Origin of the sequence: Shewanella sp. FDAARGOS_354 (assembly GCF_002209245.2) — a bacterium.
GTDB classification, from domain to species: Bacteria; Pseudomonadota; Gammaproteobacteria; order Enterobacterales; family Shewanellaceae; genus Shewanella; species Shewanella xiamenensis.
This window is the reverse complement of record NZ_CP022089.2, coordinates 4,238,528-4,469,213: the sequence shown is the minus strand read 5'-3', so window position 1 is coordinate 4,469,213 and position 230,686 is coordinate 4,238,528. Positions and strand designations below refer to the sequence as shown.

The 230,686-nt window shown below is 47.1% G+C and carries 192 protein-coding genes, 4 pseudogenes and 1 riboswitch (2 of these 197 cut by a window edge); of the genes and pseudogenes, 68 read left to right on the top strand and 128 right to left on the bottom strand.

All coding sequences use genetic code 11. From position 1 onward, the window contains the following. Positions 1 to 518 carry the 3' end of a porin gene (locus CEQ32_RS20135; protein ID WP_088586701.1) on the top strand. The gene continues 553 nt to the left of window position 1, outside the view, so the window shows 518 of its 1,071 coding nt (coding positions 554-1,071); its start codon lies off the left edge, out of view; the stop codon is at positions 516 to 518. A 196-nt stretch (positions 519 to 714) separates the two neighbouring features. On the opposite strand, the gene parC is transcribed toward CEQ32_RS20135, so the two are convergent. The 7 genes from parC to nudF are packed head-to-tail and all read right to left on the bottom strand — an operon-like array spanning position 715 to position 8,664. Continuing rightward, complete coding sequence (gene parC, locus CEQ32_RS20130) at positions 715 to 2,991, bottom strand: DNA topoisomerase IV subunit A (protein WP_088586700.1); 2,277 nt, start codon at positions 2,989 to 2,991, stop codon at positions 715 to 717. Then, on the bottom strand, positions 2,984 to 4,159 hold the full coding sequence (locus CEQ32_RS20125) for a PQQ-dependent sugar dehydrogenase (RefSeq protein WP_088586699.1): 1,176 nt from the start codon (positions 4,157 to 4,159) through the stop codon (positions 2,984 to 2,986). The genes parC and CEQ32_RS20125 overlap by 8 nt, the downstream gene beginning before the upstream one ends. 52 nt (positions 4,160 to 4,211) lie before the next feature. Then, positions 4,212 to 6,098 (bottom strand): DNA topoisomerase IV subunit B, encoded by a 1,887-nt coding sequence (parE, locus tag CEQ32_RS20120; RefSeq protein ID WP_037422159.1) that lies wholly within the window; start codon positions 6,096 to 6,098, stop codon positions 4,212 to 4,214. A gap of 56 nt (positions 6,099 to 6,154) precedes the next feature. Beyond that, positions 6,155 to 6,730 (bottom strand): YqiA/YcfP family alpha/beta fold hydrolase, encoded by a 576-nt coding sequence (locus CEQ32_RS20115; RefSeq protein WP_055647703.1) that lies wholly within the window; start codon positions 6,728 to 6,730, stop codon positions 6,155 to 6,157. Between the two features lie 26 nt (positions 6,731 to 6,756). Next, positions 6,757 to 7,593 (bottom strand): 3',5'-cyclic-AMP phosphodiesterase, encoded by an 837-nt coding sequence (gene cpdA, locus CEQ32_RS20110; RefSeq protein ID WP_055647702.1) that lies wholly within the window; start codon positions 7,591 to 7,593, stop codon positions 6,757 to 6,759. 15 nt (positions 7,594 to 7,608) lie between these two features. After that, positions 7,609 to 8,049, bottom strand: coding sequence for a DUF1249 domain-containing protein (locus tag CEQ32_RS20105; protein ID WP_037422150.1), 441 nt, complete (start codon positions 8,047 to 8,049; stop codon positions 7,609 to 7,611). A gap of 12 nt (positions 8,050 to 8,061) precedes the next feature. Continuing rightward, positions 8,062 to 8,664: an ADP-ribose diphosphatase gene (nudF, locus tag CEQ32_RS20100; RefSeq protein WP_037422148.1), complete on the bottom strand. Its 603-nt coding sequence runs from the start codon at positions 8,662 to 8,664 to the stop codon at positions 8,062 to 8,064. Positions 8,665 to 8,905: 241 nt separating this feature from the next. Between nudF and tolC the strand changes: the two genes are divergently transcribed. Next, positions 8,906 to 10,213 (top strand): outer membrane channel protein TolC, encoded by a 1,308-nt coding sequence (tolC, locus tag CEQ32_RS20095; RefSeq protein ID WP_037422145.1) that lies wholly within the window; start codon positions 8,906 to 8,908, stop codon positions 10,211 to 10,213. A gap of 66 nt (positions 10,214 to 10,279) precedes the next feature. On the opposite strand, the gene CEQ32_RS20090 is transcribed toward tolC, so the two are convergent. The 3 genes from CEQ32_RS20090 to CEQ32_RS20080 are packed head-to-tail and all read right to left on the bottom strand — an operon-like array spanning position 10,280 to position 12,482. Continuing rightward, positions 10,280 to 11,017: a TIGR04219 family outer membrane beta-barrel protein gene (locus tag CEQ32_RS20090; protein WP_037428021.1), complete on the bottom strand. Its 738-nt coding sequence runs from the start codon at positions 11,015 to 11,017 to the stop codon at positions 10,280 to 10,282. Between the two features lie 2 nt (positions 11,018 to 11,019). After that, complete coding sequence (locus tag CEQ32_RS20085; protein WP_037422138.1) at positions 11,020 to 11,988, bottom strand: DUF2333 family protein; 969 nt, start codon at positions 11,986 to 11,988, stop codon at positions 11,020 to 11,022. 11 nt (positions 11,989 to 11,999) lie between these two features. Further along, on the bottom strand, positions 12,000 to 12,482 hold the full coding sequence (locus CEQ32_RS20080) for a copper chaperone PCu(A)C (RefSeq protein WP_037428023.1): 483 nt from the start codon (positions 12,480 to 12,482) through the stop codon (positions 12,000 to 12,002). A 34-nt stretch (positions 12,483 to 12,516) separates the two neighbouring features. On the opposite strand from CEQ32_RS20080, the gene CEQ32_RS20075 reads away from it, so the two are divergent. Next, a complete protein-coding gene (locus tag CEQ32_RS20075; protein ID WP_055647701.1) occupies positions 12,517 to 13,254 on the top strand; it encodes an enoyl-CoA hydratase-related protein in 738 nt (245 codons plus the stop codon). Between the two features lie 139 nt (positions 13,255 to 13,393). Here CEQ32_RS20075 and CEQ32_RS20070 read toward each other — a convergent pair whose 3' ends face one another. The 5 genes from CEQ32_RS20070 to CEQ32_RS20045 all read right to left on the bottom strand — a co-directional run bounded on the left by CEQ32_RS20070 (position 13,394) and on the right by CEQ32_RS20045 (position 18,417). After that, positions 13,394 to 13,594 (bottom strand): PspC domain-containing protein, encoded by a 201-nt coding sequence (locus CEQ32_RS20070; RefSeq protein ID WP_037422129.1) that lies wholly within the window; start codon positions 13,592 to 13,594, stop codon positions 13,394 to 13,396. Positions 13,595 to 13,738: 144 nt separating this feature from the next. Next, positions 13,739 to 14,032: a hypothetical protein gene (locus CEQ32_RS20060; RefSeq protein ID WP_055647700.1), complete on the bottom strand. Its 294-nt coding sequence runs from the start codon at positions 14,030 to 14,032 to the stop codon at positions 13,739 to 13,741. A 207-nt stretch (positions 14,033 to 14,239) separates the two neighbouring features. Next, positions 14,240 to 15,187, bottom strand: coding sequence for a tRNA dihydrouridine(20/20a) synthase DusA (gene dusA, locus CEQ32_RS20055; RefSeq protein ID WP_264291160.1), 948 nt, complete (start codon positions 15,185 to 15,187; stop codon positions 14,240 to 14,242). Between the two features lie 289 nt (positions 15,188 to 15,476). Continuing rightward, on the bottom strand, positions 15,477 to 16,151 hold the full coding sequence (locus tag CEQ32_RS20050) for a Fe2+-dependent dioxygenase (RefSeq protein WP_055647698.1): 675 nt from the start codon (positions 16,149 to 16,151) through the stop codon (positions 15,477 to 15,479). Positions 16,152 to 16,224: 73 nt separating this feature from the next. Next, positions 16,225 to 18,417 (bottom strand): TonB-dependent receptor, encoded by a 2,193-nt coding sequence (locus CEQ32_RS20045; protein WP_088586697.1) that lies wholly within the window; start codon positions 18,415 to 18,417, stop codon positions 16,225 to 16,227. Between the two features lie 557 nt (positions 18,418 to 18,974). On the opposite strand from CEQ32_RS20045, the gene CEQ32_RS20040 reads away from it, so the two are divergent. Continuing rightward, positions 18,975 to 19,439 (top strand): chemotaxis protein CheX, encoded by a 465-nt coding sequence (locus tag CEQ32_RS20040; protein ID WP_037422113.1) that lies wholly within the window; start codon positions 18,975 to 18,977, stop codon positions 19,437 to 19,439. A 169-nt stretch (positions 19,440 to 19,608) separates the two neighbouring features. Here the strand turns inward: CEQ32_RS20040 and alr are convergent, their stop codons facing one another. After that, positions 19,609 to 20,685: an alanine racemase gene (gene alr / locus CEQ32_RS20035; protein WP_088586696.1), complete on the bottom strand. Its 1,077-nt coding sequence runs from the start codon at positions 20,683 to 20,685 to the stop codon at positions 19,609 to 19,611. Between the two features lie 76 nt (positions 20,686 to 20,761). Further along, positions 20,762 to 22,168, bottom strand: a complete 1,407-nt coding sequence (gene dnaB, locus CEQ32_RS20030) for a replicative DNA helicase (RefSeq protein ID WP_037422109.1) — start codon at positions 22,166 to 22,168, stop codon at positions 20,762 to 20,764. A 123-nt stretch (positions 22,169 to 22,291) separates the two neighbouring features. On the opposite strand from dnaB, the gene CEQ32_RS20025 reads away from it, so the two are divergent. The 8 genes from CEQ32_RS20025 (at position 22,292) to hydF (ending at position 32,107) form a co-directional block, all read left to right on the top strand. Further along, positions 22,292 to 24,490, top strand: a complete 2,199-nt coding sequence (locus tag CEQ32_RS20025) for a S46 family peptidase (protein WP_088586695.1) — start codon at positions 22,292 to 22,294, stop codon at positions 24,488 to 24,490. 899 nt (positions 24,491 to 25,389) lie between these two features. After that, positions 25,390 to 26,622: an iron hydrogenase large subunit HydA gene (hydA, locus tag CEQ32_RS20020; RefSeq protein ID WP_069454275.1), complete on the top strand. Its 1,233-nt coding sequence runs from the start codon at positions 25,390 to 25,392 to the stop codon at positions 26,620 to 26,622. Between the two features lie 12 nt (positions 26,623 to 26,634). Beyond that, positions 26,635 to 26,955, top strand: a complete 321-nt coding sequence (gene hydB / locus CEQ32_RS20015) for an iron hydrogenase small subunit HydB (protein ID WP_023268564.1) — start codon at positions 26,635 to 26,637, stop codon at positions 26,953 to 26,955. Positions 26,956 to 26,968: 13 nt separating this feature from the next. Next, positions 26,969 to 27,652: a cytochrome b/b6 domain-containing protein gene (locus CEQ32_RS20010; protein ID WP_037427165.1), complete on the top strand. Its 684-nt coding sequence runs from the start codon at positions 26,969 to 26,971 to the stop codon at positions 27,650 to 27,652. A gap of 69 nt (positions 27,653 to 27,721) precedes the next feature. Next, on the top strand, positions 27,722 to 29,161 hold the full coding sequence (hydG, locus tag CEQ32_RS20005) for a [FeFe] hydrogenase H-cluster radical SAM maturase HydG (RefSeq protein ID WP_088586694.1): 1,440 nt from the start codon (positions 27,722 to 27,724) through the stop codon (positions 29,159 to 29,161). Then, complete coding sequence (locus CEQ32_RS20000; RefSeq protein ID WP_055647691.1) at positions 29,162 to 29,800, top strand: hypothetical protein; 639 nt, start codon at positions 29,162 to 29,164, stop codon at positions 29,798 to 29,800. Then, complete coding sequence (gene hydE, locus CEQ32_RS19995) at positions 29,800 to 30,882, top strand: [FeFe] hydrogenase H-cluster radical SAM maturase HydE (protein ID WP_082389637.1); 1,083 nt, start codon at positions 29,800 to 29,802, stop codon at positions 30,880 to 30,882. Before CEQ32_RS20000 ends, hydE begins: the two co-directional genes overlap by 1 nt. Continuing rightward, positions 30,866 to 32,107 carry a [FeFe] hydrogenase H-cluster maturation GTPase HydF gene (gene hydF, locus CEQ32_RS19990; RefSeq protein WP_055647690.1) on the top strand — a complete coding sequence of 414 codons (1,242 nt, stop codon included), beginning with the start codon at positions 30,866 to 30,868 and terminating at the stop codon, positions 32,105 to 32,107. The genes hydE and hydF overlap by 17 nt, the downstream gene beginning before the upstream one ends. A gap of 160 nt (positions 32,108 to 32,267) precedes the next feature. On the opposite strand, the gene rplI is transcribed toward hydF, so the two are convergent. The 4 genes from rplI to rpsF are packed head-to-tail and all read right to left on the bottom strand — an operon-like array spanning position 32,268 to position 33,705. Next, positions 32,268 to 32,720, bottom strand: coding sequence for a 50S ribosomal protein L9 (rplI, locus tag CEQ32_RS19985; protein ID WP_037422085.1), 453 nt, complete (start codon positions 32,718 to 32,720; stop codon positions 32,268 to 32,270). A 36-nt stretch (positions 32,721 to 32,756) separates the two neighbouring features. Beyond that, positions 32,757 to 32,984 carry a 30S ribosomal protein S18 gene (rpsR, locus tag CEQ32_RS19980; protein WP_006083042.1) on the bottom strand — a complete coding sequence of 76 codons (228 nt, stop codon included), beginning with the start codon at positions 32,982 to 32,984 and terminating at the stop codon, positions 32,757 to 32,759. A gap of 11 nt (positions 32,985 to 32,995) precedes the next feature. Continuing rightward, positions 32,996 to 33,301: a primosomal replication protein N gene (gene priB, locus CEQ32_RS19975; protein WP_011073673.1), complete on the bottom strand. Its 306-nt coding sequence runs from the start codon at positions 33,299 to 33,301 to the stop codon at positions 32,996 to 32,998. Between the two features lie 8 nt (positions 33,302 to 33,309). Then, the gene (rpsF, locus tag CEQ32_RS19970; protein ID WP_011623998.1) at positions 33,310 to 33,705 is read right to left on the bottom strand and encodes a 30S ribosomal protein S6; all 396 of its coding nucleotides are present in this window, start codon (positions 33,703 to 33,705) and stop codon (positions 33,310 to 33,312) included. 212 nt (positions 33,706 to 33,917) lie between these two features. On the opposite strand from rpsF, the gene CEQ32_RS19965 reads away from it, so the two are divergent. Continuing rightward, entirely contained in the window at positions 33,918 to 34,661 is a 744-nt protein-coding gene (locus CEQ32_RS19965) for a YdiY family protein (RefSeq protein ID WP_088586693.1), read from the top strand. A 182-nt stretch (positions 34,662 to 34,843) separates the two neighbouring features. Beyond that, positions 34,844 to 36,271 (top strand): MFS transporter, encoded by a 1,428-nt coding sequence (locus CEQ32_RS19960; RefSeq protein WP_088586692.1) that lies wholly within the window; start codon positions 34,844 to 34,846, stop codon positions 36,269 to 36,271. Positions 36,272 to 36,331: 60 nt separating this feature from the next. Here the strand turns inward: CEQ32_RS19960 and rlmB are convergent, their stop codons facing one another. The 8 genes from rlmB to zapE all read right to left on the bottom strand — a co-directional run bounded on the left by rlmB (position 36,332) and on the right by zapE (position 44,220). Further along, positions 36,332 to 37,072: a 23S rRNA (guanosine(2251)-2'-O)-methyltransferase RlmB gene (gene rlmB, locus CEQ32_RS19955; RefSeq protein ID WP_037422079.1), complete on the bottom strand. Its 741-nt coding sequence runs from the start codon at positions 37,070 to 37,072 to the stop codon at positions 36,332 to 36,334. Beyond that, a complete protein-coding gene (gene rnr, locus CEQ32_RS19950) occupies positions 37,073 to 39,505 on the bottom strand; it encodes a ribonuclease R (protein WP_088586691.1) in 2,433 nt (810 codons plus the stop codon). Between the two features lie 39 nt (positions 39,506 to 39,544). Next, entirely contained in the window at positions 39,545 to 40,201 is a 657-nt protein-coding gene (gene motX, locus CEQ32_RS19945) for a flagellar protein MotX (protein ID WP_082389636.1), read from the bottom strand. Positions 40,202 to 40,308: 107 nt separating this feature from the next. Further along, the gene (locus CEQ32_RS19940; protein ID WP_088586690.1) at positions 40,309 to 41,604 is read right to left on the bottom strand and encodes an adenylosuccinate synthase; all 1,296 of its coding nucleotides are present in this window, start codon (positions 41,602 to 41,604) and stop codon (positions 40,309 to 40,311) included. Positions 41,605 to 41,670: 66 nt separating this feature from the next. Next, a complete protein-coding gene (locus CEQ32_RS19935) occupies positions 41,671 to 41,859 on the bottom strand; it encodes a DUF2065 domain-containing protein (protein WP_047533524.1) in 189 nt (62 codons plus the stop codon). A 114-nt stretch (positions 41,860 to 41,973) separates the two neighbouring features. Continuing rightward, positions 41,974 to 42,366, bottom strand: a complete 393-nt coding sequence (rpsI, locus tag CEQ32_RS19930) for a 30S ribosomal protein S9 (protein WP_006083052.1) — start codon at positions 42,364 to 42,366, stop codon at positions 41,974 to 41,976. A gap of 14 nt (positions 42,367 to 42,380) precedes the next feature. Then, positions 42,381 to 42,809, bottom strand: a complete 429-nt coding sequence (rplM, locus tag CEQ32_RS19925) for a 50S ribosomal protein L13 (RefSeq protein ID WP_011073682.1) — start codon at positions 42,807 to 42,809, stop codon at positions 42,381 to 42,383. Between the two features lie 298 nt (positions 42,810 to 43,107). Continuing rightward, a complete protein-coding gene (gene zapE / locus CEQ32_RS19920) occupies positions 43,108 to 44,220 on the bottom strand; it encodes a cell division protein ZapE (RefSeq protein WP_088586689.1) in 1,113 nt (370 codons plus the stop codon). A gap of 440 nt (positions 44,221 to 44,660) precedes the next feature. Here zapE and degQ point away from each other — a divergent pair, with 440 nt between their 5' ends. The 4 genes and pseudogenes from degQ to CEQ32_RS19900 all read left to right on the top strand — a co-directional run bounded on the left by degQ (position 44,661) and on the right by CEQ32_RS19900 (position 49,204). Next, positions 44,661 to 46,013 (top strand): Do family serine endopeptidase DegQ, encoded by a 1,353-nt coding sequence (gene degQ / locus CEQ32_RS19915; RefSeq protein WP_037422060.1) that lies wholly within the window; start codon positions 44,661 to 44,663, stop codon positions 46,011 to 46,013. Positions 46,014 to 46,138: 125 nt separating this feature from the next. Continuing rightward, a complete protein-coding gene (gene degS, locus CEQ32_RS19910) occupies positions 46,139 to 47,221 on the top strand; it encodes an outer membrane-stress sensor serine endopeptidase DegS (RefSeq protein WP_037427151.1) in 1,083 nt (360 codons plus the stop codon). A 532-nt stretch (positions 47,222 to 47,753) separates the two neighbouring features. Next, a pseudogene (locus tag CEQ32_RS19905) lies at positions 47,754 to 48,592 on the top strand (AadA family aminoglycoside 3''-O-nucleotidyltransferase). Between the two features lie 18 nt (positions 48,593 to 48,610). Beyond that, positions 48,611 to 49,204 carry a hypothetical protein gene (locus CEQ32_RS19900; RefSeq protein ID WP_088586688.1) on the top strand — a complete coding sequence of 198 codons (594 nt, stop codon included), beginning with the start codon at positions 48,611 to 48,613 and terminating at the stop codon, positions 49,202 to 49,204. 59 nt (positions 49,205 to 49,263) lie between these two features. Here the strand turns inward: CEQ32_RS19900 and ltrA are convergent, their stop codons facing one another. The 8 genes from ltrA to mlaF all read right to left on the bottom strand — a co-directional run bounded on the left by ltrA (position 49,264) and on the right by mlaF (position 56,210). Then, complete coding sequence (ltrA, locus tag CEQ32_RS19895) at positions 49,264 to 50,613, bottom strand: group II intron reverse transcriptase/maturase (RefSeq protein WP_037429356.1); 1,350 nt, start codon at positions 50,611 to 50,613, stop codon at positions 49,264 to 49,266. 973 nt (positions 50,614 to 51,586) lie between these two features. Continuing rightward, positions 51,587 to 52,846: a UDP-N-acetylglucosamine 1-carboxyvinyltransferase gene (murA, locus tag CEQ32_RS19890; protein WP_088586687.1), complete on the bottom strand. Its 1,260-nt coding sequence runs from the start codon at positions 52,844 to 52,846 to the stop codon at positions 51,587 to 51,589. A gap of 12 nt (positions 52,847 to 52,858) precedes the next feature. Then, the gene (locus CEQ32_RS19885; RefSeq protein ID WP_011621481.1) at positions 52,859 to 53,110 is read right to left on the bottom strand and encodes a BolA family protein; all 252 of its coding nucleotides are present in this window, start codon (positions 53,108 to 53,110) and stop codon (positions 52,859 to 52,861) included. A 16-nt stretch (positions 53,111 to 53,126) separates the two neighbouring features. Then, positions 53,127 to 53,411, bottom strand: a complete 285-nt coding sequence (locus CEQ32_RS19880; protein WP_088586686.1) for a lipid asymmetry maintenance protein MlaB — start codon at positions 53,409 to 53,411, stop codon at positions 53,127 to 53,129. 5 nt (positions 53,412 to 53,416) lie between these two features. After that, entirely contained in the window at positions 53,417 to 54,070 is a 654-nt protein-coding gene (locus tag CEQ32_RS19875) for a phospholipid-binding protein MlaC (protein ID WP_037427135.1), read from the bottom strand. Positions 54,071 to 54,081: 11 nt separating this feature from the next. Beyond that, positions 54,082 to 54,555 (bottom strand): outer membrane lipid asymmetry maintenance protein MlaD, encoded by a 474-nt coding sequence (mlaD, locus tag CEQ32_RS19870; protein WP_037427133.1) that lies wholly within the window; start codon positions 54,553 to 54,555, stop codon positions 54,082 to 54,084. Positions 54,556 to 54,609: 54 nt separating this feature from the next. Next, positions 54,610 to 55,395, bottom strand: a complete 786-nt coding sequence (gene mlaE, locus CEQ32_RS19865; RefSeq protein ID WP_037422041.1) for a lipid asymmetry maintenance ABC transporter permease subunit MlaE — start codon at positions 55,393 to 55,395, stop codon at positions 54,610 to 54,612. After that, positions 55,392 to 56,210: a phospholipid ABC transporter ATP-binding protein MlaF gene (gene mlaF, locus CEQ32_RS19860; RefSeq protein ID WP_037427130.1), complete on the bottom strand. Its 819-nt coding sequence runs from the start codon at positions 56,208 to 56,210 to the stop codon at positions 55,392 to 55,394. The genes mlaE and mlaF overlap by 4 nt, the downstream gene beginning before the upstream one ends. Before the next feature lie 569 nt (positions 56,211 to 56,779). Between mlaF and CEQ32_RS19855 the strand changes: the two genes are divergently transcribed. The 11 genes from CEQ32_RS19855 (at position 56,780) to mgtE (ending at position 65,142) form a co-directional block, all read left to right on the top strand. Continuing rightward, the gene (locus CEQ32_RS19855) at positions 56,780 to 57,757 is read left to right on the top strand and encodes a KpsF/GutQ family sugar-phosphate isomerase (RefSeq protein ID WP_037422034.1); all 978 of its coding nucleotides are present in this window, start codon (positions 56,780 to 56,782) and stop codon (positions 57,755 to 57,757) included. After that, positions 57,757 to 58,308, top strand: coding sequence for a 3-deoxy-manno-octulosonate-8-phosphatase KdsC (kdsC, locus tag CEQ32_RS19850; RefSeq protein WP_037422031.1), 552 nt, complete (start codon positions 57,757 to 57,759; stop codon positions 58,306 to 58,308). Before CEQ32_RS19855 ends, kdsC begins: the two co-directional genes overlap by 1 nt. Further along, positions 58,305 to 58,865 (top strand): LPS export ABC transporter periplasmic protein LptC, encoded by a 561-nt coding sequence (gene lptC, locus CEQ32_RS19845; RefSeq protein WP_037431327.1) that lies wholly within the window; start codon positions 58,305 to 58,307, stop codon positions 58,863 to 58,865. The genes kdsC and lptC overlap by 4 nt, the downstream gene beginning before the upstream one ends. Beyond that, entirely contained in the window at positions 58,852 to 59,403 is a 552-nt protein-coding gene (gene lptA, locus CEQ32_RS19840; RefSeq protein WP_055648105.1) for a lipopolysaccharide transport periplasmic protein LptA, read from the top strand. Before lptC ends, lptA begins: the two co-directional genes overlap by 14 nt. Then, positions 59,400 to 60,131, top strand: a complete 732-nt coding sequence (gene lptB / locus CEQ32_RS19835) for an LPS export ABC transporter ATP-binding protein (RefSeq protein WP_037422019.1) — start codon at positions 59,400 to 59,402, stop codon at positions 60,129 to 60,131. The genes lptA and lptB overlap by 4 nt, the downstream gene beginning before the upstream one ends. A 106-nt stretch (positions 60,132 to 60,237) precedes the next feature. Then, on the top strand, positions 60,238 to 61,713 hold the full coding sequence (locus CEQ32_RS19830; protein WP_037431329.1) for an RNA polymerase factor sigma-54: 1,476 nt from the start codon (positions 60,238 to 60,240) through the stop codon (positions 61,711 to 61,713). A 28-nt stretch (positions 61,714 to 61,741) separates the two neighbouring features. Further along, a complete protein-coding gene (gene hpf, locus CEQ32_RS19825; RefSeq protein WP_007650503.1) occupies positions 61,742 to 62,029 on the top strand; it encodes a ribosome hibernation promoting factor in 288 nt (95 codons plus the stop codon). A 2-nt stretch (positions 62,030 to 62,031) separates the two neighbouring features. Next, on the top strand, positions 62,032 to 62,475 hold the full coding sequence (ptsN, locus tag CEQ32_RS19820) for a PTS IIA-like nitrogen regulatory protein PtsN (RefSeq protein WP_037422014.1): 444 nt from the start codon (positions 62,032 to 62,034) through the stop codon (positions 62,473 to 62,475). Continuing rightward, on the top strand, positions 62,472 to 63,326 hold the full coding sequence (rapZ, locus tag CEQ32_RS19815; RefSeq protein ID WP_037422011.1) for an RNase adapter RapZ: 855 nt from the start codon (positions 62,472 to 62,474) through the stop codon (positions 63,324 to 63,326). Before ptsN ends, rapZ begins: the two co-directional genes overlap by 4 nt. Further along, positions 63,313 to 63,588, top strand: coding sequence for an HPr family phosphocarrier protein (locus CEQ32_RS19810; protein ID WP_011627201.1), 276 nt, complete (start codon positions 63,313 to 63,315; stop codon positions 63,586 to 63,588). Before rapZ ends, CEQ32_RS19810 begins: the two co-directional genes overlap by 14 nt. 189 nt (positions 63,589 to 63,777) lie before the next feature. Further along, positions 63,778 to 65,142: a magnesium transporter gene (gene mgtE, locus CEQ32_RS19805; protein WP_037431332.1), complete on the top strand. Its 1,365-nt coding sequence runs from the start codon at positions 63,778 to 63,780 to the stop codon at positions 65,140 to 65,142. Positions 65,143 to 65,218: 76 nt separating this feature from the next. Here mgtE and CEQ32_RS19800 read toward each other — a convergent pair whose 3' ends face one another. Continuing rightward, on the bottom strand, positions 65,219 to 66,046 hold the full coding sequence (locus CEQ32_RS19800; RefSeq protein WP_047538706.1) for a molybdate ABC transporter substrate-binding protein: 828 nt from the start codon (positions 66,044 to 66,046) through the stop codon (positions 65,219 to 65,221). 217 nt (positions 66,047 to 66,263) lie between these two features. Further along, positions 66,264 to 66,956, bottom strand: coding sequence for an OmpA family protein (locus tag CEQ32_RS19795; protein ID WP_037430137.1), 693 nt, complete (start codon positions 66,954 to 66,956; stop codon positions 66,264 to 66,266). Between the two features lie 655 nt (positions 66,957 to 67,611). On the opposite strand from CEQ32_RS19795, the gene CEQ32_RS19790 reads away from it, so the two are divergent. Continuing rightward, positions 67,612 to 67,842: a transposase gene (locus CEQ32_RS19790; RefSeq protein WP_037421997.1), complete on the top strand. Its 231-nt coding sequence runs from the start codon at positions 67,612 to 67,614 to the stop codon at positions 67,840 to 67,842. Positions 67,843 to 68,565: 723 nt separating this feature from the next. On the opposite strand, the gene CEQ32_RS19785 is transcribed toward CEQ32_RS19790, so the two are convergent. Next, entirely contained in the window at positions 68,566 to 69,423 is an 858-nt protein-coding gene (locus CEQ32_RS19785) for a PA4780 family RIO1-like protein kinase (RefSeq protein WP_037421993.1), read from the bottom strand. A 626-nt stretch (positions 69,424 to 70,049) separates the two neighbouring features. Here CEQ32_RS19785 and CEQ32_RS19780 point away from each other — a divergent pair. Further along, positions 70,050 to 70,598, top strand: coding sequence for a DUF2799 domain-containing protein (locus CEQ32_RS19780; protein ID WP_037430136.1), 549 nt, complete (start codon positions 70,050 to 70,052; stop codon positions 70,596 to 70,598). 21 nt (positions 70,599 to 70,619) lie between these two features. Here the strand turns inward: CEQ32_RS19780 and CEQ32_RS19775 are convergent, their stop codons facing one another. Both CEQ32_RS19775 and nrfA read right to left on the bottom strand, forming a co-directional pair. Next, on the bottom strand, positions 70,620 to 71,399 hold the full coding sequence (locus CEQ32_RS19775) for a phosphatase PAP2 family protein (protein WP_088587016.1): 780 nt from the start codon (positions 71,397 to 71,399) through the stop codon (positions 70,620 to 70,622). 544 nt (positions 71,400 to 71,943) lie between these two features. Continuing rightward, positions 71,944 to 73,347: an ammonia-forming nitrite reductase cytochrome c552 subunit gene (gene nrfA / locus CEQ32_RS19770; protein ID WP_088586685.1), complete on the bottom strand. Its 1,404-nt coding sequence runs from the start codon at positions 73,345 to 73,347 to the stop codon at positions 71,944 to 71,946. Positions 73,348 to 73,589: 242 nt separating this feature from the next. Here nrfA and narQ point away from each other — a divergent pair, with 242 nt between their 5' ends. Further along, complete coding sequence (narQ, locus tag CEQ32_RS19765; protein WP_122040781.1) at positions 73,590 to 75,386, top strand: nitrate/nitrite two-component system sensor histidine kinase NarQ; 1,797 nt, start codon at positions 73,590 to 73,592, stop codon at positions 75,384 to 75,386. After that, the gene (locus tag CEQ32_RS19760; protein WP_037421976.1) at positions 75,379 to 76,008 is read left to right on the top strand and encodes a response regulator; all 630 of its coding nucleotides are present in this window, start codon (positions 75,379 to 75,381) and stop codon (positions 76,006 to 76,008) included. The genes narQ and CEQ32_RS19760 overlap by 8 nt, the downstream gene beginning before the upstream one ends. Before the next feature lie 88 nt (positions 76,009 to 76,096). On the opposite strand, the gene CEQ32_RS19755 is transcribed toward CEQ32_RS19760, so the two are convergent. Further along, the gene (locus CEQ32_RS19755; RefSeq protein WP_037421973.1) at positions 76,097 to 76,471 is read right to left on the bottom strand and encodes a YacL family protein; all 375 of its coding nucleotides are present in this window, start codon (positions 76,469 to 76,471) and stop codon (positions 76,097 to 76,099) included. A gap of 180 nt (positions 76,472 to 76,651) precedes the next feature. Between CEQ32_RS19755 and CEQ32_RS19750 the strand changes: the two genes are divergently transcribed. Next, a complete protein-coding gene (locus CEQ32_RS19750; protein ID WP_037421970.1) occupies positions 76,652 to 77,617 on the top strand; it encodes a zinc transporter ZntB in 966 nt (321 codons plus the stop codon). A 54-nt stretch (positions 77,618 to 77,671) separates the two neighbouring features. Here CEQ32_RS19750 and CEQ32_RS19745 read toward each other — a convergent pair whose 3' ends face one another. The 3 genes from CEQ32_RS19745 to CEQ32_RS19735 all read right to left on the bottom strand — a co-directional run bounded on the left by CEQ32_RS19745 (position 77,672) and on the right by CEQ32_RS19735 (position 81,140). After that, positions 77,672 to 78,787: a succinylglutamate desuccinylase/aspartoacylase family protein gene (locus tag CEQ32_RS19745; RefSeq protein ID WP_088586684.1), complete on the bottom strand. Its 1,116-nt coding sequence runs from the start codon at positions 78,785 to 78,787 to the stop codon at positions 77,672 to 77,674. 1 nt (position 78,788) lies between these two features. After that, positions 78,789 to 80,144 carry a lysine-sensitive aspartokinase 3 gene (gene lysC / locus CEQ32_RS19740; RefSeq protein WP_037421964.1) on the bottom strand — a complete coding sequence of 452 codons (1,356 nt, stop codon included), beginning with the start codon at positions 80,142 to 80,144 and terminating at the stop codon, positions 78,789 to 78,791. A 143-nt stretch (positions 80,145 to 80,287) separates the two neighbouring features. After that, positions 80,288 to 80,462, bottom strand: a riboswitch (Lysine riboswitch). A 243-nt stretch (positions 80,463 to 80,705) separates the two neighbouring features. Then, on the bottom strand, positions 80,706 to 81,140 hold the full coding sequence (locus CEQ32_RS19735; protein ID WP_037430123.1) for a DUF3293 domain-containing protein: 435 nt from the start codon (positions 81,138 to 81,140) through the stop codon (positions 80,706 to 80,708). A gap of 582 nt (positions 81,141 to 81,722) precedes the next feature. Here CEQ32_RS19735 and arcA point away from each other — a divergent pair. Next, positions 81,723 to 82,439: a two-component system response regulator ArcA gene (gene arcA, locus CEQ32_RS19730; RefSeq protein ID WP_007644695.1), complete on the top strand. Its 717-nt coding sequence runs from the start codon at positions 81,723 to 81,725 to the stop codon at positions 82,437 to 82,439. Positions 82,440 to 83,033: 594 nt separating this feature from the next. Here arcA and CEQ32_RS19720 read toward each other — a convergent pair. After that, a complete protein-coding gene (locus CEQ32_RS19720; protein WP_088586682.1) occupies positions 83,034 to 85,325 on the bottom strand; it encodes a S9 family peptidase in 2,292 nt (763 codons plus the stop codon). Between the two features lie 297 nt (positions 85,326 to 85,622). On the opposite strand from CEQ32_RS19720, the gene CEQ32_RS19715 reads away from it, so the two are divergent. Further along, positions 85,623 to 86,615 carry a class 1 fructose-bisphosphatase gene (locus CEQ32_RS19715; RefSeq protein ID WP_088586681.1) on the top strand — a complete coding sequence of 331 codons (993 nt, stop codon included), beginning with the start codon at positions 85,623 to 85,625 and terminating at the stop codon, positions 86,613 to 86,615. Here the strand turns inward: CEQ32_RS19715 and CEQ32_RS19710 are convergent. After that, positions 86,612 to 86,851, bottom strand: a complete 240-nt coding sequence (locus CEQ32_RS19710) for a hypothetical protein (protein WP_088586680.1) — start codon at positions 86,849 to 86,851, stop codon at positions 86,612 to 86,614. The two genes, CEQ32_RS19715 and CEQ32_RS19710, sit on opposite strands and share 4 nt — an antisense overlap. Before the next feature lie 605 nt (positions 86,852 to 87,456). Continuing rightward, on the bottom strand, positions 87,457 to 87,699 hold the full coding sequence (locus CEQ32_RS19705; protein ID WP_047533641.1) for a hypothetical protein: 243 nt from the start codon (positions 87,697 to 87,699) through the stop codon (positions 87,457 to 87,459). 578 nt (positions 87,700 to 88,277) lie between these two features. Between CEQ32_RS19705 and CEQ32_RS19700 the strand changes: the two genes are divergently transcribed. Then, complete coding sequence (locus CEQ32_RS19700) at positions 88,278 to 91,058, top strand: hypothetical protein (protein ID WP_146128726.1); 2,781 nt, start codon at positions 88,278 to 88,280, stop codon at positions 91,056 to 91,058. 402 nt (positions 91,059 to 91,460) lie between these two features. Here the strand turns inward: CEQ32_RS19700 and CEQ32_RS19695 are convergent, their stop codons facing one another. Continuing rightward, on the bottom strand, positions 91,461 to 92,030 hold the full coding sequence (locus tag CEQ32_RS19695) for a DUF7010 family protein (protein ID WP_088586677.1): 570 nt from the start codon (positions 92,028 to 92,030) through the stop codon (positions 91,461 to 91,463). Between the two features lie 609 nt (positions 92,031 to 92,639). Between CEQ32_RS19695 and CEQ32_RS19690 the strand changes: the two genes are divergently transcribed. After that, a complete protein-coding gene (locus tag CEQ32_RS19690; protein WP_011073724.1) occupies positions 92,640 to 93,128 on the top strand; it encodes a TIGR00645 family protein in 489 nt (162 codons plus the stop codon). A 111-nt stretch (positions 93,129 to 93,239) separates the two neighbouring features. Here the strand turns inward: CEQ32_RS19690 and CEQ32_RS19685 are convergent, their stop codons facing one another. The 8 genes from CEQ32_RS19685 to CEQ32_RS19650 form a co-directional block, all read right to left on the bottom strand. Then, positions 93,240 to 94,946, bottom strand: a complete 1,707-nt coding sequence (locus CEQ32_RS19685; protein ID WP_088586676.1) for a methyl-accepting chemotaxis protein — start codon at positions 94,944 to 94,946, stop codon at positions 93,240 to 93,242. 294 nt (positions 94,947 to 95,240) lie between these two features. Beyond that, positions 95,241 to 96,485 (bottom strand): dicarboxylate/amino acid:cation symporter, encoded by a 1,245-nt coding sequence (locus CEQ32_RS19680; protein ID WP_088586675.1) that lies wholly within the window; start codon positions 96,483 to 96,485, stop codon positions 95,241 to 95,243. Between the two features lie 390 nt (positions 96,486 to 96,875). Further along, positions 96,876 to 97,748 carry a Wadjet anti-phage system protein JetD domain-containing protein gene (locus tag CEQ32_RS19675; RefSeq protein ID WP_088586674.1) on the bottom strand — a complete coding sequence of 291 codons (873 nt, stop codon included), beginning with the start codon at positions 97,746 to 97,748 and terminating at the stop codon, positions 96,876 to 96,878. Next, positions 97,736 to 98,956, bottom strand: a complete 1,221-nt coding sequence (locus CEQ32_RS19670) for a phosphoenolpyruvate carboxylase (protein ID WP_088586673.1) — start codon at positions 98,954 to 98,956, stop codon at positions 97,736 to 97,738. Before CEQ32_RS19670 ends, CEQ32_RS19675 begins: the two co-directional genes overlap by 13 nt. A gap of 42 nt (positions 98,957 to 98,998) precedes the next feature. Then, positions 98,999 to 99,652 (bottom strand): condensin complex protein MksE, encoded by a 654-nt coding sequence (locus CEQ32_RS19665; RefSeq protein ID WP_037422308.1) that lies wholly within the window; start codon positions 99,650 to 99,652, stop codon positions 98,999 to 99,001. An 8-nt stretch (positions 99,653 to 99,660) separates the two neighbouring features. Then, a complete protein-coding gene (locus CEQ32_RS19660; protein ID WP_088586672.1) occupies positions 99,661 to 103,332 on the bottom strand; it encodes an ATP-binding protein in 3,672 nt (1,223 codons plus the stop codon). A gap of 226 nt (positions 103,333 to 103,558) precedes the next feature. Beyond that, the gene (locus CEQ32_RS19655) at positions 103,559 to 104,170 is read right to left on the bottom strand and encodes a response regulator transcription factor (RefSeq protein ID WP_088586671.1); all 612 of its coding nucleotides are present in this window, start codon (positions 104,168 to 104,170) and stop codon (positions 103,559 to 103,561) included. Beyond that, positions 104,167 to 106,104 (bottom strand): PhnD/SsuA/transferrin family substrate-binding protein, encoded by a 1,938-nt coding sequence (locus CEQ32_RS19650; protein ID WP_088586670.1) that lies wholly within the window; start codon positions 106,102 to 106,104, stop codon positions 104,167 to 104,169. The genes CEQ32_RS19655 and CEQ32_RS19650 overlap by 4 nt, the downstream gene beginning before the upstream one ends. A 205-nt stretch (positions 106,105 to 106,309) precedes the next feature. Between CEQ32_RS19650 and dsrO the strand changes: the two genes are divergently transcribed. From dsrO to CEQ32_RS23295, 4 genes are all read left to right on the top strand, one after another. Then, positions 106,310 to 107,065, top strand: a complete 756-nt coding sequence (dsrO, locus tag CEQ32_RS19645) for a sulfate reduction electron transfer complex DsrMKJOP subunit DsrO (protein WP_037421925.1) — start codon at positions 106,310 to 106,312, stop codon at positions 107,063 to 107,065. Beyond that, positions 107,055 to 108,149 (top strand): NrfD/PsrC family molybdoenzyme membrane anchor subunit, encoded by a 1,095-nt coding sequence (nrfD, locus tag CEQ32_RS19640; RefSeq protein WP_088586669.1) that lies wholly within the window; start codon positions 107,055 to 107,057, stop codon positions 108,147 to 108,149. The genes dsrO and nrfD (CEQ32_RS19640) overlap by 11 nt, the downstream gene beginning before the upstream one ends. 50 nt (positions 108,150 to 108,199) lie before the next feature. Beyond that, the gene (locus CEQ32_RS19635) at positions 108,200 to 111,307 is read left to right on the top strand and encodes a tetrathionate reductase subunit A (protein ID WP_088586668.1); all 3,108 of its coding nucleotides are present in this window, start codon (positions 108,200 to 108,202) and stop codon (positions 111,305 to 111,307) included. A 236-nt stretch (positions 111,308 to 111,543) separates the two neighbouring features. Further along, complete coding sequence (locus CEQ32_RS23295) at positions 111,544 to 112,854, top strand: PAS domain-containing methyl-accepting chemotaxis protein (RefSeq protein WP_088586667.1); 1,311 nt, start codon at positions 111,544 to 111,546, stop codon at positions 112,852 to 112,854. 109 nt (positions 112,855 to 112,963) lie between these two features. On the opposite strand, the gene CEQ32_RS19625 is transcribed toward CEQ32_RS23295, so the two are convergent. The 5 genes from CEQ32_RS19625 to CEQ32_RS19605 all read right to left on the bottom strand — a co-directional run bounded on the left by CEQ32_RS19625 (position 112,964) and on the right by CEQ32_RS19605 (position 117,837). Next, entirely contained in the window at positions 112,964 to 113,665 is a 702-nt protein-coding gene (locus tag CEQ32_RS19625; protein WP_037421914.1) for a DUF3581 domain-containing protein, read from the bottom strand. 154 nt (positions 113,666 to 113,819) lie between these two features. Then, a complete protein-coding gene (locus tag CEQ32_RS19620) occupies positions 113,820 to 114,050 on the bottom strand; it encodes a hypothetical protein (RefSeq protein WP_088586666.1) in 231 nt (76 codons plus the stop codon). Positions 114,051 to 114,142: 92 nt separating this feature from the next. After that, entirely contained in the window at positions 114,143 to 114,553 is a 411-nt protein-coding gene (locus CEQ32_RS19615; protein ID WP_037431171.1) for a DUF2391 family protein, read from the bottom strand. Positions 114,554 to 114,620: 67 nt separating this feature from the next. Continuing rightward, on the bottom strand, positions 114,621 to 116,399 hold the full coding sequence (locus tag CEQ32_RS19610) for a tetratricopeptide repeat protein (protein ID WP_088586665.1): 1,779 nt from the start codon (positions 116,397 to 116,399) through the stop codon (positions 114,621 to 114,623). A 109-nt stretch (positions 116,400 to 116,508) separates the two neighbouring features. Continuing rightward, entirely contained in the window at positions 116,509 to 117,837 is a 1,329-nt protein-coding gene (locus CEQ32_RS19605; protein ID WP_088586664.1) for a leucine-rich repeat-containing protein kinase family protein, read from the bottom strand. Between the two features lie 348 nt (positions 117,838 to 118,185). Between CEQ32_RS19605 and CEQ32_RS19600 the strand changes: the two genes are divergently transcribed. Further along, positions 118,186 to 119,622 (top strand): LysM peptidoglycan-binding domain-containing protein, encoded by a 1,437-nt coding sequence (locus CEQ32_RS19600; protein ID WP_088586663.1) that lies wholly within the window; start codon positions 118,186 to 118,188, stop codon positions 119,620 to 119,622. Between the two features lie 77 nt (positions 119,623 to 119,699). Here CEQ32_RS19600 and CEQ32_RS19595 read toward each other — a convergent pair whose 3' ends face one another. After that, positions 119,700 to 121,061 carry a DUF4397 domain-containing protein gene (locus tag CEQ32_RS19595; RefSeq protein WP_088586662.1) on the bottom strand — a complete coding sequence of 454 codons (1,362 nt, stop codon included), beginning with the start codon at positions 121,059 to 121,061 and terminating at the stop codon, positions 119,700 to 119,702. Between the two features lie 369 nt (positions 121,062 to 121,430). Here CEQ32_RS19595 and CEQ32_RS19590 point away from each other — a divergent pair, with 369 nt between their 5' ends. Further along, complete coding sequence (locus tag CEQ32_RS19590) at positions 121,431 to 124,148, top strand: DEAD/DEAH box helicase (protein ID WP_088586661.1); 2,718 nt, start codon at positions 121,431 to 121,433, stop codon at positions 124,146 to 124,148. A gap of 17 nt (positions 124,149 to 124,165) precedes the next feature. On the opposite strand, the gene yidZ is transcribed toward CEQ32_RS19590, so the two are convergent. The 6 genes from yidZ to CEQ32_RS19560 all read right to left on the bottom strand — a co-directional run bounded on the left by yidZ (position 124,166) and on the right by CEQ32_RS19560 (position 132,619). Then, positions 124,166 to 125,125 carry an HTH-type transcriptional regulator YidZ gene (gene yidZ / locus CEQ32_RS19585; protein WP_088586660.1) on the bottom strand — a complete coding sequence of 320 codons (960 nt, stop codon included), beginning with the start codon at positions 125,123 to 125,125 and terminating at the stop codon, positions 124,166 to 124,168. After that, positions 125,100 to 126,290 carry an MFS transporter gene (locus CEQ32_RS19580; RefSeq protein WP_088587015.1) on the bottom strand — a complete coding sequence of 397 codons (1,191 nt, stop codon included), beginning with the start codon at positions 126,288 to 126,290 and terminating at the stop codon, positions 125,100 to 125,102. Before CEQ32_RS19580 ends, yidZ begins: the two co-directional genes overlap by 26 nt. A gap of 218 nt (positions 126,291 to 126,508) precedes the next feature. After that, complete coding sequence (locus tag CEQ32_RS19575) at positions 126,509 to 129,340, bottom strand: M16 family metallopeptidase (RefSeq protein ID WP_088586659.1); 2,832 nt, start codon at positions 129,338 to 129,340, stop codon at positions 126,509 to 126,511. Positions 129,341 to 129,624: 284 nt separating this feature from the next. Next, positions 129,625 to 130,218, bottom strand: coding sequence for a hypothetical protein (locus tag CEQ32_RS19570; RefSeq protein ID WP_047536355.1), 594 nt, complete (start codon positions 130,216 to 130,218; stop codon positions 129,625 to 129,627). A 220-nt stretch (positions 130,219 to 130,438) separates the two neighbouring features. Then, positions 130,439 to 131,143, bottom strand: a complete 705-nt coding sequence (ssb, locus tag CEQ32_RS19565; protein ID WP_088586658.1) for a single-stranded DNA-binding protein — start codon at positions 131,141 to 131,143, stop codon at positions 130,439 to 130,441. A 108-nt stretch (positions 131,144 to 131,251) separates the two neighbouring features. Continuing rightward, positions 131,252 to 132,619 carry an MFS transporter gene (locus tag CEQ32_RS19560; RefSeq protein ID WP_088586657.1) on the bottom strand — a complete coding sequence of 456 codons (1,368 nt, stop codon included), beginning with the start codon at positions 132,617 to 132,619 and terminating at the stop codon, positions 131,252 to 131,254. Positions 132,620 to 133,027: 408 nt separating this feature from the next. Here CEQ32_RS19560 and uvrA point away from each other — a divergent pair, with 408 nt between their 5' ends. The 6 genes from uvrA (at position 133,028) to CEQ32_RS19535 (ending at position 140,225) form a co-directional block, all read left to right on the top strand. Further along, positions 133,028 to 135,880, top strand: coding sequence for an excinuclease ABC subunit UvrA (uvrA, locus tag CEQ32_RS19555; RefSeq protein WP_088586656.1), 2,853 nt, complete (start codon positions 133,028 to 133,030; stop codon positions 135,878 to 135,880). A gap of 72 nt (positions 135,881 to 135,952) precedes the next feature. Next, on the top strand, positions 135,953 to 136,291 hold the full coding sequence (locus CEQ32_RS19550) for a hypothetical protein (RefSeq protein WP_226871850.1): 339 nt from the start codon (positions 135,953 to 135,955) through the stop codon (positions 136,289 to 136,291). Positions 136,292 to 136,375: 84 nt separating this feature from the next. Further along, complete coding sequence (locus tag CEQ32_RS19545) at positions 136,376 to 137,410, top strand: M28 family peptidase (RefSeq protein WP_088586654.1); 1,035 nt, start codon at positions 136,376 to 136,378, stop codon at positions 137,408 to 137,410. A 191-nt stretch (positions 137,411 to 137,601) separates the two neighbouring features. After that, positions 137,602 to 139,473: a DEAD/DEAH box helicase gene (locus CEQ32_RS19540; protein ID WP_088586653.1), complete on the top strand. Its 1,872-nt coding sequence runs from the start codon at positions 137,602 to 137,604 to the stop codon at positions 139,471 to 139,473. Between the two features lie 154 nt (positions 139,474 to 139,627). Next, positions 139,628 to 139,783, top strand: a complete 156-nt coding sequence (locus CEQ32_RS22995) for a hypothetical protein (protein ID WP_156143179.1) — start codon at positions 139,628 to 139,630, stop codon at positions 139,781 to 139,783. Between the two features lie 67 nt (positions 139,784 to 139,850). Then, a complete protein-coding gene (locus CEQ32_RS19535; RefSeq protein WP_088586652.1) occupies positions 139,851 to 140,225 on the top strand; it encodes a hypothetical protein in 375 nt (124 codons plus the stop codon). A gap of 43 nt (positions 140,226 to 140,268) precedes the next feature. Here the strand turns inward: CEQ32_RS19535 and CEQ32_RS19530 are convergent, their stop codons facing one another. Next, positions 140,269 to 140,892 carry an HAD family hydrolase gene (locus CEQ32_RS19530; RefSeq protein WP_088586651.1) on the bottom strand — a complete coding sequence of 208 codons (624 nt, stop codon included), beginning with the start codon at positions 140,890 to 140,892 and terminating at the stop codon, positions 140,269 to 140,271. A gap of 23 nt (positions 140,893 to 140,915) precedes the next feature. Then, positions 140,916 to 141,890 (bottom strand): DMT family transporter, encoded by a 975-nt coding sequence (locus tag CEQ32_RS19525; protein ID WP_069454236.1) that lies wholly within the window; start codon positions 141,888 to 141,890, stop codon positions 140,916 to 140,918. Between the two features lie 320 nt (positions 141,891 to 142,210). Here CEQ32_RS19525 and CEQ32_RS19520 point away from each other — a divergent pair, with 320 nt between their 5' ends. Continuing rightward, complete coding sequence (locus CEQ32_RS19520; RefSeq protein WP_088586650.1) at positions 142,211 to 143,026, top strand: hydratase; 816 nt, start codon at positions 142,211 to 142,213, stop codon at positions 143,024 to 143,026. A gap of 159 nt (positions 143,027 to 143,185) precedes the next feature. Further along, complete coding sequence (locus tag CEQ32_RS19515) at positions 143,186 to 144,265, top strand: energy transducer TonB (protein WP_226871849.1); 1,080 nt, start codon at positions 143,186 to 143,188, stop codon at positions 144,263 to 144,265. Here the strand turns inward: CEQ32_RS19515 and istB are convergent. Beyond that, entirely contained in the window at positions 144,253 to 145,008 is a 756-nt protein-coding gene (istB, locus tag CEQ32_RS19510; RefSeq protein ID WP_088586649.1) for an IS21-like element helper ATPase IstB, read from the bottom strand. The genes CEQ32_RS19515 and istB overlap by 13 nt on opposite strands. 26 nt (positions 145,009 to 145,034) lie before the next feature. Beyond that, positions 145,035 to 146,597 (bottom strand): IS21 family transposase, encoded by a 1,563-nt coding sequence (gene istA / locus CEQ32_RS19505; protein WP_088586648.1) that lies wholly within the window; start codon positions 146,595 to 146,597, stop codon positions 145,035 to 145,037. A gap of 200 nt (positions 146,598 to 146,797) precedes the next feature. Between istA and CEQ32_RS19500 the strand changes: the two are divergent. Continuing rightward, positions 146,798 to 146,929 (top strand): annotated as a pseudogene (locus tag CEQ32_RS19500) (energy transducer TonB); the annotation flags it as partial. A gap of 7 nt (positions 146,930 to 146,936) precedes the next feature. Here the strand turns inward: CEQ32_RS19500 and CEQ32_RS19495 are convergent. Beyond that, the gene (locus CEQ32_RS19495) at positions 146,937 to 147,293 is read right to left on the bottom strand and encodes a cysteine-rich CWC family protein (protein WP_088586647.1); all 357 of its coding nucleotides are present in this window, start codon (positions 147,291 to 147,293) and stop codon (positions 146,937 to 146,939) included. Between the two features lie 1,037 nt (positions 147,294 to 148,330). On the opposite strand from CEQ32_RS19495, the gene CEQ32_RS19485 reads away from it, so the two are divergent. Further along, positions 148,331 to 148,846, top strand: coding sequence for a Fic/DOC family protein (locus CEQ32_RS19485; protein WP_226871848.1), 516 nt, complete (start codon positions 148,331 to 148,333; stop codon positions 148,844 to 148,846). An 847-nt stretch (positions 148,847 to 149,693) separates the two neighbouring features. Here the strand turns inward: CEQ32_RS19485 and CEQ32_RS19480 are convergent. The 5 genes from CEQ32_RS19480 to slyA all read right to left on the bottom strand — a co-directional run bounded on the left by CEQ32_RS19480 (position 149,694) and on the right by slyA (position 154,177). After that, positions 149,694 to 150,749 (bottom strand): c-type cytochrome, encoded by a 1,056-nt coding sequence (locus CEQ32_RS19480; protein WP_088586645.1) that lies wholly within the window; start codon positions 150,747 to 150,749, stop codon positions 149,694 to 149,696. A 10-nt stretch (positions 150,750 to 150,759) separates the two neighbouring features. After that, the gene (locus CEQ32_RS19475; RefSeq protein ID WP_088586644.1) at positions 150,760 to 151,386 is read right to left on the bottom strand and encodes a c-type cytochrome; all 627 of its coding nucleotides are present in this window, start codon (positions 151,384 to 151,386) and stop codon (positions 150,760 to 150,762) included. Positions 151,387 to 151,576: 190 nt separating this feature from the next. Further along, positions 151,577 to 152,605 (bottom strand): DUF2955 domain-containing protein, encoded by a 1,029-nt coding sequence (locus CEQ32_RS19470; RefSeq protein ID WP_088586643.1) that lies wholly within the window; start codon positions 152,603 to 152,605, stop codon positions 151,577 to 151,579. 16 nt (positions 152,606 to 152,621) lie between these two features. Then, on the bottom strand, positions 152,622 to 153,695 hold the full coding sequence (locus CEQ32_RS19465; protein WP_055647065.1) for an HlyD family secretion protein: 1,074 nt from the start codon (positions 153,693 to 153,695) through the stop codon (positions 152,622 to 152,624). 8 nt (positions 153,696 to 153,703) lie between these two features. Next, positions 153,704 to 154,177, bottom strand: coding sequence for a transcriptional regulator SlyA (gene slyA, locus CEQ32_RS19460; RefSeq protein ID WP_055647066.1), 474 nt, complete (start codon positions 154,175 to 154,177; stop codon positions 153,704 to 153,706). A 219-nt stretch (positions 154,178 to 154,396) separates the two neighbouring features. Between slyA and CEQ32_RS19455 the strand changes: the two genes are divergently transcribed. Beyond that, entirely contained in the window at positions 154,397 to 156,301 is a 1,905-nt protein-coding gene (locus tag CEQ32_RS19455) for a methyl-accepting chemotaxis protein (protein ID WP_088586642.1), read from the top strand. A gap of 90 nt (positions 156,302 to 156,391) precedes the next feature. Here the strand turns inward: CEQ32_RS19455 and metF are convergent, their stop codons facing one another. The 3 genes from metF to metB form a co-directional block, all read right to left on the bottom strand. Next, the gene (metF, locus tag CEQ32_RS19450; protein WP_037422525.1) at positions 156,392 to 157,285 is read right to left on the bottom strand and encodes a methylenetetrahydrofolate reductase; all 894 of its coding nucleotides are present in this window, start codon (positions 157,283 to 157,285) and stop codon (positions 156,392 to 156,394) included. Between the two features lie 248 nt (positions 157,286 to 157,533). Then, complete coding sequence (locus CEQ32_RS19445; protein WP_088586641.1) at positions 157,534 to 159,927, bottom strand: bifunctional aspartate kinase/homoserine dehydrogenase II; 2,394 nt, start codon at positions 159,925 to 159,927, stop codon at positions 157,534 to 157,536. 11 nt (positions 159,928 to 159,938) lie between these two features. Continuing rightward, positions 159,939 to 161,102, bottom strand: coding sequence for a cystathionine gamma-synthase (gene metB, locus CEQ32_RS19440; RefSeq protein WP_192959174.1), 1,164 nt, complete (start codon positions 161,100 to 161,102; stop codon positions 159,939 to 159,941). A gap of 222 nt (positions 161,103 to 161,324) precedes the next feature. On the opposite strand from metB, the gene metJ reads away from it, so the two are divergent. Both metJ and CEQ32_RS19430 read left to right on the top strand, forming a co-directional pair. Continuing rightward, complete coding sequence (gene metJ / locus CEQ32_RS19435; protein ID WP_011073770.1) at positions 161,325 to 161,639, top strand: met regulon transcriptional regulator MetJ; 315 nt, start codon at positions 161,325 to 161,327, stop codon at positions 161,637 to 161,639. A gap of 107 nt (positions 161,640 to 161,746) precedes the next feature. Then, a complete protein-coding gene (locus CEQ32_RS19430; RefSeq protein WP_088586639.1) occupies positions 161,747 to 162,490 on the top strand; it encodes a sulfite exporter TauE/SafE family protein in 744 nt (247 codons plus the stop codon). 174 nt (positions 162,491 to 162,664) lie between these two features. On the opposite strand, the gene nrfD (CEQ32_RS19425) is transcribed toward CEQ32_RS19430, so the two are convergent. The 4 genes from nrfD (CEQ32_RS19425) to CEQ32_RS19410 form a co-directional block, all read right to left on the bottom strand. Then, positions 162,665 to 163,609: an NrfD/PsrC family molybdoenzyme membrane anchor subunit gene (gene nrfD / locus CEQ32_RS19425; RefSeq protein WP_037430671.1), complete on the bottom strand. Its 945-nt coding sequence runs from the start codon at positions 163,607 to 163,609 to the stop codon at positions 162,665 to 162,667. Between the two features lie 2 nt (positions 163,610 to 163,611). Beyond that, positions 163,612 to 164,178, bottom strand: coding sequence for a 4Fe-4S dicluster domain-containing protein (locus tag CEQ32_RS19420; protein ID WP_047536322.1), 567 nt, complete (start codon positions 164,176 to 164,178; stop codon positions 163,612 to 163,614). 12 nt (positions 164,179 to 164,190) lie between these two features. Beyond that, a complete protein-coding gene (gene phsA / locus CEQ32_RS19415; RefSeq protein ID WP_088586637.1) occupies positions 164,191 to 166,473 on the bottom strand; it encodes a thiosulfate reductase PhsA in 2,283 nt (760 codons plus the stop codon). A gap of 488 nt (positions 166,474 to 166,961) precedes the next feature. After that, the gene (locus tag CEQ32_RS19410) at positions 166,962 to 167,588 is read right to left on the bottom strand and encodes a pentapeptide repeat-containing protein (RefSeq protein WP_088586636.1); all 627 of its coding nucleotides are present in this window, start codon (positions 167,586 to 167,588) and stop codon (positions 166,962 to 166,964) included. A gap of 702 nt (positions 167,589 to 168,290) precedes the next feature. Here CEQ32_RS19410 and CEQ32_RS19400 point away from each other — a divergent pair. After that, positions 168,291 to 169,394, top strand: a complete 1,104-nt coding sequence (locus tag CEQ32_RS19400; RefSeq protein ID WP_037430680.1) for a phosphoribosylaminoimidazolesuccinocarboxamide synthase — start codon at positions 168,291 to 168,293, stop codon at positions 169,392 to 169,394. Between the two features lie 355 nt (positions 169,395 to 169,749). Here the strand turns inward: CEQ32_RS19400 and CEQ32_RS19395 are convergent, their stop codons facing one another. From CEQ32_RS19395 to CEQ32_RS19375, 4 genes are all read right to left on the bottom strand, one after another. Next, a complete protein-coding gene (locus tag CEQ32_RS19395) occupies positions 169,750 to 170,355 on the bottom strand; it encodes a hypothetical protein (RefSeq protein ID WP_088586635.1) in 606 nt (201 codons plus the stop codon). A 618-nt stretch (positions 170,356 to 170,973) separates the two neighbouring features. After that, positions 170,974 to 171,765 (bottom strand): class I SAM-dependent DNA methyltransferase, encoded by a 792-nt coding sequence (locus CEQ32_RS19385; protein ID WP_088586634.1) that lies wholly within the window; start codon positions 171,763 to 171,765, stop codon positions 170,974 to 170,976. A gap of 131 nt (positions 171,766 to 171,896) precedes the next feature. Beyond that, positions 171,897 to 172,673 carry an EAL domain-containing protein gene (locus tag CEQ32_RS19380; RefSeq protein WP_088586633.1) on the bottom strand — a complete coding sequence of 259 codons (777 nt, stop codon included), beginning with the start codon at positions 172,671 to 172,673 and terminating at the stop codon, positions 171,897 to 171,899. 186 nt (positions 172,674 to 172,859) lie between these two features. Then, positions 172,860 to 173,570 (bottom strand): oxidative stress defense protein, encoded by a 711-nt coding sequence (locus CEQ32_RS19375; RefSeq protein WP_069454215.1) that lies wholly within the window; start codon positions 173,568 to 173,570, stop codon positions 172,860 to 172,862. A 436-nt stretch (positions 173,571 to 174,006) separates the two neighbouring features. Here CEQ32_RS19375 and rimO point away from each other — a divergent pair, with 436 nt between their 5' ends. Next, positions 174,007 to 175,452: a 30S ribosomal protein S12 methylthiotransferase RimO gene (rimO, locus tag CEQ32_RS19370; RefSeq protein WP_088586632.1), complete on the top strand. Its 1,446-nt coding sequence runs from the start codon at positions 174,007 to 174,009 to the stop codon at positions 175,450 to 175,452. A 221-nt stretch (positions 175,453 to 175,673) separates the two neighbouring features. Here the strand turns inward: rimO and CEQ32_RS19365 are convergent, their stop codons facing one another. Continuing rightward, complete coding sequence (locus CEQ32_RS19365) at positions 175,674 to 175,907, bottom strand: ribosome alternative rescue factor ArfA (protein ID WP_088586631.1); 234 nt, start codon at positions 175,905 to 175,907, stop codon at positions 175,674 to 175,676. Positions 175,908 to 176,171: 264 nt separating this feature from the next. Between CEQ32_RS19365 and CEQ32_RS19360 the strand changes: the two are divergent. The 4 genes and pseudogenes from CEQ32_RS19360 to CEQ32_RS19345 form a co-directional block, all read left to right on the top strand. Continuing rightward, positions 176,172 to 176,705, top strand: a pseudogene (locus CEQ32_RS19360) (amino acid ABC transporter); the annotation flags it as partial. A gap of 96 nt (positions 176,706 to 176,801) precedes the next feature. Beyond that, entirely contained in the window at positions 176,802 to 177,701 is a 900-nt protein-coding gene (locus CEQ32_RS19355) for an IS982 family transposase (RefSeq protein WP_088585327.1), read from the top strand. A gap of 15 nt (positions 177,702 to 177,716) precedes the next feature. Continuing rightward, positions 177,717 to 178,034, top strand: a pseudogene (locus tag CEQ32_RS19350) (amino acid ABC transporter); the annotation flags it as partial. A gap of 182 nt (positions 178,035 to 178,216) precedes the next feature. Further along, entirely contained in the window at positions 178,217 to 180,358 is a 2,142-nt protein-coding gene (locus CEQ32_RS19345) for a TonB-dependent receptor domain-containing protein (protein ID WP_192959133.1), read from the top strand. A gap of 121 nt (positions 180,359 to 180,479) precedes the next feature. Here the strand turns inward: CEQ32_RS19345 and pmbA are convergent, their stop codons facing one another. Beyond that, the gene (pmbA, locus tag CEQ32_RS19340; protein ID WP_037422479.1) at positions 180,480 to 181,823 is read right to left on the bottom strand and encodes a metalloprotease PmbA; all 1,344 of its coding nucleotides are present in this window, start codon (positions 181,821 to 181,823) and stop codon (positions 180,480 to 180,482) included. A gap of 161 nt (positions 181,824 to 181,984) precedes the next feature. Here pmbA and yjgA point away from each other — a divergent pair, with 161 nt between their 5' ends. Then, entirely contained in the window at positions 181,985 to 182,518 is a 534-nt protein-coding gene (yjgA, locus tag CEQ32_RS19335) for a ribosome biogenesis factor YjgA (protein WP_037422477.1), read from the top strand. A 415-nt stretch (positions 182,519 to 182,933) separates the two neighbouring features. Here yjgA and CEQ32_RS19330 read toward each other — a convergent pair whose 3' ends face one another. The 34 genes from CEQ32_RS19330 to CEQ32_RS19160 all read right to left on the bottom strand — a co-directional run bounded on the left by CEQ32_RS19330 (position 182,934) and on the right by CEQ32_RS19160 (position 224,552). Continuing rightward, positions 182,934 to 184,265, bottom strand: coding sequence for an APC family permease (locus tag CEQ32_RS19330; RefSeq protein WP_037422470.1), 1,332 nt, complete (start codon positions 184,263 to 184,265; stop codon positions 182,934 to 182,936). 631 nt (positions 184,266 to 184,896) lie between these two features. After that, on the bottom strand, positions 184,897 to 186,042 hold the full coding sequence (locus CEQ32_RS19320; RefSeq protein ID WP_088586629.1) for an ABC transporter permease: 1,146 nt from the start codon (positions 186,040 to 186,042) through the stop codon (positions 184,897 to 184,899). A 1-nt stretch (position 186,043) separates the two neighbouring features. Then, positions 186,044 to 187,255, bottom strand: a complete 1,212-nt coding sequence (locus tag CEQ32_RS19315; protein WP_192959173.1) for an ABC transporter permease — start codon at positions 187,253 to 187,255, stop codon at positions 186,044 to 186,046. Positions 187,256 to 187,344: 89 nt separating this feature from the next. Beyond that, the gene (locus tag CEQ32_RS19310; protein ID WP_088586627.1) at positions 187,345 to 188,319 is read right to left on the bottom strand and encodes an HlyD family secretion protein; all 975 of its coding nucleotides are present in this window, start codon (positions 188,317 to 188,319) and stop codon (positions 187,345 to 187,347) included. Continuing rightward, on the bottom strand, positions 188,309 to 189,727 hold the full coding sequence (locus CEQ32_RS19305) for a TolC family protein (protein ID WP_088586626.1): 1,419 nt from the start codon (positions 189,725 to 189,727) through the stop codon (positions 188,309 to 188,311). The genes CEQ32_RS19310 and CEQ32_RS19305 overlap by 11 nt, the downstream gene beginning before the upstream one ends. 110 nt (positions 189,728 to 189,837) lie before the next feature. Continuing rightward, a complete protein-coding gene (tldD, locus tag CEQ32_RS19300; RefSeq protein ID WP_088587014.1) occupies positions 189,838 to 191,286 on the bottom strand; it encodes a metalloprotease TldD in 1,449 nt (482 codons plus the stop codon). Positions 191,287 to 191,394: 108 nt separating this feature from the next. After that, entirely contained in the window at positions 191,395 to 192,243 is an 849-nt protein-coding gene (locus CEQ32_RS19295; protein WP_088586625.1) for a carbon-nitrogen hydrolase family protein, read from the bottom strand. Then, positions 192,167 to 196,420 (bottom strand): YhdP family protein, encoded by a 4,254-nt coding sequence (locus CEQ32_RS19290; protein WP_088586624.1) that lies wholly within the window; start codon positions 196,418 to 196,420, stop codon positions 192,167 to 192,169. Before CEQ32_RS19290 ends, CEQ32_RS19295 begins: the two co-directional genes overlap by 77 nt. Beyond that, positions 196,420 to 197,886, bottom strand: a complete 1,467-nt coding sequence (gene rng / locus CEQ32_RS19285) for a ribonuclease G (protein WP_051714234.1) — start codon at positions 197,884 to 197,886, stop codon at positions 196,420 to 196,422. The genes CEQ32_RS19290 and rng overlap by 1 nt, the downstream gene beginning before the upstream one ends. Before the next feature lie 109 nt (positions 197,887 to 197,995). Further along, entirely contained in the window at positions 197,996 to 198,580 is a 585-nt protein-coding gene (locus tag CEQ32_RS19280; RefSeq protein WP_088586623.1) for a Maf family protein, read from the bottom strand. 2 nt (positions 198,581 to 198,582) lie between these two features. Continuing rightward, positions 198,583 to 199,071: a rod shape-determining protein MreD gene (mreD, locus tag CEQ32_RS19275; protein ID WP_037422445.1), complete on the bottom strand. Its 489-nt coding sequence runs from the start codon at positions 199,069 to 199,071 to the stop codon at positions 198,583 to 198,585. Beyond that, a complete protein-coding gene (mreC, locus tag CEQ32_RS19270; protein WP_037422442.1) occupies positions 199,071 to 200,099 on the bottom strand; it encodes a rod shape-determining protein MreC in 1,029 nt (342 codons plus the stop codon). Before mreC ends, mreD begins: the two co-directional genes overlap by 1 nt. Positions 200,100 to 200,143: 44 nt before the next feature. Next, positions 200,144 to 201,193 (bottom strand): rod shape-determining protein, encoded by a 1,050-nt coding sequence (locus CEQ32_RS19265; protein WP_007651015.1) that lies wholly within the window; start codon positions 201,191 to 201,193, stop codon positions 200,144 to 200,146. Between the two features lie 339 nt (positions 201,194 to 201,532). Beyond that, positions 201,533 to 205,270 (bottom strand): DUF6701 domain-containing protein, encoded by a 3,738-nt coding sequence (locus CEQ32_RS19260; protein ID WP_088586622.1) that lies wholly within the window; start codon positions 205,268 to 205,270, stop codon positions 201,533 to 201,535. Beyond that, positions 205,260 to 205,718 (bottom strand): MSHA biogenesis protein MshP, encoded by a 459-nt coding sequence (locus CEQ32_RS19255; protein WP_088586621.1) that lies wholly within the window; start codon positions 205,716 to 205,718, stop codon positions 205,260 to 205,262. Before CEQ32_RS19255 ends, CEQ32_RS19260 begins: the two co-directional genes overlap by 11 nt. Next, positions 205,708 to 206,556, bottom strand: coding sequence for a PilW family protein (locus CEQ32_RS19250; RefSeq protein ID WP_088586620.1), 849 nt, complete (start codon positions 206,554 to 206,556; stop codon positions 205,708 to 205,710). The genes CEQ32_RS19255 and CEQ32_RS19250 overlap by 11 nt, the downstream gene beginning before the upstream one ends. Beyond that, a complete protein-coding gene (locus CEQ32_RS19245; protein ID WP_088586619.1) occupies positions 206,556 to 207,110 on the bottom strand; it encodes a prepilin-type N-terminal cleavage/methylation domain-containing protein in 555 nt (184 codons plus the stop codon). The genes CEQ32_RS19250 and CEQ32_RS19245 overlap by 1 nt, the downstream gene beginning before the upstream one ends. Continuing rightward, on the bottom strand, positions 207,100 to 207,588 hold the full coding sequence (locus CEQ32_RS19240; RefSeq protein WP_088586618.1) for a prepilin-type N-terminal cleavage/methylation domain-containing protein: 489 nt from the start codon (positions 207,586 to 207,588) through the stop codon (positions 207,100 to 207,102). The genes CEQ32_RS19245 and CEQ32_RS19240 overlap by 11 nt, the downstream gene beginning before the upstream one ends. Before the next feature lie 208 nt (positions 207,589 to 207,796). After that, entirely contained in the window at positions 207,797 to 208,321 is a 525-nt protein-coding gene (locus CEQ32_RS19235; protein WP_088586617.1) for a type II secretion system protein, read from the bottom strand. An 84-nt stretch (positions 208,322 to 208,405) separates the two neighbouring features. Beyond that, the gene (locus CEQ32_RS19230; RefSeq protein WP_086902240.1) at positions 208,406 to 209,023 is read right to left on the bottom strand and encodes a Tfp pilus assembly protein FimT/FimU; all 618 of its coding nucleotides are present in this window, start codon (positions 209,021 to 209,023) and stop codon (positions 208,406 to 208,408) included. A 75-nt stretch (positions 209,024 to 209,098) separates the two neighbouring features. Next, a complete protein-coding gene (locus CEQ32_RS19225) occupies positions 209,099 to 209,596 on the bottom strand; it encodes an MSHA biogenesis protein MshF (RefSeq protein ID WP_088586616.1) in 498 nt (165 codons plus the stop codon). A 38-nt stretch (positions 209,597 to 209,634) separates the two neighbouring features. After that, positions 209,635 to 210,855, bottom strand: a complete 1,221-nt coding sequence (locus CEQ32_RS19220; RefSeq protein ID WP_088586615.1) for a type II secretion system F family protein — start codon at positions 210,853 to 210,855, stop codon at positions 209,635 to 209,637. A gap of 2 nt (positions 210,856 to 210,857) precedes the next feature. Then, on the bottom strand, positions 210,858 to 212,618 hold the full coding sequence (locus CEQ32_RS19215; protein ID WP_037422422.1) for a GspE/PulE family protein: 1,761 nt from the start codon (positions 212,616 to 212,618) through the stop codon (positions 210,858 to 210,860). Next, positions 212,615 to 213,922 carry a tetratricopeptide repeat protein gene (locus tag CEQ32_RS19210; protein ID WP_088586614.1) on the bottom strand — a complete coding sequence of 436 codons (1,308 nt, stop codon included), beginning with the start codon at positions 213,920 to 213,922 and terminating at the stop codon, positions 212,615 to 212,617. Before CEQ32_RS19210 ends, CEQ32_RS19215 begins: the two co-directional genes overlap by 4 nt. Beyond that, on the bottom strand, positions 213,919 to 214,848 hold the full coding sequence (locus CEQ32_RS19205; protein ID WP_088586613.1) for an ExeA family protein: 930 nt from the start codon (positions 214,846 to 214,848) through the stop codon (positions 213,919 to 213,921). The genes CEQ32_RS19210 and CEQ32_RS19205 overlap by 4 nt, the downstream gene beginning before the upstream one ends. 6 nt (positions 214,849 to 214,854) lie before the next feature. After that, positions 214,855 to 216,534, bottom strand: a complete 1,680-nt coding sequence (gene mshL, locus CEQ32_RS19200) for a pilus (MSHA type) biogenesis protein MshL (RefSeq protein WP_088586612.1) — start codon at positions 216,532 to 216,534, stop codon at positions 214,855 to 214,857. Positions 216,535 to 216,548: 14 nt separating this feature from the next. Then, on the bottom strand, positions 216,549 to 216,866 hold the full coding sequence (locus CEQ32_RS19195; protein WP_055648039.1) for an MSHA biogenesis protein MshK: 318 nt from the start codon (positions 216,864 to 216,866) through the stop codon (positions 216,549 to 216,551). Beyond that, on the bottom strand, positions 216,853 to 217,503 hold the full coding sequence (locus CEQ32_RS19190; RefSeq protein WP_037428192.1) for a hypothetical protein: 651 nt from the start codon (positions 217,501 to 217,503) through the stop codon (positions 216,853 to 216,855). The genes CEQ32_RS19195 and CEQ32_RS19190 overlap by 14 nt, the downstream gene beginning before the upstream one ends. Then, the gene (locus CEQ32_RS19185; RefSeq protein WP_037422409.1) at positions 217,500 to 218,102 is read right to left on the bottom strand and encodes a PilN domain-containing protein; all 603 of its coding nucleotides are present in this window, start codon (positions 218,100 to 218,102) and stop codon (positions 217,500 to 217,502) included. Before CEQ32_RS19185 ends, CEQ32_RS19190 begins: the two co-directional genes overlap by 4 nt. After that, positions 218,099 to 218,977: a hypothetical protein gene (locus CEQ32_RS19180; protein ID WP_037428193.1), complete on the bottom strand. Its 879-nt coding sequence runs from the start codon at positions 218,975 to 218,977 to the stop codon at positions 218,099 to 218,101. The genes CEQ32_RS19185 and CEQ32_RS19180 overlap by 4 nt, the downstream gene beginning before the upstream one ends. 238 nt (positions 218,978 to 219,215) lie before the next feature. Next, entirely contained in the window at positions 219,216 to 221,126 is a 1,911-nt protein-coding gene (csrD, locus tag CEQ32_RS19175; protein WP_037422403.1) for an RNase E specificity factor CsrD, read from the bottom strand. 215 nt (positions 221,127 to 221,341) lie between these two features. Next, a complete protein-coding gene (locus tag CEQ32_RS19170; RefSeq protein ID WP_069454188.1) occupies positions 221,342 to 222,586 on the bottom strand; it encodes a malic enzyme-like NAD(P)-binding protein in 1,245 nt (414 codons plus the stop codon). A gap of 512 nt (positions 222,587 to 223,098) precedes the next feature. Next, on the bottom strand, positions 223,099 to 223,311 hold the full coding sequence (rpmE, locus tag CEQ32_RS19165; protein WP_037422397.1) for a 50S ribosomal protein L31: 213 nt from the start codon (positions 223,309 to 223,311) through the stop codon (positions 223,099 to 223,101). Positions 223,312 to 223,490: 179 nt separating this feature from the next. Then, on the bottom strand, positions 223,491 to 224,552 hold the full coding sequence (locus tag CEQ32_RS19160; protein WP_088586611.1) for a FimV/HubP family polar landmark protein: 1,062 nt from the start codon (positions 224,550 to 224,552) through the stop codon (positions 223,491 to 223,493). Positions 224,553 to 224,656: 104 nt separating this feature from the next. Between CEQ32_RS19160 and priA the strand changes: the two genes are divergently transcribed. The 4 genes from priA to CEQ32_RS19140 all read left to right on the top strand — a co-directional run bounded on the left by priA (position 224,657) and on the right by CEQ32_RS19140 (position 230,217). Then, positions 224,657 to 226,870 (top strand): primosomal protein N', encoded by a 2,214-nt coding sequence (priA, locus tag CEQ32_RS19155; RefSeq protein WP_122040778.1) that lies wholly within the window; start codon positions 224,657 to 224,659, stop codon positions 226,868 to 226,870. A 111-nt stretch (positions 226,871 to 226,981) separates the two neighbouring features. Beyond that, on the top strand, positions 226,982 to 228,727 hold the full coding sequence (argS, locus tag CEQ32_RS19150) for an arginine--tRNA ligase (protein WP_088586610.1): 1,746 nt from the start codon (positions 226,982 to 226,984) through the stop codon (positions 228,725 to 228,727). 3 nt (positions 228,728 to 228,730) lie between these two features. After that, positions 228,731 to 229,426, top strand: a complete 696-nt coding sequence (locus tag CEQ32_RS19145) for an SPOR domain-containing protein (RefSeq protein ID WP_088586609.1) — start codon at positions 228,731 to 228,733, stop codon at positions 229,424 to 229,426. 566 nt (positions 229,427 to 229,992) lie between these two features. Further along, positions 229,993 to 230,217, top strand: coding sequence for a hypothetical protein (locus CEQ32_RS19140; RefSeq protein WP_023266915.1), 225 nt, complete (start codon positions 229,993 to 229,995; stop codon positions 230,215 to 230,217). Positions 230,218 to 230,434: 217 nt separating this feature from the next. Here CEQ32_RS19140 and CEQ32_RS19135 read toward each other — a convergent pair whose 3' ends face one another. Continuing rightward, on the bottom strand, positions 230,435 to 230,686 hold the end of the coding sequence (locus CEQ32_RS19135) for an SPFH domain-containing protein (protein WP_037422379.1). Its footprint extends 681 nt past the window's final position; only the last 252 of its 933 coding nucleotides appear in the window; its start codon lies off the right edge, out of view — the gene reads right to left on this strand; its stop codon occupies positions 230,435 to 230,437.

The window sequence follows — 230,686 nt, the reverse complement described above, 5'->3', positions numbered from 1 at the left end:
ACACTACTGCAAAAACCACCGAAAGCTTATACGCTCTGAGTGCAACTCTGGGTGATAGCAAGTTCAAAGATCAAAACTACTATTTAGCAGTTGCCTATAACAAAGGTATTGCGGGTGTTGATGCATACCGTGGTGTAGCACAAGTTAAATTTGGCGATTTCAAAGTGGGTGGTTTATTCCAAAACTCTGAAAGCGTAACTGATAGCTCAGTAGATGGTAACACTTACTTTGTTAACGTTGTTTACACTTTAAACGGTGTTAACCTGAAAGCCGAATACGGCTTTGATGAAACGGGCTTTGGTAACTACTACAAAAACGTTACCACTGGTACAAACCTGTTAAAAGGTGAAGACATCAGCGTACAAAACTTCAACGTGGGTGCTGACTACCGTTTCTCTAAATCAACTATGGTATACGGTCAATACGCAATGTACCGTGGTGACCATGTCGTAGCAGGTAACAAAGTAGACCTACAAGACGACAACGTATTCTCTGTTGGTGTACGTTACGACTTCTAATATCCTTATTACGGATATTCGCTAATAAAAACCTACCGCAAGCGGTAGGTTTTTTTATGCCTTGTATTTAAGAAAAGTGACTCTGTAGCGCATAACTCTGAGAATAAAAAAGCCACCCCAGTGAAACTTGAGTGGCTTTGATTAACGGTTTTGATAACTTGTGCTGGCTACCTCTTACGCAGCCTCAAATTCACAGTTAAATGCTAGGCAAGACCTCAGCACCTTCGCCTAATTCCACACTATCAACACGCTGTAATCCACGTGGTAATTTTGCCCCACGACGTCCGCGCTCACCGCGATAATGCTCTAAATCACTTGGTTTAAGTGTGAGTTTGCGCTTACCCGCCCACAAGGTAACTGGAGTATCTGCTGGCACAAGTTGTAAATGTGTCATTAACTCTTCACGGTTTTTAGCGCGCTCGCTTGGAATACCGATAATCTTATTACCTTTACCCTTAGATAATTGCGGCAATGCTTCCAATGAAAACAGTAGCATACGACCTTCATTGGTGATGGCAAGGATAGACATCTCTCGATTACGATCAATCGGTTTGGGTGATAAAGACTTGGCATTCGTCGGTAAACTCAATAGCGCTTTACCCGCCTTATTACGAGACACCATGTCATTGAAAGTACAAATAAAGCCATAACCTGCATCGGTTGCTAAGAGGAAGCATTGCTCGTCTTCCCCCAAAATAACATGCTGCATGGTCTCACCAGATGCCATATTAAAGCGCGTAGTAATGGGCTCACCTTGGGTACGAGCCGATGGCAGACTATGACTATCGGTGGCAAAGGCGCGACCGGATGAGTCAATAAACACAGCCACCTGATTACTACGCCCGATGGCACTACAGAGATATTGATCGCCCGCCTTATAGGATAAAGACTCGGCATCAATATCATGGCCCTTAGCACAACGCACCCAACCTTTTTCTGATAACACCACAGTCACAGGTTCACTCGGGGTAAGCTCTTGCTCTGTTAAGGCGCGGGACTCATGGCGTTCTACAATAGGAGAGCGGCGATCATCGCCATAGGTCTCACCATCTTGGATTAATTCTTTCTTAATTAAGGTTTTTAAACGGCGCTCAGAACCTAATAATTGCTCTAACTTTTCACGTTCAGCTTCCAGTTCGTCCTGCTCAGCTTTGATCTTAAATTCTTCTAACTTAGCTAAATGGCGTAATTTTAACTCGAGGATGGCCTCAGCCTGCTTGTCTGTCAGGTTAAAACGCGCCATCAACTCCGCTTTGGGCTCATCATGAAAACGAATGATCTCAATGACTTCATCAATATTGAGAAAAGCGATCATTAACGCTTCAAGGATATGTAAACGCGCCAACACTTTATCTAAACGATATTCGAGGCGACGTCTTACGGTATCGACACGAAACTCAAGCCATTCGGTGAGTAAGTCTTTTAGGCCCTTAACTCTTGGACGACCATCCAGGCCCAGTACGTTAAGGTTTACCCTAAAACTTTTCTCAAGATCGGTGGTCGCAAACAAGTGCGCCATCAGTTGATCGCAATCGACGCGATTTGAGCGCGGTACAATCACTAAGCGAACGGGATTTTCATGGTCAGACTCATCACGCAAGTCAGCAACCATAGGCAATTTTTTCGCCTGCATTTGAGCAGCAATCTGCTCTAAAATCTTACCACTACCCGCCTGATGTGGTAGCGCGGTGATCACTATTTCACCGGCTTCGACAGTATAAACCGCACGGGCTTTTAAGGAGCCACGCCCGGTTTCATAGATTTTGGCAATATCGGCAGACGGGGTGATGATCTCAGCTTCTGTAGGATAATCAGGCCCTGGCACATAGGCCATCAACTGCGCAAGGTCGAGTTTGGGATCGTCCAAAAGCGCAACGCAGGCATTCACTAACTCTCTGGCATTATGTGGCGGTATATCTGTCGCCATGCCCACCGCAATACCAGTGATCCCGTTCAGCAAAATATGGGGTAAACGTGCAGGCAGCACTTTGGGCTCTTTTAACGTGCCATCGAAGTTTGCCCCCCAGTCAACCGTACCTTGTCCCTGCTCAGATAATAACAGCTCAGAAAACTTCGACAGGCGCGCCTCGGTATAACGCATTGCTGCAAATGACTTAGGATCGTCTGGTGCCCCCCAGTTTCCTTGACCATCTACGAGTGGATAACGATAGGAAAATGGCTGCGCCATCAGCACCATCGCCTCATAACAGGCACTATCGCCATGGGGATGGTACTTACCTAATACGTCACCCACTGTACGAGCTGATTTTTTATGCTTTGATTGAGCCGATAAACCAAGCTCGCTCATAGCATAAATAATCCGTCGTTGTACGGGTTTAAGGCCATCACCAATATGGGGTAAGGCTCGGTCCATAATGACGTACATGGAATAATTCAGATAAGCTTCTTCGGTAAAGCGCCGCAATGGCATCTGCTCTACGCCATCCAAGCTTAACTTGATTGCGTCACTCATTTTCTTCTAGTTCCTGTGGTTCTTCAGTATTATCGCCATCCCTATAGAACAGTCGATACAGGTTACCTTTCAAATCATCCGAGATGTACATGGCCCCATCTTCACCGGACAATAATCCATAGGGGCGGGCGACAGGAAACTCACCGTCGAGAAAACTCACTACGGTTTCGCGACTGACCACCTGTTGATTCTCAAGCTTCAACATGACGATTTGATAACCGACTTTGCTTGAACGGTTCCAAGAACCATTTTCAGCAACAAACAATTGGTTATGATAGATTTCTGGGAATTGCTTACCACGGTAAAATGCCAGTCCCGTTGGTGCAACGTGTGCAGGCAGTTCGTATATCGGTACAGAAATTTTTAAATTTTTTGGCTTTTCATAGGCAGGTTCGACCACGGATGATGCGTGTAAATACGGAAAGCCATAATGGCTGCCCGCCACATCGATGCGGTTAATCTCATCGGGGGGTAAGTTATCGCCCATCCAATCGCGTCCTTGATCGGCAAACCACAATTTGCCGTCTTGAGGAGACCAGTCAAAACCTGTCACATCGCGAATACCTGACGCAATTTGCTCACTGGCGCCGGTATCCACATTAATCGCAATAATACTGCTATAGGGCGCGCTCGCTTCACACACGTTGCAAGGTGCACCGATAGAGACATAGAGCCTGCCATCAGGACCAAAATTCATCGCTCGAGCACTTTTCTTATCAGAATCTGGTAAATCGCTATAAATCTCTTTAGGACGACTTGGACGGCGTAAGCGCTGCTCGATATCAATAAAGCGGACAATTCGGTTTTCAGTTGCCACAAACAGATCACCATTATGGAACGCGATCGCATCGGGAGACTCTAACCCCTTGGCGATGACATAACGCTTGTCTACACGACCATCTTGGTTACTATCAACAAGTGCATGCACTGTGCCACTCTTATTGGAGCCGACAAATAAGGTGCCATTTGCCCCCATCGCAATCTGTTTGGCATCCCCAAGATCGGAAGCATAGAGCGATAAACCAAATCCCTTTGAGACGGTAATCATGATCGACTGAGACCCTGCAATCGCCGTCTGGATCGGTAACAAAGCCAGACTCACCAGTAGGGTCCAATAGGCAGAGAACACCTTTAAACATTTATAATTATTCGTTTTAATATACAACATGGTAATTTTCTTTATGCCTAAGTGTTATTGTTATCGGCAATAGTGCACAACATTAAAGTACCGCCATGTCACCCTTATCTTCGAGCCAGTTTTTACGATCGGGTGAACGCTTCTTAGCTAACAGCATATCCATAAGAGAATCAGTTTCTTCCGCATCATCAATAGTTAACTGCACTAAACGGCGAGTATTAGGGTCCATTGTCGTTTCACGCAATTGCAGTGGATTCATTTCACCCAGACCTTTAAAGCGTGTTACTTGAACTTTACCTTTTTTATTCTCAGCGCTGATACGATCGAGAATACCTTCTTTTTCAGCCTCATCTAAAGCGTAATAAACATCTTTACCTATATCGATACGGAACAGTGGCGGCATGGCGATATAAACATGCCCCTGCTCAACCAACACTCGGTAATGTTTCAGAAACAGTGCACAGAGTAAAGTCGCAATATGCAATCCATCGGAATCGGCGTCGGCGAGAATACAAATCTTGCCATATCTTAACTCGGAGATATCGTTGCTGTCGGGATCACAACCAATTGCCACCGAAATATCATGTACTTCCTGCGACGCTAATACCTGAGATGCATCCACTTCCCACGTATTTAAGATTTTACCACGTAGCGGCATAATAGCTTGAAACTCACGGTCTCTAGCCTGTTTAGCACTGCCTCCCGCAGAATCCCCTTCCACAAGGAAGAGTTCGCCGCGCATTGGATCTTGGCCACTACAATCGGTCAATTTACCCGGTAATGCGGGACCTGATGTGACTTTTTTACGGGCGACTTTTTTCGCTGCTTTTAAGCGTTTTTGCGCGTTATTAATACACATTTCAGCCAATGACTCGGCTAATTCGGTATTCGAATTTAACCAAAGCGAAAATGCATCACGCACGATACCTGAAACAAAGGCTGAGCTTTGACGGCTCGAAAGCTTCTCTTTTGTCTGTCCCGCAAACTGCGGGTCTTGCATTTTCACTGACAGAATGAAGGCTGCGCGATCCCAAATATCCTCAGGAGAGAGCTTAATCCCGCGGGGGATGAGATTACGAAACTCACAAAACTCACGCATCGACTCCAACAAACCTTGGCGAAAGCCATTCACATGGGTGCCACCCAATGGCGTTGGGATCAAGTTGACATAACTTTCGTTAATCGACTCCCCGCCCTCTGGCAACCAGGTAATAGCCCAATCTGCCGCCTCAATTTGTCCCTTAAAACTACCGATAAAAGGCTCTTCCGGCAGCATGATATTATCGCCTACCGCCGTCTTAAGATAATCGGTTAAGCCACTCTCGTAGTACCACTCATGCACTTCGTTAGTGTGCTTATTAGTGAATTTAATTCTAAGACCGGGGCACAATACTGCTTTGGCACGCAGTAAATAAATAAGTTTGGAATTGGAGAAATTCGCCGAATCAAAATAACTCGCATCAGGCCAAAAATGTACTCGAGTACCGGTATTGCGCCGACCGCAGGTACCACTGACTCGTAGTTCTTCGACTTTAAAGCCATTTTCGAAAGCCATATCATACACTTGGCCATCTCGGCGCACAGTGACTTCAACTCTGCGAGACAGGGCGTTAACGACTGAAATCCCTACACCATGCAAACCACCAGAGAATTGATAATTTTTATTTGAAAATTTACCGCCAGCATGGAGTTTAGTCAGGATCAGCTCGACCCCTGGAATACCTTCTTCGGGATGAATATCCACTGGCATACCACGACCATCGTCAGTGACTTCCAGCGAGTTATCTGTGTGGAGCACTACTTCAATTTTAGTGGCATGGCCAGCTAAGGCTTCATCGACACTGTTATCTATGACCTCTTGGCCTAAATGGTTAGGTCGGCTGGTATCGGTATACATACCTGGACGGCGTTTAACTGGGTCGAGTCCGTTAAGAACTTCAATGGCGTCAGAGGTGTATTGATTAGTCATAGTGTACGCTATAGGTTGTTATATCCGGCCATGTTGCGGCTGTGGATGACGATTTGTCAAGGTAAGTGTAAAAATTGGCTTACAGTTTGCAGATATCGCTCATAACCCACAAAACTGTGATCACCACCGGATTCAATCCGTAATTGGCAATGATGATATTTATGTAGCGCTTCGCGATAATCCAGCACTTCATCGCCCGTTTGCAATAGTACCAAAAAACGATCGGGATTGCGGATAACAGCCGTATTAAATTCAGCCACTTCCTGCTTATGCTCTGGTAATACCTGATAATGCTCTTCGGTATAAGGGTTAAATTGCGGCCCCATAAATTCATCAAACAGTTCAAAGGGTTTTACTGCCGGATTCACCAACACGGCTCGGCCACCATAATGCTCAGCCAAGTAACTGGCAAAATAACCCCCTAAGGACGAGCCAATATAGTTAAGCGGCTCACCCGCTTGCAAAGCCTCCTCTACATAGCGCTGTAGTAAGGCCATCGCAGCTTTGGGTGTATTGGGTAACTGTGGCTGATGAAAAGTGAGGGACGGGTGATGCTCGGCCATATATTGTGCCGTCATCACCGCTTTATCAGAGAAAGGAGAACTGTTGAATCCGTGAATATAGAGCAGCATAGTTCCTCAAGCTGCGGTCACTCGCGTTAATAACCGCTGGAATCTTTATCGGGGGAAAACAGATTTCCCGGTACGCGATACACATTAGTGCTGATGCTACCATCGGCCTTGAGCTCCAGCAAACGATAACCGGGTTGCAGTCCATCGAGGGCAAAATAAGGCGATTGCGGTTTAAACTGGATACAAGTAGAAGGTGTCGCCATTAATTGCAACGCACCATGTGGACCATCGTAAAGGCTATCCAATTGTTGATGCACATGGCCCCACAGCAAAGCTTTGACCTGCGGGTATTGAGCGACACACTTTAAAAATTCCGTCCCATTATCCATGCAGTGTTGGTCTAACCAAGCACAATTAACCAAAATAGGATTATGATGCATCACCAGTAAAGTATGGCGGTCTGGATGTGCGGCTATAGCCTGTTCAATGAGTTCGAATTGACTCGCGGCCATATGACCACCAGGTTTTCCTCTCACGGTGGAATCCAGCATCAAAATTTGCCATTTACCAACTAAAATACGTTGCTGGCCAAAAATCCGCTCGCCCTGCATATGCAAAAACATGATCCGCGGATCATCATGATTACCCGGAAGATAATGGCAAGGTAAATTGAGCGGGGCGACCGCTGACACAAATTGGCGATAAGACTCAGGGGAATAATCTTGACTTAAATCACCTGTGGCAAGCATAAGATGCGCAGGGTAATTAACGGCGCGTATGGTATTGAGTACCGCGGCCAAACTTTTGCTGGTATTAACACCAAGTAGCTGAGCTTCAGGATCGGCAAAGAGGTGCGGGTCAGTGACTTGCACTATGCGCACACTTTCATCAGCTACAGAGTAAGAGATAGCCTCTTTCAGCACATTGAATACCCAATTCTAAGACTGGCAAACCAAACGTTGTTGGCCACCAATCTTCAATAATTCTCCCAGGAATGCATTTACCTGGTACTTCTCATCACTATGATACATACGTAAATTGGGATAATCATACACTGGGCGCAGTTGGTAAATCTGTTGACCAGTTAACACTTCTGCTAATTTAGCATCATGATAAATTCTCACTAACACCTTGGGAATATTAACAAACTCCACTATTTGTAGTGGGCGTGAGATTTCAACTAATTGAGTATATTTGGTATTTTCTAAAATACGGATAACTAATACACCAAATTCACCTTCAAGTTGCCAAGATTGACCCACAGCAATATCCAGTGGCAACCACTTTTGCATATAGCCATAGTTACGCCCGCATAGCGCTAAAAAGTCGCTCACGTTGGGTTGATAACGCGGTTTTTGATGTGATGTTGAATGCGCCAAACCTTTTCCAACCTAAACCAGTTGCTGATAGTTTAATTGCAACCACTGCAATCCAATAACGGTCGATGCATTGTCTATTTCGCCATTAACGACACCGTGATAGGCAACCTCACGGTCTACAACATGCAATCGAATATCTTCGTGTTCGTCAGCTAATCCATGCAAACCTTGGGCTTGTGATGAATCCACCTCAGCCCAATAAAAATAGAAACGTTCAGTACTGCCACCAGGGCTTGCAAGATAACTGCTCACAAAATGGATGTGGCGAGCGGTCAAACCAGTTTCTTCTAACAACTCGCGGTGCGCGACATCCTCTGGCGTTTCGTCGGGCGCAATCATACCCGCGACTAACTCCATAAGCCAAGGAGATTTAGTGGTTGCTAATGCAGGAAACCTAACTTGCTCAATCAACACAACCTTATCGCACTTAGGATCATAGGGCAGCACAACGACTGCATGGCCACGTTCAAAGACCTCACGGGTGACAGGCTGACTCCAGCCTCCAGCAAATAGCTTATGTTTGAAGGTAAATTGCTCTAAGGCAAAAAAGCCTTGATATAGCGATTTTTTTTCGAGGATTTCAATATCTGTTTGCGAAAAAACCTGAGGCTTCATATCTTATCCTTAACAGTTAAATTTTCGCCTATTATCAAGGCAATTTGGCTCATTTTTAAATAAAATCTGTTACACTTCGCAGTTGACTTGAACGTGTGGGAGTTTTTAGACTCTACGTCATTAAGTTTTAGCTGTATCGGGAAGCGTCGGGAAGCGCAAACCGCCTTGGTAAAGGCATTACTTAGTCTAAACGAAGTTATATATTTCTCCTTTTGGAGATTTTGTCTAATAAGGACAGCAAATGAAATTTAAGATCCGTTCTCTATGCGTAGCATTAACTCTAGCCGCTTCCGCTCCTGCGGTTCAAGCAGATGATTTACTGCAAATTTATCAACAGGCACTGACAAGTGACCCACTCGTGTTGCAAGCGCAAGCGCAACGTAACGCTTTGTTTGAAAAGATTGAACAAAATCGTGCGCCACTGTTACCGACTATCAGTGCAAACGTGGGCTATGACAAGGCATGGAATGATCCTCGAGATGATAGCAGCGGCCTGACTGGCAACCTAAAGCTCAATCAAGTCATCTATGACCATAGTGCTTGGGTAGGTTTAAGCCTTGCGGAGAAAGCCGCTTCTCAAGCTGACTCAACCTATGCATCGGCACTGCAAAATTTGATCACTCGCGTGACTAAAGCCTACTTTGATGTATTAACGGCCAAAGATAACTACGAGTTCCAAGGTGCAGAAAAACGCGCGATTGAGCGTCAACTTGAGCAAACTAAACAACGTTTTGCCGTTGGTTTAACTGCGATTACTGACGTTCATGAAGCTCAAGCACAATATGACTTAGCCTCAGCCTCTGAAATTTTGGCAGAAAATACCCTTGCCAATAGTTATGAAGCACTGCGCGAAATCACGGGTATCGATCACAAAGCCTTAAACGTACTCGACACTAACCGCTTCTCAGCAGTCACACCAGCACCGAGTTCATCTAGTGATTGGTTAAAAATTGCCGAGACCAATAGCGTCGATCTAATGACTCAACGTATTGGCAAAGATATCGCTCAAGAGACCATTAGCCTCTATAAAGCAGGCCATATGCCATCACTAAGCTTAAATGCTGGTTATAGCAAAGGTTTAGAGCAAAAATTAGGTAATTCGAATGAACCTGATTTTGACAACATGAGCGCAGGCATTAACTTAAGTATTCCGATTTTTGAAGGCTTTAAAGTCTCATCACAAGTCAAAGAAGCGCAGTTCCAATATGTTGAGGCAAGCGAGAAGTTGGAACAAACCTACCGTAGCGTAGTGAAAAACGTTCGTAATAACTACAACAACGTGGGGGCGTCAATCAGCTCTATCCGTGCTTACGAACAGTCTGTAATTTCATCTGAAAGTGCATTAAAGGCTACGCAAGCAGGCTTCGAAGTTGGTACTCGTACTATTGTTGACGTATTGAACCGTACACGCGATCTGTACGACTCAAAACGTAAATTATCAGATGCGCGTTACAGCTACATCAACTCGATTGTTGCACTGAAACAAGCAGCGGGTACATTAAACGAAGATGATGTTATTGCTATTAACAACGGCCTAAAAGCTGAATAAGTTAAGCAATATTGTCCAATAAAAAAACCGCCAAGATTGGCGGTTTTTTATTGTCAGAATTACGACTTAGAAGTCAATTTCGACGCCAGCGAAATAGCCATCAAACTTTGAGTCAGCACTAATGCCAGAGAAATTATTCACATCAAAGGCAAACTCACGATAGCCAACGCGCACACGGGTATCCACCGCAACACCATCAAACTGCCAGCCTAAACCGACCGCATAATCGTGTACATTCGACTCATTCACCCCAAGCATTAAATCTGCAAAGCCAAATAAGCCTAAACCCGGCATGCTCACATGGGTACTGGCGTACCCCATAACAATTCCGCTATCTACGTCTTTCTCTTCTGGATGACCTGCATCTTGGACACGCAGAGAGCCATTCATCAACTTATAAGCTGCGCCCAAATCAAAAGATAAAATATCGTTATCCAGCAGTTCGTAATACAACACAAAATCGGTGTTGCTCAGATCGGTATAACTGGTCACATTACCTTTAAAATCATGACCATTAAAGCTGAAATCAGCGTTCGCCAAGCTACCTTTTTGATCAAGACTGTTTTCACGAATTTTCAGATTTGGCACAAAAGGCAGTGGGTGTTCAACGGCAAACCAATAGCTACCCTGCGCTGATGAGCTGTAGTCAAAACCTTGTTGTGGCTGACCTTTATCGGAAAAAGTACCGCTAGTATCGGCGCGCCAATAATCGCCACCTATTTTAAAACCAACCACAGTGGCCGCGTGAGCTGATGTAGCCATTATGCAGCCTAATACTGCACTGGCCAGGAGTATTTTTTTCATAATTAACCTTGAGATAGCAAGTTCGTTAAATCAATCACCGCGGCATTTGCACGGGATACATAGTTAGCCATAACCAATGAATGATTAGCGACTAGACCGAAACCACTGCCATTAAGCACAACAGGGCTCCAAACCGTTTGCTGAGTTGCCTCTAGTTCACGAATGATCTGTTTTAGGCTCACTTCAGCATTTTTCTTTTTCAGCACGTCAGCAAAATCGACTTCAACTGCACGCATAAAATTCAGTAATGCCCATGAGGCGCCGCGGCTCTCATAAAACACATCATCAATTTTCCACCAGCTGGTTTTCACCTGATGGCTGGCTAAATTAGGGGTTGATTGACGCGCAGCATTATCCCCCGCTAAATCGGTGTTAAGACGTTCTTGACCTACACTTGCAGATAACCGTTGCGACATACTGCCTAAACGTTTTTGCACTTCTTTGAGCCACTCATTAAGGTTATCTGCGCGGGCATAAAACTGTGCATCTTGATTATTCGGGTCCATCATTCGCGCCCGGTACAACTTAAGTAGCTTAATACCATCGCGGTATTCGCTTTCAGCACTGGGAACTAACCAACTGGTATGGTCGATGTTCAACTTAGCCTGCGCTTCACTCAAATCTTTATCAGCGGTAGATTGCGACTGTGAACGGCTAAACTCTTTACGCATAATCAGCGCCAAATCACGCGCTTGCTCTAAAGCGCCATACTCAAAGGCGGGCATGTTATCCATAAAGATTGAGGGTGGCATAACATCATTCGATAGCCAACCACCTTGCTTATCCAGCAGCGTTTCAACAGTCATAATCAAAGAGGTTGTGGTCGCATAACCAACAACATTCTTTTCTGTGGCAGTAAGCTGTTGTGGCGTCAGCGGATCAGGCTCGATACTCCACCAGACACTCACAACATAACCAATTAAAACAACGCATAAACTAACTCCAGTGACCTTCTTCCATGTGATTTGCATCAAGCGACTCCTTAATGATGGTGATGATGCTCGGGTTCAGCAGCATTCTCGGCCTGCTTAGCGACAGGCAATGTAATCGTCATTTTTTCGCCATCGTTAAACTCTAATTGCAGCTTAACTTGCTGATCTAACACTAATGGAGCCTTAAGCCCAATTAGCATGACATGCTCCCCCGATGGCATCAGGGTTAATTTTCCATGGGATGGAATATCAAAGCCTTCAACATGGCGCATTTTTACCATACCTTGCTCTTCAATAATGGTATGCAATTGCGCTTCGTTCGCTACGTCGGTTGTCACGCCAATCAAGCGTACGGCTTTATCGTTGTGATTTTCGAGCGTAAAGTAAGCGGCGGTATTTGGAACGGTATCAGGCATTGCACGTACATGACCTTCAGTCATCACTACGTTGGCGAAAACAGAAAATGAGGCACAGGATAAGGCAACACAATTAAACATCTGTTTGAATATCGGTTTCAATGTCTTAAACTCCATGTCTACCCAATGTCGTCGTAAAGGAAAACAACCCATGAGTCATATACAGGTTCGGGATGATCAGGGCGTTCGTGTTATCAGCTTTAATCGCCCAGATAAACGCAATGCACTTGATCTTAATATGTATAAACAACTGACAGAATACCTGATCGAAGGTGAAGCAGACAACGACATTCGTGCCTTTATGCTCCATGGTGAAGATAATTGTTTCACCTCGGGCAATGATGTTGCAGACTTTTTGAAAAATAGTGACTTAGGGCCAAACCATCCTGCGGTACGCTTCTTATTTTGTTTATTAGAGCTCAAAAAACCACTGGTCGCTGCCGTTTCTGGTGCGGCTGTTGGTATTGGTACCACTGTGCTACTGCATTGCGATTTAGTTTACGCAGACAATACAGCTAAGTTTCAACTGCCCTTTGTTAATTTAGCCTTGGTCCCTGAAGCGGGCGCGAGTTTACTCCTACCCGAATTAGTGGGTTATCAAAAAGCAGCTGAATTATTGCTGCTCGGAGAAAGTTTTGATGCTGATACCGCCCACAGACTGAACATCATTAACGGTGTGATCGCCCAAGAAGAGTTATTGGTTTATGCCTTTAACCAAGCGAAAAAACTAGCCAATCAACCACCGCAGGCGCTGCAAATTACCCGTCAGTTGATGCGACCACATAAAAACCGTGTGCAACACCAAATGCATCAAGAATTAGAACAATTTAGTGCAAGACTTAAAAGTGATGAAGCAAAAGCCAGATTCCAGGCTTTTCTTAAAAAGTGATACTCACTTAGCAAGTGCTCATTATTGGCATGAGGGTCAATGTGCCCTCTTGTTGATAGCATCTCGCTAACGATTGTGGCCATAAACGTGTATAGGCTGTCCCATTAATGTCCCACAATCTAGAGTACAAAAACTTGGCTTAAATCGGTCTTTTCCATTGTTCTACAAGCAAAGCCAACACAAAATACACCAGTAGACTCACGCCTGGCATAAACAGAATTGCCCCCGCCCATACCACTCGCGTCCAAAAACAGGACCAACCAAATTGCCACGCCATACCTGATGCAACACCACAGACCAAACGTTGTGAATTGTTCATTCGTATTTGCGCTCGTTTCATTTTGAACTCCAAAATTTTATGAGTTACTTATCGCTGACACTATGCCACTGAAACCAGCAGATAATGCCTGAAAACAACGCGAGGCTAATCACTGGTAGCAGTAGCAAAGTCATTAGAGGTGCTACAAACCACATAGGCAGATCCTTACTTATTCGCGCTCAATTCACCTGTGGTTGCCGAATCAGTTTGGGTATCCGCGCTCAGTGTTAATTGACTATTAAAGTCATAGATACTTTCAGCCAGTTGCGTTTGCAGCGATAACACCAATTCACGCTTTGTATTCACTAACAACTCCTGCGCTTGGGTGCTAAGAGTTTGCTCAATGGCGCTCATAACATCAGATACAGGAGCCGCTTCAGCATGTGCTGTAACACTCGCCATTAATGTACCGAATAACACACTCACTTGAACTGATTTTTTAACATTTGAAGTAAACATGATGTCGTCCCTTTCGATTGATTAACTTGACATAGGGACTATTACAAAGGGCGTGCCAACTTACCAAATAAGACTTAACACACTAATTTAATTAGATTTAAAAATTTATTTTAAGCTAGAACGAGATAAGCGAGATATTTAGGAAAGGTAAAGTGGTGAAAAATACTACAACGTTTAGTGAATCTCACCACTTTTTAAATCGAATGATTATTGAGCAATTATTTCTGTTTGAATACTCAAATAAGCCTGCTTTACCACCTCTATGCCCGCACCGTTTTTATGGGCGTTTTCGCTTAAATAACGACGCCACGCACGGGCACCAGGCAAACCTTGGAATAAGCCAATCATATGGCGAGTGATATGATTTAGGCGTCCGCCCGCCTGCAAGTGAGCCTCGATATAGGGCACCATCGCCTCAATCACAGCCTCACGGCTAATCACCGTCTTCTGGCTGCCGCAGAGCAGTTGGTCAACCTGCGCCAACATATAAGGATTCTGGTAAGCCTCACGTCCTACCATCACACCATCTAAGTGCTGCAAGTGGGTTTGGGCCTGTTCAAGGCTAGTGATGCCACCGTTAATGCTGATATTAAGCGTCGGATAATCACGTTTGAGTTGATAAACACGTTCGTAGTCTAAGGGCGGGATCTCGCGATTTTCCTTCGGGCTTAAGCCTTGCAGCCAAGCCTTACGCGCATGGATTATAAACTCACCACAGCCTTTAGCCATGACAGTATCAATAAAGTGAGTCAAAAACTCATAGCTATCCTGCTCATCGATCCCGATGCGCGTTTTTACCGTCACAGGAATATCAACCACTTGCTTCATGGCATCGACACATTCAGCCACCAGCTCAGGTTCAGCCATCAAACAGGCTCCAAAGCGACCATTTTGCACCCGATCCGAAGGACAGCCCACATTGAGATTCACTTCATCATAACCGCGCTCAGCGGCCAGTTTGGCGCAGCGCGCAAGTTCAGCAGGATTAGAGCCGCCTAATTGTAATGCCAGAGGATGTTCCTCTTTGTTATAGGCAAGATAATCGCCACGGCCATGCAAAATCGCGCCGGTGGTCACCATCTCGGTATACAGCAAAGCATTAGCCGACATTAAGCGCGCAAAATAACGGTAATGACGATCCGTCCAATCGAGCATCGGTGCAATGGAAAAGGTGCGGTCGAGCTGTAGACCATCATTAAGATTATTTTTCAACACGTGACTATCGACTCAAGTAATTAAAATTTGCCAGTAAGTTCAAACTTTGAGGGATAAAGCGCCTTAACTTAAGCAGCAGATGAGCAATACAGCGCCAGCGTAAAAATACAAAAACAGTAAACGAGTTAACGTTTACTGTTTTATTGCCCCTCAGAGCAAGCGGGATTATACCCTAAACCACCTGCTTTGTGGAGATAATGCAGGAACAGGAGCCGACTCTGAACCAAAGCTACAACTCGCTCCAACGCCTGAGCAAGTTATGATAAACACCCGTTAGATTAAACAGCTCTTGTTCAGGCGCGGCCTGCAACGTCAAAGATTGAATCGATTGATCGAGTTGAAATAACAAGCGGCGCTGCCCCTCATCGCGCACCATGCTCTGTAGCCACATAAAGGCGGCGGTTCGCTCACCTGATGTGACAGGCGTAACCTGATGTAAACTCGTTGACGGGTATAACACCAAAGATCCCGCCGCCAGCTTAATGCTTTGCTGGCCATAGGTATCTTGGATGACCAGCTCACCACCTTGATAAGTGTCTGGTTCGCTTAAAAATAAGGTGGCAGACAGATCGGTACGCACCATACCGTCACTCGTCGAGCGAATTGCATTGTCGATATGATAACCAAAGGTTTCTCCACCTTGATAACGATTAAACAAGGGCGGATAAAACTGTAATGGAAGTGCTGCCGAGACAAATAAAGGATGAGCTAACAAGCGCTCCATAATCAATTCACCGATACCAATCGCAACGGGATCGTCTTTATCCAACTGCTGATTGCGCTTACGGGTACTCGCCATCACGCCTGATGTTTGATTGCCATCAATCCAAGTGCGAGCATCGAGCTGCTCCCGTAACTGATTGACTTCTTGTTTTGAAAAAACATGAGGAATTTCAATAAGCATCTTCAAACCTTAAGGAAAGCATAAACATCAAAGGCAGCCCTAGGGCTGCCATTCAAATCGTCATTCACTGATATTAAAAGTGCATATCGGCACTTAACATCACCAAACGTCCAGGCGCCATATTGGCAAAGTGCGCGGTGTACGCTTTATCGTAATAACGCTCGTCCGTTAGATTTTGAACGTTCAGGCGTAAGGTCAAGAATTCGCTCATCTTATAGGATGAGGTCAAATCAAAACGCCAGTAAGACGGAATTGACAGCGTATTAGCCGTATTGCCATACACTTTGTCCATATAATAGGCACCCGTGCCGACCGTTAACTGCTCGGTAATATCGTAAGTTGTGAATAAGCTAAGACTATTTTTGGCTGTATTAGGGAAGCGATTACCATTAAGCGCAGCGTTGTAACCATTGCTTTCGAGGGTAGCGTCCAAATACGTATAACCACCAAAACCATGCCAATCTTTAGTAAAGTCACCGGAAAAGCCGATTTCAAAGCCTTTGACTTTTTGCTCGCCGACGTTTTCCTGCGGTGCATTACGATCGCCAGAGGTCGCAACGCGGGCATTGTTTTTCTCGATTTGGAATACAGAGCCATTCAGAGATAAACGCCCCTCCCAAAGATCCCATTTAGTGCCTAACTCGTAGCTTTCGGTGTCTTCTGGTTCTAAATCGGCGTTAGTGCTACCAAGACGATCTGCCCCATCTCCGTTAGACGTGCCAGGTGGATTAGAGGAAGTGCCCCACGCAGCGTAGATACTGCCATTTTCTGCGGGCTTATATAGCACCGACAATTGGTAGTTGAAGAAATCAGCATCATTGCTGAATCGAGAGGTTGAGTTCTCAGCACTGGTGGTATAGTCATCCCAGCGGATACCTGCGTTAACCATCCATGCTTCAGTTAACTCAATCGTATTAAAGGCATAGATAGAGCGAGTATCGGTTTCAGTCACTGTCGCATCGGTACCGAGTGTAATCGTACCAACCCAAGGATCGTGGGGATTCGGATTATCCAGCAACGTACAGTTGTAGTTATCCAGCATTGCCTGATTACAACCCGCGTTGCGACCATTGCCCGTATCGACGGTGTAACTCAAATTGCTAGTACGTTCGTTACTGAGTTCAGTACCGACTGCAAAACGGTTAGTCATTCCTGCAAGTTTTGCTTCACCCGAGAGTTGCAATTGAGTCGCTAGGGTTTTAGTGACCGAATGGCGCGACTTAGTGTTTCGCCAAACATAACCATTAGCCACGTTGCCAGTGGTGTCGTCTGGGTTAGTCACAATATAGTCATTGCTGTTACGGCTATAGATAGACGTCGAAGTGAACTGCATGTCGTTGTTAAAATCATGGCTGATCAACACCGAAGCTGTATCGTCCATCGTATCGCGAAAATCCCGCGATAATAAGCCATAGAAATTGTCGGGATCGACATCGGCAGGTTTGCCTGTCGCCTGATCGTAGGGAATACCATAATCAGGAATATCATGGTTTTCAAAATGATAATATTCAAGGGTCACTTTAGTTGGCGTCGTTAACCCAAAGGTAACAGACGGTGCAACGCCCCAACGATTACCTGTGACCTCATCACGTCCAGGAGTGTTGGCATCGTGAGCCATCATGTTGACACGAACCGCAGCTTCATCGGTAATCACATGGTTAATATCAACATTGGCACGTTTGAGGGCATCAGTCCCCACGGCAACATCGGCGTTAATAAAATCTTCAGCCTGAGCTTTTTTGGTCACAATGTTAATGCTACCGCCAACCGCGCCACGGCCGTTATAGACAGAGCTTGGGCCTTTCAGGACTTCAATTTGTTCAATGTTAAAGGTTTCACGGCTTTGTGAACCCACATTACGCATACCATTGATAAAAGTAGAGGATTGAGCATCGTATCCACGAATAAACGGCCTATCACCGTAGGGGTTCCCCCCTTCGCCAGTACCCAAGGTAATACCAGGCGTCGCTCGTAGCGCATCAGTAAAACTCTGCGCGCCCATATCTTTGATCAGATCTTGATTGATGACTGTTACAGTTTTCGCAGTATTGAGCAGGTCTTCGGTAAATTTACCCGATTGTACTTTGCGGGTGTTATAACCCAAGTACTCACCATTGACTTCAATATGTTCAACTTTTTTATCTGCGACTTGTGCCTGCTCCGCTGCCATAGCAGGGATAGCAGAAACCGCCATCCCTATGGTTAACGAACCTAAAACATGGGCACCAAGCGTGACTCGACCATTGCGACGTTTTGCAAATTTCATTTAAAGCATTCCTGTTGCGGACTAAACCCTGTAACAGATGTCCCCCACCTGTTAATCGCCCGCTAATATATGTAAAATTATTTTTGTGATCAATAATTATTATCATTTACATTATAATTTAATGTAAATCACAGTTTAAGCCGTTTATAGTTGTTAGGCATAGCAAAACGACTGTAGCTACATTGGTAGGGTTAAAGATACGCCTATGATAGAAATGAAAATTTCCTTCAAAAATCTTTCGCATACATTCAAGCTATCGCACTCATAGCCTAACGGCATGCTCATTCGAATCATCAACCTTTCGGTGGAAACGTGCCTTTAGACTCATTGAGGGGACATGCAGAATACGCGGCTCTTTTACCGCTTGTAGCGTGGCTTTTGGTAAAAAGACTTTTACGATAAATAACAAGAAAATCGTGAAATTAACCTCACATTTCCATTTGTGTCATCTAAGCTGATAGAGTGTGATTAAGATTGCTGTGGTCAAGCCACTTTTCGACTACCCTTAATTACGTGGTGACCATAAGGCTTAAGTTCATAAGAGGACACACTGAAGCATGAACGTCAATTTTATTAATCCTTTTTTGCAGTCGCTGCTCAATGTTATTTCGACCATGGCCAGCCTAGAGCTCACGCCAGGTAAACCCCAAATCAAAACTGACAACTTAGCCAAAGGCGATGTATCAGGTTTGATTGGTATGGTTGGGCCACAAACCAAAGGCTCACTTTCAATTACGTTTGAGCAAAAACTGGTACTGCAAATCATGCAAAATATGCTGGGCGAAAACCCCGGCAAAATAAATGAAGAAGTAACCGATCTGGTGGGTGAAATCACTAATATGGTTACGGGGGGCGCAAAAAATCTTTTAGGACAAAAGGGTTACGAATTCGAAATGGCAACACCAATGGTCGTTTCAGGTCAAGGGCATACAATTTCCCATAAAGCCAACGGCACCAAAATTATCATGCCATTTACCAGTTCTTACGGAACTGCATTTATCGAAGTTTGCTTCGAAAATTAATTAAATATCATAAGTTTGTAGGAAAATATTGGATGTTTGGTTGGCTGTAACGGGTACGCTTTGCTCCACTAGAGCGAACCTGATAGCCAAATCAGTAAATCGATTAACTGTATGCTAGATAAAGAAAAACGGCGCATTAGCGCCGTTTTGTCATTCTAATTTGAGCAAACTATGCTAAGCAAACAGCTACTCTTGGAGTCAGTTTAGTCACTAATTCATAGGCGATGGTACCAATGTGTTCGGCCACCTCCTCTACGGGTAAAGCCTGCCCCCAAAGTAGCACATCATCACCGACTTGATCCGCCGCGTCTTGGCCTAAATCTACGGTTAACATATCCATAGATACGCGGCCAACAATCGGCACTCGGCGACCATTTATCCATACAGGCGTGCCTTCAGGCGCATTCCGCGGATAGCCATCACCATAGCCAATCGCGACAACCCCAAGGCGAGTATCTTGTTTGGCTGTCCAGTAACAACCATAACCTACAGGTTGACCCGCTTTATGATCACGCACCGCGATCAAACGTGAGACTAAGTTCATCGCGGGGATCAAACCATGGTTCGCACCGCAATCTCCTGTGACAGGAGATACGCCATAGAGCGCAATGCCTGGACGGATCCAATCCCCTTGGCTTTTAGGCCAATAAAGCGCACCCGCCGAGTTGGCTAAGGTTCTAAACCCAGGTAAATCCGCAGTTAACTGGTTAAAGGTTTGCATTTGTACTTGAGTGTAATGATTATCTGGCTCATCGGCACAGGCAAAGTGGGTAATCAAATGAATAGGTTTGGCAACATTTTCGCAGGCTGCCAAACGCGCATAAACCGCAGTGAATTGTGCAGGCGTGACCCCTAAACGATGCATCCCCGAATCGACTTTTAGCCACACGGTGACAGGCTTCGTTAAGTGTGCCTGTTCTAACATCTCGATTTGCGATTCGTGGTGCACCACAGTATCGATATCGTGCTCCACCAACAAAGGTAAGTCGGTGCTGCGAAAAAAGCCCTCCAGCAATAATAAACGCGCCTTAATACCACCTTCGCGCAGTTCTAATGCCTCTTCCAAACGGGCTAAGCCGAAGCCATCGGCAGTATGTAAACAATGAGCGACATTTAATAATCCATGACCATAACCATTGGCTTTCACCACCGCCATCACTTGGCTGCTGCTCGCCTGTTGGCGTAAAACGGCGAGGTTGTTTTGCAGTGCAGTACTGCTAATTTCTGCTCGAGGAAAAGGTTTCAAAATTTGCCTTGTCTATTTGGAAAAGTCTGGAAATAAAAAGAATACATAAGCTTTGCTTATCTTCTAACACCGGGAATTAATCTTCTTCAAACTGAGGACCAGCATAGTTATCAAAACGGGAAAACTGGCCTTGGAAGGTCAAGCGCACACGTCCAATGGGGCCGTTACGCTGTTTACCGATAATGATTTCCGCCGTGCCCTTATCGGGAGAGTCGTTGTTATACACCTCATCACGGTAAATAAACATGATGAGATCCGCATCCTGCTCAATAGAACCTGATTCACGTAAGTCCGAGTTCACAGGGCGTTTATCGGCACGTTGTTCGAGCGAGCGGTTAAGCTGGGAAAGTGCGATAACGGGGATTTCTAATTCTTTAGCTAATGCCTTAAGAGAACGAGAGATTTCAGCAATTTCAAGGGTACGATTGTCCGATAATGCCGGCACTTGCATCAGCTGCAAGTAGTCGACCATGATCATCGATAATCCGCCATGCTCGCGGGCAATACGGCGGGCACGGCTGCGCACTTCGGTCGGCGTTAAGCCTGAACCATCATCGATATACATCTTGCCTTGCTCAAGCATAATGCCCATGGTCGAGGATACCCGCGCCCAATCCTCATCATCGAGTTGTCCGGTACGGATTTTGGTTTGATCAACGCGCCCTAAAGAGGCCAACATACGCATCATGATCTGTTCTGAGGGCATCTCGAGGCTGAAAATAAGCACGGGCTTGTCTTCATTCATCGCCGCCTGTTCGCACAGGTTCATCGCAAAGGTCGTTTTCCCCATCGACGGACGCGCCGCCACGATGATCAAGTCACCGGATTGAAAGCCTGCTGTCATTTTATCGAGATCAGTAAAGCCACTCGATACCCCGGTTACACCGTTGTGGGGGTTGTTGTAGAGCTGCTCAATCTTATCAACGGTTTTTTCGAGAATGGTTTTGATGCCTTCAGGGCCTTCGTTAGCATTGGTGCGCTGCTCGGCAATTTTAAAGACTTTGCTCTCGGCTAAATCGAGTAGAGCGCTGGAATCGCGGCCTTCAGGGTTATAACCCGCATCGGCAATCTCATGGGCAACGCGGATCATCTCACGTACGACTGCGCGCTCACGGACAATTTCAGCATAGGAAACAATGTTGCCCGCACTCGGGGTGTTTTTGGCAATCTCGCCCAAGTAGGCAAAGCCGCCCGCTTCTTCAAGTTGGTTTTCAAGCTCAAGCTGTTCAGAAACCGTAATTAAGTCGATAGGTTGGCCTGTTTCAACTAAACGGTGCATGGCGGCGAAAATCATCCGGTGCGAGCGAGAATAAAAATCCTCTTTAACTACCGTTTCGGCTACTTTATCCCAAGCGTCGGCGTCTAACATGAGGCCACCTAATACCGATTGTTCAGCCTCAATTGAATGCGGCGGTAGCTTGAGGCTATCGACCTGCAAATCCCTTGGCTTACTCTTAGGCTTAAAAGCACCTTGTTGTGACATTAACACTCCCGATTTCCAACAACTTAACAAAATATGATATAAAACCCCGTCAAGCAAACAGGTGGTTTACACTGGCCTGTTATCTCACCCAACGGATACTCAAACTAAAAATAAGGAAAGAACATGCGTATTGCATTGGTTGCAGCCTTAGTACTGACCTCTGGCATTGCAACAGCCGATGAAGGGCAATGGCAACCTTATCAAATGCCTTCTATTGCAGACAAACTCAGCGCGCGTGGAATTGATATTCCCGCAGATAAGCTGGCCGATCTCACCAGTTATCCAATGAACGCCGTTGTCGGGCTGGGCTATTGTACCGCCAGTTTTGTCTCGCCCCAAGGGCTAGTTGTGACAAACCATCATTGTGCCTACAAGGCGATACAATATAACACTAAGAAAGAGCATAACTATCTCGAACAAGGCTTTTTAGCCAGCTCAATGGATAAAGAACCGTCGGCCGGTCCCAATGAGCGTTTATACATCACCGAAGCCGTGACCAATGTCACCGCTGAGGTCACCAAAGACTTAAGCCAAGATCCACTCAAACGCTACGAAGAGATTGAGAATCACAGCAAAGCCTTAATCAAAAGCTGTGAAGCCGATGATAATTACCGCTGTAACGTTCGCAGCTTCCACAATGGCTTGGAATATTACCTCATCAAGCAATTGATGATCCGCGATGTGCGCCTAGTGTATGCACCACCTGAAAGTGTTGGTGGTTACGGTGGTGATATTGATAACTACGAGTATCCACGCCACTCGGGTGATTTTGCCTTCCTACGGGCTTATGTGGGTAAAGACGGAAAACCTGCGGCTTTCAGCGAAGATAACATTCCTTATACGCCCAAAAGCTATTTAAAAGTGAACGCCGATGGCGTGAAAGCCGGCGATGGCGTGTTTGTGGCAGGCTATCCTGGCACGACCAACCGTTACAATCTCACTAGCGAGCTTAAATTTGCCAGTGATTGGGTGTATCCAACTCAGGCAAAACGCTATCAATTACAGATTGATACTATCGAAGCCATGGGTCAGGAAGATGCCGACATCGCGATTAAATATGCGGGCAATATGGCGTCTATGGCGAACCGGATGAAAAAGCTCAACGGTCTGCTGGCTGGCTTTAAAGCCACAGATATCGTCGGCATTAAGCAGCAACGTGAAGATGACTTTCTGGCTTGGTTAAAGAAAAACTCTAGCCTTAATCAAAATCTTATCAGCGAACTAGAAGTGTTACTGGCCGAGCAGCAACTGCAAACCCAAACCAATTATTACTTCACCAACGCCCAATCGAGCACACTGCTCACTGCGGCCAACAACCTCTACCGCTTAGCGAAAGAAAAGCAAAAGAGCGATGCCGAGCGTGAAATCGGTTACCAAGAGCGCGACTTAGCCATGTTCAGCTCGCGCTTAAAACGTATCGACTCTAGTTTTGATGTTAAAGTCGATAAAACCCTCTGGTTACAAGATTTAAATGCTTATTTATCGCAGCCAAACCGTGTTGCGGCCTTAGACAATATGCTGAATTTGGACGATAAAAACGTCAGTCTAGAGGCTAAACTCGACGGCCTGTATTCGCTGACCACTCTGACAGACCAAGCGCAACGTTTGGCCTGGATGAACGCCGATGCCAAGGCCTTCGAAACCAGCAGCGATCCGTTTATCCGCCTTGCAGTCGCGCTGTATGACACCAATATGGCGCAGGAAAAAGCAGAAAAAATCCTTGCAGGTAAATTGTCTACCGCTCGCCCAGCCTACATGGCAGCCGTTATCGACTACTACAAAGCCAACAATTGGCCAGTGTATCCCGATGCTAACGGTACGCTACGCATCAGCTACGGTATGGTCGATGGTTATCAATCCCGCGATGCGCTGTACAAACAGCCATTTACACGTCTTGATGGGATAGTAGCTAAGCACACCGGTGTTGAGCCCTATAATGCCCCGAAAAAATTGCTCGATGCGATTCACGAGCAACGTTTTGGCGATCACTTAGTGAAATCTGTCTACCAAGATCCCCGTGGCTGGATTTGCCGTCTGTTTTCTTGCTTGGACAAGCCAGAAGAATTCAACTCAGTACCAGTTAACTTCTTATCGAGCGTAGATACCACAGGTGGCAACTCAGGCTCACCCGTATTTAACGGCAAAGGGGAACTTGTAGGACTTAACTTCGACTCCACCTACGAAGCAATTACTAAGGATTGGTTTTTCAATCCCACCATCACCCGTGCCGTGCACGTGGATATTCGTTATATCCTATGGATGATGGATGAAGTTGACCATGCCGATAATCTGATTAAAGAACTGGATTTAGTAAGAAACTAATTATTATTAATCTGTCATGATTAATGATAATGGAATTAACTAGGGCGTGTTGACGTTTCGAGATTAGATTTTGTTCGTTCTGGCAAGCTCGTGCTCGCGAAACGAGGAATGATGTGTAGTTATTCTACTCAAATGACGAGTGACAAAGAGCAAGGGCTTGCCAGACGAACCCTTCGGGCAGCATTTGGCTGGCTTTTCTGCCGCGTTATCGTCCGTTTATGTAGAATAACTACACTGCACGGACTTTGCCTTGCATAAAAGCCAGCCTAATTGCTGCAAAAATAACCATGAAACGTCAACACGCCCTAATATGAACCGTTTAATTTAATCAATATAAATTAAGCATCTTTAAAAACCGTCCAAGAAATATTCCTTGGACGGTTTTTATTTTATGTAATTTATCAATTTGTGATCTGCCGCATTATCAATTCACCAAAAACTCAATCAAAGCGTCTTAATTAGTATTATTTAAAGCAAGACTACACATGGACAATTTGTCCAACCTAAAAATAAAATCTAGTGATAAAAGCCACATTAACCAACAAATTTCAATCTAAGCCTTTAAAACACTACAAATAGTGATAGGCAAACGCAAAAATAACAATAAAACACTGTATTTAAATAAAAAATACAAAATCCGCCGCTATAAAATTAACCAAGATTGTTATTTTTATTTCTCAAAAAAACTCAAAAAACGCAAATAATACTATTAAAAACACCTGTTTTATCAAAAACCATAAAACTTGATCACCATCATGTTTTTCATAGGTTCAATTTCCTATCATCCAGCCGCCTAAAATTTCACAAATTAAATGTAACCGTCAACATAAGCACTTAACAAACACATTAAATAACACTGAAAATATAATTCAGGTTGAAAATGAGGAACGCAAAATCCTATGACAGCGACAACTTATCAACCAGGAGAAATCCGAGGGCTGATCAAGATTAATGCATCCAAATGCAAAGGATGTGATGCTTGCAAACAGTTCTGCCCAACCCACGCCATTAATGGTGCCTCGGGTGCAGCGCACTCTATCGATGAAGATAAATGTTTAAGTTGCGGACAGTGTTTAATCAACTGCCCCTTTAGCGCTATTGAAGAAACCCACAGCGCCCTTGAAACCGTGATTAAAAAACTCGCCGATAAGAATACCACCGTCGTTGGCATTATCGCGCCTGCGGTACGGGTGGCGATTGGTGAAGAATTTGGCTTAGGCACGGGCGAATTGGTGACGGGTAAACTTTATGGCGCCATGAATCAGGCGGGCTTTAAGATTTTTGATTGTAACTTTGCCGCCGATCTCACCATTATGGAAGAAGGCAGTGAGTTTATTCATCGCCTCCATGCCAATGTCAAAGGTGAAGAAAATGCAGGTGCATTGCCGCAGTTCACCTCCTGCTGCCCGGGCTGGGTACGCTACCTCGAAACCCGCTACCCTGCACTTTTACCTAACCTGTCAACCGCCAAATCGCCCCAGCAAATGGCCGGAACGGTTGCCAAAACTTACGGCGCCAAGGTGTATCAAATGCAGCCGGAGAATATTTTCACCGTCTCTGTGATGCCTTGTACCTCGAAAAAACTCGAAGCCTCACGCCCCGAATTTAACTCGGCTTGGCAATATCATCAGGAACACGGGGCTAACACGCCTTCGTACCAAGATATTGATGCCGTGCTCACCACAAGGGAAATGGCACAGTTACTCAAACTGCTTGATATCGATCTCGCTAATACCGCGGAATATCAAGGTGATAGTTTGTTCTCTGAATACACAGGCGCGGGCACTATTTTTGGTACAACCGGCGGGGTGATGGAAGCGGCACTGCGTACCGCCCATAAAGTGCTGACTGGCGCTGAAATGGCTAAGTTGGAATTTGAACCCGTACGTGGACTAAAAGGGGTGAAATCAGCCTCTGTCAGCCTGTTTGATACCCAGCTTAAACAAAATGTGACCGTCAATGTCGCCGTAGTGCATGACATGGGCAACAACATCGAACCCGTGCTACGCGATGTGATGGCAGGCACCTCTCCCTACCACTTTATTGAGGTGATGAACTGCGCAGGTGGTTGCGTTAACGGTGGAGGTCAACCTATTGAGGGTAAAGGCTCTTCATGGCTTGGTAACATTTAACGGGAAACAGAAATGAACAAGAAAAAACACCTATTTGCCGAGGACAGTTTCTTTCTGTCACGCCGTAAATTTATGGCTGTCGGCGCCGCGTTTGTGGCTGCGCTCGCGATCCCTATCGGCTGGTTTACCAGCAAACTTGAGCGCCGGAATGAATACATTAAGGCCAGAAGCCAAGGGTTATATAAGGACGATAGCCTAGCGAAAAAACGTGTCAGCCACGCCAACCCCGCAGTTGAAAAGTACTACAAAGAGTTCGGTGGCGAGCCATTAGGACATATGTCCCACGAGCTGCTACACACCCACTTTGTCGATCGCACCAAATTAAGCTCTTGATTGGAGATGAGAAATGCATCAAGAACATGATATGAGACCCATTTTAAAACATCCGCTAAACGTCAGGATCTTCCACTACATCCTGCTGCTCAGCTTTTTGCCATTAGCCGCGACAGGTTTGTTATTGTTTTTTAAACCGCTTTCCCAAGAAGGTATGCAGCTAACCTATGATGTGCACATTATTGCAGGGATTGTTATGGCCCTCGATGCTGTGGCATTTACCATCATGGCATTCGATCGAGTGGTACTGTTTATCGCCCGTGTGTTTAGTTTCTCAGGGCGCGATGTGAAATGGTTTATGGTGTTAGGCGGCTACCCACAGAAATTCTTACTGGGTAAAAAAGTGCCTATTCCACCGATGAACAAATACAACTCAGGCCAAAAACTCTTTGGTGCCTGCGTACTGATTGGCGGCACAGTGCTTATCCTCTCTGGTCTAGTGCTATGGCTTATCCCCCACGCTGCGCCGCGGGATATAGTGTGGTTTTTAGGTCAGGCTCATTTAGTGTCAGGCTTAGTGTTAACCGCCTTTTTACCCGTGCATCTTTTCCTCGCGGTGTACCGCTTTGATGATTTCAAGGCCATGATGATCCACGGTAATGTGCCTTACCATGATGCCGCTGAGTACACCCCTCTGTGGGTTAAAAATGAAATTGCCCCCGTCGCCACTAACGGTGAACAACTGACAAGCAAATAGCTAAGTCTCCAGCGGCAGTTGCTCACAACTGCCGCATTTTCGCATTCATACTCAAGGGCATAGATAACCATGAGCACACACGAGCATCATTCCATTACCGTCACTGACTATAATCCCAACGTCAGCTTTATCGACGATCAAGCGATTTGGCAGACCATTGACGACGCCAGTCATCCAAGTCGCGAGCAAGTCCTCGCCATTCTCGACAAGGCGCGCCAGTGTGAAGGCTTAAGCATTAGCGAGACCGCCATTTTGCTGCAAAACCAAGATAAGGCCCTGGATGAAGTACTCTTTGCCGTCGCCCGTGAGATTAAGAACACCATTTACGGCAACCGTATTGTGATGTTTGCGCCGCTGTATGTCTCGAATCATTGCGCCAACAGTTGTAGTTATTGTGGCTTTAACGCCGATAACCATGAGCTCAAACGTAAAACCTTAAAACAGGATGAGATCCGCCAAGAAGTTACGATCCTTGAAGAAATGGGTCACAAACGGATCCTTGCTGTCTATGGCGAGCATCCACGCAACAATGTGCAAGCCATTGTTGAAAGTATTCAAACCATGTACAGCGTTAAGCAGGGCAAGGGCGGAGAAATTCGTCGTATCAACGTCAACTGCGCGCCAATGAGTGTGGAGGACTTTAAGCAACTTAAAACCGCGGCGATAGGCACTTATCAATGCTTTCAAGAAACCTATCATCAAGACACCTACAGCCAAGTCCATCTTAAAGGTAAAAAAACCGACTTTTTATACCGCCTCTACGCCATGCACAGGGCGATGGAAGCAGGAATCGACGATGTCGGTATCGGCGCGCTCTTTGGCCTGTATGACCATAGATTTGAGCTGCTCGCCATGCTCACCCATGTTCAGCAACTCGAAAAAGACTGTGGCGTTGGCCCACACACTATCTCCTTCCCGCGGATTGAACCTGCCCATGGTTCGGCTATCAGTGAAAAACCGCCCTATGAGGTCGATGATGACTGCTTTAAGCGCATTGTTGCCATCACTCGCCTTGCCGTGCCTTATACCGGGCTGATTATGAGCACGCGGGAAAGTGCGGCGCTGCGCAAAGAACTGTTAGAACTCGGGGTTTCACAAATCAGCGCAGGCTCGCGTACCGCACCGGGTGGTTATCAAGACAGCAAACAAAATCAACATGATGCCGAGCAATTCAGCCTTGGTGATCAACGAGAGATGGACGATATTATTTATGAGCTAGTGACTGATTCAGATGCTATTCCCTCTTTCTGCACGGGTTGTTACCGCAAAGGACGAACTGGCGATCACTTTATGGGATTAGCCAAACAGCAGTTTATTGGCAAATTCTGCCAGCCCAATGCCTTGATCACCTTTAAGGAATATTTGAACGATTACGCCAGTGAAAAGACTCGCGAGGCCGGTAACGCCCTGATAGAGCGAGAACTGGCTAAAATGAGCCCGTCACGGGCGCGCAATGTGCGCGGCTGCTTGCAAAAAACCGATGCGGGTGAACGGGATATCTATCTATAAATGGCATCTTATCTATTCTCAGATCTCGGCGTGCAGTTGCATTTCGGCCTTAACACTAGCGCCTTACTCAATGCGATAGAACGCGCTGATGAAATCGTGCTACACGCGGCCATTTACAGTAATTTTGCCGATAATGCCGTAGGGCAGTTGTTATTGCAGCGGCTACAAAACGCCAGCTTAAAGCAACTCACCCTGATTAAGCTTGAGCCCACTCGTCTATGGCGGGATGAGTTTGCCACCATCCTAAGGCCCGAGATGCCGCTGCAAGAGGTTGAGCAGCTGTATGATATTTCCCGCCACTGGTGCGCCGAGCTTAAAACGCAGTTTCCTGAGACAGTCAATTTAGTGTCGACCCCAGCGCTACCACTGCAACCTATATTGCTGATTGGCGATAGACTCTTTGTCGGCCACTACGCCCATAGCCATACCACTTCAGCTCAGGGGCTTTGGCTGGAGTTTGACATCCTTGCTTTAGGCCTTGCGCCAAACAGCTTAATCGATTGGTTTGATACAGGCATCCCCAGTGAGCAAAACTCCGCGGTAGAAGTGGCCCTAGGCCGTTATGTTGATGAATGCCGCCGCGCAGTGGGCGATCTTTGGTATCAGAGCTTGATTGAGCTAGATAAAGGGCGTAACTAATGATCACTCGCCCTAGCCCGCCAGCGCCAGTCACTCAGCCAACGTCCGTTAAACCGACCTTGCTTAAGCCCACAGCGTTTTCCTATGCCGAAATCCTTTCGCTACTTCAGGGGCAAGACGATGAATGGCTATTTAGTCGCGCCCAGCTCGCCACTAAATTGCAATTTAATCAACAGGTGTATTTACGCGGCATTGTCGAGTTTTCGAATCACTGTCGTAACCACTGCCATTACTGTGGTTTACGCACCGAAAATCGGCAGGTAACACGCTATCGACTCTCAAACGAAGAAATCCTTAACGCAGTGGATAGCATTGCCGAGCTGGGACTAGGTACTGTAGTGCTGCAATCGGGGGATGATTTTAGCTACAGTTGCAAGCGCATCAGTAGCCTTATCAGTGAAATTAAGCAGCGCCATAACCTAGCAATCACCCTCTCCCTCGGTGATCGCAAACATCATGAGTTGGAAAGCTGGCGAGAGGCGGGTGCCGATCGCTATTTACTCAAAATGGAAACCTTCGACCGCGCCCTCTTTGCTCGGTGTCGCCCTAAAGCCAATTTTGACGAGCGCATTGCAAGGCTCAATTATCTTAAGTCTCTGGGATATCAAACTGGCTCAGGGATTATTGTCGATTTACCGGGAATGACTGATGCGATTTTAGCGTGTGATATTCAGCATTTATCGGAGTTGCAGCTTGATATGCTGGCCTGCGGCCCCTTTATTGCCCATAACCAAACACCGTTTGCGACTTCCCCCAATGGCAGCGCCCTTAAGAGTCATAGGGTTAGCGCTATTTTGCGACTGATGAATCCGGGGGCGAATATTCCTGCCACCAGTTCCCTCGACGCCCTCGAAAAAGGCGCAAGGGAACTGGCACTCAAACGCGGATGTAATGTGCTTATGCCCTCCTTCACCCCAGCACAAGTCAGTGGCGATTACAGCATCTATCCTGGAAAAAACCAGCAAAAAAACCCAGCAGCAGAGCGACTTAACCAAGTCTGCCAGCAAATTCAACGCCACGGGCTAATCCCCTCCTTTAGCCGTGGTGATTCAAAAAGGACCCAATATGTGTCAAGGCATTAATCCACAAGAGCATAGCCAAACCCAATCGGCACCAAGAGGAATGCGCTACCATATCGCCTTGGTCGGTCGGCGTAATTCTGGGAAATCCTCCCTACTTAATATGATCGCAGGGCAACAGATCTCGATAGTATCCGATATTAAAGGCACAACCACAGATGCCGTGGCCAAGGCCTATGAGTTACAACCCTTAGGGCCAGTGACCTTTTACGATACCGCTGGCATAGACGATGAAGGGACATTAGGAATGATGCGAGTGAGCGCCACTCGCAGAGTGTTGTTTCGCTCCGATATGGCACTCTTAGTCGTTGATGAGCACGGGCTGTGCCCCTCAGACATGGCATTAATTGACGAAATACAGCAATTAGAAATGCCAATACTTGTGGTATTCAATAAGGCCGATATCTGCACCCCCAAAGCTGAGGATATTGCCTTTTGCCAGACTCAATCCTTACCCTTTATTGTGGTCTCAGCCGCAACAGGTCTTGCGGGTAAACAACTTAAGCAGTTGATGGTCGAATTAGCACCTGCGGAGTATAAGCAGGAGCCGCTCCTAGCTGGCGACCTCTATCAAGCAGGTGACGTTATTCTCTGTGTCGTCCCTATCGATATGGCCGCACCTAAGGGGCGTTTGATCCTGCCACAGGTGCAGATACTGCGTGAGGCGCTTGATCGCAGCGCCATCGCAATGGTCGTCAAAGAAACAGAACTAACGCAGGCATTATCAGTGGTTACGCCTAAGCTGGTGATTTCTGATGCTCAAGCGATTAAGCAAGTCGCCGCCACAGTGCCAGACGCAGTCCCTCTCACCACCTTCTCAACCTTATTTGCCCGATTTAAAGGCGATTTAGCCGTTCTCGCTGCGGGAGCTGATGCTTTAGATAAATTGCAAGATGGTAATAAAGTGCTCATCGCCGAAGCCTGTAGTCACAATGTGCAGGAGGACGATATTGGCCGAGTTAAACTTCCCCGCTGGATAAATAGCTACACCGGCAAACAACTCCAGTTTGTAGTTACATCTGGGCACGACTTTCCCGATAATTTAGAACAATATGCCCTCGTCATCCACTGCGGCGCTTGTATGTTTAACCGCAATGAAATGCTCCGTCGCATCCGTGAATGTCAACGGCGGCAGGTGCCTATCACTAACTATGGGGTGGCAATTTCTAAATTACAGGGCGTGCTACCGCGAGTACTTGCGCCTTTTAACAACAGTCCGCAGCAATAACATATTGAGCCTTAGTGCCAGGCTTAGCTGCGATGAAGTAGCTAAGCCTGTTTATCCTTGATGCTTGACAAACAACCACTTACACAACAATACGAACTAAATCGCGCCCATAAAAAAACACCGCCTAAGCGGTGTTTTTTTAGTTTAAAGCAGTATGTAATTAGGCTTCTGCAACGATAGAAACTTTAACAACAGCTTTAACTTCAGTGTGTAACTGAACTTCAACTTCGAAGTCGCCAGTAGTACGCAGAGCGCCTAATGGTAAACGAACTTCTGATTTAGCCAGTTCAACGCCAGCAGCAGTTACTGCATCAGCGATGTCACGGTTGCCAACTGAACCAAACAGTTTGCCTTCATCACCCGCTTTAGAAGCAATAACAACAGCTTCCAGAGCAGCGATTTTCTCAGCACGTTGGTTAGCAGCAGCCAGATCAGCAGCGATTTTAGCTTCTAATTCAGCGCGACGAGCTTCAAATACTTTAACGTTGCTTTCGTTAGCAACAACAGCTTTACCTTGTGGCAGCAGGTAGTTACGAGCGTAACCAGCTTTAACTGCAACTTGGTCACCCAGGTTACCCAGGTTAGCGATTTTATCAAGCAGAATAACGTTCATTATCAAATCCTCTATATTCGATTAGGAATACTGCAATTACTGATGTAAATCAGTGTATGGCAGTAGAGAAAGATAACGAGCACGCTTGATAGCGCGAGCTAGTTGACGCTGATATTTAGCACTAGTACCAGTGATACGGCTTGGAACGATTTTGCCGCTTTCAGTGATGTAGTTCTTTAAAGTAACGATATCTTTGTAATCAATTTCTGCAACACCTTCAGCGGTGAAACGGCAGAACTTGCGACGACGGAAATAACGTGCCATTTGACAGTCTCCTAAGTTTTCAATTCGACATTTTCGGCATGGATGACTAAGCGATTTTGGCCATTTCGCCCCTGTTGAAGCGTCATAAAACCTTGTACTTGTACTTCCACACCTGCTTTCAGATTATCTGCCACGCTTTCAAAACGTGGTCCACTCAATATCACTTGTATTTGAACGTAGACATTGCGGAGCATATCTGCTTCATAACGCTGCGATTTGTGTTCTAGCATGATCACACTATGTGCAATGCCTGCTGGGCTTTTAAAGCGTCTGGAACGGGTTATGGTTCCTGACAACACCAAGTTATTGGTGGTCACAGAAAAACTTACTCAGCGATTTCTTCAGCGTTAGCTTCATCATATGAGCGGTCGCCAGCTGGGCCACGACGTGAATCGCGCTCATCTTTAGCTTTCGCCATTGGAGATGCTTCAGTAACGGCAACTTTAGTACGCATTACCATGTTACGCAGAACTGCGTCGTTGAAACGGAAAGCAGTTTCTAGCTCTTCAATCGTCTCTGCTGGTGCTTCAACGTTCATCAGAACATAGTGAGCTTTATGCAGATCTTGGATTGGGTAAGCCAGTTGACGACGGCCCCAATCTTCTAAACGGTGGATTTTGCCGTTAGCTTCGGTGATAACACCGGTGTAACGCTCAATCATACCTGGTACTTGTTCACTTTGATCTGGGTGAACCATAAATACGATTTCGTAATGACGCATTTATTGCTCCTTACGGTTATGTAGCCTCGTTATTGGCTCAGTCAAACCAAATAGAGGCAAGGAACGAAAATAGTGACTGATTTGAGCGCGAGATAGTACAGAAAGCAGACGCGAAACTCAAGCAATAACTTTGCCTCAACATCCAATACAGGTATGATGACGCCTCACCCCTATTCGGATATCAGACATCAGCCTATCAAGAACCCATTATAATGCTAAAAGTTATCGCACCAGTTAGTTTGTTTTGCCTATCTTTTCATGCACTTGCGCTTGTTCCTCCCGATTATCAGGAACCACCAAGTGATTTGACTGCAGAAGTCGAAGCTGGCTTACAATTGAACACAGGCAATACCGAATCGAGCAGTTTTAATGGTCGAACCCAACTGATTTACGATACTAAACAAACTAAGCAGGAAGTGACGCTAAAAGCGTATTTTGCTTCTGAAAAAAATCAGACCACCTCAGAAAAGTACGAACTCCAGCTTCAAAGCAACTATAAACTCAACAAAGGTTATATCTTCGGCCGTGGCGACTTCACTTGGGATCAGTTTGGTAGTTATACCCAAATCTCAACTCTTTCTTCGGGTTATGGTTTTAACGCAATTAGTAGCTACAAGACCAAACTCAGTCTCGAAATCGGCCCAGGTTATCGATACAACTTGCCTGCCGAGTCAGTCGCAGAGCCAGATCCCGCTCCCGAAAAGGATGTGATCCTACGTACTGCGGCAAAGTTTTCTCAAAAATTACAGGAATACACCAGTATCAATGCCGATCTCACCGCCGAAGTGGGCGAAAATAACAATACCCTGACTCTCGATATGAACTACAAAAATTTAGTATTTCAGGATTGGGCCTTTAAAATCGGCATGAACATCAAGTTCACCGAAGTGGTTCCTGAGGGCAGCCAGCAGACGGATACCATCACCACCTTTAACTTGCTGTATACCTTTAGATAAACAAGCAATAAAACGATTTGGCTGGCACAACAATTCCCCACTCAGCCAAATCCCATTTCAGCACAATTTAGTGACCCACACATAAAAACGATAAATTAGTCGATAAATTCCAACATTTTGCAACACGGAATAAACACCGACTGCTGATATACTCTCCCTGGCAATCATGCAAGGAGCAGTTAATGACAAACCCGCTACGTACTTTCGCCTCTTTATATAGCACGACGTTATTAACAGTGCTGGCTGGCGGTTTACTCACCACATATTTAGGCCTTAGGCTCTCGGTGATGCATGTTCCGCAGTTGTGGATAGGTAGCATGATGTCGGCCTACTATGTCGGCCTTGTCGCAGGATCTAAGATTGGCCATCGGCTAATCGCCCAAGTAGGACATATCCGTGCCTTTGTCGCTAGTGCTGGGATCGTTGCCGCCTCCGCACTGGGTCACGCACTCGTAGATGAGTTAGCGATTTGGATCCTGCTAAGACTTATCGTCGGTATGGGGATGATGTGCCAATACATGGTGCTCGAAAGTTGGCTCAATGAACAGGCTGAAAGCAGCCAACGCGGCACTGTGTTTGCCAGCTACATGATAGTCTCGTACTTCGGTTTGATCTTGGGCCAAGGTGCCATCAGCCTCTATCCTGAACTCGGTCTAGAGCCGCTGTTACTGATCGCCATCTGCTTTGCCCTGTGTATTGTCCCGATTTCTTTAACGCGTCGTATTCACCCAGCACCACTGGTGCCCGCCCCCTTAAAAATTGCTCACTATTGGCGCAAAGCGCCGCAGGCACTAACGACCATTGCCATTGGCAGCATGATTGTAGGCTCCTTTTACGGTTTGGCGCCTGCTTATGCGAGCAACTTAGGTTTACCGCCCGAGAAGGTGGCCACCTATATGACAGCAACCATTCTCGCGGGCCTACTCGCCCAATGGCCAATGGGAAAATTATCTGACATTATGTCCCGCAGTCGCCTGATCCGCATCAACTGCGTACTGCTTGGGATCTTAGCATTAGCTATCGCCCTCACCCCCTATCATCCCACACTCTCACTGGTGATGACGTTTCTGTTCGGCATTCTTGGTTTTACCTTCTATCCCTTGGCAACCGCACTGGCTAACTCCCGTGTCGAGCAAAGTGAAAGGGTAGGACTATCGGCAACCATTTTGCTCACCTTTGGCATGGGCGCCAGCATCGGCCCATTAATCGCCTCAACTCTTATGCAATGGTTTGGCAACAGCATGCTCTATGGTTTTATGTCGGCCTGTACCTTAATCCTGTTTTTACGGCTACGTTATGTTCACTCACAGCAAAAAACCGAAACCAGTGTCACCCAAGACTACATCATGGCGACCGGTGACTTAGTCTCATCACCACTGGCTGCGGCGCTTGACCCGAGGGTGGATGTTGAATCGGTGCAGGAACACATGACACCAACACAGCAGGAAGATGAAGAAGATTTAGGTGCCGATGCCCTTGTTAAAGATGCAGAGAATGATAACGAGCAACAGCTAACATTCGAGTTTGAATTTCACTCAGCGCCCAGCTTTATCCACGATGAGACAAACGAGGTGGACGAATCCAACCTCGATGCAATTAAAACCAATTAAGGGCTGATTTAGGCAATAAAAAAGACGGGCTCACCCGTCTTTTTTATTGATATATATCAATTAACTACGGCGTTGACGCACAGCTTCGAATAGGCAAATACCCGTGGCAACCGACACGTTTAAGCTAGAGACGCTTCCCGCCATCGGAATCGAAACTAAAGTATCGCAACATTCACGACTTAGGCGGCGTAAACCTTTGCCTTCGGCGCCCATCGCAATCGCTAATGGCCCTTTAAGATCGGCTTGATAAAGCTCGCAATCCGCTTCACCTGCCGTGCCGACAATCCACACGCCCTTTTCCTGCAGATGGCGCATAGTGCGGGCGAGGTTAGTCACTTGGAATAACGGCACGGTTTCAGCTGCGCCACAAGCGACCTTACTAACCACAGCCGTTAAGCCAACGGAGTTATCCTTTGGCACAATAATGCCCTGCACGCCCGCCGCATCGGCGTTACGTAAGCAGGCACCTAGGTTATGCGGATCGGTAACGCCATCTAAAATCAATAAAAACGGTAAATCGGTCTTAGCTAACAGCTCATCTAAGTCATGCTCACCAAGGATTTTAGCCGCTTTCACACGGGCAATAATACCTTGGTGCTGAGTACTTTCGGCTTTCTCGTCCAACACTTTGCGTGAAGTCACTTGAATGCTCGTGCCAAAGGCTTTCGCTTGACGGATCAGCGGGGTTAAACGCTCATCCTCACGGCCCTGCAGTAGCCAAAGTTCAATAATGCGCTCAGGGCTGTGTTTTAACAGCGCTTCAACCGCGTGGATCCCAAAAATAATATCTTGTTTTTTCATTTACTTCTTTCTCGTGCTCCGCTTCGCGGCCTTTGGCTTTTTCGCCGTATCTTTTACGCTTTTCTTAGGCTTAGTGCCCGCTTTAGACTTAGACTTAGACTTACTCGGCGCTTTGTCTGAACCTGCTTTCGCTTTAACGCCAGTCGATTTAGCCGTTTTCGCCATTTTCGCGCCTTCGCGGTTTACCCGCTCACGGGCTGTCATGGGTTTTTCTCGACTAGGTGCCGCCTTGCGGCGACCGCCTTTACCACTGTCGCCAATCATGACTAAGTCAATCTGTCTATCATCCAAGTTTACCGCGGCCACTTTTACCGTGACAGGGTCACCCACTTGATAGATTTGACCTGTGTGCTCACCAATCAAACGCTGACGCATAGGATCGAACTGGTAATAATCGCTGCCCAGACTAGAAATATGCACTAAGCCATCGATAAATAAGTCATTTAAGCGAACGAATAAACCAAAGTTAGTGACAGAGGCAATCACGGCCTCGAAGGTGTCACCCACATGGTCCTGCATAAATTCACATTTAAGCCAGTCGCTTACATCACGTGTTGCCTCATCGGCGCGGCGTTCAGTCGTAGAACATTCTTCGCCTAATTTATCTAATTCATCGAGTTGATAGTGGTAGCCACCATCGGGAGTCCATTTCTCATTGGCTTCACCTTTTTCTTTCGCCAACAAATAGCGGATCACTCGGTGCAGCACTAAGTCAGGATAACGACGAATAGGCGAGGTAAAATGCGCGTATTCTTCCAGTGCCAAACCAAAATGGCCTTCGTTATCAGGCGTGTATATAGCTTGGCGCATAGAGCGCAGCAACATCACTTGAATAAGTTCAGCATCGGGACGGCCGGCAATCTGCAACATCACATTTTGATAATCTGCAGGCGTTGGCTCAAGCCCACCGCCCATGCTCAAACCACGCTCAGCTAAAAACTCTTTAAAGTTTGCCAGTTTCTGCTCAGAGGGCGACTCGTGCACTCGATAGAGGATTTCACCCTTATGCTTTTTCACAAACTTAGCGGCAGACACGTTCGCCAAAATCATACATTCTTCAATGATTTTATGAGCTTGATTACGCGCTCTTGGCACAATCTTATCGATCTTGCGCTGTTCGTTAAAAATAAACTGCGTTTCTATCGTCTCAAATGCTATCGCACCGCGCTCTGCGCGCTGTTCATCAAGCGCTAAATAAAGCGACTGTAAGCATTGAAGATGTGGAAAGAGTGCTTCATGCTCAGGCGCAATCGGTCCGCCTTCGAGCATCGCAGCGACTTGGGTGTAGGTAAAGCGCGCGTGTGAATGCATCACCGCCGGATAAAACTTATAACCCGATAACTTACCACGGGCTGAAACCGTCATCTCTGCAACCATACACAGGCGGTCAACATGAGGATTGAGTGAACACAAGCCGTTAGAGATTTTCTCCGGCAACATTGGGATCACTTGCGATGGGAAGTACACCGAGTTACCACGGGCACGGGCTTCAGTATCTAAGGCCGAATCGGTGCGCACATAATAGCTTACATCGGCAATCGCCACCCACAGACGCCAGCCACCACTGGGTTTAGCTTCGGCATAAACAGCATCGTCAAAGTCTCGGGCATCTTCACCATCGATGGTCACTAAGGGTAGATCACGCAGATCGACACGACCCACTTTATCAGACTCAGTCACTTCATCGGGAATACGGCGCAGTTTCTTTTCAATGGCGGCCGACCACGTATGGGGAAGATCGTAATTGCGTAGGGCTATTTCGATTTCCATTCCCGGTGCCATTTGCTTGCCAAGCACTTCGGTCACTTTGCCTGCGGCTTTAACAAATCGACCGGGACGACGGGTTAATTCTACCACCACCACATCGCCTTGACGGGCACCATTGCGATCTTCACTAGCGATTAAAATTTCTTGGGTAATGCGCTTATCATCGGCAATCACAAATGCCATACCACTGTCGACATGGAATCGACCAACAATCGCAGCACTACGGGGCTGGATCAAACGGACAATACGGGCTTCACGACGACCTTTACGATCCATACCGGCTTTTTGTGCCAGCACTTTATCGCCATGGAAATACATCAGCATGTCGCGATTTGAGATAAATAAATCGTCGCCACCTTCGTCAGGTTTAAAGAAGCCGTAGCCTTCTCTGTGCCCAAGAACAATGCCGGAGATCAGATCCATTTTTTCAGGTAAGCCGTAGCTTTGACCGCGGGTAAATACCAATTCACCGTCGCGCTCCATCGCCCGTAAACGGCGGCGCAGGGCTTCTAATTGCTCTTCATCATGGATCTGTAGTGCAGCAGCGATGCTGTCACGGGTAATAGGTGATTTTTGAGAACGTAAGTACTCGATAATATACTCACGACTTGGGATAGGGTTTTCGTACTTATCCTGTTCACGCTCGAAATGAGGGTCTTTGATCATTCAATATCCAATATTTTTGTCTCAATCAGTAGAGACAACTCAACGGGTTCGCAAGTGCTCTTGCTGGGCCCGCGCCACTGCACTGGCGGGCATTTTAGCGGCTAACACCTGCAGTAATGACAAGGCTTTTTTCTTAGTCGCCTCATCGGTAAATACATTGTTGTATAACCAGTTATAGGCCATTTCATAGTCTCTTGGACTACCATAACCTTCACCGTATAAACGGACCAACATCATCCGCGCGGCTAAACTACCGCTCGCTGCCGCTGGCAATAAATAATTGACCGCACGGTCTTTATTACGAATAACAAACTTACCATTTTGATAATATTCGGCAAGTTTCACCATAGCCTCGGGGCTGCCCTGCTCAGCTGCATCACGCAATAACCCCATCCCTTTGACCGCATTGGCTTTTACACAGGTTCCGTGGTTGAGCATTTCTCCCCACAAAAACTGATACAGGGGCTGCTTTAAGACTTCTGCGCGCGCTTCGATGTCTTGCACTAACTGACAGTCATCTTGTTTGACTCTTGCCAAATACTTTTCACCGCGGATCATTTCAAGCAATTGATCTTGAGAATAAATATCCACCGCCTGTGTTTCAGCAAAGCACATTGAAGATACTAAGGGCAGCAGCGCAACTAATGCAGTACGTAGCATAACGACTCTCAATGACAATAAGGTGAATACTTGCATCGGCAGTATAACCTATTTCTTGAGCTCGAGCCGAATTTCTAACCACGAAAGCAAACAGGAAGGAACAGCAGAGGAAGAAAAGGCCGTGAAACACGGCCTCTACGATTTTAGTTAAACGGGCTAACTAAAATCATCGTCTCATTACGATCTGGACCGGTAGAAATGATGTCGATCGGCGTTTCTAACAACTCTTCAATACGCTTGATGTAGTTGATAGCTGCTTGCGGTAACTGATCTAAAGAGGTCGCACCGAAAGTTGACTCGCTCCAGCCTGGCATAGTTTCATAAACAGGCATGACCTGCTCATAACCTTCAGCTGCTAATGGCGTAACCTTAGAGATAGTGCCATCTGGATGTTGATAACCCACACAGATCTTCACTTCTTTCAGGCCATCAAGTACGTCTAACTTAGTTAAGCAGAAGCCGCTTACGCTGTTGATTTGTACTGCGCGGCGCATTGCCACTGCATCTAACCAACCTGGACGACGTTTACGACCAGTAGTCGCACCAAATTCATGACCTTTAGTCCCTAAATGATCACCCACTTCACATAAGAGTTCAGTTGGGAAAGGACCAGCTCCCACGCGAGTGGTGTATGCCTTCATGATACCTAAGACATAGTCTAAATGACGTGGACCAAAGCCGCTGCCTGTCGCCACACCACCTGCGGTCGTATTTGACGAAGTCACAAACGGATAAGTACCGTGGTCAATGTCTAACAGTGTACCTTGTGCGCCTTCGAACAGGATTGGCTCACCCGCTTTACGCGCGTTATCCAAGAGTTCAGTCACATCAACACACATGCTCTTCAGATAGTCAGCTAAGGCTAACGCATCGCTCAGTGTTTGCTCGTAATCTACGGCGTCAACTTTGTAGTACTCTGTCAGCATAAAGTTATGATATGCCATAACTTCTTTCAGCTTTTCAGCAAATAGTTCAGCATTGAACAGATCGCCAACACGCAGACCGCGACGGGAAATCTTATCTTCATACGCAGGACCAATACCACGACCCGTAGTACCAATAGCTTTGTTACCGCGCGCTTTTTCGCGAGCGATGTCTAAGGCACTGTGGAATGGTAGGATCAGCGGACATGCTTCAGAAATCAGTAGACGTTCCTCAACAGGAATGCCACGCTCTTTGAGCATGTTGATTTCTTTCATCAGTGCGTCGGGTGCAAGCACCACACCATTACCGATAATGCATTTCACATTGTCGCGTAGGATGCCTGATGGGATCAGATGAAGTACGGTTTTATCGCCATTGATCACTAAAGTGTGACCTGCGTTATGACCGCCCTGGTAGCGAACTACATATTTTGCCTGTTCTGTTAGAAGGTCGACAATCTTACCTTTTCCTTCGTCACCCCATTGAGTGCCGAGAACAACTACGTTTTTGCCCATTGTTTGCTGCAAGGTTGTGGTTAAAAAAGAATTCTAACAGATTTTAAACCGCAAGTGGTAAGGCATTTATGAAAAAATAATCAAAATGACCACACCAGCAGTGACTAATGAGCCACCGATTCGACGCAAAACTTGCTGATTTTGATTGGAAAGTTCATTTAAATATCGGCGCCATTTATTGGGGAATAACAATGGTCCCACACCTTCCAAAATCAACACCAGTGCCACGGCTAGCATAAATAACTGTAAGCTCATTTTCCTCTCTCTTAGCTTTTTCTACCTTAAAAATCGGTGATTAATACGAGGATAACCAATTTTAGGCAATAAAAAACCCAGCATAAGCTGGGTTTTTTGAGATTCCAAAACGTATTAACGCTTAGAGAATTGTGGCTTACGACGTGCTTTACGTAGACCCACTTTCTTACGCTCAACTTTACGAGCGTCACGGGTAACGAAACCAGCAGAACGTAATGATGGACGCAGAGCTTCATCTAATTGCATCAGGGCACGAGTGATACCGTGACGGATTGCACCTGCTTGGCCAGTGATACCACCGCCTTTAACAGTTACATAGATGTCCAGCTTGTCAGTCATTTCAACTAACTCTAATGGTTGACGAACAACCATACGAGCAGTTTCACGACCAAAGTATTGGTCCAAAGGACGTTGATTTACAACGATGTTGCCACTACCAGCTTTAGCGAATACGCGTGCTGTAGAGGTTTTGCGACGGCCAGTGCCGTAGTACTGAGTTGCAGCCATTTGCTTAATCCCGTTTAGATATCAAGAACTTGAGGTTGTTGTGCAGCGTGGTTATGTTCTGCGCCAGCGTAAACTTTCAGTTTACGGAACATGGCACGGCCCAGTGGACCTTTTGGTAACATACCCTTAACTGCTTTCTCGATGATCATTTCTGGCTTATGAGCTTGCAGCTTTTCAAAGCTGATTTGCTTAATGCCACCAGGGAAGCCTGAGTGCGAGTAGTACGTCTTGCCTTGCGCTTTGTTACCAGTAACAGTAACTTTCTCAGCGTTGATAACGATGATGTAATCACCAGTGTCAACGTGAGGAGTGTATTCAGGCTTGTGCTTACCGCGTAAACGCAGAGCGATTTCGGTAGCGATACGACCTAAAGTTTTGCCGTCTGCATCAACGACGAACCAGTCACGAGTTACAGTTTCTGGTGTAGCAGTAAAAGTCTTCATTATTACAAAAACCCAAAGTTAATTTTCTGTCTCACATGTTGCTTGCAATGACAAACAACACAAAATTGCCTTTCAGTACCCCTTCGAGTACTTAACTCGGCGTACAACTTCCACCTAGTTTGGTGGAGTAACGTGGGCAGGTGGCGGATTATAGACAAACGTGAGTTAAAAATCACCTGATATTTTGACAAAAATCATAAAAATTCGATCGATGTGGCTCATTACTACGCTAAGGAATGAGCCACTAAAGATTTGTTGAGAAAAACCCCGCAAAGCACGCTCTGCAATAGTCTAATACTTAGGGTAAATGCTCTGATTTTAAGTAATCGTGGGATTGCATTTCAATCAAACGGGAACGACAACGTCTGAATTCAAAACTCAATAAGCCGTCGGCATAAATGTCTTCTAACGGCACCTGCGCTGACACGATCAATTTAACGTTTCGTTCGTAAAACTCATCCACCATGGCCAAAAAGCGTCTGGCGATATCATCACCCGTTAAAAATGCGCCCATTTGCTCAATGCCACTCACCAGTACGGTATGATAAATCCGCGCCAGTTCCATATAATCCCGCTGACTACGGGGGCCATCACATAAGGCTCTAAAATCCGCCAGTAAGACGCCTTGCGCCTGTTGGCGAATGGATATTTCACGGCCTTCAATTTCAATCGCATCGGTTGAAATTTCAGCCTCGGGGGCTAACTGACGGAAATAACGCAGTAAGTTAGTATCGGCCTGCTCATCGAGTGGATGGTGATAAATCTCTGCCTGCTCCAGTGTACGCAGGCGATAGTCGATGCCCGAATCCACATTGAGCACTTCACAATGTTGATTGATCAAGGCGATCGCGGGAAGGAATCGTGCCCGTTGCAATCCGTTTTTATACAAATCATCGGGAATGATGTTTGAGGTCGCAACTAAGACCACGCCTTCTTTAAAGAGAGCTTGAAATAAGGTGCCAAGTAACATGGCATCAGTGATGTCAGAGACAAAAAATTCATCAAAACAAATGACTCGATATTTAGCTGCCATTTGTTTGGCAATAACTAACAAAGGATCGCGCGTGCCTTTGAGCGCATCCAGATCTAAATGCAGTTGATGCATAAAGCGGTGAAAGTGCGCCCTTAGTTTTTGATTACCTGGCAGCGCATCAAAAAAAGTGTCCATCAAATAGGTTTTGCCGCGACCGACACCGCCCCAAAGATACAAACCCTTAGGCGCGACAGGCGCAGACTTAAGGCCAAAGGAGGTCAATAACTTGCCAAATAGTGAGCTGGGCGCTTCTGCAGCGGTTAAATCTTCGTATACGCGTTGCAGCGCCTTTACCGCCATTTCCTGCGCCGGATCATGGGAAAAACCATCACGAGTAAGATCTTTTTGATAATGCTGCCAAGGGCTTAACTGGGGCACGTTATTATTCTCTTTTATCCTTTGGAAAAACTGCGTTGATATTAACACGGCCAAGATGACGCAGCATATATTTATACCCCATCAACTTGGATCTGTAGTGAGCTTGCGGAGAGGCCTAGCACAACGGCTTAATATGATAAAACTTATTAGGAAGAACTATGCTGTTAGCTGATTAAACTCAATGATTGGAAGTTATTAGGACTTGAAAAATACCTTAAAAGCCCACAGGTTTCACTTCAGTTACAGTCAATAAAATGTTGATAAAATAACCGTTAAGAAATTAACCTTTGTTAATATTGATGAACTTTTTCAATGAGGTGCGTGTCCGAAAGGTTACCTAGGCAAATAGCCGGTAACGATACAGATTCGATCTGGTGCGGACACAAACTGACGACGCATTACATCCAGATCCTTGATCCCTTATTTGGAGTTATGAATAGATGAAAACGAAATTATCTGTACTTTCAGCCGCAATGTTAGCCGCAACCCTGACAATGATGCCTGCGGTGTCACAGGCCGCTATTCCGCAATCTGTTGAGGGACAACCCATTCCCAGCCTTGCCCCTATGTTAGAACGTACGACGCCCGCTGTGGTTTCTGTAGCGGTTTCCGGCACCCATGTTTCTAAACAACGCGTTCCGGATGTGTTCCGCTATTTCTTCGGCCCGAATGCACCGCAGGAACAAGTACAAGAGCGTCCATTTAGAGGCTTAGGCTCAGGCGTAATTATCGACGCGGATAAAGGTTATATCGTCACCAACAACCATGTGATTGACGGTGCCGATGATATCCAAGTTGGCTTACATGATGGCCGTGAAGTCAAAGCCAAACTGATTGGTACCGATTCAGAGTCCGACATTGCTTTGCTGCAAATTGAAGCAAAAAATCTAGTCGCAATTAAAACCTCCGACTCAGATGAGCTGCGTGTTGGTGACTTTGCCGTCGCCATTGGTAACCCCTTTGGTTTAGGCCAAACCGTGACATCAGGGATTGTCAGTGCCCTAGGCCGTAGTGGTTTAGGCATTGAAATGCTTGAAAACTTTATCCAAACCGATGCAGCCATCAACAGTGGTAACTCGGGTGGCGCGCTGGTTAACCTTAAAGGTGAACTGATCGGTATTAACACGGCTATCGTCGCACCAAACGGTGGTAACGTCGGTATCGGTTTTGCGATTCCCGCAAACATGGTGAAAAACCTCGTGGCTCAAATTGCCGAACACGGTGAAGTTCGCCGTGGCGTGCTGGGGATTTCAGGCCGTGATTTAGATAGCCAACTTGCCCAAGGCTTTGGGTTAGACACTCAGCACGGGGGCTTTGTGAATGAAGTCACTGCGGGCAGTGCTGCCGAAAAAGCAGGTATTAAAGCGGGCGATATTATTGTCAGCGTGGATGGACGAGCAATTAAGTCGTTCCAAGAGCTGCGAGCTAAAGTGGCAACCATGGGCGCAGGCGCCAAGGTCGAACTGGGCCTTATCCGTGATGGTGATAAGAAGACCGTGAGTGTCACCTTAGGCGAAGCTAGCCAAACCACTGAAAAAGCGGCTGGTGCTGTACATCCTATGTTGCAAGGAGCCTCATTAGAAAATGCCTCTAAAGGGGTTGAAATTACCGATGTCGCGCAAGGCTCGCCTGCGGCAATGAGTGGTCTGCAAAAAGGCGATTTGATTGTCGGTATCAATCGTTCTGCGGTGAAAGATCTCAAATCACTCAAGGAACAGCTCAAAGATCAAGAAGGTGCTGTAGCCCTGAAGATCCTGCGTGGTAAGAGCTTATTGTACCTAGTACTGCGTTAATCGATACGCCGGTCTGATTTATATCCCATTATCAGATGCGGATCAGCATAGGGAACGCGCGTTCCCTATGCTTTAACTTGTTAAACATGTTAATCTAACTCACCTTTTTCAATATTTAGCCTGCCATGACAATAAAAGAAACCCTGTTATATCTCGGTAAAGCCGTGCTTTTCGGCCTTATCATGGCGGCCATGTTTTTATTGGTGACTCACTACTTCGATAATAAGAGTCTTGGCAATTCACTTCTGCAAAACCGCGGTAATAATACAGTTGAACTGTCCTTTGCTAAGGCAGTGCGCCGCGCAGCACCTGCCGTAGTCAATATTTACAGCTTAAGTATCGATCAGAGCCGTCCATTGAATTCTGGCTCACTCCAAGGTTTAGGATCTGGGGTGATCATGAGTAAAGAAGGCTATATTCTCACGAATTATCATGTCATTAAAAAAGCCGATGAAATTGTAGTCGCCCTACAAGATGGCCGCAAATTCACCTCGGAAGTGGTAGGTTTTGATCCCGAAACCGATCTTTCTGTGCTTAAGATCGAAGGCGATAATCTTCCTACTGTGCCAGTCAATCTCGACAGCCCACCACAGGTTGGCGATGTGGTATTAGCCATTGGTAACCCTTATAACCTTGGGCAAACCATTACCCAAGGTATTATCAGCGCCACGGGTCGTAACGGCTTGAGTTCGGGTTATTTAGACTTTTTACAGACAGATGCCGCGATTAACGCCGGTAACTCCGGTGGTGCATTAATTGATACTAACGGTAGCCTGATTGGTATCAACACCGCCGCCTTCCAAGTGGGCGGCGAAGGTGGCGGCCACGGCATTAACTTCGCGATCCCGATTAAACTGGCCCACAGCATTATGGGTAAGCTAATTAAAAATGGTCGTGTGATCCGTGGTGCCTTAGGGATCTCTGGCGAACCGATTAACCCAGTTGTGGCACAAATCCTCAACCTGCCCGATTTACGTGGGGTATTAGTTACTGGTGTCGATCCTAATGGTCCAGCGGCACGAGCGCAGCTACAACCAAGGGATGTAATCATCAAATACGGCGACGAAGATGTGCCTGGGGTCGAAATGCTGATGGATAGAATTGCCGAGACCACACCCGGCAAGAAAATCATGATGACAGTTATTCGCCAAGGTAAACAGCAAGAACTACCCGTTATTATCGATGAAAAAGTCGTCGTCGATAATTAAGCTCAGTAACTGACTTTGTTAATCTCAGAATGAGGCATGTAAAACCTCATTCTGAGTCATCGTCCAAATCACCTATTACCTACCCTCAAATGCAGAGCTAAATATAGCACTGCCATTTCTAACGGACTTTTGCTCCAAATTCATTCCTTGTTTCCGTTCGTTAGCTCAATCGAAAACTCCCACACCTGCTGCCATACATATTCTTATCTATTTGCCTATGTTTGGCCTTACCAGAAATCGGCTAAGAATGTATGGGTATACAGTCGTATTTAAATTTAGGTATTTTGGTATGATTTTAAGACAAAATCAGTGCGCACTAATTCCATTCGCAATAAATAAAACGCTATAAAATCAATTGACTATAGAGGCTGAGTTTTAGTTAATAGGTTTGGAAAACGCGCATGCGCGTTTTTCCAGATGGTGTATTAAACAAAAAGCTGATAAGTTCTTTGCATACAGATAGTTAACCGTGCGCGTTTTCACTGGTCCAACGAGGTAAACGCGCATGCGCATGAATAAAATGTTAGACATCATGAGGGACGCAGTGATCGCCGAAATTTCGACACAACTGTTAGAGGTGCTTAGTGTCATTGAGCGCCATCTGGAGCCGACGTTGCTGGCCGTGCATTTGTACGGCTCCGCAGTGAATGGCGGCCTGAAGCCATACAGCGATATTGATTTGCTGGTTACTGTGACTGTAAGGCTTAATGAAACAACGCGGCGAGCTTTGCTCAACGACCTTCTGGAGGTTTCGACTTTCCCCGGCGAGAGTGAGGCTCTCCGCGCTATAGAAGTCACCATTGTCGTGCACGACGACATCATTCCGTGGCGTTATCCAGCTAAGCGAGAACTGCAATTTGGAGAATGGCAGCGCAATGACATTCTTGCGGGTATCTTCGAGCCAGCCACGATCGACATTGATCTGGCTATCTTGCTGACAAAAGCAAGAGAACATAGCGTTGCCTTGGTAGGTCCAGCGGCGGAGGAACTCTTTGATCCGGTCCCTGAACAGGATCTATTCGAGGCACTAAATGAAACCTTGAAGCTATGGAACTCGCAGCCCGACTGGGCTGGCGATGAGCGAAATGTAGTGCTTACGTTGTCTCGTATTTGGTACAGCGCAGTAACCGGCAAAATCGCGCCGAAGGATGTCGCTGCCGACTGGGCAATGGAGCGCCTACCGGCCCAGTATCAGCCCGTCTTGCTTGAAGCTAGACAGGCTTATCTTGGACAAGAAGAAGATCGCTTGGCCTTGCACGCTGATCAGTTGGAAGAATTTGTTCACTACGTGAAAGGCGAGAGCACCAAGGTAGTCGGCAAATGATGTCTAACAATTCGTTCAAGCCGACGCCGCTTCGCGGCGCGGCTTAACTCGAGCGTTAGATGAATATGAAGCCAACCGTAATCATACTTTTATCATTCTTTCTTGCGTCATGTGCGTCTAATGATGGCAGGCATAATGAAACCTTAAGTGGTTTAGCCACAGTTTCAGCTTTGCTAGTGGCCGTGCCACTGGTTCCTTTCGCAGAGGCATACCACATAATAAATGACACAGAAGGTAAAAATAGAGAGCGAGCACGGTTGCTAGCAGAAAAATACGACCCAGTTTATAACGAGCGCATTAGTATTATTGAGCAAAGGAGCGCTGAATCAGATGCTCGCAATCTAATCAATGCGGGTGTGGTCGCATTATTGCCTTCTGTGCCAGGGGTAAAAATCTACCCTGGTCTTCTACCCAAACAGTCAGAGCAAATTGACCACTCATCAAATAGCAAGTCTATTGAAGCTAATGAGTTGCTCGCATATCTATCAAGCTTAATGGATCAAGATCCATCACATAAGCAGGCAGGCCCTTACTATTTCGGTGAACCTTATAAAAAGTTTATTTCTACTGGGTGGGCATACAAAGAGGCTTTTAATCACATCATGCTTCAGCAATTAAATATCAGTAAATCATCTAATCGGGTAGCCGGAGGTATTTAGCCTCCAGCCCCCACACCACCCTGCATGCGGCTCCGCACAGGGCGGTTCATTTAGAACGCCTAACCTGTTTTCTGGTTCGGATAGTGAACCGCGATCCATCCATCTCTCAGTGAATACAATCCTGCTTTCTTAAGATACTCATTACTCAGCGCTTGCTGTATCCCTGGTGTTTTCGAGCTTCGCCACGGCCCTTTGCTTGTAATTCCACAAGCAACGGCCGCTTGGATCCTGACGCCACGTTTGAGTAAGTTTTGTACCTTAGTCCGTGGCTTTCGCCATTGACGCCAGTAGCACATACGTACTCGACGACGGATCCAGTGGTCTAACTCGACACATCCTTGGTAAGCGTTGGCTATGCCAAAGTAGTTGATCCAGCCTTGCATGTATTGCCGCACTTTAAACAATTGATAGCTCATGCTCACGCCCCAATTGCGGTTTGTCAGTCGTCTTATCTTTTGTTTGAAGATGTGCAGTGTTTTGACATGCCACTGGATCTTTCCGCGGTTAAAGGTAAACCCTAGGAACTTGCTTTGGCCTACCTTAACCACTTGGCTTTTCTGTTCGTTAACAACCAGTTTTAGCTTAGTGGCAAGATAGCGAGTAATACTCTTGAGGACACGTTCGCCCGCTCGTTGAGACTTGACCAAAATGATAAAGTCGTCCGCGTAGCGGGCGAATTTGTGCCCTCGGCTTTCCAGCTCTTTATCAAGACTGTCCAACATAATGTTAGAGAGTAATGGCGAGAGTGGGCCGCCTTGAGGCACGCCTTCGAAGCTTGCTTCAAATTGGTCGTTGACCATCACACCAGCTCGCAGGTATTTACCAATAAGCGCCAGCAGACGCTTATCCTGTACCTTGATCCTCAATTGAGTCATCAACAGGTCGTGATTTACTCGATCAAAGAACTTGGACAGATCAACATCGACGGCAAATTTGCGCTTCTGTTTGATGATATCTCTGACTTGCAAGACCGCTTGTTTGGCATTCCTATTCGGTCTAAAGCCGAAGCTATTAGCCGAGAAGAAAGGGTCAAACAACGGCGTGAGAATTTGAGCAATAGCTTGCTGTATCACACGATCAATGACGTTAGGGATACCCAGTTTGCGTTTACCGCCATCGGGTTTGTCGATCTCTACGCGTCTGACTGCTGAAGGGTTATATTCACCTCGTTCCAGTAGAGATTTACACCGTTGCCAACCGCCTTGTTGCATCCAAAGCGGGAAGGCTTCGATAGTCATGCCATCGATGCCAGCCGCGCCTTTATTGGCTTTAACTTGACGCCAAGCTCGGTGTAGATTTTCAGGTTCGAGTAGTTGTTGGAATAAATCGCTGTTGAAGGCCGGTTGCATATCAATACGCTGCCGATAGTAATCGTCTGGCGACGTAGTGGGTATCGACAAGTTTGACAAGACTCCTCCTTCTTCTAAATGTTCAGGCCTTCACCATGTACCCACAACGCTAACGCGGGGTATGCTATCCCATCCATTACGATGGGCGTTGAGCTACTATGCCGTCTGCTGACTTCTGCTTAATCACATGCCGAGTTGCCCCGTCATGCGCTATCGGTTTTCATCTGGTTCGCTCTTTTCAGTCGATGAGATTGAAAAGCCAAGGCACTTAATAGACCAGAGCCTGACTGGTTATTGACCGATCGCGTGTTAAGCAGATCTCCCCAGATAAGAACATGAACTTTCTTTGCACTGCTGCATCATTTACGGTGGCCATTAGATCACGTGGTTTCGTCGTCTTGTGCCAACTCACCTCTAGCCTACGCCTCATATGATGTTCTTGTTCATCAGCTCGCAAATTTGCTAGCGGCTTCCTTCAGACCAATCCTCGCGGATAAGCCCTTGCCATTCACTAGTAGTTAGCGTTTAATAACAGCATGTTATTGAACGGTGACCTTCCTACAGAGGACTTTCACCTCATTAGTTCATGCCCATGCTGGGCGTACACAAGTCAAAGCACGCGGACTTGGCAAAGCTATCACCTTTTTTGTTCCAAAAAAGGCGCCAACTTCACCAAGCCGGTGTTTGAGGCGTTATCGCCATATAAATTTTTATCCGAAATTCACCTGATGCAGCCGATGTCCTGACACGCTTTTGTCCCAAAGCATGCTGTGTGTTTCTTTAAAACCTGCAGACTACACCGATGCTAAAAGGGGAAGCCATGGTGATTAGCGAGACGACCGTCCGCCCCATGGATGGGGCGGTCGAGCATCCAAGGAAGGACTCGCTGCGAGTCGTCGAGCAAATGCCATGACTCATCCATCAATCAGATCCAGCATTTAGATGTCTCTTTCCTTTTTACCTAAATAAATTGCGCTCAATAAAAAACCAGCACTTGGCTGGTTTTTTATTGGGAGCTAATCCGACGCAAATGTTATTGCACACGCTCTACATGCGCGCCCAATCCTTGGAATTTCTGCTCAATATGCTCGTAGCCGCGATCTAGGTGATAGATGCGATCGACGATGGTTTTACCATCGGCGACTAAACCTGCGATCACTAGACTTGCCGAAGCGCGTAAATCGGTCGCCATTACCTGTGCACCACTCAAAGACTCAATGCCTTGGATAATGCAGGTATTGCCTTCAAGCTCCATGGTCGCGCCCATACGGATAAGTTCTGGCACGTGCATAAAGCGGTTTTCGAAGATGGTTTCGGTAATGGTCGCCGTGCCCTGGGCTAATACGTTGAGCACGCAGAATTGCGCCTGCATATCGGTTGGAAAACCTGGGTATGGCGCCGTCTTGATATTTACCGCTTTCGGACGTTTGCCTTCCATGTCTAGCTCAATCCAATCTTCACCTGTAGTGATCTTGGCGCCCGCATCTTCAAGTTTCGCGATAACAGACTCTAACGAACCTGGATCGGCCTTTAAGCAACGGATACGACCACGGGTCACTGCCGCAGCCACAAGGAAGGAACCCGTTTCGATACGGTCTGGCATCACTCGGTACTCACAGCCCTGTAGACGCTCAACACCTTGAATACGCAGTGTGGCACTGCCGACACCAGTGATCTTCGCGCCCATGGCAATCAAACAGTTCGCCAAGTCGATCACTTCTGGTTCACGGGCCGCGTTTTCAATCACGGTTTCGCCATCGGCAAGTGCCGCGGCCATCAATAGGTTTTCGGTCGCGCCTACGCTCACCATGTCCATAAAAATATGGGCGCCCTTTAAGCGACCATCGACACGGGCCTTGATATAACCTTCTTTCACTTCAATCTTGGCGCCCATCATTTCGAGGCCATGTAAGTGAAGATTTACTGGACGAGCACCAATGGCGCAGCCACCGGGTAATGATACGTCTGCGGTGCCATAGCGGGCTAATAACGGGCCAAGGATCAGAATCGAGGCACGCATGGTCTTAACGAGGTCGTAAGGGGCGCAGAACTCATTAAGGTTCTTGGTCGAAATACGGATCTTACCTTCGCCCAACTCATCCACATCGGCGCCTAGGCAGCGCAGCAACTTGCAGCTGGTGCTCACATCGCGCAAATTGGGGACATTCGACACAATAAAATCAGTCTCGGCTAACACGCCTGCCATCAGAATCGGCAGCGCAGCGTTTTTAGCGCCGGAAATAATCACATCACCAGCAAGCGGAGGGCTTGCTTGAATCGCTAATTTATCCACTTTTCCTCACTACTAGCTGTTGAAAATTTTCTCGCGTTTCCATTGAGTCGGCGTGAAAGTTTTAATCGTTAATGCATGTAACTCACCGCTGGCGATATAACTCATCAGGGGTGCATAAATGGCTTGTTGCTGTTTTACACGGCTCATGCCGTCAAAACATTCACCGACTGCGATCACTTTGTAGTGGCTGCCATCGGAGCTGGCGTGCACTTCATCGAGTGCTAACGCGTCACGTAAAATCTGTTCTATTAAGCTGCATTCCATGAAATTCGGTACCTTTTCAATTCGCTTCTTCGCTGAAGAAGGATTGTAAATCATATAAATCGATTAATTTTTTTAACTGCTCCGATGCCGAGCACAGCTTCAGTGGCGTGCCATGCTGGCGCACTAACGCCAACAAAAATGCCACACCAGCACTGTCGCTGTACTCCAGCTCAGTGAGCGACAACATTTGGGTATCTTGGCTTAACAGGCTTTGCCTTTGCGGCCATAGCTCGACCACTTGCTCCTGTGATAAACGCCCTTTTAGGTGGCAAATGTTACCCTGTTGCACAAATTCAACCACGGCGCTTACTTCCCTGCTTTAGGCTTTTTAGTCACTTTGTCTTTGGTGCGCTCTTCCAGCATCTTAATCACTGAATCAATCCCCTGTTGGCGGATAAGGTTCGAGATTTCAGATTGCTTAGAGGACAGCAAACTCACGCCTTCAGCGACTAGGTCAAACGCCTTCCAAGAGTCATCCTTGAGGCGACGAACTTTAAACAACAGCTTAATCGGCGGACGACCCGCTTCGATAATCTGTACGTTTACATCGACAATCTTCTCATTGCTGAAATCACTACCAGGCGAAAACTCCACTTTTTGGTTAGTGTATTCGGTAAAAGCTTGGGCATAGGTTGAAACTAAGTAGCCTTCAAAAGCATCGACGAAACGATTGCGCTGATCTTCAGTCGACTCTTTTAAATACTGACCTAACACTTTGTAAGAGGCGTATTTATAGTCGATGTAAGGCATTAATTCTTCACGCACAATCACCTTGAGATGATCCGCATCGGCGTCAATCAACGCCTTGTCTTTGTGGAACCGATCGAAGGTTTTGTTGGCAACAGATTTCACCATGGCATAAGGATCCATAGTGTTAACCTGAGCGTCATCCGCCAGTGCGGTCGTTGCAGTAAACATCCATACTAACGGCAGTAATAAGCGCGATAAGCGTTTAAACATAGCGGTAACCCCTATTTATCCTTTGAACCCATACTATATAAGAACTGACCAATCAGATCTTCTAACACTAATGCTGAGCGAGTATCGTCAATTTTGTCGCCATCCTTAAGCATACTCACGTCATCATCGACAAAGCCCGGTGTTAATCCGAGGAACTGCTCACCGAGCAAACCTGAAGTTAAAATAGCTAAGCTACTGGTTTCAGGAAATTTATCGAAACGCTTGTCCATCACAATCGTCACCACAGCCACCAGTTTGACTGGGTCTAAATCAATCTTACTCACGCGGCCAACCACGACGCCGCCAACCTTGACCGGAGAGCGAACCTTCAAGCCACCGATATTGGTGAAGTTGGCGGTGAGGGTATAGCTACTGTCGCTGGTCTGCACTTCGATATTGGCGACTTTAAACACCAACACTAAAAAGGCCGCTAAGCCCGTTAAGAGAAACACACCCACTAATAATTCAATTTTTCGTGTCAACATGCTCAGTTACCACTCTGTTAATCCGTCGATCTGTATCCTTGGCGCTGCAATCCGTTAGCGGCCAAACATCAGGGCTGTTAGTAAAAAGTCCAATGCCAATACGGCGAGGCTCGATTGCACCACAGTTGAAGTAGTTGCACGGCTGATCCCCTCTGGATTAGGGATCACTTGATAACCACGATATAGCGCAATCCAAGTCACCACCACGGCAAAAACACCGCTCTTAATCAGGCAGTTCACTATGTCTTGGCGCCATTCTACCGAGGCTTGCAGAATCGACCAGAAGGCACCACCATCGATCCCCTTCCATTCCACGCCCACTAAATGGCCGCCATAAATACCTACCGCAGTAAACATCAGCGCCAACAACGGCATGCTTATTACACCCGCCCAAAAGCGTGGCGCAATGATTTGCCGCAGTGGGTCAATCGCCATCATCTCTAAGCTGGATAACTGCTCGGTACTCTTCATCAGACCGATTTCGGCGGTGAGTGCCGAACCTGCGCGGCCAGCAAATAACAACGCTGTAACCACGGGGCCAAGTTCACGCAGTAAACTTAAGGCCACCATCGGGCCTAAACTTTCTTCCGTCCCAAACCCGACTAAGATGTTGTAGCCCTGCAGCGCCAACACCATGCCGATAAACAGGCCGGAGACCACAATAATGACCATAGATTGTACGCCGACCACATAGATTTGGCGCACTAATAATGGAAAACCTTTACGCACCCGAGGCCAACGAACAATCGCGCCCCACAGCATCAGGCCTGCACGGCCAAAACCGAGCACTAACTCGATAGCGCTGCGGCCAAGGTCGGCAATACTATCTAATAACTTCACTTGCCAACTCCTTTTGCCAATAATTCTTGCTGGTAATCCTTTGCCGGATAATGGAACGGCACAGGGCCATCTGGCGCACCTTGAATAAACTGCTTGAGCTGCGGATTATCCGCATGCTTTAACTCCTCAGGCGTGCCATGGGCAATAACTTTTTTATCTGCAACCACATACACATAATCTGCAATCCCGAGCACTTCATCCACATCGTGGGATACCACAACCGAGGTTAAATTAAGTGCATCGGAAAGTTCGCGGATAAGCTTAACCAGCACGCCCATAGAAATAGGGTCTTGTCCGGCAAAGGGTTCATCGTACATGACCATTTCTGGCTCAAGGGCTATCGCCCGAGCTAAGGCAGCGCGGCGCTGCATCCCACCGGATAACTCGCTGGGCATCATTTGCGCGGCGCCCCGCAGCCCAACGGCCTCAAGTTTCATCAGCACGATAGTCCGAATAATCTCTTCGGGCAGGCCTGAATGTTCACGTAGCGCAAAGGCAACGTTATCAAAGACGTTGATATCGGTGAATAATGCGCCACTTTGAAACAACATACTCATGCGCTTGCGCAGTTCGAATAATTCGCTACGGCTCGCAGCATGCACATCCTGTCCATCGAACAACACTTGGCCGCTATCGGGGGTTAATTGGCCGCCGATAAGCTTGAGCAAGGTGGTCTTACCTATACCACTCGGTCCCATAATGGCGGTGACTTTGCCCCTAGGGATAGACAGGCTAATATCTTCATATATGACACGCTGGCCACGGCGAAAGCCCAAATGACGGATCTCAACCAACGGCGTTTGTTCTTGAGTCATGCTTGATTCCGATATTTGAAAAGAGGTGGCCTACGCTTCCTGCCCAGACCAATCGAAGAGCCGCAAATTGTACGTAATTGCGCTTTAACCTACAACAGAATCGACACTATCGTCCTGCGATACTTTCAATTTGCCTCATTTCCAGCGAGAATGCGCCCTAAGTTTTCGCTCTGTGAAGCTAAAGTGTTACTTAATGTTTTCAGCTGTGTTGATAAATTAGCAAAATAGTTTTGTAAACGCTCACGACATAAGCTAATTGACACAAAGATAATGTGAGTACAACTTAACTTAAAAACGCTATTGAGTTCTGCAATTAAGCATCAAACTGGCCATCATAGTTACCTTACTCACTGCGGGTGGCAAAAGGGAAATACCAAAGACGATGATATTGCTCAAGGCATTCAATGGCTAAACGATATATTCTGCCCTAATGCCTAGGCGCAGAGCTTAAACAATAGCATGCGACTCAAAGTAACAAGCCGTTAATTTTATCATCTTTATCGCGTACCAAATTGTGCTATTCCAATCCCAGACGGGGCGACAAAGACAATGCAAGAAGAGAGATAGACATGGTAGACCAATCACAATTGCGCCAGTGGGGCTGTAAAGTCATCGATATTGAAAAATCGGCCCTCGACAATCTTTATCAATATGTCGATTCCGTTGAATTCGCCCAAGCCTGCGAGTTAATCCTCAACTGCACCGGCAAAGTCATCGTGATGGGGATGGGGAAATCTGGCCATATTGGTAATAAAATCTCTGCTACCCTCGCCAGCACTGGCACCCCTGCCTTCTTTGTGCATCCAGGCGAAGCCAGCCATGGCGACTTAGGCGTACTCTCTGATAATGATATTATCCTCGCCATTTCAAACTCGGGTGAATCGAGCGAAATCCTTGCGCTGATGCCCGTTATCCAACGTAAAGCCATTCCCGTTATCGCCATGACGGGCAAACCTGAGTCCACGATGGCACGTTTGGCCAAAATTCATTTATGTATTGAAGTGCCTGAAGAAGCCTGTCCGCTCGGGCTTGCGCCAACCTCGAGCACCACCGCAACCTTAGTGATGGGTGATGCGATGGCCATTGCGCTGCTGCAAGCCAAAGGCTTTACTCGGGAAGACTTTGCCATGTCTCACCCAGGCGGTGCCCTAGGGCGTAAGCTACTGTTAAAAGTCAGTAATGTCATGCACAGTGGCGATGATTTACCACTGGTTAAACACGATATTTGCATCACCGATGCCCTGTATGAAATCTCCAAGAAGGGCCTAGGCATGACGGCGGTGATCGATGAACAAAACAAACTCGTGGGCATTTTTACCGACGGCGACCTACGCCGCGTTATCGATGCCCAAGTAAACCTACGCACCACGCCTATCGCTGATGTGATGACGCGAAACTGTGTCACAATTACTGAAAACGTCTTGGCAGCACAGGCGCTGCAAGTGATGGACTCAAAAAATATCAACGGCCTGATAGTGATAGATAAAGACAATCATCCTGTCGGTGCGCTCAATATGCTCGATATGGTTAAAGCGGGAGTCATTTAATGCCACAGCAAGGATTTTACGGCCCGATCAGCGATGATGTGTGGCAAAGAGCGCAAAAAATTAAACTGCTGATCTGCGATGTGGATGGGGTATTTTCTGACGGCCGCATTTATTTAAGCAACTCGGGTGAAGAGCTCAAAGCCTTCCATACCCGCGATGGTTATGGCGTGCGCTCTTTATTGACCAGTGGCTTTAATCTGGCCGTGATAACAGGCCGCCAGTCTAAAATTGTTGAAAACCGCATGACGGCCCTCGGTGTAACCCATATTTATCAAGGTGTGGATAATAAATTTGTCCCCTATGAAGAACTGCTGTCGCTCTACAATGTCACACCTGAAGAAGTTGCCTATATCGGTGATGATATTGTCGACCTGCCAGTGATGAATGTCGTCGGTCTTGCCGTCTGTGTCGCCGATGGACATCCCTATGTGCGCCAACACGCCCATTTTGTGACCCAGTTAAATGGTGGTCATGGTGCGCTCAGAGAGCTGACAGATCTGTTACTTCTGAGTCAAAACAAATTTACCTCAGCCCATGGGATGAGCATATGAGTCGTGTGACCCTCGCCATTATTGCTTTTTTTGGTACTGCACTCGTGCTGTATTGGCAGGTCCAACAAAAACGCGGTGGCGATACCGATAGCAGCCTGAATGATACAGACAGACCCGACTACATTATCGAAGATCTGCGCAGCATCGAGTTTAACGAGCAAGGACAAGTCAATAGTCGCGTCACGGCAAAGCACATGGAACACTATGAGCTTAAAAACCAAACCGACTTTATTCAGCCTGTCTATCTTGTGTATCCCGACCAAGGTAAAGCAAAATGGCAGATCAGAGCCGATCAAGGTCGACTCAACAAAGATACTGGCAAGGTTGTATTAGAAAATAATGTTATTATCGATGCCATCAGCCCTGGTGAACCGATACAAACCTTGTCCACCAGTTTTTTAGAACTCGATCTCAACACAATGATAATGACCTCTGACCGCATCATTTACGTCACAGGGAAAGATTTTAATATTCAAGGGCAAGGCCTTTATGCCGACCTTAACGCGCAGGAAGTGCAATTGACCAGTCAGGTAGTAGGAACCTATGAAGCAAAATAACATATTACTTGCCAGCCTAATGCTAATGACAAGCATGAATGCCTTCGCCAAGATCGGTGACTTACAGCAAGAAGTGAAAATTAAAGCCGTCAGTCAAACTGCGGACATTAAAAACAATCAGATCATTTTCTTCGGTCCCGTTGAAGTTGTTCAAGGCTCAATTAAAATCCATGCGGATCAACTCCGTGCATTTTCTGTCGAAGGCGAAAATAGTAAAGTCTTACTGGCTACAGGAAATCCAGCAACCTACAGCCAAATCCTTGATGATGGCCGCCCTGCATCTGCTAGCGCCAAAGAGATTCGCTATGAAATGGCCACTCGGACGTTGACCCTAACTGGTACAGCGACCCTAGACCAAGCGGGTAGTCAAGTTACAGGCAATTTAATTCGTTACGATATTATTCAGCAAAAACTGATCGCCGAAAGTAGCGGCAATGGTGATGATCGCGTAATTACCATTATTCAACCTGATAATTATCAGGAAGAACTCAAAAATACACCAACAGATAAACCTGTGAAAAAACAGGATTCTAAATGACCCAAATCACCTTAAAAGCACAGAATCTCGCCAAGAGTTATAAGAGTCGTCAGGTTGTCAAAGATGTCAGCCTGACGGTCAAAACGGGTCAAGTCGTCGGCCTACTCGGCCCTAACGGCGCGGGCAAAACCACCACCTTTTACATGGTCGTGGGCTTAGTTAAAAGCGATAAAGGCCATATCTTTATCGACGATGATGATTTAACCGCCGATCCTATGCATCTGCGTGCCCGCAAAGGTATTGGTTACCTACCACAGGAAGCGAGTATCTTTCGTAAATTAACCGTACACGACAACATCATGGCGGTACTGCAAACCCGTAAAGAGCTCAATAGTGACCAGCGCGAAGAAGCACTAGAGCAACTGCTAGAAGAGTTCCATATCACCCATATTCGTGACAGCCAAGGCATGTCCTTATCGGGCGGTGAACGTCGACGCGTCGAAATTGCCCGCGCCTTAGCGGCCAACCCCAAGTTTATTCTGCTTGATGAGCCCTTTGCGGGCGTTGATCCGATCTCCGTTATCGATATCAAGAAAATTATCGAGCAGCTTAAGAGCCGAGGCCTTGGTGTACTGATCACTGACCACAATGTGCGCGAGACCTTAGACGTCTGTGAACATGCTTACATTGTGAGTCACGGTAATCTTATTGCCGAGGGCACACCCGCAGAGATCTTAGACAATCAGCAAGTTAGGGCTGTGTACTTAGGTGAACAATTCAGGCTATAGTTACTAAAACAAAGCTAATAAGCCTTGAATTTGAGAGCGCTAGGCTCCATCCATATGATATCAAGCGACCTAAACTCACAATAATAACCTAGGGATCAGCGGTAACATGAAAGCGTCACTCCAGCTCAAACTGGGTCAACAGTTAACCATGACGCCACAACTTCAGCAGGCCATTCGCCTGCTGCAACTGTCGTCATTGGAACTGCAACAAGAAATCCAGCAAGCCTTAGATTCTAATCCTCTTCTCGAGCTGGAAGAGGAGCAATTTGACGCGCCTAGCGAACGTAAGCAAGATATCGCCGATACCGACTTTAGCGAAACGACTGCCCAGCCACAGGAACAAGATAATTCCACCGTGGACATTGCCGAGTCGCTGACCAAAGAATCTCTGCCCGAAGAGTTACCCATGGATACCACTTGGGATGAAGTCTTTACCGCATCGCCAAACTCAGGTTCTGGCGCCAGCCGTGAAGATGACATGCCCTTCCAAGGGGAAACTAGCGAGGGGTTGTACGAACATTTAGAATGGCAAAAAAACCTCACACCCTTCTCTGAAACCGATTTAGCCATTGCCACCGCGATTATTGATGCCATTGACGATCAAGGTTATCTCACTCAAAGCACTGAAGATATCCTCGAAGCCATGGGCAATCCCGAGATTGAACTCGACGAAGTCGAAGCCGTGCTCAAGCGTATTCAACACTTCGACCCTGTTGGTGTCGCGGCAAGGGATTTAAGCGAATGTTTACTGATCCAGCTATCTCATTTTTCGCCTGATACCCCTCACATCGAAAACGCCCGCATGTTGATCAAAGATCATTTAGATCTGATCGCCGCTCGCGACTTTAGGCTGTTAATGCGTAAGACCAAACTGAAAGAGGACGAGTTAAGGGACAGTATTGCGCTGATCCAAACCTTGAACCCTCGTCCCGGTTTACTCATCACCCCTGTCGATGAAGAATATGTGATCCCCGATGTATCGGTGTCGAAGAAAAACGGCCGTTGGGTGGTCGAATTAAACCCTGACTGCATGCCAAAAATCAACGTAAATCAGCAATATGCAGCAATGGCCCGAAGTTCAAAAAATCAAGCTGATAGCCAATTTATTCGTGGCCATCTGCAAGAAGCCAAGTGGTTTATTAAAAGCCTTGAAAGCCGTAACGAAACACTGCTCAAGGTGGCAAACTGTATAGTGCAATATCAACAGGGTTTCTTCGAATATGGCGAAGAAGCCATGAAACCTATGGTCCTAAACGATATCGCCGAGGCGGTAGAGATGCATGAGTCCACCATTTCACGGGTGACGACTCAAAAATACATGCATACCCCAAAAGGACTTTTTGAACTAAAATATTTCTTCTCAAGCCACGTCGGGACGGATGATGGCGGTGAGTGCTCATCCACAGCAATCAGAGCTTTCATTAAGAAACTGGTTGCAGCGGAAAACCAGAAAAAACCATTAAGCGACAGCAAGATGGCTCAACTTCTGGCAGAACAGGGAATTAACGTTGCGCGCAGAACCATTGCGAAGTACCGAGAAGCGATGCTTATTCCCCCTTCCAATCAGCGTAAAAGTTTATAGCCTATTGTGAGTATCGGAGGACGTTTCTATGCAAATAAACCTAAGTGGACACCATATCGAGATTACTGAATCGTTACGGGCATATGTTGAGGAAAAGTTTTCAAAACTTGAACGTCATTTCGAACAGATCAATAATGTGCACGTTGTGCTCAATGTTGAGAAAATGCAACAGATTGCCGAAGCGAGAATCAACCTCACCGGTGGTGAAGTCTTCGCGACTTCAGAGCATGCAGATATGTATGCTGCCATAGACGTCCTGATTGATAAACTTGATCGTCAGGTTATTAAACACAAAGAGAAGTTAACAAAACACTAGCAATGGAACTTCGTACCATACTGCGGCCGGAGTGCACAACCTGCGCCACTCCGGGCAGTAAGAAAAAGGTACTGGAACTCATCAGCGACTTAGCCGCTGCCCAGTACCCCACCCTCTCATCTCAAGAGATCTTCGAAAGCCTCGTGGCGCGCGAAAAGATGGGTAGCACAGGTATAGGTAACGGTATCGCCATTCCACATGGTCGATTAACCGATATAACACAACCCATAGCGATATTGATAAAATGTGAGGAGCCGATAGCCTTTGATGCTATCGATAAACAACCCGTCGATATTTTATTTGCACTACTCGTGCCTGCCGACCAATGTCAGCAGCACCTAAGTACCTTGTCATGCATGGCTGAAAAGCTCAGTGACAAGCAAATATTAAAACAATTGCGCAAGACGCATGATGAAACGGAACTCTATCAGGTAATCATTGGATGAAACTGGTCATAGTGTCAGGGCGTTCAGGCTCAGGCAAATCGGTCGCACTTAGAGTGCTTGAAGATCTCGGCTACTATTGTGTCGATAATTTGCCTTTGCCTTTGATTGGCAGTTTGCTTGAACAGCTCAAAGGCAGTAACGATCTCGTTGCTATCAGTGTTGACGTGCGCAATTTACCAGAGCAAGACAAAGTGCTGGTTAAACAGCTTGCCAGCCTGCCTACGGGCACTGAACTCACCAGCTTCTTCTTAAACTCCAGCGATAAAGTGTTGCTCAAACGCTACAGTGAAACGCGGCGCTTACATCCCTTATCTAAGAGCCGAGTGTCACTGCAAGAAGCCATCAAGCTTGAAGGCAAATTGCTCGAGCCGCTGTCACAGCAGATGGATCACTATATAGATACCTCGAATCTGAATATCTATGAACTCAGCGACCAAGTGCGGCAAATACTCCTTGGCAGTGTCGATAAGGAACTGGTGATCAACTTCGAGTCCTTCGGTTTTAAGCATGGTATGCCGACCGAAGCTGACTTTATGTTTGATGTGCGCTTTTTGCCAAATCCCCATTGGGAACCGGAGCTTAGACCTCTCACCGGTTTAGATGAACCCGTAGCGGAGTTTTTAAATCGCCAGCCACTGGTGAATAAGTTCATCTGGCAAATCGAGAATTTGCTCGAAACCTGGTTGCCCCATTTAGAGCGCAATAATCGTAGCTATCTCACGATTGCGATTGGTTGCACAGGTGGCCAACACCGCTCAGTCTATGTAGCTGAGCAACTAGCTAAACGTTTTAGTAATGGCAAACATAAAGTCAATGCGCGCCATCGAGAGTTGAGCCATGCCAAAACTTGAGCGCCAAGTCACCATCTGCAATAAACTCGGCTTACATGCCCGCGCCGCCACAAAGCTCGTAGTGCTTGCTTCTGAGTTTGATGCCAGCATTACGCTGATCCAAGGTGAAAAACAGGCCTCTGCCGCCAGTGTATTGGGTTTACTCATGCTCGAGACGGGCATGGGTAAAACCATCACCCTCATCGCCGAAGGCCCGGATGCCGAGCCTGCACTTAATGCCATTTGTGCCCTTATCGACGCTAAGTTTGACGAAGCCTGCTGATGGTATCATCTCGATGATCCCTGCCGGTATTCAGTATCCTGTTTGGTTTTGATTTCAGCACCTTATACCAGTAAAACACATTTGTGACTCGACGCCCTCCCGTGCGCTAAATTACAATGTACTGCTGCGCTTTGGCTTAAGTCCTCAATAGCTAAACGCCAACCCATCCACCGCCGCCATGGAGGAAACATGCCTGTAGAAGCCTCAGACAGTTTACAAGCCGAACACCGTCTCGACCAACTGAGTCAAGCCCTCAACAGTGGTATGTTTGTGCATGTCAGGCAAATGCTACAAAATATGGCGCCGTCAGATATCGCATTGATTTTAGAATCGTCACCTCCCAAAGCTCGGCAAGTGTTATGGCAACTCGTCGATCAAGATCAGCTCGGGGATATTCTCGATGAACTCAGCGAAGAGTTAAAAGACCCGCTGATCAGCACCATGAGTCCAGAGCGAGTCGCCAAGGCTACCGCCAGCATGGATACGGACGATCTGGCTTATATTCTGCGAAGCCTGCCAGATACTGTGTATAAACAAGTATTACAGTCGATGAGTCTGCAAAACCGGCAGCGAGTCGAGCAAGCGCTCTCTTATCCCGATGAGACCGCAGGCAGCCTAATGAACACAGATACTGTGACCTTAAGACCCGATGTCAATATCGATGTGGTACTGCGTTATTTGCGCCAACGGGGCAACCTGCCCGACACTACCGATACTTTATACGTGGTGGATAAACACGATCGCGTGCTTGGTGGGGTCAAACTTGCGGATCTGCTCACCTGCGATCCCAATACTCATATCAGCAGCATTATCGATACCGATATCGAGAGCATTCCCGTGGGCATGTCCGACAGTGAAGTGGCACAACTGTTCGAGCGCCATGACTGGGTGTCAGCGCCCGTGGTCGATAGTGAGGGCAAGTTGCTCGGCCGGATCACCATCGATGACGTGGTGGATGTTATCCGTGAAGACGCCGAGCACTCTATGATGGGGATGGCGGGGATGGACGATGATGAAGACACCTTCGCCCCAGTACTCAAAAGTACCTTCCGCCGTTCGCTCTGGCTCACTATCAACCTATTTGCGGCTCTGCTGGCGGCCTCTGTCAGCAATATGTTTGAGGGCACTATTGAACAGTTTGCCACGATTGCGATTTTAATGACGATTGTACCGAGCATGGGCGGCGTCGCAGGTAATCAAACCTTGGCCCTAGTAATCCGCGGGATAGCCCTAGGCCATATTGGCCAAAGTAATGCCCGCTGGCTGATAGGCAAAGAGCTAGCTATTGGCTTTTTGAATGGCTTAATGTGGTCGATGTTAGTGTTTATCGCGGTATTAGTTTGGAAAGATGATATGGCGCTTGCCAGCCTGATTGGCGGTGCAATGCTCATCAATATGACAGTCGCAGGACTAGCAGGCGCCAGTATTCCGCTGATCTTAAAGCGCTTAAAAGTAGATCCGGCGTTAGCGGGCGGTATGGTGCTCACCACAGTCACCGATGTGATAGGTCTGTTTGCCTTCTTAGGATTAGCGACTTTATATTTAATGCACTAGCACTGGCCCAAGCCTTGCTAAAGCGAGCAACAAAAATGGCGCTATTTCGCGCCATTTTTAATGAGTCCATTAGACATTATTTTTTAGGCGGCTGAAAACCATAACTGCTCAAAATTGCCTGTCCTTCAGGGGATAAAATAAACTCGGCTAAAGGTGCGGCTGCACTATTAGCATCCTTTAACACCAATAGGCCATAGTCGGCGCCAATGGCTAACTCTGGCGGTAAATCGATAATCTTAAGGCTCGGCACTTCTTTTTGTGCCAGCACCGCATTGGTGCAATAGGTTAAGAACACATCCGCCTGCTTATTTTCCATCACCCAAGCATAGGGATTACGATCCTTGGGCGGTTTAGCACTCTCAGGCCCACCAGTTAGCTGCATGGCTTTGGTTTCTAATATAGTTTTCGCATTGGGTTTTAAAGCCTCGGCTTTCGCAAACACTGCCCAAGCGTAGTCGCCAGCGGGATCGGCTTTTGGCGTTGATGTACCAAGCTTAATTTGCGACGCGAGCAGGGTGTCTAATAAGTTCGCGCTAGTGAGTGGCACTTCCGCTTGAGCAATGGCGCAGAGCTGGTTACGGGCAAACATTTGCACCTGTTGACCCACTCCCGCATCGACTAAGGCCTGCGGGTGTTTCATATTCGCCGAGGCAAAAATATCAACCCGCTCCCCCTCTTGGATCCGCTTAAGCAATAAACCCGAAGGCGCATACTGTGCCGCCACATTAGCTTGGGATTTCGCTTGGTAAGCCGCAATAATATCGTTCATCGCCGCCTTTAAACTGCCCGCGGCTCTTAGTTCAATAGGGGCTGTCGCCTCAGTGTTTATTGGCGCACCTTGTACCATCCCTGCCATCACTGTAGTCCCTAAACTGAATGCCAGTACTAAGCCCTGTTTTGCCATAATTGCTCTCCTTTGGCTCTGCGAAATAGTTATCCTAATTTAACTAACTACATACAAAACGGGAAAATACCGGCAGGATCAAGTCGAATACTCGCCTGATAAGCCCCAATAGAGATGATTGCGGACAAGATCACTCAAGATAGATAACGGAAGGACAATTTGTCCCTTACGATAAAATAAAAAGTCGCCCGCAGGCGACTTTAACCTTGATGAATGATTATTGACCCGTTGGGGTCAACACTATCTCCACACGACGGTTTTGCGCGCGTCCCTCGGCACTAGCATTGGATGCAATTGGACTCGATTCACCCATTCCCTTAGACTTTACGCGAGCGGAAGCCACGCCTTTACTCATCAAGTAGTTCCCTACTTCGCTGGCTCGTACCTGCGATAAACGTAAATTGTATGAATCTGAGCCGCTGCTGTCGGTATAACCCAACACGTTAAGTTGGGTTTTACTATACTCCTTCGCCACCAGCGCAACAGAGTTCAGTACCCGCTTAGCACCCTCACTCAGCTCGGTTTGATCCACACCAAAAGTCACTTCATTTGGCATATTAAGAATAATATTGTCACCACTGCGAGTTACGCTAACTCCCGTGGAAGCGAGTTGTTGGCGTAATTTGGTTTCTTGTACGTCCATATAGTAGCCAATACCACCTCCTAGGGCGGCGCCAGAGGCTGCACCAATTAAAGCTCCTTTACCGCGGTCACTCTTACTTGACGAGGCTACACCAACGGCAGCTCCAGCAACGGCACCAATTAGCGCCCCCGTAGTCGCTTTTGCCGTTTGTTGTTCGTTGGTATAGGGGTTGACAGTCGAACAGCCTGAGGCAATCAAGGCGCTAGCCATAACCACAATAGCAAGCTTAGATGCTGGCAATGATTTAATCAGAGAAGGCTTCATCATTATGACCTCATAACATGATTGATGAGATTTGCCTTTGAAAGGCAAAGGGCGTGGTAAATCGCCAAAAACACCATGAAAAATCGCAGTATATAAGCATTCTCTATCGAGACAATCTTTAATCGTTTCTTTGCTCAGTTTATGAGTAATTTAATCGCAAAAAACACCAAACCAAAACATCTTTGGCTTATTCATGCAACATTTAGAGTAAAAGCACTGAAATAGTGCAAGCTGCACCGTTTCTGACATAACTTCTAAAACCAATCGTTTGAAACATAAATTCAATTAATTGATTTTAAACATTAATTTATATATTAAAAAATTGGCACGGATTTTACATACTAATAAATAGGTAGAAGAGTAGAGACCCCAAGCGTAACTCACTCGATACCTAAGTAAGCTGTTTGACATCAATGGACGTTAATCTAAGTGCCCGTTGTGAGGCATGTTAATCGAAGCACAATCCCTAAGTGGATTGAGGAGGAAGAGATGAAACATCTGATGAAACTTATTAGTCATTGTCACCACGAATGGTTGTCCCTGCGCCATATAGGACATAGTCAGTGGGATATAGAGCAGCGCCAATAGTCATGAAGGAATCCCCCCAAAGAACCCGTTAAAGCGTATACAGATAGCATAAAGTGAAAAGGGATAGGCCATGGGAATCGTCAATCATAATCTTAAACCTGACGTTATTTTTGAAGTAAAAGTCAAAGGCAGATTACTCTCTGATGTCGCACGACAGTATGGTCTTTCGGCTAAAGCGGTTTACCAGTGGGTAAGGGAAAGTGAGCAACAGCCGCAGCAACGTGAATGCGCCTTAATAAATGAAATTGCCCAGCTGCAGAAACGTATTAAGCAGCTAAACAGTGAATTACGCACGATATAGGTTGAGGTAACCTCGCCCAGTGCCCTTATAGACAAGGCCGGACCCCATTGCATATTGCCCTGTAGGTCTAACGCGATATGAAAGTTGTGCTAAAAACAATAATAACAGCGCCCTTTTACGTCCGGCCTTGTCATCCAATTAATTGGATTAGCAATAAATAACAGTTTAGACAGAGTCGGATGGGTATCTATTATCGCTCCCCAACGACCTAAGATATAAATCGTACAAAATAACAATAATAACTGTGCTGTTTACTGTCCGACTCTGTCAACTTAACACTCAACGTGTTGCAAGAGAAAAAGAGGCAGGTTTTGACAAGGCTTTAGAGGGAGCTATCTCCCCCAAAGATCAAATATGTGAATTGTGCTCCCCCAAGTCATGAACATATTACCCTCTCGGGTCTTGTCCTTTTATTCACGGATCAATGACGATCCAGCGCTAGACTAGGATAGCGCGCCACGGATGGCTGTGTTATTGGGAAGGTTTCGGCAAGGCTCGAGGGAGTTGTCTCCCCCAAAGATTAATATGTCGATAGTGCTCTGTGGTCCATCAACATATTTCTCCCTTTGGTCTTGTCCTTTTATTGAGTGGTTCAATGGAAAGGAAGGGGCATAACGCCTGTGCCAAGGATGGCAATGCCACAGGCTTTAACACTCGCACTAGGCAATTAATTCCAATAAAAAAGACGCTCATAAGGCGTCTATTTTATTGAAGAATATTCTACTAATAATCTTCATTGGCTTCTTGAAGTCGCTGCTTGCGCTCCTGAGCCTCTTCATAGGCAGCTTGAATTTCATCCAAGACAGAACTGACGTCGGCATCGACTAATACTTCAGTAAAATGACCTGTTAACTGCGTATCAGGCTTTAACTGACCAGCTTCAAATAAGGCCCACATTTCTTTCGCGTATTGAGTCTTGAGCAATTCAGGTGCGTACTGGCCATAATATTGCGTCATGTTATTGACATCCCGCTCCAACATCCATTTAGCGTGATTATTCGCTGCCGCATCTACCGCTTGGGGTAAATCAATAATGACAGGGCCTTGATCATCGACTAGGACATTAAATTCGGACAAGTCACCATGGACTAAGCCTGCGCAAAGCATACGTTTGACATAAGTCATCACTAAAGCGTGGTCATGTATAGCTTTCTCAGCGCTAAGGCTGACATCATTAAGGCGAGGCGCAACATGACCTTCACTATCGGTGACTAATTCCATGAGTAACACACCATCGTAGCAACCGTAAGGCGTTGGTACTCGCACTCCGGCATCAGCCAAGCGAAACAATGCATCTACCTCAGCGTTTTGCCAGACTTCTTCCATTTGCTCACGGCCAAATTTAGAGCCTTTTTCCATTGCGCGAGCGCGACGGCTATTTCGGACTTTACGCCCCTCTTGGTAAACCACCGCCTGCTTAAAACTACGTTTGTCCGCTTCCTTGTAAACTTTAGCGCAGCGAATATCTTCACCACAGCGCACAACGTACACAGTAGCTTCTTTACCGCTCATTAACTGGCTGATGACTTCATCAACCAGTCCTTCATCAACCAGAGGTTGGATTCGTTTAGGAGTTTTCATACCGACCTTATACCTTAGTTAGGCCTAAGATGGAATGTGCCGGGCAAATCTTCATATATAAAGCAGCCTTCTACCAATAATGAATAACAAAATGAGGGTAAGCATACCCGACTTCAGTAAAAACTAAAGCACCTAGCGTAGGAACACAAGAGCAAAAAATGGTGGATTTAAAGCCAATACATTTGCAGAGAACGACACATTATCTCCTTGATTGCCCCAAACAAATACTTGCTCGCTTCATCAGCAACATGTTAAATCCCACAACCATTAAACACACAACGAGATCACTCTGCCGTAAGTGACGGCGGCTTTAAGCCGTTACCCAAGCATTAACTACCTTCAGAATAATCTTAAAATGGTTTTCCACGTTTGTTATGGGGTATCAATGCCTATTTTGAGCAAAAATGAGGGGATATCGCCAAAGTGTTACCCCAAGCTATTGAAAGTATTAAATTATCACAAACTCAACCCGTTAGCACTATCCACCGAGTATGTTGTGATAAAGTAGGGTAACCAAGCCAGCTTGGTGCTGCTAAATAACCGCACAAAGGGCGAAATATAGCGCTAGATCTCCTCAGTACTAAGCTTTATGCTGATGCCACTTTTGCAACTCTTTTGATAATAAAATGCGATACCTAAACTTTGCACTCGCTCTGACAGCCCTCTCCCTCACTCAATGCACGAGTCTTTCACTCGAAGAATGCCGTGATAATGACTGGTACGCCACTGGCTTAGCCGATGGTAACCGCGGTGCTGCTGCGAGTAGGCTCAACCAATATCAACAGGACTGCCGTGAATTTAATCTCAAGGTTGATGCGACGCAATGGCAGCAAGGATATCAACAAGGATTAATGAGTTATTGTTTGCCAGAAAATGGTTACCGTATTGGTTTGGCGGGAGAATATTACTACGGCGTCTGTAATAACAATCAATTTGTTGAACGCTACAATCAAGGACATGAACAATATCTGATTAATAAACGTTTAGCAGAAATCGCCGATCGCTTAAATGCTATCGACAGCGAGATTAGCAGTATCAATAACAAACTAAACAATCTCACCGACAAAGCCGAATTACTAAGGCAAAAAAATATTTTATTGAATGAGAAGAACCATCTTCTGGACGAAAGTTTACGTCTGCGCCATGGAGATATTCGTTTTCAATTTAGGTTCTAATTGAAAAGTTAACCCATATAATCACTTAGAGATGCCTTTTTCGAAAACTTTAGTATCGATAAGGCTGACTTTGTTCGCGACTTTACTGTTTTTAACCTTAGGAACACGTAGGAAAAAACTATAATAAAGCAGGCTTGCTGAGGTCCACGCAATCGCCAAACTCCATAAGTCATGACTTAAAAAATGAGCACCGCGCAGTTCTTGGGCAAAACCAAAAATAGCCCCTAATCCAATCCCAAAGAGTAAGCCAAACTTTGCGTAACGTGGATAGTACTCCTTGAGCACATAATAACTCGCGACCCAAGCAAAACCGCTACTAGAATGCCCTCCAGGAAAGCACTGACCAAACTCAGCCCCTTCTGGTAAGCGTGCAAATAGAGAGCTATGCATCATACGCCCACCAAATTCAATGACATCCCAAGGGCAAGTCATGTGAGTGAAACTCTTACCTAATCGAACCAACAACACGCTAGCAAGAACACTACAGAATAAATAGATAAAACCTTTACGATAAACACGCAACGTCTCAAGTCGAAAGCTTAGGCAAATGCAAGCAACAACCGCTATGGCGAACAAAATCACCAGATTACGTCCTGTCACATGCAAGATACTTTCGGTAAGCCAATGCCCTCGTAAAGGCCATGAACTGACACCTCCCTGCCAATTGAATAATAGGCTGGCAAAGCGCATATCAGCATGAGTCCACTCAAGCCCCAAAATAATTACCGTAAATACGAGCCATGGAACAAACAAATATCCCTTTGCAAACTGAAGAAATGTCGTCCTAACATTGCTTTTAATATTCTGATGCACTTATTTATCCAATCACCAAAATCATAGCTTCGAGGATAAGGAGAAATTCTTATCAAAAGCTTAAGACATTTTACCGAAAAAATAACAAAAACCTTACAACTCCACAGGTTGAACGCTGATTAAAAACAGCTAAGGGATAAAATGATTATAGTGAATCAATAACCATGTGCTTAATGGATGAGCCTCCCATGCCCTAAAACTTCGTACTCCAACTGTCTCAAAAAGTCGGTTATTTACAGATACAACAATCGATAGGAGTAAATCAGGGCGTCACCAACATTGCTGGAAAACTGGCAACAAACCTAAGGACAACGAATAGTTAGGTCACGGACTTTACTGCGGGATAGTGATAGAAAAACCGTTAGAGCAAGCTGCATTCAACGTCCAACAGGGCCGTTAAAGATAACGAAATGAGGTTACCAATCTGAGCCCCCATAAGACATAATAGCTGAGCAAAATCGCTAATAAAAAGCCCCCGCAACCTAGATTGTGGGGGCTTTACTATGAGGGGTTAGCTCATATTCAACAATAATTACTTGTAAGTCGCTTCGCGTTTTTTCGCTTCGGCATCCCACTTAGGTAACATGTCTTTTTTGAATGCTTCCTTCTCTGCATTCAGTTTTTCCATGTCCATACCCAGTACCGCCTGAGCTTTCGCTTTAGTCGAAATATCAGGGATAGCGACAGGATCTGTTAAACCTTTTTTCGCTAACAACTGTGCTAACTTAACACGAGCATCGGCGGCTTTATTAACAGATGTACCCAACACTCGTAGCGCTTCTTCAGGAGCGTGAGCCGCAACACCGTGCGAAGCAATGGCTAAATCCCAGCGCCATTGAGCGTGGCGGATGTCAGTCAAAATTGGCTTCATTTCAGCTTCAGTAGCACCTAATTCCCATGCTTTAGCGGCTTCGAAGTGCGCCTTCACTAATTGCTCTTCCGCTTTAAGTTTCATTTCTTTAACTTTAGCTTTGCGCTCATTAGTGACACCCACTAAGAATTCTTTCGTTTGGCTATGGCAAGTTGCACAGGTTTCTTCGAAACGATCGAATGGGTTACCGACTTTATGGTCAGTGAACTTCTTACCTTCAGGGCTAGTCACTTTAGGCATATGGCAGTCAACGCAACTGACATTATTTTTACCATGAATACCCATCTTCCAAGTTTCGTACTCAGGGTGCTGTGCTTTTAACATTGGTGTTTTAGACAGTGCATGAGTCCAATCAGAGAACTCAATACCATCATAGTAAACTTCCATTTGCTCAACGGTTACGCCCATATCCCAAGGGAATTTCACGAAACCTTTACGGTCGTCTTTCTTCTCGAAATAGTATTCAACGTGACACTGACCGCAAACCATTGATTGCTTGTCTTTCTTGGATGCTTTGTCAAATGGAGTGCCAATAGCCTCCATAGCACGGTCAACATAAGGACGAGAAATACGTAATTTTGGAGAGCCTTTTTCATGGCAATCGCCACAGCCAATAGTATTGGTCACTTCTGGACCACCTTTGGCCCATTTACCTTTGAAGTAACCATCTTCACCTTGCTCTTCGATTAAGCGAGGTACGTCTGGGCTCTTACAGCTCCAACAGGCCATTGGCATTGGGCCATCTTCCGCATTGGCTGGAGCGCCTGTACGCAGAGTATTACGCACATCAGTCACGGCATACATATGGCCGCGAGGTGCGCTGTAATCTTTAGCAAAACTATAGCCCGCCCACAGAATAACCATATTCGGATCCTGTGCTAACGCATCAACAAGCTCTTCACTCTTTGCAGTGTCATGCCAGCTATTATATTGATTTTTAAATTTATCTTTATAAACTTCATTGCGAGGCTCAGTTTTATCACTCGCCATCGCACTCGCCGCCATGAAGCTGGCGGCAACCAATGCACTCAGTGCAAAGGACTTACCTGTCATCTTCTTCATCATCTCATCTCCGTGTTGCATTATTTTAGTGAGTCACGACATCTCCAGGGTCAAAGTTAGTAGCTAAATACTGCTAAAAATATACCTCTTAGGGGGTATCTTAAACGAGATTTGCGCTAGATCAAAATGTAATAGTGTTGTTGTTCACACTTTTATGTTTTTGTTAATGTAATACATTATTTTCTAATGTAAAAACACGGCTAAAGTAACATTAGCTCAAGCGTCACAAGGTAGGTATTAGACATATGAAACGAGGAAGCCTTACCTCAAAAATTCTGGGTTTAATGTTAGTACTGATTTTGCTTTCTAGCAGCCTAGCGATCTTCGCAATCATCAATTTGTCTTACAGCCTAGGGGATGCAAAAGCCATCAACGCCTCTGGTTCACTGCGGATGCAAAGCTACCGGCTGATGTTCTACGCCAACTCAGGCAGTGAAGCTGCCCAAGAAAAAATCACTGAATTTGAAAATACGCTGCATTCTGAGGCACTACAACCCTCCACAGGCTGGCTCAGTCAGAAAAGAATAGCCGAGCAATATCAACTTGTTATCGATAAGTGGCTAGTGATGAAATATTACATCGAGCAGGAAAACTCCCGCGACTACGCCGCCTCACTCAAGGACTTTGTAGATACTATTGATTTATTGGTATTGGAGATGGAGCATCATGCCGCTTTTAAGTTGCGCCTTCTCGCGGCGAGCCAAATTTTTGGGCTTGGGCTGATGTTGGTTATCGCCTTTTTAGCGGTGCGCTTTACTAAACGCAAAGTCGTTGTACCCTTGCAACAATTGATGGAGTCCGCCAATACGATTTCTAAGGGTAACTTTGAGATCGAAATGCCCGAAACCGAATATATTGAACTCACGGCTCTGACCGATGCACTGCAAAAAACCGCGCGAGAGCTAGCCACACTCTACGGTAACTTAGAGTCACAAGTGGCCGAAAAAACCTTAGCACTGACACGGGCGAATAATGAACTGGCCTTTTTATACGACACTCTGTTAACACTTAATGCCAATAAGCTGGACTATAAGTCCCTCAAAGCAGCATTAAATCAGCTAAAAGATTATGAGTCGATCGAGTATTTGAGGCTGATTATCCAATACCCTGAGCAGGAGCTCGAAGTCGTAGAAGCCGATGGTGGCTGGCCAGAAGGCGCTCACAACAACATCCGCTTTCCGCTACAATTTGAGCAGGCTGATTTAGGTTATTTAGAGCTTATCTCAACCCAAGATATTAATACTCCGTTGTTTAAAAACTTTGCCATTATGCTTACTCACTCCATCGTTATTCATAACGCTACCGAACAAAGACAACAGTTAGCCCTAATGGAAGAACGTGGTGTTATCGCAAGGGAATTACATGATTCACTCGGGCAAGTGCTTTCTTTCCTAAAAATCCAAATTAGCTTGCTGCGCAAAAATTTAGATCTTAGCTGCCGCAATCCTACCATTGAGGGACAACTCACAGAGATCAACGAAGGGGTTAGTACAGCCTATGTACAACTCCGAGAGTTACTATCCACCTTCAGATTAACCATTAAGGAACCCAATCTGAAGAATGCGATGGAAGCTATGCTTGAGCAGCTCAGAGCAAAAACCGATATCAAGATCCACCTCGATTATAAGCTTTCCCCCCAATGGTTAGAGGCGAAACAACATATCCATATTTTGCAGATCACCCGAGAAGCAACACTCAACGCTATCAAACATGCCCGTGCTAGCCATATCAATATTCGCTGTTATAAAGATGAGCATGGTATGGTTAATATTAGTGTAAGTGATGATGGTGTAGGCATTGGCCATATTAAAGAACGGGATCAGCACTTCGGCATAGGCATCATGCATGAACGTGCCAGCAAATTAGGCGGCACGGTTGTATTTAGCAGCAATGATCCGCAAACTAGTCGCAAAGGAATCACTGGACAGCTAGAGCCAGAAAATCCAGACTCGCCCCTTGAACCCCATAGCACATCCAATTTATCACAGGGCACCAAAGTCACTTTAATCTTCCCTTCTCAACAGGAGCCTACACATGGGTAAACCTTATTCTGTTCTGGTGGTCGATGATCACCCTCTCTTACGTAAAGGTATCTGCCAATTGATCGCCTCAGATCCAGACTTTAACCTCTTCGGTGAAGTGGGTAGTGGTTTAGATGCTTTAAGCGCCGTAGTAACTGATGAACCTGACATCGTCTTGCTCGATCTCAATATGAAGGGAATGACTGGCCTCGATACCCTCAATGCCATGCGCCAAGAAGGCGTGACCTCACGAATCGTGATCTTAACCGTTTCAGATGCAAAACAAGATGTTATTCGCCTATTACGTGCGGGAGCTGACGGTTACTTACTCAAAGATACCGAGCCAGATTTGCTGCTCGATAAACTCAAAAATGCCATGTCAGGCCACAGAGTGATCAGCGAAGAAGTTGAAGAATATCTCTATGAACTCAAAAATGCCGCCGATGAACAAGAATGGATTTCAAGCCTCACCCCAAGGGAACTACAGATCCTGCAACAACTGGCGGAAGGATTAAGTAATCGTATGATTTCAGAGCATTTACACATCAGTGAAGGCACTGTGAAAGTGCATGTCAAAAACCTGTTGCGTAAAGCTAATGCCAAGTCGAGAACCGAAATGGCGGTAAGATATTTGAACAATTGATATTGGATAAGTGATAGACTTACTCCATTAAATAATAAAGGCAATCAATAGATTGCCTTTATTATTTGTTGATATTCACAGCGGGCGGTTATAGCCCTTTTTGCACAAATTCATACCAACTAAGTAGCGCTTCTTCTAAATCTTCTAGCCCACAGTAAGCCTCAGATTCAGCATCATAGAGGGACATCGCCTCTTCGAGTTCATAATCCTGCTCAAATCCTAAAGCATTAGCGTAAATTCGTGCCTGCTCCTCATCCAGATCTAAGGTAATATCTTTGCCGATAAAACGCCAAGAAACTCGCTTACCTGTTTGAATTTCTTTGATAATATCGAGCACTTGCTGAATTTTGGCTAACTCAGGCCCCAACTCTTCTGAAAACCATTGGCCCAGTACCTCATGGTCCATGCTAAAGCTGGCTAAATACGTGCCAGTCAAACTGTTACGCCGAAATTCATATTCCATTTTATCTTCTCAATACATTACAACTAAGGCTAATTTTAATCTATTTCATCATAAGTTGCTTGGCCAGCAATTTACTCATCTAGCGCTGAGGTTATTGTGAGAGGAAACGACGCTAGGCTTCATTTCCACTGTAAAATCAGTTAGCTTTACCCGATGATTTAGCATGAGATGGAATGTGACATGCACGAAGGATTTATCTATAGCATAGTGCTTAGCGGCGCACGAGCTGGCTCAACCTTAAGCCCAGAACAACTTGAAAATTGGGACCCTAAGGACGGGTTGATTTGGGTACACCTACGTTATCGCCACAAAAAGGCTCGCCATTGGGTGTTAAACAGCGGTCTTAATAAAGTCGAAACCGATGCCCTGCTCGCCCAAGATACTCGCCCTCGAGCCGTATTGGCAGGGGAAGGTGTATTACTGGCACTGCGCGGTATTAACTTAAATCCAAACTCAGCACCTGAAGATATGGTCGCCGTGCGAATTTACGCCGATAGACAGCGCATTATCTCCACCTGTGATCGCGAGTTGCAATCGGTTAAAGATGTGGCTGAACTGATCATGGAAGGCACAGGCCCAACCACCACAGGAGATTTTCTCCTCGCCATTTGTGAAAAACTGACTACACGTAAAGTCGATTTTATCGATACGCTAGAGGAGCAACTTTCAGAATTAGAAGAACAAGTTGTTTCTGGCAATGTTAAAGATTTACGTACTGATATTGCCGAACTACGCCGACAAACCGTAGCCTTGCGCCGCTATTTAGGCCCACAGAAAGAAGCCTTCACTAAGATGCTGTCCGATCAATTTGTGCTGTTTAATGAACCCGAAAAACTTAAGATGCGCGAAACCACGGATAAGCTTATTCGCACCATTGAAGACTTAGATGCACTGCGCGACCGAGCCAATGTGACCCAGGAAGAGTTACTCAGCCAGCAATCGGAGCAGCTAAACAAGCGCTTGTATTTCTTATCCTTAGTCTCGGCAATTTTCTTGCCTCTGGGCTTTTTAACCGGTTTGCTTGGGGTCAATATCGGCGGTATTCCCGGTGCGGATAACGCATGGGCTTTTGCGACCTTCTGCGGCATTTTAATATCGCTGGTTGCCCTGCAAATGGCGCTCTTCTATCGCTTTAAGTGGTTGTAGACTGTAATAAAAAAAGCCAATCTCGAGATTGGCGTTTTGTTTTGCTGATTGCCGTTAATATGGCAATTCAAACAGATTGGTCATGACTTTATAGAGCTCTGTGCCTTGATGCACCGACGCCGAAGCAAAATGGAGTATAGGCACACAATCCTGGGGCAAACTGAGTGCCGTCAGCTCCTGCTCACTGCCATATAAGTCGAGTCGCAGCAGATTGACTAAGGTCTCACCCGCCGCAAGCGGCTCTCCCACGGGCGCCACATATTCCACCAAGCCCGCCATAGGCGCATGGTACTTTTTGTAATCCTTAAGATAACAGCCAAAACGCGGCATCTTAACGGGTTCCACTTGCTCGGCAATCACCCCGCGATGACTTAAATAGGCCAAAATGCCTTTAGCATCGACTAAAGCATCCTCAAGGCAAATGCGTTCTTGGCTCGCCAGTTCCAAGGTAAAAGCTGAAACGGCGATATTGAGATCCCGCCCCTGCGCTTTTGCCACTTCACTCAATTGCCACCAAGGACAAAATGCCGCCTCATCCATTGCGCCACCAAAACTATTGGGGATCACCAGTGTGTAAGGAATCGTGAAAAACTGCGCCGCTGCAATATCATATTCAGGGCAATACAAATGTTTACAGGATTTAGGCCCAGTATGCAGATCGAGCACTATATCCGCTGCATGGGCCATAGCCTGTAAGCTAACCGCCAATCTGTGGCCCGTGGTCACGCCCCAATCGTTACGTAACCGCTGCTGGCAAGCTTCAATCAAGGTGCTGCGATATGCTTGAATAAGTTCGCTATCGCTAAGCTCAGCATGTTCACTGTACCAAGCGGGTAAATCTATCGCGTGATTTAAGTACTCACGATTCCAGTTTACGCCAGTGATAGGGTCAAAACGCCCCAGTGTAAACTCACCGCTTTTTTGATTAATTCCCAGCGGATTAGCCAAGGGCACTAAGGTCATTTCCCCTAAGATGTCGCAATTTTCCAACTGTTTCATCAATTGATAAATCACCGCATTGCCTTGCACCTCAGCACCATGGACATTAGCCTGAATATACACTTTAGGGCCAGATACATGACCACTTGGCTTAAAGTGATAAATCGGCAGCGTCAGAGCCTGCCCTGCGGCAAGCTCCCCAATTTGCAGAGACGATGTTGTCGGCAACATACTAAACGCCTTCAAACAAGTTTTCGTGCAACGCTTTAACCACTTGTGCCGCTTCGGATTCGGCTACTAACACACACAAGTTATGCGGGCTGGCACCTTGGCAGATCATCCGCACATTATGGGGTTCGAGCACTTCAAACACGCGGCGACAAATACCCGCAGTCGTAGCGATGCGATTACCGATAATCGCCACCAATGCTAAACCATCCTCCACGCGCACGCGGCAATGTTGCGATAATTCTTGCAGTAACGCTTCACTTAATAAACCTTGTCCGCTTGAATCGGAGCCGGTTTTATCTAGAGTGAGCGATACGTTAACTTCGGAGGTGGTGATCAAATCCACACTGATCTTGTGTCTTGCCAATGTGGCAAAGGTTTCCGCCAAGAAGCCCTGCGCATGCAGCATTTGTAGGCTGTGCAGATTGAGTAGCGTCTGGTCGCGGCGCAGCGCCACCGCGCGGAACACGGGTGCATCTTCAACCTGATGGCGGATCCAAGTGCCACCCTTTTCAGGCTCCTTGCTTGAACCGACAAACACTTGAATTTGTTGGCGCACGGCCGGAAGAATCGTCGCAGGATGTAATACTTTAGCGCCAAAGGTTGCCATTTCAGCGGCTTCGTTAAAACTGATTTCGGCAATCGGATGGGCGTTTGGCGCGAGGCGCGGATCGGTCGTATAAATCCCGGCCACATCGGTCCAAATCTCAACCGCTGAGGCTTTTAAGGCTTCGGCTAACAATGCGGCGGAATAGTCGCTACCGCCACGGCCGAGAGTTGTGGTTTGCCCCGCTTCATCGGAGCCTATAAAACCTTGAGTCACAATCACTTGCTCAGATAACAGCGGCAGTAAATGCTCACTCGATAGCAAAGCAATTTGCTCAACCTGTGGCTCTGCGCGGCCAAAATGGCTGTCGGTGCGCAGCACACGGCGCACATCGAAGGCACTTGAGTTGGCGCCTTTTTCGCGCAACACCGCCGCAAATAATGCCGACGAACACTGCTCACCAAGGGACAATAACTCATCCATGGTGGCCTTACTGCGCTGGGACGCCAGCGCTTCGCTTAATACCGCCATACGGCTTAACAGCTTATCTAATGCGGCAGCAACATCGTTAGGGCGACCGAGTTTATCTAAGATAGCGTATTGAATCTGCGCAATTTGCTTTAATCGTTGTAAGCGACCATCGTCGTTAATTGACTCTTGGGTCAGTTCAACCAACAGGTTAGTCACGCCACTGGAGGCGCTAACCACCACTAAACGGCAATCAGGATTGCCCAGTACGATATCGGCGCAGCGATTCATTGCACCGTAATCGGCAACTGAAGTACCACCAAATTTTGCGACAACAAGAGACATTAGCGCACCTCCGCAGAAGCAGAATACACGGCACAAACAAGGATAAGATATTGATTAACTAACATGATTACGCTCCGAACTAACTTCGTTCGAAGAGCCTGGTGCTCAATGATACGCACCCCAATAGAAGGGAAACAGCAATCGTCACCAGAAGCTCTCCACCAATTACAGGTGACAATCGTTAGGATTCAGCCTAAGCGACCGACATAAACATGCAGCAACCACATCTATGCCTCGGCGTTAATCTCCCTCATCAATCATCGCTGGAGTTTGTGCTCCTCTGACTGACTACCTAGTTAACGCTCCTCTTCTGTTCCTTTCCGCCGGAAAGGGACGAAAAAAGTAGCAATAAACCCCTAATGAAGTCAATGCTAATTTCACACACTATATACAAATTCAATAAACGCATTTAAAAACAATGGGAATTTAAAACGTTTGCGACTCATGCCAAATGAGAATAGGGAAAAATCAATCAGATCTAGCAAAGAAGAAAAACAAACTAGCCTTGCCGTGAGAGCAGCAAAGCTTAGCCAGAGGAGCGATTAAAAGCGTCAATCGCGGTTAGGTGACCAAGTCCGGTAGCTCATAAACCAAACGCACATAGTCGTTAAATCGACCTAAACACACCTCTGTTTGCCCGGCTAATGTACAAGGCACTAAACTCACCTCGCCCTGTTCCACCATGTAGATAGCGTATTGATTAAACTTTTTCCCCAACTGCAAGGCCATGCTGCGATCAATAAACACGGCCCAGCTCTTCTCCATATGGGATAAATCTGGCGATGCCCCAATCAGTGCACGATAGGGACTGCCTAATAATTCAATTTCACGTAAAAGTTGGCGGTCGAGTAATCGGTTTTGGCTGGGAGTGAGGAGGGTTGAAGCGGGATTATGGGCGGTAATTACAGCAAAGGAAAAATCACAGGATAATGCTTGAGTAAGCAAAAACAACGGCGTTTGATAATGCTGCCACAAATCTTGAGTCATGTTGTCCATTGGTAGTCTAGTCGAAAAATGAACCCGCGCTAGTTTAACAGAGAGCCTAAAAAATCCAAAGAGGCGTGAACTGGCTCACAAGAATTAAAAATACATTAGTTATACTAATCAATGACTAAAGTAAATATCATGGTAAATCAGCGTCTCAGCCTGAAATTTGTTAACATTTCATTTGTTAACAAATGCCTAAAACGAGTACAATGTCGTCATTGGCCAGTTAAGCAGATAACATTAAGTTTGCTTAATCTTGACAAGGGTTTGTTAGATTCCTCTGCGAAATCACCTTATGCTGGCCAGACATCTTTTAAAATGTGTTCTACATTTGATTTATCATTTAAACATTTTAAAAAAAACAATAGTTAAGGAACTATTTTTAACTATTGCTTATCGAAGTTGATACTGGTTACGTTTTATCGTATTACACTTTAAACGTTCACTTATATACATCCTGACGTGTAGCCGTGAAGATCTTCCCTTTGAAGCACAGAGCAGTAAGTGGAAGTATCAACATTTTATGAATATAAGAATCCGATGTAAGTGATTCTTATGGTTAGAATATTGGTTAAAATTTAGGTACTTAATATGCAAAATCCGCACATTCTGATCGTTGAAGATGAAGCCGTTACCCGTAACACGCTAAGAAGTATTTTCGAGGCAGAAGGGTATGTGGTAACTGAGGCCAATGATGGCGCAGAAATGCATAAGGCTATGCAGGAAAACAAAATTAACCTCGTGGTTATGGACATTAACCTACCAGGTAAAAACGGTCTGTTGTTGGCACGTGAATTACGTGAAATCAACAACATCGGTCTGATCTTCTTAACAGGCCGTGACAACGAAGTCGACAAAATCCTTGGACTTGAAATTGGCGCGGACGATTATATTACCAAGCCGTTCAACCCTCGTGAATTGACGATTCGTGCTCGCAACCTTCTGACTCGTGTTAATAGCGCAGGCAATGAAGTCGAAGAAAAGAGCTCTGTCGAATACTATCGTTTTAACGATTGGAGCCTAGAGATCAACAGCCGTTCTCTAGTAAGCCCACAGGGTGAATCTTACAAACTGCCACGTAGTGAATTCCGCGCTATGCTGCACTTTGTTGAAAACCCAGGCAAAATCTTAACTCGTGCCGATCTACTGATGAAGATGACTGGCCGTGAGTTAAAGCCACACGACCGTACTGTTGACGTGACCATCCGTCGTATTCGTAAGCACTTCGAAAGCTTGCCAGATACGCCAGAAATCATCGCTACCATTCACGGTGAAGGCTACCGTTTCTGCGGTAACTTAGAAGACTAATCTTCAATTTGCCGTTTGAACGCCATAAAAAACCAGATCCTAGGATCTGGTTTTTTTTTATCTCTGCAAAATAGGTTTTAGCTGTACGAAATAATACCAATCACATTAAATATCTAATCAGTTCAGAGCCTCACAGGCATTTCAATCCAAGGCGCATTGACGCAGAAATGGTCATTCCCTTTTAAGTCAATGCAACACCGGAGTGGGATGTCTGTGTGGCTCCCAAAGGGCGGCTGATGTTCACTGTATGGCAACGAGCTTTATACTGCGTTTAAGGCTTTCGACAGAGCACCACTATGCCTTCAAGCCTTCGCCTTGTCTAAAGCGCGTTGAATTCCCGCTGAATGAACAGATATTTAATACGATTGGTATAAAGCAAACTGGAAATCCAAATTACAACTCAGTGAACTGGAATATTAAGCGCCAGATAAGTATTGAGTGTGTTGTGATTAAACTAAGCATCGTACTGTTAAATAAATAGGCTTAGCTCAGAATCATACAAAATAAAAAAGAGTGGGGATGTTGCCCCACTCTTTTAAAAACGCCACTCTGACATAAATACCAGTCTGATATAAATGCCAACCTAACGCTGAGTTATTTGCCGCTTTTAAGCTGTCTATCGAGGAAATCCGCCAGCGAGCGGTATAAGTGATTACGCACTTTCTCACCGCGCATCGAATGCTTAGAGCCGGGATAATCAATCATCTGGAACAGTTTGCCTTCGTCCTGCAACGCCTTATACACGCGAGTACTGTTTTCAAACAACACGTTATCGTCGGCCATGCCGTGGTACATCAACAGCCCCGACTGGTAGTTTTTCACATAGGGGAACACGCTACTGGCTTCGTAACCCTGCTCATTATTCGCGGGGTGAGCAAGATAACGCTCAGTATAGTGAGTGTCGTACAAGCGCCAATCGGTGACGGGCGCGCCCGAAATCGCCGCCTTAAAGTAATCTGGCGCCTTAAATAAACTCATCAAGGCCATATAACCGCCGTAGCTGTGGCCATAAATCGCCACGTTGTTGCTATCGACAAAGGGCAAGCTGCGCAGGTAATCGACACCAACCTTTTGATCGTTCACTTCCGCTTCGCCCAAGTGACGATAAATAACTTGCTCGAACTTAGTGCCTCTGTGGGCACTGCCACGGTTATCCAGTTGAAATACCACATAACCTTGCTGCACTAAGTATTGGGTAAAGTAATCCTGCTCACTCCAGCTATTCGTCACTAATTGCGCATGTGGGCCGCCATATACGCGCACGACTACGGGGTACTTTTTGTTCGCATCGAAGGGCACGGGTTTAAAGAGACGCGTTTGCAAGATTTGCCCATCTTCTGCCTTAAGTTCTTTAAACTCAGGCAGTTGCCACAGTCCGGCATAGTCATACAGAGGATGACCCACTTTGACTTGGTTTTGCTCCACCCACGCCAAATGTTGGCCCTTATCGCCGTGTAAACTGATCTGCGGCGGCTGAGATAAGCTATTGAAATAATCCAGATACACGCTTTGATTATCGGCAAATACCGGATCGTGCATCCCCGCCTCGCGGCTCACGCGCTCAACCTTGCCACCCGCTAACGGCACACGGTAAAGATGCTTTTCGATGGGGGTATCTTTACGGCCGGTGAAATACACCCAACCTGCGGTTTCATCGATATATTCCAGCTCATCGACTGCCCAATTACCCTTGGTCAGTTGTGTCTTCAGCTTACCTTTTAGGTCAAACAAATACAGATGATTAAAGCCGTCACGCTCCGAGGCCCAAATAAAGGCCGATTGTTGCTTTAAGAAGTGCAGGTCATTGTTAAGATTCACCCAAGCATCGCTGCGCTCTTTGACTAAGGTTTTCGGCTTGGTCAGCGCATCGAGCGCCACCAGTTGCAGATCCAACTTTTGTTGATCGCGGCTCTGCCACTGGAAGGATAAATGCTTGCTATCCGGCAACCAATCGACGCGAGGCAGGTAAATATCCTTATTTTTATCATCGCTTAAGGTGACCCAATTGATGGTTTTATTGCTCAAGGTCACAACGCCCAGTTGGATCTCGACATTGTTTTTGCCCGCCGCCGGATAACGCTGCTCGGTAAGCTTAATGCCATCGGCATAGATTTCATTGCGGGTGACTAACTCAACGCCAGACTCATCGATACGGGTAAAGGCGATGGCCGACTCATCGGGCGCCCACCAGTAACCCGTCATGCGATCCATTTCTTCCTGCGCCACAAATTCTGCCATGGCATTTTTAATCGCGCCGCCACCGTCTGTAGTCATGGCCTCAAGCTTTTTAGTCGCAAGATTAAGCACATACAGATTTTGGTCCCGCACGAAGGACACAAAGTTGCCCTTGGGCGATAGGCGCGCATCGGTGGCAAAGCCCTCGCCTATCGGCAGTTGGCTAACGCTGCTATCCGCTAAGGAGAAGTAATACAAATTACCCGAGGCAGGGATCAACAGCGCCTTGCTATCGTCCGCCCAGAAATATTCCATAATGCCGTCGCCATAAATACGTTGGCGCTCGCGGCGGGCCTTTTCTTCATCGGACAGTTCATTGCTCGCCAACTTATCGGCATTCAGCAACAGGCTAGATTCGCCCGTCTTCACATCCATTTGCCAGAGATCGTAAAAGTTTTGGTTATCTTTACGTCCAGCCAGATAAGTCACCCTTTGGCCATCGGGTGATAATTTTAATCCACGGGGGCTCGTACCCGCCAAGGCAGGAGACGCATTCATGCGCTCGATAGTCAGCGGCGTTGTGCCGCCCTCAAGTGCATAGGCGGGGGTAAATATCGCGCTAGAAACCATGGCCAGTTGACTCGCTATCAGTAGGGATGAGGCGCCCAATGTCACCGAGCGCAGGGAAGAAGCTAACCCATTTTTAGTCATTATTATTCCTTGGAAGCATATTCGCCTTTAGGTGGCGATTAAAAAACTGCCGCCATTGTGCCAAGGCACAGCCTAAATAAAAAGCGCAGGCAATATACAGATACAAATTAGCAGGCAAACTCCTGCGGTTAGCTCAATTTTCAAGATAACTAACATCGCCTTGCGATAACAGATAACGGTAACAACCTAAATTGCGTAAAACCCACAGCAACATCGCTGAAATTGTCGACTAACTGAGTTATTATTCGCGGCAAATAATGAAATTGACCTCAATGTTGAACCCCTAAAGGACCTAACATGCAGACTCTTGCCCAGCACTTAACCTCAAAGGCAGTGAACGAATCCCTCGCGCAACTGATTTTGACCTTAGCCGACACCTCCAAAGCCATCAGCCATGCCGTGCGTCACGGTGCCTTAGCCGGTGTGTTAGGCGCGACCGAACAGGAAAACGTGCAAGGTGAAACCCAGAAAAAACTGGATATCATCACCAACGATATGCTCAAAGATGCATTAAAAGCCGACGGAACAGTTCGCGGCCTAGCCTCAGAGGAAGAAGATCATGTGGTTGAAGTCAGCGCCAATGGTCAATATCTGGTGTGTTTCGACCCTCTAGATGGTTCATCGAATATCGATATCAACTCACTGGTCGGCACCATTTTCTCTGTCCTGCCCGCCCCTGCTGGCGAGTTGACTGAAACAAGCTTTTTACAATCGGGCCGCAATCAGTTAGCCGCAGGTTATGTGCTCTACGGCCCATCAACCATGCTCGCGCTCACCACAGGCCAAGGCGTGCAACTCTTTACCTTGCACCCAGAAACCAACGAATTTTTACTGACCAACGCGGCCATGAGCATCAGCCCAGACACCCAAGAATTCGCCATTAACATGTCGAACCAACGTTTTTGGGAAGCGCCAATGCAGACCTATATCGCCGATTTACTACTAGGCAAAATTGGCCCTCGCGAAAAATCCTTCAACATGCGCTGGATTGCCGCCATGGTGGGTGACGTGCACCGCGTACTTTCTCGCGGCGGTATTTTTACTTACCCAACCGACAATAAAGATCCGAAAAAGCCATACAAGCTGCGTTTAATGTACGAAGCCAACCCAATGGCCTTATTAGTCGAGCAAGCTGGCGGTAAAGCCTCTACCGGTTATGAAACCATTTTGGATATTCAACCAACACAAATTCACCAACGCGTTGCGGTTATCCTCGGTAGCGCCAATGAAGTGGACGCTTGCCTAAGCTACCATGGTATCGATTACAGCGAAGAACCAAGTCTAGACTAAACCGAATCGCTTAAGCTTTGATTTTTTTCCAGATAAAAGCCACTGACCACAGTGGCTTTTTTATTGTCGCTTAATGCGACATTCATTTTAAAATGCGGCCTGACGGCCGGAGTAATTGCGGCCTTACGGCCGAGAAGTTTAACGTCGTGGGGCTTCACCCCACACCCGACCAAGAGGGGATCAACAGCAATTCCCTCTTGGATCTCCCTTGCCGCCCCTAGCGAAGTTACATGCATTGGTTAGTGGCTTCGTGCTTATTCAAAAATAGCTAACGCTTCCGATGGTACATCCTGTACCCCGAAAGCTAGCGAGGCATCCATGCCTCGCTCACGCTATTTTCTTCAACGCCCTTCAGCAACTTCGCAGGGGAAGGTGAACTTCTGTAGCTACTGTATGGGCTTAAAATTCAGAAAGAATTGTACCAGTCCGATCTTTCATACTTGTTATGGGCACTTTTCGCCATGTCTATCATAGGGATAGGACTGGAGGTCAGTGCAAGTACTACCATAACACTTAACAATAAAGTTTATGCATCGGCCACCGCCTTTATACATAAAAGAGAAGTCAGCAATATCTCTATTTTGAGAAATTGAAACTTCTAGATTTTCATTCGGAAGGTTGTGACCATTTAGATATTTAACCACGGTAGCCGTAGCTAGCTCTCGCATTTCAGGCGTCAATTCTTGAGGCTCATTTGAGCACCCAAATATGAGAAATATACTGGAGAGTAAAAGGCCAACTCGATTCATAATGTGCCTATAACGCCGCCAACAGCGGCCGAGCGTAGCGAGGTCCAGCCCCATAGGGGCGATGCTGCTTGGGCCTTGTTATGTGTTGGGGACTACTTAAAAAAGTCACCTTCATCTATATCAGCCAAGCCGATTTCTTTTAGTGGTATATCAAATGATTCTGCTTGCTGCTGCATTAACGTAATGAAACGATGGAACCCCATCATATAGCCGGTTTTATAATCTTCTTCACTAGTTCCTTTTGCAGCCTTATGTTCGCTTATCGATTCACGCGCATACTCTTTTGCAATCGTTCCGAGATCACCTAGATAATTCTTATATTTTTCGTTATCCATAAGACTCATAACAGTGTATTCCCCCCACTTCTAATAAAACCCAACTGTATAGAGTTGGATATTGGAATGATACGAATAAATAATTCAATCATGCCAATAAGTTAGCATCAGCCTCAGTGTGCTATCAACATTTTTCATCCAGAAAAATCGAGACCTTATTAACCTAGAAGCATTTTGGGAAAGATAGGACAGGCACAAATTTTTAGAAAGTCCCTTGTGCCCATTGCCAAATTTGCTATCGCTTCCGAAGATTCCGCTTTACATCCATGTAAAGCACTCCAGTTCGGCAATCCCTACCTCTCGCTCATAAGCTCGAAAATCACCAATTTTCATTCGCCCCTTCCCCGAAAGCTACGCAGACGTCCTGTCTGCGTCACTCGATTTTCTTCAACGCCCTTCAGCATCTTCGCAGGGGAAGGTGAACTTCTGGTGTATTTGTGTTAGCTGCGATTGACTGAAAAAGATATGCATATCCCATTTTTGTAATATCTTCTTAAGTGTCAACCTCACAGATTTATTAATTATTCATATTCAATGGACGATGGTTTTTGAGTTAGTTAAAATTTGAAAAAAATCATATGGCTATTGATATGGAAGACAATCAGCAAAATAAATACTTTTTGGCTATGCAGGCATACCAAGAAGATGACTTTACAAAAGAAATTTTACTCCCTTTGTTTAGATCAATGGGTTATGACCGCGTAGAGTTCCATGGTGGTCCTAATGAACGTGGCAGAGATCTAATTGCTACGACTTCATTACCTCCACCCAAACGAGGAGAATATGTTGTCTATATTCAATCAAAAAAACTAAACAAAAATAAAACTTTAGCTCACAATGATTTATCTCGGTTATGTCGACAGCTAAAACAAGCAAAATCAAAAGGCTTTACGAAAGGAAACGGAGAGCGAGTTACCCCATCACAAGTCTACATTGCTACACCGCATGAAATCACTCAAAGATTCATAGAAGATTTGGAAGATGAATTATTTGATGAAAATAACCGTAATTGGTTAGAGCTATACGATTGCGTGCAAATCTTGAAGGATATTGAAGAGTTTTGCCCTGAGCTATTAGAAAAGCTTGCACCATTTGAGGAAAAAATCTGGAATGCTAAATGTAATATTACTAGTGATAGAAATCGTGAGTTACTAGGTGCACTTTGTTCAGCAAGGGATTCTATTGACATTAGCAAGTTCTATAGTGACTTATCATTCTTCGTCGGCTCAATTGACAGTAGAGTACTAGTCACATACAAAGCTAATATAACAAAAAACAACTTTAAAATTATAAGTAAAGAACGATGGGAAAATCTCAAGTCAGAACGAAAAAAAATAATTAACTTAATTGGCTTAGATATTTTAAAAGAAGACATAAAAGTTATCGAAGATAAGTATAAAAACCACTACAATCAATATCATTCAAAAGAGAACAAAGCAAATCAATCTTCTTACGATGCATCTATAGCACATTTATCTTCAATTGTAGAGGATTTTAACTCTAGATCTTTACTACTTTTATCAAGGTTAGAGTCTGAAGAAAATAAACTATCGCATAAAAATAAAAATGCGCTAAACTCCATTATATTAGAGTTAAAAAAGCTTCGCTCCAGAATCAAGAGTGGAAGTTATGAAATTGAAACTCCCGCTTGTAAAATTGACCACTCTATACTAAATAAAGAATCTACTGAATTAGTAAATAAAACTATTGAATTTATCAATGAGTTTTCAAAAAAAATAAATGAGCAACAGAAATATGTAAACTCAATAAGTGAACAAATAATATCAGAACCATATTATGACATTTTATTGAATTCAAACTTACTTGAAAACGAAATATCTAAACGTGTTAATGATTATCGTTCTTGCATAAAACATCTAAATAGTAACACTCGTCCAAATATTGCAGAAATTCGGAAGTTACTTGATTCCGTAGAAATTAGTTTAAGATTTTTTGAGTGTATTTATACAAGTGAGTCGGTACTTAGCTCCGTTATTGAGCTAAAAAAATTAGATAATTGTTCTGATAGGATTTCAATATCAGCTCATGATGTATTTTATACTGGAAAAGATGTTGCTGTTTATGGTGGCGCTGGTGTAGGAAAAACAACGACTCTAGAAATGTTTGCTAAGTTTTATGAAGAAACGATTAATGGAAAAAAAATAATATTCTGTAGCTTAAACAGGGTTGTTCAAAGCTTATTAGAACTAGGAATAGACAATAAGAAAACAACAAATACCACATCAAATTATTTAAATAAAGTAATTTACTCAATTATTCTTTTATCATATGGATTAGATGTCAATGCTGATAATATCGAGAGGATAAAGCCGTATTTGAATGACGGAGTTGTTCTTGTCTTTGATGGATTAGATGAAATCGTTACAGAATACCCAATTGTTCTAGACTCCATGAATAATTTCAAGAAGAGTTATGTAAAAACCCAATGGATTATTTCTAGTAGAGATTGCGTTAGCTATCTTAAAGAAATTAATTTTTTAGGAATCACTCTACTTCCTTTTACCCCTGAACAGCTTCAAAGCTTCATTTACGGCTGGTTTAATAATGAAAAAAAAGGAATTAAGCTATGGAATGAAATATCAGACACAGAACTACTTAGCAATCTGTTAACCCCATTGGTTGCAACTATTCTTTGTACATTAGTAGAAAAAGGAATCAAAGCTCCTTCTAATGAATCCGAAATATACGGTGAACGTTTGAGCCTTTTACTTGGTAAGTATGATGTAAAGAAAGGAATACGACGTCAGGAGCAAAGTAGTGATGAATTATTTACATGCGCTAAAGCTCTTGCTTGGATAATGCACTCTAAAGGAATACGTACAATACATTATCATGAGGCCATTAAAGAGCTAGATATTAAAATTGGCTCAAAGTATACAAAGAAACTTATTTCAAAGAGTGTGAGTGAGTTAGAAGATCCATGTATGGTATTGGTCCGAGATAAAGTGTCAGGAAAGCTGTCATTTGGACACTTTAGATTCCAAGAGCATCTTGCATCCCTTGAGTTAAAAGGAAATAGATCTATTGACCTTAGCACATTAATAATACGGGATTGGTGGCGAGGAGCTTTTATTTTATTTGCTCAAAGTATAGATGATATTGAGTCTACAATAGAAGAACTTATGAGAGGTGATAAGTTAATTCCTGAAGAAGCGTTCACAACATTATATGCGATGTGCAATGTTTTAAGTCTTAATAAGAAGAGGAATATGAAGTCATTACTTGATCATCTAAAGCAAGATAACACCTCTTTCTATGAAGCAGAATATCAAGATTCCTCTTATGACTATCTTAATAACCACTATCTTTTATCTAGTGATTTAGGATTAAATTGGTAAACATTAATACTCTGAGTCACTCTAACAACGAAAGATGGCGGGAAAGATCATGCATAACCCTTTTAAGATTAACAGCCAACGCAGAACCCACAGAAGTTCACTTTACCCTGCAAAGTTGCTGAAGGGCGTTGAAGAAAATCGCGTGAGCGAGGCATGGATGTCTCGCTAGCTTTCGGACTATCTTTTTAACATCAAGGGGATGTACCATCGGAAGCGTTAGCTATTTTCGAATAAGCACGAAGCCAGTCTCTAATGCATGTAACTTCGCTAGGGGCGTCTTGGAGCATCCAAGGAGGATAGGACGAGCAGTCCTCCTTGGTCGACTCTTGATTAAAAATCAGGGGGCTGAAGCCCCACGACTTTGACTTACCTCGGCCGTAAGGCCACAAAACCGACGCCCAACTAACTGGCAACACAAAGATTTTGCTGAATCTTCCAACGACGTTCCATGAGTGGAATCGAAAAACCATAACATACCACCACAATCAAAGGTTGAAGCTGAAAACTCAACTCAGGCCACAACATAAAGGCAGCCACGCAAGCCACAGTGCGCACAATTGCATGTACAATCGCCACCTTTTGCGCCGCTAACACGCCGAAAACTAACCACATTAACCCTGTTTGTACTGCAAGGGCGAAGGGCAAGGCTAAATAGTTTTCCATAAAAAAGGGAATGCTGATGCTAAAGGTTAAAAAACTCATCCCCATGGCAGCCAAAAACACTGTTTCAAACCAATTACGATCAGTGCTTTTCTTGAAGGAGATATTTTCACCCGTGAGACGCGAGACTCCCATAGCAAGATAGACAATAGAACCTGTGCCGATAAATGTTGCCATCACCATTTGCGATGCTGGCAGAATAAAACTCATGATAAACAATAGCGTCCATACCATCATGCCTGATAAGGGCATAGCTAAAGCACGTTTTTGGCGGTATTCGATAAGTTGTTGATCCAGTGATTGATGTTGCATGATTAAGCCTCCTTGTTGGTATGGCTTAAGTATCCCTGCATCCGCTAAATCACGGCAGTGTGAGTTGTCAGCAATTACGGATGACAAATGTCATTCAAAAAACAGGAGAGGGGAAAGATAGGCAGGCACAAATCTTTAGGACTAACAGCTAACACCAAGGCAACAGAAGTTCACCATCCCCTGCGAAGTTGCTGAAGGGCGTTGATGAAAATCGCGTGAGCGAGGCATGGATGCCTCGCTAGCTTTCGGACTATCTTTTTAACATCAAGGGGATGTACCATCGGAAGCGTTAGTGATTTTCGAATAAGCACGAAGCCACTAATCAATGCATGTAACTTCGCTAGGGACACCGGGCCATGTTTTATAAATAAGCCAAAAGGGGAACAGGCGTTTTTCCCCTTTTGGTCGGGTGTGGGTTGAAGACCCACGACTTTGATTTACCTCGGCCGTAAGGCCGCAACACCAAATCAGCTATGCCATATTTAGGGCTTAGCCGCATATACCTCACGCCTTTGCGATTGGCCGATAGCGCGGCGTTAACCCAGTATGTTATTGTTTTAGCATCATAGATTCTATTTTTGTGCTTTAACCACTAAGGGTTTACTCCAAATGGAAAAAATATTTGAAAGACTCATGTATGCATCACGCTGGATTATGGCGCCGATCTATTTAGGGCTGAGTCTAGTGCTATTGGGCCTAGGCATTAAATTCTTCCAAGAGATCTTCCATATTCTGCCGATCATTTTTGAGATGACTGAAGTGGATTTAGTGCTGGTGACCCTGTCCTTGATTGATATCACCCTTGTCGGCGGCTTGATTGTGATGGTGATGTTTTCTGGCTATGAGAATTTTGTCTCGCAACTGGATGTGGGCGAAGACAGTGAGAAGCTCAGTTGGTTGGGTAAATTAGATTCAGGCTCACTGAAAAACAAAGTGGCGGCGTCGATTGTGGCGATTTCGTCGATCCACTTACTGAAAATCTTTATGGATGTGAAGAATATCGATAACGACAAAATCATGTGGTACCTGTTAATCCACATCACCTTTGTATTATCCGCTTTTGCCATGGGCTATTTGGATAAAATGACCCGCAAATAAGCATGCAACACGGGCGGGAGGTTAGCATCAGTTCCCGCCCCTTTTACTCCAGCCTAGGCTCGGCCTGGTATTGGCTTAGCAGCACCATCAACATTTATAGTTATCAACCCTTTATAACCTAAAACGACTCAGAGATGTTTTCATCTCATTAGCCATTTTCCGCAGTTGATGGCTAGCAGTCGATAATTCTGAAGATTTGATATTGGTGTTTTCTACCGCCTGCGCAATATTTTCCATATTCTGATTAATCGTCCCCGACACAACGGCCAGTTGTTCTGTTGCGCTAGCAAGTTGGTCATTCACATCGGTAATGCTCGACACCGCGGCGTTAATACGCGTTAGTGCCTCATTGGCCCGTTGAGAACAGGCAATTGTTTGTTCTGTTTCGGTTCGGCTTTGCGCCATTGATTGCACAGCGTTGACTGAGTCTTGCTGAATCCCTTGAATACGCCTATTAATGTCCTGAGTTGACGCTTGAGAGCGGCTAGCAAGGGTGCGAACTTCATCTGCCACAACCGCAAAACCCCGCCCCATTTCGCCAGCACGTGCCGCTTCTATCGCAGCATTTAAAGCCAATAGATTCGTCTGCTCCGCAATAGCACCAATCACATCGGTGACCGCGCCGATTTCATCACCACGTTTAGATAACTGCCCGATCACATCAGAGACTTGCTCCAGTTTCAGTTTAAGCGCATCAATCGCTGTTATCGTTTGCCCGACGGACATTACCCCATTTTGAGCTTCATTGTCGGCGTCCCTTGTCGCTTTAGCGGCCATAGTCGCGCTGCGAGCCATGTCCTCACAGGTCGAGGTCATTTCATTTACCGCGGTGGCGACTTGGGCAGTTTGATCCATCACATTTTGTAAAATGTGCTGTGTCTGTTGGCTGGTATGATCTAGCGCTTCAGATTGCTCGACCAATTGCTCTGCCATCGACGACTGTTGACCGATAATATTGCGTAATTGCTTGATAAGACCACTTAATGCCGCTAACAGGCTATCGTGATCTCCCGCTTTCAAGCCAAAGTTCACCGAAAAATCTCCTGTTGCAACCAGCTGTACCAGTGCTTTTGTTGTCGCCAGTTCTCCGCCGAGTGCCTGTAATAACCAGCGACGGATAAATAACGACACACCTATGGTCAGCGCCATAATAACCACGACAACTAATCCAACTCGGATAGCCACCGCCCAAAAGGCCTCCTTAACATCATCAATATAAAGACCAGAGCCCAACACCCAACCCCATTTATCATCCTTAGCCACGTAAGACAACTTAGCGTAGCGCTCCTCGGTTACTCCCCCGCCTTTTATGGGTTTAGGCCATTGGTATTCAACAAAGCCATTGCCATAACGGGTGATCACGTCAACAAAACTGACGAACAAGTTAGCATTATTGAGGGGCTGTTGTTGGCTGCCATCACGGTTACGCATTAAGGTGGCGTGATAAAAGTTTGGCCGATCCAATACGGTACCGTCCAGAGCCGATACCGTTGGATGCATAACCATTTTGGGTATAGGCCGACCGGTATCGTTAATCCAAATATATTCCGCGCCATCATAACGAATGGCCTTAATGGTCGCCATGGCCTGCTGCTGCGCCTGTTCAGTGCTTAACGAACCGCTTTGCTCCAGAGCTTGATAATGTTTAACGACGCTCAGGCCACTATCAATAATCGCCACAACACGATCTTCCCTCCCCTTAATCAAACTCTGGTTAAGGGTATTTAGCTCCATTAGACCCAATACCACAAAGCCCAACAATGCGAGTAACGGAATGCTGAGTAATCGGCCTCCGACTGTCTGCCAAAATCCAGCCATGGTGCCTCCTAATATTCCAAGTGATTCAAGCTTATAAATCAGTATGGTTGAAGTTTCATTTATTTAGCCACTTTTAATTTGATAAAAGTACTCTATGGATTTGTAACAACTCACCTTGGGACTAGCTACTTTTTAGCTCAAATAAAGGCCGTATTTAGGCTGAACAAGCTCAGGGGATTGATTGTTGTCGCAACAACAAAAGGCAAGTAAATAGACCAATATCAATCCTGATTTATTTAACAAAAAAGCCACTTTAATCAGTGGCTTTAGTATTTAAAAAGATGCTTGAGGACGTTAATTCTTGGCTAACTCAAGCTCATGCACTTTTTCGGTTTGATCGACTATGGTCAATACCGCGGTATCGCCCACTACGTTGCAAGAGGTCAGCACCATATCGATGATGCGATCCAGCGCGGCCACAATCGCAAAGGCTTCAATCGGCAAGCCCATTTGATGGATTAACACCCCAATCATCACCATGCCACCACCGGGTACACCTCCCGCGCCAACAGATAACAAAAAGATACTAAACAGTAGCGATGGCAGTTGCTCGCTGGTGATTGGCATTCCGAAGGCATTGGCAACGAAGAAAATCGCAATCGTGATATAAATCGCCACACCGCCCATATTCATGGTCGCCCCGAGCGGTACGCCAAAGCCTGCCACAGCGCGGTTAACCCCGAGTTTTTCAGTCAAGGTACGCATAGTCACAGGAATCGTGGCATTGGAGCTGGCGGTAGACAGTGAAAACAGCACTTGCTCCTGCGTCTTCGCCCGAAAGGTCTTAGCCGAAATCGGTGTAAACATACCAACGGCCAACGGATAGACCACAAAAATCCACAACAACAGCAGGGCTAGAATGATCACTAGGTATTCGAGCACACTCATAAATACCTCGGCATCTAAGGTAGCGCCTAACTTAAACATCAGCGCAAACACCCCGAAAGGCGCAAGACTCATCACCACAGAAATCAGCTTCATCATGATTTTATTGGCGGTTTGAAAGCCTTGTACCGCACCAGCCACATGTTCGCCGAGGGACTTCATCACCCCACCTAACATCAGCGCCATAAAGATCACTTGTAGCATATTGCCCGACATAAAAGCCGCTACCGGATTACGCGGCACGATATCAATCAACAGCGCCATTAAGCTGGGGAGTTCGGTCGCGGTAATGGCGACACCATCGGTGCTGCTCATATCGACGCCTTTACCAGGGTCGAGCAGTAGTACCACTAACAGAGCGGTCGAGATGGCGACCACAGTATTAATGATGTAAAAGCCGAAGGTTTTGCCGCCAAGGCGCCCAAAGCTTTTTAAGTCCTGCAACTCGCACACACCGCAAACGATACTGACAAATACCAGAGGCACGACCAACATCATGATCATGTTGACGAACATAGTGCCGACGCCGCTAGCCAATTCGACTAAATTGCCTGAAAAAAAGCCAATATCGTTTAAAAAATACTGCACTAAAGTGCCAAGAATAAGTCCCGCAAATAGACCGATAAAGATCCGTGTCGAAAGTGATTTCATCATGCTGATCGTTTTCCCAGATAGCTCATCTTTTGATATTCATCTTCCCTAATGAGCAACATCGCCATTCCCTTTTAAGCTCAGGCGGGGATAGTGAAACATGCTGGCAGCAAATTCAATGAATAAATTTACTTATTTCATTTTCAATTAAGCCAAACTCATCACAAAAATTTTGTATTATTCTGATTTATAACAAAAATAAAATCATCGATTAATAATCACGCTATTAATACATAAGTTAAAAAATCAAAAATTAAACACTATTTAAACCAAATAAACACAATTAATCGATTGATACCGAATAAGACTAGATTTAAAAACTGAATAAATACTTTAAATAGTATTAAAAACTACAAATATCGAACTTAACAGAGAGATGGGGAAGGATAACGACTAACAATATGCCAGTAGCACTAGCTCAAGCCGATGCGACAGCAGGTGCTGCTGTTTAATGCTAATTCGTTGCTGAGTTAACCAACGGCTTAATTGCTGCCAATTTTTTAAGTCGGCTGACTGTAAATATTTAGCCTGAGGCGCTTGCTTAGCAAAGTCATCAGCGGAATTAATCTGTGGGATAGCGAGTAACTCGCTGGGCGCAAAAAGCGCTAACTGCGGCACGATACAATGGGTCATGCCCGTTAAGGTATGGGCAATTTGCAGCCCTGCGGGGTCGAGATCGGTAAAGGCAATAATCGGCATTTTACCCGCCATCGCCTGTAAAAACTGCCGCACACCAATGGGGGAATGGTGGCCGCTGCCACGGTAAATCACCATAATGCGGCTAAGTTCGGCAGGTAAGCGCGCTTGGGTTATTGCATCGAATATATCCAGGTTTTCAACCACTAAGATGGTGTTAACATCAAGCTCATGGCAAAGCTGTTGTGCTTCATCTAAGGGAGTACGTAACGAGGCTCGTGCAGACATCACCAAGGGCGGCGATTCAAAACCGAGATACTTCAACAAAACATACTCGGCTTCGGGGCGGATGTTCGCCAGCTTCTCATTCTGGCTTTGGGCGGACATGGCGATGCGGTCTAGATTAAAGTCCAGTGCCTGTAAATCCACGCCCTCTTTTGCCAATACACCTTGGCGCAGCAACTCAAAATCCCTTGGCGCAAAACACAAATATTTTTCCGCACCATCCAGCTCGCCTACCTCTAACTCGCGGTAAATCGTTCGCCAATTCGGGCTAAGTTTTACCCTTGGAGCGCGATTAAGATAAACGCTCTCCAAGAGTTGCAACTGCTGTTTACCTAGGCGAGCCATAATTCCACGTCGCGGATAATAAAGTTACCGCTGTAGATGGGGTGAGGTTCGCCTAAGGGCTCTAACTCGAAGTAAGCCTTATGCTCATCGGGCAAGCCTTCGTAGCCGCCAATCACTTGATAAATCCAGCTTTCGGCATCCCACGGCAGGGCTTTTTCGACTAAGTAATCGAGCGCCGATTGACGTAAGCCCGACTCAATCACATCGACAAAGTAAGTATCGACCGCTTGCTTGAGTGGATTATCAGGAATATCAAAGTCTTCGCTTTGGGTAAGCGATACACTGACATCCTGCTCACGCACAGTTTCTATCACGCCCTGACGACTAATCGCCTTGATATGGGCGACAATATTCATCAGCTCAAGCTCCTGGCTGGCGTTATGCACATCCACAGACGCTGGGGCCAACAGCACTTCAGCGCGATTGAAAAGGCTCGGGATTTCCTTATGAGACACATGGTCCGCAGGGCGATAATCCGGATGCAAATCTGTGTATAGCAACCAGCCCTTAAGTAAGCGCGTACGACCGCGAATTTGCCTAAAGCGGCCGAGGAGTTCCAGCAACCTGCCCTGCACCACACTGAGCTCCTGGGCGCAGTCACTCATGGTTTCCTGCAAGGTGGTCACCAGCAACTTACGCAGCTCACGGATATCACCGGCGATTTCGCCTAATTCGCTAAACTGGAACATCTCCAAACCATTTAGCAATTCAGACACTTGGCTCTGGGCGAGTTCGTTTTCGCGGATCTTAGCGTTAATGGTACCGACATAACCGAACTCGTTGTTGATCCGCCCCCACAACACGCGGATCGAATAGCGCAAACTGTCGGCAAAGCTATACACATGCTCACTTAAATCAGACAGATACGCCTCGGCAGCGCTGTAATCTGAGCTATGGCGCGCCTCTTTATAGTGGTCGGCCAAGGTTTTAATGGTGGCGAGCGCCGAGCCGACATTGGAGTCGATTTGGCGATTGCGCTCATCACTTAAGCCTTCTTCGAGCAAGGCGCGCACCGAGCGTTTAAGGCGCAGCTCTTGGTCTGGCTCTGGGCGCCATAAAATCCCTGCCTGTTTGAGTTTTTCAACCACGGCGGGATCATGGGCATCTTCATTGAGCGAGCCCGCTAAATAGGCGTCCATAATGATGTCAGCATGGCGGCCTAACTGCTTGAGTAGCTTAACCCCAGCCTGATGTAAGTTACTGCTCATCACGGCCTCCTTGGTTTACACCGCAGATGATTGTCCAAAGCATCATAGTAAATCCCGCTGGGTCGCCGTTTCCGCCTGCGCCTCTAGGCTTAGGCCTTCAGTTTCGTCAATAAAACGGATCACTTCGTACAGATAATCCAGCTTGCCCGTCGCGATATAAATTTGTTTTTCAACGTTAGGGCGCACCAGATAGCCAAGCTCCACTAAGCGTTTGAACACTAACTTAATTTGCGCATCACTATTGGTACTGGTTGAGCCGAATAAGCGGTATTGGCTGAGTTTGGCCAACTGCTCACGAAACGCAGGGGTATCTTCAATTCGGCTTTGCAGCTCGGTTAACCGTACTGGCGCACCTTCGCTTAAGGGCGCATCTTGGCCGCTGGCTTCCTGCACTAATACCAGCCACTCCACCATAGGAATAAGTGCCTGACAAATATCCTTAAACTGCGATGAAATCACCTTGCGCTCGCTCTCGCCTAACTGCAAATAACCGCAGAAAAACACGTCACCCTCGGCGGCCGAGGCCACGGTGCGGTTGATTTGATTTAGATAGGCTTCAACCCGCTCGCGGGTGCTGTTATTTTTCAATGCGCGCCAGCCATCTTCATTGGTGGTGCGGCAAATAAATTCGCCCTTGAGCAAGAGTTCGATAATGGCGCCCGTGCCGACTAAGACGGTTTGGTTTGACTCATTCATGGCACTCATTAGATAGCCTCCTTGCTCAGGCGTTTACTCAACAAATCGGCAATCGGATTGGCTTTGGGCTTCACCACCTGCAACTTCTTAGTTTGTTTATTAATAATGTAACGGTGCTCAAACAGGTTCAGCACTTCTGACTCTGGGTTCGGGAAGGCGCCTAACACGCTGATATTGTTGTTACCACAGGCATCGAAAATCTTCTTCACGTTGGTGTGGTGCAGCGTGCCCAGCTCGTCAATTGGCCAGTGAATGGTCACATCGGCACGGCCACGTAGCAAGCGCGTAAATGCCAACAGGAACTTACACAGGATCAAATAAGCCATACCGTGGCTGGATGATTCGTTCAGCTGTCTGTCGGTGCGGATAATCAAATCGCTATTACCCTCTTTGAGACGCAGCTCGATTTCCAGCAACTTAGCAATGCCACCGGTTAAGGCCGCGCGGCCAATAATATCCAAGGCGCGGCGCATGCTGTTGGTGTATTCCTCATCGGGCAGACCATTAAAGCCGTCGGCTTTCCAATTTTTGAAGGCTTTAACAAACTGCTCAAGCTCGGGCCAAAACTCTAATTCGCTGATCTTAGAGCGAATACGAACCGCAGATTCCGATACGCCATCGAGGAATAACTCCTCGCCCACTTCGCGGGTAATGCGCGCACTCTGCGAAGCGATGCGACGGTCGATATCGGCAAGCACATCGTAAAAGGCGGTTAAATCAACACCGAAGATCCGCCCCTGTTCGCGCAGCGCCATAATGGATTGCGGCACCATCACATTGAGTAGCTGTTCAAGCTGCGGCACAAGCTTGCGGTAATCCAGCAGACGAATACCTTTGTCGTTGATAAAGCTCGATTCTTCGCGGGCACGCTCCCAGGTTTCGGCTAAGCCTGAACCTGACTTGCTGGCAATCACAGAGTCGAAATGCTCCACATATTGCTTAACAGAGCCCATCAGATAATCGCGTTTTAGCAGTAAATCTTCGCCCTGACGCAAACGCTCGCCGAGGCTACCTTGGGCTTCTTCATTGTTGGCGGGCAGTTTCAGCTCCGCCAACTTACGCATCACGGCGCGCAGTTTAGTTAAGTTTTCAGAGGCTTCAATCTGCGCCGCATCCGAGGCCTTACGCTCGGTCTCGAGTTGTTGGCGACGAGTTTTCACCTCTTGAGTCTTGGCTTTAAGCTGCTGATCGATTTCTGAGGCGGCGCGTTTAACGTCACTTAACTGGGTTTGCAGCTTGGGCTTACGGATAAGCCAAGTGTGTTGATACCAATCGTCGAAGCGCAATACTTCGCTGCGACGCTGCTCGGCGCGGCTGATTTTGGTTTCAAGCTCACGGATTTGTTGCTTGAGTTTAAGGATATTGTCCTCATCCACACCGCGGGATTTAAGCTCGTTTTTGTACCAGGTTTCACAGGCTTTTTGCTCGGCCTTAGCGCTTTCGCGGCGGGCATCGATAGTGGCCTTGATTTGCCCAAGTTGATTGTCGAGCGCGCCAATCACTTCCTGCCAGTAGGCTTGTTTTTCCATCCGCGCTTCGAGCGCCTGCTCTTTTTGCTCTTCGAGCCAGAGCTGATGTTGATGCTTAAGCTGCTTTAACTCGCCATCGAGTTGAGTTAAACGCTGCTGGGCAAAGGCTTTACGCTCGGCCAGCGCCTTGTTGATCTTGTCCTGCTCACTGCGTTTTTCATCGAACAGACGACGTAAATCATCGCGGCTATTCTTGTAAGCCGTGCGGGCAAAGGTCAGTTCACGGCTGAGTTTATCCAGCTCACCGTTAATCGCCACCAGCTGAGATTCGGCCTCGGCCTGTAATTCCTGCGCGCTTTGCAGGGCTTCTTCGGCCTTGCTTAAACGAATACGTAGCTCCTGCTCGGAGGCGGCATATTCAGGCACATCAATGGCTTTAAGATCTAAATGCACCCCAAACACAGTGTCGCTCTCGCCCATCACACTTGGGTGTAAATCGGTGCGATGCAACAACTCGGGCGCAATCACTTTACCCAGACTTTGCTCCCAACCTTGGGCTTCCTTACGCAGGAACTCAAGTAAAGTATGGGACTGCGGGAACAGCATATGGTGCAGTTCATCGAGCGCAGTTTGGCGCTCGTTAACCCGCAGGCTGGCGATACGCAGCGCTTCGTTGGCTTGGTCGCGTTTGGCGCGCAGCTTACGCTCATCGCTAGTTAAGCGCTCCACCTTGGCATTGCAGCTTTCTTGCTCTTCGTCGGCGCGGTGAATCCGCTCGTCGAAAATCGCAAGGCTTAACTTTTCTTCCTCGGTGTAGGTTACACCATCAACACGTAACTTAAGCTCGGCGGCATTGAGTTTGAATTGGTATTCCTGCTCGCTAAAGCTCGCCTTGCCCGCATCCATTTGGCTGCGCCATTGGGCTTCGAGGGCATCTAGGTCGGCTCTAGCCACTTCACGCTGTTTGTCGCGCGCTTCGCGCTGTTTGTCCTGATCCGCGTGTAAGCCTTCGAGCTCGCGGTTTAACTGCTCACCAATTTTGCTGCGGCGGGCATTGTAAGCCGCTTCAATATCTTGGTGTTTTTCAGTTTGTAACTTATGGCGCTCGCTTAAGTTTTCCATGTCAGCGCGCCAGTTTGGCAGCATGTCCAAATCGGCCTTGGCTTGCTCGATATTGGCATCTAAAAAGGCGCCATGCTGATCTTCAATGGCATCTAACTCATACTCGCACTTAGCCACGTCACCCTTGGCGGCGGATAGGTCGAGGTTAAGCTCATCGCGCACTTCTTTCCATTCGTCGTCCAACATCCGAAGCTTTAAATTCAGCTCCTTAGACAGAGTTTGTTGGATCTCTAAACGATCGGCCTCTAGGGTTTCGTCATTGCGATAACCTCGGGACAGGCTCGAGAGGCGCATCTCGGCGCTGAGTAATTGGTTAAATTCCTGCTCGAGCTTTTCAAACTCGGGGCGGATCACTTCAAAGCCTTGGATTAACTGGCTCTCGCGGATCCACGCCTCGACGCGCTGTGGGTTTAAGCGCGAGCTGGGCGGATTTACCCCGTCTTCTTCTAAAATGGCGGCGATCATGGATTTGACCGTTTCCATTTTGCCTTCTTTGGAGTGGACGGCTTTAGCGAGCTTTTCGATATGGCGCAGTGAATGCTCGCCTTCACACAGGGCAAATTGGCGCGCATAGGCTCGCAGTTCGCTGCGGTTGCTACCCGTACTCAACAGGGTGCGGTCGTTTTGAATAATCGCGCGGTATTCGCGGGTGTTGAGCAAGTTGGTGGTAGCTACGCCTTGGCGTTTTAAATCACGGCCAAGTTCCGCCATGTTATGGCATAAAATAGTGTCACCATTTTGCGATTTAATATAATCACTTAACTCAAAACCCTTGGCGATAAAGCGGTAGTTCACGCCTTTACCATCGCCCGCCGAGGCGAGCACGGCTTGATAGAGCAAGCCATCGGCCTTTTGGTATTCGTAAATGATGTAGCTTGAATCGTGTGGCAAGTACCAACGCTCGAAACTGTCACGGGTTGAAGGCACCACGCGGCTAGGATATTCGCCATAAAATACCGGCACTAAACGTTGTAGCGTGGTTTTACCCGAGGCGTTAGTACCACAAATATTGGTATGGCCATTGAGGGCGAGTTCCACAACGCCCGGAAGGTGCGTATCAATCAGCACAATACGAATCAAACTTGGCATTTCATTCCTTATCCAAACGGGAGCACCTTATGTAAAAGCGAACGATAAGGTCATCCAAAAGCGGCATCGAACTTCAAACATGGTGATGTTAAAAATCGTGGCCTTAAAATTAAGCCCCTAAAATAAGGCAATCGTCGAGCCTTGGCAATTAAGCACCTAGGGCTGAATGCGTTAGCTCACATCAAACGGCCAAGGATACGCCAATTCGCCCTAACAAAGAGTAGTTTTATGCGGGGGGAAGGCGATCGGCAATCCGGCCGTAGATTAACATCATCTCGGCGAGCGAGCTGACCTGCATGCCTTTCATTAAGTTCGCACGGTGAATTTCGACCGTACGCATGGCGATGCACAGCGTATCGGCGATCTCCTGATTCTTATAGCCTTTGGCGATCAGGGTAAGGATTTCCCGCTCCCGCGGTGTGAGCGACTGATAAGTCTGAAGATATTGGTTATCTTGATAATGCGACTTGGCATTCGCCAAGGCTTTTACCACAGCGTCCGCGAGCTTAGCGCCATCAGCGGGCTTTTGGAAAAAATCCACCGCCCCGCGTTTTAGCGCCTCCACCGCCATGGGCACATCGCCATGGCCAGTCAAATAAATTACCGCCAGCGGACTATTGTGCTGCACTAATTGCGCATGTAACTGCGGCCCACTTAAGCCCGGCATACGTACATCGACTAAGGCGCAGCCCGGCTGGCTTAAATCGATGGCGGCAAAAAATGCCTCGGCGCTATCAAAATCACGGATATTCAAGCCATAGCTTTCGAGCATAAACCGCAGCGAGCGGCGCACCGACTCATCATCATCGATTAAATACACGGGCAATTCGTGGCTCATGCTGGTGCTCCATCAAACTTACGGGGTAAGGATACCTGCGCTTGGCAGCCGCCACTTAAAGCGGTTTCGAGGCTAAAGCGGCCACCATGACTCTCGGCGATATCACGGCAAATCACCAGCCCTAGCCCTAAGCCCTCGGACTTAGTCGAATAAAAGGCTTGCATCAGCAGATTGGCATCCTCAGTTAAACCTGTGCCATTGTCTGTGACCGTGAGCAGTAGCTTGTGTTCTTGGTAACGCAGGTCGATATCAATCGTGGGCTGATAGGGTTTCGAGGCATCGACCTCGCTCTGTTGGCGTTGCACACAGGCATCGGCGGCATTTTTCAAAAGGTTGAGCAATAGTTGCTGCATGCCCACTTCATCTAAAGGCAATTGATAGGCTTCGCCGCTCACATTGGTTGAAAGCTGGATATGGTGCTGCTCCAGCTCATAGGCAAGCAGCGGCGCAGTATCATTCACTAACTGATGTAAATACAGAGGCTGCTTAGAGACAGGCCGCTTTTTCAATAAATTACGTAAACGGCTGATAATACTGTCGGCGCGGCTGACTTCTTGCTGGATTAAAGTCAGCACGGATTGTAATTCTTCTGGACTGGTCCCACGCTGCAAACGTACCTCGGCGCCATGGCAATAATGGCCGATCGCCGCCAAAGGTTGGTTGAGTTCGTGGGAGAGGCTAGCCCCAAGCTCCCCCGCAATCGCAATGCGCTGAGCGTGCTCCAACAGGGCTCGGTTTTCACTGAGTTGCCTCTGGGTATTGATTAACTCTCGGCCGCGGCGACTAAAGCGGTATTCGAGCCAGAAATGGTAGACATTGAGCAATACCAATATGGTCAACGCAAACCAAGCCCAATGTTGATGCAGTTTTACCCATTGCCATGCCCGCTGCCACCAAGGGGCTTGCAGTGGATGCATATCCAGATCTTTAAGCAGTTGATCTATCGCCAATTGACTCACGGCCGTGGTCCAACCCGCAGATTCGGCGGCTTTAGCGGCGGGGCTGTCTTCGGGTAATGCTAGTAGGGCTTGAGTCACCTGTTTTGCGAGGGATTGGGTCGCACGGTTGGTTTTAGCCATAGACCAGTTGGGATATAACCGACTCGAGACTTGGCAATGAAACCCCGCAGGCGCCTGATTATCGAGCACCCGATAATCTTGCAGCTTGATCAAACCTTCGGCCTGCATTTGCTCAAGCTGACATACGGGCACAATTGCCGCATCTAAACTTGGGGATTTATCGCTTGGCTTATCTGTCGCACCGAGCTGATAAATAAGGTTATCGAGTGGAAAACCTAAGGGGATAATTTCTCCTACAAAATGGGGTAAATCTACCCCCTTAAGCTGCGCCTCATAAACTAAAGTGAGATAACCGCCGAAGGCATTTTTAGAGACAATCCCGAGTCGCTTGTCCTTAAGATCTTTTAAGGTCTGATAGGGCGAATCGGCTCTGACCACCAGCGCAGACCCCACTTGCATCGCAGCGCCATTATTGATTGGGCTTCGTAGGGTGGCGAGCCAAGACAGGGAAAATTGCCGCGCCAACATCACCGACTGCCCAGGGTTAGTGATAACAAAGTCAAGAGCTTCGGTTTCAACGCCTTTGGCTAATTCTTCAAGGCTTAAGGGATGCAATCTAAAGTAACTGTTAGGTATTTGCGACTCTAGCCAGCCCATCAAAGGTTGCCAACGATTGACTGTGCTCTTATAGCCCCGTATTGCCAATACGCCGACATCGACCACTTGATAGTTAGCGCCAGCTTCATCCATCAACTCTCCCGCAGGAGCAACAGTTAATGCGCCTACAGTTTTATCCTGAGTGGCCAAAACTTCTGCCATGGCTGAGATACTCAGTAGGCTAAACAATACGATGGCGAGTTTCACCGCCATTCGCCAGCCATTGGTTGATACGACAAAACCCAACACTGTATCCATTCTCCTAAGCTTTAAGATTCAATCCTAAACAATAACCCCTAAACTCTTAAAGGTCATTCTAACTGATATTTATTGCGCTAGATCAAGTCCCTATCCGATATGTGGAAAACCACTATAGAGATGCCACCTCCCCTTTTACAGAATGCGCTTAACGCTAAACCCGCGGTCTTCGACCCGTTTTATCTGTAAGAGTGAAGGAAATCCTATGGACAAGAGTAAACGTCAGTTTCTCGGAAAAATGGCCAGTGTGAGTGTCGGCGCCGCGCTCATTCCCGTCGTGCAAGTGCAGGCACAACAGACTGAACCTGCACCTACAGGCAAACGCTACGGTATGGTCATCGATTTGCGCCGCTGCGTCGGCTGCCAAGCCTGCACCGTGGCATGCACCTTCGAAAACCTGCCACCTTTGGGGCAATTTCGTACCACGGTACAGCAATACGAAGTGTCACAACAGGATGCTACCACGCCACCCGCATTTTTAATGCTGCCAAGACTGTGTAATCACTGTGAGAACCCGCCTTGCATTCCTATTTGCCCCACGGGAGCCACCTTCCAACGCCCAGATGGCATTGTGGTCGTCAACAACGAATGGTGCGTCGGTTGCGGATACTGTGTGCAGGCTTGCCCCTACGATGCCCGCTTTATCAACCATGAGACCAACAGTGCCGATAAATGCACCTTCTGCGCCCATAGGCTCGAAGCTGGACTACTGCCCGCCTGTGTCGAAACCTGCGTTGGTGAAGCGAGGGTGATTGGCGATCTAAACGATCCTAATAGTCAAATCAGTCAGTTACTCACAGCCAATAAGACAGATATCAAGGTACTCAAGCCCGATGCCAATACGGCCCCCAGAGTATTTTATATCGGCATGAACAGCGCCTTTGAAGATCGTATCAACGGCCAAGCCCCCGTTCGCACCCTACTGACTGACACTGGCGAGGAGATCCACCATGGTCATTAAAGAAATCTTTACCCCCGATATTGCCATCACTTGGCTGCCTTGGGCGGTGCAATACTTTTTTCTGATGGGTTTGGCCTACGCCAGTGTGTGGGTGGCGACCATCCATTTATTTAGCGCGAAACAAACCGATGCCAGACTGCTCAAACTCTGCGCCTGTTTGATGCTTACCGCCGGCATAGTCGCGCCGATTGCGCTACTTGCTGACCTGCACCAACCGCTGCGGGCATGGCATTTCTATGCCCAAATCAGACCGCATTCGTGGATGTGGTACGGCGCTTTTTTACTGCCGATATTTTCCGGTGCGAGTGCCCTTTTTGCTTGGCTCTTACTGCGCCAATACTTGCCAACTAAAGCCTCGACACAAGGGGAATCGTCCCAAGATTGGGTAAGGCGTATTGCTCAACTTATCCGCCTCGGAGACTGGGATAGCGATAAATGGATCAAGCCAATCGCACTGATTGCTAGCCTAAGCGCCTGCAGTATTGCGCTTTATACCGGAATGGAAACCATGGCGATCAAAGCACGGCCGCTCTGGCATACCTATTGGTTGCCGCCATTGATGGCGACCAGTGCCCTACTCGCCGCCTGCGGTACTCTCGCCCTGCTCAATCGTGTTTTGCACGGTTATCAAGCCAGCACCCAAGACAGGTTGCTGCAATGGGTTAGGGCAAGCTTTGGTCTCTTCGCCCTGTGTCTTATCGGTTGGACCTTATTCGACAAAGGCTCGGCGCACGAAGCGGCGCTGTTATTAGACACCAGCCCAAGCTGGCAACTCGCCGCCATCTGGGTATTGGTTACCCTCGCTTTGCTGGCATTGGTATTGGCAGTACGCCGCCTCCCCTCGGTATTGATGTTAGTCGTCAGTTTAACGGCGGTGCATCTGGCATGGGGATTTCGCTGGATTGTACTTATCCAAGCGCAAACTGACCCTAAATACGGCGCGGGCACTTATTTCTATCAATTGCCATGGGGGCCAGAGGGCCTATTAGGTATCGCTGGCACCTTCGGCCTCTGGCTCGCGCTGATGGCATTAGTGTCTGAATTTATTCGCCATCAACCACGCTCAACTCAGTTGGCCTCTTGAGCCACAGCACCGTCCATATTAAGAAAAGTTACCGCATTAAGGAGTCCGTAATGGATAAGAGTAAACGTCGTTTTATCAAAGGCGCAGCTGTGACGGGTGGCGTGGGGTTATTTGCCGCAGGTTACAGCCATACCTTAGCGCAAATGGGCAAAGGGGTCGTGCATGGCAGTTCGGGGAAAACCACCCAAGATCCCATCCATGGCAATTCGCTAGCCCCTGAATATAAAGTAGATCTAACCTCAGGCCAGCTGATTGGCAACGATGAACAACGCATCGCCAATACCATGTGTCTCGGTTGCTGGACCAAGTGTGGCGTGCGCGCCCGTATTGATAATAAGACAGATAAAATTCTCCGCATCAGCGGCAATCCCTATCATCCGCTCTCGGCGCGGGAACATATCGACTTCGATACCCCGATCAAAACCGCCTTAGTCGGCTTAAGCGCCTATCAAGAGCAAGGCTTACAAGGGCGTTCCACCGCCTGCGCCCGTGGCAATGCCATGTTAGAACAATTAGATAGCCCCTACCGTGTCACCCAATGCCTTAAACGAGTAGGGCCGCGCGGCAGTGGGCAATGGCAAAGCATTAGTTTCGAGCAACTGCTGACTGAGGTTGTCGATGGCGGTGACTTATTTGGCGAAGGCCATATCGAAGGCTTAAGAGCGATCCGCGATATCAGCACGCCACTCGATGCCAATAATCCTGAATATGGCCCCAAGGCTAACCAGCTATTGGTATCGAACGCCTCGGATGAAGGCCGAGATGTCATTATTAAACGCTTTACCTTCAATAGCTTCGGCACGCGAAATTTTGCCAACCACGGCGCCTATTGCGGCTTTACCTATCGCGCAGGTGCGGGTGCCCTGCTCGACGATTTAAAAAAGTACGCTCACCTTAAACCCGATTGGGACAATAGCGAGTTTTTGCTGTTTATCGGTACTTCACCGCAGCAGTCGGGCAACCCTTTTAAACGCCAAGCGCGGCAGTTGGCCAACGCTCGGGTCGATGGGCGGGAATTTAGTTATGTGGTGGTATCGCCCATGCTGCCCAACACCTCGAACCAACCCTGCGCAGGTAACAATACTTGGCTGCCAATCCGCCCCGCGACCGACTCCGCCCTCGCCATGGGCATGCTGCGCTGGATTATCGATAACCAGCGCTACGCCAGTGCCTTTTTAACCGCGCCCAATGCCGAGGCGGCGAAAGCAGCAGGCTACCGAGGCTTTAGTAATGCCAGCTTCCTAATCATCAGCACGCCAAATCACCCCAGATATGGCCAATATTTGTATGCCAGCGATCTCGGCCTACCCTTCGAAGGCAAAGTCTATGGCGAGCAGGATTCTCCACTGGTTGTCGATGCCGCTACTGGGCAGATTCTACCAGTCGGACAATGCGCCAAGGCGCAACTTGAGGTTGAGCAAAGCGTGAATACGCCAAAGGGTGAGCTGAGCGTGAAATCCAGTTTTCAGCTACTCAGTGAAGCCGCGCGCAGTGTCGAGATGGCCGACTACGCCAAGGAGTGCGATATCAGCGAGGCGCAAATTGCCGCACTCGCCCACAAGTTTACTAGCCATGGCACTAAGGCAGCGGTGATCTCCCACGGCGGCACTATGAGTGCAAACGGTTTTTACAGCGCATGGGCGATTATGATGCTTAACGCCATGATAGGTAACCTAAATCTTAAGGGTGGCGCGATAGCCAAAGGCGGCACCTTCCCCGCCTTTGGATCTGGCCCAAGGTACAATTTGCAGGAGTTTGACGGCATGGTCGAACCTAAGGGCGTATTCCTTTCCCGCTCTAAGTTCCCCTACGAAAAAACCTCTGAGTATCGTCGTAAAGTCGAGGCGGGTGAGTCGCCCTATCCTTCGAAGGAACCTTGGTTCCCGATATCATCACCCCTACTCGGTGAGCATTTAACCGCAGCGGTGCATGGTTATCCCTATCGACTCAAGGCGTGGATCAACCATATGGGTAACCCGATTTATGGTCAGGCGGGGCTAGGTGAAGCCATTGGTGAACAATTAAAAGATCCCAAAGTATTGCCGCTATTTATCAGCATCGACAGCTTTATCAATGAGACCTCGGCGCTGTCGGACTACATAGTCCCCGACACCTTAACCTATGAATCTTGGGGCTGGAGCGCCGCATGGCATGGCACGCTCACCAAAGAGGCTACCGGGCGCTGGCCGATTGTCGAGCCGAGGGTCGCCAAAACCGCCGATGGCGATGTGATTTGTATGGAATCCTTCCTTAGCCAAGTGGCGATAAAGCTCAATCTGCCCGGCTTTGGCGCCAATGCGGTCAAGGCCGCCGATGGCAGTTTGCATCCCCTGAGCCGCGCGGCCGATTTTTCGCTCTACGGCGCGGCAAACGTGGCCTACCTTGGTAAACCCGTTGCCGATATCAATGCCGAAGATATGTACTTCAGTGGTGTTGGGCGCATTCAAGCGGAACTCAATGCCAGACTCAAACCCGAAGAAGTCAAAAAAGTCAGTTACTTATTTGCCCGTGGCGGCCGCTTTGAGAATATCAGCGCCGGGCGTGACGAGGCGGGCAACCCCAGCAAGGTTTGGCCAAAACCTTTAATGCTGTGGAACCCTGAGGTCGGCAGTCGGCGCAACAGCTTGAGCGGTGAATATATGAGTGGCTGTCCACGGCGTTATCACCCTGCGCTCGCCAACGGTACCCCCTTGGAGCAAGCATTCGATAAGTCACAGTGGCCGCTGCTGATCAGCAGTTATAAGTCGCATACCATGAGTTCGATGAGCATAGGTTCGGACCGTTTGCGCCAGGTGCACCCCAATAATCCGGTGCGCATCAATGAGCAAACTGCCGCACGTTTTGGCATCAAGAGCGGAGATACGGTCAAGATCAGCACGCCAAATGGCAGTGTGGTGGCCTTGGTGGAATGTGTGGCGGGCGTGCATCCCGACTGCATTGCCATCGAACACGGTTATGGCCATAAGGAGTTAGGCGCACGGGATATAGTCATCGATAATAAAAAGATTGCCGCCAATCCGCTGATCCGCGTCGGGGTCAATATGAACGACTTGAATCTGTTCGACCCAAGCCGCCATGGTCGCTACCCTCTGGTGGACTGGGCCAGCGGCGCCTCGGCGCGGCAAGGACTCCCAGCCAAAATAGAAAAAATCGCTTAACCCCTAAGCCAAGGTAACAAGGAGGTTACCTTGGCTATCAATTTATCCTGCCCCGTTTTTATAAAAAACTATCTAACCCAACTCTTTGGGAGTATTCTACTTGTTAATAAATGACTCAGAAATCAAGCAACGACTAAAATCCTAGCTATATTTAACACTATCCATGTGGTTCAGATTTTTGGGCATTATGTCGCATAGCCGTTTTTGAGTTTGCCAAACTCATTAGGAGTACTTCAGTGTTTAATTCTTCATTACGTAAAAGCCTTGAAATCAGTGAAACTAAACGCAAGGAAGCTGAAGCCACTATTGACTCAATAAAGGATTGTATTGCCACTATCGAATTCTCGCCAGAAGGCGTTGTCATTGATGCTAACCATATATTTTTGAATGAAATAGGTTATAGCCTGCATGAGATCGTCGGCAAACACCATAGATTATTCTGCTCCTCAGAATTAGCCAATTCACCTAGCTACCAGCAGTTTTGGACAAGCCTAAAATCAGGCCAACCTAAAGAAGGCAATTTTCAACGGTTCCGTAAAGATGGCGAAGAGGTCTGGTTAAGGGCAACTTATTTTCCGATCAAGATGGACGGTAAAGTCATCAAAATTATGAAAATTGCCTCTGACATCACCCAAGATAAACACAAACTCGATGATCAAATGGCCATTTTTACTGCGCTTAATCGTGCCCAAGCCATTATTGAATTTAAACCCGATGGCACCATTTTGCAGGCTAATGAAAAATTCTTAAAAACCATGGGATATCAAGCTGCGCAAATCGTAGGAAAACACCATCGAATATTATGTTTCGATGCCTTTTATCAGCAGAATCCGCGCTTTTGGGATGAACTCAAACACGGTAGATATCAACAAGGACTCTTCGAGCGTAAAAATGCCTATGGGAATTCTGTATGGCTAGAGGCCGTGTATAACCCTGTGGTGGATGAAAATGGCAAAGTGGTTAAGGTCATTAAATTTGCGAGTGATATCACTAAAAGAATTGAGCAAAGTCATGCTGTACGACAAGCGGCGGATATTGCACTTGAGACATCCCAACTCACAGTAGAGCAAGCTATTGAAGGTGTTAAATTACTGGATGCAACTGTTAATACTTCAAATGCGATCGCGGAACAAACGGTAAAAACCACTAAATCTATTACCCAACTCAATGAGCAATCCCAAAGTATTCAAGCGATTGTCGCTACCATAAGCTCCATTGCTGACCAGACGAACCTACTGGCACTTAATGCAGCAATAGAAGCGGCCCGTGCCGGCGAACAGGGACGAGGCTTTGCTGTGGTGGCCGATGAGGTACGTCAGCTTGCCGCAAGGACCAGTAAATCCACCAATGAAATTGCCGCAGTGGTTGAGAAAAATAGCCAGCTCACCGCCAGTGCCACCAACATGATGAACGAGGTGGAGCGAATCGCTGAACAAGGTAAACAGCAGTTAGTAGAAGTGACAACTGTGATGAGCCATATTCGTACTGGCGCGGAAAATGTCGCCAATACCGTATCCCAACTGTCGATTGATGAGCAACATCGTTAGCATTAAAACGCCTTGGTTTGGGATACAGTCAATCATTATCCCAAACCACTGTTTATACCCAATTATCTCGCCCTAGAGACCTGACCGATAAAGCGGGCCTTAGATCAAATTAAAACTCGGTTTTTCGCCCTTCGTAGGCGGCACACATCTGCTGCATTTGCGCCTCTTCGTAGGGGCGAAGGCCACTCATCACTAAGGTTTTAATTCCGGTACCGACTAAGATATCGCCGCTGTGCAGTTCAAAGTGCAGCGTCACATCGCCACGCTTGCCATCAATCTTAAGCTCTTGTTCTACAAGCGATAGGTTTACTTCAACAAAGTCGAGTGTCGTCAAGTCGAATGACATGCTTTCGTAGATTACTAAGGGACGCTCAGGATTGATCATCACTTGATGTTGTTTCATCAAGGGCATCAGAATGTCGATAAAATTGTGTCCCGAGAAGGCCACATAATTACGAATAAAAGATTCGGTTTGTGCATCACAACGGCTAGCATCACCTTGGCGAGTGACATGTAAATAGGTTTTATCGCGGTTATCGCAAATCGAAAAGCTGTCGTTCACTTGTTCAGGAAATTGCAGCTCAACCCCATCACCGACCATGCCAGCAAAGGTAAACTTCATGCTTTGGCTTAGCCCATATTGGGTTAAGACTAAGGCAAATAACAAATCGCCAGGCACACAAAAACGTTTTGCGCCCACATCGTGGATAGGGTTAAAGTCTTGAGCGATTTTTTTAGCGAAGTCACTGGCTTGTTGTGCAGAAACAGAAATTGATTGATTTTGCTTTGAAAAATAAGGCGATAGAAACATATTCACTCGTTCTTTAATGGCTCAACATTGGGCTAACAACATAATTCTCACGAGTCTACCTCAGTTTTGGCATTTCACTCACCCGATGACTTGAGCAACTAGATACAAGCTAGAGTCATGGCACTCGGCTGCACCATGACCATATTTGTTAGGACTAGACTCGCTTAAATTCACGCTTTAATTGAAAACTCTCATCGGTCACTAGCTGCTCTAATACTTCAACCCGTTCGCGAAGTTTATCAAGTTCAATATGTAACAACTGGTTATCTGCCTGAAGCTTATTATTGGCAGAATTACCGCGCTCGCGGATTTTCATAATCGCGACCGCATATCCTCCCACAATGGCAAAAATCGGGATAAGTAATGCAAGGGTTGCTGGGTTCATAATGCGTCCTTTTACAATCGATCTATTGGGTTCCAGTATGAGCAACACAACCTAAATGCACCAGTGACAAAAGTCATGACATCAGCCCAAACTTATTCCTTATCAAAGCTATCTACTACAATCGCTCCCATAGAAGCGGGCATGCTAATCACGATAATCCGTTTAAAGGAAGTCATGGTGTCGTCAATTAAGGGCAATTTATCGAGACACAAGAGCACTAAACTGACGACACAAGCACTTATCAAATAGGCAATAATAATCCGGAAAATAAATACCGGCAGGCGGTGACGAATATTCTGTTGGAACACACTCTGGTAAGTAAACGCTCCGAGAAACAGCAACGACAAACCAAATAACATCAGCAAATTCAGTAGTGGTAAGGTTTCTCCGAGTTGCCATGCCTCTTCAGAAAAACCAATGGGCACAGCGAGCGCAAAGGCACCTACACACACTTGAATCGCATCTTCGGTATTAAAACGATAGGTATCAAATTGAAAAGCCATAGCTTAATCTCCCTGTCTTGCCTATGGCTTGAATAAGCCTGTTATCGAGTTATCCCTGTTAACTTAGCTACAGGCGCTCTTCAAGGGATTTGAGTCTTTCTTTCGCTTGAGCGGCATAATCATTTGAAAAACGCTCAGCCAATACGAGACTTTGCTGGTACAGGATTTGTGCACGCTTGGGATCGGCATCGCCGCCCTCTCCAGCATCGAGTAAACTGGCCAATTGAAAATAAGCCTTACCAAGCACATCTTGTTGAATACCTTGCTTTTCACCTTGAGAGGCAACCTTATCAAGCCAATAACGAGCTCTTTGTGGGTTACGCTGCGCTGGTTTCAATAAGATATCGGCATATTCTGCGGCAGCATACAAATCCCGCTCGGCGGCAATCTCCCAAAACTCTTGGCTTTGTTCAAAATCCTCTAGCCAATAATAGTAATCACTGGCAGCGCTAAGGGCCAAAGCGGGGTCAGCCTGCACACTCAAGCGATAATTGGCTAATGCCGCCGCTGCATCATGGTAGGGCGACCAAGGCAATACTTGGTAGAGAGCCATCATACTCATAGCCTCTGGCACACCTTGACTAACCAACTGTTTTAACTGCTCCCAAGCCTTAACTTCTGCGCTTTTTGCCTCGGCGGTATTTGACTTGCCTTGCAGTATGGTCTCAAAGGGCTTACGAATAAGTGCCATTTTGGCATCCATATCCCCAAGCCTAGCCGCACGTTGTAACCAATATTGGCTCTGCTCAACCTCCCCCGCATAGGCGGCCTGTGATTGCATCCACTGAATAGCAATTAAGTCATCACCCTCGGCCGCCTCTCGATAGAATTTACGCGCTTTTTCTTTATCCTGCGCCAGTGCATGACCTGCCCAATAGATGTGCGCTAGCAATCGCTTATCTTCGGCCTTGGTGCTTGCGCTTAAGGTATTGAGCATAGATTCAGGCTTACCATCGGCATAGAGATGCACATCTCCACGCGGATAACGATATTCGGTACCATCGGGGTAATGCACCGAAATATCGTCAGCTTGGCGCCACACATTCACTTGATAATCAGGCAAAACCTCTGGATTAAACTGCACCCGCAGCACAGCCTCTTTATCGAAACGCACCATTTGCGTTGCACTGCTCGACCATAAACTGCTGGTCGACTGCAAATTACTCTTAAGCTTTACCTCAAAGGGGCTATCTGTTTTGGGGCTATAGATAACCACTGGGTAATACACAGGATTAAGGGTAAGCGGTAACGCGGCAACCAAATTAGTATCTTCTTCACTGCCAGCAAGTATGGGTTCGATAGTTAGCTCTTGGCTTAAATAAAATCCATCATGGGGCGAGGCTTTGGCCGGTGGCTCGCTCGATGTTAATAATGGTGACGTATGTAAATAGTTGTCTTTTAATGACTTAACCCTTTGCCATATGGGATGACTTGGCATCAAGTTAAGGTCAAGGACTAAGTCCTCCAACTGCCAATCGCAATCTCCGCCCCCTTGCAAGGCTAACGTAAGGGTGAATGGTTTAGCGACAGCGCCACTTTCAAGCGATTGACGCAATACCGAGCTTTTATTCAATGTGGCGCGATAGGGATTGGCAATATCACCATTCGGGAAACGGATTTCTTTGCGGGTACAAAGAGAGGAAGTGTAATAACCCACAAGTTCTAGTTGGGTATGAGCAGGTAAACTCCCCATAAACTCAAAACGCTGTGCATTCTTGGGTGGTGTAGTTTGGTCAACAGGCAACTCTCGCTGCCACAGGCTATCCCAAAATCCCGCCCAAACGGGCGCTGAGAGAAACGAGCTTAAGCATAAGCTTAGCCAAACCAGTTTTGAAATCGAACTCATAATGCCAGCTCTCCATTGCTGATGAGATTTAGTCGCTCTTGATTAAATGTCTCTGCGTTGGTTTTCACCCCATGATCCCTTGCATTTGCTGCATGCCACATACGTAAACTTAGCGCAGTGCAGCTAATGTCTTCACGATATCACTAAAGCGTGGGCGACAAGATAACTCCGGCTGCATACAGTGTGCTTTTAACTGCCGCAGTTGAACTCGCAGCGCGTCGTCTTCATCGTTATCGGCAAAGGGCAATAAGTCATCAAGTAAACACCCTAGGGCGCGCACCTCAATAGCCTGCATGGCATCACGTTCCGATGTAGGCAATTTTGCTAAGTTTGAGGCGGCACCAAAGTCACCGAACAACAGCGCCATTTGCTGATTAACCATCATATTATGGGCATAGACATCACCATGGCTCACTTGTTTCCCGTGCATATGCGCTAGGGTGTCAGCTAATTGCAAAGCGATTTCAGTTATGCCCTTCAGGCTAAATTCGGTCCCCGCTTTAAAGGTATCACGGGTACAACTCGCTAGAGATGGCGGTAAACCTAAGTTACTAAATCCTTGAGGAATCAGTTCCATCACTAAACCAAGTTGATCCTGTTGACTAATATGGGCTAAGACTTTGATGAGATTTGGATGTGCGCCCGTGGTTAAACAACAATCCAGCTCATCGGCAGGATAGCCATCACTGGTCACCTCTCCCTTAAACAACTTAACCGCAATATGTTCGCACCCAGTAGCAGCCACCATAGCAGGATTTAACCAACGACCTTGGTAAATAATGCCAGAAGCCCCCTCACCTAGTTTTTCACCGAGCTCAATGTCCGCTAATGTCACATTTAGCACACTGGCTACATCGGCGTGGGGATCAACCAAGGTATGGCTAAAAGGATTGCCCGCAAACGCCAGCCAAGTGAGTTTGGGTAGCTTAAGCAACCAGTTTGGCAGCGCTTGCAGTTGATTAGCCGACAAACGAACTAATTCTAAGTTATGGCATTGAGCCATAGATGCGGGCAGCGAAGTTAAGCGATTGCCTGCCAAGGCTAATTTTTGCAGACGATGCAACTGCCCCATGCGCTCGGGCAAGGCGGTAATTTGGTTATCCGTTAAAATCAACCAGCGGGTTTGTGGGGGCAACGATGCCTCTGGCACAACACGAATTTGATTAGCCTTAAAGCCAATCATCTCCAATTTGGGGCACTGACATAACACTTCTGGCAGCACTTCAAAGCGGTTATTGGAGGCAAACAAAATCTTTAGATGGGTTAAACGATATAAATCATCGGGCAGTGAACTTAACTGGTTATTGGATAAATCGAGGATCTCCAGCGTATCGGCTAAATCAAAGATTTCCTGCGGAAATTCAGTGAGGTTTTCAACCAACTGTAATCGAGTAACCCCTTGTAATTGTCCTGCTTTTAACTGCGTTAACGTCTGCACTCTCTAACCCACATCAATGAAAAATCGCTGCTATGTTAGCTTATTTAGTGGTAAATCTAAATGTGACCTAGGTGGTCAAATTATCAGCAAAGCTATACAGAAACCGCAAAACAGATTAGCATGTGCAACATTATCTATACCCAAGCAACCTAAAGATATCAGTTTCAGAGCGCCTAGGGTGCTCTCATTCAAGGTGCATCAAGGACAAATGTCGACCACATTTTGAATTGCTGCAATACAGAAATGGCGTACACAAACACTCCGTTTCGGCAGTCTTAAACACAGAAGCCTGCATCGAGTTAGGTTGTTTGGGTATAACGCCAAGTTAGCAAAAATGACAGGATAATCATGCGGAAAACCTTTCGCCAACCGAGTGCATTAGCAGTGCTAATGATCGCCATGTTGACAGCCCAACTCAGTGGCTGTGCGACAACATCGGCGCAAACCTCGCCCATGGAATTTGCCACCACAGCCCCAGAAGCTGAAGGTGATAGCGGAGATACCACACAATCTCATCATGATAAAAAAGAGATTGTCGACGAACGCTATGCCGATGTATGGGAGAAAATTCAACACGCCCGTACTATTGATGTGCATGACGATGCAGAAGTACGCAAACAGCGTAACTTTTTCGATGACAAGCAAAAGTTTATGACTCAGGTGACCCAGCGTGCCGAGCCATTTTTATACTATATTGTGAGTCAACTCGAAGCCCGCAATATGCCGCTCGAACTGGCACTATTACCAATTGTCGAAAGTGGTTATAACCCGCTGGCGCAAGCAAATGGCCCCGCCGGACTTTGGCAAATGATCCCCGCTACGGGCCGAAACTTTGGCCTAACGATCAACTCAGCCTACGATGGTCGCAAAGATGCATTGGCCTCGACCGATGCCGTACTCGACTATTTGCAGCACTTACACGACACCTTAGGTAACGACTGGATTAACGCCGTTGCGGGCTACAACAGTGGCGAATTAGTGATTAAAGCCGCTATCGATAGAAACAAAGCTAAAGGCAAACCTACGGATTTCTGGTCGCTGAATATTCCTGCTCGCCAAGTACAAACCGTGCCTAAGTGGCTGGCGTTTATCCAAATTATCCGCGCCCCAAGCCATTACAATCTCAAAGTAATGCCGATTGCAAACCGCCCATTTTTGGAACGCTTACCCGCTCCCAATGGCGTTGAAATAAGCCAAATCGCCAATGCTGCGGGACTCACTAAAGCGGAGTTCAAAACCTATAACCCTGGATACCGTCAAAACGTGATCCCCAGTAAAGGCAAATACCAAATTGCCCTGCCGATTGAAAACATTGGCCACTATCAAGAAAATCAGCACAAGCTCTATGCTCAAAAACGTTACGACAGCCAAACTTATATCGTGAAATCCGGTGATAGCTTAGGTTCGATCGCAGCTAGATTTGATTTATCAGTCAAAGAGTTAAAACAGGCAAATAATCTGACCTCTGATCGCCTAAAAGTCGGCCAAGAGCTCACGCTATTAACGCCAATGGCGGCTAATGATAATGAGCCAGAGCCCGCAAAAGCTAAGGCTAAAACAGACAAATCATCGACCAAAGCGAATGCGAGTAGCACTAAAGCCGCCACCTCAAAATCGACCGATAAACCAGCGGCTAAAGCCAAAACCTACAAAGTAAAATCAGGGGATTCACTGGATAAAATCGCGCGTAAAAACAAGGTGAAACTCGCCGATTTAATGAAGTGGAACCAGCTCAATGCCAAGAGCATTATTAAACCCGGCCAAGAGCTAAAACTGTCAGAATAGAGACTGTTAATACGAAAAAGCACTACCTAGGTAGTGCTTTTTTATTGTCCAATTTATTTACAGCTCAACCGCTGCGATTAAAGCTTAACTAGGTTATAGCCAAAGCTAGTTGAGGCATCCTTATTCAGCACCATAGTGACGTTGTCTTGATTATTAAAATCGATCATATCAGAGGCGTAAACCACCGTTTTTGAGCCATTTTCGACCGAGATGACCTTGATAGAATACTCACCTTTAGGCACCACTAATGATTGCGGTGCTGTCGGATTAATCGCACTGATCTTATAGGCTGCCGTATCAATAGTGTCGTTCGCCTTTAAGAAGTACAAAGTCAAGTTACTCTTATCGGCAAAACTGACGATATCGAACTTGAAGCTGTAGGGACTTGGCGTTTGAGTTTGTTTCATCTCCATCGCCTTCACTTGGCTGCCCTGCTCGTAAATAAAGATGGTTTTAATATCATCTTGATTAAGGGTGATCAGAACATTATCGAGCAATTTCGCTTGGCTAGTATGGTCAAATACGCTCACGCCAAAGTCATTAAACTCGGCGCCTTTATAGGCCGTTACGCCAAAGGGAGCCACATTGCTAAATAGCGCTTCTTGTTTACTACTCACCACTTTCACATCAACATTATGTGTGGCCAAGCCATTGAACACTCTAAAATCAACACTGCTTTCGAGGGCGACATGGTTACGCACATTGGTGGTAGAGTCGACGCTGTCTAAACTGATTTTAGCCGCTGATGCGCCAAAGCTTTCCCTTAAAATCAACTTATAGGGCACCTTGGTTTTAAAGCTAATGCTCGCAGTGGTGTAGCTGATATTGGTCGTACCCGCCGCGGTCAAATAAATTTTATAGTCGCCCGTATCCAAAATTTGTGGCGTTGAAACCTCACCATAGGAAACGCTGCCAAGCATCACCGCATCGGCAAAGCCTTTATCCGCCTTGGCAATATACGCATCGTACGCTGGTGCATTGGTTGCGGTATGGGCAATCAACAACTGCATTTTGCTCTTGTCTGCCTCGGCATTTTGTTTATCAAGCTCGGTGCGCGAGTAATTGATATTCAAAAGGGCTGGCGAGGAAAAATCCCCATGCAAAACAAAGAAATGATCCGTTGCCGTTTTTAAATCGATATTCTCTTTATAGAGCGAAATATCTTTATTTGCCGCATCCTTACCCATCACCTCGACAGCACTCACGCCGGGGGTTGATGTAAAGCGTGGCATCGCATCGGCGTAACTCACACTTTCATAGGTTTTATCGCCAATCTTCAGCGCGGTATCAGTGCTGCCAACTGTCGCGTTGTAAAATTGCACATAGGTATCGGTTTTGGAGGTATCCTCATCCTTGTTATTATCGGAGCCACCGCAAGCAGTAACCCCTAAACAGGCGAAGGTCATTACTGCGAATCCTTTGAGTTTATTGTTAAGCATTGTATCCCTCATTTGCAGACAAAATTTCAGTTCAGTCTACGCAGTTATACAATGACAACAATGGCAATTTCCACCCAAAACAAAAACAAATATTTTACAAACTCAAACACTTAACAAACATTTCAGCAACCAAGCCAATATTGATACAAATCACATTTTTCGAGCGCTGAATTGATACAAATACCTTTTGCGATACGTTTACTTACAACTCAAATAACTTCTTTTACGCTAAAAATTATTTGGCTTTAAGCACAGGCGTTCGGACTTTAACCTGCTTTGGCTCCATCCCAAGATACGCGACAACCTTGTTCGTCTTATACGATTGGGTTACTCTCGCATCGCCAATTAAGCCTTAGGGATGGATAGGGTTTGCAAGGGATTCTTAACTACTACAAACAGTGTTTTCAACACGATAGTGCTGAAATTAACCTGTGGTCTAGCCACAAACTTGCTGAGCAAGAAAAGCTATTGCTCCAAGGTGAAGACGAGTTAAGCAGTGGCTTTCTGCCTCGCTTACCTGTGCCATTTGCTCCCGCCTCGGCATTAATGGCGCGTAGTGCCTTGTATCTACGTGAAAAAGTATTATTGCACTGTTGTCTGTTTTTCTGTGGCACTGTCGAGCTTAATGGCGAAAAACGTAAAGTTGTCACGCCACTGCTGTACCGTGAATGTCAGTTACAGGCCGATGGCGATAACATTTACCTCGAATCTAATCACAGCTTCTCTGGCGGCGGATCATTCACCATCAATGAAGCCCTGTTAGAAAAATTAGTCGTTGAAGGACACAGCTTAAGTCAAGAGTTACGCGATAATCCAACGGATGTCAGTGGCTGGATAGCTTGGCTGCGGGCAGGCCAAGCCGATGTTGATACCAGTCATTTATTGCATTTTCCCAAGCTGATCGATGAGGCTGAATTCACTCAGCTTAGCCGTAAACGTGGGCAATTTATGGTTAGTCGCAGCCAAATTATTCTTGCAGAGCGTTCGCAGGCCAGTCGCGGCATATTGCACGAACTCGACAATCTCATTACAGCACCCTCACTCTCTGCGCCGCTTCAAGCGCTATTTGAGCAAGCGCCAACTCGAGATTCAGTTAATCACAATGTCGACACCCAAGAAGCTTATCTTCCAGGGCTATTAAGCCGCGCGCAAATTCAAGCCTTAAAGGTGGCGGCCAACCATACTTTGGGGCAGATATCGGGTCCACCGGGAACGGGTAAAAGTTACACCATAGCCACCGTGGCGGCGGAGCAGGTATTAAGGGGTAAATCTGTCCTCATCGTCGCCCACACCGACGTTGCCGTTGATGTGATTGCCGACAAGTTGCAGCAACAATTCCAGCTTGGGAGCAGTCTTATTCGAGCTGGCTCACCGCAGTTTATTAAAGTCCTTAAAAACCAGATAGATGAAATGCTTCATGGTCAGCATCCTGCGACTGATGAAACCATCTCGGATAGGTTGCTATTAAGTGCAAAACAGCAACTTAATACTGTGACTCGCGCGCAAACCAAAATGGAAGCCGGTTTTATACACCATTGCCGCCACGCCATACGTCGCGGCCAAAAACTGGCGACCTTACAACAAGGACAATCGCGCTGGCGCTTAGGATTTTACAACTGGGCTTACCGTGCCGGGATCAAACAGTTTGCTCAGCAATGGGATGTGCTCGATAAATTAACCGCCCTCATCGCCCAAAAAGAAGACTTAAGCCTCAAATACTTACAATTGGCCACTCACTATCGATTACACCAATTGCTCAAACATAAGCGCAGTACGTTGGTGAGTTTTGCCAGTGCACTTCGCGCTCGGCAGTCCGCTAAGCAACTCGACGGTTTCTACAAAACGGATTTTGATGCCTTAAAGCAAACCTTTCCCATTTGGTTATCGAGCCTTGCCAGTTTGCATAAAGTGCTGCCCATGGAGCAGCAAATGTTTGATCTAGTGATTATTGATGAAGCCACTCAAGCCAATATTGCCGCCTGTTTACCGGCCTTGCAGCGGGCAAAAGCGGCACTGGTGGTGGGCGACAGTAAACAGCTGCGCCATTTCTCGTTTTTATCCCGCGCAAAGCAAACCCAAATCCAGACCCAACTTGGACTTGCTGCGGATTGCCGCGGCCTAATGAGCTACCGTGATGCCAGTATGCTCGACTTAGTATCGCAATCCCTTGCGAGCCAATCCCAAGTAGTATTTTTAAATGAGCATTTTCGGAGTAAACCTGAGCTGATCCAATTTAGTAATCAGCAGTTTTATCAAGGTATGCTGAAGATTATGCAGCACAGACCTTGCACAAGTTCAGGGCACTTACACCGAGTCCAGGTGACTGGCAGCCGTGACAGTAAAGGAATTAACGCCATAGAAGCGGAGGCATTAATTGAAAAGTTAGCTCAACTGATTGATGAACAAGAAAATGCATTAGTGCCCGCCAGCATTGGTGTGCTCTCCTGTTTTCGCAATCAGACGGAGTATTTATCCCAGCAAATCCTCACGCGTTTTAGCGCACAGCAAATAGAACGTCACCAATTACGGATTGCCACGCCCTTTGGTTTTCAAGGGGAAGAGCGCGATATTATGCTGCTGTCGTTTAGCATTACGGCCAACGACAGCCGCGCCGCCGTGTATTTAAATCGCGAAGATATGTTCAATGTCGCCATCACCCGCGCTAAACAAATGCAGTGGCTATTTTTATCGGTACAAGCACATGAGCTCCCCAACAATAATTTACTGGCAACTTACTTAGCATCGGCGGGCCAATTTCAAGCGGCACATAATTATGTCGATTCCCTCGATAACTTCGGCCAATCTGTGGCACTCGCGATTGAAGCAAAAGGCATAACAGTCTGGCGCGCCTACCATATGGCGGGGCTAGAACTGGATATTCTGTGCCGCTATGGTAACCAATATTTAGCAATAGATTTAATCGGTTACCCAGGGCCATGGTCGGACTTTTTCGATATTGAACTGTATAAACTGTTACAGCGCGCGGGGATTAAACTTATCCCCGTCAGCTATGGACTATGGTGTCAGCAGCAAGAATTGTGCATCCAACATATTTGCCAGCAATTGGGTATTACTCAAACAAGTTAATGCCGTAAATAACAGCCTTAATCATGCTGTTGATAAATCGCTTTTATCTTGCTTCGCAGCCAAGTGATTTTGGGGTTGTGGCTGTTTCTCTTATGCCAAATCAAGGTAAAAGGAATGGCGAGTTTATCAAGATATTCGCCACTTATCGGGATCGGGCGAGTGACTAAGTCAGGGTGTAATTGGCGGGCATATTGCTCACAATATTGCGGTGCTATTGCCATCATACTGTGGTGAGGCTCTGCCGCGACAAACAGTGACTGCTCAAAACTGGCCAAGGTCAGCACAATATTGCGACTTAACCCAAGCTCGATAAGCACATCATCTAAGGCCCAGGTTTCACTCTTTTCCCACAAGATATTGATATGCGGATATTTTAAGAAAGTGTCTATATTCCACTCTTCCTGCAAGGCGGGATGATCGCGGTGCAAATACACCTGGGGAAGATCGGTAAATAAAACCTCAAAATCGATAAAATAAGGCAATAAATCAAGGGACTCCTTGGAGCGAGGATGACTTTCTCGGCCAGTAAAACCTATGTCAGCCTCACCGCGAATAATGGCCTCTAGTGAATCATAATCCCAATTTCGTACTTTTACTTTTGCATCAGGGTAGTGTTGGTAAATCGCCTGTGTTAATTGATTAAGCATAATGAGCGATAAAGGTGACTCAAGCATTAGCTCAAAACTGAGCCCTTTTGCCATATCGTCCCCGCGCTTGCCCATAAGCTGTTTGCCCATTTGTAACCAATCGGCTAAGTCATGCTCCATGCTTTGGGCCAATGGCGTGAGCTGCAATCCCTGGGGCGTTTTAATAAATAGTGGGTCGTCAAACCAATCACGCAATTTCGCCAAGGATTTACTCACGGTCGATGGCGTCACATTGAGCTTTTTAGCGGCCTTAGACACGCTCCGCTCCTGCGATAGCAGCTGAAAAGTAAACAACAGATTGAGGTCAAGCCGACTCAGGGATTTGCTCATTAACTACCATTTCCGACATTTTAGGCACCGCTAACATTAGCGTGATGCTTACCAGCGCACCAACGCTGAGGATAGCTAATAATATATTAATCGCGCTCACTTCGAGCAGACCCATCACCCAAATATACAAAGCTGAAGTACACACTTGGGCAATCCCCAGTAATGAGCTGGCCACTCCTGCCCGAGCCACAAATGGGCTAAGCGCCTGACTCATGGTCACTCCAAATCCAATTGAAAAACCGGAACAAACAAAAGCAAAACCTAACAGGTTAAATGAATGACTAACCCCGCCCAATTGAGTCAAGATAAACACTAAGGCAGCCGCAACGAATAACCCTTGGGAGAACAAAATTAATGATTTTTCTTTAAACTGGTTAAGCAAAAAGGGCGTCGAAAATGAGGCTAACATACTCACCAATGCCATCATTGCCATGGTATTGGAATATTGGCCACGGTCAAACCCCATCTGCCCCATAATCAGCATAGGAGACACATTCACATAGCTTAAAATCGTGGTCACACCTAAGGTTGTTATGACCACGCGACTGATAAAAAAGCCTTGTTTAAAGGATTCCTTTTGCACACTTGGCAAAGCTTGCGTGTGAAATGCTGCTTTAGAATGGGTTTCACGCAATACCAATAGACAAAGAGCAAATACCAGTAATCCCATCGCCGCCATAGTGTAAAACAGGCTAGGCCATGGAAACTTAAGCATGATTAAATGGCCAATCACAGGCGCGATCACAGGGATTATACAGGTCACGCCATTCACCATTGAGAGCACTTTGGCTCGGCGCTTATCGTCTAAGACATCACGCAAAATCGCGAACGCGACAACATAGCAACAACCCGCACCAATGCCTTGCGCAAAGCGCGCGATTAAAAACAGATCACTGGTTTGCGAGCCCGCTGCAAAATAGGAGGCTAGCGCGAACAGTAAGGCGCCAAAAAGTGTAATGGGTTTACGCCCAATCCTATCGGCTAAACTGCCCGCAAACAGCATAGTCGTCGCCATGCCAGCAAGATACACAGAAAAAGCAATGTGCAGCTGCGCCTCACTCGCCCCAAGTTGACTCGCAATTTGCGGCAACCCGACTAAGTACATATCGATCCCCGTCGGGTACATTAGGACCAAGCCAAAACTACATAACAGATATCGAAACATCACATCACCACTCATATCACCGCATTCCAAGAATATGGCGCTTAGCCTAATGCGGGTTTCGCTTAAGCGTGAGTGGCATTTTCGACAACGGTTATTTCCAATTACGACCGACACAATTAAAGCTAGCCCTAAAAATGCTCCGCAATGACAGATAAAAGCATCAAAACCCCTGCGAAATGCTATCGCAGGGGTTATTGGTTTACTTGTGGGTTGATAGATTACTGAGATGCAACCGGTGCAGGCAGGGTTTGAATGATTAAGCTTTTATCATCCTTTAAGTATTTCTGCGCCAATTGGCTTAACTCGGCTGGCGTGATCTGCTGTACCAGCGCCAAGCGTTGGTTAAAGGACGCAAAACGCTCCGGTTGGCTTTGGGCGGTTGAGGCCAAATCTAACCAAAAGCTATTGTTTTGCGTTGCAGTTTGCATCCACTCCAGCACTGGCTGGCGAGCGCGATTGAGCAAATCCTCACTGATCCCCGAAGGCGTTTTAACCTGCTTAATCGCGGCGGCGTAATACTTAGCCACCTCAGGCAACATGGCTGTGGTGGTCACGCTAAATAGGCCGAGATAACCATATCCCGTTGGATTTAAATCATTATATGAGAATGCAGAAGGGGAATAACTTGCCCCAGCTTTTTCGCGCACATTTTCAGTGAGTAGGATGCTTAGTACCTGCTCGAGCAAACCTAAACCCACCAGCTCACGGGGATTGCTCATATCCGCTGTCGGCCACACCTCCGCCAGTGCCGTCATATCGACCTGACCATAATGCATCAGGCTGATTTGTGCTGGCACGTTGGGAAATACGGGCACGATAGTCTGCCCCTTAGGGATCGGCTGACGGGAAATCGCCCCTAAGGTTTGCGCAACCTCTGCAATGGCTTTGTCCTCATCAAAATCACCAACGATGGCCAGCTCTATCGCCCCCTGCTGCACCGCAGAATGGAAGCTGGGCGCGAGTTCAGCAAACTGACGTTTAAGGATTTCCTTTGGGTCACCATAGCCGTAACGTTTGTCGCCACTATGGGCAATTCGAGCAAATTGATTCGAAAACTCCAACTGCGGATTACTATGAATATTCTGCTGTTCTGCAATTACTTGTTCACGGAATAACTGCTCTGCCTGCTTATCCATACCGGGATCGACTAGGTAAGCCGTTAGCACACCTAATTGAGTCCGAAGCTCGGCCGCATTGGTACTAATCTCGCCGCCAAAACTCTGCTCACGCAAACTCAAACTGACTGAGATATCTTGGCCAGCAAAAATCTCCTGCAAGCTGTCCAAATCGTGAAGTCCCAAACCACCCTCGACAAATGCACGGTTAAACAGATAGGACAAGCCATCTAACTCAGGGAAAGCTATCTCACCAAAACCGATATTCAAACTGACGAGCGTAACCCCCTTATTAAAGGTTGTCGGCTTTAGATTAAGGCGCACACCATTAGCAAACTGTACCTTGCGAATCCCTGTTGCAGCATCGCGCTGATCGGCAACAATCTGCCCAAGCTCACCAAATTGGCTATAGGCAAACTCGGCTATGGCTTTGGTTTCGGGCGCTTTTACGGCTTGCTTTTGGCTCGCGTTGTAGGCGGCTAAGAGTTGCTTTTCAATACTTTCAATGGGTTTATTATTGGTTAGATACAGATAAGGCGTCCCTTCCCAAGTCTGTTTAAACAGCTGTTGCAGTTTTTGCGGCGTAACACTTGGCATCAGCTTTTCAAACAATGTGAGTTGCCACTCAGGCTCCACAGGCACGCGCCTGCTTGCCACCGCACTCACTAAACTGTCGGCAATATTCACACTGTGGATAGTACTACTCCCCGCAGCATTAAGCTGATAGCCCTTGTGCATTCTTTTTAGCTGTTGGTCGATTTCCTGTTGGTTAAAACCAAATTCAAACGCCTGACGCAGCGTTTGCTCTAATAGTGCAAATCCTTGCTGCCAGTTATTTTCCTGCGTTCCCAGCGTCATTTGAGTGCCGTAGGCAATATCATATTGCGGCCCAATTTGCAGGCTCACGCCATACAAACCTTGGCTATGTAGCAGTTGTGACTCTAAACGACGATACAAAATACCGTGGGCAATTTCTAATAACATCTCCTGCTCACGTAGTGCGGGCGAATCTGGCTTCGGCGTTTGAGGTGTTAACATGCCTAACGAAACAGAGGGTTGCAGACTTGGGTCGAAAAAAGCAGCCGCCTCAATAGCGGTTTTAGCCTGTACCACGCCAATGGATTGTGCCTTAACCCCAGCAGCCTGCGGCGCGGCTTGCCAATTAGAAAATTGCTGGATGATTTTTTGCTCGATGCTGTCGACATCGATATCGCCCACCACGATTAAGGTGGTGCGGGATGGCGTATAAAAACGCTGATAAAGGGACAATAACGTTTCACGATTCGCATTTTGAATGCTCGCCGCCTCACCTACGGGAAAGCGTTGCGAGAGCTGGGTTTTCGGCATTAAAAAGGCTAACTGGTGGCGATAATTTTCTAAATCGGCACTACTGCGTTCACGCAGTTCAGACAAGACCACCGCCTTTTCGCGCTCGATTAGCGCGGGGTCAAGCAACAGATTACTGGCGATTTCGCGCATAAAAAACAAGGCGGTATCGAGTTTATCTTGGCTATTGCTCGGTAAATTAAACTGATAAACCGTTTGCTGAAATTCAGTCACCGCATTGGTATCAGCACCAAAACTTAAACCTAAGCGTTGTAAGGTAGGGATCATCTCCCCCGCCGCAAGTCCCGTAGATCCATTAAACGCCATATGCTCTAAAAAATGCACCAGACCCTGCTCGGAATCCGTTTCCATCACCGAGCCCACATCCACCCGCATACGGACAATCACGGCTTGCTCTGGGGTTTTGTTGTTCACTAACAGGTAGTGCATCCCATTAGCAAGCGTGCCACTGTGCACTCGTTCGCTTAAGGGCAGGTTGACCGACTCAGGCCACAGAGGCGCTTCAACCGCACTTAATGGTAAAGCCATGCTGATAAGGAACAGCCATAGCCATAGGCGTTTAAACTGGATTTTCTTGAAATTGCTCATAAAAATTCACTTTCTCTCCAACATTCGATTCATTAACCGGAGAAAATGCTTACCTCAATACTGATAAATTGACTTTTTACTATAACCACTAAAACGCTTTAAGTCACAAAATCAATACCTTACAGCGTACTTAAAATATCAAAAAACATGCATTAATAGAGAAAACGACATTAGAAATTGAAAGTATATGAGGGAAAACTCGTTGTTAACTTTATAAAAAGATATTCCTCTATCGCATATTGTTAATTCAGAACAGGCTTAATTAAAGCCTGTTCTATTCTAAATTAAGCTAGTCTGATTAACACAGTTAATGCATAGATAACCATAGCCCAATAAAAACCAAAAAGAACAATCCAAACCCAATTCAACCAAGTTAAACTTGAATTATCCTCGTAGTCTAAAGGTTCAAGCGCAAAGTTAATTGCTTTTTGAGCTTCATACAATGGATACAAAACGGCTAAAGGTATAACAATAGAAATTAAAATCAAAGATGTCGGTAAAGTCTCAATTTGATTGAGAACACTAGAGACTACGACAAGTAAAACGTAAACTGTCGCCAAAGCAGAATGATTCCAACGATAACTTCTATTATCTTCTTTAATATATTCATTAACATAAACAAACAAAGAGTGTGTAAAAAATACCGTAAAAATGCATCGAGCAATTGGCCATGCATCTAAATCATAATACTCTTTTAATGCCTGCCATTGCTTATAAAACCAGTATATTTGATATAGACCAAAGGTAGCAAAAAACATAATAACAAATTTAGCAAGTGAAACATGAAACAGTGGTACTCTATGAATATTGCTATCTACTGTTATTTGTTTTTCATCGCTCTTTAATGGATTATTTTCCTGACTTATTACATCTTCCATGGAAGAATTCCTTTCTTTTAGTAGTCGTCATAACGTTAATTTATTTTCAAAAGTTCAAGCCCTTTAGCGGACTCAAACAATCTACCCTAAACCGCAACAACTGTTAACAATTAAGCAAATAAAATTATTCAAAGAAATATAAGCCACATATAAACAAAAAGCCCTGCAAAATATTGCAGGGCTTTTAAAAAACTATGTTTCCACTGTAAAAGTTGGAAAATTAAAACGGGATATCGTCGTCCCAACCATCATCCAAATCTGGAGTAAAGTTTTGTTGTGGCTGTGGCGCAGGGCGCTGTGCAGGAGCCGCTGGCGCTTGATACGCAGGAGCTGCCGGCTTAGGCGCATAACCGCCCTGCTGTGGCTGAGCGTGAGGCTGCGCCTGTTGCTGACCATAACTTTGCTGAGCTGGCTGCTGATTGTAACTAGATTGAGGTTGTGGCGCTGGTGCTTGGTAAGCCGGAGCCGCTTGCGGAGCTGGCGCGTATTGGTTTTGTGCAGGTACAGCTTGTTGTTGTGGTGCTGATTGGTAGCCTGCATTTTGTGGCATACCGCCCATAGGGGCGCCTTGACCTTGGTTACGGCCGCCTAACATTTGCATGCTACCGCTTTGGTCGATAACCACTTCAGTGCTGTAACGATCTTGACCGCTTTGGTCTTTCCACTTACGCGTTTGCAATTTACCTTCGAGGTAAACCTGTGAACCTTTACGCAGGTACTCACCCGTAATTTCAGCCAATTTGCCAAACAGAACCACACGGTGCCATTCAGTACGCTCTTGCTGTTGACCTTGTTGGTCTTTCCACGATTCGCTGGTCGCAACGGTGATGTTTGCGACTGCGTTACCGTTTGGCATATAACGCACTTCTGGATCTTGTCCCAAATTGCCAACCAAAATTACCTTGTTAACACCACGACTGGCCATTGAAATCTCCTGCGATTCTTTAAATAATCTGTTAATTCAGTATGTTGTTTATAATTGTTGCCGCAAGGGAAAATCCGCATCCCTAAGTATTCGCGGCAATAACACATATTATTGAGCAGAGCCTAACACAGCTCGGGCTTCTCTTAAATCGAAATGCTCGTCAACTTTGAGATAAGCGACTTTCTCGTCTAGCACCACAATCGCTTCGACCACGCCCATTAATTGCGACAATTGCGCCGCCATATCACGGGCTTGGTTTTTATCTTTTACCGCCGCCTCTAGGGTGTAACTCTTAAGCAGTACAGGATTTTTCATCCCTAAGGTGAGCAATAACCAAATGCCCATCAGCACCAGCGCCACAATAAACACCCCAACGGCACCGACTAATTGGAATGCACCGCCACCGAACATGCCGCCACAAAAAGCCCCTAAAAATTGGCTAGTCGAATAAACGCCCATCGCCGAGCCCTTTTCACCCACGGGGCAGAATTTCGCAATCAAACTCGGCAGCGACGCCTCAAGGTAGTTAAAACCGGTAAAAAACAGCAGTACGGCCGCACTCAATACCCACAGGTTACTGGCGAAAATCGCCATCGCCGCAAGGGCAAACATCATGATCACTAAGGCAATTTGGAACATCGCCTTAGTGTTTTTACGCTTCACCCCAATAATGATTAACGGCACCATCAAAAAGAAAGCGCCCACAAAGGCGGGGAAATACAGCATCCAGTGTTTTTCTTTCACCAGACCTGCATCGACTAAATCGAGTGGCAAGGCGACAAACACCGCAGTTAACACTAAGTGCAGAATAAAAATGCCTGCATTAAGCCTAAATAATTGCGGCTCAAAAAACATGCGTTTGAGCTTAGCAGGAGTCGCTAAGGTATCCCCTTTGGGCGCCTGAGTAATGGGATTAGGCACTAAAAACTGGATCAGCAACATTCCCAAAATCGCCAATAACGCAGTTAACCAAAATAACCCCGTCAGCCCAAGATGCTGCGCCACAATCGGGCCAACCAGTAACGACAGTGCAAACGAGCCACCGATACACATACCAATAATCGCCATAACCTTGGTACGTTGCTCATCCCGTGTTAAGTCGGCCGCGAGCGCCAGCACAGCGGCAGCAATCGCGCCCATTCCTTGTACAGCACGGCCAAACACCACGCCATAGATAGTCTCAGCATTGGCGGCAATTAAACTGCCGATGGCAAACACCACTAAGCCTGCAAGAATGACAGGTTTACGGCCATACTTGTCTGATAAAATCCCCATAGGGATCTGTAAAATGGCCTGAGTTAAGCCATAGGCACCGATGGCAATGCCCACCCAGAGGGGTGAAAAACCTTCTAAATGCCGACCATAAAGTGCAAAGACGGGCATGATCATAAACAAGCCCATCATGCGTAAACCAAATACACTGGCTAAAGAAAACGCGACTCTTGTCTCGGTTCCTGAAAGTCCGTTGTTACCCATGATTTTGCCTTGGATTGAAGTCTTTTAGGGGGCGCATGTTAGCACACCACAAAGCATTTGCTCAAAAGGAAAAACCGTCCTAAGCACTCGTAGTTAACGGGTTGTCCAGCCCCATCGCGACGCCGTTTAAAAGGCACGGTTACGGCCTTAGGTCTTTATTTTAAAGGCTTATCTAAAAGTCGATTCGCTACAAATAGTTAACTTGATACTTACAGAGATAAGCTTAGGCTTGCCCTCATACTTGGATTAATCTTAGTTAATTCGCTAGGTTCATCACGATTATATCGCCCACGGCCAAGCATTGGCTTACCGCCAACCCAGAATAGAGATCACAGAATCGACTAAACTCAGCCGCCGAACTGTGCGATACTTAGGCTCATTTTTTTAAGCATAAGACTTGAGCGATAGATGGATAAGATTGAAATACGCGGCGCACGGACCCACAATCTCAAAAATATCAACCTGACTATCCCAAGGGATAAGTTAATCGTTATCACAGGGTTATCGGGATCAGGCAAATCTTCCCTAGCATTTGATACTTTATATGCCGAAGGCCAACGACGTTACGTTGAGTCTCTTTCTGCCTATGCCCGCCAATTCTTAAGCTTGATGGAAAAGCCCGATGTCGACCATATCGAAGGCTTAAGCCCGGCGATTTCCATCGAACAAAAATCAACCTCCCATAACCCACGTTCGACTGTGGGTACAATCACCGAAATTTACGACTATCTACGTCTGCTGTTTGCCCGCGTGGGCGAACCGCGCTGCCCGACTCATGCCCAACCGCTGGCGGCGCAAACCGTGAGCCAGATGGTCGATAAAGTGTTAGAAATGCCCGAGGATAGCCGCTTAATGCTGCTGGCGCCCGTGGTCAACGGCCGTAAGGGTGAACACGTTAAATTACTCGAAGGCTTATCGGCGCAGGGCTATATCCGCGCCCGTATCGACGGTGAAGTCTGCGATTTAACCGATCCACCAACCCTCGACTTACACGTTAAGCACACCATCGAAGTGGTGGTCGATCGTTTTAAAGTCCGCAGCGATATCCAGCAGCGCCTCGCCGAATCCTTTGAAACTGCGCTCGAACTCTCGGGTGGGATTGCCGTGGTCGCCAGCATGGATGAAGGCACCACTGAAGAATTAATCTTCTCGGCCAACTTTGCTTGCCCGCACTGTGGTTACTCGATGGCCGAGCTTGAGCCACGGATTTTCTCCTTTAACAACCCAGCCGGTGCTTGCCCAACCTGCGATGGTTTAGGGGTACAACAGTTTTTCGATCCTGACAGAGTGATCTCCAATCCGGAGTTATCCCTGGCTGGCGGCGCGATTCGCGGCTGGGATAGACGTAACTTCTATTACTTCCAGATGCTAAGTTCGCTGGCCGACCACTATAAGTTCGATGTCGAAGTTCCCTTCGAACACTTGTCGGATAAGGTGAGAAAAATCGTTCTCTACGGTTCAGGTAAAGACAGCATCGCCTTCAAATACATCAACGACCGTGGCGATGTGGTGGTGCGTAATCACCCCTTTGAAGGCATCTTAAATAATATGGACAGGCGTTACCGTGAGACCGAAAGTAACGCGGTGCGCGATGAGTTGGCCAAGTTTATCAACACCCAAGCTTGCCAAAGCTGTGGCGGCTCGCGTTTGCGTGAAGAGGCTCGCCACGTATTTATTGGCGATCTTAACTTGCCGAAACTGACCGTTTGGTCAATTGGTGAAGCCCTAGATTATTTTGACAAACTCGAGTTCAACGGCCAAAAAGCACAAATTGCTGAAAAAATCCTCAAGGAAGTGCGCGACCGTTTAGGTTTCCTCGTCAATGTCGGCCTTAACTATTTAAGCCTATCACGCTCGGCCGAGACCCTCTCGGGCGGTGAAGCGCAGCGTATTCGCTTAGCCAGCCAAATTGGTGCCGGGCTTGTCGGCGTAATGTATGTGCTCGATGAGCCTTCTATCGGCTTGCACCAGCGGGATAACGAGCGTCTGCTGCAAACCCTGATCCACCTGCGGGATTTAGGCAACACAGTGATTGTGGTAGAGCACGATGAAGACGCGATTCGTATGGCGGATCATATTATCGATATCGGCCCAGGCGCTGGCGTCCATGGTGGTGAAGTGATTTGCGACGGTCCGATTGAGAAAATTATCGCCTGCGACGAGTCCGTCACTGGGCAGTACATTTCGGGTAAGCGCAATATTCATATCAGCACTCCACGTACGCCGTTCGACCCGAAACAAGTGATTGAGCTTTACGGCGCCCGCGGCAATAACCTGCGTAATGTAGATTTAACCATCCCTGTGGGATTATTCACCTGTGTGACTGGAGTATCGGGCTCAGGTAAATCGACGCTGATTAACGACACCTTCTTTAGAATTGCCCACAAACAACTCAACGGCGCCACCGTCGATGAGCCCGCGCCTTACGATCGGATTGTCGGCATGGAGCAATGCGATAAAGTGGTCGATATCGACCAAAGCCCGATTGGCCGCACTCCGCGCTCAAACCCCGCCACTTATACTGGCATCTTTACCCCAATTAGGGAGATTTTTGCCGGAACGCAGGAATCCCGAACTCGCGGTTATCAGGTCGGGCGCTTCTCCTTTAACGTCAAAGGTGGTCGCTGCGAGGCCTGCCAAGGCGATGGCTTAATTAAAGTCGAAATGCACTTCCTGCCCGATGTGTATGTGCCCTGCGATGCCTGTAAGGGCAAACGTTATAACCGCGAAACCTTAGAAGTGCGCTATAAAGGCAAGAATATCCACGAAGTACTGCAAATGACGGTGGAAGATGCCCGCGAATTTTTCGATGCCGTGCCTGCTATTGCCCGCAAACTGCAAACCCTAATGGATGTGGGTTTGTCTTACGTACGTTTAGGCCAGAGCGCGACGACGCTATCTGGCGGTGAGGCCCAAAGGGTAAAACTGGCCAAGGAACTCTCCAAACGCGATACCGGTAAGACCTTGTATATATTGGATGAACCAACCACAGGCCTGCACTTTGCCGATATCCAATTGCTGCTGGATGTACTGCATCGACTCAAATCCCACGGCAACACGATTGTGGTGATTGAGCATAATCTGGATGTGATAAAAACCGCAGACTGGATTATCGACTTAGGCCCTGAAGGCGGCGGTGGCGGCGGTACAATCCTCGCCACAGGCACACCAGAAGAAGTAGCCTTGCATCCTACCTCACACACGGCACGCTTCTTAAAGCCGCTGCTGGAGCGGGATGCACAACTAGCAACGCAGTCATAATCAGGTAAGGCTTCAACCTCAACGACGCCTTGGGAGAACACTCCCAAGGCGCACTCCATCGAGGAGGATATTTTGTTAGAACATCGCCCCAACTTAACCAGCTTAAGTCGCGTTAATGTCATGCTCATTACCTGTTTAGGACTAATGCTATTCGCACTTGCTATCGCGGCTATCGATCCGATTATCGGTCAACCCACTCGTTTACAAGTTACTGTCTTAGATAGCACCGCAGAAAATAGCCTGCTGGCATTACCCGATGGCCGAGTCACCACGCTTGCCCAAGGTGGACTCACCAAAAATACTCAGGTCACCCTGTGCTCGCGCACACATTTAGTCTCAGGCTTAGAGCACTTTAATTTAAGCCCTCATCAAGATGCGACACTCTCCCCTGAGATCCAGGTATTAGATTAAATCCACATTAGAGCCCATGCACTCTAGCTAAATCCCTGTTAGGCTTAGGAATGATCGTTCCTATTGCCAACCTTAAGGATAATCATGGGCAATTTGGCACACGCACTCACTGCAATCATCCGCTCATGGTCTCCATGCATGGGCTTATTGCGCTTTTTTACCCTTAGCCTATGTATGGGACTCATGGGCTGCACTAGCCAACCTGCCGAATATACTTGCTCACCAGAGACGATTCGATTGAATTGGGCTGCCCCCGCAGATCTTAAGCAAACAGTAGCGACACTCAGCTCAGCAGAATTAATGGGGCGTAAAACCCAAACAGAAGGCGCAGCCAAGGCGCGCGACTATTTAAACCGCCAGTTTCAACAACTAGGCCTTAAACCTTGGGGAACAACCTTCGAGGTTCCCTTCGAATATTCCACCCTATTTAGCCAAGAGGTGGGAAGCAATCTGGTCGCCTTAGCGCCAGCGCGACAACCTACGGATAAATGGCGTATTGTAGTCGCCCACTATGATCATCTCGGCATGAGTGGCGGCAAGGTTTACCACGGTGCCGATGACAATGCCTCCGGCGTTGCCGCATTACTCGCCATCGCTAACCACTGGCAAGCGCAGCAACGCGCTGCGCCCGACTCACTCCCCAACATTAACTTAATGTTTGTCGCGACCGATGCCGAAGAACCTGGACTGTTTGGCAGCACTGCCTTAGTGGAGCAACTCAAGCAGCGAATGCCTGAAGCGCAATTTGAACTGATGCTCAATCTGGATATGATTGGCCACCCAAGTCGCCCTTACGCGATTTACCTTGAGGGCAGCCGCAACTTTTATCAATTTCCTCAATTTAGGCCAATGTTGAATCAATCTAACGGCCTGTGCATCAAACTCAGTCACCCTAAGCCTGTGGGGAGAAGTATCCAGAGCACCAATTGGCTAAGAGCATCGGATCATTATCCCTTTCATCAGGCTAAAATCCCTTGGCTATATTTTGGTGTGCCCACCCATCCGCAATATCATACGCCGGAGGATACCTACGAGACCTTGGACTATGTTTTTCTCGCCGCTGTAGCGGAATCGGCTTTTGAATTAATTAAACTCGATGGCAACTTTTTGAAAAATTAGCCGAAGTGGCGCGTTTCTTGCTCAGTTTTTGCGAAAAAACCTTCTCAAACGGTGGATTTATCCTTATCCGGATTGGTAAAGCGGCTTATATGCTGCTATAATCCGTCGTTCGCGGGAAATCGACACGGGGTTGATTTTCTGTCTGTGAAACTTAAGCGCCAATCCGCGCGCATCCACAAGGCTACAACTCAATGTCATCCGATGAAAGAACTTTCCGTGAACTCGGCCTATCCGAGAATTTGTTGCGTGCTCTTGACGAGCTAGGTTATGAAAAACCAACGCCAATCCAATCAGCCAGTATTGATCCACTTATGGCTGGCAAAGATATTTTAGGTCAAGCGCAAACAGGTACAGGTAAAACTGGCGCCTTCGCGCTGCCGCTGCTGAATAAAGTCACCAGCCAAACCACACCACAAATTTTAGTATTAGCACCAACGCGTGAACTTGCTGTTCAAGTTGCTGAAGCGTTCAGTAGCTATGCCAAATTTATTAAGAATTTCCATGTACTGCCGATCTACGGTGGTCAAAGCATGCAACAACAGTTGAATGCCCTCAAACGTGGTCCACAAGTTATCGTGGGTACGCCTGGTCGTGTAATGGACCATATGCGTCGTGGCACGTTAAAACTCGATTCATTAAAAGCACTCGTGCTCGATGAAGCCGACGAAATGCTAAAAATGGGCTTCATCGATGATATCGAATGGATCCTTGAGCACACGCCAAGCGAGCGCCAATTAGCACTATTCTCGGCCACAATGCCAGAACAAATTAAACGTGTTGCTAACCAGCATTTACGTAGCCCTGTACATGTGCGTATCGAGTCTAGCCAAACGACAGTAGAGTCAATCGAACAACGTTTCGTACAGGTATCACAGCACAATAAATTAGAAGCGTTAGTACGCGTGTTAGAAGTTGAAAATACTGAAGGTATCATCATCTTCGTTCGTACTCGTAACTCATGTGTTGAATTAGCTGAAAAACTTGAAGCCCGTGGCTATGCATCATCACCTTTACATGGTGATATGAACCAACAAGCCCGTGAGCGTGCAGTTGAACAACTCAAAAACGGCAAGCTAGACATTCTGATCGCGACTGACGTTGCGGCCCGTGGTCTAGACGTTGAGCGTATTGGCCACGTAGTAAACTACGATATTCCATACGATACAGAAGCTTACGTCCACCGTATCGGTCGTACTGGCCGTGCTGGTCGTAATGGTATGGCAATTCTGTTCGTCACTAGCCGTGAAATGCGTATGTTGCGCACTATCGAGCGTGCGACTAACAGCCGTATTTCGCCAATGAAAGTACCAAGCCCAGAAACCGTTGCAGAACGTCGCCTGTCACGCTTGGGTGAGCAGCTCGCTCAAACCATGAACAACGATCTCGAATTTATGCGTGAAGCTGTTGCTCAGTTATGCCAGCAACTTGAAGTAGATACCGATCTGCTCGCAGCGGCCCTACTGCACCAAGTTCAGCAAGAACGTCCACTGCAATTACCTGCGATTCAAGAGCGTGTTCGTGATGAACGCAGTGAGCGCAGCGAACGTGGTTCAGACCGCGGTGCTGACCGTGGCGAACGCCGTAGCCGTGAATCTCGTCCAATGCCAGCAAGCTTAGGTAGCGCTGAAGCGTTAAAAGACAATCCAGACCTGAAAATGTGCCGTTATGTGATCGACGTAGGTCGTGAAAATGGCGTAGGTGTAGGCAATATCGTTGGCGCTATCGCAAACGAAGCCAATATTGACAGCCGTTATATCGGTGCAATCCAACTTTATGATTCAGTGACAACTGTTGACCTGCCAGATGGCATGCCAAAAGATGTACTACAACACCTGAAGAAAGTGCGTGTGTGTGGTAAGCCATTGAATATCCGTGAAGCTGGCGACCAAGTCTTTGTTGACTCTGGCCGTGGTGCCCGTAGCGACCGTCGTCCACGTAGCGACCGCCCAGCCGGTGATCGTAAGCCACGTGCAGCGTCGGGTGACAAGCCGTTTGCTGACCGCAAACCACGTTCAGACAAGCCAGCAGGCGAACGTAGACCACGTAAACCACGCGAAGAGTAATCCGCAAACCTAAACCCTTAGGTCAAGCGCATAAAAAAGGAGCCTAGGCTCCTTTTTTGTTATCTAAAAATCGCTCCTGCTCAAACTTCACTGGCCAGTTGATATTTCGAGCAGGTATAGTCAATACGTGGATGCCTAACTTAAGGACAAAAAAATGGATTTTTTAGCACTGATAACTTACCCATTTATCTCGGCACTGCCCGAGCTCGCTAAGTCATGCCGCGAAGATAAGACTTTATTAATCATGGTGCTCGTCGGTTGTACACTGTTTGCGGGGTTTATTGGATTGTTAGTCGCAATGGCAAATTAACTTGCACTTAAGCCAGCATGTCTATTAGTGTCGGCGTAGTCTTTAGCAATGCAATTAGTGTATTTCGATGAAAAAAGCTCTTAGCGCAGGTCTTTTATCCGCCTTTGTCGCCCCCGGCAGCGGCCATTTTTACCTAAAACATAAACGCACTGTACTGGTGTTTTTTAGCTTAGCGGTCGTGAGCCTTGTGCTGCTACTCATGCAAATCTATCAAGTGGCGCAAGTGATCGCCTTAGATATTCAAAACGGCACCTTACCGCTTGATATCGGCATGATTTCTGCCGAAATCACCCAACAAACCCAGACCACAATTGCTAATGCCAATGAACTGCTCTATGGCTTTTTACTCTGCTGGTTAGTGGCATTAGTCGACAGTATTCGGCTTGGGCTTAAACAAGATAAGCAAGATTCCCTAACCGCAAACACATCGAGTGAGAATTGACATAAAGTGATATAAAACCTTATCAATCTGGCATCGTGTGCACTTAGTCTTTTGGGATTGCCACTGCCCAAGCTTCAATAAAACTCTGATAATTGCCGATGAGTAAATCCGCAGCTTGGGCATAGTCGGGCACCTCTTCAGGGCAGTAGAGGGCGCAGCGGCTACCGGCGTTTTGCGCGGTTTGCAGATCAAATAGATAATCCCCCACATACAAGATATCCGCCGGACTCAACTGCCATTGCTCACAAATCAAGTGGATCCCCTGCGGGTGAGGTTTAGGCTCGGCATCGTAACGGGTCAGCACTAAAGGAATATCAATACCGAGTTTTTCGATGGTGATTTTGGCCGCCTCTGGCATATTGCGGGTCAAAATCGCCAGCGGCAGTTGCCGCATCTTTAAAAACGCAATCAACGCCTGCGCGCCTTCAATCCAGCTCGCTTGGTGCGAGCTGGCAAGCTCATAGTCATGGACAATTTCCAGCGCCTGCATCTTGGCCATAGTGGTGTCGAGACTATGTATATGCTCGAGAATATCGGTACCCGATCCAATACCTAATGCCGCTCTTAAGCCTTTAAAGTCAGGGTTTGAATGGGCAAGCGTACCGTCGAGATCGAAGATAACCCCGCGGATCTGTTCTAATTCAATATCGGTCAGGCGTGTGATCACTAGGATACCTATTCAGCTGCCAGTTAAATGGGTTGTAAACGTCTCGCGCGGCGCTGGCGATACAGGGGCAGCAACTGCACCACCATCACAGAGACAATAATCACACCTATGCCAAAGAGCGATAAAGCATCTAACTCATCGGCCTTAAACACGTCAGGCCACCAACCGATACTCACCACTAACGCCGTGGCACTAAAGCTAAATACTGGCGTTAACGCCAACATGGCGCTCACCTGTGCCGTCGGCCAATACTTCATCGATTGCCCAAAACAACCGTAGGCAATCAAGGTATTGGCGGCGCAAAACAGCGCCACTTGCCAGTCAAAGCTATCCATTTGCGCAAATTGGCTAAAGTCGCTAAAGGGCGCCATCGCAAAAATACCTAAGGCATAGATAACCAAGAGTACGTTGGCGGGAGACAAACGGTTCAACAGTGACTTTTGCAGCAGTGCGTAGGTGGTCCATGACAATGCAGAAAACTGCACTATCATCACCCCAAGCCAGATCTCATGATTATCAGTTGCCGAAAAATCTAAAAAGGGATGGAAAAACATTAACATCCCTAAGGCTAAAGCGGCAAAACAACTGAGCTGCACCGCATTGAGGCGTTCTTTAAAAAATAACACGCCGCCAAAAGCGAGGAAAAATGGCGAGGTTTGAAAATTAAGCTGCGCCGCGCCCGGGGCTAAATAGTCGAGGGAATAGACGAATGACACATAGTTAAGCATTAAAAACAATCCAGCGAGGATAAGCCTGAGCCAAACCTTGGCATCGAGCGCCGCAAACTGTTTCAAACTCCCGGCACTCCACTGCACCAAAATACTGACCAAGAGCGCCACCAAAAACCGAAACCAAGTCAACGTCACCGGGTCGATAAAACTCCCCGATAGCTTAAGTGCTATAGGTAAAATCCCCCAAAACAGCACGGCAACAGAAATAAACAATAACCCCAATTGAGCATGGTTATTTGCCAAGGATCCAGAGTGGCTTTGATTCACGGAAAAGTCCCAGTAGTACAGCAGAAAGGAACGCCATTCTGGCACCGCACCGCGCTAAGATCTAGCCTAAAAAGCGATTAACTTATCAGCCTGATTGGATAGTTAAGCTGACACTCAATCAATCTTGCTCGGCGATAAATGCTCAGCATTTGAAGATAAGTTTTATCAAGCCTTTGCCGACACAAAAAGGTATATTGAGCACAATTTCTTTTTTGGCCCAGATTGGATTTATAGAGTCAATTGATACCTTATGTGCACATTTATTGCGGCATAAACCACTCTGTATAAGTCTTTAAAAATAAGTCAGTTAGGATAAAAAAATGTCACCAATAGACACGAAAGCACAGCTTGAGTCCATTAACACCGCAGCACAAGAACTCGCGCAGCGCCGCGCTAAAGGTGAAGCGGGCGCCCTGTTGCAAGAAGCGTTAAGGCCCAAGGATTTCCCCCACGCCTTTGCCATCCAACAAGCGATTGCCCAGCAATTTAGCGCCCAAGGCAACCCGATTGCGGGTTGGAAGTGTCTACTCCCAACGGCAGAAAAAACCGTAGTGGCGCCCATCTATCAACACGATGTGTATATCGAAACCGCCGATTGCCCGCTTTATCCTTCAAGCAAAGGGCTAGCCCGTGTCGAGCCTGAGCTCGCCTTTGAAATCGGCAGCGATTTACCGCCACGTGCCACGCCCTATTCTGAGGCAGAAATCGACGCCGCCCTAGGTAAAACCCGCCTCGCCTTAGAACTTATCAAAAGTCGCTACCAAAACCCAAGCGAAGCCAATCACTTCGACGCCCTCGCCGATGGCTTAGTCAATCAAGGTCTATGGTTAGGGCCAGAACTACTTGCACCAGCCAAGATAGAAACAGGCCATTTCGCCCTGAGTGTTGAAATTGCTCATAACGAGCAGCAAGCAAGTGAAACACTGCAAAAAGCCGCTGTTCATCCAAATGGTTTCGCTAAGGCCGGACTCTACTGGTTAGTCAACTTTTTATCCGCCCAAGGGATTGGCTTAACCCGAGGACAATATGTGATTACTGGCTCCTATGCGGGGGTATTAGATTTGCCACTCAATCAAACCTGCCAATTCCACTACGGTGAGTTAGGCCAATTTGGTTTGCAGTTTGTGACTAAATAAGTCTCTGCCTAAAGGGTGCCAAGCCCATCGGCAAAGTAAGAAGGTAGGCAAAGGCTTACCTTCTTAGCGTCCCCCTAGCGACCAACTGCCGAAAACAAACTTGTATCAAGAGTGAAACATTTGTACTATCCGAAGACACTAAACATAAGGATATACAAGATGTTAGACGGAAAAATTTTACCCTTAGCCAGTCTATTTGCTTTAGCCTTAAGTACTTCGTTACCTTTAACCGCCTCGGAAAACAGCTTTCCCCAAGCCTACAGTGACTACCAAGCCGCACTCAAACAAGGTGATAACGACCAAATAGAAGCCAGTGCCAAAAGGGCCTTCGAATTGGGCGAAGCTCAATATGCCAAGGACAGTGTCGACTTAGCTAACCTCGCCATGAACTGGGCTGGTGCGATAGAGAAGCAAGTCGCCCTTTACCCATTTGAAGAAAAGAATTTGCCAAAAACAGCTAAGGCGAATGAGTTATATCAACTCGCATTAAGCAATTATAAAAAGCATTACGGCGAGCATGCAGCTGAGCTTATCGACCCACTACTCGGCGCAGCGGAAACCTCACCTAAGCTGACTGTGGCGAAAGGACTTTTTGAAGATGCTATTGAAATTGCTGAAAAAAATGCAAATAAAAAGCTGTTGGCGAATATAAAAATGGCAGCATTTGCTCGCCTCAGCAACACAGAATTGTACACTGCTAAGGTAAGAGACTATGCCTTCGAGGCCTATGAAACTTACAAAGAAATCCTACCCGAAAATGCCCTCGACAGAGTCAAAGCCACCTATGTCGTCGGCGCCGTTGAATATGCCGAAAAGCATGATGACAAGGCGATTCCGTTGCTTTTAGAAGTGGTTAAGCAGTTTGACGCCCTTAACTTTAGCCATCCCTATGCCTTAAGTGCCCACGCTTATTTAGTCGAACTGTATGAGCGCCAAGGAAAGCGTGACGAGTCCACCGCCCACTGTATCGCCATCGGCAAAATGCGCCCTTGGGCCGACACACAGGAACAGCAACCGCTATTTCGCACTACGCCTAAATACCCTGCATCCTACGTCCAAAAACGTAAAAGCGGCTGGGTTCAACTTAAATTTACCGTTGATGAACATGGCTTTGTGAAAAACCCTGAAATCTTAGCCTCTAAGGGATGGCTAATAACATCATTTCGATCAGTCAATAACATCATGCCGATCACGATTTTTCTTCCCGCATTTACAACATCTTTGTTTTACTCTGCTTGATCGGCATGCGTCAAGTTTGTGCCCTGTTTTCGCATCGATTCACCCGTTAACGTCACTCTCACAGCTCGATGGATCAGCCTGTCTAAGATGGCTTCGGCAAAAGTTGCTTCACCTATCATGGCGTACCATTTATCCACTGGCAGCTGGCTCGCTACCAAGGTGGATACCTTGCCATGACGGGTATCGATGATCTCCAGTAGATTACTGCGTTCGCTCGCATCCAGCATTTCCATGCCCCAGTCATCTAAAATCAAGATCGCAACTTGAGTCAGTTGTGTTATCAACTTAGGGTAACTGCCATCGGCTTGGGCGAGTCGCATTTCCTCAAGCAACGTTTTTAAGCGATAGTAGCGCACACCCATGCCTTGGCGGATGAAGTAACGTCCCAGAGCGCAGGCCAGATAGCTTTTGCCACACCCTGCCGCGCCGGTTAGCAGTAGGTTTTGTTGATGCCTCAGCCAGTGACCTTCTAGCAACTGGCGGATCTGTGCGGGGGTAAACCCTCGACTGGCACGATAGTCCAGTTGCTCGATTTGCCCCATCAGCCTAAAACAGGCTTGTTTTTCTAACCGATTGATTTTGCGTTGCTCTCTTTGTAGCAGTTCGTGACTGAGCAGCAGTTGTAGCCGCTCTTCAAAACTCATGTCTTGATAAAGCATGGCTTGCTCTTGTTGTTGTGCGAGCGCTTGCTTCACGCCACCTAAATGCAGTTGGCTAAGTTGTTCTTCGACGCGTAATTGCATCTTTGTCTCCTTGTTATTTATTGACGTTAGTGGAAGTAGCTCTCACCATGCACGTTGTCGTGGCTGATGGCTTGCAGTGGGTCGTGCTTGTTGGTGTAGATTGGCTGCTGCTCTAAGCCATTTTTAAGCATGGCGCGAATGTTGTGCAGGCGGTTAGCCCCTGTCAGCTGGCCCCGTAAACAGGCCGCTTCTAGCCGGTCTTTACCGTAGGTTTTGCTTTGCCCTAACAGTGCCAAGCAGGGCCTTACCGCTTGGGCCGGATGCTCGGCTTGCCGGATAAACTCATGCACCCAATGTGCGGTATAGGGCCCTATCGAGGCAGCCCAGTGGTGCAAGCGTTCGGGCGACCATTCGAGCAGTGCCTGGTGATGTGCGGGCATATGCTCGCTCAGGCTCGTGTGTTGACCTTTACACTGACTGCGTACATGCTCGGCGACTACCTTGCCATGGTGATAAAACACCAGGGTATGCTCCGTGATTTGTACCGTTAATCGCTTACCCTGTAAGGCGTAAGGGACTGAGTAATAGTGTTTTTCTATATCAACATGGTAATCCTTGCCCACGAGTACCTGTTGCACTTTGGTGTACTGATAACGGTAACTGGGTAAGGGCTTTAGCGCAGGCGCATCCAACTCGGTAAACAAAGATGCACGACTACCGGGGAGCTTTTGGAAGGGCTTTTGATTGAGGCGCGTCAACAACTCACCAATGCGCTGGTTGAGCTGTGCTAGGCTATGGAACACTTCATGGCGCAGCACCGCCAAAATCCAGCGGGTGACGATTTGTACGCCGACTTCAGCCTTGGATTTATCTTTGGGCTTACGGGGACGCGCCGGCATGATCGCTGTGCCGAAATGGGCGGCTAACATTTGATAGGTCGGATTCAAGTCTGGATCGGTATTGCGTGCCACACTGACGGCACTTTTGAGGCAATCGGGTACCACTAATTGCGGCACACCGCCGAAGAACTCAAATGCCCGTTTGTGGCTCATTACCCAGTCTTCGAGCTGTTGTGAGCGAGTCGCTTCGGCGAAGGTGTAGTTAGATGCACCCAATACCGCGACAAAGATTTGAGCCTTGTAAAGCAGTTCCCCAGTGTGCGGATCAATGATGGGCACCGTTTGCCCACAATAATCGACAAACAGTTTTTCTCCGGCGATATGGGTCTGACGCATCGACGGTTGCAACACGCTAGCCCACTCTTTATACAAGCGACAAAAGTGGTTATAGCTGTAATGTGTTTGGCCGTTACGCTCAGCATACTCTTGCCATAATCGCTCAAGTGTCATGCCTTTTTGGTCCGGTCGTTTTAACTCCTGATGCAACATGGCCCAGTTAGGCAGGGGTTTGTACTGTTTTTTATGCACAGTTTGAGTGTTGAGAAAGGCACGTTCCAAAGTGACATCGTCCCAGATATCACTGAGTGGCCAGTCATGGATCCCGAGGTGTGCAGCACGGTTAGCATAATAGGATACCGTGCTAGGGGAGACATGAAGGCTAAGCGCAATCTGCCTGTGTGATAGGCGAGCCTGATATTTTAGGCGCAGAATTTCTTTCAGTTTTCTCACAGTAATAGGCCTCGCAGACATGCACTTTCCTCAGATTAAATGAGCAGAAAGTGCGGGTTTAACGAAGCGAGGAGAAAAAGTCACGCAATAACATGCATGTCGATCAGGGTTTACCATAAAGAAGCAAAAGTGATCGGTTTGCGATGTTATTGAGCGATCGACATGAATGTTATTGGATGATCGGCATGAATGTTATTAGGCGATCGCCATGCATGGTAATACGCAAGGGAGGTGCTTTATTTGAAAAAGAAAGCATCGAAGCCTTAAATAAATGGCGTTACGCACCCAAATTTGAAAATGGTAAAGCCGTAGAAGCACAAAGTAGCGTGCAACTGGATTACACCATCAATTAATAGCCCGCTATTTCACCTCATATCCCAGCCCATCGCCTAATCCCGATGGGCTGTTTTTATCTTCTGAAGCAGAAGTAGTTAGCACTCGCTTTATCCGGCTTAAACAAGTCTCACAAATACAAGCCGTCGCAGGCTGCGATAATAGTTGCGCTAACTTATCAGCACTCAGCCCTACTGTAGCGTCTGTTGATAAGCCTGCCGCCAAATCGCCAGATAGCAATTGAGTCAGATTAGGAAACGCCTGCTTAGCACACCAACAGTCACTGATGTCGGCACCAAGAGTCATAGCACACTGATTCGCCCCTTGGCATAAAGGGCAAAGCTGCGCTGCATTGAACTTAGGTTCTGGTAAGTGCTTAGGCACGTTAATCCTTATGGTATTGGAGTGATAACGCAGAAATAATAATGGTTTTTTGCAACTCAAGCTGAGTTGATTTACACCAAGGTTAGACTTTAAAGCTTTTCAAACTACGTTTGAATGCTTTAGTTTACAAGTCGTGGGGCTTCCATATTGGCTCTGTTTAGCACAATGCAATATTGATTGCGGCCTTACGGCCGAGGTGAATCAAAGTCGTGGGGTTTCACCCCCTGATTTTTTAATAAAGAGTCGACCAAGGAGGACTGCTCGTCCTATCCTCCTTGGATTCTCCAAGACGCCCCTAACGGAGTTGAAAGCCCCTTGGGCATTAAGCGTCCTTATGCTATCGCGTCAGACGCTCGTCCCTGATTCGACTGACGCTATCTCGGCATCTGATGGCAGGATGCCTGAATGTCGTGAAGTGCATGGATGCACGTGAACGACCATGCCTCGCTCACGCAAAGAACGCAAATGCCCTGCGGCAACTCCGAGGGGATGGTGAACTCCTATTACTGCGGTGTTGGCAGTAAACCCGGAAAGAGTTATGCCTGTCCGATCTTTCAGCGTGCCAATAAATACCTAGGTATTTATTGCCCTTTAATTGACTGTATTCATCAAATGGTGTCTAACTAAAATCATATTTGGTGTATTCATTTAGCTCAGTAAGCCGCATTCCTGCGTTATGAAAAATGTATTCAAGGATTCATACATAGTGCTTACTGTTTTTCATTTATCATAATGAAGAATAAATGAATATTTTTCATTGGTAGTGAAGGGAAATATCCAGTAAAGGTAAAGCAATGTAATGATTGAGCCACAACAAGCCATTTAATATAGCTAAGCATAAAAAATCGTAAAATTCAGCTAATTAAATCTTGAACTGTTTGCTATGTGTTGCAACCTGTTCTTACACTACACCAAACTTTCTTTTTAAGTGCCTTTTGATGACCAGATATGACTTAGACACAGCAGAAACCCAATACCAACCAGGCTCCAACGATCGGGTTCTCTTAAACAAGCTGAACATTACAGACATTAATGAAATGGATGAAGTCGAAACATTTCTTTTGATGAAACTTTATGAAAAGGTGTTTTCAGATGATGATCTGGCATTTCATCTCAGTTTTCAGACTCTTATTGATTGGCATCGTCAATGGTTAGGCAACGTATACTCTTGGGCTGGAAATATTAGAAATGTTAGAATGTGGAAAGACGATTTTGAGTTCGCTGTACCTCTACATATGAATGGCTTAATTCAAAGTTTCGAAAATGACTACCTATCAAAGGCTTCAAGTATAGCAAACTTCAATAAAGAAGAATTGGTATCTTTTCTTGCTCAAATCCATGTTGAATTCATTTTGATTCACCCATTTCGAGAGGGCAATGGAAGAATTAGTAGGCTCTTAATGGACTATATGAGTCAAGAAGCAGGGTATGGGCTTTTAGATTACTCCTTGTGGGATAAGCACAAGGATTTCTATATACGTTCAATTCATGCAGGATTAAGCGGTGATTATCAACATATGGAGCGTCTTGTTGCTGATATTTTAGACTGCTAGTGTTAACGAATCGAACTTTTGCTTGTTCGCTTTCAATTTGTGTTCTATTGATTTCACTGATTTTCCTGTCTCAATTGCCGTTGAACTTGCAACTGAGCGAAAAATCATAGCTTTGGTTACTTTTCTCTTTTCAGTTCTCATCAAAATCACCGATGCTTTCATAACGTTATTTTCAGATCCTATACCAACACAACGCCATTATCAATGCTAGAGTCTTAATGGTTAGACAATGCAGCTATGAATGGCTTAAATCAGTTAGACCTATGGTAACTTACTTATTTAATTGAATAATATGCTACATTTAGATGATGTTGATACAATTGATATAGTTTCAAAATGTTGTCTTGAGATACTACACGATGATATTTTCAGGACTAAGTCAAATTTTCACGCACCCTCAGCTTGTTTCCATCAATAAATACAGTAAGGTGTAACAAGAGTTTGTTTCCTTTGACCAAAAACCAACGTAAATCAGCTTCTTAGAAAACGTAGAGAGGGTTCAACTCCCTCGATACGTTTCATGTATTCAAGATCGGTTTTGAAATCAACAGACCACGCTGATGCCCGAAAGGCGAGTCATGGTGATTAGCGAGACGACCGTCCGCCCCAAGGACGGGGCGGTCGAGCATCCACGGATGGACTCGCTGCGAGTCGGTGAGCGAATGTCATGACTCACCTATAGGTTAATATCAGCAAACACACGAATTCCCCTACAACGTAAGTCCTAAAGCTAGTCAGTACAATTGACCAATAAAAAAGCCAGCAAAGCTAAATGTTTGCTGGCTTTCTGCCTAACTAATTCACTCGCTTCATTTCACCGCGAGAACCTTCAATCAAAGCGACTCAACTACGACTTTTTCGGAAACACCGGATAAGAGGCGGTGCCAAGCACTTTGCCATCGACGTCGACACCGTAATAGTCGTTGTCGTTATGGTATTTCTCCTGCGCTTGTTTCACATCGCCCTTATTGCGGGGGTCCTGAGGCCTTTCATGGGAGTTAATGTAAGCGGCAACGTCCCAAGCCTGTTGGTTAGTCAACTGCATACTCTTACCGAAAGGCATGTTTTCATAAATGAAAAATGCAGCCGTATTGACCCTGTGCATCCCCGCGCCCCAGTTGTAGCTCATTGGGCCCCACAGTGGTGGCAGAGAGTAAACGCCCGCCATCGCTTGGCCTTGACCATCGGCGCCATGGCATGCTTGGCAGTGGGCGGTATACACGGCTTTACCGCGCTCGGGTGAGAACGCCAGTTCTGGTTTTGGGATCTCAGGATAACCACGGCCGGGCAGATTCGCGCGTTGCTCCACTGTCATGGCTTTGGCTAGGGCGTCTGGCAGCGGAAAATCCTCACGTTTGGCGCCTTTAACCAATTCGGCATCGCTGATTTCTGGCACAGGGCCATCAAGGTTAGCCGCATCCATCAAGCCACTCATCCCTAACCAGTAGGCATAGGCCGATAGCGCAACCAGTTCGGGGCTGCCCGCAGCGGGGGCTTTACCATTCATGGAATAGTTAAAACAGCCTTGTATCCGCTCTTGAAAGGTATTTACTTTATCGTCTTTTTTACGATACGCGGGATAGGCAAAATAGGCGCCCCACACCGGTGATGCATTCGCCTTACGGCCCGCATCCATATGGCAGTTTGCACAGTTAAGTTCGTTACCCACATACTTATCTCTTAACTGCTGGGTATTCACAAATAGCTGATAACCTAAGCGAATTTTATCGCCAAAGGCCCCTTCGGGAATCGCGCTTAAGGGTCTTGGTGTAAGATAGGCTTGTTCCGGATTTTTAGGCACTGAGGGCAATGGCGCTTGCTTGTCGGGTAACTCTTGCGCCGCTTGTACTTGAGCTGTCAGCACGCCCATGGCGACCAGTAATAAGATTGCTGAAGATTTCATGGCCGGCTCCTTATTTTATATTCGCAAAGTAGTTCGCTAAGGCATCCACCTCGGCGGCGGTGAGCTTGTTAGCCACATTGGCCATCATGGCGTCCACATCTCCTTTACGAGTACCAGCTTGCCACGCCAACAGTTGCGTCTTGATATAGCTGGCCTGCTGACCCGCTAAACGCGGGAACAAACCGCCACCTAATCCAGAGGGGCCATGGCAAGTCACACAGGCGGGTAAGCCGCGTGACCAATCGCCTTGGTAAGCTAAGCGCGCGGTATCGTCACTAAAGGTGACATGGGTACCGCGGAGCACTGGCTTAACCTCGGTTTTAGGAGGTTTGGCGGCGAAGTAAGATGCGACTTGCTCGATGCCATCACCCTGCAGAGTCATCGCCATCGGCATCATGGTCGCGTTTTGGCGCACACCTGCCTGAAAATGTTGTAATTGGGTGGTGATATATTCTTTTGAGAGTCCGGCCAAGCGAGGGCCAAGTGGCTCAATGCCCTCACCTTCGACGCCGTGGCAAGTCACGCAGATTTGTCCCGCTGGCGGGATAGTTGCCGTGTTAGCGATGGCGACAGAGGTCAAGGCACAGCCGCTAATGAGCGCGATGCCTTTGGCTAATATTTTAATTTTATTATTCATTTTCTATCCTTGAACAAACCTTGAGTCACACGAAAACGCTTGAAAAACCGCGTTAACGGCTAAAACAAGGTCGTTAAAAAAGAGATAATTGAGTGGTGCGTTCTACGTTTAGCCCACACTAAACGCATCAAAACACCATACTCCTTGCACGGAAGCGGAACAAGCATTAAAAAAATCTAATATTAACACTTTAGTAACCAAATCGGGTCGCTTCAAAGCTATTCAATAACTTATGCAGCAGATAACAGAGGAATAACGTCGCCACTATCGCCACAAAAATACTGCTCACCCGATACAGTGCACTAAAAATTAAGTCGTTACCTGGGGTTAAATATTGCCCAAACAAAATCCCTAACGTCGTCATGGCGCCAAAACCGACACCCGATCCGCTCGCCTCCTTCACATGGGCCTGTGCAAACAACATAAGGCCAAGCCACAGCAGCGGCACAATCAGGATCAACAATCCTGACCAATCGTAGAGAAAGAGTTGCACCATCACCCCAAAAGACACCCCAAGCAAGGTACCAATGGCACGTTTACGGGCATAATCCAACGCCCCGTTCCAATGCATGGGGAATAAAAGTAGCAAGGTGGTTGCCTGCGCCGACATCGAATCACGCAGATCGAAAATCTGAAACACTAAGAAAGAGAGCGTGGCAATGCTGGCACCGAGCAACGCCTCATGGCGCATACGGTGCGGCGCCTTAGGGCCGGGTTGATAGGCGGCGCGGGGTTCAACATCCGGCCAAAGTGCAGTCATTAAATAGGCGATGATGACTGATAGCCCTGTCGCCCAAAAGTTACTAAAAATCAGATCATTCAGATCTGTGCCCGGATAGCTGGCAAAGTGCAGCATAATGCTTAAACTCAGCACGCCATTGGCACCAAACAGAAACAGGCTACCGCGGGACATCGCCGCAAAACGATACAAAAACAGCAGGAAGACAATCGGTGTCATCATGCCTGGGTGGCTACCGAACAAGCCTCCGAGCAGGCCGACTTCAAGCCCCGCAATGGCAGATGATGCCAATAATTGCCTTACCGCATGGCCACTTATCACAGGGACTAAACCCAGTAATAACATTGGGGTTACAGTAAAAAACACCCCATTACTCCAACCAAATAGCTTACACAGGGTAAAACCAATGGTACCGCCAGTGGCAATGCGCAAACACTGGCGTAAATCATTGGCGGTTAATGGATTGTGGCGTAACAACATGCAAATTGCCTTGATATTAGTAGATGTAATGGAGCAGGCTAATGACCTTAATCTGCACCTTGGCTAGCAGGCTAAACAGCGTATTGTCGGGCAGCAATTGCACAGTAGCACGCGCGCCTGCGGGTAGGTTATTCATTGCACTGTTGTCTGACACACTGTCATCTAAGACTAAGTGCAGTCTTAAGCGCTGCGCATCACGCACCCAACGGTCTGACTCCTGCGGCGCGGCTAAACGACCATTGGCATCAAACTGCCCCGCACTCACCCCTGCATCGACACTGCTCACTTGGGCGTGATACAAACGACCAGGCTCACCGTCAAAGGCGATTAATGCGGGATAAGCGGCATTCACGCCCCGTAAGGTTTTTTCACGAAAATCGGCAATAATATCCAATTTATCAGAAACTAAGGCGAGTAATGGCTGACCCACGGCGGCAAAGCTGCCCACTTCAAGTTGCAGGTTGGTCACCACTCCATCTTGGTCGGCACGGATTTGGGTGTAAGACAGATTCAGCTCAGCTTGCTCTAACGCATTCATCGCTTGGCGAACTCTAAGGTTATCTTCGCCATAGAGACCACGGCTCACTTTGAGTTTATCGAGGCGAGCATTAGCGGCTAACACATTCGCCTCGGCGGCGTCCGCATCACTATCGGCTTGATCACGCAACTGCTGCGAAACGCCATGGGTCGCATAAAGTGCATCTAAACGTTTGGCCTCGCGGCGTTTTTGTTGTGCAGTCGTCACACTCGCATTCACTTCTGCTTTAGCGGCTAAGAGTGCAGCATCAAGTTCGGCATTATCCTGACGCACTTGTTCTAGGGCCAATTTGGCATGTGACACAGCCAACTCAAAGGGCGCAGGGTCGACTTGAAACAGTAAATCGCCTTTGGCGACCACTTGGTTATTTTTCACATTAATCGTTTGAATCTTGCCGCTGATCTGTGGAGTCACCTTAGTCACTACACGGGTTGCCATAGCCTGTGGGGTTAATGGCATCATAGTGTCGGCAAACATAAAATAGCCAAACACGGCCACAAAACCGAGCATGGCGATTTTGACAAGACGGGCAAATTGTTGATCCGGTGTCATCTTATTTCTCACTCAAGAATATCTGTGCTCTTGGTCAACTTGGCCAAGGCGTTTTCACTAATTAGGCTAATGATGCGTTCAAACTCGCCAAGCTCAGAGGCGCTAATGCCCGCTAATAATTCACCGCGCACATGGATAATCCGCGCTTCGACTTGCTTTAATACGTCTTTACCGGCGGGTGTTAGCGACACGATTCGGGCGCGCTTATCTTTAGTGCAGCAATGACGCTCGACTAAACCTTGCTCCTCAAGTTGCCCTAAGGTACGCATCAAAGAAGCCAATTCAATTTCCAGCGCATCCGCTAACACCTTTTGGCTCACGTTGTCACCTAGACGCAATAACTTCCACAACGCGGTCCATCGAGGATGGGTTAACCCAAGTGGTGCTAATTCCACATCCGCCACGGTACGCCATAAGCGGTGCAGGCGACCTAAATGTTCCGCGAGGGATAACTCCTTTAAGCGCTCGAGTTCTTTATACATGATGCTTACTCATTTACTTAGCCTGCTAAGCATTATACTTAGTTAGCAGGCTAAGTAAATATTTTCTGCTCAGAAAAGATCTGTGCACGCTGCCACGAAATCCGCAAAAAACCGAAAAACAACTGAAAAAGGTTCACCCGCTCGCAAATATAAAAAGCAGTATCTCTATAATATTCAAAAAGATATTTAGACAGACATACGGATACTGGGAGGTTTACTGTGAAGAATTTAAACATTAGCACTCGGATAGTGTTAGGCATCAGCCTACTGCTATTTGCGGTGATGAGCTTTATCATGCCGCTAGTGCTATCGGAATTCAGTCGCCAAATAAGGGAGTCTGAACAACGGGAATTACATAAGTTATACGAAACCGCGGTAGCAAATATCGTCTCATCGGGACAAAGAGCACAGGCGATGGCAACCTTAATCTCATTAACCCCTGAGATCCAAAGTAACTTTGCCGAGCGCGACCGTGAAGCACTACTTCAACGCACCCAACCGCTATTTACGCGCCTTAAACAAGATTTTGCCGTGCAGCAATTTCAGTTTCACACCCCACCCGCGACCTCGTTTTTACGCCTGCATCGCCCTGAAAAATTTGGTGATGACCTCACCGCAATCCGTAAAACCATTGTCGAAACCAACACCCAAAAGCAGCCCCTCAGCGGTTTAGAATACGGGGTTGAAGGCTTAGGTATCCGCGGCCTAGTGCCGATGAATTACCAAGGACAACATACGGGCTCGGTGGAGTTTGGTATGTCATTTGGCCAGCCCTTCTTCGACAATTTTAAAAATGCCTACCAAGCAGAGATAACTCTTTTGCTGCCTAAGGATGGCAACTTTGTCCCCTTTGGTGGCACTTTTACCACCGACACCAACGCCTCCAGCGAACTCAACAAGGTAATGCAAGGTACTGAAGTGATTCGTACCATCGATTTAGACGGCAAGAGCTACGCCCTGTATCGTCATGGGATGAAAGACTACTCGGGCAAAACCTTTGGTGTGCTGGATATTGCACTGGACAGAAGCCATTCTGAGCAAGCGATGTCCGATATTCGCTTTAAACTCATTTTGATAGGCTTTATCGCCTTCCTAATTGGCACCGCCATTGCCTGGTTTATCGCTAAGAGTATTACCCGCCCGATTGCCGAAACAACCAATGCGCTCAATGACATTGCCGAAGGTGAAGGCGATTTAACCCGCCGGATTGAAGTGAAGAGCAAAGACGAAATCGCGCAGCTTGCACTTGCCTTTAACCGCTTTGCCGAAAAGATCCACGCCACCGTTGCTCAAGTATCAGACTCCACCAGCTTACTGGCGACATCGGCCGAAGAAATGTCTGCCATTACCCATGAAACTCAGCAAATGGCAAAACGGCAACACCTCGAGACCGAACAAGTCGCCACCGCCATGAATGAAATGGCGGCAACAGTACAAGAAGTTGCCCACAATGCGACTGATGCCGCCGACGCAGCAACCCACGCCAGCGAGTCAACTGAACATGGTAAGTTGCTGGTTGAAAAGGTCATTTCGACTATAAGTCTGCTGGCGGATGAAATAGCCCATGCCGCCACGGCCATCAACGAACTTGAGCGTAATACCGCGCAGATTGACTCGGTATTAGTCGTTATCCGTAATATTGCCGATCAAACCAATTTGCTCGCCCTCAATGCCGCCATTGAGGCCGCCCGTGCGGGTGAACAAGGCCGTGGTTTTGCGGTGGTGGCAGATGAAGTACGTACGCTCGCCAGCCGTACTCAAGCTTCAACCAGCGAAATTCAGCAGATGATTGAAGCCTTGCAACAGAGTGCCAAATCCACCGTCAGTACCATGAATACCAGTACCGCCACCACGCAAAACTGTGTTTCGTTGGTGCACGAGGCGGGGGAAGCGCTCGAAGCCATTACCCAGGCCGTATCCACCATTAGTCAAATGAACATTCAAATCGCTAGCGCTGCCAACGAGCAATGTGCTGTGTCGGCAGAAATCAATAAAAACGTCAATAATATTAATGATATTACGACCAATGCCACCGAGAGTGCCGAGCAAACGGCTCGGGCGGGAGACGAGTTAGCACAGTTGTCGATGCGCTTAACCACACTTCTCGCTCAGTTTAGGATTTAGGATTTAGGATTTAGGATTTAGGATTTAGGATTTAGGATTCAAGCAAAACAAAACGCCGCTAAATAGCGGCGTTTTTTTATGCTGTTAACGTTATACCGCCTTTGGGCGAACCCCTAAGGTATGGCAAATCGCATAGGTCAATTCCGCACGGTTTAAGGTGTAGAAGTGGAAATCCTTCACCCCTTCGCGGGACAACACTTTCACCATATCAATCGCCACGTTAGCGCCCACCAGCTGACGGGTTCCGGCATCATTTTCAAGGCCATCGAACTGCTTATGTAACCAGCTTGGTAAGCTCACATTGGTCATGCCCGCAAAACGCTTTAACTGGGTAAAGTTAGTCACGGGTAAAATACCGGGTACGATTTCGACATCAATCCCCGCCGCAACACAGCGGTCGCGAAAACGCAGGTAAGATTCCACATCGAAGAAAAACTGGGTAATAGCACGGCTCGCACCGGCGTCGATTTTACGCTTAAGGTTAATCAAATCCGCCTGAGCGTTAGCCGCATCTGGGTGCACTTCTGGGTAAGCGGCGACCGAAATATCAAAGTCGGCCACTGAACGCAGCAGGCGCACTAGATCCACCGCAAAGCGAGTCGGTTTTGGGCTGCCCGCAGGCAAGTCGCCACGCAGCGCCACTATGTCGCGAATACCCGATTTCCAGTAATGCTTTGCCAGATCTAACAGCTCTTCATCACTCGCATCCACTAAGGTTAAATGCGGCGCAGCAACTAGGTTGGTTTCTTGTTGAATACGTTCAATCACGCCGTGGGTACGGTCACGCACGCCCGAGTTTGCCCCATAGGTCACAGACACAAACTTAGGATTCAGCGGCTCTAAACGACGAATAGAGTTCCACAGGATCTGTTCCATTTCGGGGGTTGATGGCGGGAAAAACTCAAAAGAAACATTAATATCGCCATTAAGTTCAGACAAACTTTGGTTTAGCGAATGTGAATGTTGTGCGTGATGAAAAGCCATGTGTATTTCCTCAACCGCCCGAGTGCGACACTTATCGCGACTGGTACGACTATTAATGCAGTAGTTTAATCCATACGGACGTTTGGACGTCTATATGTCCATATACTAGAGAAACTGGCTGTTAAGTCAAGCCAAAAAATCCCCCTTTTTGGCATTTTCTTATCCCTCGTTGATCACCTTGATTTTAGTCCTTATCTTCGCCAATAAAAAAGGACTCAAATGAGTCCTTTAAGCTTTTGAATTTAAATCTATTCTTGCAGCAGATCGCGGCAGATCTGTGTTAGATCCGATTGTACAGCTGCTGCCGTCACTTCGCGGCCCGCACCCGGTCCTCGGATAATCAAAGGATTACCTTGATAGAAGGCTGAGCGGATCACAAACACATTATCTCCGGGCGTCAGGTTGGCGTAGGGGTGGCTCGCATCAATCCACTGTAATCCCACCTCGGCTTTAAGGACTGCGCCGCTATTATCCAAAGAGGCGACATATCTCAGCACTTTGTTTTGTTCCGCTGCTGCGCCATATTGCTGCAATAATTCATCATCTAGCTCACCGATACGGGCAAGGAATTGCTCCAACGGAATATCCGCTAAATGGGCAGGTACTAGGGAGCGCAGCTCAATATCCTCAAGCTCGATTTCTAGGCCGATTTCACGGGCTAAAATCAGCAACTTGCGCTGCATATCGCGGCCAGAAAGATCGTCCCGAGGATCGGGTTCGGTAATCCCTAAACCACGTGCTTCAATCACTAATTCCGAGAAGGGTTTACTGGTATCGTAATTCTCAAATAACCAACACAGGGTGCCAGAGAAAATCCCGCCCACGGCTTCAACGCTATCACCACTGTTACGCAGATCGTTTAAGGCGTGCTGAATAGGTAAACCCGCGCCGCAGCTGGCGTTATAGCGCCAGAATAAACGGCGATAACCGAGTTGTTCTTTAAGCTCGCGATAAAAAGGCAGCGGGCCAGAACCCGCGAGTTTGTTCGCGCTGACCATATGGATGCCGCGCTCGAAAAATTCTGGATATTGCAGGGTTAAACTGGCACTGGCGCTGATATCTAATGCAATCAGTTCGTCACAGTTAAGTTGTTCTAATTGTTCAAATAGATGCTCGTACTGCCAAGGAGTCGCTTCTGTATCAAATTCCTGCTGCCAGCTTTCCAGATCCACCCCCGTAGACTTAATCAGGGCTTTACTGGAAGTCACCAGACCGACTAACTCGACTTGCGCTTCAAGCTCTTGATTTAACGAGGGAGAAACTGACTTAAACAGCTTCACCCACGCCTCGCCAATATTGCCCACACCCAGCAGCAATACGCCAATACGTTTACGCGGGCCAGCGCAGCGGCGATGCACTTTTTGCGTCAGCAGATTAACCTGCGACTGTGGCACTAAGGTCACCAGGCTTAAGTCACCACTGAACAAGGGCTTAGCATCGCGACTCAGTAAACGGGCAAAGCTGCGGCGATAATGCTCGGCATCGGCACTCACCAACGCCACTAAACCGAGTTCGGTATTAATTTGCAGATCTTTAATGCCGAGGGCTTCGGCCTGCGCATCCAATAATTTTTGTACTTGTTTTTGGTTTTCAGCGGTATAGGCAAGCTCAAGCCGTTGATGCGCCGATACCCAATGGGCCAGTGGCGTTAATCCCGCCGCCACCAATTGCTCGAGCAGACTAGCGACATCACCCGCAATCTTAAAGCCAAATAACACCACAGCATTTAGATTGGTCACCACGGGCGCACTCGCTGAGGAACTGTGCGGCGCAATCAGGGTAAAGTCGGTATGGGAGGCGTAGCTTGAACGCACAGCCAAACTCACCTCTGTGTTAAACAATGGCTGCAAGGTGCGTGAATGCAACACGGGTGAGCCTAAACGTGCCAAGCGGTCCGCTTCAGCAAGGGACATGCTCTTGAGTAATTTCGCATCGTTGATTTTGTTTGGATCAGCGTTAAAGACCCCTTCAACGTCGGTCCAAATGGTCACGCGCTCAATGTCGGCAAGGCTAGCAATTAAGCTGGCGCTAAAGTCAGAGCCATTGCGACCCAATAGCAAGGTATCACCGCGCTCGTTGGCGCAGATAAAACCGGTGATCACTAGGCGCTCGTTAGGGTGTGCGGCCAGTAAGGCTTGTACTTTAGCGCGGGATTCTTGCACACGGATTTGCGGCACGGCGGCCTCATCTGCCACTAAAATCGAGCAGGCATCCACATGGCTTGCGGCCACGCCCGATTCACGCAGCAGCGCTGCCATCAGGCGCGCCGACCAACGCTCACCAAAACTCACCACATGGTTAATTTGGTAATCGTTGCGTACATCTAAAGATAATAGACTGATTAACTGAGCTTTATCCGTGGTTAAACGTTCGCGTAAATCCCGCGCTTGCTCGTTAGATAATAATTGCTCAATCAAGCCTTGCTGATAGCTGATAAGGACTTGTAATTCTTCTTGCCATAATTGGTTGCTATCGCGCAGGGACAATAATTTATATAAAAAGTTAGTGGTTTTACCCGCGGCAGACACCACCACTAGATCATCACTATGGCCATGGGTTAACAGAATATGGGCGACTCGGCGGTAACAATCGGCATCGGCTAAGCTGGAACCACCAAATTTATGTAAGTGACAACGTGCCATCTATTATTCCTCTACTGACAAGCCGCTACGGCGGCCAATCCTGCTTGAATATCTGCAACTAAGTCGTCGGCATCTTCAATACCAACCGACAAACGTAATAGGGTGTCTTTAATGCCAGCTTCAAAACGCGCCTGCGGCTCCATCGCCCTGTGGGTCATGGTCGCGGGCACGGCTACGAGACTCTCAACGCCACCTAAACTCTCAGCCACGCTGAATAAACTTAACGCATCTAAAAAGGCGACCACTTCGGCCTCGCCGCCCTTAAGCTCAAAACTCAGCATAGCGCCAAAACCTTTTTGTTGCTTGGCGGCAATGGCATGGCCGGGATGATCCGCAAGACCTGGGTAATACACTTTACTCACGACGGGGCTGTTACTCAGTAACTCCACAATCCGCTCGGCATTACTTTGGTGCTCACGAATGCGCACAGCTAAAGTACGCAGGCCGCGCAGGGTTTGATAACTGTCAAAGGCAGAACCGGTTAAGCCTAAGGTGTTCGACCACCAATGTAAGGTCTCACCGAGTTGAGGGTCTTTGGCGATCACCGCGCCGCCCACCACATCGCTATGGCCATTAATGTATTTAGTGGTGGAGTGGATAACGATATCGGCGCCGAGCAATAGCGGTTGCTGCAAAATCGGCGAGAGGAAAGTGTTGTCCACTATCACTAACGCACCTACGGCGTGGCTTGCCTTGGCAATAGCTTCGATATCAACCACCCGCAGTAATGGGTTGGATGGGGTTTCAATCCACACCATTTTAGGCTGCTGGGCAATCGCTTGCTCAAGTGCTTGGCTGTCGGTTTGATCGACCACCAGCAGTTTAAATTGGCCTTTTTTCGCGAGGTTGGTGAATAAACGGTAAGAGCCACCGTAGCAATCGTGGGGCACCACCAGTAAATCATCTGGGCCCAGTAAAGTGGTCACTAAGGTAATGGCGGCCATGCCAGTGCAGGTCACCACACCGGTTGCGCCTTTTTCCAGCTTAGCTAAGGCATCGCCTAAGATGCTGCGGGTAGGATTGCCGGAACGGCTGTAATCAAATTCGCGAGGATTTTTATGACCATCGAAGGCGTAATTCGTCGACAGGTAAATTGGCGGCACCACGGCGCCATATTGAGTATCGCTTTCGATACCCTGACGCACTGCCAATGTGGCTAATTGACGCTCGGTCACTAATTTGCCTGCGGTCATCGGGAACTCCTAAGTTCGCAAAGAGATGTCTGGACGTCTAAATGTACCTAAGCCCAGTGGCATCGTCAATAGGCGTTAAGACGCTTAGACGTCTAAACATAAAGAAATCTGTTTGCAATCGCTAAGAAATAGTAGCAATAATTTGACTGTAATCTGTAAGGGTTTAAAATCTGCCCCGAATTTAGCGTTATAACAGGTGAGTCAATGACTGAATGGAATGGGGAATACATCAGCCCCTATGCTGAACATGGCAAGAAGAATGAACAAGTAAAGAAAATTACTGTGTCTATTCCGCTCAAAGTGCTAAAAGTCCTCACGGATGAACGTACGCGTCGTCAGGTCAACAACCTGCGCCACGCAACGAATAGCGAACTGTTGTGCGAAGCATTTTTGCATGCCTACACCGGCCAGCCTCTGCCTGATGATGCCGATCTGTCGAAAGAGTGCCCAGACAGCATCCCCGCTGAAGCGAAGCGGTTGATGGACGAAATGGGGATCGAGTGGGAAGACATGGAATAACGCTTAAGCGTCCATAATCCTGCCGTAACTAATTATTAGGGATCGTTAATGCTCATCAGGCGTGGTGGGTTAAAGTAACGATCCCTATTTTGTTTTGATGGAATCCTATGTTCTCCTTGATCGATCCACAAACGCTTGCCATCGCGTCTGTGATTGTGTTTTTAGGTGCCCTCACCCAGAGTCTAATTGGGTTTGGCTTAGCCGTGGTCGCCAGCCCGCTGCTGTATATCGTCGATCCCCAATTAGTGCCTGCCCCCGTGATTGTGATGGGATTTTCCATCGCGCTACTCACCCTATTGCGTGAACGCGGCCATTTAGAATTCAATGGCTTGCAATACGCGCTCATCGGTCGAGTGCCCGGTGGCTTTATCGGTGCTAGCCTATTACTGTTTGCGCCGCAGCCGATTCTTGGTCTGGCGATTGCCGCGATTGTGACGGTTGCCGTGGTGCTCAGTTTGTATAAATTCAGCCTGCCGGTGAACAAAGCGACGCTATTTGGCGCGGGAATCGTCTCGGGGATCTTTGGCAATATCGCCGCCATTGGTGGCCCTCCGATGGCGATTTTATTGGCGGGTAAGGATGCTTCGCAGTTTCGCGCGGCGTTATCGGCCTTCTTTATCTTTAGTTCGACCATTGCCTTGGCGATTCTTGGGGTGACGGGCCTACTCGAAATCAAGCACTTTTGGCTGTCGCTAATGCTATTGCCCTCGGTCTTTTTAGGCTATCTCGTGGCGGGCAAACTGGTGGGAAATGTGGATAAACATAAGACCAAGATGGCGACCTTAGCCCTCTGCGCTATCAGCGCCTTAGTGCTCACGGTCAAATCAGTGATTGAGTTATTACCGCAATAACCTCCTGCCAATTGCAGTCAATCGCAGCCATAAAAAAGCACCGTTTAACGGTGCTTTTTGCTTGCAGGGATGCGTGTTGTAACCCATTTGAGTATCACTTAATCGCATTAAAGTAATACTCATATTTGTTGCGCTAGTTTGAATGCCATGGGTTAGAGCATTCGCTAACATCACTTAGCTCAGGTAACTTTGGCCCGCATACACAATAAAGTGTCTTAGCGCGAGCACGCCGGTTAAACTGGCACAGGCCACCATAATCATTGCGCCCTTAGTGTGGCGAGTCGCTGCGGGAAGCAGCATAAACAGCAATGGCACACCAAAGCCAATCCCCACGACACCAATCCAGAATACGCTTGCCCACACGCCAGAGGTGAGTGATGCCAGCGCCGCAGCCGCCGCACCGCCCTTAAAGTACAAGGCGCAGAACAACATAAACAGGAACATGATTTCGATGGCCATCACTGGCAGCTCTAAGCCATGCATTTTAGCTAAGGTCTTGTCGTGGCTATCGGTTTTGAACATCACCAGCGCCAGCACCGCATTGGCCGCCGCACCCGCTGATAAACCAGATACCAAGAACAGTGCAGGCAATACCGCAGTATTTAGCATCGGATAGGCATTCATCGCCGAGATTAAGAAGCCAGTGTAAGCGCCCACACCAATGGCGAGGACAAACAATAGCACTTCAATCAGCTTTCTAAAGGGCATCAGCAGCTTAGCGATAGGCGCGAGGAAACCTAAGCCCCACTTGGGCAAATCGTCACGCAGTACTAAAATCGCGTAGGCAAATGCCAAGGGTGAGTAAGCCAGCAGCGCTAATACCCCAATCGCCATAACGGACTGGAAGTTGTAGTTAATTAAAATCAACCAGAAGTGGAAAGGCTTAGTTAAATCAAACACTAAACAAGCTAAGCCTAAGCTGATTGCCACAGGGCCAATAATCGCCGCGGCCTTGAGGATATTGCTCTCAACTTGTGTTTGTTCTTGATTGAACCAACGCAAACCAATGCCAATCAGCAAACTTCCGGCGGATAAACCCGCCATAAACAAATACACGGCGATGACCCAGTGCCAAGTGACGGGATCATATTGCGCCATATCGCCCCAAGTATTGTTCATAATCAAATCCCCCCTCTTTTGGTAGGAACGCGATATACCCTAGGTTTAGTGCCTAAATGGGTCTTATCTTGGTAAGTGATCTTAGTGTTGAGCAGTGTGGCCACTTCACTTTGTGGATCGTTAGCATCGCCAAACACCAAGGCATCGGTCGGGCACACAGTCACACAGGCAGGCTCTTCACCCCGGGCCAAACGCGTGTCCTTACAGAAATTACACTTGTCAGCCACTTTGGTTTCGGGATTCATAAAACGCACTTTGTAGGGACACGCCGCCACGCAGTACATACAACCCACACACTTGTCGCCGTGGATGGAGACAATGCCATCTTCGCCCACATAGGCCGCGCCCGTTGGACACACCTTCACACAGGGCGCATCTTCACATTGCTGACACGACACTCTGTGGTACTTAAAGTGCAGATGAGGCATTTCGCCATAAGGCCCTTCGACTCTCACCTGCAAACGGGTCACCCCTTCTGGTACGCCGTTTTCACTGCGGCAAGCCACGTTACAGGCTTGGCAGCCGATGCACTTGTTCTCATCGTGCACCATCACATATCTTTTCGTCATTTGAGCCTCCAATTAGCGTTTTGCCAGCGTGACGCCAGTGGTGTGTACCGTCATGCCACACACAGATGCGGTAACGTGGGGCAGTAAGTTTCCGCAGTGGATACCTTTGCCTGTCGCTCTAACCAACTCTTTGTTTTTAGAGCCAAAGCCCATATAAGCAAACACGGTATCGGGGCGAATGCCCGGGGTGACTAACGCATGACCTTCCTCTGTACCTACGCTGCTGGTTAAGCGGATAGGGTCGCCATTGCTGATACCTAATTTGCTCGCGGTATCTGGGTGAACCCATACAGCGTTATCCGACATCAAATTTGCCAGCATGGGCACATTGTGGGTCGCGCCATTGGTATGCACCGCCACCTTACCTTGGATAAAGTAGAGTTCATTTGGCTTTTTAAGCTGCACTTCGCGGAATTTAATGACGCCGCGTCCTGGCGCCATGGCTTCAACCTTGGCGGAGGTCAATTCAATCTTGCCGCTTGGGGTTTTAAAGCTGAGTAAACTGCCGTAGGTGCCGTCTTCATCCGCAGGTTTGGCATTGGCATAGGCCTTGGTAAATTCGGCGACCATTTTAGGTTCACGCAACATAATCGGCTTACCGAAGCTGACAAAACCTTCGTCTTTGATCCGGCGCAGCAGCTCTGTGTCGCGGTTTACCTGCAATAGTTGCAGGGTCTCCATGTTTTCCCATGGATAGAATTCACTCAACCCTAGCTTATGGCCGATATCTTTAAAGATTTGCCATGAAGGACGAGTATCACCTAAGGTTTCGACTACCCGTTGGCGCACATAGTAGGCAGGGTTTTTACCGGACTTGTCAGCGATTTCCTCATCGCGCTCAAGGTAGGTAGACTCAGGTAGAATCACGTCGGCATAGGCCGCGGTTTCACTGATATACACATCGCACACTGCAACAAAGTCGAGCTTTTTCAAGGCTTCGACCACACGCGCTCTGTCGGTCATGGTTTGCATTGGGTTAGTACGGGACATCACCCAGCCATGTAACTGATAAGGCACCGCGCTTAAGGTCGCATCGAGGACGGTTTGATAAACCCCGCCCGCTGACCACATCATGGCGTACTGTTCTTCCACTTGGTCGATACGTTTTGCCTCAGGCTTTGGCATATCTTTTACGCCGGGCTTACCCAGCACGGGGGCCACATTTTCACCGGCGAGCTTGTTATAATCGCCAGGCTTTTGACCCAGGTAGATCCCGCCCTTACGCTCGATGTTACCAATCAAGATGTTGGCAGCGTAAAGCGCGCGGCGCATTTCAAACTCTTCGGTGGTAAAGGTGGCTCTGTGACCAAAATCCACCACCGCATGGGGCGCTTTAGCCGCATATTCACGGGCAATACGGCGAATATCTTTGGCGGGCACATCGGAGATCGTTTCGGCCCACTCAGGGGTATAGGCTTTTACTTCGGCGGCAAAGGTGTCAAAGCCTTCGACATAACGCTCAACAAAGGCCTTGTCGTAAAGATTTTCTTCAATCAAGACATGACATAACGCTAAAGCGACCGCTACGTCGGTGCCGGGACGGATTGCATACCACTCATCGGCTTTGTCGGCGACGATAGAGAATCTTGGCTCAAACACCACCAACTTAGCGCCTTTATCCATTTGCGCTGCCATCATGCCACGGGTTTCGGACATGTTGATGCCTTCGTACAGGTTATGGCCGAAGTTAATGATGTATTTTGAGTTACTTAAATCGCGTTTCACCTTAGTGCCAAACATGGCCTTGGCGGCAATTTCATAACCACCTGGGCAAGTAGATGCATGGGTAAAGGTATTTGGGCTGCCAAACGCTGTGGCGAGATGGAATAAGTGTTTTTCTTGCGAACCGGATTTAGAGGAAAACGCCACCGCCTCAGGGCCGTGAGCTTGCTTGATTTTAGTAAGATTATCGGCAATCAGTTGATAGGCTTCATCCCAACTGATTTCCGCCCATTTACCCTCGCCACGCTCGCCAACCCGTTTTAGCGGTTTAACAATCCGCTGTGGATCGTACAGCAAACTATGGCCAGCACCACCACGGGCACAGACTTTACCGCCAAAAGCTTTAGCTGCCTTGTTACCGCTAATGAAGACGTTTTTACCTTCAATCACCCGCGCTGAAATCGGGCAGCGGGTTGAACACATCTCACAGATACTGGCAATTTCTTTGCCCATGCCCTTTAGCTGCTTACTCTCTAATGCCGCTAAGCTGCCCGGCAATAAGCTAGCTAATGCACATGTTGCACCGCTGGCCCCTGCGCCCTTTAAAAAGGTTCGCCTATTAAGCTCAATCATGGTTACCTCCATCACACTCATCCACCCTTATGCACCAATTGGCACACGCAAACTTAGGCTTTGGGTCACCACTGCGGTGAAACACTAAATTTGCTCACAGGTTTTTAGTTATTAATGCCAATGCCCTAAGACGCGCTGGCATTTTGCTGTTCCAGAGTGATTGTTATCCCGAAAGAGGTAGGCGGCTATTGTGGTAAACCACATAGGCAAGTTTGGTGTGATCTATGGCAACTAAAAGTTAAAATTGTTCTAAAAATTCGTGAATAAGATCAATAGTGTTGATTGGCCATATCGATGCGTACGCTTGAGGTGTTTTTACAATACGCACCACAATAAAAAGTTATCAAAAAACCTAAAAGCAATTTTAAAAACAATAAGTTAAAAAGTGATACCGCGATATCGCTGTCACAATAAACCCGTTCATTTAAAAGGATAAAATGCCAGCACCTATTAGCGCGAACAGGTGCTGATATGAGGTTGGTATAAGGTCAATCCACCAAGGTAATATCTAAGCCATTTAATAGCCGAATCGCTTCATCGCGGCTAAACTTGGCACCTTTAATTTTGTTGTTAAAAATATCAATGTCGTAATCGGTTGCCTCGGAGAAATCCGCCTCCATTAACTCGGTACGGCCAAATAAGCTGTGGCGAAAATCGCTGTAACTAAAGTTAGCGCGATTAAACTTGCCCTCACGAAAATCTACATCCTGCGCCTTACAGCCCTCAAGTACCATTTCATCGAGCTTAAGGCCCATAAAAGAGCAGTCGTTTAAGATGCAGGTTCTAAAGCTAAAAGGTGCCGCAAAGGATAATCTCGGCCAAGCGGCACGGGTCCAGTCTATGCCGACCAACTTACATTCTTCAAAACTCACACCGTTAAATTGGCTTAAGGGCACCTTGAGCAGGCTTAAATTACAACCCACAAAGCGGCACTCGATAAACTTGCAGTTACGGAATGTGCTGTCGCTAAATTGGCAATCGTGGAACTCGCATTCTTCAAACTCAAGGTCCTGCCACTGGGTTTGGCATTCGGCTAAGGCGATAAATTGCTTCGAGAAAAAATACCGCCCTTCGGAGGCGGCGCGCGCCATCATCGGCGTTTTGGGTTCAGTCATCTACTACCTCGATATGTTTTATTTATGCCTTATGTTAGGGTCTGATGGGCAAACTGTGTTTTTCAATTCACAAAAAATAGGTGTTAACACAAAAAGCCACGCGGTATGGGGGCTTAGGCACTCGCTTTATTCAGGCCATCAATATTACCCCGATTTACTGAGCTAACTGCATGCCTATATTGGGATTAATGTCATTCTAAGGCTTAGTGAGTCACACTTTAAACTCAACTTCCCGGCTCCTCGGCTCAGGGTTTATGGGAAGTATTTTCTGCTGCCACATTGATCCCATCCCAATTTACACCGACACGCCGCACAGATGTGCATAAATAGCCGTGGAAAATTTTGCGAATAAAGGTAAAATGGCGCCACTTTTCGCGGCTGTCTAACAAGGTTCTCTCGGATTAATGGTTAGCCTTTTCGAGCAAAATGGCACGGGGGTTCCCCGCTTGAGCAGACCAGTATTACTCTGGCGCCAACCTTGCTCTGCGTTTCATTTTCACCCCATATCTAGACAAACGTTATTCTCCCCATCGCCCGAAAATCCACTATTCGCTTTACGCTTAACCTTCACCAAGGCTTTACGCAAACTGAGCAATAAGCTATTGGTCAATAATAAAAAGGTGGCTAAGCATCTTATGCTTAAGCACACCGCAACGAATAAAAAACTCGTCCCTACACTCTCTATCCAAAGGAATACTCGTCATGAGTCTTGCTGATTCCGTATTAGCCGTAAACAACGATTTGCCCATCCGCACCGATAGCCCAGTTCATAGCGGCAAGGTACGTAGCGTTTACTGGCTAACCGACGCCGACAGCCGCCGTTTAATCAAAACCAAGGGCTACAATGTGCCCGAAGATACGCCGCTTGCCATTATGGTAATTAGCGATCGCATCTCCGCCTTCGACTGCATCTTCCACGGTGAAGGCGGATTAAAAGGCATCCCAGGTAAAGGCGCGGCATTAAATGCCATTTCTAATCATTGGTTTAAGCTATTTGCCGAAAATGGTTTAGCCGACAGCCATATTTTAGATATTCCGCATCCCTTCGTTTGGATAGTCCAAAAAGCCCGCCCAATTAAAGTTGAAGCCATTTGCCGCCAATACATTACCGGCTCCATGTGGCGCGCCTACTCCAAGGGCGAGCGCGTATTCTGCGGTATCACCCTGCCAGAAGGCTTAGAGAAAGATCAAAAACTGCCAGATTTGCTGATCACCCCTTCGACCAAAGGCATTTTAACTGGGATCCCCGGTGTACCCGCGCAGGATGATGTGAACATCAGCCGCAGCGATATCGAAGCCAACTACCAAGCCTTTGGTTTTGAAAAGGTAGAAGATATCGACCTGTACGAGAAGCTGTTAAAAGATGGCTTTAAGGTGATCTCAAAGGCACTGGCCGACCTTGACCAAGTATTTGTGGATACCAAGTTCGAGTTTGGTTATGTGACCGATAAAAACGGCAACTCAAAACTGATCTATATGGATGAAGTGGGCACCCCCGATTCATCTCGCATTTGGGACGGCGCCGCCTACCGCGATGGTAAAATCCTTGAAAACTCTAAGGAAGGTTTCCGTCAGTTCCTGTTAAATCATTTCCCAGATCCGGATATTCTGCTCAACAAGGACAGAATGCCAGAGCGCGAAGCCCTCGCCCGCGATAATGCCCTGCCATTAGAGGCGATGATGCAAGTGTCACGCACTTACACCGGCATTGCCGAGAAGGTGACCGGCGCAGCAATTCCGCTGCCAGCCAATCCTAAGGCAGATATTATTAAGATCCTACGGGAAGAGTATGATCTGATTGTTTAATCAGATTTCGATGAGGTAGGGAGTTTTCCCTTAACCCCAGAATGTAGAAAAGGCGCTTAGGCGCCTTTTTAGTTTGAGTCATTTAAACACTTAACCAATACAATACGGATAATTAAGCACTGTCATTCCAGTGACACGCCGTGAACTCATCCATGAGGGCTCGACGACGGCATCCATGCCGTCAACGGTCACTTACATGCCAATGCTTAATTCAACCAACTCTTCAGTAATCTGTATGCCTTTTCACAAGCATACACTTTGCAAATTTAACAATGGGTGGCTAGTTAACTTATATCTGAACAAAATAGTACATTGGCCTTGCTAAACTCGAGGGGACCATATATGTCCCATCTTTTCATGCATATTCACCTACACCTGATTGTTCTTGAATGACTTTTAACTGTTTAAGTTGAGTACCATCAAATTTTACGAATTCAAGAGCTTCAACTAAAGCAGTTACTGCGATTCCTATTATTTGGTTTCTATATACAGAAACCATTGATAAGTCTGGTCTATGCCCAAGGGAAATCGCATCACCTACTGTGTGATCTCTTATCAAAGCTTCAAGATTTCCATGTGCACTGCGGCAGAGGTGAACGTAAAATCCCGAATACAAATTATGCTCACCCACTAATTTGAATTTTTCCCAGATCTTCAGGCTATCATCCTTAACGGTTTTACCTGCCATTTTAACTTTGAAGATTTCAAACGATTTGTTCATATTTTCAACGTGGGTGAAGCTAAGCTTTGTACACATTAAGTCGATATATGACTCTAAAGCACTGCGCATTATTATGGGCACTGAAGCAACTCTATCCCTTTTACAAAGCTCGTAAGCATCTGAACATAACTCTGTCACACGAATAGCTAGCAACAACACATATTTCTGTTGCAAGTCATAATGCTCAATCTTAGAAAATGCTTCAAATTGCAGACGACTAATTTCTAACCATTTATCCATGGACTATCTATCCTACATGTCATAAGCGTGATTACTACTTATAGTTTGGTTCCCAAATTAGTGTAACTAAAACAGTAAATCCGACTCGACTAGAAATATCCAAACTTTTGATGACCTAGATTTTTGGGGTTTAGGTGGTTTCAGCGTCTTACATTAGACACTGTTGGTCAATCAGGTCATGCTAGTTTAGGAAGATAGAACATGCATAACTCTTTTGGAGTTTAGCGCCAACGCCGAGTTCACAGAAGTGCACCTCCCCTCGGAGTTGCCGCAGGGCATTTGCGGTCGTTGCGTGAGCGAGGCATGGATGCCGAGATAGCGTCAGTCGAATCAGGGACGAGCGTCTGACGCGATAGCATTAGAACGCTTAATGCCCAAGGGGCTTTCAACTCCGTTAGGGGCGTCTTGGCTGATGTGAAAACAATAGGCAAGGAGGATAGGACGAGCAGTCCTCCTTGGTCGGGTGTGGGGTGAAGCCCCACGACTTTGACTTTGACTTTGACTTTGACTTTGACTTTGATTTAGCTTTCTAACAGAACTGATGAAACTTAAGCAATTTGATGTGCTAGCACGAACGTAAGGACTAACATCCCAAGTTGTCACACCTTCAACCCAAGGTTAAATCTTCACACAGACAAACAGCGCATTACCTGAGCTTAAATCCCATGGGACGATTTTTTCATAATCGTGTTCAAAGATATGCACTTCAAAATATGGCGCGAGTAACGCTTGCAGCTCCGCAAAACTGGTGGCGACCATAGTGTGTTGGTCTTGCCATAATTCAGTTTGATGCAGCGCAATCTCGGCATCGGCGTCTACATCAGTGAGTTGAGTAAAAGGCTGCTGACGCTTTGCAATGCTTAGATTTAACGACTGGTTTTCACCTTGACCACTGTAATGCCAGCCAGATTCAAAGGCAAAATGGTGCCCCTCAAACTCGGCAAAATGCTTAATCGATAAGCGGTTATCAATGCGGTGCTTATCAACCGAGTTAAAACAAAATATCCCACCGTCATTCAGGGCACTGTGCACACTGGCGATACAACTTTTAAGGCGCTCTATGTCCGCACTGTAATGGATGGAATATAAAAAACAGGTAATTAAATCAACTGGCTGCTCAAGATAAAAGGCGGTCATATCTTGCAGATTAAACTGGGCCTCAGGGCAACGACGCATGGCCATATCGAGCATCGGCTGATTAATATCTAGGCCACTACACTGATAACCAAGGTCGATAAAATGCCGTACATGTGGGCCAGTGCCACAGGCTAAATCAAGGTGTTGTTTACCATTATTCCCTAAGAACTGATGCAATCGATGGATGCTCGCACTCTGTTGTTGATAGTTAATATCGGAGCACATTAAATCGTAATAACCGGATAGATCGGTATAAAGCGCGTTAGAAGACATAGCAGCAAAGAGAAGGCATGGGCAATTAAGGGTGGCGCATGATATATCAGTTAGCCCAGAACCGATACACACAATTCCACAACCAATCTGAGTGCAAGGCACTTGGAGCACATTAATTCAATAAAACAATGCTACAGCGCAGCATAACAATCTAAGGCGTCAAAGGTAGTTAAATACTCGAGTTGGGGTTTGGCGAAGTAGTAACCTTGAAAATAATTAATACCACGGCCAACAAGATAGTCTAACTCCGCTTTACTCTCGACCCCTTCGGCCAACACCTGAGTGTTAAGTGTGCTACAAATCCCGATCACCTCATCGATAACAAACTGTTTTTGTTTGTCTAAATGGATATCTCTGATCAACTCCATATCGAGTTTTAATACCTGAGGGCGCAAAAATTCTAACCAACTCAAATCAGCGAAACCACTGCCAAAGTCGTCGATGGCGGTGATAAATCCCCGTTTAGCGTAACTGTCAAAGATACGGCTCAATTTGGCTCTATCGACAATTTGCTCACCCTCAGTGACTTCAAACATGATGTTATGAATATTAAAACCAAAGAGGTCGGCCGCTTCAATCGAGGCGCGGATACAGGTTTCAGGGTTATAAACCGCATTAGGTAAAAAGTTGATACTTAATATTTTATCAAGGCCAAGCTTAGCGGCGGTTTCAATGGCTTTGACCCGACAAGCCTGATCAAAGTAGTACTTATTGCTTTCGTTTATACGCTCAAACACCCAAGCAGCACCTTCGCCATTTGGGCCGCGCACTAGGGCTTCATAACCGTAAATCTGCTGATTTGGCCAATCGATAATGGGCTGAAATGCCATACGAATTTCAAATCCGAGTGACTTACCACTTAAACAGTCCATACAGGTTTGTTGCTTGATTCGAGAGGGAAAATCCATCATAGGTCTCCATAACCTTATCCTCTCTCAGTGTGGGGATAAATCGCTAATTTTGCCAGCGTTTAGTGCCTTTGCTCTGATAAAACATGCAATATTGTAAATATGTTGACTCAGAATTAACCGATTGCGCCCCATAACAGCAATGGATGAGCCAAAGAATCCTCATCCATTGCATCTCGTTATGACTTATTTGAGTTTATAAACCACTTCGACTCTATCTTCGATAGTCACTTGGCCATATTGATAGCTTTCGGCGGCGCCCATGGCATCGGCCTTAGCATTCATACGTAACATCACCGGTTGCACTGGGCGTTGATCGTAATAACGAATTTGCCAAATCTTACCTAGGTTTTCCCCAAATCCCTTGGCTAAGGATTCTGCTTTTTGTTTGGCATCGACAATCGCCGCTTGGCGCGCCTTGGCCACATACTCGGCCTCTTTACTCGATTTAAGGGCGATATTATTAACCCTGTTGATCCCCTCCTCTAAGGCGGAGTCCAAAATCGTATTTAAACGTGCCAAATCGTTAATAGTCACAGTGACTTGGCGACTCGCGGTGTAACCAGTTAGCTCAGGTGCTTTATCCTGCGCATACACATATTGGGGTTGCAGATTTAAGTTGGCGCTTTGGATCTGCTCTTTAGTAATCCCCGCGGCCGTCAAACGGGCGATAAATTTCGCCACCGCCGCATCCGAATTATCCTTAGCCGCCTTAGCGTCTTTCTCGGTGACAGCCACTTCGACATTAAGCTCAGCCATATCCGGCTCGACTTGAATTTGGCTTACGCCCATGGTTTCGATATGGGGAAAGTCCACATCGGCAGCAAGTGCGGTGGCAGTAAATGCGCCAGAGAAAAGACCACCAGCAACTAATACAGCTAAAAGAGAATGCTTCATTGTTAACTCCAACTAAATCATTTAAGGCGAGACTGCCGTGGTTCTGACGCGGCGGCTATCGGTTAAAAGTGCGACTCGCTGTACCAATATGTAACAGCACCAGTATGTAACAGCCCGATTTATCGTCCGTTGCGATAGCCACGCATCATGCAAACTACCCCTATAAACGCGGGCAAAAATAAAAAGGGTTAATTTTTTTAAAACTTTTTAAATTGGCAAAACTTATCAGCCTATCGCTAAAATCCTCTTCCACAAGCACTCAAGCTACAGTTGTGACTTTCCATACGAGCACGCATACGAGCCAGTCAGTCTCTAACTGGTAGAAACGCACTCTTAGCTGTACACTTTTCACCCAAAGACACTGTACCTTTTAATCACTTCAGGTATAATCCGCGCTCTTTTTACGGCGCTCTTTTATCAGCATCAGCGAGACACCATGACAGTTGAAACTTTTCATCCTAAGCAAACTACCACGCTTGAGACCCCTGCCAAAACATTGGAAGCCGCCAGTGCTGACTCTGTTAATACGGGCAATGCTGCCACAGGCAATCGCATCGGTTTTGTGTCTTTAGGTTGTCCAAAAAACCTCGTGGACTCAGAGCGCATTCTGACCCAGTTACGCATCGACGGCTATGAAGTCACCAACAGCTACGACAATGCCGATCTGGTAATCGTTAACACCTGTGGTTTTATCGACGCGGCGGTTGAAGAATCCTTAGATGCGGTGCGCGAAGCCTTAGAAGAAAACGGCAAAGTAATCGTAACGGGCTGTTTAGGCGCTAAAGAAAACCAAATCCGTGAAGTGCACCCAGATGTGCTCGAAATCACTGGCCCACACAGCTACGAAGCCGTGTTAAAGCACGTTCACAAGTACGTGCCAAAACCAGAGCACAACCCATTTACCTCGTTAATCCCACAAACTGGGGTTAAGTTAACGCCTAAGCATTACGCTTACTTAAAAATTTCAGAAGGTTGCGACAACCGTTGTACCTTCTGCATCATCCCAGCACTGCGTGGCGATTTAGATAGCCGTCCAGCGGGTAGCGTATTAGATGAAGCCAAACGTTTAGTTGAAGCTGGCGTACAAGAAATCCTTGTGGTGAGCCAAGACACCTCTGCCTATGGTAAAGACAAGGGCGGCCGCACCGATTTTTGGAACGGTATGCCAGTTAAGCAAGACATCACCAGCCTTGCTCGCCAACTGGGCAAGATGGGCGCATGGGTACGCTTACACTACATCTACCCATACCCATGGGTTGACGATCTGATCCCATTGATGGCCGAAGGTTTAATTCTGCCTTACTTAGACATTCCAATGCAGCACGCCAGCCCACGCATTCTGAAGATGATGAAACGCCCAGGCCGTGTTGACCGTCAATTAGAAGCCATCCAACGCTGGCGCGAAATCTGCCCAGATTTGGTGATCCGCTCAACCTTTATCGTGGGCTTCCCTGGCGAAACCGAAGAAGACTTCGAAATGCTGCTCGACTTCCTGCGTGAAGCGCGCCTCGACCGCGTAGGCTGTTTCAAGTACTCAGAAGTGGAAGGCGCTGTCGCCAACACCATCGCTGAACTTATTAGTGAAGACGTGAAGGAAGACAGATACCACAGATTTATGGAAGTCCAAGCCGAGATCAGCGCTGAGCGTTTAGCCCGTTTCGTTGGCCGTACTATGGATATTCTGATCGATGACGTAGACGAAGAAGGCGCGATTGGCCGTAGCTTCGCAGATGCCCCTGAAATCGACGGCATGGTATTTATCAACGGTGAAACTGAACTCGAACCCGGCATGTTAGTCCGCGCGGTGATCACTCACTCGGACGAGCACGATCTGTGGGCCGAGTTAGTGGATGCCGATGCAGAGGATGAAGTCGAGGCTTAAGCCTTCAAATCATTCAAGCTTTAATAAGACGAGTCACAGTCTCAATTGTGGCTCGTTTTTTTATGGCCAAAATCTGGCTAATTCTCTCAATAAGTGAAGGTTAACTCTCAATAGTTGAAGGCTAGATAGTGCGACAAAAGGGATTGAAAAGGAAATCGCAAGGCAATGTGAGGGAGGAGTCTAGCAGGGATTAAATGAGCAGGATTAACGCGGCAAAAACGTTAAAACATCATCCCCATAAAGTCGAAAGGGGTATCGCCCCTGTGCTGATACCCCTTTCGGTTTGCTGCTTTACGGTTGTAAGACCCTTTGCCCTTTTTCGGCTTTTCGGTACGCATCCGAAATAACGGACTGGTCACCAGCGCCTTAAGTGCATTGTCTGTAATTGTGCCGCGACCATTTTCATGCTCTTGCACACTCTGGGCTGTTACTTTTGCCACATTTATCTTAGTCATAATGACTCCTCAATTAATCCTCAATTCATCCTATATTGGTCAAGGGCCAAGTTAATCATTCTCGACCAGCGCCGACACTATAAACCAATCTAAAAAGATGTACAGAGTTTGTGCAAAACCGCAAAGAATCGCTCTTTTTATTATCAAAAAGTATGATAGATTAATCCAACAAAAATAATACATTAGGCTAACAAGCCTTCATTTTAAGTCGCTATTTAGCGATACGATTACCCTTTGTAATCACAGGATAGGGAGTGATTAATTTTGCCGTTTGCAGTGATTTATCGGCCATTACTGAGCCTACTTTGCCTATTATTCATCCTATCCCCCAGCCTAGCGCAGGCTTTTTCAAGCTCTGAGTGTGTTATTAGCATGGGCTATCGCACCAGTGAACGCCGTCCCTTTATCGAACAGGAACCTAATAACCAAGGGTTTTACTACGATATTTACCAAGTCGCGGCCGAAAGAGTGGGATGTAAATTACGGGTAATTCGAGCACCTAAACTGCGTATTCTGCGGGATCTCAAACTCGGAAATATCGATTTTTATCCTGGGCTGCATTTTAGTGAAGAACGTGCCCAATTTACCTATTTTATTCCTAATGGTCTGTCGGAGCGCATTATTGGAATTAGCCGAGCGGGTGCGGCAAATGTTGGTTCATTAGAGCAGTTATCACAGAGCGGTATGACGCTATTAATTGCCCCGGGCAGCTACGACTTTAATGGTATATCCCAAACCATGTCGGTCCGTAAACCGCCTGAACTCAATGTGCCTAAGGCCTTAGATTACCTTATTAACCTGAGCTTCGGATAAGAATTTAGCTCCCAAAAGGAACTAAATGCTCGTTCCCTGATCCGATCATTCGACCAAGAGTGATTAGAAAAAGGAACGAGCATGAACAAACTAGTTGAAACTTACTGTGATGTCGATGATTTCTGTCAGTTATTTATCCCACATTGGCAACGCTTATTGCTTGATAATGGTGAAATGAAGCGTAATAGACCTTGTCGCCTTTCTCCCGCAGAAGTGATGACCATTATCATTCATTTCCATCAATCACATTACCGAGATTTCAAAAATTATTATCTGCACTATGTTTGTCGCCAGCTAAAACCCTATTTTCCAGAGTTGTTGAGCTACACTCGTTTCCTTGCATTAATGCCTAGCGTCGTTGTCCCTATGTGTAGCTATCTGACTTCAAAGCTTGGAAAGCCAACGGGAATTCAGTTTGTCGACTCCACTAAAATTGAAGTCTGTCATATTATTCGAGCGAAGCGAAATAAGGTTTTTGAAGGCATTGCCGAACATGGAAAGGGAACTATGGGCTGGTCGTTTGGATTTAAACTGCATCTTATTATCAATCACTTGGGTGAAATTGTAGCGTTAAAACTGACGAAAGGTAATGTCGATGACAGGCAACCTGTCAGTGAAATGGCTGAGTCTCTTTTTGGTAAGCTTTATGGTGATAAAGGCTATATTAGCCAAGCCCTAACAGGTGAGCTTTTGGAAAAGGGCGTTGAGTTAATCACCACAGTTCGTAAGAACATGAAGAAAAAGTTTATTTCTCTATGGGATAGAGCAATCTTAAAAAAGCGATTCATCATTGAAACAGTGAATGACCAATTGAAGAACATTTCCTATATTGAACACTCAAGACACCGCAGCGAGCATGGGTTCATGCTCAATCTACTTGGTGGATTGATTGCATATTGTTTAAAAGAAGAAAAGCCATCGTTAAATCTAACAGCTCAGGAGCTTGAACTGTTAGATAGCTCTAATTTAGTGCTGGCTTAACCAGATCTGAGGTTTATTAGTGGCCAAGGGGACTTTTTTATCTACGATCAAGCAACCATCAGTTATTACCTTAAAAATCGAGATACAAGCCAATTTAAGCTACACCCTAATTGCTGCCAGCAACCTCAAGCTATGTATCTGGGATTTTCGAAAAAAAGCCGCCATTTTCGTGGGCAACATAACCCTAACTATCGCGCCGATCTTCCCTTAAGTCCGAATAACAGCCCAAGCGTACTCGCTGAAGATTCAAAGGCCTATGAATTTGCCAAAGCACTCGCCGCCATGGATGCAGAGGGGGAAACCCAGCGTATCTACTTCAATCACTTCAGTTAATCCAAGGGCGTGTTAAACCGCGCCGCTTGATATCCTCACCTTGGCGCTAGCTTATCCTCATCTTGGCGCTAGCGAGAACTTCAGGCCGCTATTTCAGCTTTATCTTTATAAGCTCTGCGACAATATGCCGCACTTGTCACACTTAGATGATCTTTATAATGCAGCGCAATTTATCTAAGTGAATGGAAGACAATAAGATGGCTGCAAACGCTTCAACTATCCCCCACGGCTTTAAATGCTCCGCAATCGCCAGCGCGCTAACCTTAGCATTAGGCGCTTCAGTTGCCTCACAGGCCATGGCTGACGAGACAAATCAGGCTCAAATTGAACGTATTCAAGTCCATGGCGAACAGAGTATTGGCCGTAATGCCTTAGGCTCGGCCGATGCTTTGCTAAAAGACCAAGGCGTGGATTTTTCCGAAGCGGGCGGCGTTTCCGCCTTGCCCGTGCTTAATGGCATGATGGGCGATCGCATTAAAGTGTTAGTCGATGGTGCGGATATCACCGCCTCCTGTGCCAACCAAATGAACCCACCACTTTCCTACGTTTCCGCTAACCAAATCAGCTCGGTAGAAGTGGTCGCGGGCGTGTCCCCTGTCAGTGCGGGCGGTGACAATATCGCCGGAGTGATTAAGGTTAATAGCCTCAATCCAAAGTTTAACGACAGCGAAAACCTCAGCTTTGAAAGCGGTGAAATCTCATCGGGATACCGCAGCACCAGCGATGCATTCCTACTCGGCGCTAAGGCAGGGATTGCCAGTAAGGACTTAAGTTTCAGCTATCAAGGCGCCTATGAAGACGCCAATAGCTACCACGATGGTCACGGCGATAAAGTACTCGATACCCTCTATCGCGCCCAAAACCATGCGTTAACAGCGGCATGGCGCGATGACACACAACAACTGGCGATCAAGCTAACGCACCAGGCAATTCCATTCCAAGGTTTTCCTAACCAATACATGGATATGACGGATAACAAGAGCTACGGTGCCCTAGTCCGCTATCTGCGGGATTTAGACAACGACGGCGAGTTTAGTGCCCAGTTAAACTGGCACAGTGTGAAGCATGAAATGGGCTTCTTCACCCCAGAAAAAACCGGCAAGATGCCAATGAATACAGAGGGTAGCGATTACAGCTACCAACTGCATTGGCGCCTACCCATGGGCGATAACAGCACGCTACTCGTCGGTCAGGAATTTTATAACTATCAACTCGATGATACTTGGCCAGCTGTGCCCGGCACTATGATGGCACCCAATGACTATATCAATATCAATGACGGTGAACGCCGCCGCGCCGCAGTTTATGGCGAGTGGCAGCAAAACCTCACGCCACTCTGGTGGTTGTCTGCTGGGGTGCGTTATGAATATGTCACCACAGATACGGGCGAAGTGCAGGCTTACAGCAATATGCCCATGATGGGCATGCCCAATGTGGATGCCGAGGCGGCAAAAGCCTTTAATGCCATGGATAGAAGCCGTGACGATAACCTTATTGATGCGACATTGCTGGCACGCTATCAATTGTCGGCCAAACAACAATTGGAATTTGGCTTAGCCCGTAAAAACCGCGCACCAAACCTGTACGAGCGTTACAGCTGGGGCCGCGGCGTGATGGCAACCACTATGATTGGCTGGTATGGCGACGGTAACGGCTATGTCGGCAACCCCGATCTTAAGCCCGAAACGGCGCATACTCTGAGCGCGGCCTACAAGTTTAATGGCGATGAATGGCAATTCTCTACCACGGCTTGGTATAGCGCGGTGACAGACTATATTGATGCCGAGGTGATTGGCAGCTTTAACCGTACTGGCCTTGCCAGTGGTAAACGCAATATCCTTAAATTCACCAACGAAGATGCCAATTTATATGGCGCTAAGTTTAGTGCGGTCTACCTATTAGCCAATACCGACAGCGGTAAATGGCAGATGCAGGGTAAGCTCGATATCACCCGCGGCGAGCGTGATGAGGGTAATGAGCCACTTTATCAAATCAAACCGCTACATACCGAGTTAGCCCTTAGCCATCAACTGGGTGATTGGGAAAACCGCCTATCATGGCAATGGGTAGCGACTAAGGATAAAGTCGATGAGCGCCGTTTAGAAAATGAGACCGACAGCTATTCGCTGTTAAATTTAAGCAGTAGTGTTAAATGGCAAGAGCTGAGTTTAACCTTTGCAATCAACAACCTGTTTGATACTTACTACGAACTACCGCTGGGTGGTGTCAACCTTGCCGAGTTTAAGGCTGATAGCACGGGTGGCTTTAGCCAAGTTGCAGGCTCGGGTCGCTCATTTGAATTAAGTGCCAGCTACAAATTCTAATGAGCACCGCCGCTAACAAGTGGCAATGCTATTTAGGGCGGGTCAGTTAAATCAAAAAGGGCAAATGCAGCTGCATTTGCCCTTTTGTGTTTCAATTGACTGAACCGTTATATGCCGATGGCTAGTTACCCGCAACCTTCATCTCGGATAATAAGATCCCGCCGGTGCGGATAGATGAACGTAAATCGAAGTCCTTACTGACCGCCTGAATCCCACGGAACATATCCTTAAGATTGCCAGCAATGGTAATTTCTTCAACGGGGAACTGGATTTCACCATTTTCGACATAAAAACCGGCAGCGCCGCGGGAATAATCCCCCGTTACCATATTCACGCCTTGGCCCATCACTTCTGTGACAATCAAGCCCGTGCCCATGCCTTTGACTAACTCATCAAAACTTTGGCCAGTGTGCGCTAGGGTCCAGTTGTAAATCCCGCCTGCATGACCTGTATTAGGTAGGCTCAATTTGCGCGCCGAATAACTGGTTAGTAAATAGGTTTCTAATATGCCACTGTCGATAATGCGTCTATCTTGGGTCGCCACGCCTTCGCTATCGTAGTTGGCACTGGCGAGTGCGCCTAATAGATGCGGCTGCTCTTCAATGCTGAACCAGTCAGGGAAAATTTGGGTGTGAATGGCATCGAGTAAGAAACTTGATTTACGATACAAACTACCGCCACTGATGGCACCAATCAAATGGCCGATTAAGCCAGTCGCAATCTCTGGCGCCAGTAATATTGGCAAACGGGTGGTGGCAATCTTACGTGCCCCTAAACGGCTCACGGTTTTCTCGGCGGTTTTTAGCCCCACCGATTCAGGTGAAAGCATCTCATTGAATTTACGGGCGATAGTGTAATCGTAATCCCGCTGCATATTGCCGTCACTGTCTTCACCGATCACGCTGCAACTTAAGCTATAGCGCGAGCTGCAATAGCCATTTAAGAAGCCGTGGCTATTACCGTAAACCTTAACCGACGTATGGGCGTTTGCGCTGGCGCCATCAGAGTTATTGATGCGCGGATCGGCATCGAGCGCCGCGGTTTCGGCGCGAATGGCCAATTGGGCTAATTCGTCGGGGGAAATATCTTCAGGATAATAGAGTTTAAGATCGCGGATCTCAGTCGCCATTAAGGCTTTATCGGCTAAACCGCTAAACGGGTCGGCCGAGGTGTAACGGGCGATATCATCTGCCGCTTTAACCGCAAGAGCAATGGCTTCAGGACTGAGATCTGAGGTAGATGAACTGCCCTTGCAACCATCGCGATAAACCGTAATACCGAGGGCGCCATCTTTATTAAACTCTACCGTTTCAACTTCCTTTAAACGGGTTGAAACCGATAATCCCTGTTGTTTACTGATCGCCACTTCAGCGGCATTTGTCCCTAATTTATTCGCATATTCGAGGGCCACAGCAACCGCATCTTTCAGCGCGGTCAATTCACTATCGATTCTGTTCAAAGACACAAAGCAACTCTTTCGTTATAGGCAATGGCGCTAGCATAACAAACACCTATCCCATTCTCATTATTTATTGCGCGCTTTACTGATTGAATCGCGCTTTAACTAGGCGAATTTTGGCGGGAGATGTTATTATTAGCGCGTTATTTAACTGAGGTTTTATCTATATGAAGATTGTTGGTGATTCAGAACATTTTAAACAGCCCTATGACAGTAACGACGATTATGTCAGTAAAACTGAGGATAAGCGTGACTGCGAAGCGGCTCAAAAAGTCGGTATGGAACTGGTCTCACTCAGCAAAACCCAGCTAGATAAAATCGAGCTGGACGAGCACTTGTACGACAGCATTCAGCAAGCTCATAAGATTAAGCCAAAGACCGAAGCCTATCGCCGCCATATGCAGTATATCGGCAAGCTGATGCGTAACGTCGATATTGAACCTATCAAGGCGTCGCTCGCGGTCGTGCTTAACAAAAACAGCAACGAAACCGCCAAGTTGCAAATGTTCGAGAAAATGCGTGAGCGTTTACTCACCCAAGGCGACGGTGAAATCCAAACCTTAGTGGAACATTACCCACAGTTGGACAGACAAAAACTGCGTACCTTAGTGCGCCAAGCAACCAAAGAGCTGGCAAAAGGTCCTGAGTCTAAATCCTCAAAAGAGCTGTTTAAATATTTACGCAGCGAAATCCAAGACTAGCGTGTTGAGTTTTTGAGATTACATTTTACTGTTCAAGCAAGCTCTAGCTCGCGAAGCGAGGGATAACACACCGTTATTCAACTCAAATGACGGGCGGCTCTTATGATTAAAAGTAAGAGTAAGAGCTTGCCAGAACACCCTCTTGGCCAGCATATGGCTGCAAAATAACCCTGAAAGTCAACACGCCCCAATCCCCGCACTTCGGAATATTGCCTTAGGCGCTAGGCGCGATTTAGCAAAAGTTAATGTCTCTAACCTTGCTTTCTATGGGTCAACAAAACTGGGAAAATTTTATCCACGAGTTTTGCAAACGAACAACATGGCGTCTCCAGTCGGCGTAAAAAAATGTCGTTCACTCTTAAGCAAACGACATTAGCATGCCTCAGTGCTGTTACTTTATGAGTCAATACCTTAGTTAACTCTGCAACTCTACCGCTTTGCGCAAACGTAGGCTGCGCAGCGCCAAATACAACATCCCTACAGCTCCCCAAATTAAGCCAAGTTCTAAGGACTGAGGCTCGAGGTTTATCCACAGCACGCCAATGGTCGCCGCACCACACAGGGGCAAGATAAAATACTGCAAATGTTCCTTAAGGGATTGATTACGTTTTTCTTTAATATAAAACTGCACTATCACCGACAGGTTAACGAAGGTAAAAGCCACTAAGGCGCCGAAATTGACCAAAGCCAAGGCCATTTCTAAATCAAATGACACCGCCGAAAGCGCCAGTAACCCCACCAGAATCACGTTAAATGCCGGAGTACGCCATTTAGGGTGAACATAACCAAAACCTTTATTGGGCAGCATATTGTCGCGCCCCATCACATAGAGGATGCGCGCCACCCCCGCATGAGCCGCCATGCCCGATGCTAGCACCGCAATCGTTGTCGCCACCAGCACGATAGACTGGAATAAATTACCACCCACATACAGGGCAATCTCAGGCAGCACAGCGTCTAACTGCTGGAAGCGAGAAATATCAGGGAAATAGAGTTGTAAGAAATAGGACACGCTCACAAAAATCACCCCGCCAATCAGCGCTGTCAGTACAATGGCGCGGGGGATCACTCGCTTAGCGTCCTTGGTTTCTTCACTCAATGAACTTAAGCCATCAAAGCCTAAGAAGGAGAAACACAGAATGGTCGCGCCAGTAAAGAGCGGCGCTAAGGTTATCTGCTCCGAATAGAATGGACGCACGCTGGCAATCACCCCTTCACCTTCGCCAAGGGACAAGCTATGGGCCATTAAACCGATGAAGACTAAGATAATGGCTATCTGAGCAAATACGATAACGCCATTAAAATTCGCAACTAAATCAATGCCTCTCAGGTTGAGTACCGTCATGACGGTGACTAAACCAAAGATGAAAATCCAAGGCTCCACGTTGGGGAACATGGCAGTAAGGTAGATTTTGGCCAATAGCATGTTGATCATCGGCATAAACATGTAATCGAGTAGCGATGACCAACCCACCATAAAACCGACATTTGGACTAAAGGTTTTTTGGGCATAGGTATAAGCCGACCCCGCATAGGGATATTTACGCACTAAATGACCGTAGCTAAAAGCGGTAAACAGGATACCCGCTAATGCGAGCAAGTAAGAGGTGGCCACGTGGCCAGAGGTGATCTCAGAGACAATTCCGAAGGTGTCAAACACGGCCATAGGCGTGAGGTAAGCGAGCCCCATCACAACCACTTGCCATAGATTAAGGCTTTGCTTTAAGCCCGGTTTTTGTTGGCTCATATACCACCTCCGAGTGCCGTCGGTGGAATGACTAACGCAACATCTTGATTGACGGCAATGACCGAAAATCCGGTAAACAACAGCCCCATTGAATTGTCCTCAGTAAAGTAGGTTCAAGCGAACCTCGTATCATTTCCGGATGTTTACCGGCCTCTATTGGTTTAAAACCCATATATTCAAAAAGAAAATAACCGAGGCAATGAATACCTCGGTTATTTTTTCGGCGCGCATTTTCGCCCAAAACAGGGTAGAAGACAACCCAATAAGCACATTAAGTGCCTTTTATGTGTCCTAGATTAGGGCGTGTTGACGTTTCGAGATTAGATTTTGTTCGTTCTGGCAAGCACGTGCTCGCGAAACGAGGAATGATGTGTCGTTATTCTACTCAAATGACGAGCAGCTCTTACGACAGAAAGTAAGAGCAAGGGCTTGCCAGACGAACCCTTCGGGCAGCATTTGGCTGGCTTTTCTGCAGCGTGATCATCCGTTTATGTAGAATAACTACACTGCACGGACGTTGCCTTGCATAAAGCTGCAAAAATAACCCTGAAACGTCAACACGCCCTAACAATGGCAACAATATCTGTAGAAGAATAACTCAACACAGGCAAGAAACGAGCGAATCTAAAGCCTATATCGATGTTTGTAATACATTTGCTCGGCGTTTAATCCCTAAAATGGCAAGGCCAAAAAATGCCGCAAATAATCCCCAAAGCTGTAACCACTTTGGTAACACGCTCGCCCAGCTAGCGCCCATTTGATTGAGTTCTAACATGCCCATAATGGCCGGAACGGCAGGGATCATCTGCGAGCCCAGCACAAGCGGCTCAGGGATTAAGGCAATCGGCCAGACAAAGCCGGAGACAAACAAAATTGGCATTGAAATTAATAGCAATACTTGAGTAGGCAAATCGCGGCGGGTAAACAAGGTGCTCATTGCAACTCCAGCCGCCGCCGTCGCCAGTAAAAACGGTAATAGCCACAGTGCGACCAGGCCAAAGCGCGCTTGAATACTGACGTTATACCAGTGGTAGCAATAGCCCACATAAAAGCTGGTAAACAGGGTATAAATCAGCATAAAGGCTAAAATTCGACCGCAAACCAATTGCAGTGGCGACACCTGCTGCCAATAACCCTGATGACGCCACTGGCCTGCACCTAAAATGCCAGTACCGATCAGCAGTGTTTGATGCAGGATCAGTAAAAATAATCCCGGGACGACATAAGGTGTATAACCTAGGCTTGGGTTAAACGCAGGAACACTATTTAAGTGCAGCGAGTTGAGGTTCTGCTCGGCCTCTTTAGGATTTTTCCCCTGGGCGAGCATGCCAATCCATTGAATTTGTTTACCGGCATCCATCCCCGCACTGACAAGACCTTCGGCCACAGCAGAGTAAATCAAGAAGTAACTGGCATCACCGCCGTAGCTTAAGGTTACGCCCTTACCGAGCAACAAATCGCGGCGAAATCCTTCGGGGATCACCAATAAACCGTGCGCCTTACCGGTTTCGATAAAGCGTTTCGCCTCGGAGATAGAGCCGACTTGGCCTATCACTTGGATTTTTGCACTGGCATCCGCATGGCGAATAAGTTGACGACTCAGGGAGGAATGGTCTAAATCCACCACGATAAGTTGTTGTTCTGTGGGGACTTGGTGCAAATAAGGCAAGGGATAGAGCACCGAATAAAACAGCACACCGCCAAATAGGGTCACAGCGATAGCCTTATCGCTAACAATCGCCTTTAATTCAGTGAGCACTAACTGCCATAAATTCATGTTATTGCCCCTTCACTGATAGAGATGTATCGGTGTCAGCCGCTACCGAATTGGGGGTTACCGTTATCGGCAGTAGTTTGCTCGCCAAGGCATAAATCACGGGGAGCAGGCAAATAAATCCCCAATAACTACTCAATTGCTGCGCCATCGTTGACCAAGTAGCACCGTAACTGACCACACTCACATGGGATTCAATATAATGGCTCGATGGCATAATGAGCCGCCACCACTGGGCAAGTTGTGGCATTTCGTGGGTAGGGAAAGTGATCCCCATAAAGGCAAAGGCTGGTGCGAATAATGCGGTACAAAAACTGATGACCCGCGCGCTATCACGCATCAGCACAAACACCAGTAACACCAAACTCCAAACCGCCAACAGCATGATCAACTGGGCAAACAGCAGCAGCGCTATACTACCCGCAAAAGGCAGGGCCAGATACAAATACAACCAAGTGAGGATAAACCCACCCTGTAACATCAAGATAGGGGTAAACAACAGGATCTTAGCCAACACCTTAGGCCAAAAATGCTCGGTCAATTGATTGGAGATCCCCTCCTCTGACTGCGCGGCATTAAGGTGTAACTCGCGATTTAAGCTGTTAGCCATCACCAGCATAGATAACAACTGCCAAAGGGCTACCAATACCGGCGGCACTAAAAAGCCAATATAGTTATTGTTACGATTAAACAATGCCGTGGTCTGGCTTTTGACCGGGCTTAAATTCACCGCCACTTGTGATTTTGGCGTGCCCGTCATCAGTTGCTTAAGGCCTGCCACCTGTAAAAGCCCATCACCTAAACTCAGTTGAATCTGGCTCGACAGCAGTTTACCCACCAACAAAAACTGGCTGTTGTAGCGCACATCGATAGTGGGTGTATGGCCGGTAAGCAAATCCTTTTTCATATCATAGGGGAAAACTACCACCGCATAGACCTGTGCCTGCTGCATGGCCTCGACGGCCGAGGAGAGATCGGTAAAACTCTGGGGATCGGTCACAGGATTGGCTTTGAGTTGACGGGTCAACATCCGGCTAAGTTGACTATGGTCTTGGTCAACAATCGCCACGGGTAACTGCCGCGGTAAACCCGCACTAAATAACCACCACAGGCACAAAATCCCTAGCAGCGGAATATAACTGATTAAAGCCAGTTGCCAAGGATCGCGCCATAACGCCCTAAGCTCGCGGCGCACTAATGTCACGAGCAGCGCCATAAAGCCTACGGAGGCAGACTCTGTCGCATCAGCTGCAGTGCCATGCTCGCTCAATGGCTTAGGCTCGCTCGGTAACTTGGTCACAGTCGTTACTCTGCACTGAGCAACACAGACATACCGACGCGCAGATCAGCAATTGGCGCCGTTGGGCGTAATTCAACCTCAAAGGTGCGCATATCAAAATCGTGGCCGCTTTCGGTCGAACGCCAAGTCGCAAAATCCCCCATCACACTGATATGGGAGACAGTAAACTCTACCGTTTTATCCAGCGCTGGCAGTGTTAATTGCAGTTTATCGCCCTTTTTAAAACGCTTTAGTTGATCTTCACGTACTTGGAATACCGCCCAAGCGTCCTGCATATCAATCAGACTCACCACAGGGAAACCACTCGGCGCCAGTTCACCTGCTTGCAATAATACTTCGCTAATTTCCCCAGATTTAGGCGCACGCATTTGGCTATCAGCCATAATGGCACTGACTTCTTTCACCGCGCCTTCGGCCATACGCACATTCCCGGCCGCAGCGGCTTTGGTTTCGACCCGCGCGCCTTCTTCAGCCATTTGATACATGGCTAACGCCGCTTGTTCTGTGTATTTTGCCGCTTGCCACTGGGTAAAGGCTTCATCGCGTTTTTGCCTTGCAGCAACACCTTCGGCAAATAAGTTTTCGACGCGGGTATAGGTAGTTTTTGCCAGTGTTGCCGCCGCTTGCGCCTTAAGCCATTGCTCTTTAGCTGCCATCACTTCTTGGCTACGGGCACCATTATTTGCCTCTTGTTGCAAGGCTTTAGCGGCATCACGGCCACCTTCGGCCTGCATCAACTTGGCATCTAGCTCAGGGCTGTGGATAGCAAATAACAAATCACCTTCATTGACACTATCGCCACGGCGCACAAGCACTTGCTCGACCCGCCCTGGCACCTTAGAGGATACGTTATATTCGCGGGCTTCAATCTGCCCCTGCAACACACTCGGCTTTGGGCTATAAGCCAGTTTGAGCCCATAGGCTAAAATAAGGCCTAATGCGACCAACGCCGTGAGAGCAAGAATTCTGTTAGCGCGCATTGATAGTCTCCTGCGATTGAGTGCCTGTGGCACTGCGACCAATAAATTCATCTAATTGACCACTGATGGCCATTAATCTGGCATAGGCTTGCACATAGCGATAACTGGCACCGAGCTGCTGGGTTTTAACGGCGCTCAGTTTTAATTCGGCATCGACCCTATCGATAGACGTTGAAAGCCCTTGATTAAAGGCGATTTCCCTTAAACGCAGGTTCTCAGTGGCTAGTTCGAGTGAGGTATTCAGGGCCTTGAACTCTTCTTCGGCCTGTAATAACTGGCGGTAACTTTGGTCGAGCAGCAAACTTAAGTCTTGGCGGGTCTGCGCCTTAGTGTAACGGGCTTGCAGCAAGGCACTCTTAGCCGCTTCCACTTTACCGCTGCGGCCATCGCGGCTCAGCAAGGGCACTTTTACACCGACACCGACCATCCAGTCCGGTTCTACCTTAGAAAACAAGCTGTCATCTTCGTATAAGGTGTAATTACCAAAGAGAAACACAGTCGGGTGATATTTACCTTTCTCTAAGGAAACCAAACCATTCGCCTGCGCCTCTTTAGCCTCAAGTAGCTTAAGCGCCGGGTGTTGATTTAAGGTCATTTGGGTCAAGTCCCCCAATGACGGCGCCTGTGGCAGCACAAATAGCGGCGAGTTAGTACTGACATCACTTCGTTGCAACATACGCGATAGGGCGATAACGGCCATTTCATGTTGGCGGCGGGCGCTGCCTAAATTGACCTTAGCGTTGTCTAAGGCAACTTGAGCATTGAGGCGCTCGACCTTAGCGATTTGCCCTTCGCGCTCCAGCGCCAGCGCATGGTCAACGTGCTTAGTTAAGGAGGCCACCAGCTCGGTTTGGGTGCTGACGAGGGATTGAGTCACATCGACGGCATAATAACGATCAACCAACTGAGTGAATAAGTCGCGGGTTGCTAACTGTAATTCCTGTTGTTTCTCGGCCACCATGGCGGCATGAATGCCTTGAGCCGCAGTGATCTGGCCGCCGGTATAAATCGGCCACATCGCCTGTAAGCTGGCGCGAAAAATATCTTGCTCGGTAAAGGGCGTGACAAATAATGAACCCGGAATACTCGCCAATATGCCACCTAATTCAGGAGGTAATGGCAATGAACCCGAGGCTAGGGGATTGAGATCCCTTAAATCTAATTCAATTGGTTTTTCGAGGTGGGTATAACTGCCATTCAGACTGAGGGACGGCAGATTTAAACTTTCGCCCGCCTCTTGCTCGCCCTTGGCGCGATTCACCTCTTGGGATTGAGCCTGGAGTTTATCGCTCACCTTAAGCACTTGCTGCCAAGCCTCAGTAAAGCTGCTGGGCTGGGCACTAGCCGCTAACGGCAATAGCGAGGGCAAAGGCAATAAACACAGCCATGCCAAACGTGATAGTTTCATTAACACCTCTAGAGTAGTTACTCTAATTTCCTTTGCAAATGATAACATCCATCATGGAAGGCGGCTAGAACCCACCGCCTTAAGTGCTGCCTAGACAGTAAACAAGCGGGTTATGCCGTACCGCCTACGGTCAGCTTATCGAGCTTAAGGGTCGGTTGACCGACACCCACAGGCACGCTTTGGCCATCTTTACCACACACACCAACGCCCTTATCTAGGGCCATGTCGTTACCCACCATGGAAATCTGGCTCATGGCTTCTGGGCCATTACCAATCAGGGTAGCGCCCTTAATTGCTTGAGTCACTTCACCATTTTCAATCAGATAGGCTTCAGAGGCCGAGAACACAAACTTGCCTGAGGTGATATCGACCTGACCACCACCAAAGTTAGGCGCATAGATGCCCTTCTTCACCGACTTGATGATCTCACTCGGATCAGACTCGCCCGCCGTCATATAAGTGTTGGTCATCCGCGGCATCGGCAGATGCGCATAGGATTCACGGCGACCATTACCCGTTGGTGCTACACCCATAAGGCGCGCATTTAATTTATCTTGTATGTAACCTTTAAGAATACCGTCTTCAATTAACACGGTTCTCTGGGTTTGTACGCCTTCATCGTCGATGCTCAATGAGCCACGACGATTCGCAAGCGTGCCATCGTCCACCACAGTCACGAGTTTCGACGCCACTTGCTGGCCAACCATGCCACTAAAGGCGCTGCTGCCCTTGCGGTTAAAGTCACCTTCCAGACCATGGCCTACAGCCTCATGCAATAACACGCCTGGCCAACCATTACCGAGCACCACGGGCATTTCTCCGGCGGGCGCATCGATGGCATTGAGGTTAACTTGTGCCTGACGCACCGCTTCACGGGCAAAGGCAAAGCACATCGGCAAACTGGTTTCATCATTTACCATAAACACGCTGTAATCGTGACGCCCACCGCCACCGGCACTGCCACGTTCACGCTTGCCATGTTCTTCTAAAATCACGCTGCAATTAAAGCGCACTAAGGGACGAATATCGGCAGCCAAGGTGCCATCGCTAGCAGCGACCAAGATTTCTTCGTGCACACCAGCAAGGCTAATCACCACTTGAATAATGCGGCTATCGAGGCTACGAACATAAGCATCGGCCTCTTTCAGCAGGTTGATTTTTTTCACTTCCTCCATGGCGGCGATAGGGTCGAGACTATCGTACAGTGCCAAAGCTTGCTGGCGCTTAAATGCCTGAACCTTGGCCTGCTCACCCGCCCCTGCAATACCGCGCGCCGCCTCGGCCGCAGCGCTTAAGGCCGCTGGCGTAATATCATCGGCATAGGCAAAACCGGTTTTCTCGCCGCTGATAGCACGCACACCGACACCACGTTCGATATGGAAGCTACCATCTTTAATAATGCCATCTTCGAGCACCCAAGATTCGTGGCGACTGCCTTGGAAATAGAGATCGGAAAAATCGACTTTATGTTGATGTATGGTGTTTAAATAACTTTGTAACCCATCTAGGGCTAAGCCACCCTTTAATAAACTTTGCTCTACTTGTGCTAAAAAAGGCATCGCGGTTCTCTCTGAAAGCTTGGCTAAAATTGGCAAATCACTCATTTTTAAATAACTTAAATTCGCTGTGAGTCTATTTCATCTAAATCTGTTGAAGGCTTAATCTGTTCAAGGTTTAAGGTTCGGTGCAGTAAAACGATTATGTTGCGTCACGGGCATTTTACTGCGGATGCTGTGCACCTCGGCCACATCGATATCGGCATGCACCCAACCTGTACCGGTTTTCTGCTCGGCAATTACCTCGCCCCAAGGGCCTATCACCATGCTCTGCCCCCAGGTCTCACGACTACCTTCGTTATGGGCGCCCCATTGGGCTGCAGCCAAAATAAAGCATTGAGTTTCAATGGCTCTGGCCTGTAATAACACCTGCCAATGGGCTTCTCCCGTGACCTTAGTAAAGGCCGAAGGCACGGTAATAATCTCGGCTCCCGCAAGGCGCAGCGCCCTAAATAAGTCCGGAAAGCGTAAATCATAACAGATGGTCAAGCCAATTTTGCCAAAAGGGGTGTCGATGACACTGATATGATTGCCGGGGCAGAAGGTTTCACTCTCGCGGTATTGCTTAGTGCCGTCAGCAACATCCACATCAAACAGATGCAGTTTATCGTATTGCCCGAAGGTATCACCTTTATCATCAAACAGATAACAGCGGCTGTAGACGCGCCCATCCTCCGCCAGCGCGGGGATGGTTCCCGCCACCATATACACAGAGTAACGGGCGGCTAAGGCACTTAAGGCGGATTTTAACGGGCTAAGATGGCTATCACCCGCATAGGCGAGTTGTTGACTCTCATGACCACCAAACAGCAAGCTGCATTCTGGCAGCACCACTAAATGCGGGGCATTTTTGTCCCATTGCAGGCGCTCACGGGTTAATTCCTCAAGCTGCGATTCGATAAACAACAGATTCGCGCTGACGTCGCGACTGCTCTGACATTGCAACAGGCTGATGCGCATGACTATCTCCTTGAATTGTGTTTATCGACAATGCCACCTTGGGGCTCAAAGGCTTAGGCTGTTCGGGTTCGACTTGGGATGGCTCTAAAGGCTCTACCTTAGGGAGCATCGGCGCTTGGGGCAACCCTTCTTCCTCGACCGCTTTTGCCGGTTCCTCTTTAGGTTTATCAGCATCTGGCGCAGGCTGCCCATTGTTTTTTTCAGGCTCGACGGGCGGCGTAGCGTCTGTCTTAGTCGGGGCGCTATTCTTGACGGGCGCCGCATCGGTCTTAGGCTCTGCACCCTCAGTTAGCGCTGGCAATTCGCCCCCCACCATAGGCAGAATCGACTCGGGGATTTCAATCTCTTTACTCTTACGTTCCAGTTCCTCTACCACAGGCTCAGACATAGTGCCCGTTACTCGGAAACGGATCTCAGAGATCACCTCAATCACAGGCTCTAACACTTTGGTTAAGGCAAACGCCCCAAGCCCGAGCGTCCACGCACTGGTACTGAGCAGCACCACAGTTGGCACACTTGAGGCCAGTTGCGGCACAAAGCGAATATCATAGTTTAAGCTTTCGCTGGTGAGATCCGTATAGCCGCGCACCTTCATATTACCTGCAATCGCATCCATTTCAGTGTCCGTAGTTTTCACTACACCATTATCGATTTGCAGATTACCGGTAAAGGAATTGAAGTACATGCCTTGACCAAATACATCACTGAAATCTAAGGACAATTTACGTACTAATGAATCGAGGCTAAACAGTGAGAAAATCCGTGCGCCCTTATCGCTCACTTGGGATAAATGGCCTTTGCCCAATTCAAATTTAACTTTACCATTCAAGGTTTCAAGGGAAAACGCATAGGGTGCACCTTGCCAAGCTAGCTCGGCATTCACCTTCAATGGAGCTTCATTTACACCGGGATCGATCCCAAGTTGGTGACTCAAATAGCTAAACTGACTAGCATTCAAACTGACGGATAACTCGGTTTGATTTTGACCATTCTGCTGTTGCCAAATCCCATTCCCCTGCAAAGACACCTCTGGAGTGGTTAAAGATAACGTCTGAATGCGGTAACCCGAGGCTTGCGGACTTGCTTGCACCACTAACTGGCCAAATGGCTTATCGAAAAAACGAAAATCCTCTACATTCACCGCAACGGGCGGCAAATTAGTGAGCACCTGCTCCGCCGCAAAATCCGCTTCACCTTCAGGCTTCACATTGGGTGAAAAATAGAACTTACTGGCAGTCACTTTTAAGCCTTGCGTCAACCAATTAGGGTAAAAATCTACCGTTCCTTCAAACTCGCTAGCTTTGGCATCGAAGCGCCAACCATTTTCATTGGGTTTGGCGCTGAGTCTCAACTCTGTAAGCCCTTGCCCTAATAAATCAAACTTGCCGATATTTGCATCAATCCCAGCCACTGAAGGGAATAAGTTAGCGTTATTTACCTCTTCCACCAAAATACCAGTGCGAGTCGGTTTGTTATCTGAAGCAACAAAGGCATTAATTACGGGTAACCAATTAGCTAACTTGCCACTGGTTACATCAATCTTAATATGTCCAAGCTCGGTATTGGGCACCTCGTTAGCCTCGAAGAGTCGCCCTAATAGCAGATCAAAATAACTGAATTGCGTACCTTTTTCAGCCTCAAAGCCGCCAATAAACTCAGCTTGTTTATCGAGTTTTACCCTCAGGGTTGAAGTCTGCTGATCACCAGAAAACTCGGCCATTAAAGGCCTAGGCTCGTCAGCAGGTTTTGCGAAAATGCCCGGTAATGTTAAGGTGGCACCGACCAGATCTGAACCTAAATTGGCTTGAATTTGATAGCCTTGCTCGTCGAATATCATGCTCAAGTTACCGCCCCAAGCGACTTTACCTTGGTAAAACTTACTTAAGGGATTTTGTAACTCTAAGGGTAAACGACTGAGATCCCAACGACTCTTCATATCCACATTCAGCGCAAAATCTTTACCTTCGGGTTGAGTGGCAAAACTAAACTCCAAGGGCTGCTCAAACAGGCGAGACTTAATCCCTTTGCCTTCGACTATCTCGTTGGCAAATTGCACTGTGCCCGTCACCGCCTTGAGTTGTAAACCTGGCTGCGCAATAAACACCGGCGTGTTATCAAACCTAATTTGACCGCGGATATCCTCAGCCTCCCCCTCATACAAGGGAATACTAATATCTAAGCTGCCCGTTACCGCGCCCTGCACTTGCACAACCTTTAAGGTTTTGCCAACAGTATCGGCAAGGGGAGAAGCCTGTAGCACTTGAGTCGCAGCACTGCCTTGGGTCGCAAGATCGGCCTGAATTTTTAACAGCGAATGCTCGCCTAACTCGGGAATAAACACGTGGGCACCATCGGCAACCACATTCATCAACTTTCCTTGGTTAACCCAGATATCCATGCGGGCATTTTCAAACAAGGCATCGAGGGAAAGATCAGTGACTGCGGGCCAATCTGGTTGGAATTGGTATTCGGCATTGTTTAAGGTAAATGCCGCTTGGAACACACCGCTATTATCCTCAAAGGGAAAACTCGATAATGCCCCCTGCCATAATACTTGGGCGTTTTGACTCTGCCCCGCTTTAATCGCACCATCCAGATACTCAACCAGTGACTCGCCCATGGCTTTGATCGGGAAGTATTTATCCGCATTGGCGGCATTTTTGACTTCAACATTGGCGGCAAGGGACATACTGGTAGCAGCGCTAAAATCCAGCTTTAGAGCAGCAGCAAGACCAATATCGTCGTTTTCGAACTGCACCTGAGGCACAGATAAGGTTGCCCTTTGGGTATCGAAGGCACCGGTTAACGCCGCGCCATGTAGCACTAAAGGTGCTGAAAATTGATCGCCAAAATCGAAGGTATAAGTTTGCTCGGGAAGCGAAAAAATTAACTTTTCATCCTGCCATTGCAACTTCAGATCCAAGGGGTTGATATTGGGTATTCCTTCCACTTTCTGCCAGTGGAATTGCTTAACGCTAGTGCTTGCGAGCAAAGGCTGATCTGCCGCTTGATAGAGACGAATCGGTCCGACGCTACCCTCGGGCGCGAGCTGAAACCATTGCTGCAATACGGCTAAATCGACACCAGGGAAAAGCGGTAGCAATGGAAATAACGTGTCTAAATCCAAACGGCTAACATAGGCATATAAAGCATCGTCTTGCTGCTTGGCCGCAAACTTCAGCTCGGGCCAATGCACCCCATTGGTGACGAAATCCAAATGAGTGCTGCTGATCTCCCAACCTGCCGCGTTTGGCTCCCAATGAATGCTACCGGACTGGATCTCAAACTTTTGCGGTTGACCTTGCATCGACCATTGCAACCAACTTGGCTCAAACTGCACGAGTCCAGAACGTAAACTTCGATGGGCAAAATCAAACCACGCCTTAAGATTGACTATCCCTTCTAAGGGCAGTTTTTTGCTTGGATCATAGGGATTAGGTTGGCGTGATGCCCATTCGCCCAAATCTAAGGACTGAGCCGCCAGATAAACTTGTCCGGTTAAACTCTCGGGCGCTGTAGCATCGCCGTTAATATCGAGTTGCAGGCTGAGCGATTCCTTAACCAAGGTATTGTTATCGAGGTAAATTTCCCCCGCGCCGCGGTGGCGCTCACCACTATTACGCCAATTGAGGTGACGAATATGAATGGGTCGATATTCATGTTGCAAGCTAAGCAGTTGCACCGAAGCATCCGTCAGCGAGAAACGCTCGAGCTGCTTTAAGAGTAATTTATACAACCAATCGGTTTGCGCCGTTTGATTGGACCTCCCCTGCGCCTTATTACCCGATAATTTATCGATATCGAGGGCAATATGAACACCATCGAAATTGACATCTTCAATGCGTGGACTGATGGTCAGTAGCGATTGCCAAAAATCCAATTTGATTTGGACATGCTTCACCAACACGGTAACAGGGAGCTTGTCCTGCGTAGGGATCACTAGATTATCAACCGTTACCGCTGGGCCAAAGGCCTGCCACTGGGCGGATAACTCGCCAACTTGGATATCAATTTGATATTCGCTTTTTACATACTCAACTAACTGCTGGCGTACTTCATCGACCTGAGGCAATAATCCACGGATCAAGCTTACCGTCAAGGCAAACAAGACTAAGATCAGTGCCAGTAATTGCCAGCAAAAACGGCTTAGTTTTTTAGCAGTAAAAAGCGTTGCCACTACATCATCACCACGTCGTATTTATGCTGGGAATACATAGGCTCATTTTGCAGGCGAATACGCTTACCTATATAAACTTCAAGCTCGGCGACCAAATGACTTTCATCTCCACTTAAGCTGTTATAGACAGCGGGCGAGCAGTAAAGCAAAAACTCGTCGGCGTCATAGGCCCGATTCAAGCGAATAATTTCGCGGAAGATTTCATAAGAAACAGTTTCTACCGTCTTCATGCTACCCGTGCCCTGACAGGCTGGACACTCACTGCATAGCACATGCTCTAAGCTCTCGCGGGTGCGCTTACGGGTCATTTCAACTAGACCCAACCCAGAGAAACCACTGACATTAGTCTTAACTCTGTCCTTGGCGAGCGCACTATTTAAGCTATTGAGTACCCGCGTTTTATGCTCGTCGCTCAGCATATCGATAAAGTCGATAATGATGATGCCGCCGAGATTTCGCAGCCGCAGTTGCCGTGCAATCGCTTGGGTGGCTTCAAGGTTAGTGTTAAAGATGGTTTCTTCAAGATTACGGTGGCCCACAAAGGCACCAGTGTTGATATCGACCGTAGTCATAGCTTCAGTCTGATCGATAATCAGATAACCGCCAGATTTAAGCTCCACCTTACGTCCCAGAGCACGCTGGATTTCATTTTCGACATCGTACAAATCGAAAATTGGCGCTGGGCCAGAATAGTGCTCAATCTTGTCGGCGATTTCCGGCATAAACTCTTGGGCGAAGGCTTGCAGCTCGGCAAAGGTGCGGCGCGAATCGACTTGAATTCGGTCTAATTCGGTTCCCACAAAGTCGCGCACAATGCGCACCGGCAGGGCCAGATCTTGATAGAGTAATGCTACGCCACGGCGCTGACGCCGCTCGGAGACCTTAGACCATACTCGGCGCAAAAAAGCCGCATCTTGGGCAAGTTCGTCCTCACCTACGCCCTCGGCAGCAGTGCGGATAATAAAGCCGCCGTCTTCATCGACGAATGGCAGAGTGATTTTTTTAAGACGACTGCGCTCTTCTTCCTGCTCAATCCGCTGGGACACCCCAACATGGCTCGAGCCAGGCATAAACACCAAATAACGGGAAGGCAGTGTGATATCTGTGGTTAGGCGCGCACCTTTAGTGCCCAGAGGGTCTTTCACCACTTGCACCATAATATCTTGCCCTTGGCGAACCAGCTCGGCGATATCACGGACAACAAAATGGCCCTTCTCCACATCGGCCACGCATTCAGTGTGCGGCACAATGTCGGAGGCATGTAAAAACGCGGCTTTATCTAAGCCAATATCCACAAAGGCGGCTTGCATGCCGGGCAACACACGGCTGATTTTGCCCTTGTAAATATTGCCCACCAGACCGCGCTTCATGCGCCGTTCAATATGGACTTCTTGCAGCACGCCGTGCTCGACTAAGGCAACGCGCGCCTCAGAGGGGGTTACATTAATCAGTAATTCTGAACCCATCTTGCGCTGAATTTTATTCGGATTTAAGCGACTGGTATTCACGACTCACCCCATTAGGGAAATTAAATTAATCTCAGTATGTTCTAAGCCTGAAAACCAATACCGCAGACTAGATAATGCCCGCCTCAGATAAGAGTTGGCGAGTTTCGACTAATGGCAAACCGACAACACAGGAGTAACTACCATCAATTGACTCGACAAAACAGCCACCTAATCCTTGGATCCCATAACTGCCCGCTTTATCCATGGGCTCTTGTGAGGCAACATAGACATCGATATCTGCATCAGAAAGCACACAAAAACGCACTAAGGTTTCAACTAAACGCACTGCGGTATGATTGACACTTGCTAAGGCGACGGCAGTCATTACTGTGTGCACCTTGCCAGAAAGCGCACGCAGTACCCGCTTGGCATCGACCTCATCAACTGGCTTACCTAATATTTCATTTTCAAGCACCACGATAGTATCAGAACCTAATACAGCAGGCTGTGACATACCTGAGCATAATGCAAGCCCAGCCTGGGCCTTTTCAGCCGCAAGGCGCTGAACATAATCCCGTGGTAACTCTCCTGTCTTCGGAGTTTCGTCAATATCTGGAGCTACTTGCGCAAACGTAAAATCGGCCCGTCCGAATCCAATATGAGTCAGTAATTCTTTCCGGCGCGGCGATGTCGAGGCTAAAACTAAATTCACAACTAACGAACCTTATAATGACGTCGAATGCGACGTAAAATCCAAAAAATCCAAGGCCAAAAAACGAGGCCCGATAGTGCAGGCAAAAACAGTTCAGAGTGGAATGTTGCACCATCCATCACAAACTCAACCCAATAAACAATGAGGTGATAGATAGCAATTAACAGCATTATGACCAGCGACTGTTGCCATTTCGGGAAGTTACGTAAACGCTGACAATGTAAAATAGCAATATAAATCACCAACGACATTGCCAAAGAGCGAACACCTAAAGTCGCGCCCAAGAGAATATCAAGGGCTAAGCCCATAACCCAAGCCGTCAGAATGTTATATCTGTGGGGCAACGCAATGGACCAATAGATCAAAATCATCAGTAACCAATCAGGACGCCAGGCCTCAACAATTACTGGCAGTGGCATAATTTGGCTTAAGAGCCCAACAAATAGGGTTAGCCAAACCGCGATGCGTCCATTAGCAGCTTGTAAACTCATTAGTGCACCTCTGCTGGCGGTTGGGTAGTAGCAGCGTTAGATGCCCCATTCGCGTTACTGGATGCTGCATTGGGATTACTGGGTACCACATTGACATTTGTGCCCTGAGTACCGCCTTGAGTCGTTGGCGTTCCATTACTGGTATCAGGCTTAACGTCTTGTGCAGGATGATCTGCGGCCGGTACAGGCACTTGATTAGGCAGTGTCACCCCCGAATCTGGCGATGGCCAAATTAACAGGAGATAACGAATACGGTCGAGTGCCGCCAGAGGCTGAGCCGTGACTCGCGCATAACTTTGGCCATCTTCGGTAAAGACTTCCACTACCCGCGCAACCGGATACCCTTCAGGGAAGCGGTTACCTAAGCCAGAAGTGACCAGCAGGTCGCCCACACGAATATCGGTACTCTTGGCAACATGGCGTAACTCAATTTCATCAAGTTCCCCCGTCCCGTTGGCGACAAGGCGCACATCATTACGGGTAATCCGTACGGGTAAACCATGGGAAACATCAGACAGTAGTAACACTCGGCTAGTCATCTCACTGACCTGCACAACTTGCCCTACCACACCTTGCGCATCCACAACAGGCTGGCCAACAAAGACGCCACTGCGGGAACCTCGGTTTAAAACCACATAATGATGGGAAGGATCGCTGGCAACCTCCATGACCTCTGCAACCATCTTGAGAGAATCCTGATAGGCAGGCGAACCTAGCAAGGCGCGTAAACGTTCGTTTTCCTGACGTAAATGCTCGAAACGCTGTAAGCGTTCACTCATTAATAATTGTTGCCTTAACAGCTCTTTATTTTGCAATGCCAACATATTGCGGGTCGCAAAACTCTCAGAAGACCAATCGAGGATCGCACTGGGGACACTCGCGAGGTATTGAATAGGGCTTAAAGCGGATGAAAGGGATTCACGGGCAGGCTCAAGGCGGTGATTTGCCGCAAGCAAAATCACCGACAGGATAATTGCCAGTGTTAAACGGAACTGGTTCGAAATACCACGAACAAAAATTGGCTTCATAGGAAAGCTAAGGCGGTGATTAGCCGCCCTATACCGAAGTTAGATTAGGTTTCTTCGGAGAACAGATCGCCGCCGTGCATATCAATCATTTCAAGGGCTTTACCACCACCGCGCGCTACGCAGGTCAATGGATCATCCGCCACCATGACTGGAATTCCCGTTTCTTGCATCAATAAACGGTCTAAATCACGCAATAAGGCGCCACCACCGGTTAACACCATGCCGCGCTCAGAGATATCAGAAGCTAATTCTGGTGGTGATTGCTCTAGTGCCACCATAACCGCACTCACAATGCCCGATAATGGTTCTTGCAACGCTTCTAAAATTTCGTTGCTGTTGAGCGTAAAGCTACGAGGTACACCTTCGGCCAAATTACGACCACGGACTTCAATCTCTAATACTTCATCACCAGGATAAGCAGTACCGATAGTGTGTTTGATACGCTCAGCGGTCGCTTCACCAATTAAGCTACCGTAATTACGGCGAACATAATTGATGATGGCATCATCAAACTTGTCACCGCCAATACGCACAGAAGAAGAATATACCACACCATTCAAGGAGATAATGGCAACTTCAGTGGTACCACCACCGATATCAACAACCATTGAACCAGTGGCTTCAGACACAGGTAAACCTGCACCGATAGCCGCGGCCATTGGTTCTTCAATCAAATAAACTTCACGGGCACCCGCGCCCATGGCTGACTCGCGGATCGCACGGCGTTCAACTTGCGTTGCGCCAACGGGAACACAGACTAAAACACGTGGGCTTGGGCGAAAAAAGCTGTTGTTATGCACTTGCTTAATAAAGTGCTGCAACATTTTCTCTGTCACATAAAAGTCTGCAATCACACCGTCTTTCATTGGACGGATTGCTTGAATATTGCCAGGAGTACGGCCTAACATCTGTTTAGCTTCTGTACCTACAGCCGCTACAGATTTCTGACCAGAGCTGTTACGCTCGCCACGTATAGCAACAACTGAAGGCTCATTGAGGACGATGCCTTCATCACGAACATAAATTAAGGTGTTAGCTGTACCCAAATCGATCGATAGATCATTAGAAAAAATGCCACGCAGCTTCTTGAACATGTAACTAGCCTGTATTCTGTGGAGTCAGAAGAAAAGAAAAATCAGCTAACTTTATCAATGCCACCCTGATTCCACAAGACCGTTGAGGTTAACAATCGCTAATGGAGTGATTTTTTTTCAAATAGACCACTCAAAAACACTATTTAATCGATAAATGCGCCTTATTGAACAAAAATCAAACAACCAAAAACTCCATTTAATACAAGCTGGCAACATGCGTAAAACCTGTATCTTGCATTTTAGCCTCAGCATGATGCTTTGAGTTCATGCGACAAAACGCATCGCATAACGATAAATCACTACGGACTAATTCCAATTCAGCAAAATCGATCTACCCCACTAATTAACTTCTCGCCAGTAGATGATTCTGTCATGACCTCGGTAACGCCCAAAAAATGCACTCGCACGGGGTTCGGCTAAGCTAGTTGGAGAGACCCCATTCCAGTTCCAATACCATTCTAACCAAGTCGGTACGTCTAAAGGCGCGGTCACTTGACCGCGATATAAGTTGCCACTAGAGGTGAGAGCTCGCCACAGCAAATCAAATTGCCCCGCTTGAAATGCTGAAGATGCGCCAGTGCGAGTAATACTCTGCCCCGTGGCTAAATCCGGGTCAAAATTGTAGCCAAGGCCTGCATTATCCACCTGCGAACCTAAACCATAAGTGGCAATGGTGCAGCTATCATTTCCATTTATTACCCAACTAGTGCCATTCCAATACTCAGCTCTTGTCGGCATTTTAAGGATTTCAGTCTCTGGGCCATAGGTATTGTCCATCACCACCCTGCCGTGGCGCAGGATCTGTGTGGAGATTTTCTTGGCATTACAGTTAGTGCAATTACCCGTGGTTGCTGCATCCATATCCGGTAAAGCCACATAGCTGTATACCCCATTTGGTCTTGGGTCGTTGTCCAGCAATTGCACGCCAATATCAAGCAGTTCGAACGGGCCATCCTGATACAGATTGGCAGCAAGATTTGGCGTTATTCGACTAAAGGTTGCTCGATAAGCGCCATCGACCATCGCCACACCCTGACTCCAACTATCAACCTTTACAGGCAAGGCACTTAAGCGACTCTGTAAATCGACACCATTGTTATTGTTTTCTCCGACCAATTTCGCGGTCGCAAGGGAGAATGGTGGGAAATAGTTTTGTGTCACCGCGCCGCCGATATTCAAGGCTTTGATGCTCATTGACATAGGAAAAGGTTGATCCATATAACTAAAACTGCCACAGGCAGGTAAGACAGAAACATCTCCCACTAAAAATCTATCGGGCACAAAGCGACCAATATTGGTTGAATAGCCAATCGGAATATTCAAACTGCTGGCTGAGCCAAGATAATTAGGACTCGCCTGCGCCGTAATTTGAAATACGCCAACTTCGCTAATACTTTGATTACTGATGGTGTTGAGATTATTAGTTTGCGCGGTATGGCTATAGGAAGTGACGCCTAACACCCCATCATGGCCACCACTGGCGATACTTGGTGCCACAACTTTACTGATAAGCTTCATGGCTTGGTCGCTAAAGTTAGGAGTTGATAAGTTGCCCGAACAAAAATCCGTATCGCCATCTTTTTCCCAAGCCATAGCTTGTATTGTCATACCGAAATTCTGCCCCGCTTTACGGTAAGCATTACAGCTCATATCCGCACTTGGACAGCTAGCACTGGCATCCACGGCTTTGACACATAATCCTGCCGGCACACTGACAAACTGATCGGAGCCTGTCATGACTAGACCTTGTTCATTACCACTACCAACATATTGCGCATCGAGCTGTAATTTACCCGCATCGGGATAATTCACCGAAATATTTGCTTGTCCGTTCGTATCAAATAACAGACTCAGCGCCGTTGGCGAGGCGCTCGAGCTACTAATTGCCGTATTGTTGATCGTGACGGCTTTCGGCGAGATAGGCGCACTTGGGGTCTGATAACTGCTCCAGAAATTCAGCGTCTTAGTCTGACTTTGGAAGCTTGGAACACACTGCTGAGTCACATCAGACTTTTTCACAGCCTTGACTACTACCTGCTCGGGGCGATTCGCACGCTTATCAGGCACATCGAAGACAAAACCACTGTCGGCAAAGGTGAGTGAACAGTTGTTTTCACTCAGGCCACCATTTCCGATACGGCAAAGGGTTTTACTTAAAGGTTTGGTTGTCGGGCTCGAACCTTTTACACCTAAAGTCACAATGCCAGCAGTATTGCGCCGTAATTGTAATTGCGAAGTCCCCCCACTAAAGCTCACTTGATTACCACCAATCCATACGCCTTCGGAGGCGGATTCAGGTAGCAAGGTCGCCGTCAAAGGGTCAGTAAAAAGCTGGCTACAACTGGCGTTTGCACAGGCTCGAATTGTCACAGTTTCGGGATTACAGGTTAACCCCTGACCCGTATGGTCAAACTCAAAATGATCGATTTGTGCGCCAACGGGATTTGACCTCAAGGCACAAATTTGAACGTTATCAATCTCATGATTGTTATTCGAGCCCCCGGTTGACCCAGTGAGCGACAACAAGAAATCACTCGGCGTCGCCGCTTGCCCTGTTTGTGCAATGGCATTAAAAGCAGGGATTAAGGTGACAAATCCCGACCCCGTATTACGCTCAATTTTCACCATCGACTGACCGGATACCTGCGAGTCGATAGTGATTTTATAGCGGTGCGCAGGTGAGACATTGTTGCCATCTACCGTGGGTGATAAACAGTTGCCACTGGTATTGCTGGTACCGTTATTACAGGTGCCCCGCAAATAGCGGTATCCCGAGGTGCCAGCACCAGAGCCACGCACTGCAACTGACTGACGGCGCTGGCCAATATTGTAACTACCGCCTTCGCCGGAGAAGTTACCAAATTCATCGATCCCGATACCCAACCAACCACCAGCAAAACCATTGATACCGGGTTTAAAGCCATAACCTAAAGGCCCACCAAAGGCGCCGGGCTGGGGGGTAATCGAAGCGTCAGATAGCACCAGCGCGATACCGTCGGCGCCATTGCCACCATAGGCATAGTGATCAAATTGGATCTCAACTAAGTTATTGGCAGCAGGGAATAATCTTTGATAGGTCGAGGCTGTGGATTGATTCGATTTTGCCTCGGTTAAGCGCATACGGCCGCTGACAATGGCGGGAGTAAAAGAACCGCTACTACGAGATACTACCCAATCGTTACTTAAGGCACTCTGGGAGAAATTATCGGTAAAACACTGGAGCGGTGGCTGACCATCATTAATTTTGCCATTCGAATTGATTTCTAAATAACGACTCGTCACACGACCATTAATGATAGCGTCATCATTTACAGCAATTTTATTATCACTATAAACCCGCCCATTTAACAAGGTTGTCCCAGTTAAGCTGACATCGCCATAGGCAATAATTAATGCTGATGCGGTATTCGCCTCATTAAACTTCGCACCATTTAATCCAAATGATTGCAGAGTAAATATTCTGACATTCCCCTGCAAAACCACTTTAGCGTTCTGATTTAACGTAAAGTTTCGGATCCAGTAATCCCCTTCGGGCAATACGAGTGTTGCCCCACTTCCAAGTTCGATCGAGTTAAATCGATACTCATTTTGGCTCGCCGATAATGTGAGAGAGCAAGCTGAGTAAAGTGCGATGCTACTAAACTGATTTTGCCCATTCGCCCCTAAGGTGAGTTGTTCTCCAGTATTACAAGAACCCACTCCACCACCGTTACCATTACTAGATAAAAACGCATTATTCCCTGTTAAATTTAAACCGCGAATATCCGAGTAATCGATAGTGCATTTACGAACGCCACCAAAACCATCGTCACAACTACTGTTTGAAAGCCCGCTGCCATCATTACTTGAGCAATAATCCAGTCTGCCGCCACCCGTGCCATTGATAATGCCGCTGTTATTGATCTTAAGCTGTGGAGAGGAGATCTGGTGGCACACATTCGAGTTATCCCCATGGTGCCCCTGCGCAACATTAGGGAAAATGGCACTCTGATCAACATAATCAAACGCATAGGTTGCGCCTGACACACCTAACAGCGTGCCAGTGAGCACAATCCGATATAACCAGTTAATTGCCACGGGCTTCTACCTCTACTTGACGGCTTACACGGGTATCGCCACTCTCGCATATCGCTTTGCTATTAATGCGGAACTGAGTGACTGTGCCGACCGCATAGGATGTACAACTTAAACTCACGCTACAGGCATGAAACCCCACCACATTGGGCGGCATCCAAGCGTTTGCAACACTGGTACAGGTCGCCGTCGCATTAGCGGGGGCGTTTAATGGAAATAATTGCGCCAGCGCCGCATCGGCACCGCTGTTCGCCGCCGCTAAGGCGCGAGTTCCCCACACTTCTTGAGTTAATCCCGTATCAGCATCTTCCACTATATTGATTAAGGCCGCGGCCAATAAAAACATCACGGTAATGACAAAAATACCGATGATTAAGGCGCTGCCACCTTGGCGGTGAGCCGAACACTGACGATATGCTGAGCGCGATAGGCTAAATAAGTTAGGGGACATTAATCACCTGCACTTGATGTCGATATTGAAATGTCTCGCCGTTGACATTAAATCGCGGTTGTAAATGCACCATAGCATTATTGACTAGACTCGATGGCGTTAATATCAGCGGTAAATCGGCACTGTCGTTCAATACATTGGCCACATTCTGCGCCATTAACACCCCAGTGCTCATGCTGCTAGGCGTGGGTTGGCTAATATTCAACCCATAACCAGTATAACGCTTTAAGGTTAACTCATTGCTGGATGACGATTTTTCAAAACAATAACTCACAGGACTCGAACCAAAATAGATCCGCTGCCGCGGTGATGCCTCAGCAAATCTCGCATTGGCAGTAAAGGTTAAGGTTACTTGGTTTGCGGCGCTACTAATGCTGTTAATTTGTGCGCGTTTTAGCTTAGTGCTGTCATACACATCACGGTCGGTTAAGGGATAAAGCCACACATACTGGTTAGCCGCAATCTTGCTGGTCACATCATCTAAAATCACAGTCCCCGTTAGGGCTGCGGCACTCGGCACAATCGGCATAGCTAAATAGGTGGTACTCGCCTCAATGGGGACAAACTCAATGCACTGATAGGTTAAGCCATTACCATTGAGCCGCACACTGTTAGGCACGGCGCTGCGCAGCTCACGGGTCATACGCTCGACCGCAAAACGACTCTGGCTTAGCACTTGATCAACCGAGCTCGACTCCACAAAAATCCGCGTGCCGAAAATAATAAAGCTACTCACGCCCACCACCAGAATGCCTAAGATCAGGATCACAGTGACCATTTCGACTAAGGTAAAACCCCGTTCGGAGCGCGCTATGCGCTTTGCAGATAAAGCGTCCATTAGTAATTGCTCCTCACCAGATTGTAAGTGATCACTTCGTTATCTGGAGTAGTCACATTAATGGTCACTAACTTGGTATTGGGTGCAGAACCATAGGCCACAGAGACACTTAATTGATAGTTCGGGTACGCCTGCGCATAAGTTTGGCTGGAGTTGAGCATAGTGGCGTTTTGAGTTAAGCCGTGATAATCATCCACATCGTTAAAATCGTTACGCCCTTCGCCCGCCTCTGGCCCTAATACGGCCGAGCAACTACTGCCTAATGGACTCCCGCAAGCTGGCACACCACCATTGGCATTGGTATTTTGGTCGTATCTTTTGCCCCAAATCTCATTCATCACCGAGTGGGCAAGCTCGGCACTCTTGACTCGATGTAAGGTCTTGGCGGCGCGGTCCGCTTGCGGAAATAACATGCTACTGAGCATTACGATAGCGATGGCAATGACTAACATGCCGACCACTAATTCGATTAAAGTAAACCCTTGTTGTGGTTTAGCTTTTGAAGATACTTTTACTGAGGTACTGATTGAAAACAGCGGAGGATTAATTCGCATAAATATAGCCCTCGCTGGAGATATTAATCGCCACAGTGTCATTGGCGATCACATTGATACATGGCCCATTACACGCAAGCGATGCTCGGCCATTGATATCAAAATCAAGGTAAAAGCTCTTGGCATTGTTACTGATAAGCACTAACTGCGCACCACCTTGAAAAGCTTGGCTGGATAAAGGGTTGGGAGACAATGGCGTACCCGTACAACCAGAACTATCGCGACTGGCGAACTGGCTGACTTGATAACCCGTCGCCGACACGACTACGCGGTAACATCTATCGGTATTATTTAAGGCTTTTTGCTGAACCTGGCGCAGCTCGGCCATAAACTCATTACGCAGACTAAAGGCACTGTAGGAGGACTGACTAAATAAACGCGGCAATACCGTCACCGATAGAATCCCAATCAGGATAATAGTGGTCACAAGTTCAACTAAGGTAAACCCAAACTGTCTGCCGGTGGAAAATCTACGCATTGTCCGCTTTGCCGTGATGCTAGGTTCTAGGTTCTAGGTTCTAGGTTCTAGGTTCTAGGTTCAGTTTCTGCCAACTTGATTCGTAAGGCAAATATTTCGCCTAAACAAAAGAAATAATTAGCAAATTCATTTTATTACAGCCAACATTTCCATAAATTGCTGACCTAAAAAAAAGGCCTGCTAGGCAGGCCTTTTTCCGTAATTTAAATTAACAGCCATTATCTGTAAGAGTAATCGTTGGCAAAGCACCTGCGCTAGCTGCTGCAGTGTAAACAATCTTACAGCTTGCTTCAGAACCAGCTGTAGTTACATCAGCAGGAGCGCCACGTTGCCAGATAGTAGCAGTGCTACCAGAAACATTAATAACCCAATCATTTGAGCCAGTTGCAGTTGGTGAAGTACCCGCATCAAATTTAACGTCCATTCCAGCTTCTAAAGCCGCTTTAGTCGCATCCATATAACCATAAACAATAGCAACGTCGTCGGTGGCTGATGCTGATGTACCAGCAATATCTAATGTATAAGTTGCTTCTTTCTCTTTACCTGCTAATGCTACTTTTGAATAAACTAGACTATTTGCACCTTGAATAGCCCCCTTCATCCCTTGAATTGCAGATGCACGAGCATCTGACTGCAAATTAATAAACTTAGGTGCCGCTGTGACAGCAAGAATACCTAAGATAATGATCACAACGACTAATTCGATTAAGGTAAAACCTTGTTGTCTTTTCATATAAAACTACCCTTCTTTGAGAACCAAGTAACTTAGTCAGTTAAAAATAAACTACTTAAAAGATAAACCAATTAAAACATTTAATTAAGGCGTAAATGGTGTTTGAGTGAAACTTAATACTTTACCCGTACCAGGGTTATAAACCACCCCTTTTGCACCCGTAGTCGATAAATCAGGCGCAGGCGTCGGTACACCTGTGGTTTGGTTTAGCACCAGAGAAGCCACTTGGTGATAAACACATAAATCGAGACCCGTTACGGCTGTTCCGCTAATCGAATTTGAGCTACCGCCGGCACCATCGATAACGCGCACTGTATAACGTTGATTTCGCGCATCTTGCGAATAGAGCACATTACGCGGCGCACTTTGCAATACCGTATTGAATACCTGTTGACAGCTTGCATCCGTCATCGCCGTTGCATCGGTACCAGAGGTACCCGTTGGATAACCAAAACGTGGGTCTAAAGATACTGAAGTACCATCTAAGATCACACTGCTATTTTGGCGACCATCGACTTCCCATTGTGAACGCACAAAACTCACGGCTGTAGATAAACCACCCGCCACACCGTCCACACTGGCATCTTCAGCATCATCGGTGACATTTAAAAAACGTGGGATTGCCGTTGCCGCTAACAGACCCAAAATGACGATCACTATGACCAGTTCAATCAATGAAAAACCATTTTGTTTAGTCTTCATTAGTTTCCCCCTACTTGATGAAAGTCCATTCTAACAGCTAAATCAGTTTATAAAAGCCCGTTACTTAAAAATATTTTAGGAGTTCGTCAAAAAAATGACCCTGCCAGAGTTTAGTTGATAGCCAATACTATCCCCATTTTGTGAGCGATAACGGCAGCTATTATCCTTGCGAAAATAGCTACCAATGAGGGAGTTATCCGCCGCCTCCTGCCCCATGAGTTGCCACCATAAGGCTTGGCAACCTTGGTCACTAAGTTCGGTCGGTTGCGGCCATCCCTGCGCGCTCATAATCACCAGCGTTTGCTGCTCATTATGAGTGTTTTGCTCATTAAACACTTCCCAATCTAGTCGCATTTGTTGTGGTTTGCCAAGGGATAACCACTGGGAGCGCACCATAGCCAACACATTTAAGAAACGCGTATGCTCTAACTCCACATTGCGGGCGGCAAGTTGTGGCATAGTCGCAAAATATTTAAATCCAATCACCGCGAGAATAATCAGCATCAAGGTCAAGCTAACGAGCCGCTCATACACACGTAATAGATCGCTTTCGGCCTTCTGTTGGCTCTGCATCTATTTGATCCTAATTGAGTTAAACTCTCGACTTGGCATTACTTCCCGCCTTTAACCACATTGAGCATATCCCACATCGGCAGGTAAATACCTAGCGCCAGTACCAACACAATAACGGCCACAATACCGATTAAAATCGGCTCTAACTTAGCGGTAAGATTTTTAAGGTCATAGTCAACCTCACCTTCGTAAAAATCGGCGGCATCATTTAACAGTTGGTCAATTTGGCCGGTTTCTTCACCGACGGCGACCATTTGCAGTACCAGTGGCGTAAACAATTTGCTCTGGTTCGACACCCTCAGCATAGATTCGCCTGACTCTATACCACGGCGCATCCCGACAATTTTGTCGTGCATATAGGCATTATCTACCGAATCGGCGACCAAACTGAGCGCCTGCGTCATCGGCACGCCCGCACTTAACATCATCGAAAAACTGCGGCAATAACGGGAGAGGGTCGAGCGCTCAATAATCGAACCCACGGCGGGAATATGTAATTTCCACTGATCCCATTGTTTTTCACCTTTTTCCGTATGATGCCAATAACGGATCCCAATAATAGTTCCGAGTAGTAGCAGTAACATCAAAGGCCAGTAGTGAACAAATAAGTTAGATGTGCCAATCAACACCTTAGTCGCCCAAGGTAAGTCGGCACCGAAACGGGCAAACATTTCGGCAAATTTGGGGATCACCATGATATTTAAAATCACCATGGCCAACGCAATGGCAATCAATACAAATATGGGATACCGCATCGCGGCCTTAATCCGGCGGCGTGTTTCCTGCTCACGCTCGATATAGCCCGAGAGCTGAATAAAAGCATCCTCTAACTTACCGGTGTTTTCCCCCACATGAACCATAGAAACAAACAAAGAATCAAACACATCTGGATGTTGATTCATCGCAGACGACAGCGGGCGCCCCGCAGTTAACTGCTCTGAAATATCATTCAGTGCATCTTTCATCCGTTGAGAATGCGCAGTTTCGGATAATCCCGCAATGGCTCGCAGAATGGGGATCCCCGAGCGCGTAAGGGAATACATTTGCCGGGTAAAAATTTGCAATTCATCTAAACCGACTTTACTACCAAAGAGCTGTGTCAGTGAAAATGACTTAGTCACCTTTGCCGCTTTAACTTCCAAGGGAATAATGCCGCGCGCTAACAACATATCAGCAGCAGCACTTTCTGAGGCAGCATCGAGCTGACCTGTTACGGCCTGACCTTGTCCACTGCGTCCACGGTATTGATAAACCGGCATAATTACGCCTCAACGCCTTGCTGACTGATAATATCCCGCGAGAGTGGCACCTGCGACTCACTCACATCCTCAACTAGCTTAGCCACCTCTTCAATGGTCGTCATGCCCTCGCTCAAATATTGCAGTGCTGACTCGGCAAGCGGAGTAAAATTTGGGCTTTGCAGGGCTGCACGGGCAAAATCCTGTGGATTACCGGTACGCATCGCATCGATCATCTTCTCATCCAATTCAAGGATCTCAAAAATACCGATACGGCCGCGATAACCACTGCCGTTACAGCTTTGGCAGCCCGTGCCAATGCGGAACTTGGCCGATGAAAAGTCCTGACGACTCACACTATTCAGCCAGGCTTTTTCCTGCGCCGTAGGCTGATATTCCACGCCACAGTTATGGCACACGCGGCGCACTAGACGCTGGGCAATAATCACCCTCAGCGCGCTCGCCACTAAGTAACTGGCGGCGCCCATATCGAGTAAACGTAGCGCGCTGGTCACCGCATCGTTAGTGTGCAATGTGGATAACACAAAGTGACCCGTAAGTGCGCCCCTAAGACCAATCTCCACGGTTTCTTGGTCACGCATCTCACCGACCATGATAATGTCCGGGTCTTGACGCAAGGTGGTACGCAGCACGTTCGAAAAATCGAGTCCAATCTTATGGTTAACTTGAACTTGGTTGATCCTTGGCAATTGGTATTCGACCGGATCTTCTACCGTGATGATTTTGCGATCAGCAGTATTGAGCTCACTTAAGATGCCATACAGGGTGGTGGTTTTACCGCTACCCGTTGGCCCTGTCACCAGCAACATGCCGTGGGGGCGTTTAATCTGCTTACGAATACGCGCCAAAATATGCGGCGGCATCCCAGTCTCGTTTAAAGTCAACAAGCCTGCGGATTGATCGAGTAGACGCATCACCACAGATTCGCCGTGGTAAATCGGCATGGTCGACATACGCACGTCAATCTTGTGGCCCTTAATTTCCATATGGAAACGCCCGTCCTGCGGCAGACGTTTTTCAGAAATATCTAGCCCAGCCATAAGCTTAAGGCGCAAGACTAGAGCCGCAGCGATATTGACTTCATTTAGAATGGTTTCGTGTAACTGGCCATCGATACGTTGGCGGATCCGCAGGGCTTTTTCGCCGGGCTCAATATGAATATCCGAAGCACGCATTTGCACCGCATCTTCAAAAATCGACTGCAGCAGCTTAACGACTGTGGTTTCATTATCGCTATCGCCCGAGGTCAGGCTCGCCAGATCAAACATTTGATCGGCGGCATATTCCTCTTCAAGCTTACCAGCGATTTGCGCGATTTGGTCGGTGCGGCGATACAGGTTATCGAAGGCTTGCAGTAATTGCTGCTCGGGTGCGACTGCGACACTGAGCTTTTTCGGCGCAATTAAGCTTTCTAAATGGTCGAGCGCCTGCAAATCCGCCGGATCGCTCATGGCCACTAATACCGTATCACCCCGATCTTCAACCGCAAGGGCACGAAAACGCCTTGCTTGCACCTCAGGGATCAGATTCACCACCTCGGTGGGAATTGGGCGTTTGCTGATATCCAGCAGCGGTAGATTTAACTGCTGCGACAAAAATTGCAGCAGTTGAGTTTCGGTAATAGAGCGCAGCTCAATCAGGGTTCGGCCAAGTTTATGGCCCGTCTTTCGCTGCTCGCCCAAGGCTTGCTGCAACTGCTCTTCGGTAATAATGGATTCTTGAACTAACAGATCGCCCAAACGCATCTTTAATCTGGGTTTCATTGGCTATCTCCTAGTTGCTGTAAACGTTGTTCAATAAAAGCCGTGGCCTGAGTTGATAAACCGGAATAGCTTAATGCTGTACGATAGGCTTGACTGGCTTGGGTAAATTGCTTTTGAGAGTCAAGAGCATAGGCTAATCCCATCCACCATTTCCCCTGCTGCGGCTCCTGCTGCAATAACTTGCGGTAAGCCTGTTCAACTAACGGATATTGCCCCTGTTTTTGGGCTAAATCCGTCTGCGCTAACCACTTTTGCCGAGCTAAAGGATGACTATCGGGGATTTGCGCAAGGCTGGCAAGTGCTGCGTCAGTATCACCCATCGCATGTTGCACCCTAGCTAATAGCAAAGCAAATTCAAACTCTTGCGGATAAAGTAATCGTCCCTGCGCTAACACTTCGGCCGCTTGGGGCTGCTCACCTTGACCATAGTGCAACGCTGCCAGTTGTTTGCGCGACTCGTGTAAGCTCGGGTCAAGCTTGAGCGCTTTAGCGTAGTAATCCATCGCCTTAACCAACTGACCTTGCTTTTCGGCATCGCTCGCCAATACCAGTTGTTTTTGTGCTAACTGGCTTGGAGAAAGCTTTACTTCCGTCACCGCCATTTGCCCTGTTGGCTGAGCCGCAGCTTGGCTCGAAGCTTGAGTCGAAGCAGACTCGACTGGCTCACTCGCCTTGGCCTCTGTTTGGGTTATTTTTACTTCACTCTGATTTACGTTAACTTCCGCTTGATTTGCTTTAACCGCAACCTGTTGTGGCTCAGTTTGTGCCTGCAGCGACTCTTGGGGTAATGCCACCTTGTTAGCTGTATCGGTTGAGGAGTTTACCGCAACTGATTCGGTTGTCGGTTCACTTGTTGGCTCAACGGGCGCCGCATTAACACGGGGAGATTGAGTCACACTTGGGGCAGATTCTACTGACGCAGACATATCCTTTGCTGGAGCATCTGTCGACGACGGACTCACTTGCACCATCTCCGCAGTCGGCTCTGTTGGTATAGTCGTTTCTGCTCCCGTTTCTGCTCCCATAGAACTCGTATCTGTCTGTGGGTTGGTGTTATCCGACGGAGTTTGCGCACTCACCACAGTGTTAACACTGTTATCAGTGGCATTCCTTGAGTCGTACATGGCCTGAAAGGCATAAACAGACACACCACCTACAAGCAGTGACACTAAGCTGATGACTAACCATTTACGTGATGGATTTGGACGCCCCAGAAACTGGGCCTGATGCACAGCCACATTGCTGAGAGAATGCCCCTGCTGGCGTTTATCGAGATCCTGCAGCATCTTGTTGATCACGCTCATGCGACGCCTCCCCACAACTGTTGCAGGTTAACGCCAGATGCCAGCAATGCCCCAATCGCCGCAGCACATACTATCAGCGCGATCGCCATATAGGTCGGCCAGTTTTGCGAACCGCGACTGGCATCTTCGGTATCCTGTATCGCGCCCTTAATGTGGGCGATGCGCACCTGAGTTGCCCCTTCGCCAAAACTGAGCATCAGGGCTTTATGGGCTAAAATATTGATCAATCTCGGAATGCCTCGTGATGCCTCGGCGATTTTACGCGTCAGTTTAGGGCTGAATAATGCTTGCCCCGCATAGCCTGCCACCGCTAAGCGGTAACGAATGTAGGCATCGGTTTCATCCCAAGTTAACGGCCGAAGACTGTAGCTAAAGGTGATGCGCTGCCGCAGTTGTCTAAAGGCTTGGCGCTTTAATCGCTCATCCAACTCGGGCTGACCAAAGAGCACCACTTGCAACAGCTTACGGCTTTCGGTTTCAAGATTGGTAAACAGTCGCAACGCTTCGAGGCTCTCATCGGGCAAGGCCTGCGCTTCGTCCAGCACTAATACAATGGCGTGACCATGGGCGCTCAGGGCGAGTAATTGTTGCTGGATAAGTCCGGTGAGTTGCTGCTGATCGATTTCGCTGGTGTATTTTAACCCAAGCTCATTGGCCACCGCCCAGCGCAGCTCGGCGGGAGTGAGATAAGGATTGGGAAGATACGCACAATGGAAGCCCTGCGGCAGTTCATTAATCAGCTTACGGCAGATTAAGGTTTTGCCCGTGCCCACTTCGCCAGTGACTTTGATAAAACCCTCCCCGGTTTGTAGGGCGGTCTGCAATACTTGCAGCGCCTCTACGTGCGGGGATAACCCGAAAAAAAATCCGGTATTAGGGGTTAACGAAAATGGCGTTTGGCTAAGTCCAAAGTGCTTCAAATACATGAAAGCTTACTTATTTTCTGGATACCAACGGTCGAGTAAGGTCTTAGAACGCTCTAACTCGTTTTTCCACGTATCCCCGCCCACCACGGTCGGCTTTAACATAATAATCAGCTCGGTTTTCTTCTTCTGCTTACTGCGATTTTTAAACAGTTCACCCACCCAAGGGATATCCCCAAGCAAAGGTACTTGCGATACCACTTCTGAATTTTCACTCTTCATCAAACCACCAATGACGACAACATCGCCAGAGGCCGCGCGGATCACAGTATCTGATTCGCGAATTTCACTTTGCGCCAAGGGTAATTTTAAAGGTTGGTCATTGATTACAATGCCTTTTTCCTGTTCTTTGACATCGATCACCGATGGATGAACATGCAGTAATACGTTGCCGTCTTTATCGATTTGCGGAGTTACATCCAGCGCAATCCCCGAGAAAAAAGGAGTTAATTGAACTTGAGGTGTCGTAATAGGCGTAGTGCCAGCCACAGTAGTTGATGAAACATCGGTAACAAAATACTCATCGGTACCGACTTTAATTACCGCTTTTTGGTTATTCGATGCCGTCACCCTTGGGCTGGATAATACATCCACATCACCTTGGGTATCGAGCAGGTTAATCATTCCCGCAAAATCCGCACCCTTGAAACTAATCGTCGTTACGCCACCCAGCGTTGAGCTAATTTGATCACTCAAACCTGGACCAGCAGACGTACCTACTTCTACCTGAGTATTTCCCCCTGCTAACGCTGAGCCAAGCGCTTGCCATTGAATCCCCTGCTGATAACCATCAGACAGAGTCACCTCGAGGATCTTTGCCTCAAGGATCACTTGGCGTTGTAAATGTGTCTCTGCCGAACTTAAAAAAGCACGCACTTGACGTAATTCATTCGGATAGGCACGAATCGTCACTAATCCCGCCTGTGGAGTGACGACCACTTGGCGACCGCCGCCCGTGTCACCCACAATGGCGGTTAAGGTTTCTTTTAACTCGCCCCAAAAATCGGTCTTAGTGTGCGAACGGATAAAGGTGCCATTGCTGCTATCGCTGCTGTTATTGTTGGCATTATTACCGTTGCTCGAATTGTTATTGCCACTAAGGTTACCGTTATTCGAGTTATTATTGCCGTTATTGTTATTCGAGTTACTGTTATCGGAAATTCGGCCCGAACTCACCGAGGTTAACGACAGGCCATCGCGTACCATGTATAAGTAATTGACCGGAAAAGTCTCAGTACGCATCCCCGCAGGGAATACTCGCAAAATACGTCCTTCACGGCTGACTTCATAGCCATAAATATCTTCAACCACTTGAATGGCTTCGCTCAATGTCACGCCTTTTAGCGACAATGAAATCGTGCCCTGCACATCGGGATGCACCGCCACACTAAAGGGGGTGCCCTGAACGAGGCTAGGGAAAAATACCCTCGCATCGACATCATGGGCAGAAACATCGATACGACGTTCGGTTTCCATGGGCGCAGCTAAACTGCCCATTAAGGTATTAGTATTCAGTTCACGCTGCACCGCGTCTGGCATAACGGCTGGCGGAGGTGGCGTTGACTGCTTCGCGGCCTGCATCGACGCAGAAAGAGCCTCTTTTGATGCCATCGGCTGCGGTCTATCTGTAGTTTGGCAAGCCATAAGGCAAAGTGAGAGTAAAGGTGTGAAGTATTTAATGGCGGTCATCTGAGTCTTATTCCCTATCTCTCTGTTATTGCTTGAAATAATGCTAATTTCCGTCCGTCAGAAAGTGATACTGACGAGGGGGTAATACGCACGACTTTGACCCCTTGGATGCTATCACCTACGGACACAATTTTATTATTAATCACGGCGTAAGCCGTGTTGCCTGAGCTGACAATACTGTTGAGCACTAAGGCTTGATGCTGATTTTGACTCGCAGCGCCTACAGCCGAATAGCCTTTACCGGGCAAAGTAGGGTCCCGTAAGTTTTCAGCCGACACTTGTGCCGAAATCACCAGTAATGCGATGAAAATATAAGGCTTATTGAGCAACACTGATAAAGTCCTTATTAATACTCAAAGTATAAAGCTCGATATCGATTTTCCCTTTGGGGTAATCAGCCACTTTATAGTCGAGGCGTTTCCAGTAAAGTTTGTCGGGCATGGCTTCTACTGCTTCAACAAAACGCAATACCGAGAAATAATCACCTTCTAAGCTCATGCGGATCCCATGGCTATACAAATTCAACTTTTTCTCTTCACCCACCGCAAGCAGTGGTACGGGCGCGATAGAGGTAAACTTCTGTAAGGTAATTCCCTGAACCTGCCCAAGCAGATTACCCAATAGTTCAGGCATATAATCGGCGGGCACCATATCGACCATCTGCTCGTTAAGCTGAGTATCAAGCTGTTGGTTTTGTTGCTGTAGCAAGGTTAAACGCTGGCGATAGTCCTGATTGGGATCTAGCGCTAATCGCTGCTGGTATAAATCAATCTGTTGCACCGAAACCTGATTTTCTTGCTCTATGACCTTTAACTGCTGCGCCGTCGAATACTGTTGTTTCCAAAGCGACTCAATAGGCATATAAGCCAACATAGCGATCAGTGCTAACAGGGCAATGGCGATTAGCCCACGCTCGCGTTGGCTGAGAGCATCAAACTTTTGCGCTAATTGTTCAAATTGGGCTTTCATCGCGCCTGCTCCTCTGGAGTCTCACTCGTCAGCGTGAAAGCCAGCGGTTTATCCTCACCGCGATCCATGGTCATAGACGAAAAAGCCTGCCCTTTTAAGGTCTGGGTCGCTTTTAGCTTACTCACCCAAAGCGGGATACTCTGTGGATGATCAGCAAATCCTTCAAACATAAAGTGCTGCTCGTTAATCACAATATGGTTAAGCCAAACACTCGCATCGGCCACCATAGCCAAATCCTTCAATACAGGTGCAAAACCTCGGCTGGTGAGGGAGGAACGCAGTGCCAGCTCATTCATTAATAATTGCTTTAGCTCGAGCTGCTGTGACTCTAACTCGACGCGCGCGACTAACTCAGGATCGGGTTTACGGGCGGCGATTTGTGCTTCAAACTCCGCCTTTTGCTGGTCAAATTGCTGTTTTTGCGCTGACGCTTGGCTTAGCGCCTGCACAGACTCATTTAATGTCCAATAGCTAAAACCGGCAACTGCACCGCAGACAACTAACAAGCCTACGGTATAACTGATTAATTTAGCGAAGGTTAAGCTCTGCTTTGGCGGCAATAGGGCGGCAGAATATAGGTTGACTCTCGATTTTATCACTCGTCACCTCGTGAAAGCTCACTAAAGGCCAATCCCGCCATTTTCGCGCCAACGGAGGTCTTATTAACCACATTAACGGCTTGATTAAAGTTGGCCGACACCAACTTCGCTAAGGCATCGACCGCACCGTCGGCAAATAACTCAATGGAGTTAACAGGAGGCTGGCGCAGTTGACTCTCAAAATAATCCATAGATCTTTGAATTTCTAGGCTTAAGTTATCTGCCAATCCATAGTTTAGTTCATCCACTTCAGCCTTATCTAATTGGCTAAAACCGCGTACACGGCGCTGCATATATAACAGCCCCTGTTTTACCACCGTCAGTAACAACTCCTGCCCAGAATGATGGCTAACGACCAATCTTGCCTGATTATCATCGATAAACAGGTTGGTCATCGCGAGTTCTTCGATGCTAATCCCTAAAACAGTCAAACCTTGCTCACTGATGGCTTGAACCATATTGATCAACTTATCTTTATCAACCACGACAACATTGAGTTTATTGCTTGGCAAAGGGGACTCAAAATAATCCAAGTGAATTTGCGGCACAGGAATATTGACCATATCTTTGATAGACCAAATCAAAGCTTGAGATAATTCTTCACTATCGACATTCGGTTTATCGGCGACGAGCAATTGATAGCGACCACTACTAAGAGTGATCTGTAAAGCGGCATGGGGGAAAGTGCTGGCAAGTTCAGCAAAGACACTTTGCCATTGATCTTGTTGTAATTCAAAAGAAACCCACTGCTCATGCAGACGTTCGGTGGCAGGTGCATAGACCCACAGCTTATCAGCACAGACATACACCCCCAGTGCAACACCCGTCTGTTTGGCTCGCCAAAAGGCCAACCGAGCAAAAAGTCCTTTATCCATAAAAATGCCTGTCTTCCGATAAAGTTAAGCTTGAGTGATAAGCCAGCGAATTGCGCTATTTCTACACCACCAGACGGAGATAAGCTCACAGCATTTAGAATGCGAAATTCGTCATATCCAGCGTCATAATTTTGGCACAGGCTAGTTTATCCGCTAATCTGTGAATTTTATAGAGAAATTCAACAACCCAGCCCTATTCTTCCACGAGGATCACATCACTCGGGGAAAACAATACGACTTATAACACCTCTGCTGGATCGCTAAAATACATGCCCTGGGCCATCCCCACCCCGAGAATTTGCAAAGTTTGCCATTCTTCAAACACTTCAACCCCCTCCGCACACACTTGCACTTCAGTACGGTACAAACCACCGATTAAACTACGAATAAACAATTGATTTTCAGGGCGTAAATGAATATGACGTACGATAGAACGGTGCAGTTTAATCATGTCGAAATGGCACTCTCGGATATAGTAAGTGCCAACAACCTGTTGTCCAACATGGTCGACACACAGACGAGCTCCCATCTTACGGATCATATCGAGTTTAGGCTGAAGCTTGTCTTGATGCTGGATCACTATATCCTCTGACACCTCAAAAATCAGTTGAGGTGTCAGATGGCGATGCTCAAGTAAGGTCGTTTTAAGCCACTGGGTAAAGGCCCGGCTCATCAAACTATCTAAGCTAAGATTCACACTATAGATTTGATCTTTATGCTGCTCTTGGCCGAGCAACCCCAATACACGCTCAATCATCTGCCGTTCAATTTGTGGCATCAAACCACATTTGTTTGCCATGGGGATAAACAACGTCGCCCGCACTAATGTCCCTTGATTATCCCGCGCCCGGGTAAAGATCTCTTTATGGTGCTCTCTCCCATCTAAATCCATAATGGGCTGACTAAAGGGATAAAAACGCCGCTGAACTAAGGCATTCTCTAAGAAGCTGCGCCAACGCACCGAGCCTTTGGCAAACTCCTCATCAATCGCGCCCTTATCGTACATAAACCAATTACTATTACCTTGTAATTGAGCAGCACGTAACGCCATATCGGCCTCATCAAGCAGCTGATTAACATTATCCCCGGCGGTAAAATAAGCACAGCCCAAGTGGTAAAAGTTATCTCTATTGTCCACATCATCGGGCAAGGTTTGACTCAAGCAGACTTTAAGTAACTTACTGGCGAGCTGATCTGCCTCAATCAAAGAGACGTGGGGCACAACTATCGCAAATTGATTATGGTTACGCCGCGCAAAAATACTGTTCGGCAAGGTTTGCAAGATAGAGTTAATACTATTGACCGTCGCATGGAGTAACTCTTTAACAGCAGCTTCACCCTTTGCCTGCTGTATCAAATCGAGATCATCCATTTCTAACAGATAAATCACCCCATGAGCGACCATACCTTGGTCATGGCTCATGGCATCGAGGCGGTTATTTAAAAACAACCGATTACCAATACGGGTTTGCGCATCTAAAAAGGTATTGGAGCGAATAAACTTATCGAAACGACCTCGTTCCTTATGGGCATCCTGCAATTCCTCAAGCAGTTTGGTTAAGGCTCTATTGATTAGCCTTGGCTTACCATTACCAGGGGTTGCCAGCGCTTGTTCATGTTTACCTTGTAAAATTAATCGACTGCGCTGAGCAAGTTCCTCAATACCATCCAACTGCTGCGAAAACCATATATGTCCGAAACGAACCAAAGCAATCACAGCTAGTAAGCCAATGCCCAAGATAAGCAACTCATACCAACTCACACTGTAATGTTCGAAAGGTTGTGGCAAGCTCAGAGCCATTGTGAGACCCGACTGAGGATCGAGCAAATGGGTATACACCATGGCATTTTGCGTCTGCACATTGCCGTGATAGGCGAAAAGCACTTCGCTCTTCATGGTTAAACGAAATTCAACGGCGTTATACGCCAGCAACATGGGAGGCAGCCAAGACTCCAACTCCCAATCGGGCTGGGAGTGATAATGCTCTATTAGAAGGGATTCAAGTTCAGACACTTTCTGCTGCTGAAACTTATAGGTTAATTGTACAAAACTCATCATTGCGCTGAGTAAAAACACGAAGGCAATAGCGGCTAAAGACATTAACCAGAAGCTGGTTAGTTTTGTTGTTAACATTCGAGTGAATTTCATCGAGCCGCTATCCTGCAGGATTATTATAATTATTGGTGCACTCTTAACATGAGTTAAACAAATGCTACTCAAGATTATTCAGTAGCATAAGCTAAAAGGCAACCTAGGATTTATTTTCAAAGACATTGAAAATCGCGCCAATAGCAGAGATTTCAGCCAACGTTAAAACAAAAAAGAGGCTAATTAGCCTCTTCTTCTATTAATTCTCTTGTCGCTTAATCCGCATATTGGGGCAAAGTTGTTATTGCAGCAACACCCGAATCAATGGCCGCTTGCGCCACGGCGCGGGCCACGCGCGGCAATAAACGTGGATCCATCGGTTTTGGTAGCACATATTCAGGACCAAAACTTAATGAACTTACCTTTGGATAAGCCTTAAGTACACTTGCTGGAACTTCTTCTTTCGCTAATCCGGCAATGGCATGTACAGCCGCAATCTTCATCTCATCGTTAATGCACGATGCACGCACATCTAATGCGCCGCGGAAAATAAACGGAAAACACAGTACGTTGTTCACTTGGTTTGGATAATCGCTGCGACCAGTGCCCATAATTAAATCGCTGCGCGTCGCGTGGGCAAGTTCAGGTTTTATTTCAGGGTCTGGGTTTGAGCAGGCAAAAATCACTGGCTTATCCGCCATCATGGCCACTTCTTCAGCACCAATCACATTTGGGCCGGATAGCCCTAAGAAAACGTCAGCGCCTTTAATCACATCTTGCAAGGTACGCTTGTCAGTCTCATTCGCAAACAAGGCTTTGTATTCATTCAGATCAGTACGACCCGCATGGATCACGCCTTTGGTGTCAAGCATGTAAATGTTGGCGCGGTTAGCACCACACTTCACTAACATGGTCATACAGGCAATGGCAGCCGCACCAGCACCCATACACACAAAAGTGGCATCGCTAATCAGTTTACCTTGAATGTCTAAAGCGTTAATCATGCCAGCTGCGGTAACAATGGCTGTGCCATGCTGGTCATCGTGAAACACAGGCACATTACAACGCTCAATCAATTCGCGCTCGATAACAAAGCATTCAGGCGCTTTGATGTCTTCGAGGTTAATCCCACCAAAGGTGCCAGCAATAGCCGCAACTGTATTAATAAACTCTTCAGCAGTGTTATGCGTTACTTCAATATCGGTCGAGTCGATATTAGCAAAGTGTTTGAATAATAGTGCCTTACCTTCCATCACGGGCTTTGAAGCCAATGGACCTAAGTTGCCTAGGCCCAGAATCGCCGTACCGTTAGAAATAACGGCAACAGTGTTACCTTTGTTGGTATAACGATAGGCATTTTCAGGATTAGCGGCAATTTCACGTACTGGTTCAGCCACACCTGGGCTATAGGCTAGCGCGAGGTCATGGCTCGTTTCAGCAGGTTTGGTGAGGCATACTGCAGTTTTACCGGGAACGGGGAATTCATGATAATCGAGTGCTTGTTGACGAATATCTGACATTTTAACATCCTGAAATGCGACATTTATAAGTATGGAAGTAAGGCCGACCGACTCAAGATCACCTCATTTATGGGTGATTTAAACAGTGTGGCAGGTCGGGGTAAGATACGCCAATTAGGTCACATTTTAAATAAGATCTTGAGAAATTTCGCCTTTACGGCTGAATTGTCGCCCTAAGCTAAGTTTTACAAACTTATCTTAGTCGATAACGGATGATTACCTGTTTAATTTTGTAGAAAACAAACGAAAATATGCAATAAAACAAGGGTAAAACTGTGGTTAAACCTAAAAAATGTTGACTAAATTACAATAAAGACACTAACTAGCATTATATTATCGTTAATTACTATAAATAAGTCGATTTTGCGCAATTTAACAGGAAGAAAGTGATAGTGGTGTTTTTTTAATTGAAATCGTACCAGAAAGGCTAAAAAGTAGCGATTACGTGCCAGCTAACGACAAAAAGCAAAAAGGCGCCAGAGGCGCCTTCGAGAGAAATATTGCTAACGCAATTATTTCTTGCCAAGCATACCAAAACGCTTGTTGAACTTGTCGATACGACCGCCTGTATCAACAATTTTTTGTGTACCTGTGTAGAATGGGTGACATGCACCACAAACGTCTAAATGCAGGTCTTTACCAGCAGTAGAGTTTACTTTGATTACGTTGCCACAAGTACAGTTTGCAGTGATTACTGCATATTCTGGGTGGATACCTGGTTTCATTGGGATTACCTCAAAAGTAAGGCCATGTCGCTCTTCCAACCCGAAGTCGGACACCACATGCAGTTAATAACGGATATGTTAGGGCGCAGGATATTACAGTATCACCTAAGCGGATACAAGTAGATTATCTGAGCATTTTAACGATAATCCACTTGTTTACTGACCATTTGTCTCAGCTTTTATTGGCCAGCTTCCCTATCTTCGAAACTCGCCTTAGCGCCCTGTGCATCGGGATAACGCGCGAGTATCTCAGCCGATGGACAAGTTAAAATGGCATCTTTCTTTAAGGCATTGATACGATTTTTAGCAAATGCTTTAGGATTAGCGTCATGAATCGCCAACATCGCACCATATACACTGACTTGCCACTCAAGGGCATAGCGATTGGCAATCCGCCATAGGGTCTCGTTGTGATAATCCAACATACACTCACCCGAGCTTGTTGCATTGGCATTTGTCGAGCTAGCGATCTTAGTCACTTCGGCTGTCTTAGCTTCAGACACATCAATCCCATTTATACTCTTATCAGCTTTTACCATATCTGCGTTTGCAGATGAGACTTGGGCAGCAGATGATTCGGTCGATGGCTTAGCGATAGAAGGTTCCGTAGACAAACTCGAAGCTGAGGATGCTTTCGCGTCAGGCTTATCCTCTGGGAAGGTAAATCCAGAAGCGCGGGGGGCAACAACGTTTGCCGTCACAGCCGCCACAATAACGGGCGCAACATCTGCTTCAGCGGTGACTAAATTCACCTCTTGCACAACCTTAGTTGATTTAACTGTGGTTTTGTCACTTTTAGCAGAGCTTGCCGCCAACTGACTAGTTTCGGCTTTGGCTGCTTTGCTTGATTTAACAACCGCGGTTTTTGCTTGCGATACTGAAGACGTCGCAGAGGAAGTATTATCAAACAGCGGCAGATTTTTCACTTCATACCAGCGATCGACTCGATATTCACGAACTAACAAGCGTGCCTTAGGATCAGTGACATCCTCAACTCCCGTCAGCAATATCAAGAAACGGTTGAGCTGTTCAGCCATCAGCTTTTCTTCACCACTGGACTGATGCAACACAAACTCAAGCCGCGTCATATCCTGATTATCACTGATCACATTCACGCGCATTTTGGGATAGGCGCCCAATTCAAACATCCGATTGTTGATGCTGACATGGGAAACCTGTGCCTGCACAGCAGCACTGCATACTAAGGCAAAGAGTCCTAATGATTTCGCTATTTTAGTCATTTACTTACTCTCAACTATCCTTGGATAAACTGTCATTAGGACTAGCCCTTGCTAGCCGCGCTGAGTACACTAAACCTCATTTCCCTTTTAGACTCGCCCAGCATATGTCACTGTTTGTTGAAGTTGCGTTACCTGTGCCTATGCGGCAAAACTTTACTTATCGCGTAAAGACAAACGAGCAAAGCGATGATAGCTCCCAAGCCAAGCCACAAATTGGCGTTCGGGTCAAAGTCCCCTTTGGACGCCAACAACTTATTGGGCTCGTTACCGCGATTACCGACAGTTGCGATCTGGCGCCAACGCAACTGAAATCCGTTATAGAGTTTATTGATGACGCGCCCTTATTGCCAGAATCGCTCTATAAATTAACCCTATGGGCGGCCAGATACTACTTTTGCAGCCAAGGCCAAATGCTCACTCAAGCCTTACCTGTAGCACTGCGCAAGGGCCTAGATGCCGCGCCACAAAAAATCCAGTACTGGCACATCACAGAGCTAGGCAGCAATATTGCGCCAGAAACCTTAAAACGCGCGCCCGCTCAAAAAAAATTACTCGAACAGCTAAAACAAACCAGTCTCACCCAGGAAGAAGTCACCAGCCTAGCGCTGAACAAGACCGCGCTCAAAACCTTAGAAGATAAAGGCTGGATTGCCCGCCACGAAAAACTCGCCGAGCTCAATCTCGATTGGCGCAGCCAACTCGAGCTCGATGAAACGCCCCACAGGCTAAATAAAGAGCAAGCAATTGCCGTAACGGTATTAACGCAGCAACAAGGATATCACTGTACTCTGCTCGAGGGCATTACCGGTTCGGGTAAAACAGAAGTCTATTTAGCCTTGCTCGAACATATCCTTAAACAAGGTAAACAAGCACTTATTCTAGTGCCTGAAATTGGCCTCACGCCGCAAACCATCAATCGCTTTAAACGCCGATTTAAGGTGAATGTTGCCGTGCTGCACTCAGGTTTAACCGACAATCAGCGCCTCGAAGCCTGGCGACAAGCTCGCTGTGGCCAAGCGGCCATCATCATTGGTACTCGCTCCGCATTGTTTACGCCGATGGCATTTCCCGGTGTAATCATCCTCGACGAAGAACACGACAGCAGCTTTAAACAGCAAGAAGGCGTTGGTTATCATGCCCGCGACTTAGCGGTAATGCGTGGGCATTTAGAATCAATCCCAGTGATTTTAGGGTCAGCAACGCCTTCCTTAGAAAGCCTGCAAAATGCGCTCAGTGGTCGTTATCATCATCTGCAACTCGGTGAGCGGGCTGGTAATGCTAAAAAAGTACGCCAAGGTATTATCGATATTAAAAACCTGCCCCTCAAGGCGGGCATGTCGGCGCCACTGATCAACGAGATCCGCAGCCATTTAGAGGCCGGCAATCAGGTATTACTATTTTTAAACCGCCGCGGGTTTGCACCAGCACTGCTCTGCCATGAATGTGGCCACTTACACGAATGCGATCGCTGCGATGCATTTTTTACCGTACATCAATCCCTTGGGGAAATTCGCTGCCACCACTGTGGTAATCAATATGCCATCCCAAGGCAATGCCATAATTGCGGCAGTACCATGTTGATGGGCCAAGGTATTGGTACCGAGCAGCTCGCCGAAGCACTGCAATTGGAGTTTCCAAAATATCCAGTGGTGCGTATCGATCGCGATACCACCCGCCTTAAAGGTTCGCTAGAAAACCATTTAAGTGCGATTCATAAGGGCGAATATAAAATCTTGGTTGGCACCCAAATGCTGGCCAAAGGGCACCACTTCCCTGATGTTACCTTAGTGGGCTTACTCGATGTCGATGGTGCGCTATTTAGCGCCGACTTTAGGGCGCCAGAGCGCTTCGGCCAGCTTTATACCCAAGTGGCGGGCCGCGCTGGGCGGGCCAATAAACCCGGTACAGTGCTTCTGCAAACTCACCAGAGTGATAACCCGATCCTTAGGGATTTACTCCACCGCGGTTATGGCGAATTTGCCCGCAGTCAATTAAAAGAACGGCAAATGGCGCTCTTGCCACCCGCTTGGCATATGGTACTGGTGCGCGCCGAGGCGCATTCTGCCTTAGATGCTGACAATTTTCTTAATGCGTTTGCATCCTTGCTGCCCCAAGATAAAGAGTTTGAGATTATCGGCCCAATGCCCGCGCCACTCGATCGAAAGGCCGGTAAGTTCCGCCGCCAGTTGATGTTTCAGGCCAAACACAGACATAGATTACAGCAGGAGTTCGAGCGTATTTATCCGCTGGTGGAACAACTGCCCGAAGCCAAACGCTGCCGCTGGAGCCTAGATAGGGATCCGCAGGATCTGTTGTGATTCAATAATTTGATAAAAAATCATCGGGAAGATAGCAATTAGTCACCACAAACGGCTAAAATACGCGGTTATTCCCTGTATTCACTCTTAAAGTTAGTAGCTAATTAACCCATGAAATCACATATCCAATCATTACTTGACCAAACCATCGAATCCTTTAAACAACAAGGTATTTTACCTGCGGATTTTGAGGCCCGAATTCAAGTAGATCGAACCAAGGATAAGAGCCATGGCGACTTGGCAACCAACGTAGCCATGATGCTAACCAAGGCAACGGGTAAAAATCCGCGTGAATTAGCACAGCTGATCATCGACAACCTTCCCGCCTCCGCCTATGTGGCAAAAGTTGAAATTGCAGGCCCAGGTTTTATCAACTTCTTCATCGATGACAGCGCACTGGCTAACCAATTACAAGCCGCGATTGGCGATGCGCATTTAGGGATCAAATTACCCGCACCACAAACTGTTGTGGTGGATTATTCATCACCCAACCTCGCCAAAGAGATGCACGTAGGTCACCTGCGTTCAACCATCATCGGCGATAGCGTGGTGCGCACCCTCGAGTTTTTAGGCCACAAAGTGATCCGTCAAAACCACGTGGGCGACTGGGGCACCCAATTTGGTATGTTGCTGGCTTACATGGAAGAATTACGTGCAGCCAATGGCGAACAAGCCCAATTAGAGTTATCGGATCTCGAAACCTTCTACCGCGCCGCCAAACTGCGTTTCGACGAATCGGCTGAGTTCGCGACCCGCGCCCGTCAGCTTGTGGTTGCACTGCAATCCGGTGATGAGTACTGCAACAAACTGTGGCGCGAATTTAACGATATTTCGCTAAGCCATTGCCACGAAGTATACGAGCGTTTAGGGGTGAGTTTAACCCGCGCCGACGTGCACGGTGAAAGCGCCTACAACGCCGATTTAGAGCAAGTTGTTAAAGATTTAGATGCCCAAGGTTTATTGACTGAAAGTAACGGCGCCAAAGTGGTCTTCCAAGAGGCCTTCCGCACAAAAGAAGGCGAACCACTGCCGGTTATCATTCAAAAAGCCGATGGTGGTTACCTGTACGCCACAACCGACTTAGCCGCGATGCGTTACCGCTCAAGTGTACTCAAAGCCGACCGCGTGCTGTACTTTGTTGATTTACGCCAAGCACTGCACTTCCAGCAAGTGTTTAGCCTTGCCAAACTGGCCAAGTTTGTCCGCGAGGATATGTCACTCGAGCACTTAGGCTTTGGTACTATGAATGGCGAAGATGGTCGTCCGTTCAAGACCCGTACTGGTGGCGTGGTGAAATTAGTTGATCTGCTCGACGAAGCCAACAGCCGCGCGCTGGAATTAGTTCGCAGTAAGAATCCAGATATGGATGAAGCGATACTTGCAGAGATTGCCCGCGTAGTTGGGATCAGCGCGGTAAAATATGCTGATCTGTCGAAAAACCGTACCAGCGATTACATCTTCAGCTTCGAGCAAATGCTGAGCTTTGAAGGCAATACCGCGCCTTACCTGTTATACGCTTACACCCGTGTCGCTGGCATTTTTAAGCGTGCGACCGATGTTGACTTAAGCCAAGCCAAAATCGTACTCGACCACGAAAAAGAGAAAGATCTAGGCAACAAACTGGCGCAGTTTGGTGAAATCCTAAGCCGTGTTATCGACAAAGGCCAACCACATGTGCTCTGCGGTTACCTCTATGAATTAGCAGGGGCTTTCTCTAGTTTCTATGAGGCCTGCCCAGTGCTTGCAGCCGATAACGACGAGCAAAAACACAGTCGTTTACTGCTGTCACAACTGACGGCGAGCACTCTGCAAAAAGGCCTAAATCTACTAGGTATCGAAACCCTAGAACGGATGTAAGCCATGAGCAATCGTGACTATGCCAACAGAAGACCGCAATCGGGCGCAAAACCGCGCCCGATCCGCGCGACACGCGCAAGGCCTGCGGCTAAAAAGGCCCCGCCTAGCCGTAAGCTTCCTATTCCTTTGATCCTGTTTGCCTTTATTGCTGTAGGCAGTTTTGGCTATTTTCTGTGGAGCATTAAAGACACGGCCAAGCAGGAAGCGCCTGTAGAAGTCAAAACAGAAAAAGAAGTGAAGACAAAAGAACCTGCTGCTCTCCTTACACCAAAGGTGAAAGAGACTGAACGCCAAGAGGTCGCCGTCGCCGCTCCGGTAGAGGAACAGCCGGTAGTTGAAGTGCCGAAGAAAGATCCGAATGCCTTGCCGCCTAAACCCAAGGAAGAATGGACCTATCTGGACGAGCTTGAGAATAAACACGTCGAAGTGGATATTCCTGATGTCGTGGCGACGCGAGCGCCACAGCAATATCAATTGCAGTGCGCCTCATTCCGTCAGGAGTCGCAGGCGAACCAGATGAAGGCCGTGATTGCATTCCAAGGATTAGAAGCGCAGGTCAGGCAAATTGAGGGCACCTCAGGCACTTGGTACAAAGTCATCCTCGGGCCTTATGAGCGCAAACGTGATGCCGAGCGTAAGCGTCACACCTTGCAAAATGCAGGGATCAATGGCTGCCAACTCTTAGCCATTCCTAAGTAATCCTACTCGGAAATGGGTCTCTGAATCGCGGCGCGTGAGCCATCACGCGCCGCGATTTTTTATCTTCTTGCCAACTGAAGTCCGCTCCCAACCACCCTCTTTCGCCTCGTTTTAAACATTGAGCTAATACCAATCGTATTAAATATCTGTTCATTCAGCGGGAGTTAAACGGGCTTTAGACAAGGCGAAGGCTTGAAGGCATAGTGGCGCTCTGTCGAAAGCCTTAAACGCAGTATAAAGCACGTTCAACCCCGCCCTTCGGGAGCCTCACAGGCATCTCACTCCCGTGTTACATTGACTTAAAAGGGAATAACCATTTCTTCGTCAATGCGCCTTGGATTGAGATGCCTGTGAGGCTCTGAACTGATTAGATATTTAATGTGATTGGTATAAGTCACAATTTCATTTTATAGAATTTATAACCACCTATTTTTACACAGTAAATTTGTTTATTAAGAAAGATTAATATGGCGTTTAATTGACCTAGATCAAACTTAGGCGTATCTCTTAATAAACAGCAAAACCTGTTGTCTACTCTCCAAAAACCAACCTCAGGGTGAAGTATTATGAATGCATTAATCGAGATCGAAGCCTCTGAATTTAGCCAACTGTTCAAAAGTGGTGACGCCTTAAGTATCCGGATGTTTATGGAGCATGTTCACATGCCTTTAGATGTGCAGGATAAGATTTACAACGAAATTTCCGCCTTAGCAGTACTTGAACAAGACACTATCGCGCGGCTTATCGAAACCCATTCCCACTCCGAAATCTCTGAACGTTTGGCCTATTAACGCGCTTAGTCTTAATACAATGTAACGCCAACGGATGGCTTCATTGAATTCCCCCTGTACCGCGTCAATTAGATGCATTCGTCCGAAACATTTTCAACCAATCATCCTTGTCAATCCTATGCAAAACCGCAAAAAATAAGGCCAAATATCACTATTTGGCCTTAGGTTTATTGGTGCTTAAGTTATGAATATTTAAGCACCTGCATGGTTTAGTGTCTTAAGCTTTCTCTTTTAAGCCTATGCTATTCATCCAGTAATCGAAATCGACCATATTACCGGGCAACACAATACGGCTAGACTTTTGGCTTAAACCATCAAGCTGCTTAAAGTATTGCTCACCGAGTTGCATACGCAGTGCGTTATGGCCACCAGGAGCGGCAATCACTGTTGCTAAACGTTCAATCGATTCGGCAGTTGCGCGCGACAGCGTTAAAATCTCCTCCGCTTTACCTTCGGCCTCGTTGATACG

Coding starts and splice junctions, on each gene's coding strand:
- csrD (WP_037422403.1), bottom strand. CDS start 221,126: ATGAAATTCACTCGAATGTTAACAACAAAACTAACCAGCTTCTGGTTA.
- CEQ32_RS19690 (WP_011073724.1), top strand. CDS start 92,640: ATGGAAAAAATATTTGAAAGACTCATGTATGCATCACGCTGGATTATG.
- CEQ32_RS19625 (WP_037421914.1), bottom strand. CDS start 113,665: ATGTTTCTATCGCCTTATTTTTCAAAGCAAAATCAATCAATTTCTGTT.
- CEQ32_RS19475 (WP_088586644.1), bottom strand. CDS start 151,386: ATGAATAATAAAATTAAAATATTAGCCAAAGGCATCGCGCTCATTAGC.
- CEQ32_RS19420 (WP_047536322.1), bottom strand. CDS start 164,178: ATGACGAAAAGATATGTGATGGTGCACGATGAGAACAAGTGCATCGGC.
- CEQ32_RS19885 (WP_011621481.1), bottom strand. CDS start 53,110: ATGGAATGCAGCTTAATAGAACAGATTTTACGTGACGCGTTAGCACTC.
- CEQ32_RS19470 (WP_088586643.1), bottom strand. CDS start 152,605: ATGTTGTTACGCCACAATCCATTAACCGCCAATGATTTACGCCAGTGT.
- argS (WP_088586610.1), top strand. CDS start 226,982: ATGAAATCACATATCCAATCATTACTTGACCAAACCATCGAATCCTTT.
- CEQ32_RS19305 (WP_088586626.1), bottom strand. CDS start 189,727: ATGAAACTATCACGTTTGGCATGGCTGTGTTTATTGCCTTTGCCCTCG.
- phsA (WP_088586637.1), bottom strand. CDS start 166,473: ATGATTGAGCTTAATAGGCGAACCTTTTTAAAGGGCGCAGGGGCCAGC.
- CEQ32_RS19515 (WP_226871849.1), top strand. CDS start 143,186: ATGTTAGACGGAAAAATTTTACCCTTAGCCAGTCTATTTGCTTTAGCC.
- CEQ32_RS19830 (WP_037431329.1), top strand. CDS start 60,238: ATGAAAGCGTCACTCCAGCTCAAACTGGGTCAACAGTTAACCATGACG.
- lysC (WP_037421964.1), bottom strand. CDS start 80,144: ATGTCTCTTGTTGTCGCAAAATTTGGTGGTACTTCAGTTGCCGATTAC.
- CEQ32_RS19255 (WP_088586621.1), bottom strand. CDS start 205,718: ATGTCCCCTAACTTATTTAGCCTATCGCGCTCAGCATATCGTCAGTGT.
- arcA (WP_007644695.1), top strand. CDS start 81,723: ATGCAAAATCCGCACATTCTGATCGTTGAAGATGAAGCCGTTACCCGT.
- hydB (WP_023268564.1), top strand. CDS start 26,635: ATGAACAAGAAAAAACACCTATTTGCCGAGGACAGTTTCTTTCTGTCA.
- CEQ32_RS19235 (WP_088586617.1), bottom strand. CDS start 208,321: ATGAAAAGACAACAAGGTTTTACCTTAATCGAATTAGTCGTTGTGATC.
- CEQ32_RS19180 (WP_037428193.1), bottom strand. CDS start 218,977: ATGGATAAAGGACTTTTTGCTCGGTTGGCCTTTTGGCGAGCCAAACAG.
- CEQ32_RS19365 (WP_088586631.1), bottom strand. CDS start 175,907: ATGACTAAGATAAATGTGGCAAAAGTAACAGCCCAGAGTGTGCAAGAG.
- CEQ32_RS19960 (WP_088586692.1), top strand. CDS start 34,844: ATGACAAACCCGCTACGTACTTTCGCCTCTTTATATAGCACGACGTTA.
- CEQ32_RS19620 (WP_088586666.1), bottom strand. CDS start 114,050: ATGAACCCAGCAACCCTTGCATTACTTATCCCGATTTTTGCCATTGTG.
- hydG (WP_088586694.1), top strand. CDS start 27,722: ATGAGCACACACGAGCATCATTCCATTACCGTCACTGACTATAATCCC.
- kdsC (WP_037422031.1), top strand. CDS start 57,757: ATGCCACAGCAAGGATTTTACGGCCCGATCAGCGATGATGTGTGGCAA.
- CEQ32_RS20045 (WP_088586697.1), bottom strand. CDS start 18,417: ATGAAATTTGCAAAACGTCGCAATGGTCGAGTCACGCTTGGTGCCCAT.
- CEQ32_RS20090 (WP_037428021.1), bottom strand. CDS start 11,017: ATGAAAAAAATACTCCTGGCCAGTGCAGTATTAGGCTGCATAATGGCT.
- CEQ32_RS19265 (WP_007651015.1), bottom strand. CDS start 201,193: ATGTTCAAGAAGCTGCGTGGCATTTTTTCTAATGATCTATCGATCGAT.
- CEQ32_RS20060 (WP_055647700.1), bottom strand. CDS start 14,032: ATGTTTACTTCAAATGTTAAAAAATCAGTTCAAGTGAGTGTGTTATTC.
- CEQ32_RS20070 (WP_037422129.1), bottom strand. CDS start 13,594: ATGAAACGAGCGCAAATACGAATGAACAATTCACAACGTTTGGTCTGT.
- rimO (WP_088586632.1), top strand. CDS start 174,007: ATGACAGTTGAAACTTTTCATCCTAAGCAAACTACCACGCTTGAGACC.
- CEQ32_RS19380 (WP_088586633.1), bottom strand. CDS start 172,673: ATGGATTTTCCCTCTCGAATCAAGCAACAAACCTGTATGGACTGTTTA.
- CEQ32_RS19695 (WP_088586677.1), bottom strand. CDS start 92,030: ATGCAACATCAATCACTGGATCAACAACTTATCGAATACCGCCAAAAA.
- CEQ32_RS19210 (WP_088586614.1), bottom strand. CDS start 213,922: ATGAGCGTGATCAACAAGATGCTGCAGGATCTCGATAAACGCCAGCAG.
- tolC (WP_037422145.1), top strand. CDS start 8,906: ATGAAATTTAAGATCCGTTCTCTATGCGTAGCATTAACTCTAGCCGCT.
- ssb (WP_088586658.1), bottom strand. CDS start 131,143: ATGGCCAGTCGTGGTGTTAACAAGGTAATTTTGGTTGGCAATTTGGGA.
- CEQ32_RS19670 (WP_088586673.1), bottom strand. CDS start 98,956: ATGAGCAGTAACTTACATCAGGCTGGGGTTAAGCTACTCAAGCAGTTA.
- CEQ32_RS19675 (WP_088586674.1), bottom strand. CDS start 97,748: ATGGCTCGCCTAGGTAAACAGCAGTTGCAACTCTTGGAGAGCGTTTAT.
- lptA (WP_055648105.1), top strand. CDS start 58,852: ATGAAGCAAAATAACATATTACTTGCCAGCCTAATGCTAATGACAAGC.
- CEQ32_RS19610 (WP_088586665.1), bottom strand. CDS start 116,399: ATGAGTTCGATTTCAAAACTGGTTTGGCTAAGCTTATGCTTAAGCTCG.
- dsrO (WP_037421925.1), top strand. CDS start 106,310: ATGGACAAGAGTAAACGTCAGTTTCTCGGAAAAATGGCCAGTGTGAGT.
- mlaD (WP_037427133.1), bottom strand. CDS start 54,555: ATGTTGACACGAAAAATTGAATTATTAGTGGGTGTGTTTCTCTTAACG.
- nrfD (WP_037430671.1), bottom strand. CDS start 163,609: ATGAACAATACTTGGGGCGATATGGCGCAATATGATCCCGTCACTTGG.
- parC (WP_088586700.1), bottom strand. CDS start 2,991: ATGAGTGACGCAATCAAGTTAAGCTTGGATGGCGTAGAGCAGATGCCA.
- CEQ32_RS19230 (WP_086902240.1), bottom strand. CDS start 209,023: ATGAAGACTAAACAAAATGGTTTTTCATTGATTGAACTGGTCATAGTG.
- hydF (WP_055647690.1), top strand. CDS start 30,866: ATGTGTCAAGGCATTAATCCACAAGAGCATAGCCAAACCCAATCGGCA.
- CEQ32_RS20040 (WP_037422113.1), top strand. CDS start 18,975: ATGAACGTCAATTTTATTAATCCTTTTTTGCAGTCGCTGCTCAATGTT.
- rpmE (WP_037422397.1), bottom strand. CDS start 223,311: ATGAAACCAGGTATCCACCCAGAATATGCAGTAATCACTGCAAACTGT.
- CEQ32_RS19320 (WP_088586629.1), bottom strand. CDS start 186,042: ATGAATTTATGGCAGTTAGTGCTCACTGAATTAAAGGCGATTGTTAGC.
- CEQ32_RS19710 (WP_088586680.1), bottom strand. CDS start 86,851: ATGCATGTAACTTCGCTAGGGGCGGCAAGGGAGATCCAAGAGGGAATT.
- CEQ32_RS19795 (WP_037430137.1), bottom strand. CDS start 66,956: ATGATGAAGCCTTCTCTGATTAAATCATTGCCAGCATCTAAGCTTGCT.
- dusA (WP_264291160.1), bottom strand. CDS start 15,187: ATGCTCGATTGGACGGATCGTCATTACCGTTATTTTGCGCGCTTAATG.
- degQ (WP_037422060.1), top strand. CDS start 44,661: ATGAAAACGAAATTATCTGTACTTTCAGCCGCAATGTTAGCCGCAACC.
- CEQ32_RS19245 (WP_088586619.1), bottom strand. CDS start 207,110: ATGCGAATTAATCCTCCGCTGTTTTCAATCAGTACCTCAGTAAAAGTA.
- CEQ32_RS19900 (WP_088586688.1), top strand. CDS start 48,611: ATGAAGCCAACCGTAATCATACTTTTATCATTCTTTCTTGCGTCATGT.
- CEQ32_RS19545 (WP_088586654.1), top strand. CDS start 136,376: ATGGGCAATTTGGCACACGCACTCACTGCAATCATCCGCTCATGGTCT.
- CEQ32_RS19560 (WP_088586657.1), bottom strand. CDS start 132,619: ATGGGTAACAACGGACTTTCAGGAACCGAGACAAGAGTCGCGTTTTCT.
- hydE (WP_082389637.1), top strand. CDS start 29,800: ATGATCACTCGCCCTAGCCCGCCAGCGCCAGTCACTCAGCCAACGTCC.
- CEQ32_RS19410 (WP_088586636.1), bottom strand. CDS start 167,588: ATGACTGAACCCAAAACGCCGATGATGGCGCGCGCCGCCTCCGAAGGG.
- metF (WP_037422525.1), bottom strand. CDS start 157,285: ATGGCTTTTCATCACGCACAACATTCACATTCGCTAAACCAAAGTTTG.
- CEQ32_RS20025 (WP_088586695.1), top strand. CDS start 22,292: ATGCGTATTGCATTGGTTGCAGCCTTAGTACTGACCTCTGGCATTGCA.
- CEQ32_RS19160 (WP_088586611.1), bottom strand. CDS start 224,552: ATGACTAAAATAGCGAAATCATTAGGACTCTTTGCCTTAGTATGCAGT.
- CEQ32_RS19375 (WP_069454215.1), bottom strand. CDS start 173,570: ATGAAGCATTCTCTTTTAGCTGTATTAGTTGCTGGTGGTCTTTTCTCT.
- slyA (WP_055647066.1), bottom strand. CDS start 154,177: ATGTATAAAGAACTCGAGCGCTTAAAGGAGTTATCCCTCGCGGAACAT.
- CEQ32_RS19310 (WP_088586627.1), bottom strand. CDS start 188,319: ATGCGCGCTAACAGAATTCTTGCTCTCACGGCGTTGGTCGCATTAGGC.
- CEQ32_RS19685 (WP_088586676.1), bottom strand. CDS start 94,946: ATGGCTGGATTTTGGCAGACAGTCGGAGGCCGATTACTCAGCATTCCG.
- CEQ32_RS19140 (WP_023266915.1), top strand. CDS start 229,993: ATGAATGCATTAATCGAGATCGAAGCCTCTGAATTTAGCCAACTGTTC.
- CEQ32_RS19760 (WP_037421976.1), top strand. CDS start 75,379: ATGGGTAAACCTTATTCTGTTCTGGTGGTCGATGATCACCCTCTCTTA.
- metJ (WP_011073770.1), top strand. CDS start 161,325: ATGACTGAATGGAATGGGGAATACATCAGCCCCTATGCTGAACATGGC.
- CEQ32_RS19785 (WP_037421993.1), bottom strand. CDS start 69,423: ATGAAAACTCCTAAACGAATCCAACCTCTGGTTGATGAAGGACTGGTT.
- CEQ32_RS19385 (WP_088586634.1), bottom strand. CDS start 171,765: ATGTCTTCTAACGCGCTTTATACCGATCTATCCGGTTATTACGATTTA.
- hpf (WP_007650503.1), top strand. CDS start 61,742: ATGCAAATAAACCTAAGTGGACACCATATCGAGATTACTGAATCGTTA.
- CEQ32_RS19580 (WP_088587015.1), bottom strand. CDS start 126,290: ATGTTTCGATATCTGTTATGTAGTTTTGGCTTGGTCCTAATGTACCCG.
- CEQ32_RS19705 (WP_047533641.1), bottom strand. CDS start 87,699: ATGGATAACGAAAAATATAAGAATTATCTAGGTGATCTCGGAACGATT.
- CEQ32_RS19715 (WP_088586681.1), top strand. CDS start 85,623: ATGCAGACTCTTGCCCAGCACTTAACCTCAAAGGCAGTGAACGAATCC.
- CEQ32_RS20080 (WP_037428023.1), bottom strand. CDS start 12,482: ATGGAGTTTAAGACATTGAAACCGATATTCAAACAGATGTTTAATTGT.
- CEQ32_RS19615 (WP_037431171.1), bottom strand. CDS start 114,553: ATGGCTTTTCAATTTGATACCTATCGTTTTAATACCGAAGATGCGATT.
- uvrA (WP_088586656.1), top strand. CDS start 133,028: ATGGATAAGATTGAAATACGCGGCGCACGGACCCACAATCTCAAAAAT.
- mgtE (WP_037431332.1), top strand. CDS start 63,778: ATGCCTGTAGAAGCCTCAGACAGTTTACAAGCCGAACACCGTCTCGAC.
- ptsN (WP_037422014.1), top strand. CDS start 62,032: ATGGAACTTCGTACCATACTGCGGCCGGAGTGCACAACCTGCGCCACT.
- CEQ32_RS19535 (WP_088586652.1), top strand. CDS start 139,851: ATGAAAAAAGCTCTTAGCGCAGGTCTTTTATCCGCCTTTGTCGCCCCC.
- CEQ32_RS19445 (WP_088586641.1), bottom strand. CDS start 159,927: ATGGCACGTTGTCACTTACATAAATTTGGTGGTTCCAGCTTAGCCGAT.
- priA (WP_122040778.1), top strand. CDS start 224,657: ATGTCACTGTTTGTTGAAGTTGCGTTACCTGTGCCTATGCGGCAAAAC.
- hydA (WP_069454275.1), top strand. CDS start 25,390: ATGACAGCGACAACTTATCAACCAGGAGAAATCCGAGGGCTGATCAAG.
- CEQ32_RS19190 (WP_037428192.1), bottom strand. CDS start 217,503: ATGAAAGCCCAATTTGAACAATTAGCGCAAAAGTTTGATGCTCTCAGC.
- CEQ32_RS19855 (WP_037422034.1), top strand. CDS start 56,780: ATGGTAGACCAATCACAATTGCGCCAGTGGGGCTGTAAAGTCATCGAT.
- CEQ32_RS19355 (WP_088585327.1), top strand. CDS start 176,802: ATGAACAAACTAGTTGAAACTTACTGTGATGTCGATGATTTCTGTCAG.
- CEQ32_RS19430 (WP_088586639.1), top strand. CDS start 161,747: ATGTTCTCCTTGATCGATCCACAAACGCTTGCCATCGCGTCTGTGATT.
- CEQ32_RS19780 (WP_037430136.1), top strand. CDS start 70,050: ATGCGATACCTAAACTTTGCACTCGCTCTGACAGCCCTCTCCCTCACT.
- CEQ32_RS19875 (WP_037427135.1), bottom strand. CDS start 54,070: ATGTTTAAACGCTTATCGCGCTTATTACTGCCGTTAGTATGGATGTTT.
- mreD (WP_037422445.1), bottom strand. CDS start 199,071: ATGAGTTTACAAGCTGCTAATGGACGCATCGCGGTTTGGCTAACCCTA.
- CEQ32_RS19650 (WP_088586670.1), bottom strand. CDS start 106,104: ATGGATACAGTGTTGGGTTTTGTCGTATCAACCAATGGCTGGCGAATG.
- parE (WP_037422159.1), bottom strand. CDS start 6,098: ATGACTAATCAATACACCTCTGACGCCATTGAAGTTCTTAACGGACTC.
- CEQ32_RS19720 (WP_088586682.1), bottom strand. CDS start 85,325: ATGACTAAAAATGGGTTAGCTTCTTCCCTGCGCTCGGTGACATTGGGC.
- CEQ32_RS19570 (WP_047536355.1), bottom strand. CDS start 130,218: ATGGAAGATGTAATAAGTCAGGAAAATAATCCATTAAAGAGCGATGAA.
- rpsF (WP_011623998.1), bottom strand. CDS start 33,705: ATGCGTCATTACGAAATCGTATTTATGGTTCACCCAGATCAAAGTGAA.
- CEQ32_RS19655 (WP_088586671.1), bottom strand. CDS start 104,170: ATGAGCCACGAATTGCCCGTGTATTTAATCGATGATGATGAGTCGGTG.
- CEQ32_RS22995 (WP_156143179.1), top strand. CDS start 139,628: ATGGATTTTTTAGCACTGATAACTTACCCATTTATCTCGGCACTGCCC.
- CEQ32_RS19680 (WP_088586675.1), bottom strand. CDS start 96,485: ATGATGAAATCACTTTCGACACGGATCTTTATCGGTCTATTTGCGGGA.
- CEQ32_RS19250 (WP_088586620.1), bottom strand. CDS start 206,556: ATGGACGCTTTATCTGCAAAGCGCATAGCGCGCTCCGAACGGGGTTTT.
- CEQ32_RS19935 (WP_047533524.1), bottom strand. CDS start 41,859: ATGAGCTTACAGTTATTTATGCTAGCCGTGGCACTGGTGTTGATTTTG.
- CEQ32_RS19225 (WP_088586616.1), bottom strand. CDS start 209,596: ATGCAGAGCCAACAGAAGGCCGAAAGCGATCTATTACGTGTGTATGAG.
- mshL (WP_088586612.1), bottom strand. CDS start 216,534: ATGACCGCCATTAAATACTTCACACCTTTACTCTCACTTTGCCTTATG.
- CEQ32_RS20115 (WP_055647703.1), bottom strand. CDS start 6,730: ATGCTGCTCTATATTCACGGATTCAACAGTTCTCCTTTCTCTGATAAA.
- CEQ32_RS19595 (WP_088586662.1), bottom strand. CDS start 121,061: ATGCTTAACAATAAACTCAAAGGATTCGCAGTAATGACCTTCGCCTGT.
- CEQ32_RS19600 (WP_088586663.1), top strand. CDS start 118,186: ATGCGGAAAACCTTTCGCCAACCGAGTGCATTAGCAGTGCTAATGATC.
- CEQ32_RS19965 (WP_088586693.1), top strand. CDS start 33,918: ATGCTAAAAGTTATCGCACCAGTTAGTTTGTTTTGCCTATCTTTTCAT.
- CEQ32_RS19940 (WP_088586690.1), bottom strand. CDS start 41,604: ATGGGCAAAAACGTAGTTGTTCTCGGCACTCAATGGGGTGACGAAGGA.
- CEQ32_RS19345 (WP_192959133.1), top strand. CDS start 178,217: ATGGAAGACAATAAGATGGCTGCAAACGCTTCAACTATCCCCCACGGC.
- rpsI (WP_006083052.1), bottom strand. CDS start 42,366: ATGGCTGCAACTCAGTACTACGGCACTGGCCGTCGCAAAACCTCTACA.
- CEQ32_RS19520 (WP_088586650.1), top strand. CDS start 142,211: ATGTCACCAATAGACACGAAAGCACAGCTTGAGTCCATTAACACCGCA.
- CEQ32_RS19485 (WP_226871848.1), top strand. CDS start 148,331: ATGGATGAAGTCGAAACATTTCTTTTGATGAAACTTTATGAAAAGGTG.
- CEQ32_RS19240 (WP_088586618.1), bottom strand. CDS start 207,588: ATGCGTAGATTTTCCACCGGCAGACAGTTTGGGTTTACCTTAGTTGAA.
- CEQ32_RS19700 (WP_146128726.1), top strand. CDS start 88,278: ATGGCTATTGATATGGAAGACAATCAGCAAAATAAATACTTTTTGGCT.
- CEQ32_RS19395 (WP_088586635.1), bottom strand. CDS start 170,355: ATGGATAAATGGTTAGAAATTAGTCGTCTGCAATTTGAAGCATTTTCT.
- istB (WP_088586649.1), bottom strand. CDS start 145,008: ATGCAATTACGCGTCGAAGAACAACTTAGCCAACTGCATTTAGGTGGC.
- CEQ32_RS19170 (WP_069454188.1), bottom strand. CDS start 222,586: ATGTCAGATATTCGTCAACAAGCACTCGATTATCATGAATTCCCCGTT.
- CEQ32_RS19315 (WP_192959173.1), bottom strand. CDS start 187,255: ATGGCGCTGCTCGTGACATTAGTGCGCCGCGAGCTTAGGGCGTTATGG.
- lptB (WP_037422019.1), top strand. CDS start 59,400: ATGACCCAAATCACCTTAAAAGCACAGAATCTCGCCAAGAGTTATAAG.
- CEQ32_RS19295 (WP_088586625.1), bottom strand. CDS start 192,243: ATGCGCATCAGCCTGTTGCAATGTCAGAGCAGTCGCGACGTCAGCGCG.
- CEQ32_RS19480 (WP_088586645.1), bottom strand. CDS start 150,749: ATGAAATCTTCAGCAATCTTATTACTGGTCGCCATGGGCGTGCTGACA.
- mlaF (WP_037427130.1), bottom strand. CDS start 56,210: ATGACTCAAGAACAAACGCCGTTGGTTGAGATCCGTCATTTGGGCTTT.
- CEQ32_RS20000 (WP_055647691.1), top strand. CDS start 29,162: ATGGCATCTTATCTATTCTCAGATCTCGGCGTGCAGTTGCATTTCGGC.
- rapZ (WP_037422011.1), top strand. CDS start 62,472: ATGAAACTGGTCATAGTGTCAGGGCGTTCAGGCTCAGGCAAATCGGTC.
- rplI (WP_037422085.1), bottom strand. CDS start 32,720: ATGAACGTTATTCTGCTTGATAAAATCGCTAACCTGGGTAACCTGGGT.
- nrfD (WP_088586669.1), top strand. CDS start 107,055: ATGGTCATTAAAGAAATCTTTACCCCCGATATTGCCATCACTTGGCTG.
- CEQ32_RS19205 (WP_088586613.1), bottom strand. CDS start 214,848: ATGTATTTGAAGCACTTTGGACTTAGCCAAACGCCATTTTCGTTAACC.
- yidZ (WP_088586660.1), bottom strand. CDS start 125,125: ATGAGCAAATCCCTGAGTCGGCTTGACCTCAATCTGTTGTTTACTTTT.
- CEQ32_RS19215 (WP_037422422.1), bottom strand. CDS start 212,618: ATGAAACCCAGATTAAAGATGCGTTTGGGCGATCTGTTAGTTCAAGAA.
- rpsR (WP_006083042.1), bottom strand. CDS start 32,984: ATGGCACGTTATTTCCGTCGTCGCAAGTTCTGCCGTTTCACCGCTGAA.
- tldD (WP_088587014.1), bottom strand. CDS start 191,286: ATGCCTTTTTTAGCACAAGTAGAGCAAAGTTTATTAAAGGGTGGCTTA.
- CEQ32_RS20050 (WP_055647698.1), bottom strand. CDS start 16,151: ATGCTTATTGAAATTCCTCATGTTTTTTCAAAACAAGAAGTCAATCAG.
- CEQ32_RS19750 (WP_037421970.1), top strand. CDS start 76,652: ATGCACGAAGGATTTATCTATAGCATAGTGCTTAGCGGCGCACGAGCT.
- CEQ32_RS20010 (WP_037427165.1), top strand. CDS start 26,969: ATGCATCAAGAACATGATATGAGACCCATTTTAAAACATCCGCTAAAC.
- CEQ32_RS19145 (WP_088586609.1), top strand. CDS start 228,731: ATGAGCAATCGTGACTATGCCAACAGAAGACCGCAATCGGGCGCAAAA.
- CEQ32_RS20075 (WP_055647701.1), top strand. CDS start 12,517: ATGAGTCATATACAGGTTCGGGATGATCAGGGCGTTCGTGTTATCAGC.
- CEQ32_RS19735 (WP_037430123.1), bottom strand. CDS start 81,140: ATGGACAACATGACTCAAGATTTGTGGCAGCATTATCAAACGCCGTTG.
- CEQ32_RS19660 (WP_088586672.1), bottom strand. CDS start 103,332: ATGCCAAGTTTGATTCGTATTGTGCTGATTGATACGCACCTTCCGGGC.
- rplM (WP_011073682.1), bottom strand. CDS start 42,809: ATGAAGACTTTTACTGCTACACCAGAAACTGTAACTCGTGACTGGTTC.
- nudF (WP_037422148.1), bottom strand. CDS start 8,664: ATGAAGCCTCAGGTTTTTTCGCAAACAGATATTGAAATCCTCGAAAAA.
- CEQ32_RS19800 (WP_047538706.1), bottom strand. CDS start 66,046: ATGGCAAAACAGGGCTTAGTACTGGCATTCAGTTTAGGGACTACAGTG.
- rnr (WP_088586691.1), bottom strand. CDS start 39,505: ATGATCAAAGACCCTCATTTCGAGCGTGAACAGGATAAGTACGAAAAC.
- yjgA (WP_037422477.1), top strand. CDS start 181,985: ATGAAGATTGTTGGTGATTCAGAACATTTTAAACAGCCCTATGACAGT.
- CEQ32_RS19540 (WP_088586653.1), top strand. CDS start 137,602: ATGTCATCCGATGAAAGAACTTTCCGTGAACTCGGCCTATCCGAGAAT.
- CEQ32_RS19745 (WP_088586684.1), bottom strand. CDS start 78,787: ATGTTGCCGACAACATCGTCTCTGCAAATTGGGGAGCTTGCCGCAGGG.
- CEQ32_RS19665 (WP_037422308.1), bottom strand. CDS start 99,652: ATGAATGAGTCAAACCAAACCGTCTTAGTCGGCACGGGCGCCATTATC.
- mreC (WP_037422442.1), bottom strand. CDS start 200,099: ATGAAGCCAATTTTTGTTCGTGGTATTTCGAACCAGTTCCGTTTAACA.
- CEQ32_RS19810 (WP_011627201.1), top strand. CDS start 63,313: ATGCCAAAACTTGAGCGCCAAGTCACCATCTGCAATAAACTCGGCTTA.
- CEQ32_RS19790 (WP_037421997.1), top strand. CDS start 67,612: ATGGGAATCGTCAATCATAATCTTAAACCTGACGTTATTTTTGAAGTA.
- lptC (WP_037431327.1), top strand. CDS start 58,305: ATGAGTCGTGTGACCCTCGCCATTATTGCTTTTTTTGGTACTGCACTC.
- CEQ32_RS19465 (WP_055647065.1), bottom strand. CDS start 153,695: ATGACACCGGATCAACAATTTGCCCGTCTTGTCAAAATCGCCATGCTC.
- CEQ32_RS19635 (WP_088586668.1), top strand. CDS start 108,200: ATGGATAAGAGTAAACGTCGTTTTATCAAAGGCGCAGCTGTGACGGGT.
- CEQ32_RS20125 (WP_088586699.1), bottom strand. CDS start 4,159: ATGTTGTATATTAAAACGAATAATTATAAATGTTTAAAGGTGTTCTCT.
- istA (WP_088586648.1), bottom strand. CDS start 146,597: ATGTCTGCGAGGCCTATTACTGTGAGAAAACTGAAAGAAATTCTGCGC.
- motX (WP_082389636.1), bottom strand. CDS start 40,201: ATGCAAGTATTCACCTTATTGTCATTGAGAGTCGTTATGCTACGTACT.
- rng (WP_051714234.1), bottom strand. CDS start 197,886: ATGGGTTCAGAATTACTGATTAATGTAACCCCCTCTGAGGCGCGCGTT.
- CEQ32_RS19755 (WP_037421973.1), bottom strand. CDS start 76,471: ATGGAATATGAATTTCGGCGTAACAGTTTGACTGGCACGTATTTAGCC.
- CEQ32_RS20085 (WP_037422138.1), bottom strand. CDS start 11,988: ATGCAAATCACATGGAAGAAGGTCACTGGAGTTAGTTTATGCGTTGTT.
- rlmB (WP_037422079.1), bottom strand. CDS start 37,072: ATGAAAAAACAAGATATTATTTTTGGGATCCACGCGGTTGAAGCGCTG.
- CEQ32_RS19330 (WP_037422470.1), bottom strand. CDS start 184,265: ATGAGCCAACAAAAACCGGGCTTAAAGCAAAGCCTTAATCTATGGCAA.
- narQ (WP_122040781.1), top strand. CDS start 73,590: ATGAAACGAGGAAGCCTTACCTCAAAAATTCTGGGTTTAATGTTAGTA.
- CEQ32_RS19575 (WP_088586659.1), bottom strand. CDS start 129,340: ATGAGCAATTTCAAGAAAATCCAGTTTAAACGCCTATGGCTATGGCTG.
- degS (WP_037427151.1), top strand. CDS start 46,139: ATGACAATAAAAGAAACCCTGTTATATCTCGGTAAAGCCGTGCTTTTC.
- dnaB (WP_037422109.1), bottom strand. CDS start 22,168: ATGTCACAACAAGGTGCTTTTAAGCCTAAGAGTAAGCCAAGGGATTTG.
- CEQ32_RS19220 (WP_088586615.1), bottom strand. CDS start 210,855: ATGCCGGTTTATCAATACCGTGGACGCAGTGGACAAGGTCAGGCCGTA.
- CEQ32_RS19400 (WP_037430680.1), top strand. CDS start 168,291: ATGAGTCTTGCTGATTCCGTATTAGCCGTAAACAACGATTTGCCCATC.
- nrfA (WP_088586685.1), bottom strand. CDS start 73,347: ATGATGAAGAAGATGACAGGTAAGTCCTTTGCACTGAGTGCATTGGTT.